The sequence below is a fragment of the Lysinibacillus fusiformis genome, from assembly GCF_016925635.1.
Taxonomy (GTDB): domain Bacteria; phylum Bacillota; class Bacilli; order Bacillales_A; family Planococcaceae; genus Lysinibacillus; species Lysinibacillus fusiformis_F.
On record NZ_CP070490.1, the window covers coordinates 3170971 to 3401656 of the forward strand.

Here is a 230686-nt window from a genome sequence, read left to right on the forward strand (position 1 = left end):
ACGTGGCCTAACAATTGAAAATGTATACAGATAAAAGCTGCCGAATGGTAGCTTTTTTTGTGTCAAAATAAACATTTTACAATCGATTCGCATGATTATCAAATGAGTATACTGCTAGTAAACAAAACAAAATCTCGGTTCAAATGTTAAGAAATTAACGAACGAGAAATTAGTCGGAATACTCAATTAAAAAATGTGAAATTTGTTTTTCTTTAATAATGTCTAAAAGTATGACATAATTTTCACAGATTAGCGGGAAAAATAACCCTATTCATTGGATCGAAATCGAATGATGACGAACGTGTCAATGTGAAAGAAAACTAGAGGTGAAAAAATGGAAAGATTACAAAAGGTCATTGCCTATGCAGGTGTTGCGTCAAGGCGCAAGGCAGAGCAATTGATTTTAGAAGGTAAAGTTAAAGTAAATGGTGTAGTGGTTCGTGAGTTAGGAACAAAGGTATCTAATTCCGATACAATTGAAGTAGAAGGTGTAAAACTAGAAAAAGAAGATAAGGTATATTTCTTACTTTACAAACCACGTGGAACAATTTCTGCAGTTACAGATGATAAAGGACGCAAAACTGTCACAGATTTATTTCATCATATTCCGCAACGTATTTTCCCAGTTGGTCGTCTTGATTATGATACATCTGGATTATTGCTATTGACAAATGATGGAGAATTTTCCTATATGTTGACACATCCGAAATTTAAAATTGACAAAACATATATCGCTCGTGTCAAAGGAGTGCCAACAATTGAAGGGCTTAAAAAGCTTCAACGAGGGATCAAATTAGAGGATGGAAAGACAGCACCTGCTAAGGTAAGTATGACATCTTTCGATGAAAAAGCGGGCAAAGCTATTTGTGAAATTACGATTCATGAAGGGCGCAATCGCCAAGTTCGTCGTATGTTTGAAGCGATTGGAACACCCGTTGTTAAATTAAAACGCGAACGCTTTGCTTTTTTAGATTTATTTGGTCTTGCTCCAGGAGAATACCGTGAATTATCAAAGCATGAAGTAAAGCAACTACGTGTGTTAGCAGAAACAGGAAAGCTTGATTAATGCAATGTTGCCAGAAGAAAGTGTGGATACCAATAGAGGTATTTGGATGTTTACACTTTCTTTGTGGTGAAATCGTTCATAAATCATTCATAATTAATAGCTAAGTGTTTTTGTATCATTTTGCTATAATAGGTGAGAATAGTACACCTAGTAGCAGTTTGTTCAAAAAAGCTGTAACACATTTAATCCGGTATTGTTGACGTCAATGTGAAAGAAGCTTTTACATATTTATAGACGTATAGAGAGTGAAAAAGTTCTATTTGTTACTTCAATATGTAAAAGCAACGCAAGCCGTAATTGATAGGGGGTTTATTAACTTGGAGAAAAAGAAAAAACGTCTTGTACTGCGAACTGTCATTTTAGCTGTGTTAGCGTTGGCAATCGGGTACACAGTATATGGAACAGCAACAAAGGAAAAAGTAGAGTTAGTAGCAGTAGGCTCTGAGGCACCTGACTTCACGTTAGTAGATTTAAACGGTGAAAAACATAAATTGTCGGATTATAAAGGGCAAGGGGTATTTTTAAATTTCTGGGGAACTTGGTGTAAGCCTTGTGAGAAGGAAATGCCCGCAATGGACAATCAGTATCAAGAATTTAAAGATCACGGTGTACAAACATTAGCTGTCAATATTGCTCAAACAGATTTTGAAGTACAGAATTTTGTCGATCGATATGGGTTGTCATTTCCAGTAGTTATCGACAAAACAAAAAGTGTTATGACTGCTTATAATGTAGGACAATTACCTGCAACAGTGTTAATTGATCCAGAAGGCAAAGTGGCCAAAATTATTACAGGTGAAATGACGGAGAAAGATATTGCTTCGTACATGGAATTAGTGAAGCCAAATAAGGAGTAAATGACGATGGAAAAAATCATTTGTGCTTGTGGTCATAGTAATCCATACGGCACGAAGCTTTGTGAGAAATGTGGTCGTCCTTTAACCGAAGAAGAAAAACAAAATAAAGTTGTTGATATGCGCTATGATGGTATGGCCATTCGTTCCAAAACATATAACAAATCATTTGTTGATAAAATATGGAATTTCTTCTCAAGTGTTAAAGTTGGTATATCCTTAATTATTATCACATTAATTGCTGCTTCAGTCGGAACATTACTACCGCAAGAGTTTTACGTAAAAGCTTCTGATATGGAGAAGGGGGCTTATTACGCAGACGTATATGGTACATTCGGTAAAATCTATTATACGTTGGGGCTTTCGGATTTATATAGCTCATGGTGGTTCCAGATTTTAGTTGGTATGCTAGCAGTATCAATTATAGTGGCAAGTCTTGACCGAGGCATTCCACTTTATAAATCATTAAAGAATCAACGTGTTAAAAGACATGAAAGCTTTATGAAGCGTCAGCGCATTGTTGCAGAAGGACAAGTGTCAGCGAGTGCGGAAGAAACGCTTGATAAAGTGGCTCAAAAAATGACTGAGATGAAGTATTCTGTTCGTCGAGATGGTAGCGCTCTCTTAGCTGAAAAAGGACGCTTTTCTCGTTACGGTCCGTACATAAACCATGTAGGTCTCATCATTTTTTTAGGTGGGGTCATGCTACGTCTAGTTCCAGGCTTCTATGTTGATGAATCGATATGGGTGCGTGAAGGTGAAACACGAGCTATCACTGGAATGGAAGGCTATTTCATTGAAAACCGTGACTTTATTTTAGAAACACATGATAATACACCTCAAGGTGAGCAAGTTAAACAGGGTGTGAATGTAGTGGCTAAAAACTTCCAGACCGATATTACACTTTACAAGCAACCTGAAGACGCATTACCTGGGGATACGGAAAATCTAGAAAAAGTAAAAGACTATTCTATTCGTGTAAACCATCCTTTGAAAGAAGATGGCTTTGCTCTTTACCAGATGGATTATCGTCTAAATGAATTAAAACAAATGAATTTTGAATTAATTAATAAGACGACGGAGAAATCATTAGGTAAGGTAGAGATTGATTTAACAAACCCTAAAAAAGAATATGATTTAGGCAATGGTTCATCCGTTCAAATACTAGTGTATACACCAGATTTTGATGGGTTTGAAAATGGTGAGCCACAAACAAAAACATCAATTCCAAATAATCCCGCGTTTTTATTTAAAATGACAACACCAGAAACACCAGAAGGAGAAGTAAGCTTTGTTGAAATTATGCAACCTCCTTTAGAACCACTTGGTGAAAATAAATACAGAATGAAGTTTGCTAGTGCAGAAATGCGTGACATGTCAGGTATTACGGTACGTAAAGATAGTACCATCCCTATTCTGTTTGTTGGGGGTGTCATCTTTATGATCGGTGTTGCGATTGGCTCTTATTGGAATCATCGTCGTTTATGGCTGCAAGTGGAACCCGACGGCCGTGTGTTAATGGCTGCCCATGTCAACAAAAATATGTTCAGCATGAAAAAGGATTTAGATGCTGTCACAACATTTGCTGCATTGCCTCCGTATACAGATCAGTTAGAGAAAGATGAGGCTGGCGAAGAGTCCACAAATGGTGGCATTAAAGAAAAGGAAGGTGACAACACCTTATGAGTTTGATTGATATAAGTGGAAACTTATTATTTGTAGCGTTTATTGCTTATTTAGTTGCGACATTATTATTTGGTGGTTCAATTAAGCAAGCTAATGCTACTGGTAAGAATACTGGCAAATGGGGCCAGCTTGCCATTGTGGTTACCATTATTGGTTTCTTATCACAGCTTGGCTATTTTATTACGCGTTGGATCTATACTGGACATGCGCCTGTAAGTAATATGTTTGAATTTACGACTGCCTTCGGTATGTTCATTGTCGGCGCGTTTATCTTAATTTATTTTATTTATCGTTTGACTGCACTTGGATTAGTGGCATTGCCTGTAGCGCTTTTAATTATCGCTTATGCAGCAATGTTCCCGAAAGAAGTAAGTCCACTAGTGCCGTCGTTACAAAGCTATTGGTTAACGATTCACGTTATTACAGCAGCATTAGGTCAATCTATTTTAGCTATTAGTGCTGTGGCAGGACTTATTTACTTATTAAAAGTAGTAGATTTAACGAAGCGTTCTAAACAACGTTTTTGGTTAGAGGCCGTGATGTACTGTCTTGTAGTAGTTATTGGGTTTGTTGCGGTAACATCTACATTTAGTGCTATGGATTATGAGTCTAGCTATAATTATGTGGATAAAGAAGGAACTACTCGTAAAATTATTTACAATTTACCTCCGATTTTCGGTATGAATGAATATGAAGTGGTTGAAGAACATGGCATGTCACCATTAGTAGAAATGCCAGCATTAATTAATGCTAAAAAATTAACAACTGTTGTTTGGTCATTAATGGTAGGATCTATTTTGTATTTATTAATTCGTTTAATCGCTCGCCGTCGAATTAGTGCCATTTTCCAACCACTAGTTAAACGTGTCAATTTACAATTACTTGATGAAATTGGTTATCGTTCAGTGTTGATTGGTTTCCCTGTATTCTCCCTAGGTGCTTTAATCTTTGCGATGATTTGGGCACAAATTGCTTGGAGTCGATTCTGGGGTTGGGATCCAAAAGAAGTATGGGCTCTTATTACATGGTTATTCTATGCAGCATTCCTGCATTTACGTTTATCAAAAGGCTGGGAAGGTCGAAAATCTGCTTGGTTAGCATTAATTGGTTTCGGAATTATTTTATTCAACCTAATTGCTGTTAACTTAATCCTTGCAGGTTTACACTCCTACGCGTAACCTGTGAAACAACAAGCCTTTTCGCTGTAGCGAAGAGGCTTTCTTTTCTTTTCAATATGTGTCACAGCATGTACAATAGAAGGTAGAGAAAGATTGGAAGAGAGGGATCGTGAAAGTGTCAGAAAATATTTCAGTATTAGTAGTAGACGACGAGGATCGTATTCGCCGCTTATTAAAAATGTATCTAGAGCGAGAAGGATACCTTGTTGACGAGGCAGAAAATGGTGAACAAGCGATCGAGAAATCTTTAGAAAAAGAGTACCACTGTATTTTACTTGATATTATGATGCCTGAAAAAGATGGGCTAGAAGTGTGTGCGGAAATTCGAGAACGCGCAGCAACACCGATTATTTTATTAACTGCAAAAGGCGAAGAAGCGAATCGTGTACAAGGCTTTGAGCTTGGCGCAGATGACTATATTGTAAAACCATTTAGTCCTCGTGAGGTTGTTTTACGTGTGAAGGCTATTTTACGCCGTTCACAAGCTTTCTCACCAACGACGAATGCATCCTCTTCAAAAGATTTGGTGGTGTTCCAGCATTTAATGATTGATCACGATGCACACCGTGTCACAGCAGAGGGGATTGAGGTCAATTTAACACCAAAAGAGTATGAATTACTGTACTTCTTAGCGAAATCGCCAGACAAAGTATTTGACCGTGAACAACTACTAAAAGAAGTATGGCATTATGACTTCTTTGGTGATTTACGTACAGTGGATACACATGTAAAACGGTTACGTGAAAAGCTCAACCGAGTTTCTGAAAACGCTGCTAAAATGATTGTGACAGTTTGGGGCGTTGGATACAAATTTGAGGTTGTCAATGAATAGAATATGGAATAGTGTTGTCGGGAAGCTATGGGTAACCATATTGCTTCTCGTTTCATTTGTATTATTTGTTTTCACGGTATTAATGCTTGAATTTCTTCAAAATTATCATATGCAGCAAGCAGAAATTTCATTGCGTCAGACAGCTGCTACAGTGGCAAGTATAGTAGATGACAATGAAACAGCAGAATCTACTTCGGAATTATTAAAAGATATTTTACCTACAGGGACCAATGCATTGATCGCGATAAGCCATGTTGAAGTATCCTTCGCAATGCAGGAGGGTGTCAACAAAAAAGAAATACAAGATACTATTTTAGCCAATAAATCTTTTCATGAAGTGTTTCAATCAGATGAACCCATTATTAAAGAAATGATGATGCCTTCTTCTACTGATCAAGAAAAGATGGAATCGTATGTCGTACTTGGTTTCCCCCTAAATGTTGAAAATGCAGTACATGGAGCTGTCTTCATCTATCAAAGCCCAGATGCGCTACATAAAACGTCTAAGGAAACAACGAAAATTGTCTTTTTAGCTGCCTTCATAGCATTTGTGCTGACGACATTCTTCGCATTTTTCCTTTCTTCACGTATTACTTCACCATTAAGAAAAATGCGTGAGTTGGCTTTTGAAATTGCGAAAGGAAATTTTGAAGCGAAAATGCCTACAACGCAAAATGACGAAATTGGTCAACTTGCCGTTGCCTTCAACCAAATGGGTCGTCAATTAAAGCACAATTTAGAGGTTATCAATCAAGAAAACGAACAGCTTTCGAATATTTTGACATCTATGACAGATGCAGTGATTACCTTTAACCGTGATCGTACAATATTATTAAGTAACCCACCAGCAGAACGTTTAATGCAAAAGTGGTTTGTGAATAAAGGCTCGCAAAGTGCAAAGCCTATCCCCCCAGAGCTGTATCATATGCTTGATCATGTGCTGATGTTTGAGGATAAACTAGAAGAGGAAATTGAAATGGACGGCAACTACTACACATTTACGATTAGTCCTCTTTATAGTGGTGAAATGATACGTGGGGCTGTGGCTGTTATTCGTGATATGACTGAGCAACATCGCTTAGAAAAATTAAGATCCGATTTTATCGCTAATGTTTCTCACGAACTACGGACACCGATTGCTATGCTACAAGGTTACTCTGAAGCATTAATGGACGATGATTTTATTCAGGATCAGGAAGAGCGTAATGAGATTACCAAAATTATTTATGATGAATCAAAGCGAATGGGTCGCCTTGTGACAGATCTATTAGATTTGGCACGCATGGAATCAGGGCATATGACGCTTTATAAAGATGAATTACCGATCAATTCGACATTCGAGCGTATTACACAAAAATTTGCTCAGGTAGCAAAGGAAAAGCACGTTCGTCTGCAATTTGACAGTGAATTTAATGACGAGGCCATGATTAATATTGATGAGGATCGGATTGAACAAGTGCTTACAAATTTAGTCGATAATGCACTAAGGCATACAGATGAAGGGTCTGTGACTGTAAAAATCGAGCAGGAGCCGACATTTGCTAAAATATCTGTTCAAGATACAGGGCATGGCATTCCTCAGGACGACTTACCATATGTCTTTGAACGCTTTTACAAAGCCGATAAGGCACGTACCCGTTCCAAAGGCGGAACTGGTCTTGGCTTAGCCATTGCTAGAAATATTGTGAAGGCACACTCAGGTAATATTATGGTAGACAGTGTGCTGAAAGAGGGTACGACCTTCACGTTTTATTTACCGTTCGATTAATAACATGTATTGCTATTAATTGGCTGTAACTTCTATGAATGTAAGACGACAAATATTATAGAACGGGGGTGGAGTGCTTTGAATGACTCCGTGTTCCATCGACTATACGATGCATATCACCAAGACGTGTTTCAGTTTTTAATATATTTAGTAAAAAACCGTACACTTGCCGAAGATTTAGCACATGAAGTTTATGTACGAGTGTTGCGCTCATATGATCAATTTGCAGGGAATAGTAGTGAGAAAACATGGCTATTTGCTATTGCCAAAAATGTAGCGATTGATCATTTTAGAAAGCAAGCTGTACGCCAAAAGCATTCACATGATTTCTTTGACTGGGAAACGGAACAGCTCCATTCAACCACACCATCACCGGAAGATATGCTACAGGCCAGTGATGAATTTATGCAGGTAGAATCAGCACTTGAAAACTGTACAGGCGACCAAAAAATGGTCATTATAATGCGCTATTTTCAGGATTTATCGATCGCAGAAACAGCGCAAATACTAGATTGGACAGAAGCTAAGGTAAAAACGACCCAGCATCGAGCCATTAAATTTTTAAGGCAACAGCTACAGCCGATTAGAGAACAGGAGGCGAAACGGCAATGACGCATAAGCCATTTGATGATGAACAGCTTGAATATGTATTGAACAATGCCCCTAAGCTTTCTGACCACCGTTCAAAAGAAGAAATATTAAATCGGTTAATGGCAGATGCTCGCTTGCAGGATAATAGTCACCTTCAAGAAGCAATACAACAACCTATAGAGAATGAAGAAGCACAACAAGAAAGTAAACCTTCGATCCAAGATGAACGTCCATCACGATTTAAGTTCCGAAAAATGCCGATTTTTACGAGTGTAGCAGCAGTTTTCGCGCTAACGGTACTCGTTGGCTCCATGTTCATGAATAATGACGCTAGCCAAAAAGATCTAGCTAGTACTCCAGAAACGGCTAATTACGCTACTTTACAGGAAGATCGTTCTGCTAAAGACGCTGCTACGCAGGATGAAGCGCTTCAATCCAGTATTGTATCGGAGCATGAGCGCATGTTATCTTTACGGTCATCTGTCTATGAGGAAGATGTGAAAGATGCTGTCGTTTTCCGTATTGGTTTAGCAGGACGTGATGCGGAAAGTGTGCCAATGACATATGTGATACCAAATGAGCGTGTAGCAACTGATTTTGGAACAGAAAAACCTTCTACTCTACAGATGTATGAGAAATACGCTCCTCAAATTGATGAAGAAGCCAAAAGGTTTACAGATTATCATCCTTTTAAAGGTGAACTGAAGGAGAAGGAAGACAAGCTTGTCCACGTTTTACCAAAGGACAATGACTATGATGTTGCTTCAGCTACCGTCAATGAGTATAAAGGAACTTTGGAAGATACATTCTCAGATTCTGAATATACGGAAGTGGAGATTCAAAATGAAGATGGCACACCTTATGAGTTTTCTCAAGAGGGCGAGCCAAGCCAAGCTATGTCATTAACAAACGCCAAACATTTTAATTATTATTTATACCAAGATGGTAATGGTGCGGAATATCTGTCACCAGATTTCCGTCAAACATTTGCAAATGTTACAGAGGCACTTACACTCATGAAAAACAAAAATGATGATGTTTATGTAACAGTTGTTCCTGAAAATGTGACTTATACCGTGAAAGAGGAAGCGGAAGGTGTCGTCGTTACATTTGATATCCCCTTAGATTTAGCATCGATGGAGCCAATCCGCGCCACGCAATTGATTGAGGCCATGATGTTAACTGCTGCTGGCTTTGGCCAACAATTACGCTTAGATAATGTGGTCCAAGAAAGCTGGGAAGGATTCGATTTGAAAACGTATTTGCCAAAGCCTGTGGGGCCAAATAAACAATATATGCCTTAGTCAAAAATGAGGCTGGGACAAAACCCACCTCTAAATTAAAAAGCCTGTGAAATTTTACGATCAGTAAAATTTCACAGGCTTTAAATTTTTTCATAAAAAAATAAGGATCACTTCTGATAAAATTAAGTCACCACAACAAAATTATACAGAAAGAAGGATCCTTATGTTTAAAAATTATAACATGAATCAATTAGTTTTGCCTTTAGATTTAGAAGTAACATTACAAAAAAATGATATTGCCTTCCATGTCCACCATCTAGTTGAAAGTATCTCGCCTGAAGCGTTTGAACCATTCCTTCGAAATGAAGGCTGTCCCGCCTACCATCCACGCATGATGCTTAAAATTATCTTATGTGCTTATACACAATCTGTCTTCTCAGGGCGTAAAATTGAAGCCCTATTAAAAGATAGTCTTCGGATGATGTGGCTAGCTCAAGGGTATGAACCAAGCTACCGCACGATCAACCGTTTTCGTGTTCAACCAGAAATGAAAGAGTTGATCCGCCAATGTTTCGTCCAATTCCGTTGCCAGTTGGTCCAAGAAGAATTAATTGATCAGGAAGCTATTTTTATTGATGGAACAAAGATCGAAGCCAATGCGAACAAATTTACTTTCGTGTGGAAAAAATCCATCGAGAAATATCATAACGGATTAATTGAAAAATCAAACCAGTTATACGATGAGCTACTCGAGAAAGAAATCATACCAGAAATTGAACGAGAAAATGTAGAAGAATTAGCAGTAGAAGAGCTCGCCCAGATGGTAGAAAAAGTAGACGAAGTGATTTCCGCGTATGATCAAAAAATAGAGGATTCATCGGATGTAGCTGCGCGAAAAGCTTTAAGAGCCGAACGGAAATTCCCAAAGCAAGCACGCAAACAATTAATCGACTATATTGTACGTAAACTAAAATATCAAAAAGACTTTGAAATCTTTGGCATGCGAAATAGTTATTCCAAGACGGACTCAGATGCCACATTTATGCGAATGAAGGATGACTATATGAAAAATGGTCAATTGAAAGCAGGTTATAACATCCAAGTCGCAACAGAAGGTCAATATGTGCTTGCCTATAGTATCTATTCGAACCCAACGGATACACGTACCTTAATCCCGTTTTTAGATGAAATCGAACAACATTATTTTGAACTACCAAAACACGTTGTCGCAGATGCTGGATATGGTAGCGAACAAAATTATGATGATATCCTTTCGAATCGTAAACGAGAAGCCTTAATTACGTATAACTTGTATTTAAAAGAACAAAAGAAAAAGTATAAACAAAACGAATTCAATACAGCATACTGGGATTATGATGAAGAAAATGATCAATACACATGCCCGAACCAACAACAGCTTGTATTTAAATATCGTACCACGAAAACGGATCAATATGATTTCACGCGCGAGTTTAAGGTATACGAATGTGAAGACTGTTCCGAATGCCCATTCCGTTCATTATGTACAAAAGCAAAAGAAGGAAATAATCGTAAGTTAATAGTGAATGAGAAGTGGGAACAGCAAAAAGAATATGTAAGAACAAAGCTTTCAGAAGAAAAAACGAGTACCATTTATCGTCAACGCAAAATTGACGTGGAACCAGTTTTTGGATTCTTGAAAGCTAATTTGCGTTTCACTCGATTTTCTGTTCGAGGAAAATCGAAGGTTAAAAATGAAATAGGTCTGGCATTAATGGCTGTGAATTTAAGAAAATTCACAGCCATTAGGTATGGAGACAACATAAAAAATAGAGAAATCCTAATTTGAATTCATTCAAATTAGGATTTCTCACTAATTGAGGCTAGTTATGTCCCAGCCTCATTTTTATAATACATACAAATCTAATCGGATTTTTTTAAGCAGAACTATTTACTTTTTCTTGATAATTAATTATAGTAAGGTTGTAGTATAAAATAATATGATTCATCTTCGGGGCAGGGTGAAAATCCCGACCGGCGGTAATAGAGTGGTAAACCGTTAATGTTTTTCATTAACTCGAATGGTTTATGCTACACTCTTCAGCCCGCGACCTGTGCAAATTTATTTGCATGGCTGACTTGGTGTGATTCCAAGGCCGACAGTTAAAGTCTGGATGGGAGAAGATGGAGGTACGATCGTCATTCATTGTTATGAAGTGAACTATAGCCGAGCGCTTTTTTGTAGGGCTTTTTAAACAGTGCTCAAAAAATAGTTTATATTGACGCTTATTCGTCATGCCTTTCTCCCTTGTGCTTTTTCATGCATAAGGGTTTTTTCATGCTAACAATTGAAAGATCGTCACCTTTCTTCTTGCGAGATTGAATCAGCAAAGAGGAGAGAGTTTTCTATGAAGAAGAATGTTAAACTTCAATCGTTTATTACGATTGGTATGCTGAGCAGTATTTCGTTTTTATTAATGCTTTTTAATTTCCCAATTCCGCCGTTCCCAGCATTTTTGGAAGTGGACTTTAGTGATATGCCTGCATTAATAGCAGCCATCACAATGGGGCCTGTAGCTGGTATTTTAGTAGAGTTATTTAAAAATGTATTGGATTGGATTTTCTCAGGAACGCCAACAGGTGTGCCAGTAGGTCATATTGCTAACTTTACAACAGGTATTTTATTTATTTTACCAGTAAGCTTTATTTTTAATCGATTTAAAACAATTGCTGGTCTTGTTGGAGGTTTAGCAACAGGTACAGTCGTTATGGCAGTAGGCATGAGTATTTTAAACTATGTAGTATTTTTACCAATGTACACATACTTCTTAGGAATGGAACCTGTTGTAGGTGACTCACTTTATAAAATGATTGTCGCTGGGATTTTACCATTTAACATTGTGAAAGGTATTTTATTAACGGCTATTATGGCGTTTTTATTTACAACAATGCGCAAATGGATCGACCGTCAACGTTCTATCTATATATCAAAATAATATACGCTAACCTCGGGTGAATATACCCGAGGTTTTTTTGTTGAAGGAATGATGGATAGGGTTTAAGGATGTAACGGATAAATTACTAAAAAGAACGGATAGAAAGGCAAAACTAACGGATAAACATAGAAAAAAGTAATGGAGTGTTCTAGCTATCTAGTACTTTATCATTATGACCTAGTCGAAAGCTATATTTTCATGTAAAATAGGGAAGAGTTTAGAATGTTTGAGGAGTTTGAAGAGATGAGTGAACAAAAGGGACAGTGGTCTAGTAAATTAGGATTTATTTTAGCATCAGCAGGTGCTGCAATTGGACTAGGGGCAATTTGGAAACTACCCTATGTAACGGGACAAAGTGGTGGAGGAGCGTTTTTCCTAATCTTTGTGTTATTTACCTTGTTAATAGGGTTACCAATGCTATTGTCCGAGTATGTTTTGGGACGTGGTACACAATCAGAGGCTGTAACGGCATATAAAAAAATTGCTCCGACAAAGTCAGGCTGGGCTTGGATTGGTCGAATGGGTGTACTAGGTTGTTTTTTATTATTAACTTTTTATAGTGTAGTTGGAGGTTGGATCTTTATTTATAGCGGGCTCGGTGTTGCTGGCGCTGTAATCGATCCAGCAGTAGATCCAGCTGAGCTATTTGGAAAAATTATAGGTACGCCTTGGATTACGCTAGTTGGTTTAGTGTTGTTTACATTAGCCAATGTACTTGTGATTTCGTTAGGTGTACAAAATGGGATTGAAAAGGCCAATAAATGGATGATGCCGCTACTCTTTATAATGTTCATTGTCCTTGTTGTGCGTGCTGTTACATTGGATGGGGCAATGGAGGGCGTAAAATTCTTCTTATGGCCTGATTTCTCGAATATTACTGGAAAGGCATTATTAGAAGCGCTGGGGCAATCGTTCTTTGGGTTAGCAGTGGGATTCTCTTGTCTTGTTACATATAGTTCTTATCTAAAAAAAGATGTAAGTCTGCCAAATTCAGCAGGTTCTGTTGTGCTGTTAACTGTGCTAGTCTCATTTTTAGCAGGATTAGCGATTTTCCCTGTTGTGTTCGCCTTTGATTTAGAGCCAGCAGCGGGTCCAGGCTTGCTATTTATGGTGCTACCAACAGCTTTCAGTCAAATGCCATTCGGTGAAGTATTTTTAGCGATGTTTTTATTACTATTTTTATTTGCCACATTAACGTCATCATTTAGTTTATATGAAATTATTGTCGCGGCATTTATGGAACATAGTCAGAAATCACGTCCAATGTGGACACTTTTACTTGGTATAGTCGTATTTATTGCAGCTATTCCAGCAGCACTTTCTTCTAGTGTTTTATCGGATATAACGATTTTTGAGAAAAGTATTTTTGATGCAACCGATTTTCTAGTGTCAAACATCATGCTTCCATTAGGAAATTTATTCATTGCTATCTTTATTGCCCATGTAGTGGATAAAGAATTTGTGAAAAGAGAATTGTTAATGGGTAGTCAAATGGGACAAGGCTATTATTCATCATATCGTATGTTAATGTTAGTTGTCGTACCGATCATCATTCTTGTCGTGTTTGTTAATATGCTACTGCAATATTAAAGAAAAGGTGTATTCCATCTAATAGGAATACACCTTTCATAGTGTTGAAAAACAAAACCATCAATAGAATTTTTGTGAAAGGTGAAAATGGTTTCCGTTGCAGGCTACTTGCTTTCCTGTGGGCGAGCGCCGAATCGCTTCCTCCGCTACCGCTCCGTGCAGGGTTTCGCCTGTCTCGCTATCCCACGGGAGTCAAGTAGCCCTCCACTCCAACCCATAAATATTTAATTTTTTTAGCAAAGATTTCCAAATAAAATGAAGATGTTCACTACTCTTTATGGAGGAGTGTTGTCACGCATCACTTCTCCACATTGAAAATAAAGGGCCTATCCCCCTAAGAATACAGTTATTGGGCTATTTGATTGCTATGCTAGTATGAAAAAAAGTAAAGACATTTTGCAGCATGGTTGATTGGAGTGGAGCCAGCGTCACTCCTAGGGGATTTAGCGTCACAGATGAGACCCTGGAGCGAACGGAAGTGAGTGAAGCGGCTCATCGGACGCCCCCTGGAAAGGACGCTGGCGGAACGGAAATCAACCCCTCGCCTTGCTAAAAGATCTTTTTCTGCTAGTGACATGATCTTTTTTCAACAACATGAAAGGTGTATTCCGTCTAATAGGAATACACTTTTTTTAGTATGACAAGAATTAATATTCGTTAAGTGATAGCTCTCCTAGCCAATCTTCTTTAATAATTTTCTTTGCTTGTTCTTCGCTTTTGGCAATAGGGAATACTTTATCAACCTGTGAAATAGCGAATAAGTTGCGAATGAAATCATCGACGACAATAATGGCAATTTTTTTATCTTTTACAGACACCTTCTTAGCGAAATTAACGATCATACCGAATCCGGTGCTATCGATATTTGTAACCTTTTGCATATCGATAATGTATCCGTGTTTTGTGTCCAAGCTAAGTGTTTGCAGCTCTGACTTTATATCTTCAATTATCCCGTATTCTAAATCGCCAGTAAACGCAATCACAATATAATCAGCCTTTGTGTCAATATTCATTGCAATGTTCTTCTGATTCATCCTATAGCGCCTCCATTTTTCTTTACTTGTTTGGGATTTATTCAAACTTAAATTTATTAACTTCATTTTGTAAATTATCAGCAATTGATGATAGCTCATCCGAACTTTGTGTAATTTCTGCAACTGTCGCATATTGCTCTTCAGAAGTCGCGGCAATCTCCTCTGTAGCTGCTGCAGCGTCCTCGATAATACGTGAAATATCTTGGATAGCTTGTTGCACACCTAAGGAGTTGTCGTTAACATGTGTAAATGCAACTTTCATTTGTTCGACACCTTCTTCTGTTTCGACAACTTTCTCCACGATTTCTTTTAAGGCACTTCCACCTTTATTAATGATTGTTACTTGCTCCTCGACCGCCAATAGATTGCTTTCCATCGTCCTTACCGTCACAGAAGTTTCAGCTTGGATATCATTAATGAGATTTGTAATTTGTCCAGCTGCTAAACTTGACTGTTCTGCTAGCTGACGAACCTCTGATGCAACGACAGCAAAGCCTTTTCCTTGATCGCCTGCTCGTGCTGCCTCGATGGCTGCATTGAGTGCTAACAGATTCGTTTGCTCAGCAATGCCTGTGATAACGGTAATAATACCACCAATTTCTTCAGAGCGCTTGCCTAACTTCTGGATAGAATCAGTTGCATAAGACACAGTTTTCGTCACATCACCTAAATGCATAATCGCTTCATTGATGGCTTCTTCTCCTTTGCGTGCGATATGAGTTGATTCAATAGCGCTATTTAAAGTGATTTCGGCCTTTTGTAAGCTCTTTGATACTTCCTCGATCGTTTTTTGCATCATGGAAACGATTCGTTCAGCCTGGTCGGATTGAGTCGTAGTACCAACAGCAATTTCATTCATTGTCAATGCGATTTGGTTAGATGCTTCACTTGTTTGATGGGATGATTCTGCTAAAGTGTGTGATGACTTTGCGATTTGATGTGCACTACCAGCCACAATCATTATCGTCTCTGTTAAATGATTTTTCATACTACTAAATGCGCGTGCTAATTCAGCGATTTCATCTTTGCCTTTCGGGTTTAACAGTTTAACATTTAAGTTTAGTTCTGCTAGCTCCTTGGCATTTGTACTCAGAATATTAATCGGATTAACAATTTGTTTTTGTAAGAACCAACTAATTCCTCCAATCATCACAATGGCAATCACTAAGGAAATGGCTACATTCTCCAGTGCTGATTTTGTGGCAATGCTTATATAAGGAGCGGTAGGGACAGCGGTTGCCCATACGCCGATAACCTCCCCTTGGCTATTTACTATAGGATCATAGGCTGCTTGATGCAAACTTCCTAAGACATTTGCAGAACCGATAAAGCGCTTTTTTTCTCCTAGCACAACAGTAGCAACCTCGTCAGAAACTTTTGTATTTAAAGCGCGTTGACCGTTATCTACTATATTGGTACTTATACGAGTATCATTTTGAAAGATGGATACAGCATTCCCGTTTGTGAGTTCTCCAACTTTATCAGCTGCCTCAAAATTTTCTACCATATTGATATCGCCCTTATAGAGTTGGTTGTTTTTAATGGACCATTCTCCAGGATATTTAGCGTCTAAATATTCATAGCTTACCTGTATATCTGATAGAAGCTTTGTATCAGCACTTTCTAATAGATTGTTCTTGGCAACAAAAAAATTGACTCCTGCTAAAAGGGAAGTAAGTAAGATAATACAACCAAATATAAGCAGATTCATTTTTTTTCGTATAGATAACTTCATTAAAACACGCCCCCAATTTTACGTTTACTTTATATATGAATCTTTTTTGAAATACCAACTAAAAATTTTGTTTCTGAAATATTTTCAAACCAAATATGGTCGACCATATTTTTGACAAAAAATAAACCGCGTCCACGATCAGAATAATCAAGTTCGTCTAAATCGAATTGAAGAACTTTGTCCCAGTCATTTTCGGCAATACCTTTTGCTTCATCAGTGACTGTTATTTTTATTTCTTCGTATGATTGCGTTACATGTATTTGGATCTCCTTTTGAGAGGGTGTGTCAATTTTCCCCATAGCCTCTACGGCATTGATGACTAATTCATGTACAACAAATCGTAATTCTCGTTTATAAGGTAGATTATATAACTCTGTATAATTCTCCATTACTTGATCAATAAAGGCTATAGCTTGTGTATCAGGATTTACATTGAGTGTGAATTCCATCTTCAATCACCTACCCTTTAATGTAATTGTTATTGAAACGACTGTGATGTCATCACTGTAATCATTATCAAATAAATTGTATTTTTGAGAAAACTTTTGTAGTGCATAGCTATTATCCTGTGAAGCATAACTGTAGAAAAAGTCCATATCAATTGAATTTTGCTCGTTTAATGTTAATAATCCATCCGTATAAAGAATAATGCGGTGCCAGCCTGATAAAGGTATTGTTTTTTTATTTATTTGAATAGTAGGGAATAGTCCGAGGATAGGCGTATTCGCTGGGAGGAAGACTGTTTCTCCATATTTTCCAAATAAAAAACCAGAAGGATGAGCCGCATTCACATAGTGCAAAGTTCCGTTTTTTGTATCTAGAAGTATGTAGATTGCCGTCATTAAAAAACGGTCCATATCATCAGAAAATAGCTCGTATATTTGGCGGTTAAGTTCTTGAATTACTGCTACTGGATCAATTAACTTCGTAATCATTCCTTTTAATAAGGATCTAATAGACATAGTAACGAGTGATGCAGCGATACCATGCCCCATTGCATCATACAGAAGAATGGCGGTTAAATGTTCATTAATTTTAAACCAGCAGTACATGTCACCTCCTAGTGTATTGGATGTTACATAAAGACCATCAACCTGTATATGCTCAAGATTTAATGGGGGAGATAGTGCATTCTTTTGGAATTTTTTTGCAACAAACAAATCTTTTTGAATCATACTTTCCTGCTGCTTTCGAAGCGTGGCTTCCCTCTGATATTTTAAGGCTACTTGAATACGAGTCTTAAATTGAGTGAAATCAAAAGGTTTTAAAATAAAGTCGAAAATACCAGCTTCAAATACCCTATCAATTGTTATGGTTTTTTCGTAGGTAGTAGATAGAAGGATAGGGACTTCTATCCAATTTTTAAGTACATGAATGTGCTGACAAATTTCCTCGCAATTTCTGAGTGTCATTTTAGTGTCGAGTACGATTAATTCTAGCTCATCTTTCAAAGATGAATCTACTAAATAATTCATTGCTGCTTCCGTTGTTGAAAAGCAATGAATATTTGGGATGCCGATACGATGAAAATATTTTTGCAGACGCAGCACATCATTACTTACGCTGCCAATGATTAATACTGACATGCCTACTCAATTCACCGCCTTATGTATCTATAACTAAATATTTCCTGGAAGCCAACATAATGATTTCTAACCATAATATATACTCCGTATTTACTTATAATATGAATAAATTAAAATTCTAATTTGCTATAAATTTACCAATAAATATGGCATTATACAAGGCTTTTGTGATATAAAGTAAAACTTAATCAGTGGGGTTTTTGACATCCAAGCTCATGAAGAGTGTTCTAGGGTTATGTTTTTAGCAATGTTCTTGTGTTATATGCATTTGCTGCATGAAGATGTAGTAAACGCTTCGCTCCTAATCATGCAAATAAACTGTCCAATCATTAGACAGACAAAGAGTTTTTATAAGACTAAAGACCTTTTGTAGAAAGTAGTAATTTTGTCCTTTATTAAAGATGAAAGAACGCTATTTTAGATGGAAATGTGATAAAAAAATTAATCTAAAAAAGGGATTAATATATTCGATAATATGCATGTTAGAAAACCTTACATATATATTGCGTATCCTCCATTTTTAATGTATTTTAAAAACAGTCATAAAAATTTATGTTAACTAAAATTACATTGGAGTGGTGAAGAATGAAACATTATACAAAAGAAGATATTGTACGCCGAGTGAAGGAAGAAAATGTGAAATTTATTCGCCTACAATTTACAGATATATTAGGAACAATTAAAAATGTGGAAGTGCCTGTCAGTCAATTAGAGAAAGCGTTAGATAATAAAGTCATGTTTGATGGCTCTTCAATCGAGGGCTTTGTGCGTATTGAAGAATCAGATATGTATTTAAAGCCCGATATCGATACCTTCGTAATTTTTCCTTGGACTGCTGAAAAAGGGAAAGTAGCTCGCTTTATTTGTGATATTGCGAGACCAGATGGTACACCATTTGAAGGAGACCCACGCTCCAATTTAAAACGTGTATTAAAGGAAATGGAGGAGCTAGGCTTTACTTCGTTTAATTTAGGACCAGAGCCTGAGTTTTTCCTGTTCAAGCTGGACGAAAAGGGACACCCAACACTGGAATTAAATGATAGTGGGGGCTATTTTGATTTAGCGCCAACTGATTTGGGGGAGAACTGTCGTCGTGACATCGTTTTAGAGTTAGAGGGAATGGGCTTTGAAATTGAAGCTTCTCATCATGAAGTAGCACCTGGCCAGCATGAAATTGACTTTAAGTATGCCAGTGCCATTGAGGCATGTGATAATATTCAAACATTTAAACTAGTCGTAAAAACCATTGCTGCACAGCATGGCCTCCACGCAACATTTATGCCAAAGCCACTGTTTGGGGTCAATGGGTCAGGAATGCATTTTAACTTATCGTTATTTGAAGGTGATAAAAACGCCTTCTACGATGAACATGCTGACTTACAATTAAGTGCAACCGCACGTAGCTTTATGGCAGGGATCATGAAGCATGTGCATGGCTTTACAGCTATCACGAATCCACTTGTCAATTCCTATAAACGATTAGTACCTGGCTATGAGGCACCTTGCTATGTAGCATGGTCAGCTCAAAACCGCTCACCACTAATTCGTATTCCAGCAGCACGTGGACTATCTACACGGATTGAATTGCGTTCAGTTGATCCAGCAGCAAACCCGTATTTAGCAATGGCTGTTATTCTAGCATCTGGACTAGATGGCATACGTAAAGATTTAACGCCACCAGCTGCGGTAGATCGTAATATTTATAAAATGACAGCAGCGGAGCGGGAGTTGAATGGGATTGACAGTTTACCATCCTCATTGGAATTTGCGCTAATCGAATTAGAGATGGATGCCATTGTTCGTGATGCACTGGGTGACCATATTTACGATAAATTTACAGCTGCAAAAGAGATTGAATGGAATAAATATCGCACACGTGTCCATAATTGGGAGCGTGAGGAGTATTTAAAGATGTACTAAAAAAATGTTGGGGCTGTTTTTTGCCCCAACTTTTTTATGTGACATGAACTTCTTTTTGCTCTATCATAAGATTAAAGGAGTGTGGGCAATGACACAAATAACTCAAGTTGTGACAATTCAAAACAATGATATTGTGCAATTTGAACTTGATATTAACCGGGCTTTAGTAGATTTAAAAGGCTTTTTAATACTTGATATTAAATACAATACGCTCTTTATTGGAGAACAGACAGTCATCCATTCTGCTTTAATTATTTATCAGCAAAATGATTAGAACATTTAACAAGATGGGGTCATGTCGATGAGACGTGACTTTTTTTACTCAAATAAATAAAGATAATAGAAAGACTCGATCTTCTGGAAAGGTTAATGGTAATCGGGCAACTTCGTCCTTAGATTTCCATGCGATGTCATAAATTAATTCGTCAGGATCTTGAATTAGCATTTGTCCGCCAGCCAGGACAGTTTCAAAGTAATATACCTCCACAATTTCATTCTGCTTATGATGAATTTCTTTAAGAATCGTTACGATATAGCCTGTTTCTTCATAAACCTCTCGAATACAGCAAGCCCTAAAATCTTCCGTTGCCTCTTTACCACCTGATGGAACAGCCCATCTTTTCTCTTCATCCTTATTCCCTTGCAAAACCATTAATAATTGATTGTCTTCGTTCAAACAAATAGCGGCAGCACCTTGCCATTTCACAAGTAAAACCCCTTTTTATCTATTTTTACCTATGGAGTATGTAATTGTAAATAAAAACAGACGGATATCGAAAAAATTCTATATACTTTTGCTATAATAAAATTATCATGTTAATTGAACAGAGGAGGGGTGTACTTGAAAATACGGTTAGGTCTTCTTGGCCCTTCAGACTCAATTGAATTTGTCGAAGCGGTCTTGAAAAATTGGCCAGAGTTTATATGTACCTCGATAGAATGTCTCGCAGAAGCGGATTTAGATGTAAAAGTGACACCTCTATTGCAAGAAGAAATGGATATGTGGCTGTGTACAGGGCCAATCACCTATGATATTGTGCAAAGTTGGAATCAGCTAAAGACACCCATTTTTTATGTTATGTATAAAGGATCTTCCTTATATAAAACGGTGTTAAGGGTATTGTATGAACACAAAATCGAAGTGAATGAAATCAGCTATGATGCTGGTAATAATGATGCATGGGAGCAAGCTTTGGTGGAGGCAGGAATCGAAGTGAAGCCTAAATTTGTGGAATCTGAGACGATCTCCTTAAATGAGCTTGTACACTATCATTTTAAGCTTTGGGAAAGTGGCCAAACAAAGGCGGCCATTACAGGTCATCCCATTCATCATGAGCTACAACAGCTAGGTGTTCCAACCTATCGACTGTTCCCATCCTCAATGGCAGTAGAAGCCGTTATTACGAATATGCTAAGAACATATGAAATGTTACGTTATAAGGCGACGCAAATTGCTGTGCAAATTATCGAAATTGATCCTTTTTTAGGAATCGCAAAAAATAATTTTTCTACAGATGAGTTGTTTAGAATGGAACTGAAGATTATGGAGCATTTGCTAACATATACAAAAAGCATCCATGGTTCCATTAAATCTACAAGATTTGGGCGTTATGTAATTTTCACGACGAGAGGCTTAATGGAGGACATAACGAAGAATTTTAGCCAAATGCCTGATATAGAAGATTTCACACAACTAGATCAAGAGGCCATGACTTGTGGAATTGGAATTGGTCAAACAGTATATGACGCAGAAATCAACGCTGGAAATGCTTTATTGCATGCAAAGGACTGCGGTAAGGGATCGTGGATGGTTTGTTTCGATGATAAAAAAATCGCTGGACCCCTTGGAAAGCCTGAACAACTTACATATTCCTATACCTCAGAAGAATTAGAGGCTTTAAGTCAAGAAACCTCCTTAAGTGTGATGACATTAAATAAGTTAAAGTCATCATTGAAAAAATTAGCAAGTGATGAGCTGAATGCTAATGAGCTAGCTAAATATATGCAAATACCAGCTCGAAGTGCACGCCGAATATTAACAACCCTTGAGGAAAAAGGATTCGCTGAAGTAGTTGCAGAGGAAAAACCCCACACACGCGGACGTCCACGGAAGGTTTATAAAATTTCTCCATTCTAAAAAGAGAGTCCATAATTACATGGACTCTCTTTTCATGTTGTTGAAAAAAGATAATGTCAACGGCAGAAAAAGCAACTTTGCAAGGTAAGGGGTTGATTTCCGTTCCGCCAGTGTCCTTTCCAGGGGGCGTCCGATGAGCCGCTTCACTCACTAACGTTCGCTCCAGGGTCTCCTCTGTGACGCTAAATCCCCTAGGAGTGACGCTGGCTCCACTCCAATCAACCATTCTACAAAGTGTCTTTACTTTTTTTCATAGTAGCATAGCGATCAAATCGCCCATTATCTGTATTCTTAACGGGGATAAGCTCTTATTTTCAGTGTGGAGAAGTGATGCGTGACAACACCTCTTCATAAAGAGTAGTGAGCACCTTCACTTTATTTGAAAACCTTTGCTAAAAAGTTAGTGGGTTGAAGTGGAAGGCTACTTGACTCCCATGGGATAGCGAGACAGGCGAGCCGCTGCACGGAGCGTGAGCGGAGGAAGCGGCTCGGCGTTCGCCCACAGGAAAGCAAGTAGCCTGCAACGGAAATCCATTTCTACCTTTCAATTGACTGTTTTGTTTTTCAACACTAAGAAAAGAGAGTCCATAATTACATGGACTCTCTTTTATGCTACGAGCGAATTTTGTATTGCTTGACGTCTGATGGGAGTGGGGAAGTGTACACCTCACCAGCTCGACGTTCAATTAATTCTGCCTTCGCTTGTTCAATTAATGCTGGTTGTAGAAGAACATCCAGTGCTGTGGAAGCCATAATTTTACCTGCGTGAAGCATGCCTTTATGTGCTAAGGAAGTTGTTCCTGTCGCTACAATTTGCCATGTATGAAGAGGGGTTCCAAGTGGTTCACATGCCGTCATACATTGTGCAGTTGGAACAAGCCAGCTAACATCACCAACATCTGTAGACCCAGCCATAAATTCATCTGGCTTGAATGGGTCAATGACATCCGCCATATCTTTTCCAGCTAATTCACGATTTCTTTGCACATCCACCTTCTTTTCCTCTTCCGATAATGTTTCACGAATAGCCCTTGCAAATTGTAGTTCCTCATCTGTATAAGAAGGTACACCTAATTTGACGAAGTTTTCGTGCATAACCTGTTCTAATGTTGTATTAGGTATCACATTAGAAAGAGCTGAGGCTAGATCAATGTCTACCTCAGTACCAGTCATCAGAGCAGCACCTCTTGCAATATCACAAATACGTTGGTAGATATCCTCCGTTTGAGAAACTCGTGGGGCTCTTACAAAATACAATACTTCTGCCTCTGCTTGTACAACATTTGGAGAAGAACCGCCTGTATTTGTAAGGGCATAATGGACCCGTGCTTCTGGAATGATATGCTCCCGTAAATAGTTTACTCCGATATTCATCAGCTCCACAGCATCAAGAGCACTTCTCCCTAAGTGTGGGCTAGCAGCTGCATGGGCGCTTTTGCCTTTAAATTTAAAATATACTTCGTAACAAGCAAGTGTAGCAACCGACATGATATTATTCGTTGTTCCTGGATGCCAAGTCAAAGCAATATCGACATCATCAAAAACGCCCTCTCTTGCCATAAAGGTCTTACCACCGCCAATTTCTTCGCCAGGACAACCATAATAGCGAACAGTCCCTTTGATATTGTGCTCTTGCATGTAATCACGTAATGCAATAGCAGCAGCAAGTGAACCTGTGCCTAATAAATTGTGTCCGCAGCCATGACCGTTGCCTCCTACTTGTTGTGGATTCGGCAGTGCGATACCACCGCTTTGACTTAAGCCAGTAAGCGCATCGAATTCTCCAAGAAATGCGATGACAGGTTTGCCGCTACCGCAAGTTCCCATGAAGGCGGTTTCAATTTGCGCAACACCTTTATCCACTTTAAATCCTTCATCCACTAGTGCCTTGCATAATAGTTCAGCAGATTTAAACTCTTCAAATCCTGTTTCAGCATACTGCCAAATTTGATTGCTCACTTCAATTAATTTTTCTCGTTTTTCTTCAATAATTTGAGATAGTCTACTATGTTTAGTCAAATAAACTCACCCTTACCTTTCTTTTTTAAGCATGATCAATTAAACTACTATTCTTTGATGGAATTCTATAGAATACCGCACAAATTACAACGATGACTAGGGCGCCAATCAGGAAGAAGAATGCTGCTTGGAATGAACCACCAAAACCATCAATAAGGGCACCCATGGCTGTTGGTGCAATAAAACCCGCCATACCACTAGCGAAATACATCATACCTAAAAACGAGCCTATGATTTTTTGAGAAACATACTTAAGTGGAATGGCTAAGATTGCCATTGAGATGGCTGCATCACCGATTGAAAAGATACTTTGATAGGAAATAGCTAACTGAATACTTGATGCATTGAACATCATATACAAGCATAGGCCCGAAACAATGGCACCAACAAAAACAATTACTTTTTCTTTTCCGGCCAGTGCCTTATCGATTAAAAACCCTGTGATAATAGCTGCGATTAATCCACAAGCCTGTGGAATCATAGCAAGTGATCCTACTTCTCGTAAATTTAAATTCCGAGTTTGTTCCAAATAGGAAGGTAGCCAAGAGGAGAATCCCCAATGGACTGTACTTGAGCAAAAGTACATCACGACAAGAACCCATAAAAATGAACTTTTATAGAGCTCTTTCATTGGACGACCATCCGAAGTTTCTGCTGCTGTTGCCTGTTGTTTGACAAGCTTTGGTGGATTGTAAAACTTAAATAATAAAAGAGTGACAATTAAGCCTACACCACCAATGATGTAAAACATTGCGCGCCAGCCCCAAGTATCAGCAATTAAACCAGCCAAATATAAAGCAAGAACGCCACCAATTAATTGAGCTGCTAGTAGCATCGATTTAGCTCGAGCACGAACATCCTTTTTGAAAATTTCCGTAATGGCAACACCACTACCTGTCGGCAAACCACCATCACCAAGACCGAGAATAAAACGAATAGCTAAAATAGCCATAAAAGAGCCAATCATCCCAGTCAGTAGGGAGAAGAGGGAAATCATGAATACAGCAATAACAATTATTTTCCTTGAGCCAAACTTATCAGATGCCCAACCTGCTAGCAATGTCATCAGTGCACTGCTTAGCCAAAAGCTACTGATGACCATCCCGCTTTGTGTTTGTGTTAAATGCAATTCTTTACTGATGGGGATGATGGCCACATTCATGCCGAACAATGTTAATGAATCGACTAGCCATGCTAGAAATAGTAGTGAAAAGATAAAATTTCGTTTGCCAACACTCAGTTGCGTATGTAAATCATTCATTCAATTCTTCCTCCTTTTTAAGACTCTTTATTTTTATTTAAGGACAATAAAGGTCTTGTCCGTTATTATAAATACATTATTGTTATTTTTCAATATATTTTGATTTCGAGTACAATGAAATTTAGAGGAGAAAGAGAAAAAAGTGTATATAAAGGACGAAATTAAGCAAGGAGAGTAGTCCATAAAAAATACTTCCCTTATAACCTGTCCAAAGTTAGCATAAAAAGACAGGTTATACAGAAATATCTATTTTATGATGGAATCAAGGAGTGAGAGCAATGAGTTGGATTGAGTCGATTCAAAAGGCCATTAATTTTATGGAGGATCATTTATTAGAGGATATTACGATTGAACAGATTGCACAGGAGGTTAATTCATCGGTCTTTCATTTTCAACGAACATTTGCCATTTTAACAGATATGTCTATTGCAGATTATCTACGTCGAAGAAGATTAACATTAGCTGCACAAGAATTAATGGGTACGGAACAAAAAATAATCGATCTCGCCTACAAATACGGCTATGAAACTCCTGAAGCCTTTACCAAAGCGTTTCGTAAACAGCATTATGTAACGCCTAGTGAAGCAAGAAAGAAGCAAGGACCATTACAATCATACAATCGCCTGGTGATACAGGTAAGCTTGAAGGGAGCAGAACCAATGAAGTATAAAATTGTAGAAAAAGACAAGTTTCAAATTGTTGGTGTAAAAAGAACGTACAACTGTCAAAATGGAGAGAACACACGGGAAATCCCTCTATTTTGGCATGAAGTGAATCAAAGTGGCTTTGACCATCAGTTATATCAATTAAATAATGGCACTATCAATGGCGTACTAGGTGTTTGTGTACCAAATACAAGCCAGGGACAAAAAGGCTTCATTGATTATTGGATTGCTACTGATCATGTAGGAGAAGTAGGAGAAGATCTCTTAACAATGGAAGTACCTCCATCCAAATGGGTTATCTTTGAGGTACATGGCCCTATGCCAGATTCGATGCAAAATACGTGGAAACAAATTTATTCAGAGTGGTTCCCATCCAATCCATACGAACCAGCAGGAACAGCGGAGCTTGAGGTTTACCCTGAAGAGGACGCCTACAGCCCTGATTCATACTCAGAAATTTGGATTCCAATAAAGTAAAGATGAAATGGATTTGGTCAACGAATAGTTGACCAAATCCATTTTTGTTGTAATGATGCTTTATGGAATATAGTTCAATACAAGATGCTAAGCTTTATTAAATGAATTAAATAATTGTATCTTTTCAAACACAACTCTTTCGATAGCATCCATACCTGTCTTTAAAATATCTGGTGGGTTATATAAATTTTGATTATTTGTAAGTATTTCACGAATAGCTTGAGCCCATGCTTGATTACATTCAGTATTTACGTTTATTTTAGCATGGCCATATTCAATCGTTTGAATAATTTGATGCTCAGGAATACCGGAGCCGCCATGTAAAGATAAAGGAATATCGTTTAGATGTTCAGAAATTTCTTTCATTAAATCAAAGGCAAGCTGTGGTTCGCCTTGATAAGGTCCGTGAACTGAGCCTAATGCAGCTGCTAGTACATCGATATTTGTCGATTCAACTAACTGATAGCATTCGTTTGGATCTGCATACTTAATACCTGAAGTAACACCATCTTCTGTTCCACCCACAGAACCGATTTCTGCCTCTACTGAAACGTTATACCTTTTGGCATAATCGACAACTTCACGAGTTGTAGTGATATTATCCTTTAAGGGAAGCTTAGAGCCATCGTACATAACAGAACTATAGCCTGCATCAATGGCTTCCATGCATCGTTCAACTGTAAAACCATGATCTAAATGGAGGGCTACGGGTACTGTAATGTTCATCTCTTTTATCATTCTATCGGCTGTAGCAGAGATTAATTTAAATCCACCGAGATAATCAACGATTCGATCTGATGATGCTAAAATTACAGGTGATTTTTGTTGTTCAGCAGCACGTAATATGGCTTCTATCCATTGGAAACTATTAATGTTAAATTGTCCAATAGCATAATGGTTTTTTTTTGCCTGTGGCAATAAATCCTTTAATGTGACAAATCCCATAACATTCACCTCGTCTTCTAAAAAACTATTATTTATTTTGAAAAATTAGTATTGTTGTGCTGCTTCACGATGATGTTGGTTTTCTTCATAAGCTTTTTGAATCTTTTCATTGTTTGATACTTCAGCTACACCAACATTCCACCAAGATTCGTAGCCATCTGTCATTGTTTTTGGTAATACCTTCATTTCAATTAACGTGGAAACAGTTTGCTCTTTAGCATCTTCGATTGCGAATTTCAATTCTTCTACCGTGTTAGCACGATAAACCTTTGCGCCATATCCTTCTGCGACCTTTGCATAATCAATATTTAATATTTGATTATTAGCTGTACGGAATTCAGTAAAGAAGCTACCGCTACCATGGCCCATTTGTAAGTTATTAATGCAGCCAAAGCCAGAGTTATCGAATAACATTACATTAATTTTTTTATTGTATTGCAAAGCGGTTACAAGTTCTGAATGGAGTAAAAGGAAACTGCCATCACCAACCATTGCATAAACTTCTTTTGTAGGTTCTGCTAGTTTAGCACCTAATGCACCTGCAATTTCATAGCCCATGCAAGAGTACCCATACTCCACGTTATAAGTATTTGCTGACTTAGGATTCCAAATGCGTTGCATGTCACCTGGTAAAGAGCCGGCAGCTGTCACCACGATGGCAGCATCATCAATCGCATCGTTGATCGTGCATAATGCAGTAGTTTGAGCGAATGTCGTATTTAATGCATCAGCATACTCATTAATAGTAGATTGTGAGAAATGGTTTTTAATTTCTGGATCAAAACCTTCACGTGTATATGTCACATTACTTAGGCGATTGCGTTCTTTCGTCCATTCTTCTTTTAATTCCACAATTCGTGTGCCGAAAGTGGATTGGTAATCATGTAATTCTGCCTCTAACAGTTCAAGTGTTGCGCGAACATCTGCTACAACTTGGAAGGCATCTAATTTATAAGCTTGAAAACGATTAATGTTAATGTTTAAAAACTTAGCGTTATCAAAATCAAATGCCGTTTTTGATGCTGTCGTAAAATCTGTGTAACGGGTCCCTAGGCCAATAATTAGATCAGCTTCTTTGGCAGCTTTGTTTGCTGCTAGAGTACCTGTAACACCTAAGCCACCTAGGTTATTAGCGAAATTTGCAGCAATAGTCGATTTACCAGCCTGTGTTTCAACTAAGGGGATATGGCATTTTTCGGATATACGCGCTAATACTTCTTGAGCTTCGGAATATTTAGCGCCGCCTCCAATTACAAAGACTGGTCGTTTACTTTTTTTAATAAGCTCGAGGGCACCTTGTTTTTCACGTGCTACTGGTGCTTTACGATCTAAATAATGGACTCGCTTTTTAAAGAATGCTTCATCGTAATCGAATGCTTCACCTTCTACGTCCTGTCCAATACAAATAGTTGCTGGGCCTGCAGTTGCTGGATTTGTCATTACTTCAAATGCACGAATTAAGCTAGACATCAATTGTTCTGGTCGTGTAACACGATCCCAATAGCGGGAAACAGCGCGTAATGCATCATTAGTAGAAATATCTGCACTGTGCTCATGTTCTATTTGTTGTAAAACAGGATTTGGCTGTCTACTGGAGAAAACATCACCAGGAAGAAAGAGTACAGGGATATTATTTGCTAACGCTGTTCCAGCTGCTGCTGCAAGGTTTGCAGAACCAGGGCCTACAGAAGTAGTCACTGCGTAAATTTGTTGACGCAGCTTTTGTTTACTGAAGGCAATAGCTGCATGTGCCATGCCCTGCTCATTTTTTCCTTGATAAATTTTTAAATCTTCCCCATATTGTTCTAATGCTTGTCCGATTCCTAAAACATTGCCGTGCCCAAAAATGTTAAAGATTCCATCTACGAATCGAAATTCTTTTCCATCAATATGGATATATTGCTGTTTCAAAAACTTTACTAGTGCTTGCCCTGTTGTTAGACGAATCTTTTTTTTCATATATTAAAACCTTCTTTCTAAAATTAATAAGCAAATAAAGATGACAATCTACTACTCTGAGGCATACTAGTTTAATTAAGAACGATCTTTAATAAGATCTTCAATGTCTTGTACTGTTGGCATGGCTTCAGATGAACTATGCTTACTAACGACTATTGAAGCGGAAGCACTACCATACTTTAGGGCGGTTTCATAATCTTTTCCGTTAACGACGGCATATAAGAAAGCAGATGCATATGAATCACCAGCACCGAATGTTTTTAATACTTGGGTTTTATAAGCTTGACCATGATATGTGGCTCCGTTTGGTTCGTAAGCGTAAGAGCCATCAACACCATGTTTAATGACAACTAATTCTGCATCATGTGCAAATAAATGTTTTACGGTGTCATCATTGTTACCTGGTGTAGCTAAATTCTCCATTACATCGTACTCATCACGAGTACCAATCACAACATTTGAAAGCTGCGCTACTAAGGAATAGTAAATGGAAGTTTCTTCTTGTGAATGCCAAGTGTAAGGACGATAATCTAATTCGAAAACAACTTTAACAGCATGTTTTTTAGCTAAGCTAATTGCTTTGAATACCGCTTCACGAGAAGGGCTAAGTGCAAGAGCTGTACCTGAAACAAGTAAAATTTTGGTCTTTTTAATGTAATCTTCGTTTACTTCAGAAGGCTCTAAATATAAGTCCGCTACATGATCACGATACATTAATATGCTACATTCACTAGGGCTAAGAATTTCTGTGAAAGCTAAACCTGCTTTACGGCCCTCTGTGTCAAACACCATATTGGAAGTGTCCACACCTTTTTCACTCATATATTGTTTAATAAAACGACCATGTTGATCTTGCGGGATTTTACCAATAAATCCAGCCTTCAAGCCAAGTTTACTACTACCAATTGCGATATTGGCGGGTGAACCGCCAACGTATTTTGTAAAAGTCATCGTTTCTTCCATTGGGCGATTGTATTCGTTTGCATTTAAGTCGATACAGGCACGGCCAATTGCAATAATATCAAATTCTCTATTTTGATTAAATATCAGTACCATTGGGGTCTCTCCTTTTATTAGATGAAATAAATAATACAGTTTTATGGACGGTGAATAATCCATTCATGATCTTTATCATTATTGAATTTCCAAATACGAGTTGGACCAGCCATAACATTTAAGTAATAAGAAGTATAACCATCAGGAACTCCTACAGGGTGATAACCTTTTGGCACAAGGACCACATCCCCGTTTTCCACAGCCATTGTTTCATCTAATGAACGGTCATCAGTGTAAACACGTTGAAAAATAAAACCTTGCTGTGGATTGATTTCGTGGTAATAGCTTTCTTCTAAAAATGATTCTTCTGGCAAATTGTCTTGATCATGTTTATGGGGAGGGTAGCTTGACCAATTAGCTGTTTCTGTAATTACTTCTACAACAAGCAAGCTATTTGCTGATGGAGTTGAATCAGGTAAAATATTATGAACTAAACGTTTATTATTGTATTTACCGCGATTTTCGATACCATTATCAGATGCTTTAATGAATTTTGTAGGTAATTCTTGATCAGATGGGGCATAGCAAAGAGCGACGCGTGCTTTTGTGTTCGCTGTGATTTTCAATGATTTATTATGTGAAATATAAACACTATCTGTTGGTATTTTTTCAAAAACAGATTGACGTGTTCCAATTTCTTTATAGCTGTCTTGGCCATCTGTTACAGTGATTTTTCCAGTTAAAGCTACAATACATAGTTCTAAATCCGTTAATGTTTCTTTGTAAACTGCGTGTGGCTCTAAATCTAGCATTTTAAAACCAACATATACTAATTCAGAGTTTTCTTTTGTTACCTCATGCACTAAAGTTACACCTTCAGCAATTATTTTATTGTCAGGTTTTCTAAGTAATTGACTCATTTATCGTCTTCCTCCTATTTAGAAAGGGTTTCCAATTAACCTGTAGAAAAAAGAAGGGAAGTGGGAGAGACTTCCCTTCTTTTTTTGTTTCATTTATGAAAAATCGGGTTCGTTGTAACGAGCAGTTACTACTTTTTTACGCGTATAGAAATCTACTCCGTCTTTTCCGTTTGCATGTAAAGTTCCGTAGAATGAAGACTTCCAACCGGAGAACGGGAAAAATGCCATTGGCGCTGGTACGCCTAGGTTGATACCCAACATACCTGCATCAATATTTTCACGGAAGTAACGAACAGATAATGCACTTGTCGTAAATAGACATGCTCCGTTAGCGAATTCTGATTGGTTAGCATATTCAACGGCTTCTTTTAAGTTTTTCACACGTACGATTGATAGCACTGGTGCGAAAATTTCCTCTTTCCAAATCGTCATATCTTGTGTCACATTTTCGAATATTGTAGGACCTAAGAAGTAGCCGTCTTCATTTTGTTCACCACGTCCATCACGTAGAAGCTTTGCTCCTTCAGCAATACCTTTTTCAATGTAATTTAATGTACGCTGCTTCGCTTCTTCTCGGATAACAGGACCTAGGAAGATACCATCATCTAAACCATTACCCATTGTAATTTCATCAGCTGCTTTTTTTAGTCTAGCTATTAGCTCGTCAGCGACTGATTCTTCTACAGTAACAACTGCACAAGCCATACAACGTTCACCAGCAGAACCGAATGCAGCACTAATAATTTCTTTTGTAGTTAAATCTAAATCTGCGTCAGCTAGTACAGTTGTATGGTTTTTTGCACCTGTTAAAGCTTGTACACGCTTTAAGTTTTGGCTTGCACGTTTATAAACATATTCACCAACTGGCTTAGAACCAACAAATGATACAGCTTTCACAACTGGATGATCTAAAATACCATTTACAACATCATGAGCACCATGAACAATGCTAAATACACCTTTTGGTAAACCAGCCTCATCTAATAGTTGTGCTAATCTTTCAGCAAGTAATGGCGTTTTTTCAGATGGTTTTAAAATAAATGCATTACCAAGTGCGATTGCCATTGGGAACATCCAACATGGAACCATCATTGGGAAGTTAAATGGTGCAATACCGCCAACTACACCGATAGGGTAACGATAATTTGTTGCCTCGATATCAGAAGCGATTGTTGCAAGAGAATCACCCATCATTAAAGTAGGAGCACCTGCTGCAAATTCTACATTTTCAATACCACGACCAACTTCACCAAGCGCTTCTGTATAACTTTTACCATTTTCTTTTGTGATTAAAGTAGCAAGTTCTTCTTGATGTTCTTGTAATAAGTTATGGTATTTGAACAAAATACGCGCACGACGTACAACAGGTGTTTTCCCCCAATTTTTTTGTGCTTCTTGTGCTTTTTGAACAGCTTCTTCAAAATCTTCTGAAGTGGAAAGTGGTACTTGTGCTAATACTTCTTTCGTTGCTGGATTGTATACATTTTCATATTTATCTGTTCTACTTTCTATCCATTCACCATTAATAAAGTTTTTCAGTTTTCTTGACATGATAAGGACCTCCTCTTATTCAAAAAAATTAGTATTTTTTATATAGAATGTTTTAAAATATTTCAATCATCGTACATCATTTAAAAACAGCACTTTTTCAAAATCGATGTGCCATTTACCTGCACCAATAGTAACAAAAGTTATCATTACATTTTTGAGTAAATGACACTATTAACCTTGAGTGCTGATGTTAATAAATAATAGATGGAATTCTCTCCCATCTTATGTGTACGATGATGGTAAAGATAACGACTTTATCATTTCGTTTAATTCAAGTCCATATCGTCAATAACCATTTTAGTAGGATCGTGTTGTGTAACAATTTGATATTGGATGTTCTATGATCTTGAAATGCTTTTAAACTAACGTGATTGTTACATCTCAAAGTTGTCTTAACGCTACTTAAGTTCGCTTTTTGTTTTAACTAAAGGTATTTCCCCACTCCCTTACTACATTCTAAGAGGCAAACAATAATCATTGCATCTAGCGAATCAAGATAAAACAGAATATTTATTATTGACTTTAAATTCAGTTTTCTTGTTTCTTGAGACGAGTATAGCATATAAAATTCAAAAAGTTAACAATAAAATGATTACTTAATGATATATTTTGGGTTAAATTTGATTATATTGTGGTAAACTTTAATAATTAATAGAGGATTAGAGATTTTTAAAGGGGAGGTAATTGAACGATTTGGATATGTTTTGGATATATTTGATAGCAGTGAGTTGTAAAAAATTTAATAGATACAGAAAGTGCATCTAGAACATAACTGCATAATAATAGGCTATTTGGAGAAAAGAAATAAAAATATAGATGATTGTCAATTTTATTCTATGATATAGTATGTAAAATAATAAAAGCTACTAAAGGTATTAGAAATTGGTAAACAAATGAGTGCATTTTGGTAGTAAATAATATATAAAAGAGGAGAATGCCCTATGATGAAGTCACAAAGGATAAAGGCGATTTTAGACTATGTTAGGCAACAAGAATCTGCATCAATCGATGAGCTAGTGGAAGTATTTAATGTTTCCAAAAACACCATTCGACGCGATATTCAAGAGTTAGCTGCAACTGAAAAAATTACCAAAATACATGGAGGTGTATCGATTTCTAATTCTCAAACGGTGCCTTATCAAGATCGTAAGGTGAAAAAACTTCATGAAAAGAAACAATTAGCGCAGCTGGCAGCACAATTTGTGGAGGATAACGATATTATTTTTATTGATTCTGGTACAACAACACTGGAAATGCTTGAGTTTATTAAAGATAAAAGAATTACCATTATCACAAATAATCTTGACTTTACGTTGGATGCAACATACTATCCGAATTTAAGTATTTATTCAATGGGTGGAATGTTTGAACGTTCTACTCGATCTTATGTAGGTACAGAGGGGGTAGAAAACCTTTGTAAATATAATTTTAATAAAGCTTTTATGGCATCGACAGGTATTTCATTGCCAAAGGGAATTACAAATTCCGCTCCATTAGAAACACCTATCAAAGCGAAAGTCATTGAGAGAAGTGAACAAGTTTTTGTGCTAGTGGATCATAGTAAATTTGGGAAATATTCATTAACTACTTATTGTGATTTTAATCAAATTGATTACTTAGTGACTGACCGAAAACCAGACAACATATATTTGCATCATAGTAAAGAATATAATTACAAAATTTTATATCCTGAAAAATAATCATTTATTTATAATGAATGATTAAAAGTATACGGAGTGATAAGGTGAAGAGATGGGATCAATTGCTATTTTTAGTTATTGCATTTATCTTTTGGTTTGCTCATTTTTTATATATTCCGATGTTATCTCCGTACATTGAGCATCTGGGAGGAACATTTACCTTTACTGGTATTGTGTTAGCTAGTTATGGCTTGATGCAATTTTTATTTCGTGTGCCGACGGGTATTAGCTCGGATTTATTAAATAATCGAAAACTATTTGTTGTGCTAGGAATGGCTATTAGTACAGCAAGTTGTTTAGCCTTTGCTTTAACAGAAAGCTTAGAATGGGTATTAATTTCCCGTGCACTAGCTGGAATTGCTGCAGCAACATGGGTTGCTTTTACGATTTTATTTTCTAATTATGCTGCAGATGACAAGTTACATAGCGCAATGGGAAATCTATCATTTGCACTTGTGTTTGCACAATTGCTAGGAATGGCGCTTAGTGCTTGGCTTGTTGAGGAGTTAGGATGGGATGCGCCATATTGGATTGGTACAATATTAGGGGGTATTGGGCTATTGCTTTCTTTCTTTATCTCAGAAGAGAATAAAAGACCAGTAAATAAGCCTATTAAGTTGCGTGAATTGGGCACGGTTGTAAGAGAACCGATGTTATTGAAAGTTTCTCTACTTTCTATATTTGCTCATAGTATTATTTTTACAACAATGTTCGGATTTACTACAGCATATGCATTATCTAAAGGATTACGACCAGCTGAAATCAGTCTTGTTGTATTTGCCTTTATGATTCCCCATGCCATCGCTACATTAATGAGTGGGAAACCATTTATCTTGAAAATTGGTAAGTGGCGTATATTGCAGCTAGCCTTTTTAACAACAGCTATATTTACGATGCTGATGGCTCTTATCGAAACGAAAATACTATTCTTATTTTTACAAATGATGAATGGCTTTGCCTTAGGTTTGCTATTCCCATTATTTTTAGGAATGGCGGTAGAGAAAATACCGCATGCCAAGCGAGCAACAGCGATGGGGGCTTATCAAGCTATTTATGCAATAGGAATGTTTGTAGGGCCGTTTGTAGCAGGATTGCTCAATACTTCATTTGGCTTAGAAGCAAGCTTTTATTTTTCAGGCTGTATCAGCATATTAGGATTTATATGTAGCCTTATATGGTCTAGAGAGATAAAACCAATTACGATGGAATAAGGAGTGTTAACTATGGTAAAAAAAGTACAACTTGGTCGAACAGAGCTTTATGTGAATCCAATTGGTTTTGGGGCGAATGCAGTAGGAGGGCATAATTTATATCCAAATTTAGATGAGGCAGAGGGACGTGAATTGGTACATACAGTGCTTCAACAAGGGGTCAATTTTATTGATACTGCCTTTATCTATGGTCCAAAGCGTTCCGAGGAGCTAATTGGTGAAGTAGTAAAGGAGCAGGGGAATCGAGCAGAAACGATTATTGCGACAAAAGCTGCCCATAGATTAAATCATGAAGGGGAACAATTTAATAATCATCCTACCTTTTTAAAAACGGCTGTGGATGAGGCTCTTGGACGACTTCAAACTGATTATATCGATCTGTTTTATATACATTTTCCGGATAAGGATACACCAAAAGATGAAGCGGTTGGTGCACTAAAAGAGTTAAAGGATGCTGGGAAAATTCGTGCAATTGGTGTATCAAATTTTTCATTACAGCAATTGCAAGAGGCAAATAAAGATGGCTATGTAGATGTTGTACAAGGTGAATATAATTTACTGTCGCGTGACGCGGAACATGAGCTATTCCCATATTTAAAAGAACAGCAAATTTCATTTGTGCCATATTTCCCTCTAGCATCAGGCTTGCTAACAGGTAAATTTAATGAACAGGCAACATTTGATGATTTACGCAGGGGGCTACCATACTTTCAAAATAATGTATTTTCTTCAAACTTAGCAAAGATAGAGCAGCTCCGTCCAATGGCAGCCGAAAAAAATATTAAAATTGCTCATCTTGTACTAGCATGGTATTTAACACGTGAAGTCATCGATGTCATTATTCCAGGTGCAAAGCGAGCAGAGCAACTTTTAATGAATTTGGAAACTTTGAATGTACCATTAACAGATAAAGAAATTCAAGTTATAGATACGATTTTTAACAAGTAAATAATCAGCTATGTTAAGAGAGATGTATATAACCCGAAAAAATAGTTAATATATCATATGTTGATTATTTAATCTGTGGAAAATATAGGAGAAATGCTCTGAGAATTGCAACTAATTGACGTTGAATAAATATCGATATCAAATGGTTGCATTGTCCTTTTTTATAATTTTTTACTTGATAACTGTAATGCGTGTAGATCCTATCGAGTTTATTTATTTGCACCATGAGTGTGTTCTATATTTGCATGTTTAAAGCTAAAGCTGTGATTTATCTGTTCGTGGAAAAATGAATGCTGAAAATTGGTCTTTGCAAAAGTAGTAATAGAGGATATTACGTGTGAGCCAGAAAAAGTGTCTTCGATTTGGAGCATTTGTTTAGGTGTTAAAAGACATAGATTATAACGATTGGGCGGTTGTGGAGCAGGATATAAATTCTGCTCCTTTTGATAAATCATTCCCTATTGTCAAAAGAATATATGATCATATTAGTCGTTTAATAGAAGGATAAGAAAGAATGATCGTTAGTGGGATGCTTGCAGATAAAGATATATATTTTTTCTGCACGTGAATTCAATAATTTACATAAGAGTGTTGATAAATAATTTGTTAAAAAATGATTATCTTATTGTGAAATTGAATGAATAATAGTTATTTTTTTGGAGATATCGATTGCAATTATGGTTAATTTATATCCGATTACGGTTAATTTGTTAGTATAAATTGATAAAGTTATGGTTTTTTTAAAAAAGTTTAATGAGAATTAAATTTTATTAGTGTAATAATTATAGTAGTCTGGTTATTTCTTAGGAATACGACCTTGTATTGAAAATACTAGGTATTTAGAAAGTTTATAGTAGTTACCACTAATTATTTTTACTATTTCGGTAAAGTTAAAAATGGTTTAACAGAGAAAATTGTGCTATTTACGAGAAAATTATATATTGATTTATTTTTCGCAATTTTGTAATATTCAATTTAAGTAAGCGCTTAACTAGATTTATTTTCCTATTATTATAAAGAGGTGATAAACATGAATTGGGGAATTATTAGTGCTGCTAATATTGCATTTGATGAGGTTGTTCCAGCAATTCGCCGCTCGGCTAATTCTAAACCATATGCACTTGCTACCAAAACAAAAGAAAAAGCACAACGTTTTCAAATTGATAATGTCTATGCCACATACGGAGACCTATTAGCTGATGAACATGTAACATCCGTATATATCCCCCTACCAAATGCATTACATCATGATATGGTAATCAAATCATTAAAATCTTATAAGAATGTGTTAGTGGAAAAGCCAGCTACGATTTCATTAGAAGAAATGAAACAAATTGCAGCAACTGTACAAGAAACAGGTCATTATTTTTTAGAAGGTTTTATGTACCAATATCATAAGCAGCATAAAAAGATGCGTGAATTATTGCCTCTAATTGGAGATATTGTACATATTAAATCCCATTTTTCATGGTTATTAGAAAATGAGCAGGATATTCGATTAAATTCAGCATTAGGAGGAGGAGCGATGTATGATGTTGGCTGCTATTGTATGCATGCAATTACACAGTTAATTGGCTTTAAGCCCGCAGTCATTAGCATGGTAAGCAATACTCTTTCTGAAACAGATGTTGATCGTACTAGTGTTTGTACAATGTTTGATAAACATGGGAAAATGGCAACCTTTACTTGTTCGATGGAAATGCCATTTCTTGATTACTATGAAATTATTGGAGAACAAGGCTTGTTAAAAGTTTCACATAGTTTCCGTCCTGATGTTTCGAAAAGTGGCGTCGGAATTGTAGAACGCTACAATAATGCAGGAGATTTGTTAGAACAGCACAAAATTCAGGATGATCAATATTTGAGACAAATTGAACACTTTGAACAGCAAGTGGATAGTAAAGTGTCCTCTGAAAAAAATTTGCAGCAATCACTTGAAATGTCGCATTATTTAGAGCAAGCCTATAAATCAGCTTATAAAAATGGAAAATTTATCAGAGTGGAGGATATTTATTATGCTTAATGTAGCTGTTATTGGATTAGGAAGATTAGGTCGTTGGCACGTGATGAATTTACAGAAAATTAAGTATATTAATATAATTTCAGTTTGTGATTATTCTTTAGAAGTTGCACAAGCTGTTGCAACAGAATCTGGCATTCCACTTTTTACGAACAATGTAGACGAAATTATGAACAATGAGCAAGTTCAAGCGGTAGTAATTGTTACTCCTACAAGTACACACTATGAAATAATCTTAAAAGCGATTGCAGCTAAAAAAGCTATTTTTGTAGAGAAACCATTAACAATTGACATGGAAGAATCTTTGTTAATTCAACAGGAGATCGACAAGAGTGGCGTATTTTGTCAAGTAGGCTTTATGAGACGCTTTGATCAGGATTATGTTGAAGCCAAGAGAATGATTGAGGAAGGAGCAATTGGCAAGCCACTTTATTTTAAAGGGATTAGTCGAGATCCAGTTGCACCAGATTTAAGCTTTATTCCAGGTAGTGGCGGATTATATATCGATTTATGTATTCATGACTATGATTTAGCACGCTTTTTAATGGGAGCAGAAGTGCAAGCCGTTTCTGCCTTTGGTTGTAATATCAAATATCCTGAGTTTGCACAATATGATGATGTAGACCAAGGCTTTACACATCTACAATTTGCAAATGGTACTGCGGGCGATATAGAAGGAAGCCGTTGTGCGTATTATGGCTATGATATTCGAACTGAAATTATTGGTTCAGAAGGTACACTTCTTATCGGAAGTACAAAAAAATCAAATGTCAATATTTTAACACCTAAAGGAAATCTGCATGAAATTATTCCTGCATTCCCACAGCGTTTCGAGTCTGCTTATGTCAATGAGTTAAGCGCTTTCGCTGAGGCGGTTATGAATGGGGCATTGTCACCTGTAACTGTTGAAGATAGTATTAAGGCCCTACAGATTGCTTACACAGCAACGGCTTCATTTAAAGACCAAGGAAAAATAATAACAATCGAGCACTAGAAGGGGAGAGTGTTGACGATGCCTGAAGAAATACTTGTAATGAAAGATGTTTATAAAAGCTTTCAAAGTAACCATGTATTAAAAGGGGTGAACTTAGGTGTTCGACGCGGAGAAGTACATGTGTTATTAGGTGAAAACGGTGCTGGAAAGTCTACACTGATAAAAATTATTACAGGTGCCTATGCAATGGATAAAGGTGAAATGATTTGGGAGGGGAAGCCTGTTCGTGTTACTGGACCAATAGCATCCATGGAGCTTGGTATTGCAACCATTTATCAAGAGCTAAACGTTATTCCAGAGTTAGCAGTATACGAAAATATCTTTTTAGGGCGAGAGCTAAAAAAAGGTGGTAAGTTCGGAATGCTTGATCGATCGACAATGATTAAGCAAGCAGAGGAGTTATTAGTACGTTTAGGACAAGATCCAAAATTAGCGACAGTTCAGCTAAATAAATTAGGTATTGGTCAGCAACAGCTTGTTGAAATTGCAAAAGCACTTATTTTAGACGCTAAAGTGTTAATTATGGATGAGCCGACATCGAGTTTAAGTGGTGTAGAGGTAGAACAGCTCTATAAAATTGTTGAACAGCTAAGAGCAGAGGGAATGGCCATTGTTTTCATTTCACATCGCTTTGAAGAAATTCAACGTTTAGGAAATCGTATTACTATTTTACGTGATGGACAAGGTGTGGAAACTGTAGAAGTAGCTACAACTCATCAAGATTATTGGATTGAGTTAATGGTTGGCCGTTCTCTTGATGAGAAATTCCCGAAAAAAGAATTTGTGCGAGGCGAAATAGGTTTTAAAATTGAGAATTTTAAAGTGACTGCCAATTCACCTGCTTTAAACATGGAAGTTCATTATGGAGAAATTTTGGGCGTTTCTGGTTTAGTAGGAGCGGGCCGAACAGAATTAGCGAGAGCAATTTTTGCTGCTGATAAACGACATTCGGGAGAAATCTACATTGATGGTGTGAAGCAAAAAATTACTAACCCTCGCCAAGCAATTGAAGCAGGCATTGCGTTTATTACCGAGGATAGAAAATCAGAGGGGCTATTGTTAGATTTACCACTTGACTTTAATGTCTGCTTAGCCAATATGAAGGCATTTAAAGGATCTAGAAAGCTATTAAACCCAGCTAAAATGCGCAAAGAGGCAGCAAAATATGTGAAGGAATTGCAAATTCGGCCTGGCAGCATTGAGTTAAATGCACGCAACTTTAGTGGCGGAAATCAGCAAAAAGTAGTCATTGCTAAATGGCTTTGTACGAAAGCTAAAATTTTCATCTTTGATGAGCCAACAAGAGGAATCGATATTGGGGCAAAAGTTGAAGTATATCGCTTAATGAATCATTTAGTGGATGAAGGTGCGCTTGTACTAATGATTTCATCAGATCTTCCAGAAATTTTAGGAATGTGTGATCGAGTTTTAGTAATGAATCAAGGGGATATTACAGCGAATTTACCAATTGCTGAAGCAACACAAGAAACCATCATGAAAGCAGCAACAATAGGGGCATAGCGTTTAAAGGAGGAATAAGATGAGTGAATTAATTGAAACTTTGAAAGTAGAAAAAAAAGAACAAGGCTGGAAGAAGCTATTAAGTAAATTTGGTTCGCTTTTAGCATTAATTATTTTAATGGCTGTTTTGACAATGACGACTGATAAATTCCTTACGGTCAGCAACCTCATGAATATTGCTAGACAATCATCTATAAATGCTCTACTAGCAATTGGGATGTTACTACCAATTTTAACAGCTGGTATTGACTTATCTGTAGGTTCGATTTTAGCGGTTTCGATTATGGTTATGGGGATTGTTTCAGTTAACATGCAAATGGGTGCAGTCGCTGGTATTGCCGTTTGTTTATTGATTGGCGCAGGATTTGGTTTATTAAATGGTTTACTATTAACAAAACTACGCTTACCGCATCCATTTATTTCAACATTAGGAACGATGAATATTGCGCGAGGTATCGCATTAATTATTACGGCAGCTGCACCAATTGCGGGCTTCCCGTACTTAGTTCAATTTTTAGGTAGTGAATTTGTAGGGCCTATTCCAGTAAGCTTCTTATTAGTTATTGCTGTGTATATTATCTTCCATATTTTTCTGACACGTACTCAAACAGGACGTTATATTTATGCGATTGGCGGCAATAAAGAAGCAGCGCGCTTATCAGGGATTAATGTAGATCGTGTTTTAATTATTGTTTATACAATTAGTGGTTTTATGGCAGCTTTAGCGGGTTTAGTAATGGTAGGACGTGTAAACTCCGCTTTCCCATTAGCAGGACTTTCTTATGAATTAGATGCAATTGCCGCTGTTATTATTGGTGGTGCTAGTTTCTTCGGTGGAGTAGGAACTGTATGGGGGACGTTAATCGGAGCATTGATTATAGCGGTCCTTCGTAATGGGCTGAATTTACTGAATGTTTCGGCAGATTTCCAAATGACCGTAATTGGTGTAGTAATTATTGCCGCAGTTTTCGTAGATGTTTTACGTCAGCGTAAATCTAAAGCTAATTAATGTGTGTATGAAAAAATAAATAGAAAAGAATATGGAGGCTATTAACTATGAAGAAAGTTTTAACGCCATTTCTATCTTTTGCTTTAGTGAGTTCGTTATTTTTAGCAGCATGTAATGATGATCAATCATCATCTTCAGGCTCAAATTCGGATGCTGATAAAAATGTTTCAGTTGTATTAAAAACGACATCGAGTCCCTATTGGAAATATGTAGAGGCGGGTGCTAAAAAAGCAGGTGAGGATCTAGGTATCAATGTGACAATTGTTGGGCCTTCAGCTGAGTCTGAGGTTATTCAGCAAGTAAATATGCTAGAAGATCAAATTAGTCAATCGCCTGATGCGATTTTAATTTCCCCAACGCAGCCAGATACAGTAATTCCTGCATTGGAAAGAGCAGCAAAAGATATTCCAGTGGTATTAATTGATTCAGATGCAACATTTAACGGTAAAACTACATTTATCGGAACAGAGAACTTTAGTGCAGGACAAGAAGGCGGCAAACAATTAGCAAACATGCTTCAAAAAGGTGATAAGGTAGTTCTTATTTCAGGCGCGCTAGGGAATCCAGCAACAGATGAGCGAATTAAAGGTGCTAAAGCAGCGTTAGAGGAAGCTGGAATGGTTATTGTATCGGAGCAACCTGCAGATAGTGATAAAACAAAAGCGATGTCTGTTATGGAAAATATCTTAGAAAAAGACCAAGATATTAAAGGTGTATTTTCAGCAAATGATGATATGGCACTGGGCGTATTACGTGCTGTACAAGCAAAAAATTTAGATATTAAAATATTTGGTACAGATGGTACAGAAGAAGCTGTAAAATCAATTCTTGATAATGGTTTAACAGGAACAGTTGCACAAAATCCTTACAATATGGGTTATCAAGGTGTAGAAACAGCTGTCAAAGCAATATCCGGCGAATCTATCGATAGCCGTATAGATAGTGGCATTACTATTATTACAAAAGAAAATGCACAAGAGCATTTAGATTTCTTAAAATCTATTAGTAAATAAATAGATATTATAATATGATTGCGATTATAGGTTATAAGGGCATCATTAAATAAAAGGAGTATTCAATGAAAAAATCAACTATTTATGATGTGGCAAAAAAAGCGAATGTATCGATTGCTACTGTTTCAAAGGTAGTAAACAACAAAGGTCAAATCAGCGAAAAAACCCGTAATCATATTAAGGAAGTAATGGAAGAAATGGATTATGAGCCGAGCATTATTGCTAAAGCATTGTCAGGAAAAAAAACGAAAACGCTTGGTGTAATAGTACCGAATATAGCAAATCCCTTTTTTGGAGAAATTACGCGCGCTTTAGAAAATAAAGCGCGTGAAATTGAATATGCCATTATTATTTGTAGTACGTATAATCAGTCAGAAAGAGAAGAGGAATATATTAATTTACTGTTAAAGAAACAGGTAGACGGTATTATTATTGCAACAGAGCAGCTTGATAGTGATGTATTAAAAAAAATTAATAAGCGTAATACACCAGTGTTAAAGTTCTCTGTATATGCAGATCCGAATGAAACTGCCAGTGTGACAACTAATAATTACGAAGGTGGGTATATTGCAGCTCGTTATTTATTAGAAAAGGGACATCATCATGTGGGAATCATAGGTGATTTATCAAGGGATAGTGAACAAAAGCGTATTCAAGGCTTTTGTAACTATTTTGAGGTACATCAATCTGCTGTTCAACAGTCCAAGATTATTTCATGTAATTCTGAGTTAGCTGAAGCAAAGATGGCAGCTGAGCAATTGTTGGTTTTCGAGCCGCATCCAACCGCGTTGTTTGCGACAACGGACTTCTTCGCTATCGTTGCAATTAATGCAGCGTTAGAGAAAGGTCTAAAAGTGCCAGAGGATTTATCGGTTATTGGCTTTGATAATACCATTTATGCGCAGCTATGTCAGCCACAGCTTACAACCATTGAGCAGCCTGTCGAAGAAATGGCGCAGCTTGCGATCTATCAATTATTAAAAATTATTGAAGAAGAGAAATGTGCACCGTTTGAACAAATCGTTTTAGCGCCGAAATTAATTGAAAGACAAAGTGTAAAATCATATAACCAAGATTGAAGGATTTATATTGAGGTGCAATATTTCATATAAGTCCTTTAAAAAGTTGTTTGAGTTAAGCGGTTACCTAAAAAGGAGAGAAAAAATGATGATTAATATTGGAGTTATTGGAGCTGGCCGTATTGGACAACTCCATATTGATAATTTAGTTACAATGCCAACGATTAGGGTAAAGGCAGTTGCAGACGTATATATTGATAATGTTCGCGAATGGGCAGAGCAAAGAAATATTGAATATATTACAAATGAACCAATGGATATTATTCAAAATCCAGAAATTGATGCCATATTTATTTGTAGCCCAACGACTACACATAGTGAGTTAATTAAAGCTGCTGCACGTGCTAAAAAGCATATTTTCTGTGAAAAGCCTATTAGCTTTTCAACTGAAACAACGCGAGAAGCATTAGAGGTTGTTAAAGAAGAAGGCGTTAAGCTACAAGTAGGATTTAATCGTCGCTTTGACACCAACTTCCGTACAATTCAAAATCAAGTTGCAAACGGGGCGATTGGTTCTACGCATACGTTACGCATTACGTCACGTGACCCTCAGCCACCACCAATTGATTATATTAAAACTTCTGGCGGCCTATTTATCGATATGATGATCCATGATTTTGATATGGCTCGTTATATCATGCAGTCAAATGTTGTGGAAGTACATGCTAAGGGTGCTGTACTAATCGATGAAAAGATTGGTGAAGCTGGCGATATTGATACAGCAATTGTGTTATTAACATTTGCCAATGGAAGCATCGGAACAATTGAAAATAGTCGTAAAGCCATTTATGGGTATGATCAAAGATTAGAAGTATTTGGCGATAAAGGTGCGCTAGTTACTGAAAATAACCGCCCATCAAATGTTACCTATTTCAGTGAAGACGGTATCATGACAGACAAACCATATCACTTTTTCTTAGAACGTTATACACAAGCTTATATTTCTGAAATAGAGCAATTTGTAGCGGCCATTGTCAATGATACAGAAGTAGTCTGCTCAGGAAATGATGGATTACAAGCAGAACTGATTGCTGAAGCTGCAAAAAAATCAATGGAAACAGGTCAGTCAGTAAAAATTGCTTCTTTATTAGAAGTGTAAAATAGGTTCAGATATGTTGATTGTCCATTTTTATTAACAATATTTGAAATGGGTTCTTCTTATTTCACAAGTAAGTCATATATTTGCTGGAAATAAAGGGCCTCTAAAAGTTATTTAGGAGAGGTCTTTCAAGTGAATTGAAAGGCTACTCCTATTTTTTCTAGTAATAAAGAGATACATATAAATTTTCAAATCGCTTATATACATGGAGGAGGTTCATTTTATGTTAAGTAAAGAAAATATTAAATTAGGTATCGCTCCAATTGGCTGGACTAATGATGATTTACCAGAGTTAGGGAAAGAAGTGACATTTGAACAATGTATTAGTGAAATGGCTTTAGCGGGATATACCGGCTGTGAAATAGGTAATAAATTTCCGAAAAATCCAGAAATTTTACATTCATATTTAGATATACGTGGTTTACAAGTAGCATCTGCTTGGTTTAGTGCATATTTAACGACTGCACCATATGAGGAAACAGAGCAGGCATTTTTAAAGCATTGTGATTTTCTACATGCTATGGACGCAAAGGTTATCGTTGTATCTGAGCAAGGTAAGAGCATTCAAGGCAAGCTGGATGTAGGTGTTATTCGTAATAAGCCTGTATTTAATGAAGAGGAATGGGGATTGCTTACTAAAGGGTTAGAGCAACTTGGTAAAATTGCCAAGAAAAAAGGCATGCGAATTGTTTATCACCATCATATGGGGACAGGTATTCAAAATGTATCAGAAATTGATCGCTTAATGGCAGAGACAGATCCAGACCTGGTATCACTATTATTTGACTGCGGTCATTTATATTTTGCAGAACAGAATTATTTAGAAGTATTACAAAAGCATGGAGAACGTATTCATCATGTGCATTTAAAGGATGTACGAGCTGAAGTTCTTCAGACGGTAAAAGAGAATGACTTAAGCTTTTTAGAGGCAGTAAAGGCAGGGGTGTATACTGTACCTGGCGATGGGAATATTGATTTTGAGCCAATTTTTCAAGTGTTAAAGGAGATTGATTATAAAGGCTGGTTTGTTGTAGAGGCTGAACAAGACCCTGCAAAGGCAAACCCATTCCAATATGCAAAAATGGCTCGCATCTATATTGGGGAATTAACAGGGTTATAAGAATAGTTCTATGATATTTGTTGAAGTGTAGCAAAATCTAGTAAAAAGGTCTACAGGCAAGAAAGTTTAGTAGAGGGGAGAAAGAAATGAGCAGAGATTATGGTTTATGTTTATGGTCATTTGGAGATATTTCGCTTGAGGAAAAATGTAAATTAGCAAAGGAAATTGGTGTAAGTGGCGTAGAAGTTCAAGGAGATTTAACACAAAACCCGGGAGAATTGGCGACTATTTTAGCTAAATATGACTTGAAAGTAGTGTCAGTTACACCTGATAATGTAGATATTTCTAGTGAAAATGAAGAGATACGTTTAAAGGCAGTGCAATACTTTTTAGATTTATTAAGCTGGGCAAAAGAGTTAGGAGCAAGCCGTATTTGTTTGCATGGTGATGTAGGAAAAATAGCGGGATGTGGAGAGGTAGAGAAAGATTGGCAGCTCCTTATTGATAGCTCCAAAAAAGTGATGGAGAAGGCAGACACTTTAAATATTGACGTTGTATTTGAAGTGCTAAATCGTTATGAAAACCACCAAATTGTAACAGGACAAGAAGCTTTAGCATTAATTGATGCAGTAAATAGTCCTCATTTATATGTTTTATTAGATGCATACCATATGAATATTGAAGAAGCTAATCCTATCGAGGTCTTAAAAAAAGTAGGAAGCAAGTTAGGTATGTATCATATAGCAGATTCTAATCGTCAAGCAATTGGAAATGGTCATGCTGATCTAAAGGGACAAATCAAAGCTTTACATGAAATCAACTATACAGGGCCGATTATTATGGAGATGATGGCAGAGGGACCAAATCCTTTTACAGCCGTTAAAGGAGAAGACTATCTTCAAGTGCTGGCCGGTTATTATAAAACCTCATTAGCAAAGCTCAAAGAGTGGGATAATTAGAAGTAACAAAGTTTTTAATAACATAAGACACATCAACTGATATAGAAGATATATTGGAATCAGCTTCCACGCTTAGGAAATTAACAGAGCTAAAAACAGCTTCCTGTATAGGTACCACACCCCAAAAAGTTAGAGTTAAAATCTAACTTTTGGGGTGTTTTTATGTGGAAATAGAGAAATGAAACATTGTGAAAGAATATTTAGAAGCTACTTTAGGCTATCCATTATTACCTATAAAAACTACATAGAGATCGGACAAAGCGAGTTTATACAATTCAAGTTAGCTGTATTAAACAACCTATATATGGCGATTGATTTTAACATGAATAATCGCATTCGAATATGCCTCTTAGCTAAATTCATATTTTAGTGAAGAACCTTTCTTTTTATTGTGTTAAAGATGTAATATGTATATATGTTTAAAATAAACGATGTAACAGTAGCATTTATTTAATCGTTACATATTTTCATGAGGGGGTTAAGGAATGATGAGAGGTACGATTCAAAACAAGCGTGTAGAAATTTCACAAGAGGAAGCACAACAATACTTGAAATTAGGAAAAGTGGCACATGTTGCAACTGTTGATGGGGAAGGTTTTCCTTATGTTATTCCGTTTGTCTATGTGTATGAGGGGGAGGACAAACTTTATTTGCATATTGGTAATATTCGAGAGAGTCATTTTTGGTCAAATATCAAACAAAATTCTAAAGTTTGTATAGAAGTGAGCGATATGGGCGATTTACATCCAGGCAAAAAATATGCTTGTCAATCAGCACTTGTTTATCAAAGTGTGGTGCTGTTTGGGCAGATCGTAAGAATTGAAGAGGAGTCAAAGAAAGAATGGTTCTTTGATGCGCTGCTAGAGAAATATGGCAATCCAGAATGGACATTTGAAAGAGAAGGCTATCCGATTATGCCAAAAATTGAGTTATTTGAAGTACAAATAGAAAAATTGACAGGGAAAATTAATCACGGCATGTATCACTAATCAAAAGACTAAGAATGGTTGAGTTCTATCATTCTTAGTCTTTTCTATTTTACAATATTGTGAAAGAATATAACTGCAAAGAATGGAGGATTTATATGAAGACTGTCACGGAAGAACATTACCCACTTATAAAACAAACAATAAAAACAGCACCAACATTTGTTTATAGTATACTAGATCAAATTATAGAAGGAACTGTCTATATGGATACAGATGCTTACCAAACGTTATTATTCCACACGAAATCAGGAATCTATTATGTATATGGCGATGCAAGTAAGACTTCGATTGATCAACAGCTTGTCTACTGCTTCCAACAGGCCATAAAGCAAAAGAAACGTTTTACCTTATTTTCTTATTCAGAGCAGTGGAATATTAAAATTGAACAATTGCTAAATGACAAGCTTAGAAAATTAGAACGCTACACATTTACATTCGATGAAACTATTTATAATCATCAAGAGAAGCGTGGGGAACGACATTACGAAGTCAAGTCTATTACTGACCATCTTATTAACCATTCACTGGAATTTGATCAGACATATTATGAGGAATATTGGGATGCTACCTCTAATTTCCTCGAAAATGGCTTTGGCTTTTGTTTAGTACATAAAGAGCAGATCATCAGTGAAGCTGTCTCTATTTTTAAATCGAATGAATATGCAGAAATTGATATTATGACAGATTCAAATTTTAGAGGACAAGGATTAGCAAGCAGCATTGCAGAAACATTTATAGATCATTGTCTGGCCAACCAGCTAACGCCTTGTTGGGATTGTGATATTTCGAACACGGCATCCATTCATTTAGGCACAAAGCTTGGTTTTACAACTCCGCAGAAATATGCGATTTATACAAAAAGATAGCCCACGTTGCTTTCGAAAACACCGTGAGCTTTGTCTGTAGTTAAAAGAAACGATTGCGTAATTCGAAAACACGATAGAACAGTCTGGCATCTCTAGCCATTTTATTTGGTGCGTTCATATGGGGGCGGAGGCATTGTTGAAACAATTCATCACAGTATTTTGTGCTACCGTGGCGTTCATAGCATTCATCATGCAGTTTACAGCAAGCATCCACTTCATTTGTAGGGGCGCCTGGTCCTGAGCAACCAGGACCACAGTATCGATAGCCAGGATAACAAAAACCGAGCTTGCGATTTCTATTCATCTTCTAAACCTCTCTTTTCGATGTTTTTACTATAAAATATGTAATGTTTCTTCGTAGAAGAGGATAAAAAACTATAAGACTATTCTTTTTGATTTAAGGTTCCTGTAAGCTTAAAAAAAATTAGCTGTAAGGATGGGAAGTTATGCTATTTATAGCATAAAAGATAAGGAGTTTTTTTAACATGAATCCATCCGTTACACAAAAAGAACGAATCATTTCCTTAGATATTATACGAGGATTAGCGTTATTTGGTATTTTATTTATTAATGTAGGCGCCTATCAGCTTTTAATGGAGGGTGCACCAATGCCTGATATGAGTGGTATCAATGGGGTGATTGATTCACTTATTAATATTTTTATAGAAAAGAAATTTTTCTCTATCTTTTCATTCCTATTTGGGGTTGGTTTTTATATTTTTGCTTCACGTGCAGAAGCGCGTGGGGATAGACCGAAATGGCGCTTTGCAAGACGCTTATTTGCTTTATTGGGTATTGGTATTATTCATATTTTTATTTTTTGGGGCTCTATCCTAGCCATTTACGCAGTGATTGGATTTTTATTGCTCCCATTTTATTCGGCGAAGGTTTCAACTATTTCTAAATGGTTATTTACCATTATCACACTGCATATTCTTGCGCTATTAGGACAAATGTATATGCCGACTAATGCGATTTCGTCAGCTATTTTTGGCTTTTTAGGCAATGATGCCGTGGCCATCTTTATAATGTTTTTAAGTGGTTTCTTAGTCGCAAAAGCTGATTGGATTGGGCATATTGGGGAGCATAGTCAAAAAATAAAACGGCTGCTTTATGGTACTTTCCCTTTCTTTATTGGATTTTCACTATGGATTTGGTTTGCCTCACAAGCAGATGACCAACAGCTTCAATCTATTATTGGCTTAGGGGTTGTTCCGACAACATACTTTTATTTAAGTGGTTTATTTATTCTATTAGAACATAAAACAATAGCCAAGCTACTTCAGCCAATTGGACGTGTAGGGCAAATGGCCTTTACAAATTATTTGGCACAAAGCTTTATTGGAACAGCCATCATTTCATTAATGGGGTTAGAAGTAGTTTCATCATCAGAGATTGTAGTAATCGCGAGTATAACGTTTCTCATTCAAATAATCTTTAGTGTGATTTGGTTTAAATTCTTTACAATTGGACCATTTGAAAAATTATGGCGCTATATGACTTATGGTAAAAAAGTTGTGTCAAAGCAATCATAAAACACTGTAAATCCCAAACAATTCTACTGTTTGGGATTTTTTTTGCTGAAATAAATTGTATGTTTTTGTAAAAGATGAAACCTGAAATGGTAGACAATCGTAGACTAGGTACCAGAAATAAAGGAGCGTATACAATATGGCAAAGCAAATAAAAAAATATATGGCTGTGACAACGGCATCTTTGATGGTTGTACAGCTAGCAGCATGTGGAAATAGTGAAACTCAGACAGTGGAGGAAACCTCTTTAACTACTTCGAATCAGGTAGCAGAAGATCAAAATCAAGCAACTACAAGTAATGAAATAGAAAGTGTTTATACTAGTGAAATGGCTGATGCCTGTGATGAATGGCAAGAAGGTGATGATGGTTCCTTTGAATGTATCGATGAAGATTCACCTTACTATGCACAGCATTTCTTTAATGGTCTGATGTATGCAACGGCTGGCGCAATGATAGGTAGTGCGATATATAAAAGTCGCAATTTAAAAAATGGCATAGATCGAGAGGAGCAGAGCAGTGGTGGTGGTTCAGCTGTGCCACGATCATCATCGAGCGCTAAAGATGAAAGTAAATCAACAAATGGTATAACAAACAGTACGCAAAATAAGGCTGGTTCAACTTCAGGTAGCTCTACTTCAAGTGGATCAAATTCTTATTCGAGTGGTCAACGTTCCTATTCGACGGATAGTTCATCTAATAGCTCCTCCTCAAGCACAGGGAAATCCGGCTTTGGTTCAGGCGGGGCATCTCGTGGCGGCTCGTCCTCCTCGTAAAGTATGGAAAGGAAGCAAAAACGATGATGAATCACACACAGCAACGACAAGCATTCTACTCGAAATTCCCTAAATTCTTTCCTGACTTTGAGGATTTGGAGTATGCGTTATATGATGTTTTAGAATTGCCAAAGCAGCAAATTGATCAACTTCACTATGCAACACAAATCCTTTGGCGCATTTTTTTAAAAGTTGGGAAACAATTTAAACATTTATCGGTCGATCAACTGTTAGCCCTAGGAATTCGACCCGAAATGATACCCTATATTCAACTAGATTATTTACAGCAGCAATCAGTTCTGGCACGATTTGATTTTATTTGTACAGAGGAGGGTTACATTAAATGTTTAGAGTTAAATGGAGAAACACCTTTTCTTGTACAAGAAACCTTTGAGATGAATGACGCACTATGTCAGCATTTTGGCTATAAAAATCCCAATGATGTAACAGCCTTACAAAAAACATTGTCGGGTGCTCTTTTTGCTGCCATCCAATATTTACAAGATGTCAACAAACCAAAGATTGTTATCACGGGGAAAACAGCGAAGGAGGACTACGAGGAGTATTGCCAAGTACAATTTATCAAACACTGTATTCCTTTTGATATGGAGTATGTGCCCATTCAAGAACTGATCATCTTTTCTAGTGACACGTCTGAGGTAGCACAAGGTCTGTATACACCCACAATGGAGAAAATTGATATTTTATTTAGACCCGCACACCCTGTAGAGTTTTTACTAGATGATGTGGCATCGGATGGTGATCGCATTGGATTGCATCTTTTAGAGCTTGTAAAAAAAAGACAGCTGGCAATTATTAATCCACCTGCTGCCTATGTATTACAATCGAAAATCTTATTATGGTTAATATGGGAGCGGAGAAATGATCCATTACTCTTTACTTCCGAGGAACGAGCAGCTATCCAGCAATATATGCTCCCTACATACCTTACAGCAGAACCATTTATACGAGAGGATATACCCTATGTGAAGAAGCCTGTTTATTCTCGTGAGGGAAATACTGTAGAAATTTACGCAGGAAGTGGGCAGAGAGTAAATGCTTCCACATCCACACATTATGATGATAATTTGTTTATTTACCAACAGTATGTGGAGATGCCTAGCATAACAGTACAGTTAAAAGAGGGATATCACGCTAAGAAGTGGCTAATTGGTTCATTTGTGGCGGATAATCAAGCATGTGGTTTAAGCTGTCGGGTAGGCAATCAAATTACAGAATGGGATTCACATTGGTTAGCCGTTGGTTACAAGGAATAACAAATTTATAGTGCTGAAAAACAAAACCACCCATAGCATTTTGGTAAAAGGTGAAAATGGATTTCCGTTGCAGGCTACTTGTTTTCCTGTGAGCGAGCGCCGAACCGCTTCCTTCGCTCCGCTCCGTTTAGAGTTTCGCCTGACTCGCTATCCCACGGGAGTCAAGTAGCCATAGCCGTGTCCTTAAGAAAACATCAGACATCCTACGCCAGATTTTCGTGTGTTTATCTTCTGTTTAAAATGGGTATTACACAAGGAGTGAGGGAAAAATGGCCTCACTAAATAAACTATACAAATTATCCATCCAAATATTGGGTTTACATCGACTTTTAAGAAGTTTTGCGTTTTTTACACTTTAGGCAAAATGACGAAACGTTTCGGGTGAGCGTATCGAAATAGACATATAGCTGTTTTTTCGAATGCCACATACTTTTTAAAAGTCGATTTATTTGTTTCGCAATCAACCGGACCGTCTTTCTTTCACTAATCCTCCGTTTTCTTGTCACCCATAGATCATTTCTCATCATTCCCATGATCATTTCAGTCAATAAAAGCACAATACTTTGAAGATAGAAATGACATAACCATCGTTCAATCTTCACCTTCTTCACCTTATCGACTTCTAAATCTGATTTCCATGTTTTAAATAAGAGCTCGATTTGCCAGCGTAATCGGTAAAGTTCATGAATTTCACTTGCTGGCATATCCTCTGGTACATTTGTTAAATAGATGACCACTCCAGGTATTTGTTCTACTTCATTTTTATGGACTTGCCCTTGTTTCTTTTGACGTCTTCTTTTTTCCCGCTTGTGTAGCTCTTTTTTCTGTTCCTCTGAGAGGCGATAGAGAATACAACGTGCAGGCATTTTTTCGTGTCGTCCTACAAATAATTGGGACCACTCTTTGTATTCGCCACGTACCATATCTAATGCGATTTCTTCTAAATGAATTTGTTTGTAACGGCGACTTTCAATCAATTTCCCATTTGGATGACGAGGTGGATGACTTACTTCGACAAACAATTGCGTATCTTTTTTCGTTTTTGTGATATAGAAAGCACCTTTTGCGTGCACCTTTTTAAAAAAATCGAATTGAAAATAGCCTAAATCCTGTAGAACCAGTTCTCTCTCCTGAATCAAAGGTAATCGCGTCATTCCTGCTGGATTATCGGCATCACGTCCGTTCATTAAATCAAAATAAAGTAGCTGTTGGGTTAAATAATCAAACTCCACTTGCACTTTAACAGACGAACAATGGACACCCTGAAAATTTCCCTGATAGGCATCTGGCAATTTGATCGTTGTGCTATCTAAAATACGTATTCGAGTAAATGTGTATCCCGTTAGCTTGGGGAAGGCGAGTTGAAGCTGCGTTTTGAATAATCGTCCAAAAATGGTTTCCAAAAAAGTAACAGCCCGTTCATCAAAGCGTTTATTAAGAGCCGATTTCGTCATAAATATATCCTGCTCCGCCAAGTCCGTACAAAGCGTTTCAAGCGAATCACTGATAATCTCACTCTTTTTCAAAAACAGAAAGTGTAAAAATTGTGCCGCACTAAACGAACGCTCGCGTTGAATAAAACCCGATAATCTACCCACCTCTTTTACTTCATTTTTCCCAAGTATCTGAAAAAGTGGCGCAAGTAATTGAATATTTTCTGGTTTCATTTTGCTGGACCTCCTTTATCAAGTGTACTTATCTATACCTTGATAAGAGAAATATGAACCAACGAATAAAGGAAATCACTAAGGACACGGCTATGGTCAAGTAGCCTTCCACTCCAACCCATTAATATGTTTTTTTAGCAGCGGTTTTCAAATAAAGTGAAGGTGTTCACTACTTTATATGGAGAGGTGTTGTCACGCATCGCTTCTCCACATTTTTCACTACGGTTAGTATGAAAGAAAAGGAATTTGCAGAATGGTTGATTGGAGTGGAGCCAGCGTCACAGAGAAGACCCTTGAGCGAACGGAAGTGAGTGAAGCGGCTCATCGGACGCCCCCTGGAAAGGACGCTGGCGGAACGGAAATCAACCCCTCGCTTTGCCAAAAGGTCTTTTTCTGTTAGTGACATTAACTTTATTCAACAACATGAATTGGTGAGACTTTTAAAAGTTTCGCCAATCGTTTCGTTTAGTCCTTATTCATTCCAGCCTTTACAGACATCAATCCATTCTTTATAGGGTGCATACGTTTCGAGCTCTGAAATCGTTACCTCGATGGCTGAATTGCTACTACCACAGGCTGGAAATACTGTAGTAAAACGTTTCAGTGATTCATCTAAATAAATGGCTACGCCTTCGTTTACACCAAAAGGACACACACCTCCAACATCATGGCCAATCATCGTCTCCACATCATCTTTGGATAACATCTTTGCCTTCGTACCAAATAGGGCTTTGTATTTTGCATTATCGATTTTAGCATCACCTGCAGCAACGATTAAGATCGCACCATCATTCACAAGGAAAGATAAAGATTTTGCAATGCGTTCAGGCTCACAGCCAAGCGCCTGGGCTGCTAATTCAACTGTTGCGGAGCTTTCTTCTAATTCTTGTATTTTGTGTTCTACATGCCATTGTGCTAAATGGTGACGTGCTTTCTCAATTGCCATATGTACATCCTCCTACTCATATCAATTATGCCTTAGCATAGGTTGTCGAGATTTTTTGAGATTATTCGAGAAGCTCCCTTTTCTATAGAGGCGAGTTTTCTACATTCATACAAAAAGCATTCGTTAAATCAAGACAAAATTAATTTTACCATAATTTTCAGAATATATGGTTGTGAATGCTTTATCTTTCGATTACCATGGGTGTGAGGAGTGTAAAATTACACTAAGGAGGTTTTTGTATGCTTAAGTTTATACAAATAGTATCTATTCTAATTGGTTTATCAGTTGTGACATTAATGGTCGCACTCATTATCACATTGAGTGGTGGCATGCATTTAATTAATTTAGTCTTTACTGTACCCGCTTGTTTATTTGTCTGGATTGTTTGTAGCATGTTTAAATGGACCAACACAAAAAAAAGAAGAGGCTTGCTATTTGGTGTCATGGGAATCGCCTTATTGATTGCTGCCATCAAACCAATTCAACATTATTATAAAATGAGTATTCCTACTGTGGATGCGGAAATGGATGTAACCGTTTATCAGCCATTTACGCTTGGCAATGAAGTGGTAAAATCTAATGAAAAAGCTTCCTTACAATTGACAGAGTCTTTGCCACGGTTAGATGGTGCAACAGCCATGTATCCTTTGTATGCGGCTTTTGTGGAGGCTACTTATCCCAAAGGTGACTATCCTCCATATAATAGTAGAGTTCAAGTAAGCCGTACACCAGAGGCCTATCAAAATTTAATTGCAGGAGATGTTGATTTGATCTTTGCGGCAGCACCGTCCACCTCACAAGAATGGCAAGCTGAAAAGGAAGGTCTTACGTTTGATATGACGCCAATTGGTCGAGAGGCATTTGTCTTTTTTGTGCACCGTAAAAATAAAATTGATAATTTAACACTTGAGCAGGTCCAAAAAATATATGCTGGAGAAATAACGAATTGGCGTGAAGTGGGTGGTGAGGATGAGGCCATTCGTGCTTTCCAACGCCCAGCAGATAGTGGAAGCCAAACGACACTAGAAAAATTGATGGGCAATACGCCAATTATGGAGGCACCGACTGAAGATGTTGCATCAGGAATGGGTGGAATCATTCGTGAAGTGTCACAATATCGAAATTATAAGAATGCCATGGGCTTTACGTTTAGATATTATTCTACAGAGATGGTTGGTAATAAAAAAATCAAATTACTATCCATTGACGGAGTAGCACCAACAAAAGAGAATATTCAAAATGGTACATATCCTTTAGTATCTGAATTTTTTGCCATCACAGCTGGTACAGAAAATCAAAATGCTCAGAAACTGATTGATTGGATACTTTCTGAGGAAGGGCAAGCGATGGTAGAAAAGGTCGGCTATGTACCAGTGGAAAATCATTAAATAGTTTGCTATACTAAGAGTAATAATCGAATAAAAAGTTTTCTAGGGTTCCGTAGCTATTGCTAGTCTGGTCCGAGAGAAAACCACAAATTGATTTTGTGACACGGAAGGATAAAAGCCTGGGAGATACTGTTTAAAAACAGTTTCTTCAGGCTTTTTTTGTTTGGCTAAAATCGAATTATTTGGCGAATGCTGAAAAAGTATTTGGATTAACCAGTTATTCGGCCGTGTCTTATCAAATGGAGGGATTTAGGATGAATAAACAGTGGATCAGTGTCATAATAGCAGCTTGCTTTGAAGTAGGCTGGGTCATTGGTTTAAAGCATGCAACTAGTGTGCTGGAATGGATTGGAACAGCTATTGCTATTTTTATTAGTTTTTATTTGCTCATTAAAGCGGGGGAGCATTTACCAGTTGGGACAGTCTATGCTATCTTTGTCGGATTAGGGACAGCGGGTACCGTATGTGCAGATAGCTTACTGTTTGGAGAACCGTGGAAATTAGCAAAAATAGTATGTATTGTTTTGTTACTTGCAGGGGTTGTGGGCTTAAAGCTTGTAACGGGAGAGCCTAAGGAACAAGAGGTGACTGAATAATGGCATGGATGGCATTAGTTGTTGCAGGGTTATGTGAGATGATGGGCGTGTATATGATTAGTAAATATAATAAGACGAAGAGTATGAAAAATTTAGGGCTGTTGATTGGTGCATTCACCTTAAGTTTTGCAGGCCTTGCCTATGCGATGGAAACATTGCCAATGGGTACTGCCTATGCGATCTGGACAGGAATTGGTGCTGCTGGGGGAGCCTTGCTAGGTATGCTATTTTTTAATGAATCAAAGGACTGGCGACGCATGGTTTGTATTGTCCTTGTATTAGGAGCAGCAATAATGTTGAAATTGCTATCATAATTAAACAGGCACTCCTGCATAGTGTTGAAAAAAAACAATCAATAGAATTTTTGTGAATGGTGAAAATGGTTTCCGTTGCAGGCTACTTGCTTTCCTGTGGTCGAGCGCCGAGCATCCCACGAGAGTCAATTAGCCTTCCACTCCAACCCATAAAAATGTTAACTTTTTAGCAAAGGTTTTCACTACCCTTTATGGAGAGATGTTGTCACTACACATTGAAAATAGGAGCCTATCTAATTATACAAATCATGGGCTATTTGATCGCTACGGTTAGTATGAAAGATAACGCAAAGACACTTTGCAGAATGGTTGATTGGAGTGGAGCCAGCGTCACAGAGGAGACCCTGGAGCGAACGGAAATCAACCCCGCACCTTGCTAAAAGGTCTTTTTCTGCTAGTGACATGATCTTTTTTCAACAACAAACAGGCACTCCTGCATAAGCGGAAGTGCCTGTTTTTATATTATTTTTTTACATCTTTTGTCCATTCAGCCACTTTATCTGGATTAGCATCAATCCATTCTTTCGCAGCATCTTTTGGATCTTTACCATCCATTACTTCTAACATAACACTTTCTAAATCTTCTGCTGTCCAGTGGAAATTATCTAGAACTGAGTATACATCTGGTAAATCTTCTTTTAAGCCTTTACGAACGAATGTATTAATCGTTTCTTCTCCACCAAATACACCCTTTGGATCTTCTAAGTATTTAAGATCATATTTCGCAAATTTCCAGTGTGGTGACCAACCTGTGACAATAATTTCTTCCTTATCTTTCAGCGCTTTAGATAATGCTGTTGTCATCGCGCCAGAAGAAGAAGTAATAAAGTTCCAATCTGCTAAATTATCATATTCTTCTAATGCTTTTTCTGTCGCAGCGGTAATTCCCGCACCTGGCTCAATACCAGTGATTGTATGATCTGCTTCATTTGTTAAATCTTCAATAGAATTGACATTCATATAGCTTGGTACAACTAAACCAATTTTTGCACCAGCAAGGTTTTCACCTAGCTCATCTAAATCAGCTTTATATTTTTCATATTGTGAAGCATGTGTATGTGGTAGCCATGCAGCCACCATTCCATCAGCTTCTCCTTTCGAGACAGCCTCCCACATGATCGCATTATCCAAAGGAGTTAATGTTACATCATAGCCTAAATCTTCGAGTACCTGCCCAACAACATTCGTTGAGGCAATTTCTGTATCCCACTCAACATAGGCTAGGTTTACCTCCTTAGAATCACTGTTTTTACCAGAACTTGAGCCTGAGTCGCCTCCACTACATGCAGCAAGCATGAAGCCTAGGCCTAGTGCCATTCCTAACTTTGATAGTGTTTTCAGTTTCATCGAATCTCCCTTTCTCTTCATCGTTTTGTATCAGACTGCCGCCATCCATCGGAGGATGGATGGTAGCAAGAAAGATGACGTTTCTATAATGCTTTCTTTTTATTGAAGCTTTGTGTTAAGCGATCAATAATGATTGCGAAAATAACTAAACCTAAACCTGCAACGAAGCCATTCCCAACTTGGGTACGTTGTAGGGCCGTTAATACTTCCCGTCCTAGACCTGGAGCCCCGATCATAGAGGCAATAACTACCATAGAAAGTGACAGCATAACGGTTTGGTTAATCCCTGCCATAATTGTTGATTTAGCAAGGGGAATTTCTACTTTAAATAATTTTTGGCTAGCTGTACTACCATAGGAGTCTGCAGCTTCCACTAATTCTTTTGGTACTTGACGAATACCGAGGTTTGTCATACGTACAGTTGGGGGTAAAGCAAAGATAACGGATGCAAAGACACCAGGTACAATACCAATACCAAAAAAGGCAACAGCCGGAATTAAATAAACAAAGCCAGGCATTGTTTGCATGAAATCTAGTATTGGTTTAATAATGTTTTCAGCTACCGTTGATTTTGACATTAGGATACCAAGTGGAATACCGATGATGATGGATATAATACTGGAAAAGATCACAAGCGTGGTTGTTTCCATAAGATGAGTCCATAATCCTTGGTTATAGATAAACAACAAGCCTATTAATGAGAATGCAGCAAGCCCTAACTTTTTGCCTGAAACGAAGAAGGCAAATATCACGACAAGAAGTATAAGAATAATGGCTGGGATACTAATTAATAAATCAGTGACCTGATTCATGAGTAGTTTTCCGAATTGCTGAATAGAGTTAAAGAACGCTGAAAAATTACTCGTCAACCAGTCCATAGCTGATTCTACCCACGGAGCTAGTGGTAATGTTGGAATATTATCTAAAAAGTTATTCATGTGCTTCGGCCTCCTCATCGCTCGTTGACAGTGCTTGGATGACAACGCCCCTAATTAGTACACCAAGCAAGCGACCATCTTTCACAACGGCAATAGGAGTAGGAGAATTATAGATCATCCCTAAAATATCCTGTAGTAGCATATCTGGTGGAACTGTTAACACTTCTGATTGCACAATAGAATGGACGGTTTGCTCTTGTTTCTTAGCTGCAGCCAGTGCATCGTCTGCAGTGATATAGCCTTTTAAATGTCTATTTTTATCAACAGCCATTAATAAACTAACAGCTTCTTGACGCATACGTTTTAGTGCCACTTTAGGGCCATCTAGGTCTGTATTGACATAAACTGGTCGTACCATGACATTTTCAGCTGTCAATACTTTTGAACGATCCACATCTTCCACGAATGTTTTGACATAATCATTTGCTGGGTTGGTTAATATTTCTTCTCCCGTACCAATCTGAATGATAGAGCCATCCTTCATAATGGCAATGCGATCCCCAATGCGTAATGCTTCATTTAAATCATGTGTGATAAATAAAATCGTCTTTTTCAATGTTTGTTGTAGATCGAGTAGCTCATCTTGCATTTCTTTACGAATCAATGGATCAAGTGCAGAAAATGCTTCATCCATTAGCAGTATTTCAGGATCATTTGCGAGGGCTCGTGCTAAGCCAACACGCTGTTGCATACCACCTGATAATTGACTTGGATACTGATCTTTGTATGCGAGTAATCCGGCATTTTCTAAAGCTTGTTCAGCTTTTGCTTGCCGTTCTTCTTTTGAAATGCCTCGAATTTCAAGGCCATATTCGGTGTTTTGAAGTAATGTACGATGGGGGAATAAACCGAAGTTTTGGAAAACCATGCTCATTTTGTTTCTTCTTACAGACCGTAGACTTTCTTTTCCCATAGTAGAAATATTTTCTCCATCGATATATATATTTCCGCTCGTTGGTTCAATAAGGCGGTTTAAGAGCCGTATAAGCGTGGATTTGCCACTTCCCGACAATCCCATAATCACAAAGATTTCTCCTTCGTTGACAGTAAAGCTTGCATCGTATACACCAACAGTTGCACCTGTTTCTTTTAAGATATCAGTCTTACTTTTTTGTTGCTTAACGAGTTCTAGTGCTTGGGGAATATGTTTGCCAAACACTTTCGATACGTGTTCTATTTTAATTTTTTCCATAGAAGCACTCCTTTCGTAGAATATTACTATGTGAGGATAACGATACCCAAAAATAAACAAGTAACAACCTTACTGTAGCAAAGGGTTGTTACTTTTGTCAAATCGACAAATAAGAAAAAATCCGCTTAAACGCTGTTATATCAGCGCTTAAACGGATTTTAATTTGGGTATAAAAAGCTTTGAACTCTGGCGAAACTTTCATCATTTCCAACAAAATAAATAATGTCACCTTCTTCAAATGAGACATAAGGACCAGGTGATAGTAATAATTCATTGCCACGTCTAATACCAACGATGGTACTAGAAGTATTTTGCCAAAAATTTAAAGCTTGTACAGTTTGATGAATGCATGGACTATCAGCTGTCATTTCTAATTGATAGGGAATGAAAGGATTGACTGATCGATAATGCTCTGTGCGACTAATTAGTTGCTTTGCCTTGTCTTGCAAATTAATCAATTCTTGATGTTGCTTTTGAATACTTGTCAAAAGCTCATTTTGTATTTCATGAATCGATTGGACATCATGAAACTGTCTGACGAATTGAGCCGCTTTTTCATACGATTTTATAATTACGCCGCTACCTTTAGAGGCTTCAACAATTTCTAAGTCTTGCAAAACGGCAATAGCTCTTCTTGCAGTCTCAGCCGAAACATTATATTGACTGGCAAGAGAGGATCTTGCGTATATTTTATCGCCAATGCTGTATTTTCTTTCGACAATCTTGGAGGCGAGGTCGATGGCTATTTGTTGATATTTTGGTTGCTTTAATTGAACAGTTTTTTCTAAGTTCATGTTAAACTTCCTTTCGTCATTACAGTACCACAGCTTATTATAGACTAGCCTGCACAGAAAAAATAGCATCTCCATAAGCTAGTAGTATATGATGAAAAAGTAATAATAAAATTTCCGTCTCTAACAATTATAATGAAAGAATAATAGCTGTTGTTTGACACTTTTTAGTTATTATTATAAACTAAGTTACGTTATGTAAGTGATGTGAAAATACATGTGCTCAGTTGGTGAATTTAGCCAACTGTTTCTATAGAAGGTTGGAGATTAATATGACAATTACGACTAAAGTGATGGACTTAGTGAAAGATAAAATGACAATAGTAAAGCATACGAACACAGAAAATATTTGCCTAGTTGGACCAGTGAATTTGCCTGTAAAACAAGGTGATTTTTCTGCAACTTTTCAATGGTATAACTGGCTTAAAATCGATGCAAATTTAACAAAAGAAGAAATCATTGATGGATTAGCGGCTGCCAATTTAGCCTTTTTGCAACAATCTTCTGTGCTTGTATATGGTGATTTTACCCACTCAGAAGATGCTTTAATCCGAATGCATAGTATTTGTCACACAGGTGACATTTTTGGCAGTCAGCGCTGTGATTGTGGTTACCAGTTGCATGAGTCCATGAAAATGATTGTAGAGCATGGCTGTGGTGCCATATTTTATTTAGCTGATCATGAAGGTCGTGGTATTGGACTATTCTCTAAATCTCTTGCCTATTTATTGCAAGAGGAAGGGTTAGATACAGTTGAAGCAAACCATGCACTTGGCTTCCCAGACGATACACGTTCCTATGAAGAAGCACTTGCGGTGTTAGCTACGTTACGTACCAAACCAGTAACCCTGATTACAAATAATCCGAAGAAATTGGCTGCATTACAGGCTCGCGGCATGGCTGCGGAAGGGCATGTTCCTTTATGGGGCGGTTTGACAGAGACGAATCGTTTTTATTTAGAAACGAAGGTTGAAAAATCTGGACATTTACGCGAAAAGCAATAGGTGGAGGTTGCGATGATGATGAATGTAGATGAAAAGTATATGCAACTGGCACTAGATTTAGCAGCTAGTGCAAAAGGAAATACGAACCCTAATCCACTTGTTGGGGCTGTAATCGTGAAGAACGGCGTGATTGTAGGAACAGGTTTACACAGAAAAGCAGGAGAACCACATGCTGAAGTGCATGCTTTTCGAATGGCTGGAGAGCATGCACAGGGTGCTACATTATATGTAACGCTAGAGCCTTGTTCACATTATGGTAAGACACCACCTTGTGCGAATCTAGTGAAGGAATCTGGTGTCAGTCGAGTGGTAGTTGCTATGCAAGATCCAAACCCAACTGTAGCAGGTCGTGGTATTCAATTGCTGCAAGAAGCGGGAATAGTGGTAGAAGTAGGTGTTTTAGAGCAACAAGCGCGCCGTTTAAATGAACGTTTTATTCACAATATGCTTACAAAACGCCCATTTGTTATTTCGAAATTTGCCATGACTTTAGATGGGAAAATTGCCACGCATACAGGGCATTCGAAATGGGTAACAGGTGAGGCAGCACGTGAAGATGTTCACCATCTTCGCCATGAAGTAGATGGAATTTTAGTTGGCGTGGGTACTGTTATTGCTGACAATCCCTCTTTAACAACAAGATTAAAAGAAGGATACGGAAAAAATCCAACACGTATTATTATCGATAGTTCTCTACGTACACCTGACCATGCAAATGTGTTAAATACGGAGGATGCACCAACGATTCTGGTTTGTAGTGACGACGTAAGCCAAGAAAAGATTCATTTATTTACAGAAAAAGGTGTTACAGTGTTATCTGTTCGAAAAAATGAATATGGGCTTCAGATTGATGAGATGCTTGAAAAGCTTTATGCACACGGCATAACGGATATTTTGCTAGAAGGCGGAAGTAAAATGAATGCTTCCTTTTTACAGCAAGGTGCAATCGATAAATATGTGGTATATATAGCGCCTAAAGTTCTAGGAGGGAATCTATCGTTAACACCGTTTGCTGGCTATAATCCCTCTCTCATGCATGAGGCATGGGATGTTGAATTTGCTTCATTTGATAAAATAGGCGAGGATTTGCGTATTATTGCTTATCCAAAGCAAGGTGAAGAAAAGTGAACTATCAAGCAGATATCTGTATAGTAGGGGCAGGTCCAGCAGGTGCACTGTTAGCCTACCTACTTGCTAAAAAAGGGCTGTCAGTAATCCTACTAGAGCAAAATGCAGCACTTGGTCAGGCATTTCGTGGCGAGCATTTAAATGAGGAAGGTGAGGCTGTTTTAAAAAGTCACCATCTTTTTGAAGCAGTCGAGGCACTTGGCATCTTACGAATGGAAAAGCTTGAGTATTATGCTGGTGGCAGAGCATTTAAAACGATTCTTCCAGATAAAGCAATAGGACATTTAGGCATTCATGTACCTCAGGCCAATTTATTAAAAGGAATTTTACAAAAAGCACAACCGTTCCCTAACTTTACATGCTTGCTACATACAAAGGTAACAAAGCTGATTGTGGATGCTTCAGGTCATTATAGAGGCGTTTTGGCGACAAAAAACGGAGACCCTATAAAGATCGATAGCCAATTAATTATTGGTGCTGATGGTCGTTATTCTACCATTCGTAAGGAAGCACATATTGATGTTCAGAAACAAAAGCATGGCTTTGATTTATTGTGTGCTAAAATTCCTGCACCCACTGATTGGGAGCCATCTATAAAAATGGCACTCATCGATGATAAGCAGCTGTCATTGTTTACGCAAGTTGGTGGTTATATTCAAATAGGCTGGAATATCGAACAAGGTAGTTTCCCTCAGCTCCGAAAACAAGCATTTACACCCTTTATCCAGCAGCTTGTGGAGGCATTTCCAGAATTAGCGGAGTCCGTACAGGCACAGATAACGTCTTGGCAAGATTTTGTTTTGCTTGATGTCTTTAGTAGCCATTGTAATAGTTGGGGAACAAAGGGCCTTGTCTTGTTAGGGGATGCCGTTCACACAATGACACCAACTGGCGCTTTTGGGCTGAATAGTGCACTGAAAGATGCAGATTGTCTTGCATCATTGCTAAATAAAGACACGCTAGCACATTTTAACGTAGAAGATTTTCAACAAATGCGTGAGCAAGCCATTGAGGAAGTATTAGCAAAACAAATTGAAAAAGAGCAGACATTTGCTTCTAACTTTATAAACAAGGCTTCTTGAAAGGACGAACAACTAGATGAAGTTTGGCTTTGATATAGATGACACATTAATTGATTTACGAGCACATGCCTTTTCACTCTATAATAAAAAGCTTGGTAAAAATGTTTCCTTTGAAACCTTTCAAGCGATACAGCGAGTGGAAATTCATGAACCATTTGGATTAACAGACGAGGAAGGTTCAGCCATGTGGAATAGCGTATTAGAAGAGATCTATTTTACGGACTGCCCATCTTTTGAAGGGGCATTAAAAACGCTCCAAACTTTAGCAGAGCAAGGACATGACATTTACTATATTACATCTCGCCCAAAACAATACTGTGCGCAAACAAAAGCGTGGATGGAAGCACAGGGCTTTCCAATAACAGACGGTCATTTTTTCTGTGGCATGCAAGATGCAGAAAAAGTAGCCATTATAAAAGAGCTTGCTTTAGATATTTATGTAGATGATAAACCAGCAGTACTTGAAACGCTTCATGATGTGAAAACTAAGGTGATCTTAAAAAATCAATCCTATAACCAGCATGTGAATCTTCCGCGTTTATTTGATTGGCAAGCGTTTCAAACCATGTTTCAAAATTAAAGGATTGGTGCAACGACTAACCGTTGTACCAATCCTTTTTTTGCTAAAAACGACTAAGCTTAAAGGTAGATAAATCTTGTTTACTTTTGCCTTCTACAACTAATTCCGCAAGGGCTTCCCCAACAGCACTACTAAATTTAAAGCCATGACCAGAAAAGCCTGCAGCAATGACAATATTCTGATGTTCAGGTAAAAAATCAATAATGAAATCTTCATCTGGTGTCATCGAATACTTACATGTTTTTCCGTATTTAAGCGTTCCATGCTGAGGCATAAACTGATCAATGAAATTTTGTAAATCAACTGTATCAGACGCATCAAATGGACGTAGAGGGTCGTTCGGATTGACCACATCACCGCCATCGTGTCGTCCAAGCTTTAACCCAGCTCCATCAATGCTTGGAAAACCGTAGTAGGTCGAATCTGCAAATTCAAAGCAATAGGCTGGGAAAACTTCATCACGATATAGCTGCTCATCCGCCTCAAACCATGCAAAGGTTTTCCGCGTTGGTGTGACGGGTATGCTCACGTCTACTGTTTGTAGTAACTCTGTTGCCCATGCACCCGCGGTTACTATTAAGTGCTTTGCTTTATAGCTATTATGTACTGTTTGAACCTGTACAATATCACCAGCTTGGATAGCCAATACTTTTTCATTTGTCTGTAAGCTTACACCAGCCTCTAAGGCTAATTTTTTATATGCTCGAATACATGCTTCAACACGAAGGACGCCTGCAGTCGGCTCAAAGCAAGCAACTAAATTTGCTGGCAAGAATAGCCCTGGCCATTTGTTCATCGCCTCAGCAGCTGAATAGTGTTCGAGTGCTAAATCATAGAGTGCAGCACTAGCCTTCACATTTCGAATAAAGGCACATGTTGGTTCGCCAATATTGACCACACCGGTTTGTAAAAATAAGCTTTCATTTACTAATGACTCTAGCTCATGCCAAAGCTCACCAGCTCTTTTTACAAAAGGTACATAGCTAGCCCCTTCACCATAAGCAAAACGAATGATTCTTGTATCTCCATGATGACTACCTTCTTCATGCGGGGGAGTAAAGGCATCTAGCATAAGAACTTTTTTACCTTCCTTTGCTAAATAATAACCAGCCGCCATCCCCATGGAGCCAGCACCAACTATTATGACATCATAGTCCATTCTAATCCCTACTTTTTTACTCTAGTATAACAGATTAACAGAAAAGGAAACAGAAATTTTAGAAAATAAATAGGCACAACACCTGCAAATCCAAATGGACTAGAGGTGCTGTGCGTTGTAGATACCTGCTATTTTGAGTTTGGTAGAATTTTATTAAGGAAAATCGCTACTAGCGCTGCCGTTGCGATAGGCGACCCAAATAAATATTGAACGGTTGTAGGTAATGAATATAGGAAATCATCAGGCAATAATGTCAAAGCTAACGTTAAAATAACAGGAATCGCAATGACATACATTTCCTTTTCGCCAATATGTTCATTTTTCATGACCTGCAAACCACTAATGGCAATTATACCGCAGACGATCACAAATACACCGCCAATAACAGCCGAAGGAATCGCTGAAATGAGTGCCGCTAATTTTCCAGAGAAGCCGAAGACGATAAACCAAATACCTGCTGCTATAAATACTCGACGGCTCGCAATCCCTGTAATTGAGATAACACCTGCATTTGTAGAGTAACCAGTAACAGGAGTGGAACCAAGTAAAGAAGCAATAAAGCAGCCAATACCTTCACCAATAACACCACGATTAATTTGCTTATTAGTTAACGGTTGGTCGATAACATTGCTAATGGCAAACCATGTTCCTGTTGTTTCTGCCATTAAGACAATATAAATAATGACCATTGTGATAATGGCAGAAATATTAAAACTAAAGCTAAAATCTGCAAATGGAATTTGTGGCATACTAAACCATTTTGCTTGCGATACGGGAGATAAATCTAAAACACCCATGATATTGGCTGCAATACTACCAGCAATTAAGGCAATGATGACAGAAGCAATTCGGAATAGACGTCCTTTTTGATGGAAGACTGTGCCTAACATAACACAAATAATTAACACAAATGCTGAAATCAGCGCTAAATAGATGTTTTGATTAATGGATGCTCCTGCTCCATTAAAAATATTATCACTTAAACCGACAGGCATTAAGGACAGTCCAACCACAAAGATAATCGTTCCACCCACAATTGGTGGAATAAATGTTTGGACAATTTTATTGAAGATGCCTGTATAGCCTAAAATAATAACTAAAATGGCACCAATTAAACTAGCACCAAGCACAGTACTCCACCCTAAATCACCACTACCACTTGCTGCATAGATCCCAATAATGGCACCAAGTGGAACATAGGATGGACCTTGTGCCATCGGTAATTTCATACAAAAATGTGTTTGCACAATCGTCGCAATCCCAGCTGCAATAAAGGTTGATTGAATGAGTGCGCTTGCCTGACCAGTTTGTAAACCGATTAGCATGGCAATTAAAAATGGTACGACGTAAACATCCATAGCCATAACATGCTGTAAACCGAGTAGAGCGGATTGACCGAACGAGATTTTTTCATCTGGTAATACGGTTAATTGTGTTTGTCTTGTTTGATTAGTTAGTTTTCTATGTTGTGTTTCCACGAAGTTGTACACCTCAAAATGATAGATTTTTATTAGAAAATAAGAGAATGATTAGTCTCTCGTATGAACTTTACTTCCTTGCACCCATACCTCACGGATATTTTCTGGGCGTACAAGATACATGATTTTTTGGAAGATATCGAGTAAATCTTCATTTTGATCAAAAATCGGAAGCTTAGCAGTAGGGATTTTTGTATCGATAATTTGTACATCCCATGTATAGTTTTCCTGTAAACGTCCAATTGGAAGACTTAAGCTTTCTCCACCACCAGCTGTCGCGAGATAGAAGGCCTCATTAATCGTAATGCGTGAATTTGGCACACCACGGTTTTCGGCGGTAATGGTTGTATCTACACCATCCTCTAACATTCTCGATGACATAACAGCCTGTCTTGCATTATCAAAAAGACTTGGAGAAAATCCACCTGAAACATCTGAGCCTAATCCAATATCAACGCCCATAGCATGGAAGCGGGCGATTGGAATCACACTGTTAGCAAAATAGGCATTAGAGATTGGACAATGACCAATGGCAGTGCCAGTTTCAGCAAATAATCGGGCATCCTCATCACTTAAGAAATTACAATGAGCCATGACAGATTTATCACCTAACAAACCAAAGTCATGCAAGGCAACTGCATCATTTTTCTGGAATCGTTCTTTGACGTAGCCGTGTTCCCAGTCACTTTCACTACAGTGAGATTGAATATGTGTATCGTATTTCGCAGCCAATTCACCTAAGCCCTTTAAGGCACCGTCAGTACAGCTTGGAATAAAGCGAGGCGTGACAACAGGATAAACACCCTGTTTAGCTGTTTTGGCTAAATCTTTTACAGCTAAAATAAATTCCTCCGTATCCTCTAATGCAGTTTTTGTGTTTTCATCTCGATAAAAATCAGGATTTTGCTCAGGATCATCCATGACTACTTTTCCGACTAATCCTCGCTGTCCCTTTTCAGCACAGATTTTCGCTAAAAGTACGCTGGCCTCCTTATGAACCGTCGCAAAATATAATGATGTAGTTGTACCATTGGCAAGTAGAGTGCTTACTAAATCCTCATAAACCTCTTGAGCAAATGCTAAATCAGAAAATTTTGATTCGATAGGGAAAGTATATGTGTTTAACCAATCGTATAGAGGAATGTCTAAAGCTGTCCCAGATTGTGCCCATTGAGGTGCATGTACATGCAAATCGACAAATCCTGGTAGGAAATATTGCCCTTCAGCTAATGCATGGAAGTTATTTTGATCTTGATATGTAGTGAATAGTTGTTGGTAATCCGCGTGTTCAGGAGCGACTGTTTTAACAATCATGCCGTCAGCATTAATGAAAAATAAATAATCTTTTAAAATGTGAACGTCAGTAGCAGATTTACTAGTAAAAGCTGTCCCTTTGAAAATATGCGTATATTCAGTCATAAAAACCACCTTAATGTTCGTTTATTGATAATAACACGGATTATTATAGGCTATACAAACTATTAAGTCTATAAAAAAACGAATATTGGTACTGTGACTAAAGAAAAAAATACACCTTTGCAACTACATTTTTACAGCTTTGACAAGCGTTGATAGATAACAAAAGAAGGCACCTATCTGAGAGTGCCTTCTTTTTACATGATCGATTCATTGATGATGTGAAGAAAATTATTAAAGGATGCGGAGTGATGCAATTCATTTTTTCTTGTACAAAGGTAGATAGGGCGTTGAATATCAATGTCTTTAATAAAAACGCGGGCAACTTGTTGCTGTTGAATAAAGCTAGAGGCTGCTATGGATGGAGCTAGCATCGTACCAAAACCTGCTGCAATGGCATGAATCGATTCATTAATCCCATCTAGTTGTAGCCCTACTTTCGGTGGAGGGATTTTATGCACTTTACATAAAGCATTTAAATATTCTTTTGTGGAACTCCCATCCTCCCTTGTGACAAAGGGCTGCTGCATAAGTTCTGCAAGGGAAATCGTTTGACCAGCTAGACGATGGTTGTACGGTACAATAAACCAATAATCTAAATTCATAAGAAATTGATAATTAATATCAGCATGATGCCCATCTTCTTTGACGATAAAGGCCAAATCAGCTTTATAATGAAGTAAATCCTCAATAACTTGCTGAGAATTAGCGGTTTTTAAATGAATATGTGTCGCTGGATAAACTTGTTTAAAATGAGCTAACCATTTGGGCAATAAAAAATGGGAGGGAACATGTGTTGAGGCAATTTGCAATTCTTCATTGCCCGTATTTTTAAGTTGTTCAATTTTACTTTCAATATCAGTTTCTAAATCAAATAAGCGCTGTGCCTGTTTGTATAAAAAAGCACCATTTTGAGTTAGCGAAATGCCTCTACCTTTGGCTTCTAGCAGAGTCAAGCCCAGCTCTTTTTCTAAATTTCGAATTTGGATGGTTACTGCAGGCTGACTAATCATAAGCGTCTGTGCTGCTTTGGAAACACTATTGAGTTCAGCCACCTTTGTAAATAACCGCAGAGCATGTAAATTCATGTCGTTACACCTTTCATAAATTTTTTTTATGATTTTATATACATTATATATTAGATTTATTAATTTGCGATCTGTATCCTTTTAATTACAGTAGAATATATGAGAGGGGGATCATCATGAATCGACAACACATAGGGATTGTCTTTGGAGGAATTTTATTATTGGTTGTTGCAATGGGGATTAGTCGATTTGCCTTCACACCGATTCTACCCTTTATGCGTCGTGATGTAGGTTTTTCATTAGAAGTGGCTGGATTTTTAGCTTCAAGCAATTATATTGGTTATTTCATTGGTGCATTATGGGCAGGATTCATTTATCGTCAACGTAAGAATGTTTTATTGGCAAGTGTTGTTATCAATGTCCTATCCGTTGTATTAATGGGCTTGATAGAAGTTTATAGTATCTGGCTAGTTCTGCGTTTAATTGCAGGCATTACAGGGGGTATTATTTTTGTTTTAACGTCTAGTATTATTATGGATTACTTGGCGAAACATTCATTATCACGCTGGTCTGGCTATGTATTTAGTGGCATAGGCTTGGGAATTGCTATTTCAGGTTTATGTGTACCTGCTTTAGAAATAAGATTTGCTTGGCAGGGTACATGGTTAGGATTAGGGATTTTATCAGCGATTTTTTTATTTATTACCTATTATTTATGGAGAAGTTTAGCGGTGCAGGACATCACAAAAGTTACGAAAACGCTTGATACAAAAATGACAAAGGGTTTTATGCCATGGCTGATTTTATCCTATGGCTTAGAGGGGTTAGGCTATATTATTACAGGGACTTTTTTAGTCGATATTATTCATAATATCCCTTCGCTTCAAGCTTACTCCTCCTATAGCTGGGTCATTGTGGGGTTAGCGGCTATTCCATCAGCTCCTGTTTGGACAATTTTATTAGAGAGGTTTTCAGCTATAAAAATTTTATTTGTGGCATACATACTTCAAGTGGTAGGCATCCTGTTACCTGTTTTTGCACAAACCGTATGGAGTGTGTTGTTAGCGTCATTTTTATTTGGTCTAACCTTTGTAGGGATTGTCACGCTAACTACTTCCTATGCACGACAGCTTTTCCCGACACAAAGCGGATTCGTTGTATCCTTATTAACAACCTTTTATGCTTTTGGACAAATTATCGGACCGATCGTCGCAGGAAAGCTGGTTGAAGTTTATAGTAGCTATAAAGCAGCACTTGTATTTGCTGGTGTCATTGTGTTTCTTGCATTGCTCGTTATGGTAATTGGTAGATGGCTCACTTTAAAAAAAGAAGCTGTTGCAGAACATACAATTTCTATATAACGCATAAAAGCCAGAAATCCTATTTGGATTTCTGGCTTTATCATTTACTTAAAGAAGCCGTGCCTCTATCTACATGATATTAAAAAATATAATAAAAGTCTATATATTTTTTTCTTTATATGGAAAAATAGACAAGTGCACAAAGGACGTAACGTTACGATTCTACTTTGAAATGAGGACTATATATGAACACAGAACAAGCTATTCAACGCTGGAATCAATATGCGGAAAGGTATACAGCTAACTACGATGAGCAGGGTGACATTCATCGTGTAGTACTGTTAAATCCCACTATCTTTTCTTTGCTGGAAGAGGTAGGCGGAAAGCATGTATTAGATGCAGGATGTGGAGAAGGCTATTTAAGTAGATTACTAGCGAAGAAAGGGGCAAGCGTGACGGCTGTTGATTTTTCTCAAAAAATGCTGGAGATTGCTTTGGAAAGAACACAACAGCAGAATGCTATTCAATTTTTACACGGGAACTGTGAAAATTTATCATTTTTAGCAAATGAACAATTTGATGGTATTGTTTCGAATATGGTTTTCCAAGATTTAGAGGATTATCAGGCTGCGATACGTGAGATGTATCGACTATTAAAACCGAATAGCATTTTTATCTTTTCGATTCTGCATCCGTGTTTTGTGACACCAAATAGTGGATGGATGAGACATGAGCAGCTAGATCAACAGTATTGGAAAGTCCAGCGTTATTTTTATGAGGGTGCCTATCAACAACTAAATGCTGAACCACCCATAATTTTATACCATCGAACATTAACAAGCTATGTGCAGGCCATTATTCAAACTGGCTTTACCATTGAAAATATTGTAGAGCCAAAGCCATCCCAAGACATGCTAGAGAAGTATCCGCAATTTGAGGAAGATTTGCATTGTGCAGATTTTCTAGTATTTAAACTAAGAAAATGAAGGAGAGTGAATCCATGCGTTTATTTCATGTCAGTGAAGATCCTACAATAACGGTTTTTCATCCTCGTTTACCTGAACGACCTGATTTAGATGCCACCAAAGGGCTTGTTTGGGCAATCAACGAAAGATGCTTGCCAAACTATTTAACACCGAGAGATTGTCCTCGTGTTTGTTTTCATGCAGGGATACAAACAACAGAACAGGATAGAAGGCATTATCTAGCGCAAGCCTCTCATGTAGTGGTCATTGAAAACAAATGGTTTGAAATATTGAAGAATACGAGACTTTACCTATATGAGTTTGATAGTAATGGCTTCACATTACAGGATGATAATGCAGGCTATTATACAAGTGAATTAACACAAATACCCATTAATGTCTCTGAAGTCAACGATATAGCTAAAGCATTATGGGATCGGAATGTTGAATTACGTATAGTAAATAGCTTGTGGGAAATCCATGATGAAATCCAGCATACAAGCTTAAATTGGTCGATGTGCAGAATGCGTTTTGCACAGGCTAGAGGATAAAGAACAAGCCTCGTCATGCTACTGTTGCATGGACGAGGCTTGTTTGTCTATTAGAAAAAGATATACAGCTAACTGCGATAAGCAGGGTGATATTCATCGTGTAATACTGTTAAACCCCACCATCATCTCTTTGTTGAAAGGGAGATCGATACGGCTATATCATGTAAGTGAAGATTATATTCAAACAAATTTTCAATCTCGTCTTCCAGTAAGACAAAATTAGATCTTTCTAAAGGGATTATGTGCATCGTTCATAGTGGTGTTCACTACTGCTAGTATGAAAAAGGAAAAGACACTTTTGCACATGGTTGATTGGAGTGGAGCCACCGTCACTCCTAGAGGAATTAGCGTCACAGATGAGAGCATACAGCGAACACTAGTGAGTGAAGCGGCTCATCGGACGCCTTCTGGAAGGGACGCTGGCGGAACGGAAATCAACCCCTCGCTTTGCCAAAAGGTCTTTTTCTGCTAGTGACATGAACAACATTCCCTTTTTAGCTAGACTGCATGATAACGACCAACAGGAACGATTAAAGGTGTTTTTGAAACAGGGTCTTCAATGACCATGCTATCTAAATCGAATGTTTCTTTAATTAACTCGCTTGTCACAATAGTTTTTGGTGAACCTTCTGCAAGTAAATGACCATTTTTTAATGCAAATAAGTAGTCTGCATAACGGGCAGAAAGGTTAATATCATGCAATACCATGACAATGGTTGTACCATATTTTTTATTTAAATCTGTTAGTAAATCTAAAATTTCAACTTGATATGTAATATCTAAAAAAGTTGTCGGCTCATCTAAAAATAAAATATCAGTTTGTTGTGCTAATGCCATAGCAATCCATACACGTTGACGCTGACCACCTGATAGTTCATCAATATTGCGGTCAGCAAATTCTGTAATGTTCATCATTTCAAGTGCTTCTGCAACTGCCTCATAATCTTGTTTGGACCATCCTTTAAACAATGTTTGGTGAGGAAATCGACCTCGTCCGACTAAATCAGCAACTGTAATTCCCTCAGGAACGATAGGGGATTGAGGTAAAAGCCCTAACACACGAGCTAATTGCTTTGGTGGCATTTGATGAATTGATTTGCCATCTAGCATGACGTGACCACCAGTTGGCTTAATGAGACGTGCCATTGTTTTTAATAAAGTAGATTTCCCGCAACCATTTGCACCAATAATAATGCTAATTTTGTTACTTGGAATAGCAATGCTGACATTTTCTAAAATCGTTTTCTGCTCGTAACCAGATGTTATATGCTCAGCTTGAAGCGTATGTGTTGGTTTCATCATATATCTCCCTTTCGATTGATTCGAATTAACAAGTAAATTAAGTAAGGTGCACCAATGATTCCTGTAATAACACCTACTGGATATCTAGCTGTAAATGCGAATTGCCCAATTAAATCAGCAGCCAATACTAAAATAACACCAATTAGACCAGCTGGAAATATATTTGAAAACCCGACACCAACTAACTTTTTGGCAATTGGTCCAGCAAGGAATGCAACAAAGGCAATCGGTCCTGTAGTTGCTGTAGCAAGTGCAATGATTAATACAGAACTAATCATTAAAATGATTCGTGTTTTGTTTGTGTCTACACCTAGAGAGGTGGATGTTTGTTCACCAAGCTCAAGCATTTCTAAATGTTTCCCGTAAAATAAAAGTACAGGTGTAAAAACAATGACAATGATTATTAATGGAAATAGCGTCTCCATTTTTGCACCATTCAAGCTCCCACTTAACCATCTCATGGCGCTTGGAATATCATGTGTGTTGCCAATCAGCATTAAATAAGAGATGAATGCATTGAGCATGGCTTGAATGCCAATCCCGATTAAAATTAATCTGCCAATTGAAAAAGAAGAGCCTCTTGATAAAGCATAAATAATTAGTACAGTAGCTAAACCACCAATAACTGAAGCAATAGATACAACAATATTACTTGCTTGTAGGACAATAATACAAAATACAGCAGCAGCACTTGAACCAGCTGTAATACCGATAACATTTGGATTTGCTAAAGGATTGCGCAACATAGTTTGGAAAATATAACCACCAACACCGAATGCAAAGCCAGCAAATGTACCAGCTAGCATGCGTGGTAATCGAATTGTACCTACTGCGAAAGAAGCACCTTGTACTTGTTGGCCTAAGAGAACACGGACAACATCCTCGACAGGATAAATCGTGTTACCAAGCATTAGCATTGTGCCACAAAGTATGATGGAAATAAGAGTTAGTACAGAAGTTATTATGACAAAACGTCTTTTTCTTTGTTTTCTACCTTCCATTATGGATATCAATGTTTCATTCATCATAACGCACGCATTTTCGCTTTCATCGTAATTAAAATCAAGATAGGGGCACCTATAAAGGCTGTTAAAATACCCACCTCTAACTCACCAGGACTGCCGAGAAGTCGACCACATACATCTGAAAACGTTAAAATAATTGCTCCTGTTAAGGCAGACATAGGCAGGATAAAACGTATATCAGGTCCAATAAGAAGGCGGACAACATGGGTTGCTAATAAACCGATAAAGCCAATCGGTCCTGCTAAAGCTGTAGCAGCCCCACATAAAAGGACACCACCAAGTGCTGCAGACATCCGTAGTGTACCAGTACGAACACCTAAACCAGTTGCCACTTCATCCCCAAGTGCTAAAGCATTTAGTGCTGGGGCAGTGAAGAGGGCAATCAAGATACCAACAACTAAAAATGGAATAAATAGCTGTATAGCATCCCAACTCCCGGCACCTACACTACCAACTTGCCAAAATCGAAATTGATCCATTACATTTGTACGCGGAATCATCACCGCGACAACCAATGAAGATAAAATGGCACTAGTAGCAGCCCCTGCAAGTACAAGCTTTAAAGGTGTAGCGCCACTTGCACCCATAGAACCTATTCCAAATACAAAAATAGCAGTGATAATTGCCCCCGCTATTGCTAACCAGATATATTGATTTGCTGAACTAATGTTTAAAAAAGCAATACCACAAACGACAAAAAGGGATGCCCCTGTGTTTACCCCTAAAATACTTGGATCTGCAATTGGATTACGTGTTACTGCTTGCATGAGTGCCCCAGAAACACCTAATGCCGCACCACACAGTAAACTAAAAATTGTTCGAACGATTCGTTTTCGAATAACAACGGCTTCATGTGACTCGACATCAGGATGGAACAAGCCATCCATCAGTCCAGTCCAGCCAATTGTACGAGAACCGAATAGTAACGAAGCAATTACGCATATCGCAAGAAAAATGATGAGAAAGAGCATAACTTTTCCAAAATGTTTAGGGATAAATAACTGCTTCTGTTCGGTAGCTTGTATCTTATTCATATTACTTAATATTTTTTGCTACGTCTGAGATTAATGATAAATACTCATCAATTGTATAGGCAATTGATAGTGGGCTAGGGGTACCAGCAGCTGCAAGTGGCGTGTTATCACCAATAACAACAACATGCCCATTTTGAATAGCAGGTACTTTCCCTAAAATTGGATCAGCTTGTAAGGCTGGTAAAGTTGTATCATCTCCATAAGCAATAAAGATTTCTACATCAGATAAAGCATCAGCATTTTCAGCGCTTAATTCAAGATAGAAGCTGCTATCATCAGTAATTTGCTTGTTAAGGCTTTCAGGATATTCCATACCTAATTCGTTTAAGAATTCACCACGTGGGTCTGCAGGTGTATAAATATAGAATTTTGATAAGTCCGTTGCAGTGAACATAGCGAATGCAGCTTTTTTACCTTTAATTTCAGGATGTTCACTTACTTTATCTTGGATTAATTTTTCAGTGTCTTTGATTAATTGTTGACCTTCAGCTTCCATACCCATACCTTGCGTGTTTAATGTAACTTGGTCACGCCAAGAAGTTACCCAAGGAATTTCTTTATACGCAACAACAGGTCCGATTTGGCTTAAAGTATCGTACTCTTCTTGCGTAATACCTGAGTATGCAGCAAGAATGACATCCGGGTTAGAGTCTGCAATGGCTTCGAAGTCTAGACCGTCTGTATCTTGATAGATATTCGGATTTTCTTCACCAAGCTCTTTTAATTTTTCAGCAGTCCAAGGAAGCATGCCACTACCATCTTGAACACCATAGTTAGCAGCAGAGAAACCTACTGGAACTACACCAAGTGCTAGTGCTACGTCATGGTTAGACCAAGCAATTGTTGCTACACGCTCAGGCTTTTTTTCAATAACCGTTTCACCAAAAGCATGTTTAATTGTAATTGGATATTGCTGTCCATCAGTAGTTTCTGATGTATTATCTTTTGTTTGTTCTTCTTTTTTAGCAGTGTCTTTATTAGATGAATCAGAGCATGCTGCTAAAGCTAAAACCATAAATGATAAAAGCATTACGACGAACATAGAATTTTTCATTTTTGACATTTTCCCAACCTCACTTTATTTTTAAAAAAACGATAATGATAATCTTTATCACTTAGACAAAAATATTACTAATTTCAATAAAAGTCAACAAAATTTTAAAAAAAATTGCCGTTTTTTAGCTTTATGATCGTAATTCAATATTAAATATGAAGACAGAGCTAGAAAAAAGCGAGAATGCTCCTCAGGTCATGGTTATCAAAACAAATCAAGTTAGGTATTTAGTCATGGAAACTTCCATCCATATTTTCACATATAGCGCCTTGAATTGGTCGAACTGGCAAAGCACAGCCAAGACACTAAAAAACAAGCCTCGTCTATGCAATCACAGCATGACGAGGCTTGTTTGTCTACTAGACAGTAGATGTTTGTTCAATTGGTGTAGAAGAGACATGAACTAATTTCTTGTCTTGATATGTAAAGATAAATTCATAGTTAGTTGTTTCATTGAGCATTGTAGGTAAATAATATTTTAAATCCGCAATACCTACATTTTCAGGGTGAAAAATCCAATCTAGCTTCTTCCAATCAAGAATGCCTTCTGCTACCTTTATGGGAGTAACATATGTAAAAGATTCAGGTAGTTCTGCTATAAAGGCATACATACAACCATAGTTCACAACGCCATCTGTCCAGGTAATTTTACCTTTATAGGTGATATCCTCAACCGTAATACCTGTTTCTTCTTTGATTTCTCGAAGTGCACAAGCTAATGGCGTTTCACTCTGTTCAATTTTACCACCTACACCATTCCACGCGCCCATCCATTGTGGCTTATCTCTATTTAGTAAAAGGATATAATCACCCTTCTTCAGAAAACAAATTGTAAATTCAGCCAAGTTTGTTCCTCCTTTTTCTTTAGCCATCTGAATTGGCAGGAGACCAGCCAGTCTGCTGACTCCAATGATTTGCTTGTTTTAAAATTTCCCATATGATCGCTTCTTTAGAATCCGTATAAAGTTGACGATTATGTGTGTATTTCTTAGCTAATTCATACTTTATCTGCTCATAGCGCCGACAGTGTTCTGGATCACTGCGCAAAAAATCTCGAAATAATAAGGCTAACTGCTCTGCCCAACTCCCAGCCTGTCGAACATGAATATGTACTCGTTTATCTCCTGGAGCCTCTCGAAAATAGCGTTTAGACTTATCTGGATTTTCCGCTCGATAAATAAAACCGAGAGATTCTAATGGAACTTTAAATGCTGTCAATGGTGTAAACGATGCGACGGATATTTGTATATCAATCACTGGTTTCGCTGCTAACCCTGTTACAGCGGTTGAGCCAATATGATCAATTCTCAGCGCTATGTCTCCTAAGGCCTCACGCAATTGACAGCCTATGCTATGAAATTCCTTAGCCCATTCATCTGTATAAGGCAAAATCAAAATAGGATCGGACATTTTTTCACCCTCCCTTGGTCTTCATAAAAATATTGTATCACGCATGTTATAGTGGAATAAAGATAGGAGAAGGAGTGAGAAAGCGATGATTCTAATAAGTGCTTGCTTAGCAGGTTTCAATGTTCGTTATAATGGCACCAACAGCCTAGATGAAAAAATACAAAAGCTTGTGTTAGAAAATAAAGCTGTCACGGTTTGCCCAGAGCTGATGGGAGGTTTTTCGACGCCCCGTGAGCCCGCTGAAATTGTAGGAGGCGATGGACAGGATGTACTTGATGGCAACGCAACAGTGGTTGAAAGTTCTGGACGAGATGTCACGGAGCTATATCTAAAGGGGGCATATGTAACTTTACAAAAAGCGCTTGAGGTGGGAGCGACTCAGGTCGTCTTAAAGGAAAATAGTCCATCCTGTGGTAGTGCAGAGATTTATAATGGTGAGTTTAACGGTACAATAATAGTTGGAGAAGGGGTAACAACGGCATTGCTGCGAAGACATGGAATTGAGGTTTTATCAGAAGAACAATTTCTATGAGGGAATGCGATTTTTTTTATAGTGAGGAGTATCTTTTCACCATAAGAAACGTCTGAACAGATGGGAGGTGGGTGATATGCCATTAACCTTTGCACATCCAGCAGCAATATTACCTTTTTCAAGACAAAGCAAATACATCCATTTTTCAGCACTTGTCCTAGGAAGTATGGCACCTGATTTTGAGTATTTTTTTAGAGGCAGACCAATAGGAGCAATCGGTCATAGTGTGACAGGTTTTTTCATTTTGAATCTACCTCTTATTATCTTGATCTATACACTATACCGTGCGTTTATTCATCAACATCTAGTTAATCATTTACCTTTATTTTTACAGGATACAACTATCCAAAAAACTTCCAAGAGTAAATTATTCAATGTCATCGTATTTGGCTATTCAGCGCTATTTGGTATGCTAACACATGTTATCTGGGATTCCTTTACACATAGAAATGGCTATATGGTATCGCAATTAGCTATTTTATCTGAAATAATGCCACTATTCAGCTTGCAGATTCCTGTTTATAAATACTTACAGCATGGCAGTACATTCATTGGTCTTATGCTGATAATCAGCTATGTCTATTTCAGAACAAACAATCAGCCGAAGGAAACTTTGCAAACGATTCATACAACACAAAAATTTTGTTTTTGGATGCAGATACTAGGTTTAGCGTTTTTGTATTTTTGTTTTTGGTACATTATGAATGAGATTTCACTAAGCAGTTATGGTGCATGGGTAATCCGTATCATCGATTCATTTTTCTGTAGCTTACTAACGATTTGTTTATTTAAAACATATCGTCAAAAACTAACAACATCCAGAATAAAAGGACTCCCTTAATTGGGAGTCCTTTTAATCATTAATTCTTTTTTAGTTTGGACAAAAAGAAAAATAAATAGATAATGAAAATAGCATAAACTAGTATCCAGATAAATTGCCAATAGAACTTACTAGGTATGGACTTTATTTGATCTCCAATAGTCATCATTTCTAAAGAAAGATAAAGTGGGGGTAGAAACCAAATAATGCCTTTTATATGCAGGATCGAGTCTTTTAACGTTGCTATTACTACAGCAAACAATAATACGCTGATAACACCCCACCAAGTATTTTGTTTACTTTTTACAAGCTCTCTTGTAAACATAGCAGAGAGTGCCATCCCTAAAAACGCTAAACTAAAATGAGCGAGAAATCCAAGTGATAGGTGTAGAAAACTTGGTTCTTCAGCAAAAGCGTGAATGACGGTAGGATAGATCACAGAAATCATACTTAAGCATAAAGCAATCAATATGCAGATTATAAATAAGCTAATATTATAACGTGTTGAACCATTCGCATGTAATATTGTAATCACTTTTTGCCCCTCATCTTCTGAATGAAACAGTGTGATGGTGAACCATCCCATTAAGAAAAAGATAACAATTGAGGTAAATGAAAAGCTATCTAATATAGGATTTGGGACAAATGTATAGTTGACAACAAGACATAAAATAAAAATTGAAAAAGGTGGAACATACTGATAGGTTCTAGCATAATTGCTTAACTGATATCGCATTAAACTAATCATTTTGTATGAATTTCTCCTTGACATTGATTGGCACTATTTGTTTAATAGTAACATTTTTATAGAGCAGCTGTTGTAAGAGATGGTTAGTTTGCTGTGCTTGAATATGAGTAATAACTTCATAAGAACCATTGGCTAGTTGTAATTGGTTTTGAATTTCGATTAAAGGAGAGATATCTTGTAAGTATGCAAGATTAGAAATCTCAAAAATCAATTGATTACAGGTTGCATGATGCACTGATAAATTAGCTTCTTTTACTTCTTTATTTTCAATCATTAAAGTTGTATCAACAACATGATCCAGTAGTTTTGTTTCATGACAGGTTAAGAGTATCGTCATACCTTGTTGTTTGAGGCTCAGAAGTGTCTGTTCCAATTCACTTTGTGTTTTAAGATCTAGTCCCGACAGAGGTTCATCTAAAATCAATAAATCTGTTTCATTAAGCATGGCCTGCGTAATCATCATTTTTTGCCTCATTCCTTTAGAAAAATGAGCTATTCTAGTATCTTGTGCATCTTCTAAGTGAAATAGTTCGAGTAAATAATTTATTCTCGATAATAGTTCTTGTTTACCCATTCCGCAGATTTGCCCCATATGCTCAAGGTATTCTCTAGGGGTAAATAAAATATGAGAAGGAGAAACTTCTGGTACATAGCCAATTTTTAAAGGGTGTTTGGAAGGAATAAGAGAACCAGAGTCGGGCGTGATTAGCCCCGCAATTATTTTTAATAGGGTGCTTTTGCCAGAGCCGTTTTTCCCTAAAATAGCAGTAATTTGATTGTAATGGATGGAAAAAGAGACACTTTCTAAAATGGTAGTGCCTCTGTATTGCTTGGTGATGTTTTGTACATCGAGTAACATATTCATAAATCTGCACCTACTTTTGTTAAATTCACTAAGCTTATTGTAAGAGAATAGTAGGTTATATGGCAAAAGAAACCATTATAAAAAACAGTAAGAATCTGTTTAATGATTAACAGATTCTTACTGTTTACTTTACAACGAACGATATTTTTTTAAACTGATAATATTTAACGTAATGAAAACAATGGCGAAACAAGCAAGAATGCTGAGATTCATTACAATATCAGGAAATGAATAACCTTTATACATAACGCCATTCAATGCGTCAGCAGCATAGTAAAGAGGCATGATGCGTCCAATGTTTTGAAGCCATTCCGCCATACTATCGAGCGGAAAAATACCCGAAAAGAATACTTGAGGAACAATAACAAGTGGAATAAACTGCATCATTTGAAATTCTGAAGCAGCAAAGCTAGATAGCAATGCACCTAAGGATAACGATACAAGGGCAACCACCATATTAATGAGTAGGACAAGCCAGATGGAGCCTACATGGACAATATCTAGCACATAAATACCAAACAGGACGATAATAATCGTTTGTAGGAAGGCAAATAAACCATAACCGACCATATAGCCTGCTACAATTTCTGAGCGTTTAATAGGTGTCGCCAGTAAACGCTCCAATGTTCCTGAAGTACGCTCCTTTAATAGGGCAATGCCAGTAATTAAAAAGACAAAGAAGAACACGAAGAAACCAATGAGCATAGGACTAAATATATCAAAAATAGCCGTATCCTTATCACCATAAATATAGTCCGTCTCCATACTGCCTATAGAGGTTTGAGTAGGCTGTAAAACTTGTGCCAGTTGCATCGTTAATGCCTTTGCCAGAGAAGGGTCATCATTTAATAAAGTTAACTTACTATCATTTTGCTCTATTGCTAGCCAACCATCATACTCTTTATCCTGTAGCTGTTTCTTTGAAAAAGCATTGTCCTCGATAATAGTAAAATCAGTCTCTTTCAATTTGTCGATCAATGGGGCGGGCGCATTAGAGACCACAAGTGTGACAGAAGCCTCGTTACTATTGAAAATAAAATACATTAAGGACAAGACAAGAAGCGGGGCTAAAAATAATAAAGCAAGTGTCCGCTTATCTCGTTTCATTTGTTGGATGATTCTTGTGACGATAGCACCTATTCTCATTGAACGTCACCTCCAGCTTTTAAAAACACCTCATCAAAATCTTTTGCTTGATAATGATCTTTTAACTCTTGTGGTGTACCTTGTGCAATAATATGCCCACTTCTCAGCATGGCCAATTGATCACATCTTTCTGCTTCATCCATCGCATGCGTCGTCACTAATATCGTTTTTTGTTCTTGATCTTTTAAACGAATAAGTTCTTGCCAAATTTCCTTTTTTAAGACAGGATCAATTCCCACTGTCGGTTCATCCAAGATTAATAGTTTAGGATTCTGAATAAGGGCAATAGCAAGGGATAATCGACGTTTCATTCCTCCTGAATAATTTACCACTTTAAGTCGTAAGTCATCTGTTAAACGAACAAGGCTAGCAGCATAGGCAACTCTTTCTATTCGTTCCGCCTTCGATAATGAATAAAGCTTAGCGAAAAAATGTAGATTTTCTTCACCAGTTAAATCTGTATAAAGTGCATCTGATTGTGCCATATAGCCGATATCATTCAATAATTGCTGATGTGGAACATCCAAATCTAACACTTGAATAGTGCCATGATCAGGCTTTAGCATCCCCATAATCATTTTGATTAGCGTTGTTTTACCACAGCCTGACGGACCAAGTAAGCCCATTAGCTGTCCCTTAGGAATATCCAAAGAAAGGGGGGCAATAACTTGCTTTTGTTGAAATCGTTTTTCAAGAGATTTAATAGAGATTGCCTGGTTGCCCATATGGACCTCACTCCTTCACTGAACACAATGTTGATTTGATAAAAATTTTACGGTAGCATGTGAGCAAATACAATCAACAGTTTGCCAGCAAGTGTTAAGTAAATGGAGGAAAATATGTGTCTGTACATGAAAAGATGAATTTTGAAACGAAGCAAGCCATTAAAAGGGTTTTTATCCAGCAAGTAGAGGAGGTAGGCTTTGAGCGTGTGACAGTAAAGAATTTAGCGTTAGCAGCTGAAATCAATCGTGGCACGTTTTACTTACATTATACGGATAAATATGATGTGATGGAGGATTTGCAGCAGGAGCTATTACTGGAGTTAGAGCGCTATGTTAAACATGTTCAGCCTGTGGATGCTTTTCAAACAGTAAAAATGGGGCAACTCTATCAGCCGTTTATCAAGGTGATAGCGTGTATAAAGGAGCACGCACCAGCCTTTCGTATGTTATTAGGAGAGCAGGGGAGTCCTGGCTTTACGCAAAAGATGAAAACGATCTTCGGAAGTCATATTTTGGACAGACTATCACTTATCCGCAAGGAAGCACAAGATCCAGAGTTTCAGCAATACTTACAAGCCTTTATAGCATCAGCCATTTTAGGGGTGATTCAGGAGTGGTTAGACAAGGGGAACGAGAACTTAACAGTAGAAGAAATGGTTGCTCTACATTTTCGATTATTAAGCTTTTTAGGAAATGTAGTAGCTACTATTTAATGGGAAACCGCTACAGCACTTGCTCTGTAGCGGTTAGGAATTATAGATGTAAATCTCGTTTTACAAAAAAACGAATCGCTAAACTATAGCAAAGCAAGCCAATGAGTAAAAGCGTACCTAGCATCCACCAGCAGGAGCTATTTTGGTGAATTAGTTTAACGGAATCGAACAATGAATAGATTGTGAAGTATTGTAATTTTTCTAATGAACCACCCATATTGCTGAGTGCCTCAATAAGGTAAAAAACAATGGGAATGCCTGCACTATAGGCATAAGATGTTCTTAAATCTTTAGTGCTACAGGAAATAAGAAAGCAGAATCCACTAATGGCAAAGTGCAACAAAAATAGCCCGAAATTTAGTAGTAATAAGGCTGTTATATTCAACTCATTAGGGAATAATATTTCTGCAAAGACGATCATGACCAGTGTGGTAATAGCAAGGAGAGTAAAAAGACTAATGATCAAAAATAGTGCTTGTGTAAAGACAATTTTAAAACGTGTATTCGGTGTTGCAAGTAAGTATGCCATTGAACCATTGTCAATATAGCCCATGATGAGCTTATTGGCTAACATGATCGAAAATACCATAGGAAGAATCATGAATAAAAATCCATATAAATAGGTAGAGAGGAATTCTATTAAGGTATCGCCGATGCTGGTCATACCAAAGGCCGCCATCATTTCAGGCATTGTGTCCGTTAATTTTTTTAGCGTGTCCGTCATTTCCGGATTATACATGTAAATCACACTGACAATATATAGCATTAGTACACCTATAATAATGGTGAATAGTTTAAGAGAGGCAAAAAACTCATGCTTGAATAAGGTAAGATTCATGATTGAGTACCTCCACTTTCGTAATAATGCATAAATATATCTTCTAGTGATTGTGAAATAACATCTAGGTCTATAATGTTGTAGTTGGATATAGCACGAAGAAATGCTTGAAGATCTCCTGTTACAGTAATCATAACTTTTGTAGAGGAGATTCGTTCAAGTGCGTATTCCTCATCAAGGAAGCGAGTAAGCTCTTGCTCATCTTGAAACGCAAGCATGTATTTTTTGGATTTACGTTTCTTTAAGTCTGCAATGGTTTCAGTCGCCACGATTTTACCTGCATTAATAATCGCTACACGATCACAAGTTTTCTCTACCTCTTCAATCATATGGGAGGACATGAAAATGGTCGTTCCTTTGTCCTTTTCAGCTAAAATGAAGTCAATAAATTTTGTTTGCATGAGCGGGTCTAAACCACTAGTAGGTTCATCTAAAATGACAATTTCGGGATGATGCATGAAGGCACAAACTAAGCCAACCTTCTGCTTCATACCTTTCGACATTTTCTTTATGAGCCCAGAAGCATCTAATTCAAAGTAGTGCATTAATTCCTCGGCATGCGTGTAATCGTTCATACCTCTTAACTTAGCAATAAAGTGAATAAATTGTTTACCCGTCATTTTATCTATAAACGCAATTTCTCCAGGTAAATAGCCAACAAATTGCTGAATGATTGCAGATGCTTCTCGACAATTTAGACCGTTAATGAAACAAGAGCCCTCAGTTGGCTGTAAAAAACCCATTAAATGGCGAATGGTTGTGGATTTTCCCGCCCCATTTGGTCCTAAAAAACCGAACACTTCACCCTTTGAAATCTGTAGATGAACATTTTGTATACTATAAAAATCGCCAAACTTTTTTGTTAAATGGTTTACTTCAATCATGGACATGCCAATCACCCCATTTTATTGATACAATAATGTCTTCAAAAATAGAAAATATTCACTTGCCTCTACCATGCATTGCTCGATTAATTCGTTAAAGAGCTCTTGATTATCTGCATGCGCTTTTAACCTTTCCTCATAACGATGACTAATGCCATCTGTCACCCATTGAATTGTATCGATTGCTTTTTTGATATCCAAGTTTTCGTGGAATAAACCAGTATCAATTCCTTCAAATACCATCGCATAGGAGCTTTTTTGAATAGTGGCATTATAATGATTTAATTCATCTCGGACCTCAAAGCTTGTTTCAGCATAGGTTTTTTTCAAAAAATCAAACAGAGCATGATATTGCTTCATGAGATCAATTTTAACTTTCATGATCTGTTCATAACGCTTAAAAATATCAGGCTCTGTTAAATCAAGTTGACGATTAAGCGCTTCGGAGAATGTATTGGTTGTATATTCATATAAAAATAGATATAAATTTTTTTTACTACCAAAATAGTGAAATAAAATGCCTTTTGAAATATTGGCATTGCTCACAATTTTGTTTGTTGAAGCGGTAGCATAGTGATTGATTGAAAACTCCTTTAAGGCAGCATTAATGATTGCTTGACGTTTATCTTCTGCTAAATTCATAAAAGCTTGGTACAATTTTTTACTCCTTTCCGTCATATTTTATGCCATTATATTGAAATTGACTACTGTGGTCAATGTCATTTGGAAAAATAAAAAAGAACATGACTGTGACCATTTCTAATAGTCTCACTCATGTTCTCTATTGTTCCAGTTTACTTATCATAATAATCGTTCAATGCAATTTCTAAACGTTCTTCTAAATGCTTTGAAATATAGCTTAGAACAAATTGCTCTTTGTCCATTTCAATTTGAGTGGACTTGAAAAATTTGGTGAAAAAACCGACTTTATTATTTTGAGAAAATTGCTGTAATGCTTCTGTACGTAAAGTAGAAACAATTTCATTTTCTATATGACGCTCTCTAATCTTTTGGACAATGTCCTTTACGCTATTTTCTTGTAGCTCGGAAATTTGCTTTTGGAGATGTTCATTTTCTTGTTTTAGCTCCGATGTTTCCCTTTGAATTTCCTCTACTTGAAGGGCAGATTCAGAAGAAAATCGTTCGATGTTTTGAGCAAGAAAATCCTGATTAATGTTTACTTGTAAAGTTCCTTGCTCTTCATTGGGTAGAATCTGAAATAGGCCTGTTTGAATCATCTGCTGTAGGACGTTTCCGAGCAAATCAATTTTATGTGATAAATCCTCAGAATCCATGGTCGTTGCGGTAATTTGGTGTTTCAGCAACTGACCGTTATCATCAATACCTAACAATAATTTAATCCCCCTCACACGATACTCATCCTTCAATAATAAAATCATTCGCAATCTTAATATAGCAGGTAGGTTTAAACGAATATTGCTATTTGTATTGGATGAAGCATTGTCAAAAATGTACTGTTCAAACGGTTTTAAATAGTAGCGAAGCATGGCGTCTGTAATATCAAACCAGCCCGCGACTTCTGCGATTGTATAGTGTTTCGATTCATCAATCTCTGCTAAATACCCATCATTATAGAGGTTTTCCTCTAAAGGCGTATGTTGTAGTGCAACAAACAATGGGTCATCTTGCACAATTTCAAGTACCATTTCTTTTGCATCATTTACTTTAAGCATCCTTTCACACCCCACTTTATTTTTCCCGTGACTAAATGTTCTCTATATAGGTTTCTATTCGATTGGCAGCAATTGTATGCCTATTTTATGTAGGAAATAGTCATTAGAACGAAGTACCTTTTAACCTTTTATGAATCTTAAGGGAAATGGTACTGATGTTCAGCACAAAGTTGATACAGAAGGATTACCGTTGTATACATTTATTTTATATAGATAAAAGGGGATTATTGGTGTAAAATTACACTAAATTAATCATTTTATATTTCAAGGAGGTATAGTTGAAATGAAAAGACTTATTCAAATTATTTTGCTGTTATTTCCATTTTCGTTCTTATTTCATTTTTACGAGTATAATAGCCATCTTTCTAACCAAGAGGCTAGTTTCTTATTTCCGTTATTTCTTCTTTTCATCATTGTAGTAGGTGTGGTATCCAGAAATCGTCATTTAATTTTGTTCTTTGCCATGAATTTTTTAATGACAGCTATTTCTTTGATATTTGGCCATTTTTTTATAGATGATGATGGAAGTTGGTTTAAGCCTTTTGGAAGAGATGTAGCCATTATCTTTGTTTCATTTTTTTATGTTTTAGGACAGTTAATTATAAGAGGAATTAGTAAGGGAATCATGAGAAACAAAGAAAAAGATTAAAATTACAACATGTCATATAAGAAAGAATCATACCTTTATACTGCTGTTATAATATAAAAAAAGGGTTATTTTGGGAGGTGTGAAATATGATTATTACTATTTGTACAGCTAAGAATGAAGATTATATTGCGATCAATGATCTTGTGCGAGAAGGACACGAAGATCATGTTATGAAAGAACCGACTGTTTTTAAAAATGTTGAATCTGTTATGCCCAATATGTATTTTAAAGAATTACTTGAAGATCAAAATAGTGAGATTTTTATAGCCAAGCATAGTGATTTAATTATAGGTTTTGCTGTAGTTTGCATTGAATGTGCACCTCCATTTCATTCTTTAATAGAGCGTAAATATGCATATATTCATGATTTTGGTGTAAAAAAGGAAATACAAAAACAAGGTGTTGGAAAACGATTATTTGATCGTTGTAAAGAATGGGCAATAGCAAAGGGAGCTATATCTATAGAATTAAATGTTTGGGAATTCAATACCAATGCAATTGAGTTTTATGAGCATTTAGGGATGGAGAGTATAAGCAGAAAAATGAAGATGAATATATAAATTAATCAATCAAGTCACTCATGTATGAAATGAGCGACTTTTTTGTTTACACCTATGAGAATACTGTTTGCCTACTAAGTAAATAATGTAAATTATTAAGAAAAAGTTAAGAATTCTCCTTGCAAATCTTTAAGAAATGCTCTTTATAGTTAGAACCATCAACAATGAAAGCAAAGCGAGGAGAAAACTATATGCAGCTCATCACCTTCCTTACTGAATTTATAAAACATCCGAAAACTATAGGCGCCATATCACCTAGCTCTAAAAAATTAGCGCATAAAATGGTGCAACCTATTTGCTTTGATACGGCTCGATGCATTGTTGAACTGGGTCCTGGGATGGGGTCCTTTACAACGGAGCTTGTGAAAAGAAAAAAGCCAGCTACATTGCTGGTTCTCATAGAAAATAATGCGATTTTTTGTGAAAAACTACGTCGGCAGTTTGCTCATGTAGCCAATGTTGTAGTGATTCATGGCTCAGCAGAAAATTTGAAGCAATATATGACGGAGTTGACTATCGAAAAAATAGACTATGTTATTTCTGGGCTACCATTTACATCTTTAAAGGCGGAAGTATCCTGTTGTATTTTAAGAAATGTGAAGGATTGTTTGCACAATGGAAAATTCATTACTTTCCAATATTCACTTGTGAAAAAATCATTCTTCCAAACCTATTTTCAGGATATTTCTCATGAAAAAGTATGGATCAATATGCCACCAGCCTATGTATTGAGCTGTAGGCTTGGAAATACGAGGGTCAGTTAATGGAGCTACAGGATCTGTTACTATTTATCGAACAATATGGCTATTTTGCTTTGTTTTTTAGTTTATGGCTAGGTATTATAGGCATGCCGCTACCAGATGAAATGATTGTCATGAGTGGTGGCTTTCTATCTTCGTTAGAAAAAATGGTCGTATGGAAATCTTTTTTACTCACTTATTTAGGCGTTGTTTCGGGGCTTTCTCTAGGCTTTGTTCTCGGTAAACTATTTGGTCATCGTGTACTCGATAAATTGGTGAAAAAGAAAAAGGCAAAATACTTACTCAAATCGAAAGAATTGCTAGATCAATATGGACGCTTTGCGTTAGTCCTGAGTTATTTTATTCCGATTGTTCGACATATTCTTCCTTACTTGGTGGGAATGAATAATATGTCTTTTAAAACATATGCCTTATTTTCCTACACAACGGGCTTTGTATGGACATTGATTTATTTTACACTTGGTTTATTATTCGGTAGCCAGATTGAGTATATTTCTGTGATTGCTACGAAATATGGTATTTACTTTGGGGTATTCATCTTGATTGTCAGCTGTTTTTATTATTTTTATATACGGAAAATAAAAAAATAGGTAAAATGGTGAAACGTGATTATTGGAAAATATTTGATTAATGGTGGGATTAGATGAGTAATGAAACAATTTTAATTGTAGATGATGAAAAGGAGATAAGAAATCTTATCGCCATTTATTTGAAAAATGAGGGGTTTCATGTGCTAGAGGCATGTGATGGAGAAGAGGGTTTGCAGTTAGTAAAGAAGCATAAGGTTCATTTAATTGTATTGGATTTGATGATGCCTAAAGTAGATGGCATTGAAATGTGTATGAAGGTAAGAGAAATAGCAGAAATGCCTATTATTATGCTGACTGCCAAATCTCAAGATATGGATAAAATTGTTGGTTTAACGATAGGTGCTGATGATTATGTGACAAAGCCCTTTAATCCGTTAGAACTGATTGCCCGCATTAAATCACAGCTTCGTCGCTATTTGAAAATGAGCGGTATTAATAGTAGCAATAATGAGGAGATGGAAGTTGGTGATTTACGTATCAATATAGCGACACATGAAGTTTTTGTGAACAATGAAAGAGTAAAGTTAACGCCAAGAGAGTTTGCTATTTTGGAATTGCTTGTTAGTAATCCAGGCATCGTCATGAGTGCAGAGCAAATCTATGAAAAAGTTTGGAAAGAGGAGGCATTTCAATCAGAAAATACTGTAATGGTACATATTCGAAAAATTCGAGAGCGAATTGAGACAAATCCAAGAAATCCTCAATATATTAAAACCGTATGGGGAGTAGGGTATAAAGTTGAAAAAGATCTTTAGGCTTTTAAAGTTCCCAAGGTTTCTAAAGCATATCGGTGTGAAAATAAAAAATAATATTCAACGTAGCATTCGTATTCAACTGTTTACAACGTTTTTATTATGTGCGCTTGGCAGCTTTTTAGTGGCACGTGCAGTAGTGCCATTTTTTGAGAATATCAATGAAACTGTGATCGTGGATTATAGTGGCAGTATGAAGATGATGTATTACCATGCACAGGATACAGCAGAATTGGCGACCCAAGAAAATAGTGTTGAAGCGTTAAGAGAATTGATTGATCAAGAAAACGGAAAAATAGAAAATGAAGAAAATGCTTTAAAAATAGTCGTCACAGATGATACAGGTAAGATCTTATATAAAACAAAGCAGGTAAAAGAGCAACAAATCGATTTACATGAAGAAATTAGGCATGTCATGGATTTTACAATGAATCAGCCTTTTGAAAATGCCTATCATGTGATCGAAACTTCTCGTAAGGAATTTACTACATTAGTGCCGTTGACCTTACAAGAAAAAAATTATTATTTCTTTGTTAGTGGGCTTCCACAGGGTGAAGCCATCACAAGTACGAGTGAAGGACCCATACCTTTTTTCATTGGTGTTATTTTGTTTATCGCATCGTTTTTCTATATAACAAAACGCAAAATGAATCAAATTGAGGCATTAGCGGAGGGGGTTATGGAAATCGCAAAAGGGAATTTAGCCTTTCGTATTGAGAAAAAAGGGCAGGATGAAATTGCTTTACTAACTGTTAATATTAATCAAATGGCAGAAGAAATCATGACAAGTATCGAGATGGAAAGAAAAATTGAGCAACAAAAAAATGATCTCATTACTAATGTTTCACATGACCTCAGAACGCCACTTACCTCGATTATGGGTTATTTACGTTTATTAAGAGAAGAGAAGTATGAGACGAAAGAGCAATATGACGAATATTTGAAAATAGCGTTTTCGAAATCCGAGCAATTAAAGAATTTAATAGATGATTTATTTGAGTATACCAAGCTAACGAATGATAAAAATTCTTTAGTGCGACAACAAGTTTGTGTAAATGAGCTGCTCGAACAACTAATGGAAGAATTAGTACCATTAGCAGAGGAAAAACAACGTATTTTTATAAAACATTTTCCAGAAAAACGAATTTTTGCGGCGCTGGATTCGGAAAAGATTGTGCGAGTATTTGATAATCTACTCATCAATGCGATCAATTATAGTACAGCTGAAGGAAAAATTATGGTTTCTCTTGAAGGACAAAAAAACCATGTGCGTATCTGTGTGGCGAATCAAAGTGATGCCTTTACATCAGAGGAGCTTAGTAGTTTATTTGAGAGATTTTATAAAAAGGATCAATCGAGATCAAATGTTACTGAGGGCTCAGGGCTTGGACTAGCGATTGCCAAGAGCATTGTGGAGCTTCACGGAGGAACGATTCACGCTAAATATAAAAACGAGACACTGTACTTTATTATCACATTGCCATTAACAGCCCAATAGCCTTGACTATAATGGAAGAATGGTAATGGCATGTTGTGTCTGTACATGTTGTGAAAGCATATCTTGCAGGGTAGCTAGGGTAGCTGTGTTTCTAATTAATAATTGGATTTCTGTCTGCTTGTATTGTCGTTGAAAGTCCATAATATAATCTGCGATGATATGTAAATTATATTGATTTTTAATCTCTACCTCGACGAAAAACGGCAGTGTTAAATCTGGCAGCTTAATACTGCCACCACGTCGAATCCAAATCGCTTCCTGCACATAGTAGCGGATAGGTAATTGGCGGTTACTAGCGATAAAAATATCCATAGAAAACTCCCTTCAGTGTCTAATTACAGCCTAAAGGAAATGCATTCAGTCGTCAAAAGAAAACATGTGAAGAGCTGTTCAGCAGAGAATGATGGGCTGAACAGCTTTTTCAATAGGGAGACGGATAGATTCGAAAAATTGTAGGATAGAATCCCAAAACTGACGGATAGAACTCTAAAACCGGTGGATAGAACCCTAAAACAGACGGATAAAACCGTCAAACCGTTGGATAGTCATAAGCTTCGATAGATTCTAAAAAATACTTTAGTATGGGGGATTGCACTTCATCCTTACGATAAATAAACCATGTAGGAATATGTGCTTGCTTGTTCTTTATCTCGTGCAATGTCAATGTTTGTGTTGCCATATATTTTTCCGCAATGGCACGAGGGAGCAAGGTAATACCTAACCCAGCAGCAACACAGCCAATAATACCGTCAAGCGTACCAAACTCCATTCGATTCTGCGGTTGAACACCGTCTTCATGTAACCAATGTTCCAAGATGGCTCGATAGGAACAGCCATGGCGGAATGTAATTACGGTGCTCCCCTCTAAATCTTGTAGATGCTTGATGGGTTTTTGCTTGCTAGATGTGAGAATAACAAGCTCTTCACAGACAAACTCTTTCATCCATATATTTTCTTTATAAACAGGTCCCGTAACAAATGCACCATCTAGTTCATAGTTTTCTACCCGTTCAATATTGTGCTGAGAGGGGCCTGTTAATATGGTGATATCCACCTGTTCATGTGCTTGATGGAATGTTGTTAACAGCGCTGGTAAATGCAGTGCAGCAGTTGTTTCCATCGAACCAATTCGTAAAACGCCTCGTTGTTCCTCTGTATCCTGTATGATTTCAAAAGATTTTTCATAGAGATGAAGCATTTTTAAGACTAACTCGTAAAATTGTTCCCCTTTTGGTGTTAGCCGTATGCCTCGATGCCCACGATAAAAAAAGGTTGTTTCGTACAGTGCCTCAAGACTTTGGATTTTCATAGAGATGTTGGATTGAGTGTAATTAAGAGCTGTGGCAGCTTTTGAAAAGCTACCAGTTTGGACGACTGTTCGAAAGATCGTTAAATCATTAATATTCATAGAGTCACCAACTATCAATTTTTTTGATACTTATTATAACGAATTGGGTCTATTTGCGATACCTAGATATTCGATATAGTGAAATAGAAGGAGTGATGTTATGCACAAGCAAACCGTTCGATATTTAATCGGTGGCGTTTTTGCTTTAGTAATTGCTATGGGCATCGGTCGTTTTTCGTATACGGTTATTTTACCGTATATGCAAGAAGCATTTGAATTTAGCCGTGCAACAGCAGGTTATTTAGCAACTAGTAATTACTTAGGCTATCTGGTTGGAGCCTGGGTGGCAGGCCGTTTACCAATAGGGAATAAACGTATTCCCTTTTTGCGAGTTGCACTTGTTATCAGCATTTTAACAACGGCGTTCATGGGTTTTACAAATGCCATCATAATATGGTACATATTACGGTTTATCTCAGGTGTTATGAGTGCTTTTATTTTTGTTGTTATGACAAGCCTTGTATTAGACCAGTTATCTAGCAGTAGGAATATGCAACTATCAGGGCTGTTTTATAGTGGGGTTGGCATGGGTATTGCATTAAGTGCCGTGATCGTTTCTCCAATACATGCCATGTTCAATTGGAATGGCACTTGGATCGCACTAGCCCTGTTTTGTTTTGTATTGTTTGTCTGGATTGTGCTATTCATCAAACCCATTCCACCAAGTAAACAACTAGCGGAAAGCCAGATAATTATTTCACAGAAAACGCCTCCTCCGTCTTGGATGAAGTGGTTAATCATCGCTTATAGCTTAGAGGGACTTGGCTATATTGTCACGGGCACATTTATTGTATCGATTGCACAGGAGTCGACAAGCTTTCATGGGGATGCAGCCTTTGTATGGTTTGCTGTGGGCGTGGCAGCAATTCCCTCATGTATCGTGTGGTCTAAGCTAGCACAGCGTTATGGTTATGTGAAAATTTTACTCATCTCTATGTTCTTGCAAGCGATAGGCATTGTTTTACCTGCATTAGCTACAAATTCGATGATCCTTTATGCTAGTGCCTTTATTTTTGGGGCAACCTTTATGGGTATTACAACGGTTGGGACAACATTAGCAAGACAAATTGTACCAGTTAATAGTCATCAAATAATAGGTTATTTAACGGCAGGCTATGCACTTGGACAAATGATTGGACCATCCATTGCAGGAACACTTGCGAATTTTACAAATAGCTATCAGTATGCATTAATCGGGGCTTCCTTAGTAGTAATGCTGGGGGCATTATGTTTAATAGGGGGCGTAAAATATGATAGTAGTAACTAAATAAAAAAGTAAGTAAGGCGCATCATGCCTTACTTACTTTTACATTAATGGATATCTCGCTTCTTAAAGTTACCACCGCGAACTTCGGATACATCAGAAATGACAACAAAAGCGCCTTCGTCAATGTCCTTAATAATCGAAACTAATTTATTTTCTTCCATACGGTTAATGACACAGTTTAAGATTTCAGTTGGTTCATTGGAGAAGCCACCACGACCATGTGTATAGGTAACACCACGTCCTAAGCGAGCTTGGATGGCATCGCCAATCTCCTCTGATTTTGCACTAACCACACGAACTTCTTTTGATTTCTCTAAACCAACTTGGATAATATCAATAACGTTTTTGGCAATATAGTAAGTTAACGCTGAGTAAAGAGCACTCTCTAAGCCAAAGATAAAGCTTGCCCCTAAGAAAATAAAGGCATTGATAAATAATATAATATCGCCGACTGAAAATGGAATCTTACGTGATAATAATACAGCTAAAACCTCTGAGCCATCTAAAGCGCCACCATTTCGTAAGACAATCCCGATACCCACACCAAGCAGCATACCACCAGATAAGACAATTAGGAGAGGATCATTTGGGCCTAAAATGGTTTTGACATCATGTAATAAAACCGTCGAAATCGATAAAGCAGCAATGCCGGCACTACTCATTAAGGCAAAGGTTTTTCCAACTTGCTTATAGCCGATATAAATGAACGGAATATTTAATACAAAGAGCAGTACGCCTAACGGGATACCAAAGAGGTGAGCACCCATAATACTAATACCTGTTACACCGCCATCAATAACCGCATTTGGAATTAATACGGCCTCTAGTCCGTAAGCGGCAATAACTGCACCAATAATTATCATAATGAATTTTCGTATATTTTCTAGTGACTTTCCTTTTTTCATAAATCTTCTCCATTTCTTTACGTCAATAGTACCTAAGGTTTTGGAATAATATTTAGAGCAATTGTTTTAGTCTCAGAACCTTTATTTGAGTCGGTCATATTATAGTATTTAGTTAATAAATCGTTTAATTCATTTTCAAAGTTTTTGAATTGATCGTTCGTTAACGTTAGGTCGATTAAAGAAAATGTTGCTAAATCTGTCGTGCTTTCTTTTTCATCAAGGGAATGCAAATAATTTTGATATTGAGATAGTAAAGCCAGTTGATAGTAGGAAATATAATTTAATTTTTGCTTGGTTGTGAGTTGGGTCCAATCCTCCTTGCTAAGTTTTGCTGCTCCTTCATTTAATGCATAAAACTTCTCTGTAACAGAACGAACTTTTCGCTCTTTCACAATTTTTATGATGTTTTCATCGACTAAAATTTGGATATGACGATATAGAGTAGCTTGTGGTACATCCTTAATGACAGAAATCATCTCCAATGTGCTTAAACCCTCTTCTTTATTGTGCATCAGAGCTTGTAAAATTTTCATTCTCACAGGGTGCATTAATACCTCTGCTTTATTGCGCATAAACCGATCCTCCTACAAGAAAATGAGATAATATCAAGGGAAGCATTCAAATGTTATCAATATGAGAACATTATCAAAAAATATACTATAGAATTTTTTTTCAGATGTACAGTAAAAAGGTAATGAAATTTATTCATCCATTTGTTATCATTATTGATAATGATAATGAAGGGGCTATAAAAATGAAATTACACTATGGTTTTGAAGACTTAAATCAAATTGATTGGGCAAGCATACTACCAATCCTTTTACCATTTGTACTCGTAGGTTTTTTACTTATCACTGTTGCACTAATTGATTTATATAATCACCGAGATACAAGAGAAAACATACTGATGTGGGCAATGATTATTTTGTTCTTTAATACAATTGGTTCTGTTCTATATTTCGTGATTGGTAGAAAGGATGTCAATAAACATGCGCTTAGAAATTAACAATATTACGAAAAAATTTAAACAGAAAGCGGCCGTGAGCGGTTTTTCAATGGTTATAGATTCGAATGAATGTGTAGGGCTTATTGGACCAAACGGGGCAGGGAAATCCACATTAATTCAGATCATTGCTGACATTCTTTATGCAGATGAAGGGGACATTGTACTTGATGGACAAAAAATTTCAAAGATGAAAAATCATATTGGATATTTACCACAGTATCCTAATTTCTTCTCGTGGATGACAGCATCTGAAACCTTATCCTTTATGGGGACACTTTCTGGTATTTCAAAAAATCAATTACAAAAAGACATTCCAATTCTTTTAGAAAAGGTTGGCTTAGGGAAAGAAGCAGATGCTCATGTTGGAACATTCTCAGGGGGTATGAAGCAGCGTCTTGGCATCGCACAAGCTTTATTACACAAGCCAGCTTTCATCATTATGGATGAACCAGTATCAGCACTAGATCCAATTGGTAGACGTGAAGTGCTGAATCTATTAAAAGCCATAAAAAAAGAAACGACCATTTTACTTTCTACGCATATATTAGGCGATGCAGAGGAAGTTTGTGAGCGCTTTGTGGTCATTAAAAATGGTTATAAAATAGAAGATGCAACAAAATTAGAGTTACTTAATCGCTATCAAGATCCAGCTATCTTTTTAATGATTCAGAAGAAAGATGTTAAGTGGCTCACAGCGATTGAACAGTTACCATATGTAAAGAAAATCGAAAGTTGCGGTGATGGTTTTAAAGTATATGTCAATCAATTGGAAGCAGATGCCCATCGATTGCTACAGTACGGATTGAATTCAAACGTGGTATTTACAAAGTTTGATCTTGGCATTCAAGAAAGCTTAGAAGAAATATTTTTAGAATTGGTGGTGTAACGTGAAGTGAATACGTTTCTAGCATTAAGTAGAAAAGAAATGAATCAAATGACAAAGGAATATAAAGTCGTTTGGCTACCAATTGTCTATATCCTCCTAGGCTTAACTCAGCCGATCATGATGTATTTTTTACCTGCCATTTTACAATCTATGGGTGGTGTTGAAGGGATTATAATTGATCCTACAATGGCAAAGCCAGGGGGAGAAGAAGTGCTTGCCTCAACCCTTAATTCGCAATTTGATCAATTAGGTATAATCATCCTTGCCATTGCAACGATGGGGATTATTCAAGGAGAAAAGGCCAATGGGATGATGGCATTTATTCTAACAAGGCCAGTATCTATCTCATCCTACTTAAATAGTAAACTCCTTACTCATTATGTTTTAGCTGTACTATGTATTACACTTGGCTATGCAATATCCTTTGGCTATACAACTTATTTATTTACCTCTGTACCGATCACTCGTGCATTGATCGCTTTAGCATTTTATTGTATTTGGCTATTGTTTGTCATTACATTTGTTGCCATGATCAGTACCTTTTTTAATAGTTCACCATTTATTGCTTTAATCAGTATTGGTGTCTTATTTATTTGTCGTTTTTGTGCTGGCTTACATCCATTCTTAGATGTAATGAATCCTGCTAGTAATAGTTTGTATGCTACCACGATATTAATGACAGGTGACGTAGAAACATGGTATGGCTTTAATATTGTTGTCACACTGTTACTTGTACTATTCATGATGGCTATCATGCATCATTTTATTGCCAAAAAGAAATTTTAATATGGAGGAAATTCTCGACAAATGAATGTAAAAATAAATCGAAGAAGTAAAATTCCGTATTATCAGCAGTTAACACAGCAGGTCCTTTTAGCAATAGTGACTGGAAATTTAACACAGGGGGACCATTTGCCTTCTATTCGTAATTTAGCAGCACAAACAGACCTCAATTTGCATACGGTTCATAAAAGCTACAAAGAGCTTCAAAGGAAAGGCATCATCACCATTAAACCGCATTCTGCAGCATTGATAATAGTAGATTCTAGTAAAGCCATGCATTTTTCCATTCAACAAGTAGCGAAGGGTGTCGAGCAAATCATGGTAGAAGCTAATAATTTGGGGATTAATGGATTTCAATTAAAGCAGATATTTCATGAATCTTTTCGAAAATATTATGCGGATAGTTAAAACAGCGTGAAAGAGATGGCTTCCAAAAATAGGCCATCTCTTTGCTGTCTTTATATCAAAAATACCGCTACAATCGTTGTCACAACCAGTCCAATGACTACTGGAATTAAGTTACGCCTTGCCAGCTCAAATGGGCTGACATTACAAATAGCAGCGGCTGGGATTAATGCCCATGGAATTAGTGTACCGCCACCAACCCAAATAGCTGTGATTTGCCCTAAAGCTGTTAAAGTTGCCGTTCCTTCACCAATGGCATTGCCGAACAAACTGCCAACAGAGCCAGCCAGAGAAATTCCTGAGAAGCCAGAACCATCTAATCCTGTAATAGCGCCAACAACTGCTAGCGTGACAACGGCAATTTCCTTTGTTAACGGAACGATTGCTGCAAGACCTACACCAAGATCATTGACAATACCGTGTGAGGTAGCGGGAAGGTGATCACCAAGAATTTGTGTAAAGCCAGCATCTCCAAGATAAAAGAAAGCAGCAATTGGAATTACAGGTCCGAAGACTTTAAAGCCGAATTGAAATCCTTGAATCAAATAACTTGTTGTTTTTTCTAGTCCCTCTGATTTATGAGCAACAACACTAAGCAACAATAGAATAAAAACAGAGGTTCCCCCAATTAAAGCCGTAGCATCGCCACCTTGCAATTTAAAAACAGACATTGCAACAACATCCAAGATGAAAGCTATAGGAATAAGTACAGCAAAGAATCGTTTTTGCCCGATCGATAGTAAATTTTCCTCCATTGCTTGTGTACTATCTTCGTCTTCCTTGCTGGCAGTGTTTAAAAGTAAAGTGCCTCGTTTCATATCACGTCGTAAGAAAATATAAGCAACAATTGTCGTCACAACGCCCATTGTGATAACAAGTGGAATACTGGCTGAAACAACATCGCCAACAGGGATACCAGCAGCATCAGCCGTTAATTTTGGAGCCCCTTGAATGACAAAATCACTCGATAACGCAATACCATGCCCAAATAAGTTCATCGCCATGGCAACACCTAGTGCTGGGAGACCAGCCCGAATCGCAACAGGTAAGAGCACCGCCCCTAACAGAGCCACTGCAGGTGATGGCCAGAAAAACCAAGAAATAAACATCATTAATAGTCCAATCGTCCAATAAGCTAGTGCTGGTGTTTTAATGATCTTTGTGAAAGGTGCAACCATAACCTCATTAATACCTGAAGACATCATGACTCGACTCATCGCCACGATAATCGAAATAATAAGAATCGTTGATAACAGCTCTGTTATGGCATAAATAAAGCTGTTAAACACACCACTTATGGACGAAGTAAAATCGCCAGTCGCAACAATCGCTAGCAAAAAGATGCCTACTACACAAATGAGGGTGGTATCGCGACGTTTAACCATAAAACCGATGATGAGCACAATAAAAACAACGTAAATCCAATGGAGAGCTGTGAATTCAATCCCCATATGTTTCCCCCTCAATAATCTGATTCTATAGAATATGAAGAGAAAAAAAGATGGTGATGATTTTGAAAAATTTCACCTAAGGGGTTGAAGAAGCTAGTGTTTTTAAATCCAATTTTCTAGGAATAGTTATGCTCGAAACAAGATAATTGAAAGAAATGAATTTATAGATTAAAATACTTTTATAGATTATCGATAATCTATAATATATAACGCTTTTAGCTAATCACCCTATACACTGAACTATGTTAAAATAAAAAGATATAAATTTATTGGAGTGGTTTAATGGGGTTTGATGAAAATTCAATTTCAAAAAAAACAATTTCTGAGCAGATAGCGGAACGATTATTATTTCGCATATTTTCTGGTTATTATGAACAAGGTCAGCGCTTAATCGAAGCGGAAATTGCAAAGGAGTTACAAGTAAGTCATGCACCTGTCCGTGAAGCCCTTTATCTTTTACAAAAAGATGGTGTAGTTGAAAAAGTACAACATAAAGGTGTAAGAGTAAAGATTATAACGGATCAGGAATTAAAGGATTATTTGGAAGCGCTTTATCATCTATTGGATATTGCACTTACCGAGTGTGAATCTAAATGGACTGCCGATTTGCAAAATGAACTATTACTTCGTTTTGAAGCGATGAAACAAAGAAAGTCTGCTGAAAATATTTATGAATATGTTGTTTCGTTTGCTCACTTGCTACAATTGTTTTTTGATGTTACAGGAAATATTGCCATGCTACGATTCTTTAAAGAAACAATATTTGTTACAAATGTAGCTGCACAAACAAAATGGAAAATGAATCTAGTTGAATCCTACCATATGTCCATCAATACATTTATCAAGTGTATAGAAGTGTCGGATTTTGAAAATGCACGAATGGCTATTAAGGATGTTATTTTATGGTACCAATTTAAATAATTTTTTGGGGGTAACATAAATGAAAGCTGCAGTTTGGCATGGTGTGAAAGATATTAGAGTCGAAGAGGTTGAATTACGAGCTTTAAGAGAAGAAGAAGTGAAAGTAAAAGTAGCATGGGCTGGTATTTGTGGAAGTGACTTACATGAATACGAAGAGGGTCCGGTTTTCGTACCAGTTGATGTAAAAGCTGAATTAACAGGTGAAGTTGCCCCACTTACAATGGGACATGAATTTGCTGGTATCATCGAAGAAGTTGGCTCTAAGGTTACTGACTTTAAGGCAGGGGACCGAGTTGTCATCAATCCTACACTAACGTATAGAAATAAACATGAAGATGTCGATCGTTATGATGGATTTAACTTCATTGGCTTACATGGAAACGGTGGATTTGCGGATTATGTTAATGTCCCTGTAACAAATGTACACCGTTTAGCAGATAACTTAACATTACAAGATGGTGCACTGGTAGAACCAATGGCTGTTGCTGTACAAGCTGTCAAAGATGCTGGGGTTACATTAGGGGATTCTGTTGCTGTATTTGGGGCTGGACCAATTGGATTATTAACAGTAATCGCTGCAAAAGCATCTGGTGCTAGTAAAGTTATCGTATTAGATTTATCGGATGAACGATTAGAAAAGGCAAAAGAATTAGGTGCAACCCATGCTATTAACTCAGGTAAAGAAAATCCTGTACAAGCTGTTCGCGCGATTGTTGCAGATGGGGTTGATGTATCCTTTGAAGTGGCGGGAGTTGCTCCTACATTTAAACAAGCAATTGATGTAACAAAACCTCGTGGAAACATGATGATTGTTTCGATTTTTGCAAGACCAATCGAATGGAATCCAATGCAACTTACAAACACGGGTGTTAATGTATTATCTTCCATTGTTTATACACCGTCCATTTTCCAAAGAACAATTGATGCAATGAGCGCTGGTCAACTAAATCCACAAGGGATCATCACAAGCCAAATTGAACTAGATGAGATTGTTGAAAAAGGATTCAAAACGTTAACAAATGACAAAACACAATCTAAAATTTTAGTCGAGATAAGTGGAGAAAATTAATAAAATTGATAGGAGTATGGTTTATGACAGCCATGCTCTTTTTTTATAGTCTGGAGGAGCATGGAGCTTAAGAAAAAATGACAAAAGGAATCGAGAATGAACTTCTCGACTCTTCAGTAATATAACCTACTCTCTTTCTCTTGCTCTCTGTGTGTCTCTAATATTCTTTTGAACCGTGATGGATGCAAATAAACTAAGAACAAATGACATACCATAAAACCCTTTTTCGCTTAAAACAATACTGCCAGCATTATATAACCCAATGCCCATTAATGAAATAGATACAATAAGTGCAACCCAACTAATACCATAGTAAATATTAGTGACAGGTATTCCCTCTTCTTTATCTCTTACTGCTTTTTGTAAAGATATTGCTGAATAGAGTCCAAATACTAAAACAGCTAAGTAATATCCTTTCTCGTTTAGTTGCATCGTTGCATTAAACAAGCCTATAAAATAAGCAGTAACACCTACTAACAATGCAGCCCAGGAAGCCCCTTTGAAAGCAGCAGTAGGTTCTCCCTCTTTTCTTTCTACTTTGATTTTCGGATCAGGCTGTTTTCCCTTATCTAATGAGTTCTCATTTTGATCAGACAATGAATCGTTCTCCTCCTTCTATCACTGTATAAAAACATTCTATCATTCTACAGGGATGTTATGAGAATAGAAATTTCTCTAAATCTCGCTTTTTAATAATAAAATAACTTTTCTTAAAGGAGGCAGCTTTAAATTGGACCACTATTTCGCGGGAATATGAGAGTCAATGTGGCTTCATCAAATCTGAAGGCACTCTTATCATTCCTTGGTACATTTGTGCTCTTCACCTAGAACAATCTTTTGCTGTCCTTCGTTGCAATTATTTTGTAGAGATAGGAGCTAGATGTATAACTTTTTTTCATATTATTCAAATTGACAGCTGAATATGTTAGTGGATGTGGTAGCGTATTATTGCTGTGTCCACTGCTTTTTTCTATTCGTGGCAGCTCTGAACGAAATAATTGAAATGGTTGATAAAGCTGTGAAAACCACCGTTTATAGATGAAATTAAATCGCTAGTCTGATCACTTAGAAACCGATTGCGCCACTGCAACCAACCTTTTTACCCCTTCTCTTAGCTGTTTTTCATTTGCATAAGAATAGCTCAAACGTATCCAGGAAGATAGTTGTTTTAATGGATCACAAATTTGACCTGGCACAAAGGATATCGATTGTTCGATGCTTTTGGATAATAATAATTCAGTTGGAAGTTTATCGGGGAGCTGCACCCATAAATTCAAACCGCCTTTTGGGCTGATCCATCGCCAACCTGTTACTGCTAGCTCTTCCTCCATGATTTCTTTTCGGATCTGTAGGGCAATCCGAATTTTCTCCAAGTGCTGCTGCAACCTTAGTGAGGAAAAGTAATGGAGAAAAATTTTTTGATTGAGAAGTGGTGAGCCATTATCAGCTAACGATTTTTCTGTTAGTAGTGAGTTCATTAATGATGATGGACAAATAACAGTCGCTATTCTCAAACCAGGAGAGATATATTTGCAAAAACTTCGGATATAAATGACTGTCCCAGCACTATCATATGTGTAAATTGGTGGTGGCGGGGCTTCATCAAAATAGATGTCGTGATAGGCATCGTCTTCTATTAATAAAAATCGATAGTGTTCAGCTAATTCTACTAATCTTTTACGCTGCTCAACAGGAACAGTATAACCTGTTGGGTTATGGAATGTGGGGTTGAGATAAAATAGGCGTGGCTTGTATTGTTTAATATAGTATTCAACCTGTTCTAAATCGTAGCCCTCAGGATGGATATCAAACGTTACAATCTGTGCCCCCTGTGCTCTAAAAATATCAATCGCTGCACTATAGCTTGGACGTTCAAATAAAACAACGTCTCTTGGCTTAATAAAAGCTTGAGCGATTAAGTGAATGGCTTGCTGTGAGCCAGAAGTAATTAACAGATCATCTGCACTGAGATGAGTTTTATACTGGTTGATAAAATACTGAGAGAGTGTTTCACGCAGCTCTAAATCACCTTGTACAGTTGAGTAGGTTGCCAGTACTTTGGGATGAAGGTCAAACACTTCCTTCACGTAATCTGAAAAATAATGATTAGGCAAAAGATTGGGATCAATCAATGCCTGAGAAAAATGATAGGAAACAGCTGGTTGATGGATTTCGGATAAATGATTTTTTTTTACGTATGCTGAAACAATGGGGTTGTCCTGATCTAGATATTCAAGGTTTTTCGTTACATTTGATTGGACAAAATAGCCTGCTTTATCTTTTACATAAACTTTGTCATGCTGTTTCAGTAATTGATAAGCCTTTAATACCGTTAGTCGATGAACATTCATTTCAGATGCTAATTGCCGAACGGAGGGAAGCTTTTCATGTTCTTTCCATTCTTTACGTTCTATTCGGTGCAGTACATCATCATAGACTTTCTTAAAAAGATAATCTTCATTTTGAATTGCTTTACCCACATCGATTCCTCCTATTCAAAACGATTGTACCACGAACCTATCTAATCTGTTCTATCCTTTTCAATCTGTTCTGTCCTCCTTCTTTTATGATAGAAAAAGAGGAGGAGTTTGATATGGTAATGATTAATTATTTCTTTATGTGTTTGATTTTTGGGACAACATTTTTAGCAATTAAAATTGGTGTAGATGCAGGAGTGCCTCCGTTTTTATCAGCTGGCCTTCGTTTTTTCATTGCTGGTTTGCTACTATTTAGTTTTATGGTTTGGAGAGAAAAAACGACAATCCGGTTATTATTTCGGAAAGAGATGCTTTTTACAGGAGTGGGTTTAACCTTTGGGACGTTTGCCACGTTATACTGGGCAGAACAGTATGTGACATCTGGAATCGCAGCTGTTTTATCTGCTACAGGTCCGATGATGATCATCGTTATTCAGACATTCCTTTTGAAGCAAAAAGGAAATCGGAAATCATTCATTGGTTGTGTCGTCGGAGTTATTGGTGTCACGTTCTTGCTCTTACCTAGTTTTTCAATTGAGATTAGTCCCCTCTGGATGGTTGGATGTTTCGCCATTCTATTAGGTGAAGTTTTTTACGCATCTGGAACGATTTATACGAAGCATGTCATCCGAAAATTTGAAACGACATCCCCGATTGCTTTAAATGCAGCACAAATGATGCATGGAGGGATTTTATTAATCATTTTGTCACTTTTTACTGAGAACATTCAGCTTCATTATCTTTTAAGCCCAACTTCAATTGGCTCTCTTTTTTATTTAATTATTTTTGGTTCAATGATTGGTCATAGTATTTATTATTGGCTTGTTTCACGGACAAATCCTGTTTTTCCTTCTACATGGCTATATATATCACCAGTCATTGCCGTTATATTAGGCGTTACCTTCTATCATGAATATATTTCGTGGCTAACAGGCATAGGTACTCTGATAATTATTGTGGGAACGATTCTAGTCAATTTCGAAACATTGAGAGAGTTCCTTTGGCGCAAGAGGACTATTCTTCGTGATGTAAAAAATTAACATATTATTGAATGATAAAATCTACTTATAAAGGGGAAGAAAATTATGAAAGTTTCTAAGGGAGTAGAGATTCTGGAGCTTGATTTTAATGGAGCCATTATTCATCCAACTCTTATATGGGATCAGGAGATGGCTGTTTTAATTGACACTGGATGCTCAGGTCAAATGGAAGATTTTTGCATAGCAATGGAGAAGGTAGGCGTGTCGTTCGATCAACTAAAAGTTGTGATTTTGACACATCAGGATATAGATCATATAGGCAGTCTCCCTGAGATATTGCAAAATTGCGGAAGTAATATAAAAGTTTATGCGCACGAATTAGATAAGCCCTATATTCAGGGGGAATTACCACTTTTGAAAGATGGGCACATAGCGAACCCACCTATGGGGAAAGTGGATGAGACCTTGAAAGACGGTCAAGAATTACCATATTGTGGGGGGATACGAGTTATCCATACGCCAGGACATAGGCCTGGCCATATTAGTTTATATTTGAAGCAAAGTAAAACGCTTGTTGCTGGCGATTCAATGTATAGCGTAAACGGAACACTGGGGGGAATTCATGCTCCAACCACTTTGGATATAGAGGTTGCTCAACAATCTTTAAAGAAATATGTAGACCTAGACATTGAATCCGTGATTTGTTACCACGGAGGATTATGTAAGGTAGATATAAAAGAGCAGATTCAAAAGCTTTGAATCTTACAAGGTTCCTTGGTACGCCAAGTGCTGGGAGGCTCGCTCGAATCGTAACAGTACTCACAGGTTTGTAAAACATCTGTTTAATTGTTAGCCAGCTCATGTTATAATGAGGCGCTTAAGATCTTTTTTATAACGGATGCCAAGAAAAGCCTCCGCAGAACGATCAAATATGGAGGTGTAAGAGAATGAATAAACGTTGGACGATTGGTGAAATTCAGAAATTTGTTGAGAACAATTCAGAAAGTAAGTTGTTAACGACGGAATATCATGGTTTTTCTCAAAAGTTACTATTTAAATGTGCATGTGGTAGTAACTTTGAAAAAACATTTACGAAATTTAAAAATAAAAATCAACGAAAATGTGATGTATGCCAACCACCAAAAGAGTCACGCTAAACGCATTGCCGATTTTTATTAAAGAGAAATTAAGATTCTTTTGATGCTGCTTTGTACCCTTAAAGCTGTATCAAAAGAATCTTTTTTATTCAAGCAAATCTTTTAATTGTTGACTATCTATGTTCTTAGTTAACTGTAAAAATTATGTTAGTAGTCTTCTAGGACAGGAGGAGTCGAATTCCTTGTTTCGATATTATTAATTTATGTCTCTTTATTAGGCTACTCCTTGTTCTAATAACCATTTAAATAATTTTTGCACGAATTTAGAATCTGTAGTATGACTCCTAGTTCATAGCACGTGCATGTACTTGTTAAGTAGCAACATAACTCGTCCTATCAAAAATAAAATTTAATAAAAAACACTGTATTACTAAATTTTTCGATATAAAATTCTTTTTGAAAACATCAAAAGTCGATTTAGTTTGTAGCAATTTCTAGAAGCCTACCTAAAAATGTGTAGTTTTTTCATGAAAACGAATTTGTTTCTTCTCTTTTTGTATTATGAATATTTGAGGGAAGAAAACTCCAAATAAAATACAAAGAATCCCAATCCATTGTAAAGGCGATACGACTTCATGGACAAGTGTAATTGAAGCAATAACTGCTGTAGGGAGTTCGACAGCTCCTAAAATTGTACCTAAACCCGTCCCAACCTTTGGTACACCAATTGAAAAACAAATGACTGGTATAACAACACCAAAGAAACCTAAAATTAAAGCATATTTCCATAATCCAGCCTGCAGTGTACCATCAATCAAGTATGTTGGGGGAAAAGTTAAGCAAACAAAAAGGGTTGCACTTGTTGTCATCAGAAAGCTTTTTGAGTAAATTGGAACATCAGTAGATACACGTCCACTTGCAAATATATACATGGAAAAAGTTATAGCTGCTAGTAACCCAAAGATGATTCCTTTTGTTGATAATTCTTGTCCTGTTCCATCAAATACACCCCCAGCAAATACCGTTCCTACAAATAAGATGGTAATGGACAATACTTTGTCGCGGCTTGGCAAGGTTTTATTGGCAATTGCTTCCATTAGGACACCCATCCAAGTGAATTGAAATAACAATACAATTGCAATTGATGCAGGTAGTTCTTTTACAGAAAGCCCATAAAAAATACTAGTTAAACTCATTGTTATCCCAACTGCTAACAATGATAATATATTTTTTAAGGATACTTTATGACGAGAAAAGGTAACAACGAGTAATAATAGTCCAAACCAGCCAAATATATATTGTCCACCTAAAAGTTCAGGAAAAGAAAATCCATCTAAAAATCCAATTTTAAGTATGGATGATAGGACCCCATAGCTACAGGCACCCAATAAAACCACTAAAGAAAACTTTAATTTATTCAAAAAATCCCTCCAAAAAATAAAAATCCCGTCGTCTATTTATAGACGACGGGCGAATGAAACAGAGAAAAAACTCTACAAAATTCCGCCACTCACAAATTTGTGTGAGTTTGCGTATCAAATTATAAATATTGTATACAAAAGTTTTCTAGAAATCAACAGCTATTTTTAATACATGCAATCTTTAAGTTTAGTAATATAACGTTGGTATTTATAAATTGAAAGAAGTAAAACCATTTTAGTTATAAATTCAATAAAGAAGGCAAAGACAATATAAGAATTTCTTAGAAACTCATAAGCATAATGTTAAAAATGAATACCCATCTTAACTCTGTATAAAGATATAAATCTACCTGTGAAATATCGTAACTTTTTGTTATTTTGTGATCAACAGGGTTGGATTATTCATGAAATAGTGGATAAAAGCCAAACCCTTGATATATCTGGGTTTGGCTTTTTTGTCATTTTTAAAATTAGACTTTCTTCTACTGGGGAATTCATTATTAACGAAAAAAAAGATTGTAAAATAACAATCAGTGATATATATTGGAGATTATGATTTTTTTCGACATCTCAAAATCATAAACAAAATTTCATTTATATACAAGTTTTGAGAGGGAAGTGAATAATCAAGATGTATCTTTATCCCCTATTAGTAGTGATTGCAGCTAGTAGTTTTGGTATCGTTTCAACTATTATAAAACTGGCAATGCGTAGTGGTTTTTCTGTCTCCGAGGCCGTTACAAGTCAGTTTTTTATCGGCTTTTGTATAGCAGTATGTATCTTCTTACTTACAAATAGATCGAAATTTAGCTTTAAAGGCGTTAAAATCCTTGTATTTGCAGGCGTTTTAACAGGGTTAACAAATATTTTATATGGTCATTCTTTGAACTTTTTGCCTGCTTCCTTGGCGGTTGTACTACTGTTTCAATTTACATGGATTGGCATGTTGATATCTTGTATCACAAAACGACAATTCCCAAGCAAAATTGAATTCATCTCTTTAATTATATTGGTAGCTGGAACCATACCAGCTGCTGGCATAATTGACGTAGATTTATCTCAAATACCTTTTCAAGGGTGGTTATGGGGGTTAGCGGCTGCTCTTTGTTATTCCTTATTTTTATATGTGAACGGAAAGGCAACTGCAAGTATGACAACTTCTAACCGTTTAGTATTGGTTTCTTTCTTTGCTTTCACGATTACGGCGGTTTTTCAGTCTCCAGAAATTATTTGGAATGGTACTTTGTTTAACGAAGGACTTTGGATTTACGGATTGGCATTAGGGTTATTCGGCATGATTATACCAGTTTTCTTATTCACGATTGCAGTTCCTAAAGTTGGATTAGGTATGTCATCCATATTGAGTGCTGTTGAATTGCCAATAGCGGTGATGGTATCAGTTATCCTACTAAGCGAAACGGTTACAACTTTGCAAATAGCAGGTATCGTAACGATCGTTATCGGTATAAGTTTACCAACATTACTAGAAAAAGATGGATTGTTAAGAAACGTCAAAACTAAATACAAAAAATCCAGTAAAGAAGTAGCAAAAGGATCTTCGATTTGAAGAGCCTTCAGAATGAAGACAAACACATTGTTCAATTAAAAAATGTGTTTGTTTTTTTATCTATTTTTGAATTAAAACACCGAAATAGGCAAAAAATAGAGTCCTTTTGGTCTCTTAATTTGGGGATGTTTGCTAAGTTTTTTATATTTAGACAAGCAAAAGTAAGACCCATTTTCATGTGCATTTTTTCATCTTCGAATAGTGAAGACCAGAAATTCTTTAGCTGTTCCAAATAATCGTTAATTTATCATAAAGAAAAATAAAAGTTCTATTTTATCAAGAAAAAAAGACAAAGTATCGAATAATCAGATACTTTGTCTACAGTCTGAGGTTGAGAGATTTTATTCGGTGTTTTTTTATTTTCACTCCATATTTTCTACATTTAAATACTTAGTTTCACAGTAATAGCCTTTGCCGCCAACATAAACTTTTTCTATTTTATGGTTATTGGTTGCTAATTTAACTAATATTTCGGAAGGCGAGTGTAAAGAATAGCCTTGTTCAAATACATAGATTTCTTTTTGCAAGTTGTGCTGTTCATAAAGGTAGCAAGCTAATGCACCGTTTGAAGTTCCAGTCGCTGCTTCTTCATTGATATCGTATAGTGGAGCGAAATTTCTGCATATTATTCGATCGTCATTAAAAGTATATAGATGCATCCCGACAACATGATAATCCTTGCTGATTTCTTTAATGTTTTCAAAATTAGGTTGCAGTGCATGTAATTGTGTTTCACTTGTTATAGGAATTAAAATATCTTTTAAGCCCGTGGAGACAATTTGAATCGGGTATTTATAGTCTATAGCTTTAATGTCAATACAGTCGATAAACTTGTTTGGAGATACAACATCATAAAATTTCGGTTTGTTTTGTTCCATGAATATGATGTCATCTTTTATCGTAATAGTAAGAACACCGCTGTTTGTTTCAATCGTATAGCGATCCTTGAAAAGTTTATTTAAATGCATCAGTATCGTGAAAGAGCCAATTGTGGCATGACCACATAAATCAACTTCCTCTTTTGGTGTAAAATACTCAAATTTATAATCAGCTATTTCAGATTCTGATATAAATGCGGTTTCCGCATAGCCCAGTTGTTTGGCTATTGCCATTTTTTGAGTAGTGGTCAATGTATTCTCAATAAATACTACTCCTGCTTTATTTCCGCCTTTATGATCCTTGCTAAATGCACTTGCAACATAAACGGATATTTTCATAAGACACCTTCCTTCCTCACGTATAGAAAATTGTAGCATAGAAAGCATGACGTATAAATGTTGTTGGATAAATTTGCTATAAAGCAAGAGATAAACTATTTTTTAGCATCTGAACTCTCCAAAAGTAGTTTGTCTACAGTCTGAAGGGTCTTCGATTTGAAGATCCTTTTTTTATGTCAATTCAGCAATGCCATAACAAAAGGATCATTGGTTCCTTTCTGTAATTGATCATGCCGTAATATTTTTTTGTTCATACTCCGTTCATATTGTTGTCATAGGTAGTACACCTTCATTGTATAAGCTATCCTTAACGGTTTGCGAAAATAGCCAGGATACACTGATATGGAGAAGAGATAACGAAAGGGAGGTGTGGTACGAGAACAAAGGAGAAAACGGCTATCGCTTGCCGTTCTACACCCTCGTGCCAATATAATGAAAAAAACGATCACCATTATAAGTAAAATAATAGTGGGTTTAGTTATAGCCATACTACTTTTTTTAGCAATTGTCTTTCTTGTTAATATTGTCTGCAGCAAGATGGAGCAAGGAAAACTAGAAACTTATGGTCAGTCTGTAACCGTAGATGGGAAAAAAATGAATGTCTTCATTCAGGGAGAAGGCGAAGAAACCGTCGTCCTCTTACCTGGTTATGGAACAGCGGCACCAGCACTTGATTTTAAATTATTAGTAGATGAATTATCCCCTTTTTACAAGGTTGTTGTTATTGAGCCTTTTGGATATGGATTAAGTGATCTAACTGAAAAAGAACGAAGCACAGAGAATATTGTCAGTGAAATACATGAAGCTTTACAGCGACTTCATATTGAGCGTTATATTCTAATGGGCCACTCCATTTCAGGCCTTTATGGATTGGATTATGTGAACAAATATCCAAACGAAGTGAGTGCATTTGTCGGGCTCGATAGTAGTGTTCCAACGATAAGCGAGAAAAAGATTGAGTCTTCAATAATAACTACTTTAAAACTACTTAAAAAATCAGGTTTAGCTAGATTGCAAGTGAAGCTAAGTGATGACCCATATGCCGTACTACCATATGAGGAAAAAACAAAAGAACAAATGAAAATTCTTAAGCATAAAAACATGTATAATACCAGCCAATTAAATGAAGCTGAAACGATGTATGCAAATTTTAAAGCAGCTGAAAATTTATTATTTCCTAAAAATATTCCGGTTATTTTCTTTATACAAGCGAATTATCCAGTAACGGATAGGTGGATACCAGAGCATAAAAAACAAATAGAAGATTCTGTACATGGAAAAGTGATGACATTTGAAGGGGATCATTATTTATATCGTACTAAAGCAAAAGAAATCGTTGAAAACTTTAGGGAATTTATGAAAGAGGAAAAGTGAATGTACTGAGAAAAATTTTTCATTTCTAAATTGCTTAGTAGTGAAGTATTTTGTGTGTAAGAGCAGCAAGTATATTATTTTGCCCCCAATTATATGCTAGTCTCGAAACAAATAACCAGGCGCTCAAATGAGAACCTGGTCTTTTTTTAACTTTTTGATGTATTTATAAATATAACTATCTATGTCTAGATCTCTGACCGGAAGTTGTTACCAAGCTTGCTACCCAGACCAAAATAATGACGAAAATTATAAATTAGGGGACTCCATTTATTTGGATCAATATGATTTTCTTCTATAATTATATCTTCATGGGCATGTACATGTATCGTTTGTGTTTCGACGATTGCAAAACTAGGCGCATAATCAGGGATACGAATATGTTTTACCTGAGCTTCGATTTGAATTGGACACTCCATAATTCGAGTAGGAATAACCGTTGTAGACCCAATTGGTGTTAAGCCACTAATATCAAATTTCTCTTTTCTATATGTAAAGCCAATCTGTTTCTTAAAATCTGGGACTGGATTTTTTCCTGTGTAAGGAGCTAACTGTTCCACGTTCTCCCATAGTGAGGGATCAGGAATATTCAGGACACATTCAGGATGTCGCTCTAAATTTTCAATTGCTTTTCCACCGAGGCCAATACCTAAGACAATACAGTCTCCTAATGCCCAAGAAGAAGATAAAGGGCTAATATTCACAGTTCCATCCTCATTTAATGTACTCAGTAAAATTACAGGAAATCCATAATATAATATTTTAGGATTTATCATTTTTGTATTTGGCATTTGTTTCATTATTTTAGTTCCTCCCGCAAAATGTTTTCACTGTCAGAACCCATTGTAAAATATAAACATTTCGACGAGCATCGAAGTGTGGAATACAAAAAAGGACCACTACAATTTTAATGTAGTGGTCCCATGTTGTTGCAAAAAGATGATGTCAACGGCAGAAAAGAAACTTTGCAAGGTGAGGGGTTGATTTCCGTTCCGCCAGCGTCCTTTCCAGAGGGCGTTCGATGTGCCGCTTCACTCACGCTCGCTCCACTCCAATCAAGCATTCTGCAAAGTGACTTTACTTTTTTTCATAGTAGCATAGCGATCAAATCGCCCATTAACTGTATTCTTAGAGGGGATAAACTCTTATTTTCAATGTAGAGAAGAGATGAATGACAACACCCTTCCATAAAATGAGTAGTGAAGACCTTCCCTTTATTTGAAAACTTTTGCTAAAAAGGTAACACTTTTGTGGGTTGGAGTGGAAGGCTACTTGACTCCCGTGGGATCGCGAGACAGGCGAGCCCCTAAGCGGAGGAAGCGGCTCGGCGCTCGCCCACAGGAAAGCAAGTAGCCTACAACGGAAACCATTTTCACCTTTCACAAAAATTCTATTGATGGTTTTGTTTTTCAACAATATGAAGGGACCACTCCAACTTAACAGTAGTGGTCCCTTGTGTTTTTTATCTTAATGATAAGCCGATAGGAATGCAAAGTGGTGTTTGATCTACTGGATTTTCAATAATACAGCAATCTAATCCAAATACATCCTTAATCATGCTCTTGGTAAATACTTTTTCAGGCGATCCTTCTTGATAAATTTTCCCCTTAACAATGCTAATGAGATGATCCGCATATTGTGCTGCTTGATTTAGATCATGTAAAACCATGACAATTGTTCGTCCGTGAGTAATATTTAAATCACGTAGTAATTCTAGTATCTCAATTTGATGCGCCAAATCTAAATAGGTTGTTGGCTCATCTAATAATAGTAGATCTGTGTCTTGTGCTAAAGCCATTGAAATCCATGCCCTTTGCCTTTGTCCCCCAGATAGCTCATCCAATGTACGATCCACAAAATCAGTCATTTTGGTTGCTAATAATGCGCGGTTTACAATCGCATCATCTTCCAGCGTTTGTCTAGACAATAGACCTTTATGTGGATGTCTACCATAATAACATAGGTCTTTAACCGTTATATCTTCTGGAGCTTCTGGACCTTGAGGTAAAATAGCCAATTTCTTAGCAACTTCTTTGGACGACTGCTGCTGAATCGCCTTACCATCTAAATAAACCATTCCTTCTTGAGGTGTTAATAATCTAGCTAAGGAACGCAAAATAGTAGATTTTCCACAGCCATTAGCCCCAATAATAACACTAATCTTACCTTCAGGAACGACTAAATTTATATTATCAAGGATTTGAGATGATCCATAGGAGAGAGAAAGATGCTCTGCTGATAATGTTGTCATAAATGCTCACCTTCTTATGCCTTTTTTCGTTCAGAACGTAATAAATATAAAAAATAGGGTGCACCAATCACTGCTGTAATAATTCCAGCAGGTATTTCTATTGGAGGGAAGAGACCTCTACCCAGGCTATCAGCAACTAATAGAAGAATAGCACCAAAGAGAGCGGAAGCAGGAAGTAGCACTTTAAATTTAGATCCTACAATTCTTCTGGCAATATGAGGAGCGATTAAACCGATAAATCCAATAGAACCTACTGTCGCTACACATACGCCAGTTAACACAACTGAAACACCTAGTAAAATATAGCGCAGGAATTTTGAGCGTTCACCGAGACCAGTAGCTATATCATCACCAAGGCTTAGAATATCTAATTTAGAAGTTAATCCAATTAGTAGGGGGATAAGAATGAGGCATGGAAGCAGGATATATACTTGATCCCATCCTCTTGCCCATAGACTGCCCGTCAACCATAAAAGAGTCGCACTTACATCATCTGGAAACTTAATCATAAAATACTCTATCCCTGCTTGACATATTGCACCTAGAGCTATTCCTACTAAAGCGAGTGTATTTGGTTGAGCCCCTTTTTTATAAACAAACAGCATTAGAATGACAGCAATGATAGCTGCTCCTATAAAAGCTGCAAGGGGAAGAAAAATAATGGGTGACGCTGGAAATAGAACGATAATGATAACGGCTGCTAATCCGGCTCCTTTCGTAACGCCGATTACATCAGGAGATGCCAATGGGTTACGGAGGATTCCTTGCAAAATCGCTCCAGCGGTTGCTAATCCAGATCCTACGATGATAGCGATTATAATACGAGGAATCCGATAATTGCTTAATATAAATTTTTGACTTGATGTTCCTTCTCCAATTAAATTTTGAATGATTTCTGACGGTGTAATGTAAATGGCTCCTAAGCCTAGACTTATAATAGATAAAATGAGGATGATTATTAATAGCACTAGAAGAATAAAATTAGGATGAACATTGCGTTGTAGCATAAATTTTTGTTTATTTTTCATTGCTTAATATTCCTTCCTCTCTTTGCTAAATAAAGGAAGAATGGTGCCCCGATAATAGCTGTCACAATACCAACAGGCGATTCAAAAGGATAAGCGATAAATCGAGCGAGAATATCTGCGTAAACTAAAAGTAAAGCTCCATATAGTGCAGAGAATGGAATGATTCTTTTATAATCTCCTCCCACTAATCTTCTAACAATATGAGGAATAATTAATCCAACAAAGCCTATCGGACCTGCGACCGCTACAGAAGAGCCAGCCAAAATAATGACTAGGATTCCAGCTAGCATACGGATACGATTTACTTGTTGCCCAAGCCCTTGAGCAGTACTTTCTCCTAGGACAAGAATCGAAATAGACCTTGAAAGTAATAAGGCAATGAATAGTCCTGAAATAGACCAGGGAAGAATGATCATAACATGTGTCCATGATTTTCCGTTAATTGATCCTACTAGCCAATACAGAACATCCTTTGCTTGCTCACTAAAAATAATGATTCCTTGTGTTAAAGAGGATAAAAGGAAGTGTACGGCAATTCCAGCTAACGCTAGTTTTACATGTGTCATTCCTCCTCCAGATGCAAAGGAATAGACTGTTATTCCTCCAACTGCTGCCCCGATAAATGCAGAGAAAACGAGAGATGGGGAAGAGAGGGAAGGAAAGAGAGCAAAAGCAGTGACAATAAAGAATGAAGCCCCCGCATTCACACCAAATACTTGAGGGGAGGCTAATGAGTTTCGAGTAATGGCCTGCATAAGAGCACCGGCTACGGCTAAATTTGCACCGACTAATGCTCCGATGATAGCTCGAGGCAATCGAAGGGTTTGTATAATTAACTGTTCCTTTGATGGATTTATCTCGAAAAAAGATTTCAATATCATTACTAGATCAATATCTGCTATTCCTACAGAAACACTAATGATAATTCCTAACATCAATAAAACGATTGCAGTTATTGCTGTACTATATATTTTTACTTTAGCTTTAACTATAGATTCCATTAACTACAACACACTTTCTTACAAAATATAAGATCTACTAGAAAAAGAAGTAAGTAGGGTATCTTACTTACTTCTCTTTTGTTTGCTTTATTTTTCATTCAATTTTGCTAACGTGTCTTTAGCAATAGCTTCTGCCGAAATAATTCCTCGGAATCTTGTCCATAAATCTCTATCAACACTATAAATCTGGTCATTTTTTACTGCCTTTAAGTCTTTCCAAAGAGGATTTTCCTTCCACTCATCAGTAAGTAGCTTACCTTCATTATTCGCTAAAAGTAGTACATCTGGATTGATTTCCACAAGTTGTTCCAAACTCATTTCAACATAAGGTTGTTCGTCCTGAATTGCCACCTTCAGACCTAATTGTTCAAGTAATTCTCCATCATAAGAAGAAGTAGTATGCGCTTGAAATGATGTGTCTCGTACAACTGCAGGTAAAACAGTTAGATTTGTATCAAGACTCAGTTTCGAATTAATTTCATTTATGATTTCTTTATGTTCACCTAATCTCTTTTCAGCAGCCTCTTTTTGATCTAATGCTTCGGCAATTATTTTAAAAGAGTCTAAGTTATCCTGATATGTCGATTCGCGACTCTTTAAAACAATTGTAGGAGCAATTTGCTGTAAATCTTTATAAATAGCACTGTGTCGCTCAGCATCTGCAATGATTAAATCCGGTTGTAAAGAGCTAATAACCTCTAAGCTAGGCTGTTCACGAGTTCCTACAGATGTATAGTCTATGTCATGGCCGACTAGTTTTGTGATCATATCTTTTTTATTGTCATCGGCAATACCTATCGGATTGACATCTAATGTATTTAGGGAATCAACAAAAGATAACTCTAAGGTAACAATCTTTTTAGGGGTATTTTTAAGTACGGTTTCTCCCATTTCATGTTTAATTGTTTTACTTTTAGATTCTTTTGCTTCTCCAGTAGTTTGTTCCTTTTTCTCTGTGTCTGTATGATTTTGAGGAGCATTGCATCCAGTTAACACCATCATTATTGCTAATAACAGGATTAGCGATAGCCCACTCAAATTCTTTAATTTAGTAAAACTTAGCATTCTTCTAACCTTCCTTTTCCGTTACTTTAAATGAAAATGATAATCATTAACAGGGATTATCATAGATTGTTCAGTTGGCAGGGTCAATATAATGAAAGTATTGTGAAATAAAAATAATATGAGTAAATCATTCATTTTGAACATTTTGTTCATAGTGGTTTACTAAGTTGCCTATTTAGGTGTTAGATATTCTACCGTAGAAAATCTTCTGAAAGCATTGGTATGAAAAGAAAAGGTGCGTAAAGAAACGAGATAACGATCGTATCTTGTAGATAAATAAATTATTTTACAAGATTCTTCGCTCCGTAGAGATTTTTAATAATTTACATAACCAAGGAAGTGATGAAATAGTATGAAAAGGTTTGGCATATATTGAACTTTAATCCTTAAACATAGGAGTGAGGCAAGTGAAGGATATAGATGATTTTTTTGAGAAATTACTTTACTTTGATAAAAAATTTAAGTTATTTATCCATCAACACAATGATCACCTACTAGTTGATTATTCAGAGTTATGTGGAATAATCGATAATTATTCATCTTTTATAATAAATCGTGACAATGAAAAACTATGGGATAATTTAGAGCAAACAAGCGAAATTGTATCATTAGTTGAGAATCTAATAAATAACGCTTCTGTTTGTGTGCAAATCATGGAAAAATATCGAGCTCAACTAGTAACCTGTGAAAAAGAGGAGATCACTGATTATTTTCGAAATATAGAAGATTGCATTGAAAAGGAATTTGGAGGTTTTCAAATTACCAGTCAATCGAAGGTGCTGTTGGTGGGATCTGGCCCTTTTCCTATAACCTTATTAAGAATTGCGGAACGAACAGGCGCAGACGTTTTTGGGATTGATATTGATAATGAAGCGATTCAATTGGGAAAACATGTAGTCAATAATTTAGGAAGTCATTTATCCATTGAAATAGAAAAGAAGACAGTAGGGGAACTTGCAGTGATTAATCAAATTAGCCATATCATATTTAGTTCCACTGTTAGCTGTAAATATGACATATTAGATCAACTATATGATGTCACAAATAAAGATGTGCTGATTGCGATGCGTTATGGAAATGGATTAAAGTCTCTTTTTAATTATCCCATGCAGAGGGTAGACGAAACCAAATGGCATATAATAGAAGAAGTTATGCACCCTCAACGTGTATTTGATGTTATTTTATATCAAAAAGTACTATAGATGAGGAGAGGAATATGGCTTATTTTAACAATGTTTTATTGCTAGGAACAGGGCCAACAGTAATTCAATTAGCTGTGAATTTCAAAAAAATTTTAAACAGTAAGGTAGCTATTGCTGGTCGAGAATCTTTACGCTCCAATCTATTCTTCGAAGCTATCATTCAGCATCACCTGGCACTTAAGGTATCTATACAAAATACACAACATCAGCCTGTAGCGGGAGAATGTACAATTGATACATTTTTTAAGGGTTATGATACAATTTGTGGAAATTGGGATACGGTTATACTTAGTGTTACCACAGATGCATATCTATCTGTACTCGCACAAATCGATACCAAAGTGCTAAAGGAGGCTAGATGTTTTATATTAGTTTCCCCTACATTTGGTTCTAGTCATTTAATAACTAATTTCTTAAAGAATATAGCTCCTCAGGCAGAGGTAATTAGTTTTTCAACCTATTATGGAGATACGAGATGGATAGGTGGAATTCCATCAAATGAGGTATTCACAACAGGTGTGAAGAAAAAAGTATATATTGGTTCAACTTACTCGAAATCAGATAGACTAGAAATTTTAACTGAACTATTTCATCATCTGGGGATTAGTCTGAAAAAGGTAGCATCTCCTCTTGAGGCAGAAACAAGAAATATATCTTTGTACGTGCATCCTCCTTTATTTATGAATGATTTTTCATTACAAGCGATTTTTAATGAAAAGACAATGACAAAGTATGTGTATAAACTCTATCCGGAGGGTCCCATTACTTATACAATGATTCATCAATTATTAAATTATTGGAAAGAAATGATGGCAATCGTCAGTCAATTCGATATTCAATCTCTAAATCTATTGAAGTTTATGGTAGATGATAATTATCCATTGCTGCCAGCAAGTATAGCCAGACAAGACATAGAGAATTTTAATAAACTTGAGTCCATTCATCAAGAATACCTTCTCTATATTCGTTATGCATCCTTATTAATTGATCCATTTTCTAAGCCAAATCAAGAAGGAAGATATTTTGATTTTTCGGCAGTTCCTATTAGAAAAATTTTTAAAAATCACGACGGTGAATGGGATATTCCGAGAATGCCAAAAGAGGACTACTATCGTGTAAAAATCATTCAAGGGATTGCTAAGGCCCTGAAGTCAAAGAGTCCAACGCTTGATCATTTTGTACAAACATATGAAGATAAACTGCTACAAGTAGTAACTGTATCTGAGAATCAAAGGTTTTCAGAAGCCTTCCAAGTAAAATCCTTTTCACAAGAAATAGAGATGATTTGCAAGGAATTAAGAGGCCAAAAGATAGAGAAGTGAAAAATATAAAATGAGTGTGGTTGACGGACCTTTCAGAGAATCTTTCAAAAGGGGTCAGTATCCAGCTTTTCACGCGTAGATTAAGAGGCTCTAATTTTAATTGACAATGATAATCGTTATCGATAAGGTAGGGATAGGCGAGAGCCGTCATCCCTACCTTTTCACATTTTTGGTATAAATAGATGAAAACTATAGGTCTATCCTACGACCGAGGACCACACCTTGAAAATCGATCCTACACTTTAATGTCTTTTGGCTGAAGCAGTAACTTATTGAAAGATATGTGCTATTTACCGTAGGACAAATCCTGGTATTACAAGCAAACTATTATTGAAATGAGGTATACAAGATGAATATCGACGTAAATCAGCTAGCAGAGCATTTAGCACACACGCCTTTTCAAGTAGAGGGAATATATCGATATGCTAGAAATACAGGTGTGCCTCACGCTGACCATACAGATTCTTTTCCTGGATTTGTTTTTCCCCTTACAGGAAAAATAGAATTTCAATTTAATGGCACGCCTTATATCTTTTCGCCAGGAAAAGTGGTGCATGGGGGTGCAAAAATGAAACTAAATCAAAAAAATTTTGGAGATAAAAATTGGGAATATATTCTTGTCCTGTATAGGATATGGAACACAGAATTAGCAGAGACAAGCTTTTCTCATCAGCATTTTGAATTACCGATAGGACAATCTCCTCGTCTAATCGAATTAATTATGCGTCTATGGCATGTATATAATCAGCGTGGAGGCATTTCGAAGTTTCAGACAGAAATGCTATTTCGCGATGTACTCAATGAAGCCTTATTATGTGTTGTTAATAGGCAAAATAGCTGTGAATCACACACTCTATTCGAACAGGTAACTACTTATATTCATGAAAACTATTATCAAAGCCTTTCCATTAACTCGCTTGCCGAACAATATAACGTTAATCGAAATCGACTATCTTATATATTTCGAAAACATGCAGGGATGGGACCAGCAGAATATTTATTAAACTATCGAATAAACAGGGCGCAAAAAATACTGTTTACAAGTAATGTGCCTGTACAACAAATTGCGGAAACGGTTGGAATTGCTGACCCTTTTTATTTTAGTAGAGTATTCAAGAAGCAAGTTGGTATCTCTCCTACTGAATATCGAGAGAAGTTCATCAATAATCCATGCTAAGTTCAATAAGCATCCATTCTCTGTCAAATATGACTTTACTATACTAAGGATATATCAGAGATCATATGTTGGAGGAATTTCGGATGCAAAAGATTAAAGGACTGTTATTTTCAATGCTAGTACTAGCAGTTATATTGGGAGGTTGTAATAAATCGCCTGCTGAAAATAAGGCGTTAACTACAGAAGACACATCTTCATCAGCAGTTATTATAGAAGCAACAGATTGGCCGAGAACCATTAAGGATGCCTTAGGGAAAGAATTTGTGATCGAGAAAAAACCAGAAAAAGTGGCTTCTTTATGGTATTTTTACCCTGAAATTTTAGTTGCATTAGGTGAACCTCCTGCAGCTTCTACTGATAAAGACTATCTATCTTCTTTGTCTTATTTAAAAGGGAAGCTAGATTCAACAGAAGAATTAGGTGATAAATTGTCTCCTAGTATTGAAAAAACCCTATCGATTGGCCCTGATTACATTTTAGCAACAGAACATCACGAAAAGTTGTATGAATCACTAGAAAAAATCGCCCCAGTCATTACGTTGAAATCTCAGGACATCTACGAAGACTGGCAATATGGACTTCGTACAGTAGCCCAGATTATCGGAAAAGACGATGAGGCGGAAAAAGTAATTGATAAAATGATGAAAGATATCTCAACAGGACGTGAAGCATTAAAGTCCATTCAAGGAGAGTCTGTTGCCCTTATTTTGTCTTGGGATGGAAAAACTTTTAATGTTCTTGGTGAAGAGAACCCTGTTTATACACTTACTTTTGATAAAGAAAGGGGCTTGGGTCTAACACCAGATGATACATTTAAGGGGAATAATAATCAATTCGCTGCATTTGAAGGAATCTCAACTATTCAAGCAGACCATATTTTCCTTATCGGTGACATTACAAAAAAGGAAACTTTAATGAGCGAGTTAAATCAAAGCAATGTCTGGAATAATATGAATGCCGTAAAAAAAGGAAATATTCATTTGATGGATACTTCCGCTATTACGGGAGGTCCATTAGCTATCGAATACGCTTTGCAAAATATAACAGAAGCCTTGCAAAAGAACGAATAATAGGAAGCACCTTTTCCAAAAAGTAAATAAGGAGAGATGAATATGCAAGATCAAGTTATCAATATAAATGAGGAACAATCTGAATTAAAGGAGCTTTGGTCACCGAAAGTCATTGGTGAAATACACGATTTTCAATTCAAAGTGGTTAAGATTGCTGGTGACTTTATTTGGCATGAGCATCAAGGTGCCGATAAAGTATTTATTGTGCTCGAAGGAGAGATGTTCATTGCTTTTCGCGATGGCCAGGTGAAAATATCCAAAGGGGAGATGTTTATTGTGCCTGGAGGAGCTGAACACATGCCTTTTGCAGAAAAGGAATGCCATATTATGCTGGTAGAGCCTAAAGTTGCAGTAAATACAATCGATATTGAGGCTAAATAACCAACAGTAAATACTACTGAGCTTATAAAATGGAGGAGACCGTTTATATTATTTAAACGGTCTCCTTCAGCCTCTTAGAGAGAACGTATAAATAGTGCACATGATAGCCGTCATCATACTGTATCCTTATATATTTTTTTATATTAATTCATTACGAATAATATATTATTCATATGAAAACAGGATCCTTATAATAAAGATATCACGTATAAAGGGAGGATCTACAATGGAGTTTAGTAAACTTGGCAATAGTGGTTTATCAGTTAGCAAGATTGCCTATGGAAACTGGATAAATCATGGTGGTAAAGTAGATGAGGATACTGCAAATGCATGTGTTCATGCAGCACTGGATGTCGGTATCACAACATTCGATACGGCTGATGTTTATTCTGACACGAAAGCTGAAGAAATACTTGGTCGATCTTTACAAGGTATACGACGTGAGAGCATTGAACTATGTACAAAAGTGTGCCATCCGACTGGGAAGGGGCAAAACGATAAGGGATTATCACGAAAACATATTCTAGAAAACTGTCATGCCTCTTTGCGTCGGTTACAGACCGATTATATTGATGTCTATTATGCACACAGATTTGACCCAACGACTCCTCTTGAAGAAACGATGTTAGCTTTCGCAGACCTTGTAAGACAAGGAAAGGTGCTATACATCGGCGTAAGTGAATGGACAGCAGAACAAATCACTCGTGGTGCAGCACTTGCACGACAATTAAATATTCCGTTCATCGCTAGCCAACCCCAGTATTCTATGCTGTGGAGAGTTATCGAAACGGATGTGATCCCAACCTGTCAACGGGAGGGACTTGGGCAAGTAGTATGGTCGCCTCTAGCACAAGGAGTACTTACCGGGAAATATCTACCACAAAAACCAGTGCCAACTCAATCCCGTGCCAATTCTGCTGCAGGCAAACCATTTTTTGATAAACTCGCACAACGTTGGATGGATGACAATGTGCTCTCTGCTATACAGAAGCTCAAACCCATTGCACAAGAGATTGATCTTTCGCTTGCTCAACTTTCATTGGCGTGGGTACTACAAAACCAACAAGTCTCTTCCGCTATTATAGGTGCTTCAAGCCCAGAACAGGTAAGAGAGAATGCATTAGCTTCTGGTGTCAAACTGGAACCTGCAATAATGAATCAGATTGACGAAGTATTAGAAGGTCTCATAGAATACGATCCGAGTAAAACAGGTTAAGCTTTGCAAGTGACTTATCTAGAAATATATATAACAGCTATTTTTCCCCATCCTATTTAGGGTGGGTTTTATTTTTGGTGGTTAAGTTGAGAAAAGGAATACACCTCTCTAACGACTGTTAAGAAATGAGCTATTGCTGGAGATATTTCATTTTGTCTCCATCCTACATATAAATTTACTGTTGGTGTAGTCTCTTTGATTTTTTTATAGATAACGCCAGGACGTTGATAACTTTCCACCGACGACGGTACAACAGAAATGCCCATTCCTGTAGCTACTAAATTAACAATCGTTTGCATTTGAACAGCTTCTTGAACAACATTCAAACTTACTCCATGATCCCAAAAATAACTAATAATTAAATCATAAAAATTGGGTCCTAAATGACGCGGAAACATAATAAATGGTTCATCCTTTATTAATTGAAGTGAAATTTCGGGTAATGTGGCCAAAGGATGATCTTGATGTAAAACCAATCTTAAGGATTCTTCAGAACAAACTTCAGAAGCTAATATCTCGTTATTTCGCTCAGAACGAATAAATCCAATATGAATTTGTTTCTCATAAAGTGCTTTCAATTGTTGCTCCGTTGTCATTTCACGTAATGTAAGGTGGATTTTAGGAAAGCGTTCTCGAAATTTATTATGAACTTCTATAACAATTTCTGTAGAATCGACAAAACCGATTATTAAGCTCCCTATTTTCCCTTCAGCTGCAAGTTGTGTTTCTTTTATCGCTTTATCTAATTGAAAAAGTGTTTGTTTAGCTCCTTGTAAAAAAATTTCCCCAGCGTTTGTTAGTTCAACCATTCTTTTTGTTCGATGAAAAAGTTGAACACCCAATTCTTCTTCTAATTTACGGATTTCTTGGCTTAGGGGAGGTTGTGCCATTCTAAGACGCTCTGCTGCTCGACTAAAATTCAATTCCTCTGCCACCATTATGAAATAGCGCATTTTTCTAATATCTATTTTTATCCACCCCTTCTACTAATAGCAATCAAATCCATCTAGCAAGTTAGTGTTTAGGGCACGTAACGATCACAATGCCTAAAGTTAATTTTACCAATTAACTCATATTATCGCTTTAATTTTGTGTCCTCTATTATATCAAGAAAGTAATATAACACATTCAAGTGAAAAGTATGTTTCAGTAAAATTCCATAAATAAGATGCATTTTATCACCATTTCAACTATTTTTTCTATATTATAGAAATTTTCTATGAAAAGATTACCTATATAACCAATACTGTATTAAAATTACCTTATTTTTAGCGTTTATTTATTGGTAATCTAGTTATATTATTGTCTTGTAAAGCAAATTACAGTTTCATTGGGATATTTAATCTTGGAAAATTTAGAAGTTTGCTTTCCCTATAATTGGTTGTAATTATTATTTGCGAGAACAATTTATACATATTTTAAAAATTAAATAGCGCGATAATATTGTTCTCACAGAATAATATAATTTATTAAAATTCTGGAGGAATATAAAATGACAAAACAAAACAAAGGTCGTAAATTTTTCGCAACTACTGCTACAGCAGCACTTGTAGCATCAGCAATCGTACCAGTAGCATCAGCTGCTGAATTTCAAGATGCAGCTAGCATTTCATCTTGGGCAAAAGAAGCTGTACAATTTTTAACTGACAAAGGCTTCATCCAAGGCGATGAAAAAGGAAACTTCAACCCAGCTGGTACACTTACACGTGCAGAAGCTGCTGAAATTTTATCAAAAGCATTAGATTTAAAAGCTACTGGCACAGAAGATTTTTCTGATGTTAATGAAAATGACTGGTTCTATAACGCAGTACTTGCAACTTCACCAGAATTATTTGATGGTATGGGCAATGGTAAATTTGAGCCTAAAGCTCAATTAACAAGAGAACAAGCTGCGAAAGTTATCGTACAAGGTTACCAATTAACAGGTAAAGCAGATCTTAGCCAATTTGCGGATGCTTCTAAAGCTTCTAAATGGGCTGTATCTTACTTAGAAACAGCTGTAGAAAATGGCGTAATCAATGGTAAAGGTTCATTATTAGCACCACAGGATAAAATCAGCCGTGAAGAATTCGCTACAATGGTAAAACGTACGATTGATGCAGTTCAAGAAGTAACACCAGCTGTAGAAGCTGTAAAAGGGCTGAATGCAAAGGAACTTGAAGTGAAGTTCAACACAGCTGTTGATGCAAAAGATGCTGCAATCACAACGAAATATGCTGTTGAAGGTGTAGCGATCACAAACGCAGTAGTATCTGAAGACGGAATGACTGTTACGTTAACAACTGATAAAGAAGTAAAATTAACAAATGGTAAAGTAACTGTAAAACCAATTAAAACAAAAGCAGATGCTAAAGTTCTAACTGAAGAGTTCAACAAATTAATCACATTTGCAGATACAACGCCTGTTAGCGTGAATACTGTAGAAGCAAAAGGCACTACAGCAGTGATCACTTTCGATGAGCCTGTACAAAGTGAAGGAACAATCAGCTTAAATGGTACTGAACTTTCAAAAGATCGCTATACTTTATCTGGTAAAAAATTAACAATTACTGGATTAACAGCTGAACAATCTTACAAAGTAGACATTGTTGGTGCAACTGACTTTGCTAATAATATCGCAAATCCTATCGCAGTAAACTTCACAGTTTTGAAAGCAGACGTTGATAATTCAAAACCAACTGTTTCTACAGCTGTGAATGGTACAGAAATTACGTTTGATTTCTCTGAAGAATTAATGAAACAAAATCTTAATGCAGATGCTGAAACGAAAGAATATGCAAAAGTAACAGTAGGATCAACTGTATTCTATTTAACAGATGCTGATATTAAAGATACAGAAGATAAAACTGTCTTCACTATTGATGCTAAATCTGCTTTAGGTACAGCTACATTTATTAATACAAACATTAAAGTAGAAGGACAAAAAGATTTAGCTGGTAATGCAGGTGATGCATTTGAGTTCAATGCTATCCTTTCAAAAGATTTAACGCCTGCTACACTTGTATCTGCTGCTACTAAAATGTTAGTAGCTGACGATGTGAATGCTACTACTGATGTTGATGCTCTATACCTTACTTTTAGTGAACCAGTAAAAGTAGAAGGAACATTAACAGTTAAAACGCAAAATGGTATTGCTTACACTACTGGAAAAGAAACAGCAGTAAAAGCAGATGCTGGTTTCGATGTAGATGGTAACGGTAAAATTGAAGGTGCAGAGAAAAACACTGTAAAAGTTGACATTGATTTAGATAGCAATTCATCTTATACATTCGAATTATCTGCTAAAGCAGTGACGGATTTAGCTGGCAACGTAACTGCTGATACAGTGACTTTCAATGTAACAACAGGCGTGTTTGAAGCTACACCAGAAACACCTACAGATTCATTAGTATTTGGAGCTACTCCAGTTGTTGTAACAGATAACAATGTATTCACTGTTGAATATGCTGCAGATGTAACGGCAACAGCAACAAATGCTGCTAACTACAAACTAGGAGGAAAAGAGCTTCCTGCTGGTACGCAACTTCAATTTGTAGATGGTACTAAAAAAGTAAGATTCACTTTACCTGAAGGTTCTATCACAGCTAATGGTAATTATGTACTTGAAGCTAGCAATGTAGTAGATACAAAAGGTAACACTCTTAAAGGTGGAAAAGTTTCAACGCAAGTAACACTTAAAGAAAATATTGTACCTGTTGCTACTAAAGTAACTGCAGTAGATAGCAAAACATTTACAGTAGACTTCTCTGAAAACATTGCTGACCAAGCTGCACCAACAGGTGTAACTGTTAAAATTGCAGGCTCAACTGTAGAACTTGCTTCTGCTACAGTAGCTGGTGGTAAACTTACAGTAACAACTAAAGCTGACTATGCATTAACAGACAGCATTGTAGTTGAATTCAAATCAACAAACCTAGTTGATGCTAATAACAATAAAGTAAAAGACGGTTCTATTGCAAAATAATTAAATCGTTCATTGAAAAGCCCTGTGGAGAGGTCTCTACAGGGCTTTTTTTATGTTTAAATAAGATCATGCTAATAAGAGAGAAAGACCTCTAGGCAAGGCGAGAGGTTGATTTCCGTTCCGCCAGCGTCCTTTCCAGGGGGCGTCCGATGAGCCGCTTCACTCACTTACGTTCGCTCCAGGGTCTCCTCTGTGACGCTGAATCCCCTAGGAGTGACGCTGGCTCCACTCCAATCAACCATTCTGCAAAGTGTCTTTACTTTTTTTCATAGTAGCATAGCGATCAAATCGCCCATTATCTGTATTCTTAGCGGGGATAAGCTCTTATTTTCAATGAGGAGAAGTGATGCGTGACAACACCTCTTCATAAAACCTTCACTTTATTTGAAAACCTTTGCTAAAAAGGTAACACTTTTGTGGGGTGGAGTGGAGGGCTACTTGACTCCCTTGGGATCGCGAGACAGGCAAAACTCTAAACGGAGCGGTAGCGGAGGAAGCGATTCGGTGCTCGTCCACAGGAAGGCAAGTAGCCTGCAACGGAAATTCATTTTCACTTTTACAAAAATTCTATTGATTGTTTTTTTCACCTCTATGAAAGCCCTGTGAAAATTTCCAAAGGGCTTTTTTAATTAGTTTCTTCTTATTTAATAATGTACCACAGAAGAAACACTCATATTTCAGTAACGATAAGCACAAAATAACAGGTTCTCAACTAAATACATAGCCAGTTGACTGAAACTAACTGTGCATATAGAATGCTTATTTGTAAGGAAATTTGCTCGGGATCGGTCCAAAGGCAATCCAATGATATTTAAAGAATCTGCCCATCAAAAGCACAATCATCCATGTGATGAATAGAGCAAAAATAAAGCCACCAATGCTCCATAGGTGATAGATTATACTATTACCACCAGTACTTATTTGTCTATAAAGGAAAAGGAAAAATGGATGCAATAGATAGATGCCAAATGATACTGTTCCTAGATTGATTAAGCCATTTACAAAAGCTTGGTTCCATTTATCATAGATCCAGAAAGAAAGCTGTAGTAAGACAATACAGGCTGTTACAGATTGTAGCTGGAAAACTAGCTCAAATATGGTGCTGTTCACTATATAGGTTTGTGATGAATAAACAAAGTAATATAAATACACATTATATATAGTAGAAATTAGCCATATACACCACACAAAAAGTATCGTGATAGGGAAATTTTCTTTTTTTAGTTGAAGCCATCCTTTGTATTTTTCAAAATAGATCCCTAAAAATGCTCCTGTCAAGAAGTAAAAGAGATAAGAGAAAGCGATACTCCCTCTATAGGGATACTGCCAAAACTTTACGTTTAATAGAATAAAGACCCATTGAAGAACAAAGCCAATCCAAATTAAATGAGGAGATAGGGCTGGTTTTTTCTTTAAAATATATAGGAATAATGGGAACATAAGATAGAATTGAACAATAATAAAAATATAGTATAGATGTGTATAGGCTTTGCCTAATAATAGTTTCTCTAGAAATTCGACACTAAATAGGGAACGCCATGTGTCTACTAAATCATGTGTCACATAAAATTGCATCGCTGCATAATAAAAGATAGAAAAAAAGAAATAAGGAATGAGTATTTGGGTCACTCTTTTTTTATAAAAATGAATGATAAGCTCCTTTGTTAAATCCTTCTGTATATAATTGTAAAATAAAACAAATCCACTTAAGAAAATAAAAACAGGTACAGCAAATTTAGGGAAAATATTAAAAAACACATAAAATGGATATAGTTTTGAGTCACTAGATAAAGCCGTTACAGGTGTACTAGTAGAATGGATGAGAAGGACAGCTAGAATGGCTAAAGCTCGTGTAATGTTTAATTCATTAATATGTGCTCGCTTCATACGATCATCTCCAGAATATTGTTTATAGTATTGAATTCCCAGAACACTGCCTACATACTCTATTGGTATGCTTGTTCATGCTAATTTAGACAAACTTTGTTGCCTAAATTTGTCTAAAGGGAACAGGTGGGGCGTTCATGAGTTACTATAAAGGACTTATATGTCAGGGAGATGTCAACAATAAAAAAGCTACCACGCTCGCTATGCGTAGTAGCTTTATGTTGTTAATTTGACAACTTCTATAATTATTTTCTGGGAAATAGCATGGAGAAGGAAGCTGGATTAAACACCTTATAATGTAACAAGGATTCTTCCTCTTGCTTGTCCTTTTAGTAAAATAGGTAAAACCTCTGGAAGTTGTTGTAGCGTTACCTCTTGCTGAATGAAATCCTCAAGGTTTGCTGGTTTGAAATCAGTCGCTAAACGCTGCCAAATGTTCAATCGAATGTCCATTGGGCAATAAACAGAATCAACTCCAAGTAAATTCACACCTCTTAAAATAAAGGGAAATACACTTGTAGGAAGCTGTGTGCCTGCTGTTAAACCACTACTTGCAACAGCCCCTCCATATTGAATTTGGCTTAATAAAGAGGCAAGTGGCTCTCCACCAACAGAATCGACAGCAGCAGCCCATTTTTGTTTCCCTAACGCTCTAATCTTTCCATCATAGACCTCTTCACGATTTACAATTGTAGTAGCCCCAAGTGAATGTAAATATTCATGTTCAGATTCTTTACCTGTGCTCGCTTCAACTTGATAACCTAGTGTTGAGAGGATAGATACAGCAAAGCTACCGACACCACCCGTTGCCCCTGTAACAAGAATTTTTCCCTTTTCAGGATGTATACCATTTTCCTCTAACTTTTGAACAGATAATGCAGCTGTAAATCCTGCAGTACCAATCACCATAGCTTCCTTGAGGGAAAGACCTTTTGGAAGTGGTACAATCCATTGAGCTGGAATACGGGCATATTCACTGAAACCACCAAAATGAGATACTCCTATTTCATAGCTAGTCGCAATGACCTCATCACCTGCTTTAAAGCGAGAATCTTCAGAGGAAACAACCGTTCCAGCTAAATCAATGCCAGGAACAAATGGATAAGACGTAACGATTTTACCATCTGGGATAGAGGCAAGACTATCTTTATAATTAATACCTGAATAACTAACTTTAATTAATACCTCACCTTTTGGTAGATCTTCTAAAGTCAACTCGTTCACTTTCACTGTAAATGCCTCATCTTTATTGACTACTAACGCATTAAAATTATCTACTGTCATCGTAAACGTCCCCCTAAAATTTTATTCCATTAAACAGTATCAAAATTATTCTGACCGGTCAATATAAAATTGGATTATAGCGACTCTTCATGTATAATAACTTCTATCAAGTCATCGGAGGCTCCTATGAAAAAGAAAGAGGAAGAACGTAAAAAACAAATTATGAAAGCAGCCTTTAATGCTGTTTCACATTTAGGTTATGATAACGTTACACTACAAGACATTGCGAATCATGCTAACGTCTCAAAAGGGGTAGTTCACTACTATTTTACAAGCAAACAAAACATCTTATTAGAATTACTGGAATCCACTACGAGCAAAATCTACAGCTATGAAATACAAGAAATAGGCAAGCATAAAACGGCTATAGACAAGCTTCAAGCCTACTTAAATGCTGTTTTTGTATCCCCTCAAGAAAATAAAAAATTTTACAGAGTGTATTTAGATTTTTTAGCTCAGGCAAACAGCAATGAAGCGTACAAAAGAATTAACTTAAAATTTTATGAGAATTGCTGGGGAATTGGACAAGAAATTATTGAATTAGGAAAAAGTGAAGGGGTGTTTAGCCCAGACATTGATTCCTTAACCTCTGCAAAAATGATGAGGGCAATGATTGATGGTTCTTTAATTCAATGGTTAACATGTGATATAGAAGAGCAACATCTATTTTATAAAGAAACCTGTTTGAATAGTATTGTGAGAATATTAAAATAGAGGATTGAAAAGTCTTATTACTATTGTAGTAGGGCTTTTTTTGCCGTAAAAAATAAGGAGAATTGAATGATTTTGGAAGTTTTTTATTATTATATTGCATTTATAGATAATATTACCGTCAAAATTTTCGGAAAAAACTATAAAAAAAGAACAGTTTTAATATTTTGTTTAGGAATTTTTTACAAAAATACGCACTAAAAAGGAAAAAAATGTTTTGTTATGCATTGAAATAGCGTTTATGCAATCGTTTATACAAGAATAAATCTATGTTTTTAATAATTTAAACTGTATAAAAATTTAAAATAATGTCGAGTTGAGTCAATGTTGCAATTTCTTTATACTGTGAAAGTAATTATTGGAGAGGAGAAAATATCATGAATAAAGAAGTGACAATTATTGGGGTGCCCATGGATTTAGGTCAAACAAGAAGAGGCGTAGACATGGGGCCAAGTGCTATCAGATATGCAGGGGTAACTGAACGACTTGAGGGCCTTGGTTATTCGATTTATGACGAAGGGGATTTAACGATTGACATCGTACATGAAGATAAAGAGACAGAAGGAAAGACAAACCTAAAAAATTTAAAAACTGTCACAGAAATTAACGAGAAGCTAGGCCAAAAAGTGGATCATGAGATTTCTTTAAATCGTTTTCCTTTAGTATTAGGTGGAGATCATAGTATTGCTATTGGAACATTAGCGGGCGTTTCGAAGCATTATGAAAATTTAGGTGTCATTTGGTATGATGCACATGGCGATCTAAACACAGGTGAAACATCTCCTTCAGGAAATATCCATGGCATGTCTTTAGCTGTAAGCTTGGGCCTTGGACATCCAGCACTTACAAATATCGGAGGCTATGCTCCAAAGGTAAAGCCTGAAAACGTTGTTATCATTGGTGCTCGAGATTTAGATCCTGGAGAAAAAAAGCTTATTAAGGAAATTGGTATTAAAGTATACACGATGCATGAAATTGATCGTTTAGGAATGACGAAAGTAATGTCAGAAACGATTGACTATTTAAAGGAGCGCACAGACGGTGTTCACCTATCATTAGATTTAGATGGACTGGATCCAAATGATGCACCAGGTGTAGGCACGCCAGTAGCAGGTGGTATTAGCTATCGTGAAAGTCATTTAGCTATGGAAATGCTGTCAGAAGCAAATATTATTACTTCAGCAGAATTTGTTGAGACAAACCCTGTATTAGATCAATACAATAAAACGGCTATTGCTGCGGTAGCTTTAATCAGCTCACTATTTGGCGATACATTACTTTAAGCCATGAATAGAAGTCATTTTGTATCCCAGAAGGAAGAACTTTTCTTAAAAAATTAGGTCGCGACAACCAACTATAAGAAAATAGCTCTCCCTATAGTAAGTTTACAATACAATTTAGCTATTCAATAGCCTTTATTTTGTCAGAAAATTGACAGTTCATAAAATATATAAAACAGTTTATCTATTAACATTCAAATTTTAGATTGTTATCTGTTTTGTACGAAAAAAAGAAAGTGCTTACACAGATAATGAATGTAAGGAGTTTTTTATGGCAGCAGAACAATATGAATTAAAAAGAAGTATGAAAGCAAGACACTTATTTATGATTTCACTTGGCGGATGTATTGGAACTGGTTTCTTTCTTGGATCAGGCTACACGATTAACCAAGCTGGGCCAACTGGTGCCATCCTAGCTTACTTAGTAGGCGGAGCAGTTATGTATTTAACAATGCTATGTTTGGGTGAATTGTCTGTTGCTATGCCGGTATCAGGTTCATTCCAAACGTACACAACGAAATTTATCGGTCCTGCTACTGGTTTTGCCGTTGGATGGCTGTACTGGCTAGGTTGGGCAGTAACGGTTGCTCTTGAGTTTTTAGGGGCTGGACAACTTATGCAAAGATGGTTTCCTGATTCGCCAGTATGGATGTGGTGTCTAATATTTGCTGCACTGCTCTTTGTATTGAATGGTTTATCAGCAAAAGCATTTGGTGAAGCGGAATTTGTCTTCTCCAGTATTAAAATTTTAGCAATCATTATGTTCCTTGCGGTTGGTGGAGCGGCTATGTTTGGGCTAATCGATATGAAAGATGGAACAAATGCCCCATTCCTTTCTCATTTTTATGAGGGAGGACTATTTCCAAATGGCGTAACAGCACTGCTTATTACAATGATTACGGTGAATTTTTCATTCCAGGGTACAGAATTGATTGGTATTGCTGCTGGGGAGAGTGAAAATCCTGAAAAGACCATCCCTAAATCTATTAAACAAACAGTTTGGCGTACGTTATTCTTCTTTGTCTTTTCGATATTTGTACTTGCAGCGATGATTCCAATGGATAAAGCAGGGGTTGTTGAAAGTCCATTTGTTGTTGTATTAGATAGCATAGGGATTCCGTATGCAGCGGATATTATGAATTTTGTTATCCTAACAGCTTTATTATCCGTTGCAAACTCAGGCCTTTATGCCGCGACACGTATGTTGTTTTCTCTTTCCGTCGAAAAAATGGCAAGCCCCGTTTTAGGCAAGGTTAATAAAAGAGGCATCCCAATGAATGCATTACTGATTACACTCGCAGTAGCTGGTTTGTCATTACTGTCAAGTGTATTTGCTGCTAATACAGTATTTGTGTGGCTTTTATCTCTAGCAGGCTTAGGAGCACAAATTGGTTGGATTGCGATTACGGCTTCCCAAATTGCATTTAGACGCTCCTACATACGTCAAGGAGGAAAAGTAGAGGATTTAAAATTCAAAGCACCATTGTATCCAGTGATCCCTATTTTAGGTTTATTAGCGAACTGTATCGTTATGGCAAGCTTGGCTTTTGATCCAGCTCAACGATTAGCACTCTACTGCGGTGGTGCATTCTTCATTGGTTGTTATATCGTTTATTATTTAAAAGTGAAAAAAGTGACGAACTTAGAAATAAACCAACAAGAAGTCCAATTAAAATTAAATCAAAAAATATATCTTTAAGGTCAAAGAGTAGCCGCTAATGTGGCTACTCTTTCTTAGTGTTGAAAAATTCAATTGAAAGGTAGAAATGGATTTCCGTTGCAGGCTACTTGCTTTCCTGTGGGCGAGCGCCAAATCGCTTCCTCCTCTACCGCTCCGTTTAGAGTTTCGCCTGTCTCGCTATCCCACGGGAGTCAAGTAGCCTTCCACTCCACTTTTTAGCAAAGGTTTTCAAATAAAGTGAAGGTATTCACTACTCATTTTATGGAGAGGTGTTGTCATTCATCGCTTCTCCACATTTTTCACTACTAGTTAGTATGAAAGATAAAGAAAAGATACTTTTGCAGAATGGTTGATTGGAGTGGAGCCAGCGTCACTCCAAGGGAATTTAACGGCTCATCGGACGCCCCCTGGAAAGGACGCTGGCGGAACGGAAATCAACCCCTCACCTTGCCAAGTTGCTTTTTCTGCCGTTGACATCATCTCTTTTCTTCGTTAGTAAAGAACAACAAAGACGTATTTTACAAGGAATAGTTCCGATAGTAAGAGAAATAATTTATTGTTTTTCGATAAAAAAATATTGAAAAAGAATAATTTATCATTTATTCTTCATACAAGAAGAAATTAATTATAAACAAGTTAATTTGAGGTGGATTCATGTTGAAGAATTTTTTTAAAGACTTAGGAGCCTTTACGTATCATCAATCATTATCTTGTATTTTTCCGGTTGTGATATTTGCTACACTTGCACTCTCTAAAGCTATTCAAATACCTGGTGTAGGCAGATATGACTTTATTCTTGTTATCTGTCTATTGACGCAGTACTTGATGTATAAATTTGGTTTAGAAACAAAGGATGAAATAAAAGTCATTTGTTTGTTTCACATTATTGGGCTTGTGCTCGAACTATACAAAGTGAATTTCAATTCATGGTCATATCCTGAAGAAGCGTGGACAAAAATAGGGGGTGTGCCTTTATATAGTGGATTTATGTATGCGAGTGTGGCAAGTTATATTTGCCAAGCCTGGCGTAGGTTTGATTTGAAAATTGTAAGTTGGCCAAAAAGTTATGTAGCTATTCCACTTGGAGCCGTTATCTACTTGAATTTTTTTACACACCATTTTATTTATGATTTTAGATGGCTGTTGATGGCACTTCTATTCATTGTGTTTTATCGTACAATTGTCAAATTTACAGTACGGAACAAAGTCTATAAAATGCCCATCGTTATATCGTTCTTTTTGATTGGCTTTTTCATTTGGATTGCTGAAAATATTGCAACGTTCTTTGGGGCATGGTCATATCCGAATCAAGAGGTATCTTGGTCGATTGTTCATTTTGGTAAAATCAGCTCATGGTTTTTACTTGTAGTCATTAGCATAATGATTGTTGCACAGCTTAAACTCTTTTATCGTGATGTAGGTGAAAATTTGGAGAAGAAAGAGTTCATATAAATAGGTGTGAAGGAAAAATTAAATATGACATTCTTTTGTTTAATGATATTTGCGAGAAACGATTAAGAGAATTTGCAAAGTTTCTAAGAAATATAGTATGGGCTTCCGATAAACTAGTATTTTTAGCTTGTACCCATTCTCTTTCATCAAACTGTCCCTTTTTTAGAGTACATTCCTACTGTAGACTCCTCTTAGAAGAGAATAGGGGGAATGAAGATGGTAACAGATATTCGAATGGTGAATAGAGCTTGTACAGATGAAAAACAAATTAAGCAATTTTTAGAAGGCGCACAAACTGCATTTCTTGGTTTAGTGGATCAACATATACCATATGTTATTCCACTAAATTATGTCTATAAAGACGGAATTTTTTATTTCCATGGTGCCAACGAAGGAAGAAAAATAGATATTCTAACAACCAATCAAAATGCATGTATGACAATAAGCGAAAATTATGGAACAATGGTAGACCCGGTTCCTGCTAAGACTGATACGGCTTATATGAGTGTAGTCGCAAATGGTTTGGTGGAAATTGTCACAGATTTAAACGAAGCTACTGCTGCTATGCAGGCAATGCTCGATAAATATGTACCAGATTATTATCATACACCTTTGTCAAAAAAGCATCTCGATAAATATCAATCATCTTTAGGTAGCAAGACACTTGTCCTGAAAGTGAAGCCAACCAGTATAACTGCGAAAGAACATAAATTAAATGAACAGATGCAATATTATTCAGGGAGAGAGGTCACACAGGATATGAATCGAAAATCTACTATGAATCCAACAAATTAATTATGGAACAACTGTAAGGCTTGGGATTTAACCTAAGCCTATTTTTGATGTAGTAATAGTTCTTCACCATTAATTATTTCCATAAAGTGCTACGAAAAATAGCTAGTTTAGCACAGTCATATTAGTGAGTGACTATCTATAATAGAAAATGTTTATGAATGTTGATATGCGGTGGTACTGTATTATTTATGTATTGCACAAGTTATTACATAAATACAAAAAGTTATTGAGGAATTTATTAAAAAGAAGTCCATTCAAGATGTGTTAATTTGAATGACGGATTATTTATACATATGGAAAGTAATTTATCTATCAAGTATGGCTAACTTGTTTGCATGAAAAGTGAAGGGGGAATTATTTGACTATCCATACTGATGATTTAGTTGAAAACTCTCTTTCTATTGTTATCCCTTTAACATTCATAATTGATAAAACGGATTTAACATGGGAAGAAATGTACTTTGGCGTTCAATGTGGTTTTATTCACCCTGAAGCGGCCATTCAAAAAGCGGAGAAATTAATCGCACAAGAAGTAGAAATCTCAGCTTCGGTATTCGAACTAGCTAGCTTATTTAAGCATGAGGCATTTTTAGCTGTCCCTTATTTATCCAACTTAGCCGAACAAGAACCTATGCAAAGTATTACATTTATTCAAGAAAAGTGGCTATACCTTGTACTTAGCTGGTTATACGAACATCAGGAGGAACACAGGATACTAGAAGGCGAAGAACAACCCCATTGGATAATGCTTTTCAACAAATGATGGTGATTTGGGATGACTTCAATAGTAATATGACTATTTTTGATTTCATATTTAAACAAGATACTACAGATCCGTTGTATTTTGAGATAGCTGAAGAACCTATTCCAGTTGATTTATCGAATTTGTATCAAGGATGGAAAAGATTTTTGAAAGAGCAAGAAAAACGTTTCCAGATTTGGTAAATATGAAAGTATCCTGAGGTAAATCACATGAATGAACTATTTCGTATAACACTTTTTTCAATAATTGGTACTATTGCATCTCTAAGTATAATAATCGTTTTTATTAAAAAGGAGAAAACACACAAAGATTTTCTATTAGTGGTTATTACTTTTAGTTTTTTCACCTTGTTGTGCTTATCTATTGGTATAACGGGACTAGTAGACATTATTAAAAATGGGCAAAACCCATCTGTCAATGGATTATGTACAATTGTAAGGATTGATAGCGTGGGTGGTAGGTTTAGCACAGATACATTTTATCAAGTTATAATAGATGACCTTACTATAGAGGCGGATGCTGAGGATTTTGCTTTTTTAAAAGAAGGTACATATCAGTGTACCGTTCAATATGGTTTATTATCCCATCGTTTAATCGACATAAACTATCAAAAGTAGAGTTGGAAAGATGTTTTCCATCTCTACTTTTTTCATTAGCTTTCAAAGGTACTACCTTATTAATAGATATAGCCATATGTAAGTGCTATAATGCCTGTGAAAAATCATTGGAAAACATGTGGGGAGAAGGAGAGGACAATACAGTTGAATATTTTAGTTGTTGACGATGAAAAGGAAATTGCAGATTTAATCGAACTTTACTTAAAAAATGAAAACTATCATGTATTTAAATATTATACAGCTCAAGAGGCTTTGGCATGTATCGAGCAAGAAAATGTGGATTTAGCTGTTCTAGATATTATGATGCCAGATATAGATGGCTTTACCATTTTACGAAAAATCCGAGAAACATTGAATTTTCCAGTGATTATGCTTACGGCAAAGGAAGAAGAAATTGATAAAATAAATGGGTTTTCTTTAGGAGCAGATGATTATATAACAAAGCCATTTCGTCCATTGGAATTGGTTGCTCGTGTAAAGGCGCAACTACGAAGATTTACCTTGTACAACCAAGGCTCGAAGCAACATGAAGATATCATTGATTTTGCTGGCCTGGTGATTAACAAAAACACACGGCAAGTCTTTTTAAATGAAAGGCCTATATCCCTTACACCTACGGAATTCGCTATTCTTTGGTATTTATGTGCAAATCGAGGGACAGTTATTAGTTCAGAGCAACTATTCCAAGAAATCTGGGGGGAAAAGTACTTTAGTAGCAATAACACGGTAATGGTTCATATTCGACATTTACGGGAAAAAATGAAGGATTCTGCGGAGAACCCAAAATATATTAAAACGGTTTGGGGAGTGGGGTATACCATTGAAAAATGAGTTTGGCAAACTGAAAAGGAAAATGGTTGTACAAATTATTTCTATACTTGTCATCGCTATCATCATAGGCTTTTTTATTAATTTTGCATTTATTGATGGGGTCTTGCAAGCTCCCTTTGCAGATGCTTTTATTGCCTTTTGTGAAAATGTCTTGCAGCTTGATTATTATGCTGCAAGTAGTGCCTATAATGTGTTATTTAGACAAAATAAACCACTTTGGCTTGCGATAGGATTTATTCTATTATTGTTGATTATTTTCTATATCGCCTTGTCTCGTTTTACCCGTTATTTTCATCAAATTAGTTCAAGTATCACCATGCTTGCAGATGAGTCAGGGAAGGAAATTGTGCTCCCAGCTGAACTCGATTTTTTGGAGAAAAAATTAAATAACGTGAAATATAAATTAGAAAAGCGTGCAAGGGATGCGCAAGAAGCTGAGCAACGAAAGAATGATTTAGTTGTCTATTTAGCGCATGATATTAAAACACCCTTAACATCCATTATTGGCTACTTAAGCCTTTTAGATGAGGCAAGGGATATGCCTGTAGAGCAGAAAGAAAAATATGTGACGGTTACATTAGAAAAATCCTATAGACTGGAACAATTAATCAATGAATTTTTTGAAATAACCAGATTTAATTTACAATCCATCATTTTAGAGAAAGATCTTATTCCTTTACATCATATGTTAATGCAAGTGGCTGACGAGTTTTATCCATTGCTGGCACCAAAGGGTCAACAAGCCATCGTCAAAATAGATGAAGATATTACTATCTATGCAGACGGTAATAAATTAGCGAGGGTATTTAATAATATTTTAAAAAATGCAATTGCCTATAGTGATCCTAATAGTACAATTGAAATTAGTGCGCGAAACGAAAATAATCAGACATTAATTTCGTTTACGAATACAGGGAAGACGATCCCTCCTGAAAAATTAAAGATGATATTTGAGAAGTTTTACCGCTTAGATAGTGCAAGGTCTACCCAAACAGGAGGTGCTGGGCTTGGTTTAGCCATTTCTAATGAAATTGTACTGGCCCATGGCGGGACGATTACCGCAACTTCTAGTAATGATACAACCATATTCACTGTGATGATTCCAACCAATTCTTAAGAAACCTTAAGAATTCACTAATAGTAAATTAAAAATAAGCTCCTTTTTTTATGGTTGAATAAAAGCATAAAGAGAAGGAGTTGTTTTTATGTTTAAAAGAAAAGGGATATTGAGTTTATTGTTCTTATTCATGATGATAGTTGTTTATTTACTATTGAAAGAATCACCAATGACTTTACGTCAGGAAATAGATCATTCACCGAAAGTAGTTCAAACAGCCAGCCCGCATATGCTCGATTTTGATTTATACAGCTCGAATGCAATTTTAGTGAATTTGGATGAAAATCAAATTCTCTTAGATAAAAATAGTGAGGAAAGGATTTATCCTGCCTCTTTGACCAAAATGATGACGGTTCTAGTCTCGATTGAGCAGATCTCCAATTTACAAGAAGAAATCATTTTACCTAAGCATATCTTTCAGGATTTATTAGAGGAAAATGCTTCTGTAGCGGGCTTTCTCCCAAATGAAAAGCTGACATTAGAGGATTTATTGTATGGCTCCATGCTGCCATCAGGTGCAGAGGCATCAATGGGTTTAGCTGAATATGTTGCTGGTTCAGAACAAAGGTTTGTGAGTCTGATGAACGAAAAGGCGCAGCAGTTAGGCATGAAAAATACTCATTTTGTGAATACAACTGGACTGCACCATCCAGATCATTATACAACCGTAAAGGATATGTCTTTACTTTTACAATATGCCTTAACAAACGATGAGTTTCGCAATATTTATACAGCAGAAAGATACTCTATTCAGTCCACAAACCTTCATCCAGAAGGCATTACTTTTACAAGTCGCATGTTTCAACATATGACGTCAAGTGCATTGCCAGGAGGAGAAATTTTAGGTGGGAAAACTGGCTATACGGAAGATGCAGGCTTATGTTTAGCAAGCTTAGCTCTTATAAATGGACAAGAATATGTGTTCGTGACAGTAGGAGCTGACGGCAATCCTAGAACGGAGCAATATAATATCACAGATGCTATTTCGGTATATAGTCAATTATAAAGTGAAGATTATTATAAATCTGCGAGACTTTCATAGTGTGTGATTGGAGGATATTTCATTTTCTAATCATACATTTTTTTGTTTTCTGATTGAGGAAAAGGCAAGTGATAGTTACGTTATAGATAAATTCTATGATTATTATAGAAATAATAGAATTGATTAATAGATATGAAGTTCCATATAATTCTCTATAAACCATCGAGTTATTGGTATCTTAACAGGGGAGGGAAAGAATGGATGACAAATATTGCAGGAATCAACATACCTGACAGTCGCTTAGCCTTAGAAGCACAGGAAATTTTAAAGGAACATGGTTCTGATTTACTGTGGAATCATTCCAATCGTGTTTATTTATTTGGCGCAATACAAGGGAAGAAAGCTAAGAAATCATTTGATGCGGAACTTTTATACGTTAGTGCTTTATTTCATGATTTAGGCTTAACAAAGAAGTTTAGTAGTGTAGATAAGCGCTTTGAGGTGGATGGCGCTAATGCAGCACGTCAGTTTTTAGCATTGCATCATATAGATGAACAGTCAATTCAACTAGTATGGGATGCGATTGCACTTCATACGACAATTGGTATTGCTGAGCATAAAGAACATGAAGTTGGCTTGTTATATGCAGGCGTAGGTCTTGATGTAATGGGCGATGGTTATGATGATTTAACGGCTGATGAACGAAATGCCGTTCTCAATGCTTTTCCACGCGACCAATTTAAACAAAAGATATTGCCAGCATTTTTTGAAGGGTTTAAGCATAAACCTGAAACAACATTTGGCAATATAAAATCAGATGTGTGTGCATTATTTATTCCAAACTACAAACCTAAAAATTTTTGTGACTGTGTCTTGCATTCACCTTGGTCTGAATAAAACTAAAATGGGATAAGGGGATATCTTACATGTTGAAATTGGCACATAAAAAAATTCGTCATACTGCTTTGCAAAATAAAATTGTTTCAGCGCAAAAGGCTGCTTCTTGGATAAAAGACGGTATGATATTAGGTATGAGTGGCTTTACGAGGGCGGGAGATGCAAAAGTTGTACCTTTAGCGCTTGTTGAAAAGGCGAAAGTGGAAAAGTTTCAGGTGGATGTTTATACAGGTGCTTCACTTGGTCCAGAGGTGGATCAGCAGATGGCTGAAGCGGGGATTATTCGGAAGAGAGCCCCTTATCAAGGTGATCCAGCGATTCGCCGAATGATTAATAACGGAGAAGTTTTATATACAGATGCACATGTTTCACATAATGCTGAGTTAATGCGTCAAGGCATTGTGGGTCCAATTGATTTCGCCATCATTGAAGCAACTGCCATTACAGAAGATGGTTTGCTGATACCTACAACCTCTGTAGGAAATTCGCCAATTATTGTGCAAATGGCGAAAGCGATAATTATTGAGCTCAATGTTTCACATCCTGCTTCTTTAGAGGGCATTCACGATATTTATATTCCTGATGTACAGGGAAGTAGAGATCCTATTCCTTTAACTAGCGCGGGGGAGCGAATTGGAGCGGTTGGTATCCCATTAGATATAACGAAAGTTCGTGGCATCGTGCTTTCTGAAATTGCTGATGCGCCTTCAACGATTGTACAACCAGATGAGGAAACCGCAAAAATGGCAGACCATTTACTCAATTTTTTAAGAGATGAGATGACGGCTGGACGATTAACGAAGACATTAGCGCCACTACAATCGGGTGTTGGATCAGTAGCCAATGCAGTGTTAAATGGGTTTTTAGAATCTGAATTTGAGGATTTGGAAATCTATTCGGAGGTGTTGCAGGACGCTGTATTTGAATTAATAGATGCAGGGAAAGTAAAATCTGCTTCAGGTACGTCCATTACGCTATCACAAGAACGAGGCAAACAGGTGTATAGTGAGCTAGAAAAATATGCAGATCGTTTACTATTACGCCCTCAAGAAATATCGAATCACCCTGAGATTATTCGTCGTTTAGGGCTCATTTCCGTCAATACAGCTCTTGAAGTAGATATTTATGGAAATGTAAATTCTACACATGTTTCAGGTACAAAAATGATGAATGGTATTGGTGGTTCTGGCGATTTTGCGCGGAATGCACGATTGGGAATCTTTGTTACAAAATCCTATGCTAAGGGAGGCAGTATTTCCAGTATTGTTCCTATGGTATCCCATGTGGATCATACAGAGCATGATGTGGATGTTATTGTCACAGAGTTTGGTGTAGCTGATTTACGTGGGCTTGCACCGAAAGAGAGAGTACCACGAATAATTGATCATTGTGCACATCCTGATTATCGTCAGCAATTGTGGACATATTATCAGGCTGCGGTGGAGAAAACGGGTAATCACCATACGCCACATATTTTAGAAGAAGCATTATCTTGGCATGTGCATCTTGCCAAAGCCAAGACAATGAAAAAATAAGATGCCTATTTAGCTAAAAAATAAATGGACTACACGCAGACACGACGAGTGCTGGGTTTAGTCCATTTTTTATTGAGACATGACTAATGAACGAATGAGTTGTCGACTTTTATCTGAAAGTGAAAGTTGTGCAAGATCAAGTTGCTCTACTAGTAGACGAATGAAAGCTTTAGCCGCAAAATTAATAAATTTATCTTTTCGATAGAGCAGTACGATTTCACGTGTTAGGGGTGGATTGCATATCGAACGCTCACAAATAGTATCCGATTTATGCAAGTTACAAAGTGTTTTCGAAATAATCGTTGCTCCCACATTTTGTTCTACTAATTTAAAGATCGCTTGGATGCTAGCTGTTTCTAATTTTGGTGTAATGTGAAGCTTTTCTTTACGAGCCGCTCCCTCAATTACCTTTCTACACTGATGTATTGTTGGAAATAAAATCAATGGATGTGCTAACACCTCTTGCAATGGGATGGTATCCAATCCTGCTAAAGGGTGCTGCTTATGAATAACGACCTTTAGTTCCTCCGTAAACAATGGAACGATTTGAAGCTGCTCCTCCTCATAATCGATATTGTCTTGTTTGTAGGAAATGGCAAAATCTATTTTATTGTTTTTAAATAGTTGCAACAAATCATCTGAGCTATTGATACAAACCTGTATGTCTGGATAATCCTGATAATAGTCCAGCAAATAATCTGATACAAAATCAGTTAATTCTCCTGGCAAAGTACCAATCACTAATTTCCCTGCTTTTATTTCTTTTAGTTCAGTCATCTGATTTTTCGTATTATCCATTGCCCTAAAAATATATGTACACTGTTCATATAAAATTTTACCAGCATCTGTAATAGCGATTTTTTTCCCTAGACGATCGAATAGAGGTAAGCCAAGCTCATTTTCTAAAACCTTTATTTGATGGCTGAGTGTGGGCTGTGAAATATTTAATTTTTCGGCAGCCTTTGTAAAATGAAGCTCACTACATAGAACAAAAAAATATTCGAGCTGTCGTATCTCCATATAAACGTACCTTCTTATCAAATCAATTTTCATATATTATAGCATTTTCAGCTTGAGCATCGAGAAATATAGGTTAATTTAATTGATAGATAATGTATTAATTTCAATCTTCAGAAAAATGATATATAGTAAATATGTTCAAATACATCATCCTTAAGGAGGATACTATGGGGAGATTAGTTCATTTTGAAATTCATGTATGTGACATGGATCGGGCAAAGGATTTTTATGGGAAAGTATTTGGCTGGTCATTTCAGGACTGGAGTGACTACGCAGGCATGCCTTACTTCGGTGCCGTGACAGGTGAAGATGATGAACTTGGCATTAACGGTGCTTTAATGCAACGCCAAGGTCCTCCACCAGAAACAAACCAAGCGCTGAATGGCTTTGCTTGTACAATGGGTGTCGAAAGTTATGATGTAACAGAAGCAAAAATTCTTGAAAACGGTGGCAAAGTAGCCATGCCCAAGTATGCATTACCAGGGATGGCATGGCAAGGCTATTATATTGATACGGAAAGCAATGTATTTGGTATTCACCAACCTGATAAAAATGCCAAATAGTATTTGCTCAATGTTGGAAAGAGGGAAGTTGCTCCTGAATGTGTGGGAACTGGTCCAATATAAGGAGGTTGCGCTCCTAAATGAGTGAGAGCCGCTCAAAGATGGAGGGAAGCTGCTCCTAAATGAGTGAGAGCTGCTCCAAGATGTGGGAAATCCGCTCTTAAAGAGGAGAGAGTCGCTCCAAAGTAGAGGGAATCCGCTCCTAAAGAGGTGAAAGTCGCTCCAAGATGTGGGAACCTCGCTCTTAAAGAGGAGAGAGTCACTCCAAGATGGAGGAACCCCGCTCTTAAAGAGGTGAAAGTCGCTCCAAGATGTGGGAACCCCGCTCATAAAGAGGAGAGAGCCGCTCCAAAGTAGTGGGAACCCGCTCATAAAGAGGAGAGAGTCGCTCCAAGATGTGAGAACCCCGCTCCTAAAAGAGTGAGAGCCGCTCAAAGATGGAGGAACCCCGCTCCTAAAATGGTAAGCCCCGTTCAAAAATGATCGGAACCCGCTCCTAAAGAGGTGAGCCCCGCTCCAAAGTAGTGGAAACCCGCTCTTAAAGAGGAGAGAGTCGCTCCAAGATGTGGGGAATCCGCTCCCAAAAGTGTGAGAGCCGCTCAAAGATGGAGGAACCCCGCTCATAAAATGGTAAGCTCCGCTCTAAAGTAGTGAGAACCCGCTCAAATAGGGGAAACCTCGCTCCTAATCAGGTGAAAAAACTTTAAAGCAGAAAGACCTATGTTCGAGAAAAGCGAACATAGGTCTTTTTTGATCATCTGGTAGGTAAAAGGGGAGATTTGTAAATATATAATGTTTTATTTTGGTAAATTTGTTATGGTTAAATTAGGGAAGTTATCACATGATACATAGTATTCAAGGAGAAATTGTAATGAAAAAAAGAAGGCGTATGTTATTTTTAATCGCACCCATAATGATGTTAGCTTCTTGTAGTAGTGAGGGTGAGAGTGTTACTGCTAATGAGAAAATGTATATTTCATCGGTTCAAAAAAAGGAAGTTTATGAAATTCAACAGCCTGCAAAAGTCAATATTGCTAGAGGTTTAATCGTCAAAAAAATGAACAATGCTCTAAATATCAATGAAATCGAGAGAGGACTCATGGATTTGTCAGTGAGTCATTTTTCAACAGACAAGTTTTATATGCAGGAAGGTCAGTATAATGATGATGAAATCAATGATGTTGAAAAATACGGTAAAGAAGTAGCTAAAAAGATTGTTGCGGATATAAGAAAAAATGAAAAGTATCCGAGAGTTCCTATTTATTTAACTTTATATCAAGAATCTAATATAAACGATATTATACCAGGCATATTTTTAGCTGAAACCTTTATTTCAAAAGATACAGATACCATCTCAAAATGGTCAGAGGTTAATAAAAAGTATTATACATTCCCTTCAGATGCCTTATATAGTTTAGACCAAAATATGTATAATAAAATATTAATTTTTAAAGAGGATATTCAAGCTGGATTTAAACATTTAAACCCTAAAATTATAGGGAAACTGCGTTATGAGGATGGCAAACTAACAGATATTAACATGGATTTACATATTCCTCTGATAAATGATGTAGAATTAATTGGCTTGCTACAGTTAACTAGTACCAAGTTAAATACAATTTTATTTGATTATATTCCCATTACAGTTCGAGTAATCGACCATAATGGGGATGTAGGAATTGTCCTTTGGGACCCAATAGAAAAACAAATTTTTGCATCGCCTATTTAAGTCGTAAATGGAAATCTAAAGGGGTCAGCTCCTATTTCAAATTTCGTAGCTTGTGTCTATATCTACTGAAATTGAAGAACCATCACTATTATCAAATTTCATGAACCATTCACCTGCTAGGCTCGCATCCACCTTGTAATTTGTCGTAAATGATTGCCCAGGCTTAATGATCTCTCCGTCTATCCAAGCCGTTCCATTAGGTGCAGTTAATATAAACCTAATAGATTGTGTGCTGTTATTTTTCACATAAATTCGAATTGCATCAGTGCTATTACTAGTTGCTTGATAATTAAAGCTCATTGAACCCTGACCTGTTGGAAAGGTAGTAGATGTTGCAAGAAGAGTGGGAGAACCATCACCCATTTCATCACTTTGTTCAGCTATGATAGTAGAATGAGGTTCTTCAGCAGTAGCAGCTAGAGTCGGCAGACGAGATGAACCGTGTGTATGATTAGCTATATAAGATGCTCCACCAAGTGGAAATATAAAAAGAGTCACTGTTAATAAAGAGGCAAATTTTCTCATGGTTCCTCCGCTTCAATATATTTTGAAATCATCTTAATAATACCTTTATTTAACTGTATAGTAAATATTAGTTTAGGTGCTCATTAAAACGGAGCACCTATTTTTATAGGTGAAGGCGTTCTAAAACATAAAAGTATTTCTTTGCAATCTTTGAAATGAATGTTTATTATGAAAATGATAATCATTTTCAATTATTGAAAGGGGAGTAACAATGAAAAGACATCTTATTATTGGGATGCATTTAGCTGTTCACGGTAATCATGGCAAGCAAGGTGCGTTGATAGATGAACATATTGCATTTGCGCAGCGTGCTGAGGCAGCAAAATTGGATTTTGTATTTAAGGCTGATTATTTAATAGCTCATCCAGAATTAATGGCTAAAATGAAAGGAACGGTTGGCTTAGATCCTAGCTTTTTAATGGCGATGGTGGCAAGAGGAACCAAACAGATTGGCTTAGTGACAACGATCTCCACATCATTTACGCCACCTTATCTGATTGCGCGTCAATTGCAATCCTTGAATTGGATTAGTGATGGGCGAGTTGGATGGAATATTGTGACCTCCATAGATGGTGCCCATAATTTCAGCAATGAATCTATGCCTTCTTCAGAAGAGCGTTATGCTAAAGCTACAGAATGTACAGAGGTGGTCAAGCAGCTATGGCATAGTCAACCCTACGAAACATTAGAAACGGATGGGAATATAGAAAAAATAAAAGAGCTTGTCAAACCTATTGAACATGAGGGCGAATTTTTCCATATTAAAGGTCCCCTAAATCTCCCTATGCATCCAGCAGGAGAGATTCCGCTCTTCCAAGCAGGCGCGTCGGATGTTGGGCGTCAATTTGCAGCTACTGTTTCCAATGCCATTTTTGCAGCTACACCAGCTATGGAGGTGGGCATTGAGATGCGTAATGATTTGCGTCAACGTGCCATTGAAGTAGGTCGTTCTGCTGACGATATTCGCTTATTACCTGGGCTGTATTTCTTTATAGGTGATACATATGAAGAAGCACTCGAAATGCACCGACAAGCGCATGCACATTTAACGCTTGAACGACGCTACAGTGCTTTAGAATCTGTGATTGGTATGGATGTTCGTCATTTGTCAATTGAAGATCAGGTGACCGTTGATATGTTGCCACCAAAAGATCAAAAAGTACGTAGTAAAACACATGCAGATTTGGTGCGTCGTTATATTATAGAAAATGAACCAACTGTTGAGGTATTGTTAGCACGCCCCGAGGTAATTGGCTCAGCCCATCTTGTAGCAATCGGCACACCACAGGATATTGTCGATCAAATCGTTACTTTTTATGAGGAGGGCGCATTGGATGGCTTTATTGCTGTACCAGGTGGCCCTGTGAAATCTTTAAATTTATTCTTTAACGACGTTATTCCCATGTTAGTAGAGCGGGGGTTATTCCGAGCTGAATATGAAGGTAGCACATTACGTTCCCATTTAGGCTTAGATGTGCGATCTCCAATTAATAGCTGAAAAAGGGCAAGCCATAAGCTTTGCCCTTTTATTGCTAGAAACTCATTCGAATATTAATCGGATAAAGATAAGGTGATTCGGGTTGTTCGATTGTTACCCAATCATCAATATAGATAACAGGTAAGCTTACACCCTCATATGTTGTTTGACTAATTGTACCGACCACTTCAATCCATGTATCTTCTGTGAGTGTTGGAGCGTCTGGAAACTCTGTCAGAAAGCCGACGATACTGGCATCGGCGACACAATGCGTAATAAGAAATCTTGAAATAACTAGTTGCTTTTCTGTAAAGCTTTCTTCTTTTAAAACAAAGCCCTTCAACTGTATTTTCTTCCCCAAATAGTTTTCTAAATTTTGATTAATTTCCTCGTAATAGATCGTATAGTCCTCATCGGTCATTTTCAGCATCGATTGTTGGGATAACTGTTGCTTTAATTGGTCATATTGCTTTTTTGTCATTTCCTGTTTTTCTTCCATCAGTCGCGGATCAGCATCATGCTCATCATAGATGTTTTCATCAATCGTTTCATTTGAAGTGAGATAATCCTCTATTTTAGATGTTTGCCTTTGCTGGGTGAGAATAAAGGCACCACCTTTTTTATCAGCGATGGCAGCATCTAAAATTTTGGCTGGCACGAAAAAGCCTGTCATTATCGGTGTCATGATAATGAGGTAGGCAATCATTTTTTTTCGTGTAAAGGCTGAGTGACCATGGTCGTGATGGGAACAGCAAGCTTGTCCAATAGGATCACATGAGTGGGGAGCCTTTGAAAAAGATATAACTCTAGTCAATTGAACAAGAAATAGTATAAAAAATAAGATGGCGGCTGTTTTACTCAGGCTTTCATATTTAGGGTTGATGAATTTTGTTAGTTCTCCGGTCCAATGCAAGTTGGCTATCATAGCCGAAAAGGCAAGTAACATTAAGGCTCTTAGCGCTTGTTGAACATGAAATTTCATGGTTTTCCCCCTTAGAGATACGCTGAAAGCATCCATATACTAATGTAGACAACTGTAGCCACTAAGGCGATTAACCAAAAGACAAATTTTAAGCGAAATACGCTCATCAACATAATGGTATTTTTCAAATCGATCATAGGGCCAAAAATAAGAAAGGCCAGAATGGATGGAGTGGAGAAAATAGCACTAAAGGATGCGCCAATAAAGGCATCTGCCTCAGAGCAAAGTGACAGAATGAAGGCTAAGCTCATCATAACTAGAATGGAGGAGGATTCACCGTCTCCAATTGCTACGAGTGTTTTGGTTGATACATAGGTTTGTACAAAGGCAGCTAAAAATGCCCCGATAATTAAGTATTTGCCCATATCAAAAAATTCATCGATGGCATGCTTGACCATATTTAATAGTTTTGTGACGAAAGATGTTTGTTGACTAGTGGTTGTCAATGAGTAGGGCTGTAAAGAGCTCTTAAATTGTGAGCCTTTAAAAAACAAGCTGATAAGTAATGCTACCACAATGGCGATGACAAAGCCAACGAGCATTCGAAGGCTCGCTATTCTTAAATCATTGCCAAATGCCATATAGGTAGAAAGAATAACAACGGGATTAATAAGTGGACCAGTTAACATAAAGCCTATAGCTGCATGTATAGGTACGCCTTTGGCAATTAATCTTCTAACAATCGGAACAATTCCACATTCACAGGCTGGAAATAATGCACCTACAAGACAACTCATGATGACGGCCATCACAGGGTTTCGAGGAATCCACCTTTGGATATGTTCCTCTGTTATAAATATCTGAATAAAGCCAGCAATCAGTATTCCAATTAAGACAAATGGTAATGCTTCAATTAAAATACTTAAAAATATCGTATTTAAATTGAGTAGAGAGGAACTAAGGTCGTTTAGTGCTGAGACGTTGAATAACAGTAGTGGTAGCATGCCTATGAATAAAATGAAGAGGAACCAAAAATTCAATACATATTTAGAAAAATGGAGACGTTCCACATAGACCTCCTTAAAGTGTAATGGTTACGTTTTAATTCAAGATATGACATAGATGATATTGTTAGTACTTCAAAAAAGGAAAGAGAAAGTAAAAATTGATTTCTACCATCTTTTTACTTTCCCTCTCTATCGAATTATTTATGAGAATACTTAGTTCTATATTGTTTAGGGGTAATTCCCGTAAATTTTTTGAAAACTTTAATGAAATAGCTTTGATCTGTGAAATTAAGTAATGAACCGATGTCTAGGATTGGATAGTTGGTAAATGTTAAGAGTTTTTTCGCCTCATCAATCCTTTGCTGCTGAATATATTCACTAAAGGAAGTACCTACTTCCTTTTTAAATAAGGAGGAAAGATAATTGGGGCTTATGTGGCAAATTGCTGAAAGTTGGTCGAGTGTTAGATCCCCATACAACTCATTTTCAATAAAATGGATACAGGTAGTAATGGGTCCAGAATACTTCATTGTATTTGCCTGTGATACACGGCTTGTATAGTCGTAAATAGCTTCCTCCATTAACGAAAGAATTTCGATTAAACTGTTTTGATCCTCTAGCTTTTGAATGTAAAAATCATTTAATGTAAAGGCGGTTTCTTCATTTAAACCACCCTCAATCGCTGCACGGCAAATTAGGGCAATTCCTGTAATCATCAAATATTGAACACTTCTTAAATTATTGCGTTTTGAAAGTATTCCCAGTTCTGCCTGCTCGACAATGGAATAATTCAAAACTTCATTTAATTTCTCCATACGTCCATTTTTCACATTGTCTAACAATATTTTTTCATAATAAAGATTTGTATGAACAATATCATTTCTTCTAGCGTATGAGAGCTCAAGCGCAGTATTTTCCTCATGACGAATTAGAGGTCTTAATGCTTGGTTATGATAAATGACAGCAGTTTTATTTAATTTCTTTTGATAGATCGAGTAATATACAAACAAACTAATGGCCAAACATTGCTGATAATGAAGAATAGGAATTAGCTCTTGATTAACATTTGTCTTAATGTCTCCCACTTCTGGAGAAAGGGAAGGACCAACTACAATCGCCCCTAAATATTGATCCTCTAACTGCACGTTGATATAGAAGAAATTAAATTCAGCATAAGAGAAAAAAATCGGATAATCATTTGTATCCTTATGATAAGGATATGTTTTCAACTGTTCCTTTAAAGAAATGTAAGATGGACTATTGGTTGTTGAATAGTCAAAAATTATGTCTCCCAACGAATTAATATAAGTGACTGGAAGATGATGTGTTTCGTATATTAATTGACTTATGTATTGAAGGTCGATAGTGGTAATTTTCATGTTCCTACACTCCAGTTCGTAATGATGCTATCAAAATGAAAGCAGTTACATTTTTTATTGTATAGACATTGAGAAAGTACTATTTTGTGTAGAATAATACAATAAATAAAGGAGAAGTAGCAATAAAATAGACAGTGACTTTAAAATGTTAGGGAGGAATAGAAGATGGATCTTTTGAATAAAATTGCAGTTGTAACAGGCGCAGGAAGCGGAATTGGAAGAGCTAGCAGCTTGAAACTTGCTAGCAATGGTGCAAAAGTGGTGGTAGTGGATTTCAACAAAGAAACAGGGGAAGAAACAGTAAGCTTGATTAGAGAACAAGGCGGGGAAGGTATTTTCGTTCAGGCAGACGTTTCAAAAAGTGAAGACGTTCAGAAATATGTCAATACTGCTGTTGATACGTACGGACGTGTTGATGTATTTTTCAATAATGCTGGGGTTATTCAGAAAATTTCTCCACTAACAGAGATTGAAGATGAAGAATATGACCGTATTATGTCAATCAATGTGAAGGGTGTATTCCTTGGCTTAAAATATGTTTTAAAAGTAATGGAGGGACAAGGAAGCGGTTCAATTATAAATACAGCTTCTACAGCAGGAGTTCGCAGTGAGCACAGTATGGCTGTCTATTCTGCAAGTAAGCATGCAGTAGTGGGTTTAACAAAATCAGCTTCTTTGGAGTATGTAAAAAAAGGTATTCGGATCAATGGTATCTGTCCAGGGGGAGTAGAAACGGCATTAACAAACAGTGTAACTGCTATGTTTGAAACAGGTGGCTATGTGCCAGAGGAGATTCCAAATATGAGAATGGGACGCTATGCAAAACCAGAGGAATTAGCAGAAATGGTAGTATTCCTAGCATCAGACAAAGCAAGCTATATGACAGGCTCTATTGTGTTAGTAGATGGTGGTTTAACTTTATAATGAAAGAAGAAATCCAGTGAATCATTTCACTGGATTTCTTGGGGTAATGAACCGAGTCGCTATAGGGTGAATTTTTTGAGCTCATTCATCAATGTATCAGTCATAGCTTGAAGTTCGTCGATTTTAGCACTAATTTTTTGGAAGGATAGTAGCTGTTCTTGGGTTGATGCCGATATTTCTTCTGTACCGGCAGCCGTTTCTTCCGTAATAGCAGAAATATTTTCAATGGTACTATTTACTTGCTGGCTCATTTCATTGGTTTGCACCATTTCTTTTGTGAGGTTTTGTAAATCGCGATGGATAGCTGTTATATGCATGGTAATAACGGCAAATGATTGTTCCGTTTCAACCATGGATTGTGATTGCTCATTTGATAGCTGATAACCTCGTTCAGCTGTAGTAAGGATGTGCGTAATGCCATCTTGAATATGCGTAACCATAGAAGTAATTAAATTCGTTGCATTCTCCGTTTCTGAAGAGAGCTTTTTAACCTCCTCGGCAACAATGGCAAACCCTTTACCTGCTTCTCCCGCTCGTGCAGCCTCGATGGCAGCGTTTAAGGCTAATAAATTGGTTTGGCTGGCAATTGTGTGGACAGCATTGGCTGCTCCTTCAATCTCTGAAGTAAATTGAGAGAATTGGGTAACAGCCTCTTTAATATCAAGTGATGTGGTTGAAATATCCTTCGCAATGGCCGATTGTTTTTCCAATGAATACTGACCATTTTGAACAGCCTCCAGAGCCTGTTTACCAGTGTCAGCCGATTGCTCACTTGTACGCATTACATCCTTAAATTGATCTGCCATATTATTCATTTGGAGTGCCACTGATTGAATGTCTTCAGACATCGTATAGCTGCCTTTTGCTAATTCGTCGGTAGAAGTAGCGACTTGATTGCTACTTTCATGAATAGTATTCATATGGCTCGTCACTTCTTGTGTAAACAAATTAACGTCCTTTCCAATATAATCGATGGATTGTACGGTACTTTTTAAATTATTCATCATCTCTGAAAAGCTTTTTGTTAATTGATCAATCTCATATCGACTGTTTGCCTGATAGGAAAGGGTAGAGGTATCAATGGTTAGGTTTCCTGTTGCTGCGGCTTGTGCGCAATCTACAATCTGATTAATTGGTTTGGTAATTCTTTTCGCAGCTACATAGGAATAAAGTATCGTAGCAATAATTAATAGCACACTACCTATGATGGTAGAGGTTGTAATGAAACCTATTTTTTGCTTCGTTACTTGTATCATTTCTTGATACCATTCGTTCGTTTCTTTTTTGAGCAAATACATATCGTTTAAAATTCCTTTAATTCTGATGGACTGCTTTTTAATTTCAGAGCGATTGTTTTCTTGAAACCCGCTTTCAGTCGCTTTTTCTAGATTTTCAAATTTACTAGCTATTTTTTCGACGATTGTCTGATGCTCAGGTATTCTCGTTAGAGAGGCTAATGCCCCTAAATTACTTTTTGTTTCTTGTAAAATAGCGAGCGCTTCGTTTTTATTGGCTTCACTATCTAAGTAGGTAAAATTGTTTAAAGATTGACTGGCAACAACTAAACTTTGCTCTAGTTCTTTCACTGCAAGTAAAAGTTTCGTATCATCCTGTGCTGTAGTTTGGATCGTGAATGTTTGTATGATAATAAAGCCAATCATCGCCATAGCCAGTACGATTGGAATCAGTGTGTTCATAAATAATTTCTTACGTAGTGTCACTGGCCATTCCCCTTTTCTGCAGTAACTTTTATCGTTCCTGAAATAATGGCTTCTTGGGCTTTTTCGATGGCAGTTTGTTGCTCAGCTGTCAGCTGAATTACACGAATATCTGCTAGTCCCACGCCTTGATCCGCTAAACCTAATGCAAACGATTTTTCAGTAATTTTCCCATCTTCTACTAATGCTTTAGCAAGTTGATAGACGGCCAGGTCAACATTTTTCAGCATGGATGTGACAACTGTTTTTTCGGCAACAAAAAATTGATCGATATCAACACCGGCTGCATAAATACCCATTTCCTCGGCCTTTTTAATCGCTCCGAAGCCAGTAAAGCCCGCTGCATGGTAAATAAAATCAACGTTATTTTTGATATAACTTTCTGCTATTGCTGCACCCGCCTGGGTATCGTCAAAAGTACCAGCATAGTCACTCATAATTTCAATCGATGGCTGTACATAACGAGCTCCTTCGATAAAACCATTTTCAAAGTGATGGATAACGGGAGCATCTGCACCACCAATAAAGCCAATTTTTCCAGTTTTGCTTGTCATAGCGGCAATCATGCCAACTAAAAAGCTACCTTCTTGTTCTTTAAAGGTAATCGAAATGATGTTGTTAATATCAGATTGTCCGTCAATCAGTATAAATTGCTGGTCTGGATATTGCTTCGCTGTTTTTTCTAGTGCTTCTTGTACAGAGAAACCGAGACCAATGATGATATCATATTTTTCTGCTACAAGCTCATTCAGCTTTTCCTCGTAATTACCATCAGGAGCCTCTTTGTAATCAAACAAAATACCAAGCTCATCGCGCGCCTTTTCTAATCCTTTAAAAGCGGAGTCATTAAATGATTCATCGCCTAGTCCTGCATCTGATAGTAAAATGCCTATCCTATATCCTTCAGTTGATGTTTCTGCTGGTGCTGAAGAACAGCCTGCTATCAACAGAGCGATCAAAAGAAAAGTAGTAATTAATTTCTTCAAATTATGTGTACCTCCTGTTGTGTATAAAATATATATCGGCAAAAACTTAATATTTTTAGTCTGATGTCAGACTTCGATGAAAATAAATTTCTGAGAACGTATAAGAATAAGGATTCATTTCTATATACATAATAAGTTAGAAATATAAAGCTAGATTACTATTAAAGTAATGGATTTATTAAGGTTTCCGTAACAATCCTTGTATGTATAGCACTATAAAAGCCTAACGCGAATAGCGTTAGGCTTTACTATCTAAACAGCACCGAATAATTTTAATAAATTAATAATAATAATGCCGATTACGCCAAAGTCTGAATCGCCAAAGGTTGTGCCTTCATAACCAATGTCTCCCATAAAGATCAGTAGTATGGCAGGAATAAAGCTAATCAATAAACCATTGGCAAAGGCTCCTGACATGGCACCGATTCTGCCGCCTGTAGCGTTACCAAAGACGCCAGCTGCTGCACCTGTGAAGAAATGGGGAACAAGACCGGGAACGATGACCTTAAGTCCGATGAAAGGGAGTATAAACATGGAAACCAGCCCTGCTAGAAAACTAAAAATGAAACCAATAATAACGGCATTTGGTGCAAATGGGAAAATGGTTGGGCAATCAAGTGCTGGTTTTGTGTTTGGTACAAGTTTATCTGCAATGCCTTTGAAGGCTGGAATAATTTCAGCAATTAACATTCGTACACCTGCTAAAATAATATAAACACCCGCTGCAAATGTAATCGCTTGCATAATAGCGAAAATAATAAAATTAGAGCCCGCAGATAATTGTGCCTCTATATAGGAAGGACCTGCAAAAAGGGCAACAATCACAAAGAACACACTCATTGTTAGCGAAATAGCAACAGAGGTATCTCGTAAAAAGCCTAATGATTTCGGGACTTGTATATCCTCTGTGGATTTCGTTTTATTGCCAAAGAGCTTGCCAATCTTTGCAGAAACATAATAGCCAACACTGCCAAAGTGACCAACAGCAAAGTCGTCACTACCTGTTATTTGCCGAACTGTTGGCTGTAAAATGGCAGGGAACACCACCATACAAAGTCCAAGAATAATAGAGCCGACGATAATAAGAGGTGTACCACTCATCCCCCCAACTGACAATGAAGCAGCGATTAAACAAGCCATAAATAATGTATGATGTCCAGTTAAAAAGATATATTTTAATGGCGTAAATCGCGCAAATAATAGGTTCATAATCATACCAAATACCATGATTAGTGCAGTAGCTGTACCAAAATTAGTCTGAGCAGCTGCCACGATGGCCTCATTGTTGGGAATGACTCCCTGTACTTGAAAGGCATGATCAAACATTTTACTAAAATGATCTAAAGAGCCAATCAAAACCGTAGCACCTGCTCCAAGGATGACAAAGCCCATTATCGTTTTTAAAGTACCTGACAGAACAGTGGAACTTGATTTTTTTTGAATGAGTAAACCAATAAAAGCGAATAGGCCGACTAATATAGCTGGTGTTCCTAAAATGTCATGCATGATAACATCTAACATACCAACACCTCATCCTATCCAAATTTTTGATGCTTAAAGCAAAGGTTCAAGCTTTTCTTTTATTTCTGCAATACTCATCATATTAACAATGCTCACAATGATTCCCTTGTCTTGCGCTAATTCATTCACAATGTCTGCTGCCCCTAAATAAATATCTGCTTTCTCCGCCTTGGCAGACGCTAAATCGGTATGTGTTACCTCTGCATCTTTACCCAATGCCTCTAATGCTTTTTTTACATTTAATTCTAAAATAAAGCTACTTCCTAAACCGCTCCCACACACGACTAAAATTTTCATTCTGTTGACTCCTTTGTCGTATATTGTTTGATTTTCTCCCATATCGTGTCCGCATGCTGACAGGCGATCAAGTCATCAACCTGATTAGGTTTTTGTAAGACTAATGCTACATCAGCCAACGCCTGTAGATGGGAAGCATTGTCAATGGCAGCTAGCACAATTAGTAAGTAAACAGGCTGATTGGGGCTGAAAAAAACAGGTTTTTGTAAACATAGCAAACTTATGGCTAGTTCATGAACCCCATCAGATGGCCGTGCATGAGGAATGGCTACTTTTGGTGTGATGACTACGTAGGGGCCATAGTGCTCAATAGATCGAATCATGGCTTCGACATAGCGTTGTTCAATTTTGTGTTGCTGTACTAATGGGCTAGCAGCTAAATGAATCGCTTCTTGCCATGATTGGACAAAGTTTGCAAGCTGTATACAATCCTTTGTTAACAGCTTGGTTAGCAAGGACAACCCTCCTTTCATAAAAATATCCTCCCATTCCATGTTATTACGACTGCATGTGGAATTATGTCATCGAAGAAAACATTTTTAATTGCTTCGCTATTTCGTAAACCGACATTTTGACAAATTCATCAATTTTATGATCTAAGCGCGTTTTCGGATAAATCAATTGAATTTTTCTATTAAGCGTCACGTCATGTAGATCTTTCTTCATCAGTACACCTGATTTTAATTCTTCTTCTATTAAGGAAACGGATAGAAACGCCATGTTTTTTCCAAAGGTCAGCATTTTTTTAATCGTGCTCACAGAATCCAGTTCAATTGTGTAAATTGAAGGCTGAAAAGGGTCCATCCACTTTTCGATGAAGTGATTCGTGGAGCTAGAGGATGTATGCAACAAGAGCTTGTACTTAAGAATATCTTCTTTGGTGATGTTCTTTTTTGTTGCTATCTCGTGTGATGGGCTGAATGCCAATACAAGTGCATCTTCACCGATAGTTTCGTAATGAAGTAAAGGATTTTCCTGCTTGGTCTCCATGATGAGCCCGAAATCTAATTCTTGTAGTGCTACGTTTTTTTCAATTTCGGGTGCAGTTTTTACTTCTAATGAAATACGAATCTCAGGATAGGTCGTTGAAACTTGATGAATTAAATCTGGCATAAAAATATGGGCAGGTAAGCCACTCGCCCCAAGTCGTAATGAACCGATATGGCCTGCTAAAAGATTTTCAATAAAACGGTCCATATCCTTTTGGAGTTGAACCATTTGACGAGCGTAATGATACACACCTTCGCCGGCTTCTGTTAAACGGTATCCTCCTGCGTTTGTTCGAAATAAACGAATACCGTATTCCTCCTCAATAGAGCGAATATGAAAGGATACTGTAGGTGCTGTAATGCCAAGTGCTTTGGCCACGGGGGCTAATTTTTTTAATTCTACAAGTAAGCAAAATGCCTGTAATTTACTATTGTTCATTTTATCCTCCTAAAGCAAATTAGAAAAAATCTTGTATTTGTTTTAGTTTATTAGATTTTTTTTAACGTGTTATTAATAGTAGATTAATATTTTCTAAATATCTGGAATTTATAGTTGTTAGTAACGAGGAGGATACTTATGAAAATCTCATTAACCAATATCGAGAAAAAATATGGGCAGTCTCAAGCATTATGGCCAATCGATGTGGAGTTAGATCAGCAATTTATTACGATTCTTGGACAATCAGGCTGTGGCAAAACAACCTTATTAAAGTTGATTGCTGGCCTTGAACAGCCAACAAAAGGAGAAATTCGATTCAATGACACCGTGATTTTCTCTTCACAGTCTCATAAAAATGTCAAACCAAATAAGCGCAATATCGCCATGGTTTTTCAAGATTTTGCTCTATGGCCACATATGACCATCTTCCAAAATATTGCCTTTGGCTTAAAGGGCATAATTGCAAAATCAGCTATTCCTGAACGAGTCGAGCATGTGATGCGATTGGTAAAAATGCAAGGCTATGAGAAACGGAAGCCAGGTGAATTATCGGGTGGACAGCAGCAGCGGGTGGCATTAGCAAGAGCTTTAGCGACGAACCCTCGATTGATTTTATTTGATGAGCCTTTATCCGCTCTCGATGCTGTTCTCAGAGAGCAAATGCAAGATGAAATTATGCACCTGATTCATGAACTTGATTGCCAAGCGATTTTTGTAACACATGATCAAACAGAGGCTATGACAATGTCTGATCAAATTATCGTTATGGAGGCAGGGAGAATTGCTCAAATTGGCTCGCCTGAGGAAATTTATCGTGCACCAGCAACGCCCTATGTGGCAGATTTTATTGGTAAAGTGAATTGGTTTCATCATGGACAATCGATCGTGCGACCTGAAGGCGTATCAAGCGTATCGCGTCCTGGTACGATTGCTAAACAAGCGGAGATTGTGAAAAGCACATTTGTTGGCGATCGTTATTTAGTACAAGCACAGGTGGATGGACAGCCTTGGAGCTTTTATGAGAATCAACCATTAGAGCATGGAAAAAGATTGCAAGTATTTATTGATGAAAAACAAATCTATCAATTGGAGGGTTTACATTGAAGAAACGACGTTTTAAATTATGGGCAACTGCCGGCATTTTATTGACCTTGGCATTAGCTGGCTGTGGTAATAAAGAGGTAAAAGAGACAAATGAAGCAAGTGCAAAGACACAGGAGGAGAAAGTACTGACGGTGTATTCTGCAGGGCCAGATGGTTTAGCTGCAAATATTCAGCAAGCATTTGAAGAAAAAACAGGGATTAAAGTGGAAATGTTTCAAGGAACTACAGGTAAAATTCTCTCTCGTCTAGAAGCGGAAAAAAATAATCCTGTAGCTGATCTTGTTGTACTTGCCTCTGTCGCCTCAATGGATGGCTTAAAGGCAACAGACCAATTACAAAGCTACGAAGCTGCTAAAAACAAGGACAAAATCAACAGTGATTGGTCTGATCAAGATGGATATTTCTATGGCTACAGTGCCTCTGCTTTAGGTATTGCCTATAATACGAAAAATACGACACAGGCGCCTAGGGATTGGTCTGATTTAGCGAAAGCTGAATGGCAAAATAAAATAAATATACCAGATCCAAGTCTGTCAGGCTCTGCTGTGGATTTCTTATTTGGTTATACAGCAGCAGAAAAAACAGCTTGGAGCACAATTAATACGTGGAAGAAAAATGGCTTGCAAGTCAATGGTGCAAATAAAGAAGCATTGGATGCTGTTATTACGGGTGAGAAAAATGCCACAATCGCAGGTGTAGACTACATGGCTTATAAAGCAAAAGCGGACGGTGAGCCAGTAGAAATTATCTATCCAACGAGTGGGACAGTGGTTAGTCCTAGAGCGGTTGGTATTTTGAAGGATGCGAAACATGTTGAAGCTGCACAAGCCTATGTTGATTTTTTATTGTCGGATGAAGGGCAAAAGCTAGTAGCAGATGCTTACTTATTACCAGGAAATAAAGATATTGCTGTGAAAAATCGTGCAGCATTAGATGAAATTCCACAGTTATCAGTTGATTGGATGGGTGCGGAAGCGAAACAGCTTGAAGTACTAACAAAGTTTACGGATTTATTTCGTTAAATAAGGGAGGTTGATATACCTCCTTTCTAGTTTTTATAGAGAAGGGTTGTAGTAGTCATGATAATGGAAGGAAGACGAGCTTTTGGATTTTTACTGACAATTGTCGTCATATTTGCTATCGCTCCGTTGATGGCCATTTTATTTTATACCTTTACAAATGAGGGGCAATTCGATGGATCACAGTTTAGCCGAATATTTGCACACGAGAGAATATGGAGGACGCTAGGAAATTCTGTGGTCTTAGGGATTTTCGTGATTATTGGGACAACAATTATCGCATTACCTATGGCTTTCATTCGTACGAAAACAAGTTTATATCAATATGAATGGCTCGATATTGTGTTAACGATTCCATTTATGACACCTCCTTATATTGGTTCTATGGGCTGGATTTTGTTTATGCAGCACAATGGTTTTTTACAGCAGCTTATTCCGAGTGCTACCTGGATGACAGATTCCTTCTTTTCCTTATTTGGCATGGTACTGATCATGAGCTTACACCTGTTTCCGTTTTTGTATTTAATGTTAAAAAATACATTGCTTCGAATAAATGGCTCGTTTTTAGATGCAGCGCTGATTTTTGGGCGAAGCTCCTGGCAAAATGGGCTAAAGATTGTGTTACCCCTTGTACTTTCAAGCTATGTCTTGGGAAGTCTGCTTATTTTTATTAAGACGCTTGCTGAATTTGGAACGCCAGCTACATTTGGCAGTCGGATTGGGTTTCCAGTTTTTACAACCGAAATTCACTCCTATCTATCAAGATGGCCAGTCGATATTCGCATGGCAACCTCGCTATCCTTATTCTTATTGTCAGTTTGCTTAGTCATTTGGTATTTCCAAAATCTCATTGGACGCAAATATACATACGGTGTGCTATCAGGAAAAACGCCTGCTAGACGTGAGATCAAGGACAAGTGGTATATAAAAACAGCTTCGTGGACTTTTGTAGGGCTTGTACTATTGCTGTCTATCGGCATTCCGTATTTCTCTATTATCGTGACCTCTTTGCAAAAGGTAAGGGGAGATGGTTTACAGGCAGGGAATTTCAGCTTTGCTTCCTATCAAGAGGTCTTCACCAGTGGAAGTGCAGGATTGACAGCATTTTTAAATAGTATTGTTTTTTCTATCATGACGGCCATCATAACAGCCATGATAGGTTTATTCATTGCTCTTTATATTAAAAAAGGAGAAACCAGAAAGCAGCAAGTATTAGATTTTTTTAGTTTAATGCCTAATATTATTCCGGGAATTGTTTTTGTTGTAGGTTTAATTATGTTTTGGAATGCGCCGTGGCTTCCCGCAACGATTTATAACACAAAGGCAATGGTAGTCGTTACATACTGTGTGCTGTTTTTACCCTATTCGGTGCAGTATATTAAATCTTCTTTTTCACAATTAGATGCCTCTATCTTTCAGTCAGCCGCTATTTTTGGACGTAGTAATTGGGCGGTTTATCGTCGCATCATCCTACCGCTATTGATGCAGGGTATTTTGACAGGAATGATGATGACTTTTATTATTTCGATGCGTGAGCTAGTAGCTGGTCTCTTAATTTTGCCACCCTCAGTCGAGACAGGGGCAACTTTTATCTATAGTCAATTTGAGCAAGGTAATGTAGGGGTTGGGATGGCAGTTGCCGTCATCACTGTTTTGATGACTGTGGTATTTATGTTCCTATTAGATTGGCTGCAAAGACGAGGAGGGCAGACCAATGCTTAGTTTTGAAATTTTAGGTGGCGTAGGGGAATATGGGCGCAATTGCTTTTATATTGAAAATCATGGGCAGGCCATTTTATTGGATTGTGGGATTATGAAAAATGCTCAAAAAACGCCACCAAATATTACAGCTAATCATATTGAAAAGTTAGTTGCTGTCTTTATTTCTCATTCGCATATTGATCATGTAGGGGCATTGCCATTACTACAAAAGATGGACTATACGGGGCAGGTACTAATGAGTCATAGAACTGCTCAGCAGCTTTCATTGCCTCTTTCACAAGTCCGTACTTTCCACCCAGATACGATTGGAAATTGGATAGAGGTCAATGATTATCTTGCCTTTCAATGGGGATATAGTGGACATTTAATTGGAAGCGTGTGGTACAAAATTCGATTTTTTGATGAGATGATTTTTTTCTCTGGTGATTATGTAGTCGATTCGTATTTGTTAAAGGCGACCTTACCAGAGGAGGATGGAACGGTTTATGATGTAGCGTTTATTGATAGTGGACATGTGGAAAAATGCATTCATAATCTTGAGGTATTACAGCAATTGGCTACGTACGTAAAGGCTCATCCCAATCGTTCAATTATTTTCCCATCCTCTTTTTCGGGCAAAACAGTCGATATTATGTCTTATCTTTCTGAACATACAACCCGAGCGATTAGTGTAGATGCAAAGCTACAAACTTTATTGGAGCATTATGATCAAGAACCCGAAAATATTTGGCCGAATAAAGCGGTACTCCAAGTACGTCACAAGCAAAAAACGGACAGTCACCATGCACTTTATTTTGTCTCAGAGCAGGATGAGGCTCAATTGGAGGAGCTTGCAAAGGCATATCCAACAGCTATTTTTGTCCACACAGGCTATTCTCGTTATTCATGCAATCCATCTATTTTGAAGCATCTCTCAAAGGAGTTCTTCTATAAAACACATCCAGACTATCGTGATATTGTGGCTCTGTCACAGAGAATTCGTGCACGACAAACTATCTATTTTCACAGTACACATACAAATTTAGCAACAACATTTCCGAAGGAGGAGTTAAAGCGTGACTAAACTAAAAAAATGGGCATTTTATATATGTGTCATGGGCTTGACAATAATTAGTATGATGAGTGTGAGTACAACACAAGCGAAAGCAGCCATTGAGCCAGGGCATGAAATTAAATTCAATATTAAACCTGAGATTTTTAAGGAATCAACGATTGTACAGGTTTTTCAAGCAACTAAAAAGGATGATGTAAAAATTTATTTTTATGATACGTTTGACCAATCGTTTCTCCATAATGATTATATACATCGCTTACGCGTATATAAGGGTAGCAATAAAATGGATATAACCTATAAAAAGCGTTTTTTAAATACATCATTAAGTGACGCAATGGTAGAAACAGCGAATCATGGTTTTACTGGTTCTGAGTCCAATTATAAGTTTGAGTTAGATAGTAAGGGAGACCATCGTACATTTACGATTAGCCGGAAGGAGTCCTTGAAGACTTCTGCTGATGTCTCTTACGATACGGTAGATACGAGTGCTGCTAAAAAACGCATTCTTGAAAATTCTCCAAAGAAAATTGTAAATTGGGATTCTGAAGCATGGTATAAAAATACGTTGTCTCAAGCTGTTGTATATGGACCTGCTAATGCTATGACCTATAAAGGAAGTTTTCTAGGACATGAAGCGGATATAGAAGTGTGGCAGTACAAAGGAGACATGATGGTTGAACTTTCTACAAAGGTAGATGATGCCGCTCAAGCAGCTGTTATTGAAAAACAATGGTATGAGCAACTATTATTTGCAGGCTATTTAAGTGTAGATCAACGTGGTAAAACGGCATTTGTCATGGATAAATAAGTAGCACTATAATGAATTCGCCGCATATAGAAATGGGGCGAATTTTTTCTTTGGCAACAGAGAGATTAAAAAAGTAGGTCCATGTTTGTTCTAACTTTGCTAATTTCGCTTACACTTACTATAGGACGAACTTTGGGTGATATGAGGGGGAAATAACATAGCGAAAAAAATGGGCATTGTTACACTACTACTTTTCGGTGTTTACGTGCTTTGTATGTACTGGTATATATTCCATAGCGGTGGTGGTAAAATACCGAGTGCCTTACAAGGAACGGCGGCAGATCCAGTGATGTTTATGTCTGGCAAGGAGCTCTTTTTAAGTGGTGAATATTCAAAAATACGGAACTTTATATTCTTTGTAGCCACACCTTTAGAATGGCTTATTTACTTCTTGATTTTACTATTGGGCGTATCCCGTTATTTCGAAAAAGTGACGACCTCCCAAACGAAGTGGAAGCTATTGCAAAATGCAGGCTACTTATTCCTATTATCTTTATTACTATATATCGTGCTATTCCCGCTTGATTATTATCGCTATCATCTTAGCAAAAGCTATGGCATCAGTACACAAGCATTTGCATCTTGGATGAAGGACGGTGTCATTGATTTTTGGGTGAACTTTGGCACTAGCTTGATTATTGTTACGGTAATTTATTGGCTCATTAAAAAGAGCGAAAAAAGATGGTGGCTCTATGCTTGGCTTTTAACCATCCCCTTTACAATCTTTGTAATGTTCATTCAGCCAGTTGTCATTGATCCTTTGTACAATGAATTTTATCCGCTAAAAAATAAAGAGCTGGAAACAAAGATACTTACACTTGCTACACAGGCAAATATTCCGGCAGAGCATGTTTATGAGGTCAATATGGCAGAAAAGACCAATGCCTTAAATGCTTATGTGACAGGGATTGGGAGCAATTCGAGAATTGTGCTTTGGGATACTACATTAAATAGACTAACGGACAATGAAATTTTATTTATCATGGCACATGAAATGGGACATTATGTAGAAAAGCATATTTATTTTGGCATTGCAGGCTATTTATTCTTAATGTTGATAGGGTTATGGCTAACAGCGAAAATTATGCGTCGCTTGATTTCACGATATGGACAGGTTTTTAAAATTAATAAAATCAGTAGCATTCGTTCGTATCCATTATTTTTACTCATTACCTCTATATTACTATTTGCTTCCAATCCAGTGTCCAATTTGATATCAAGATATCAGGAAACGAGAGCAGATCAGTATGCGATTAACCTTATGAATGATCGAGAAGCGGCTGTAACAGCGTTTCAAAAGCTAACGATTTCAGGCTTAAGTGAAGTGAACCCACCACTCTTAGTGAAGTGGTTCCGTTATACACATCCACCAATGCTGGAGCGGATCTATAAGGTTGCGGATACTGGGGAACAGAAGCAAAATATGCCTTTAAAGGAAGAACAGAAGAAAAAGTAAGAGGATAGGTTTTTCATGGGAGTAAATTGGGTAGTCTATGACAAAGATGTATCAAAATTTGGTCGTTGATTGATAGGGGATAGCATTATGCGAAATGTGATTATAATTACACTTTCTTCCATTTTAGTAGCCTTTGCCTATAATTATTTATTAATTCCCCATGAAATTTTGAGTGGTGGGTTGAGTGGTATTGCCATCATGCTTGGGATTATTACCCCTTTGAATACAGGCGTGTTAAATTTACTGCTTAACCTGCCTTTACTGATTTTAGGTGTGATGAAGCTTGGCAAGCGATTTATCAGCTACACCATTCTTTCGGTGGCTGTGTTGTCAGTGAGTTTATATATTATTCCGATACACAAAGCGACACAAGAGCCAATTCTCGCATCCTTATTTGGCGGTGTTATTGTAGGCTTTGCAATGGGCATGATTTTCCGAGCGGCTGGCTCCTCAGGGGGCTTTGATATTATTGCTATGCTACTTAGTCGCAAACGCGATTTTCCACTCGGTACGCTAATTGCAGCTATGAATGGTATCGTAGTGGCAGCTTCTGGCTTTGTCTTTAGCTGGGATGCGGCATTGTTAACGCTTGTTTCCATTTATGCAACTGGAAAAGTGGTTGATACAATTCATACGAGCCATATTAAATTAACGCTGATGATTATTACCAGTAAAGGGGACGAGGTCAAGCAGCAGCTATTAGAAAAGCTGCATCGTGGGGTAACGATTATCGATGCAAAGGGAGCATACTCTGGTGAAGGTCGGAAAGTGTTAATTACTGTTATTACGCGTTACCAACTAGCTGATGTGAAAAGCACGATTAAGGAAACTGATCCAAAGTCGTTTGTGAATATTTTACAGACAACAGAGGTTATCGGGATGTTTGATCGTGGTACAACTAAATAATGCTATTCTCTACACACGTTTTAGGTTATACTAACCGTAATCGAACGTGTGTTTTTATTTGTGGTAGGAAGGGGATCGTAAAGATGGAAAAAGAAATAATTCATGCTTACTGTTTACAGCTTCAAGGAACAACGTATGACTATCAAGAGGAGTGGCAAGCAGATCGCTATCATATCGGTGGAAAAATGTATGCCATGCTTGGGGGCAATGCAACGGGCAAACCTGTGCTTACGTTGAAATGTGAGCCTTCTCGAGCGGAAGAATTAAGGGAAGCATATGACAGCATTATACCTGGTTACTATATGAATAAAACCCATTGGAATTCTATTTATATGGATGCTGAAGATGTTCCGATGGATTTGGTAGAGAATCTTATCCAACATTCCTATGAGCTTGTTTTCAATAAATTAACGAAGAAAGCTCAACAGGAAATTCAATCCGTTGGAAGCAAGACAACCAAGTGATAAATAGCGCATTTACCATCTACTTACTGGCAAATGCGCTACTATATAATTACTAATTATAGCCACGTTCACCATAAGGCTTTAGCGTGTCGAGCCATTTTTGCTCCAGCTTTTCGAGTTCTTTTTTGGCGTCAAAATAGCCCTCTTCTTTTTTCTTTAAATGCTCAACGATAGCCACTTCAAAAGCTTCTTGACCATATAAATTGTAATCTGCCTGAAGCTCCTTGTTTGTATGTGTATTGGTTTTTAGCATAAATTGAAAGCCATTTAAACGCTTTAAATTATTGAAGCTACCCACAAACACTTTTCCAGTTTGTTTATTAGTCATGGTAAAAACACCAGCTTCAATTTTCATCTCTTTATACATTTCTTTTAACTCTTTTTTAGGATCCATTTTTATTAACCTGCTTTCTTATTTTTTTACCCAATAGGCACTACCATCTGCTTTGCGGTCCAGAAAACCGTATTCAATTAAGTAACGACGTATATGAACATAGTCTTCATACATCGGTTTGATGACTTCATTTAATTCTTTTTCTGTATATTGTCTTTCTACATCAAAAAGCTTTGTGATGGCTCGAAGTACTACAATTTTCTGCTTTTCACGTTTAGGAAAGCGTACTAGCTCCTTGCCTATACCTTGTGGAAAGAATTTCTCCAATATTTGCTGTTCTTCCGTGAGGGTTACGTTATAGCGATCGTCAACCATCGTAGCTGTTTTATGAATAGGCACAAATGGTTCCTCCTTCTGATCTTGTTCCTTTAGTAACTCCATCATCACCAACAATGTTTTGGCTTGGCGTTCCTTTTCTTTTAAAGCAAAACGGTGATGGCGGATCGTTGTGGCACTGCCAATCTCTAATTCTTCTTTTATCTCCTGATCTGATTTTCCTTCATAAAATAAGCGTAAAATATGACTTTGATGTTCTGTTAAGCCTGTCATTTTTTTGTTGAGACCGTTTAAATAATGAAAAACAGATTGGTGAGCTAATGTAATATGGTGCTGCATCATTTTCTCTGCTTCATACAGTAAGCCTTCATAAGGATAAATAATGCCTTTTTCTACTTTTTCACCGCACAGTAGGCAAGTGAAGTGTGTCGCTTCATCGATGTAACCCTTTTTAAGATCCTCGATAGGAGCTTGCCAAAACAATTCATTTACATCCATTGGGAATCCTCCGAAAAACAAACAATTTTAAAATTTGTTTGTTATTTTATATTTAAAATAACAAAATGTTTGTGTGAATGCAATAAAAAACACATCGTCTTCTAAACGATGTGTCATGATGTTGCAAAAAGATAATGTCAACGGCAGAAAAAGCAACTTGGCAAGGTGAGGGGTTGATTTCCGTTCCGCCAGCGTCCTTTCCAGGGGGCGTCCGATGAGCCGCTTCACTCACTTTCGTTCACTCCAGGGTCTCCTCTGTGACGCTAAATCCCCTAGGAGTAACGCTGGCTCCACTCCAATCAACCATGCTGCAAAGTGTCTTTACTTTTTTTCATAGTAGCATAGCAATTAAATCGCCCATTATTTGTATTCTTAGAGGGAATAGGCTCTTTATTTTCAATGTGGAGAAGTGATGCGTGACAACACCCCTCCATAAAATGAGTAGTGAAGACCTTTCCTTTATTTGAAAACCTTTGCTAAAAAGTGGGTTGGAGTGGAGGGCTACTTGACTCCCTTGGAATAGCGAGACAGGCAAAACTCTAAACGGAGCGGTAGCGGAGGAAGCGATTCGGCGCTCGCCCACAGGAAAGCAAGTAGCCTGCAACGGAACTTCATTTCTACCTTTCAATTGACTGTTTTGTTTTTCAACACTAACACATCCTTTTTTAAACGATGTGTCATGATGTTGGTTAATATCTATTTATATTTTCTTTTAAATAGAATCATAGATGCTAGAGAAAGAACTACGATTGTACAAGCAATCACAATTAGACTTGTTGAGGAGCTAAGTATATGTCCATTTAGCTCGTAAACAATGCCATAATTGATTTTATAATCTTCCACATAGGAAACAGGCACACCTTCAAAAACATTTGCAATAGAGCTCTCCATAAAAGCATTGCGTAATAATAGTGTTGTATGGCTAATTGGGAAGTATATGATTACATGTTGAGCAAAGCTTGGTAGAGCTCCAAGAGGAACATAAACACCACATAAAAATCCAAGTAGTGTACCAACAATTGTGCCGAGTGTTGAAAAAGCATTTTGTGTCGACACAAATAACGAAAGAAATAAGTTAAAGACACTCGCAAGCAAGACAGATAAAAATAGGATGCCCATTACTTGCACAAAATCCCCAAAACTTAGAAGCTCACCACCCGCTGCTACAATAAAGATTTCACAGCCAATGAGAGCGATAAAGGAAAAAATACAGCCGATAATAAACGCATTGAGTACATAGCTTAACTGAATGGTTGCACGAGAAAGGGGAGCTGTTAAAAAATCGGCTTGCACTTTTGACTCCTGATCCTTAACAGCAATGCCATAGGCACCAAGTGTAGTCGAAACAGCAATCATGGAAAGTAATCCTGCTACAAGCCATTCATTGACCATGGTGATCAATTCAGGCGTAGTTTCTGTTAATCGTTCAATGGCATCTACCTGCATCTTTTGGAGAAAGACAGCGTACAGCACAATGACAATGATGACTGATAGTAGGGAGAAGAACATTTGTGTTTTATCCCGCCTAAATATTTTGTTATTACGCAAAACTAAACTAAATAATGCTTCCATTACGCAACCTCCTCCTCAGCCATAATATGAAGAAAGACATCATCCATCGATCCTTTAATGACTTCAAAGGAAGCGATGAGTGGCTCAGCTTTTTTTAAAAGGGGAAGTGCCTGTAAGGTAGAAGTTAAACGGATGGTGTATATCCCTTGCTTCTCTGTGTAGGAGATTGCATTTTCCTCAAGTAATTTTACACCCTCCTTCGAATGATGAAAAACGAGAGCCATTGAATCATAGGCATATTTTGTCTTCAGTGCATCGGGTGTCCCCTGCGCGACAATTTTTCCTTGCTTTAAGACAGTGACTTGGTGAGCAACTGCCGCTTCCTCCATATAATGGGTTGTTAAAAAAACGGTCATATTGGTTTCCAACTGAAGCTGCTTGATAGCCTGCCAAACAAATTGCCGTGTTTGTGGATCTAAACCGGTTGTAGGTTCATCCAGAAATAAAATACTAGGACGATGAATCAATGCACGAGCAATATCTGCTCGCCTTTTTTGTCCTCCTGATAATGTGCCATATTTTTTCTTTTCAATATCCTCTAAATGCAAATAGGTGGAAACAAATTGATAATTTTCAGTAAGCTGTGTTTTCGATAAACCATATGTTTTGCCTCGATGGAGGATATTTTCGCGTACTGTTAATCGCTCATCTAATAGACTTTGCTGGAAAACGACTCCAATAGATTTACGGATATCTGCATTATCATTGCTTGCATCAAGAGTGAAACCATTAATGGTTACTTGACCGCTCGATTTTTTTAGTAATGTGCAAAGAATTTCAATCGTTGTTGATTTACCTGCACCGTTTGCACCTAAAAAAGCGAATAGGGTGCCTTGTTCAACTGTAAAAGAAATGCCTTTGACAGCTTGCTGTTCGCCATAGTGTTTACATAAATTTTCAACTTTTATCGCAAAAGTCATGTGTGGTTAATCCCTTCTCTTTTGAATTTCTTGATTGATTTTTTCAATATCATATAATTGAAGAATATATAGAATACACCACACAATTAAATAAATAATAACTTCACTGATAAGTACATAGGGCACTCCTGAATGTTCGAACCAATTACCAAAATAGCCAGCGGTTAGTACACACGCTGTTACTGCCATGAAATGTAAAAGAAGCTGAACTGTAAAAGGCAGTGGCTCAATATCAAAAATGACGGATAGCAAACCAATGGCAATACCAAGAATGGCTGCGATCACTATTTCCTCAAGTAATGCTGATCCTGACATAACCGCATTGTTTGAAAGGACGCTTAATGTGACTAAGATGTAAGAAGAACTAAGGGAAATGAGTAGTCCAATAATCATCATGCGTAAATACTTCATGCTATAAATCCCTCCCAATACCTAAATGTCGCTTTAATTCTTTTAAGTATTTTCGACTGACATGAATGGCTACTTCATTTTCGAGTAATAGTTGTGTTGTACCGATTTTGCCCATTCGAATAGAGGCGATTTTATGGATATTGACAAGCGTAGATTTACTCACGCGTACAAAATCCTTGGTTAGCTGTGCCTCTAGCTCATATAATTTTCGCTTTGACTCAAACTCTTGCTCATCTGTTTGCAAAAATACTTTGGCATCCTCTGCGTAAATGGAATAAATATCAGAAATTTTTAATAGATGAATTTCTTGTTGAAAATACCCATCTAGCATCGTCGTTTGGGATGCTTGAAGCTGCTTCATCAATCTTTCAATTTGCTCATTATATTCCTTGGCATGAATATGAACCTCTGTTTCTTCGAGTTCATGATTGATGGTTAAATGAATTTTCATAGGAGGCCTCCTTTTAAAACGCTGAATCAGGTATTACTAATGTAGCATAGAAAATTTTAACAAGGATAAATTGTTTGATAAGAGGTTTTATTTGATGGATAACAGGTTCTTTTTAAGCGATAGCAAACAGCTCAAAAGTCAGCCCGGTAGAAAAAAAGATGCTTAAACGTCATAATAGGCTTATCGAGTTGAAGGGGTTGCTACTATGTTTGTTTTTGATAAGCATATGTTCATCACATTATGCATTGGTTTAATAGGTGCTGTGATTTTTCAATTTTTACATATACCGATGCCTTGGTTGTTAGGAGCGATTACAGCGGTGCTCATCGTGCAGCTATCAACCAATGTCCAGTTAAAATGGCATCATTCTTTCCGTAATTTTGGTTTAGTTGTAGCAGGGTATTCTATCGGCTATGCCTTTACGCCAGAAGCTGTACAGGATATTAAGCTTTTTTTAGGAAGCATGGTCGTGTTAAACATCCTATTTATTTTGCTATTTTTTGCGGTGAGTTTTCTTGTTGCAAAGCGTACCGATTTGGATTTTGCGACTGCCTTAACGTGCTGTGTACCTGGGGGCATGTCACAGGTTGTGGCATTTGCTGAGGAGCAAGAAGACATGGATATGGTGGTCATCACGTTCTTTCAAATCCTTCGTGTTCTTTTAATCGTTGGCTTTGTTCCTTTAATGGTGGCAGGAGCAGGCGGCAATAGTTCTATGATTGATGGAGCGTATACATGGAGCCTTGTTGGCATACTTGTTGTATGTGGTGGCGCAGGGTGGCTGGCACAAAAGCTAAAAATTCCAACAGGCTATATGCTTGGCCCAGTGTTTTTATTAATGGGTATAAATATGGCAGGGGTGGAAGTGCCGAAATTACCGCTATCATTACTACATATCGCCCAACTCATGCTTGGAATTTATATTGGGTTGTTATTGAAAAAAGAGGATTTACATTTATCGAAGAAGCATATCTTTTATGCATTTGTCTCAGCAGGCATTTTTATCGGAGCAGCCTATGGTTTAACATTTGTGATGACAGCGTTGTACAGCCTTGATTTTAGGACAAGCTTTTTAAGTATTGTTCCTGGCGGTCTTGATCAAATGGGAATTATCGCCGCATCTGTACATGCCAATGTCACGATTGTTACGGCTTTTCAGCTATTTCGTGTACTAGTGGTCTCAATTTTCCTTGTGCCTGTGGTGAAAATATTTGTGAAAAAAGTGAAAACATGAGGGGGCAATGAATCAACCTCTCATGTTTTTCTTTATGCTAATTTCGATCATTCATACAATTTTTTAGTATGGAACTTTTGAATAATGATAAATGAACGTTAAATTTTCCCTTTCCAAATAATCTGAATAATGTTATGATAGCCATAACTATTATGAACGGAGGTGAAAAGGAATGAATAAAAACGCTACGAAAACATGTGTAAAAGTGGATACAGCTATGTATTTTGCACGTGTGATTACTTTCGATTTTGCGAACAAAGGGATAGGTCTGTCCATTTTTAAGCAAAATCAAATAACAAACGTAGCGAATTAACCATTCTTTTTCACACATTTAAATGAGAAGAAGACTGCTTGTTAAGGAGCAGTCTTTTTTGTGTTCTAAAGATGTTTTCGCACGTTTCATTGGAGGAAAAAACGATGCAAATGAAAGCTGAACAAATCCAAAAAATTATGGGTGGGAATATATTATTCGAGAATTTACAGCTAGAGGTAAATAAAGGCGAGCATGTGGCCATTGTTGGCGTGAATGGCAGTGGTAAAACGACTTTATTACAGCTACTAGCAGGGGTAGAGATGCCTGAAAAAGGTCGAATTATTAAAAGTAAAGAAGCGACGATTGGCTACTTACACCAAATTCCACACTACCCACAGCATGCTGTGAAAGAAGTGCTGGAGGAAGCATTTGCGGATATTTATGCAATTAAGGGAAAAATGACGGCACTTGAGCAAGAGATGCAGTCGACTGTCACAGATAAAATACTCTTACAATATGGTCAACTGCAGGAGCAATTTATGCTAGCAGGGGGCTATGAAGTAGATGCCCAGTTGGCAATGATTGCACATGGACTGGGCATAGTAGATTTGCTGGAGCAACCTTTTAGTAACTTAAGTGGTGGAGAAAAAACAAAGGTTATGCTTGGACAAATTTTATTGAAAAAGCCCTCTATTTTGTTATTAGATGAACCAACGAACCATCTGGATATGCAAGCCATTGAGTGGCTTGAAAATTATGTGCGAAACTTTGAGGGGATTGTCATTGTCGTATCCCATGATCGTCAATTTATGAATCAAGTAGCCCAGAAGATTATCGAAATTGAGGATGGGGAGGCTTTTACGTATAACGGCCATTATGATGCTTTTATAGCACAAAAAGAAGCAAAAATTGAACAACAGTTTGCAAACTATGAAGAGCAGCAAAAGAAAATTAAAAAGATGCAAGAAACGATAAAACGATTAAAGCAGTGGGCGAATGAGGCGAATCCACCAAACGCCTCGATGCATCGACGTGCAAAAAGTATGGAAAAAGCATTAGCACGTATTGAGCGAGTAAAGAAGCCCCTCACTAAAAAGAAAATGAATTTAGCGTTAACGATGGCTGAACGTAGTGGCAAAGAGGTAGTGCTATTGCAAGACATTGATCATGGCTTTGATAAGCCTTTATTGAAAGACAGCAATCTAGCTGTTTATTTTGGAGAAAGATTAGCGATTGTTGGGAGTAATGGTAGTGGAAAATCAACATTATTAAAAATGATGTTAGGTGAAATCGTTCCTAATCAGGGAGTGTGTCATATTGGGAGCAATGTGAAATTTGGCTACCTCTCCCAGCAATTTGAACATCAAAACCCTGCTATCCGATTAATTGATGCCTTTCGTGAACGTGTCGCCGTGTCAGAAGCGGAAGCCCGTCATATACTCGCACGATTTTTGTTCTATGGCTATGATGTCTTTAAAAAAGTGAAGGACTTAAGTGGTGGAGAAAAAATGCGTTTGCGTTTAGCACAATTAATGCATGAGGATATCAATGTCTTAATCTTAGATGAGCCCACAAACCATTTAGATATTGAAGCAAGAGAAGTATTGGAAGAAACACTAGAATCCTTTGAAGGCACAATTATTGGGGTGTCACATGACCGTTATTTCTTACAGAAAATTTTCTCGAAAACGGCGTGGATTGAAAACCAAACGATTCAGGTTTTTGAGGGAGATTATGAGTGGGCTAGACAAAAACGACAGGAGTTCGCAAAGAAAACGATTGAACAACAACCTGCGAATAAAACGCAGCCAGCAAAAAAAGAATTAACGATTGAACAACAAATTGAAAAATTAGAGATAAAACTACAAGAACCATCGCTTGCTAAAGAACAACGGCAGAAGCTTGAATTGCAATTAGAGCATTTATATGAAAGATGGTTTGAAGGGGGAGCGGAGCATGTTTAATTTAGAACGCATTATGCAGCTTGATATAGATTATGTGAAGAGTTTTAGCGAAGTGGAGGTTTGTAAGGAGGGGGTCTTATTTTACAATCAGGCTATCCCAACCTATTATGATGCAAATCATGCACAGATTTGGGGGAAGATTGAACAGCCGGATCTATTTTTACAAAACATCAAAGATTTCTATCAATCAAAGTCTCTGATTCCACGAATTTATTTGTATAATCTTGAAGAAAACCATTTATGTATAGAGGCATTAGAGACGCATGGCTTTCAATATGAGCAATTTGTGAATGAAATTCAGTACTGGAACGGTGAATATACGCCACTTCCACCTAATTCTGCCATCCAAATTGAGCGTGTAACGGATGTGAATATGGAGGAAGCATTAGCAGTAGAAATGAGCATTGCTGCTTTTGGGGAGCCTTCTTTAATAAAAAAGGCATTTGAGCAAACGTATCATTCATCACATTTTACGTATTATTTATTAAGACTAGATGGGGTGGCGTGCTGTTCGGCAAATATTTTTATATCAGGAAATCAAGGAAGGATTGAAAGTGTTGCAACAACGGAAAGCTATCGAGGACGTGGTTTAATCGGCTATATGCTGCAGCATATCCAACAGCAATCAGTCAAGCTGGGATTGGACGATCTTTGGATATTACCGATTAGTGAACAGGTTGCCAAGGTCTATGAAAAGGCAAATTTTCAATCGGTGGGCTCCATTGCATCCATCCATGCATTTACTGAAGGGAAGAGCATTCAAGACATTCGCCAACAGGCTTAAATAGCTACACATAAAGATCGCCAAATTCCTGTAGTGCTTACAAGGAATTTGGCGATTTTTTAGAACTGTACTTGCCAATTTTGATTACAAGTTGCTTGGATGCAGGGATGCTTTAAAATATAATCAGCAATTAATTCAGTCATATCCATTTGTATTTCTTTTACAACGGGGCGAGTTCTTAAAAAGTCAAAATTTCCTGCTCCTGTAGCACGATAGCTGCTCATTACGACATTAAATTCCTCATCCTTATTAATAACCTTGCCGTTGTACAATAGTTTCGTCACACGTTCTCCAATAGGTTTGGATATGTCAAAGCTGTACTCGATTCCCTCCCACATATCATAATTATAGGGCTGTGCCTTAGGATGCAGAAAAGCTTCTGCGACTTTTAGCTGTCCTCCCTCGACTGTAAAATAGCTAGCCGATTGTTCAAGGGCCTGTAAGATGTCCTGTCCAGTTAATCGAAGTACCTTTAAAGTATTGGCATAAATGTAGTTTGTAACAATATCACGCATGGTGACAGCTTGCTTTAAGCCACCTCGTTCATCATGAAAAAGAGCCGTACAAGAAATTGAAGCCCCAGACTTCGCCATTTGAATGCGATTAATAAATTCTATATAAGGATGTTCTTGAATACGCGCCAGAAAAGGATTTTCGATTTGCAAATCTCCTTCAATCACGCCAATCGTTTCATCTAACCAAGCTTCGGTTTTTTCAAATGTAGGAGAGATGATCTGGCAAACGGATTTTTGAGGTATCGTGTTTTCCGAGCTATAAATAAGTACAGGTGTATGAGCAATGGATTGAATCGTATGTTGCTCATCCATTACAACCTCTAGTTCAATCATTGCAATGCAAGTCCCTTTAGAACCAGGCTGAACAATAGATTTCCCATTGATCTTCGTGCTAATCTCTCGATGTTGATGACCAGAAATGATAATGTCTACTTCTTCAATTTCTGCGCACATGCGGTATCCTTGATTTTCACCATCTTCTGCTTCAAGTAATTCTCCCGTTTCAAGATTTCGTTCAAAGCCCCCATGATAGCAAAGAATAAGCACGTCAATTTGTTCATTCGCACGAATCCATTTTGCCCAGTAGCTAGCACTTGAAAAGGCATCCTCAAAGTGAAGTCCCTGGATATGTAGGGGTTCCTCCCATTTTTCCACAAAATGTGTTGTCACACCCAAAATAGCTAGTCGAACGTCCTCTATTTCTTTTATTATATAAGGCTTCGTAAAAGGCTTGCCATCCTCCGTAACAATATTCGCTCCCAGCCATGGGAAATTCGATTGGCTTATAACGGATTGTAATGTCTGTTGACCATAATTAAATTCATGATTACCGAATACCATGGCGTCGTATTGAAGCTCATTGGCGACCTGAATCAATGGATTGAGTTCCTGAGCTTGAAATTTCTGATGGTAAAAAGTCATGGGACTTCCCTGAATAAAATCACCATTATCAATTAAAAGGGTAGGCATTTCAAGTCTTTTTTTTTCAATGATGGTTGCGAGCTTTGCTAAACCCAGTGCTTCATGATGGTCGTTTCGGAAAGTAGTGGGCATTATATAGCCATGAATATCGCTAGTGGCAAGTATTTGTAAGGTTTTTACTGTCATATGTGATCCTCCGATCATTAGTATACCCATAGTATATAAAGTTATAGCTAGAAAATTAGTGTATTTACAATATCAAAATACTATTTTACGAATTAGACACATATATTTACTCTCTTTTAATACTAGGAAAATATTTACTGTTTATACTGAGGAAGCATTTCAAAAATGGGGAGGATAACACTTTGAAGAAATTACTACTTTTCACGTTAACATGCATGCTTTCTGTATTTTTGATGGCATGTGGAAATGAGGCTTCGAGTACATCGAATACTGATAAAACGGTCGAGACATCTACTGATGCAGGTGGCAATGAATCTGTAGAAAAATTAACGATTGGCTTTGTGCCTTCGCGTAATCCAGATGAAATCATTACAGCAACGGAGCCTTTAAAGGGGCTACTGAAGGACGAGCTAGCAAAATTAGGTTTTGATGTAGAGGAAATCGATATTACGGTAGGTACAAACTTTGAAGCAGTAGGGGAAGCCTTATCCGCAGGTACTACCGATATTGGCTTAATTCCTGGTGGGACTTATGTGCTTTATGATGATGGTGCAGAAGTCATTTTAACCGCTACACGTGCAGGCTTAAATAATGATTCGGATAATCCAGTTGATTGGAATCAAAATAAACCAACTGCACCGACAACAACACAAGCCACTTCGTATAGAGCCATCTTAGTAGCAGGTCCATCTGAGAAAGGCAAGGCATTAGCAGCAAAAGTCAATAACGGTGAAAAATTAACGTTTGAGGATTTAAATACTGTTACTTGGAATGTGATGTCCTCTTCCTCACCAGCAGGCTATATTTACCCAACACTATGGTTACACGAGAATTTCGAAAAGACGATTCCTGATTTAGCGAAGGTTGTCCAGGCCGATTCCTATGGTAGTGCCTTTGCACGTTTAGCGGCAGGACAAACGGATGTTTTGGTCACATATGCAGACGCACGTCGTGATTATGAGGAAAGCTGGCAAGGCGAATTCGACCGCTCTGCTTCTATTTGGGAGGAGACAGATTTACTCGGGGTAATGCCAGCCATTTATAACGATACGATTAGCGTAAGTAAAAACTCAAAGGTTATGACGGAAGACTTGAAAAAGGCCGTTCAACAGGCATTCATCAATATTGGCAACACGGACAAAGGGAAAGAAGTGATTGCAATCTATAGTCATGAAGGCTATCAGGCAGCAAAGGATCGTGATTATGACAATGAGCGTAAGGCACAAGAATTAGTGCAAAATTTAGGTTCGAACTAATAGTCCGTTATGGTGGTGAAGAATCTGTGACTTGCGGATACCCGCAGAAAGCAGATTCTTCTTTCATTCTGTGAGATTCTTGTAGAAATGGAGCGGTACAATGATTGAATTTAAAAGGGTAGAAAAACGTTATCCGAATGGCTTACTTGCCTTAAATCAAATTAATCTTCAAATTGAGCAAGGTGAATTTGTCGCCATCATCGGCTTATCGGGTGCAGGGAAATCAACACTGCTACGTTGTATTAATAAAATGCACGATATTACTGGGGGAACCTTGCATGTCAATCATGTGAACGTGCATCAACTAAAGGGCAAGAGCATTCGCCAGCTACGCCGTAATATCGGCATGATTTTTCAATCTTTTAATCTTGTTACGCGTGTATCAGTCTTGAAAAATGTCCTTGTTTCCTTTGTACCGAATATGCCTGTTTGGCGAAAAATTTTAGGTATATTTACGAAAGAAGAGAAGCGTAGAGCGTTAATGGCTCTCGATCAGGTCGGTATTTTAGATAAGGCTTATGTACGTGTCGATCAGTTATCAGGCGGACAACAACAGCGCGTTGCCTTAGCGCGTACACTTGCTCAAAATCCTCAAATTATTTTAGCTGACGAGCCAGTTGCATCCCTTGACCCCGTAACAGCAAAGCAAGTAATGGAGGATTTTAAACGCATTAATCAAGAGCTAAACATGACCATTTTAATTAACATCCATCATGTAGATCTAGCATTAGCTTACGCAACACGTGTTATAGGCGTGCGTAGTGGTGAAATTGTCTTTGATGGGCAAGCAGATGAAATCAACGAGGAAACGCTTGCCTTCATCTATCACAATACCAATCAAGAGAGAGGCGTAACGAAGTATGCAATGGAAGCTGCTATCACCGAAAAAAATAGTATTGCCTAATGGCAAAGAAGTACTGGAGAAACGTTCGTTCATACCGGGCGTGTGGCTTATTCTATTCATTCTAACCGTACTTGCTATTCGAATTACGGGCTTTAGCCTAGATATTTTAGTTAACCGAATACAACAGTTTTTTGTCATCCTACAACAGATGATTCCGCCAAATTGGGGCTATTTATCAAAGCTATGGCAGCCCCTCTTTGATACGATTAAAATGTCATTATTTGGTTCGATTGCAGGGGCTCTATGTGCCTTACCAATCGCTATACTTGCTGCGACCAATATAACAAAGCAGAAAGGATTGGCGATGATGTGCAAGTTTATTTTAAGTTTGCTTCGAACTTTACCAACCTTGATTATTGCTCTAATTGCGACATTTATTTTTGGGCTTGGCACGATGGCAGGCACTGTAGCCATTTTCTTATTTACCATTGCCTATGTTGGCAAGCTATTATATGAGCAAATAGAAAACGCTAATATGGAAGCCTATGAGGCCATGCAGTCGATGGGATTAACGACCATGCAAGCATTTCGTTATGCCATCTTGCCACAAATTCTTCCTAACTACTTGTCGACCTCCTTATTTTGCTTTGAAGGGAACGTTCGTTACGCATCTATTTTAGGGTATGTCGGTGCAGGGGGGATAGGTTTGCTGCTCAATGAAAGCCTAGGGTGGAGAAGCTATGAAAATGTGGGCATGATTTTGTTGATGCTTGTTTGTACCGTTTTTCTCATTGAGACAACGAGTGAATATTTCCGCAAAAAATTAATGTAGAGGTGATGTTATGAATGCTATCGAAAAACAATTACAGTTAGAACCAAATCGACGCATGTCATACATCATGACAATTGGAATTGTATGTCTGTTATTTATTTGGTCTGTAACAACCATTCATTTTGAGAATGTATCGGTAAATGGCACAAAAATTGCTAAAAATATATTCGTAGGGCTGCTGAATCCCGATTGGTCATTAATCGTCAATTGGACAACGGCAGGCATACCTTATTTATTAATCGAAACAATGGCTATTGCGTTTCTTGGTACAATTGTTGGTGCATTGCTAGCCATTCCCTTAGCCTTTTTGTCGGCTTCTAATATTGTGCCGAAGCCTATTGCTTTTATCGTACGATTGCTGTTAATCATCATTCGTACGATCCCTGCCATTGTCTATGGTCTCATGTTCATCAGAGTCACTGGTCCTGGTCCATTTGCTGGTGTCCTAACCATGTCATTAACCTCCATAGGGATGCTGTCCAAGCTCTATGTTGATGTAATTGAGGATTTAGATAAAAGTATATTAGAATCGATGGAAGCAATCGGTTGTACATTAATGGAGAAAATACGGTATGGCATTTGGCCACAGCTAACAGCGTTGTTTTTATCCATCGTGATCTATCGCTTTGATATGAATTTGCGAGATGCAACCATACTCGGCTTAGTTGGAGCAGGTGGAATCGGTGCACCATTAATTTTTGCGATGAATGCCTATAAATGGTCTGAGGTAGGATCTATATTATTGGGGCTTGTGCTACTTATTTTAATCGTGGAGTATGTTTCGAATCGCTTGCGAATGAAGCTTGTCAAAGGGTAAGTACGAATTAATGAAAACTAGTAAAATCCTGAATAGTATCGACTATTCGGGATTTTTGTTTTATTGTTAAGAAAGAGGATTTTCAATTATATAAGTTTTTTACTTGAAAAAATGCCGTATTCGATTTATTGTCTTTAGAGATACTTGTTTAATGGACTTGGAGGATATGAAATGCACGGAATTTATATACGCTATAATGTCTCAGAAGAAACCCAAGCAGCACAATGGCCCAAAAAAATGGATGCATTTGCGTATGTTCAACGAGAAAAACCACAACAAGAAGATGTTAACTTGCTGTCAAAAGAAGAGCTGAAAAACCATGCCATACGCTATATTAAAAGCTTAAAAGACAATGCAAGTGTACATTTAGTAGAGCAACGCAACGGCGAAATTGAACTTTTTGATCGACGCTATATGGAGTCATTAAAGTTAAAAGAAAGCATCGATTCACAACTTATTAATCTAGAAGAAATACGCTTATTATTGCAATTAATGAATGTCTTGAATTTATCCCATGCTTTTGGAGAAAATGCTGGCAAGCTGCTTCGTCAAATTACGCCATACGCAAAAGAGGTAGAGCACCCAACATTCCAAACAACACGCGTCGAGCGCCATTTTTATTCGGAATTAATTGAACAAATTGAAATGGTCTATGCCAGAATTATGCGTCAACACAACCCATCCACAACGGAAATGCAACAATCAGAAAAGCTCTGGACAACAGTCTGTGAGCAAGCAATAGAAAAAGTAGAAGCACGAATCGAACGTTTATCTTCTATCAAATTAAAGCATGAGAAAAATTTACTAGAGTTTAGTCACTTAAAACAGCAAAATATCGAAGCAAAAGAACGCCTAGATTTAGCTGTCAATGAACTGGATGCCATTTTAAATGTATTAGAATCATAAGAAAAGCATGTCTCTGTCAAAATGATCGGAGACATGCTTTTTATGTTGGCGTCGGATAGAGGGACAAAAGTGACGGATAGTACAGTTGATGTAGCGGTTAAAAGTGCAAAAGTGGTGGATAGCCCCGTAAGATTGACGGATAGCTGTGTTTTACTTCGCTTTCTCCTCTGTTTGTTCCTGTTTAGTTTGGCGTGAAAGGCGCAGTAAATCCAATCCAAGCAGTACAACAATGATATAGAATAGAGGACTTGTGAACGATAAGCCAATTTGTGACTGACCGCCAAGTAATGTTAAAACAATCCATAACCCAACTGTATACAATGTTAATCCGATATAAGCCTTTTTTGATAATTTTTTATATCTACCCTTGTCGAAGGCTAGCTGAATGATAACAAGCACAACTAATATAAGCAATATAATTTTTTTAGTCAGCATTGCAGCAATAGCTGTATCAGGGAAGAAATCGTTAACGAATAATAACGTGAAAAATACTAGAATAACAAAATTTAAGACTGTTGAAAGCTTCATGCCATTTCTCCTTAGTTGTCAGAATACTTTTCTATTGTAACATGGTTCTAATGAAAGCAAAAAATAATACTTTAAAGAAGAGTTTGAAAAATTTTGAAACTTTTCCTGCGGTACATCCGTATAGTAGGTAATATGATGAAAAGGGGTGAGCAACTTGACGCTATTTGGCTATTCACTCGAGCAGATCTTTTTGGTGGTTTTAATTTTCGCCGGCCTTGCCACAGTATTGGTTATGTTTTTTGGTGATGCAGTCGAAGGTATTGGGGAAGGACTGCCCATTTTTAATCCGAGTGTCATTCTATCTTTCATTACGTTGATGTCAGCAGCAGGATTTATTTTAGAAAAACTAGCCTGGTTCTCTAGCGTTTGGAACATCATTGCTGCATGTATTATCGGCGCTATTTTAAGTTCCATCTTTTATTTATTTGTCCTCGTTCCGCTACGTTCCGCTGATGTCTCACTAGCTTACACAGAGGAATCACTTGGTGGGCAATTAGGAAGAGTCATTGTGCCAATTCCAGTAGATGGTTTTGGAGAGGTTGTCATCGAAACGACAAGTGGCATGATTTCGAAACGGGCAACGGGCTATGATAATGAAGCCATTGACTATGATGAAACCGTACTTGTGGTGGATGTGAAGGACGGTACACTTTTTGTCAGAACGTATGAGAAAAAATTTGTTTAAAGGAGAGATATGTCTATGTCAACCGATATTTTAATTGTTTTAGGAATTGTAGCATTTGTATTAATTGCCCTAGTCGGCTTATATGTGACAAAATATCGTACTGCGGGTCCTGATGAAGCACTGATTGTTACAGGTAGCTATCTCGGCTCTAAAAATGTACATAAGGATGAGTCGGGGAATCGCATTAAAATCATTCGTGGGGGAGGTACATTTGTATTCCCTATTTTCCAGCAAGCACAACCGTTAAGCTTACTTTCTAGTAAACTAGAAGTGACAACGCCTGAGGTGTATACAGAGCAAGGTGTACCTGTTATGGCGGATGGTACGGCCATTATTAAAATTGGTGGTTCTATTTCTGAAATTGCGACGGCAGCAGAGCAGTTTTTAGGAAAGCAAAAAGCGGAGCGTGAAGCGGAAGCACGTGAAGTGTTAGAAGGTCATTTACGTTCGATTTTAGGCTCCATGACGGTTGAAGAAATCTATAAAAACCGTGATAAATTCTCACAGGAAGTTCAACGTGTTGCTTCACAAGATTTAGCGAAGATGGGTCTTGTGATTGTATCCTTTACAATCAAGGATGTACGAGATAAAAATGGCTATTTAGACTCACTAGGGAAACCGAGAATCGCACAGGTAAAACGAGATGCTGATATTGCGACGGCAGATGCAGAAAAAGAAACACGTATTAAACGTGCAGAGGCGTCTAAAGAAGCACAAAAGGCAGAATTAGAGCGTGCGACAGAAATTGCGGAAGCGGAAAAAGAAAACCAATTAAAAGTAGCTGAATTCCGTCGTGAGCAGGATATTGCCAAAGCGCGCGCTGACCAAGCCTATGAGCTTGAAACTGCTCGTGCAAAGCAAGAAGTGACGGAGCAAGAAATGCAAATACGCATTATCGAGCGTCAAAAGCAAATTGAATTAGAAGAAAAAGAGATTTTACGTCGTGAGAAACAATATGACTCTGAAGTGAAGAAAAAGGCTGACGCTGATCGTTATGCGGTGGAGCAAAATGCTGCTGCAGAAAAAATGCGCGAGCTTGCTCAGGCTGATGCGGAGAAATATCGTATTGAATCCTTAGCAAAAGCAGAAGCAGAGAAAATTCGTTTGGATGGTCTTGCTAAAGCAGATGCAGAGCGAGCACAAGGGGAAACTGAGGCTGATATCATTCGTTTACGCGGTCTGGCGGAAGCTGAAGCTAAACGTAAGATTGCCGAAGCCTTTGAATACTATGGTCAAGCAGCTGTGCTGGATATGGTTGTTCGTATGATGCCAGAATATGCAAAAGAGCTTGCTAGCCCACTTGGTAATATTGATAAGATTACAGTAGTCGATACTGGTGGTGGGGAAGGCAGTGGCGCCAATAAGGTGACGTCTTATGCAACCAATTTAATGTCTACACTACAAGAAACATTAAAAGAAACTTCGGGTATTGATGTAAAAGAGCTGATCGAAAGCTATGCTGGAAAGCATACATTGCGTCCAGAATTAGAGCAAATTGCTTTAGGTCTTGAAAAAAAGCAAGCACCTGAAGAAACGAAAGAAGCGGTAGAGCAATCCTAATAAAAGCGACCTGATGAATCATCTCATCAGGTCGCTATTTTTTATTGTTGTTGCTGCCATTCATTTACAAGCAAGCCATAAATAACGTGATCTACATAATGATCGTAGAGCCATTCAGCAGCGCGAATGGTTCCTTCTTGCATGAAACCGAGGCGCTCTGGAATTGCACGACTTTTGTGATTGGCTTCAGCAACTCGAATTTCTACTTTATGAAGCTTCAATGTTTCAAAGGCATATTGCAATAAAGCTTTTACCGTTTTGGTCATGATGCCATGCCCTTGTGCTCCTTCATTCAACCAATAGCCAACAGTGCCGATTTTATTGCTAGGGTTAATCGTATTAAAGCCTGCAATGCCAACAATTTCATTATTAAAGAGAATGACCAGAGAGAGGCTACTGTTCGCTTTATGCCCCTTGATACAGCCTTCAATATAGGCTTTCGTATCCGCCAGTTCCCTCGTGAAATCTAGCCATGGTAGCCATTCTTTCAAATATTCTCTAGAGGCATCCGTTAATGCAAAAACCTTCTCTGCATCCTCAGGTGTGATCATCCGTAAAGCTAAATCTTGGTTAATGGTTATTTGCATATTATTCACCTCATTTTTATTTTAACGCATTATGCATAAAGCCTTTCATTTCTCGGCTAAGTACGGTTAACTCTTCAATAATTTCGCTGAAATCCTGTACGAGCTGTGCTTGCTCATTCGTTGCATCATTGATTTGTCCCATATTTTGCTTTAAATTATCTAGATTTCTATTAATATTCCGTAAGGACGACTCTATATTTTCAGTAGCGCTAGATGTCTCGAAGGACAGTTTTCGAACTTCCTGCGCCACAATATTAAAGCCAGCACCATGCTGTCCAGCGCGAGCAGCCTCGATGGATGCATTTAAACCTAGTAAATTAGTTTGACGAGAAATGCTTTTAATTAAATCTGTCACGGCATTTGTTTTTTCAGAATCCTCTAGAGCATGTTGTGCCTGCTTATTAATTTCCTCACTAGTGGCCGCTAATTCCTCAGAATGGGAAGCAATTGTATGTACTTTATCCTGTAGACTGTTGACGATCTTATCCATCGTACCCATATAATCTTCAAGCTTGAGTTCATTATCTATTGGTAAGCCAAAAGCTAATGCACCTACTACTTGACCATTTTCACGAATGGGGAATGAAAAAGCATTGATTGCTACGCCGTAAACATCCTCTGGTATCACCACATCTGCATTTTGTCCATTAAAGGCGATGAAAACATTTTGGTCATTGGCATTCACTTTTTGTCCATCATGATAGCCTGAATCCACACGTTTACCTGCTAAATATTTAACGACTGTTTCACTTTCCTTTTCGACAACAGCTACAATGGCTTCTTGCTTTAATGCTAGATGAATATAAGGTGTTGCAAGGGCTAAAGCTTCAATAATTTTCATAAAAATTCCTCCAAGTCTAGTCAATGAAAATGGTTATGTCATCTGTCTTCATTGTGACAATGGTTCTAGATGATTACTTTTACTGTAGCACAATATTTGCCAAGTCAAAATAACTATTTATTTTTTATTAAAGGACGATTAAATAAAGTTGGGATGTTTTTATTTGTCAATTATAATTTGCTATTCATAGTGAAAAATGAAAACGTTTTTGTCTAATTTTTGACAAGGGAGACGTGTGTTTTACGAAATATTGTATTAGAATAATAGTAGCATGTGGAAGAAGTGAAGGAGAGCATTTCATGGACTATATACAAAAGGGTACGAGGGCGTTTCATAAAGCGAATTGGGCCTTATTTTTAGCAGGCTTTATTACTTTTGCTAACCTATATGTAACGCAGCCATTACTACCGACATTTTCAGAAGTATTTCACGTCTCACCAGCTGTAGCAAGTTTATCTCTTTCAGTAACTACCTTTGCGTTAGCAGTGAGTTTAATCATTGTCAGTTCGTTATCAGAAGCATGGGGAAGAAAATCATTGATGACGATTTCTATTTTTGCAGCTTCTATTCTGACCTTGGCACTTGCATTTTCACCTAATTTTGAAACAATTTTAGTTTTGCGTGTTGTACAAGGTATCGTTTTTGCTGGTTTGCCTGCAATCGCCATGGCTTATTTAGGAGAAGAAATGGAACCATCAAGCTTAGGGGTTGCCATGGGCTTATATATTAGCGGTAATTCAGTAGGGGGGCTAAGTGGACGAGTTATTATTGGTACATTAACGGACCATTATAACTGGCATACAGGCATGATGGTGCTTGGAGGAATTAGCCTCTTTGTTAGTATATTGTTTGTCTGGATGTTACCAAGCTCCAAACATTTTAGCGCACGACCTTTACAATTAAAAGCATTGACCAAAACCCTACTGCAACATTTAAGAGATCCTTCTATGCTATGTCTTTATGGGATGGGGTTTCTTTTAATGGGAAGCTTTGTCACACTTTATAATTATATTGGCTTTAAATTAATGGCGCCTCCCTATAATTTAAGTGCAACAATTGTAGGTTGGATATTTGTCATTTACTTAGTCGGGACATTTAGCTCAGCATGGTTTGGTAGTTTAGCTGATCGTTATGGACGACAACAAATGCTTTTGCTGGCCATTGCCATTATGTTTGCAGGAGCCTTAGTGACACTCAATGGACTCCTTACTTTAAAGATTATAGGGATAACAATTTTTACCTTTGGCTTTTTTGCAGCTCATTCAATCGCAAGTGGTTGGGTAAGCAAACGGGCATCACACGATAAAGCACAAGCATCCTCACTCTACTTATTTTTCTATTATTTTGGTTCGAGTGTTGGAGGAACAATAGGTGGCGTTTTTTGGATGAAATATGGTTGGATAGGTGTTATAGCGATGATTGCGCTGTTTTTATTCATTGCTTGTGTACTATCATTCTTATTAAAGAGATTCATTGTTAGACAACGTATCACAACATGATGTGAGGTGTCATTTTGCAGGAATTATTTTTATATTTTTTCATTATCCTAGCAGCTTCTATTTTACAAACCAGTACGGGATTTGGTTTTTCCGTTATGGCCACGCCTTTTTTACTGTTGCTTTTTTCACCACAAGAGGCGATGCAAATAAATATAATACTGTCCCTTGTTATTTCATTTTCTCTTATATGGAAGGTGAGACAGGATATTGATGTAGCGTTGCTTAAGAAGGTGATGATCGGTAGTGTTGTGGGAGCTCCTTTTGGTAGCCTACTCTTTGCCTTAGTCGATGTGACGACATTCAAGTTACTCATTGCCATCCTACTAATAGGGCTTACCATTCTCTTGATTAAAAATCTCTCTATTCAACAAACAAGGAGTAGGGATTATGGCGTTGGTTTTATATCAGGTATGTTCACAACCAGTATTGGGATGGCGGGACCACCACTGTTACTCTATTTTGCGAGCACACATAGAAATAAAGAAACCATTAGAGCAGTTTCACTAGCCTACTATATTTTTATCTATCTTATTAGCTTACTTTCTCAAGTCATTTTTGAGGGCACAAGTAAAATGGTTTGGGTTTATAGTATGTATGCCTTGCCCATTGTTTTCTTAGGACTTATTTTTGGACAGATGTTATTTACTAGATTAAATCAAAAGCTGTTTAGAATATTAATTTATGTTCTCTTAGTAGCAGCAGGTTTCATTTTATTGATCCAAACGATATGGACAATGCTATAAAAAAGAAAAAGAAGTATGGAAAAGATGACGCATCTTCCATACTTCTTTATTGTTAACCCATAATATTGTAGCCAGCGTCGATGTAGATTGTTTCACCAGTAACACCACGTGATAGGTGAGATAGCATCACAATCGTCATATCTGCTACTTCGTCTTGTTGAACATTACGTTTTAAAGGAGCTGTTTCTTCGATTTTGTGTAAAATTGTGTTAAAGGAAGGAACACCTTTTGCAGCAAGTGTACGAATCGCACCAGCTGAAATAGCATTGACGCGAATATTATCCTGGCCAATATCAGCAGCTAAATAACGCATAGAAGCCTCTAATGCCGCCTTTGCCACACCCATAACATTGTAGCCATCAAGCACTCGTTCTGCTCCTAGGTAACTCATCGTAACGATAGAGCCACCCTCTGTCATATATGGATGAGCTGCTTTTGCTGTGGAAATAAGTGAATAAGCACTTGTATCTTGTGCGAATGCATAGCCTTCTCGAGTTGTTTCAAGGAAACGGTTGTGTAAATCTTCTGCATGCGCAAAAGCCACTGAATGCACAATCCCATGAATAATGCCAACCTTTGAGCCGATTTCATCAAAAGCTGCTTTTGTGCTGTCATCACTATTCACATCACATTGAACAACAAGGGAATCAAATTGTCCGATATTTTCTAATTGTTTTTGTAATTTTTTTAATGACCGTTCTTGACGATACGTGAAGATGACATTTGCACCAACGTCAAATAAGCGTTTTGCAATGCCCCAAGCAATACTGCGATCATTTGCTACGCCCATGACAACAATGTTCTTATCTTTTAATTGTAATAAATTATCCATCATTATGAAGAACTCCTTTGTGAGATAATATCTGTTATTAGTACCAACTACTAAAATCTTATCATACATAAAATATCGTTGCAATAACAAGATGAAAAGAGACGCAGTTTACAGAGCAAAAAAAATTCATCTCTTCACAGTAGAGACGAATTGAAAAGTGTGCTATTTTATTTTGTTACATAATGATCATACATATCTACTGCTCGATTAATGGCACTGCTGACAGTGATTCTAAAGCAATTTTGTGACCGAATGACCTGGGCCAATATTTTGATTGCTCTTGTTTGATTTTTATGGAATAAAGCATTGTCAGTTTGAAAATCATCGTCTAAAAAAGCGAGGAAATAAGGTTTTCGATTTTGAGATTTTAACAAATCAGACTCTGCACTTTTTTTAAGTGTATTATACACCCATAAATCAATTGCATTTCCTAATTGGAAAGCAGCAAAATACTGAAAATCATCATTCTCACATTCTTTTATTTTTTGAATTATTTGAATTTTTTGAAGCTCATCTAGTAAGAATGTATTGATGGAATAGTAGATGGCTTTAGAAGGATTGAGAATGAGCTCATCGGTCTGCTGTGATTTTAAGAAAACCCAGTTATTTAACACGTTTGCCCATGCGTCTACTGTATTCAAACATTTCGCACACACATCTGGAAATATCGATTGCCATTTTGCAGCAAGATTTTTAAATCTATTCATATGGTCTTGGTCAATATAAAATAAACTATGCTCAACTTGTAACTGCTCAAACATTCACATTCCTCCAATAGATTGGTATGTATAGCAATGGACCATATGCTTATTATCTTGATGCAAAAGTTAACCAGTATTTTAATCAATTAAGAAGGCATCCATTGAAGGATGCCTTCTAGGGTATACATCAATTGAAGACTATTCGAATTTTAATGAATCGCCATCGAACGTTTCGTCTGCTACTTTGATAGAGTCTGTTGGACAACCTTCAAAAGCATCTTGCATATCTTCTAATAGATCTTCTGGTACTTCAGCAGTTCCCATGTTATCATCTAAAATAACGAAGGCAATACCTTCATCATCATAATCATAAATGTCTGGCGCTGCGGCTCCACATGCGCCACAAGCGATGCATGTATCTTTATCAACTATTGTGTATTTAGCCATTTTTTTCTCTCCTTTAACGATGTTCCTACAAAGCTTCATACTCATTTTAAAGATGTTTATCTTACATTTCAACTTAAATACTATTAAATTGGAGGAATTTGCGTCAATGTTTCATCAAATTCTATTGCAAATCTTTCAAAAACTCAATAAGGAGCGGACGATTTCGGCTGCCTATCATGTCCTAAGAGGGAAGCGTTCAGGCCAGACAATTCAAGATATTGGTCTTTTTCAACTGCATCAATATTTTGGTCTGTTACCTAAACTATCTCGTCCTACATTTGACGAGGCTGTAACCTTATTTATGCAATATAGTTGGTTAAAAGTGCAGGAATCTGGTCATTTTTACATGGAAAAGCTAGGATTACAACATGCACAACAAACGCCAACCTTTTTCTTTGATGGTTGGCACTATCGAGGAAATGAGCATGTGTTCTTTGCAAGGCTCTCTCTTATTGTGCAAAGTTTGTCACATCAAGCCGCAGCCGTTCGTGCCTTTTCACCGATTAGTAGAGACACAATGATTCAAGCATGGGTGCGATCATTTTTACAGGAACATCATTACAAGGGAGGGCATTTGCAGCAGCAATTATTGGCAGAATGTAACCACGTGCTAAACATTCTCCCTGTTTCAGATGCAAGCAAACAGCTTGTTCTCTATCGTTTAAGTGGTTATCAATTACCAGGATGGACATGGCAACAGCTTGCAGATGAACGGAAGGAAACCGTGCTAGATAGTCAATTGGCTTTTATTGAAACCCTACATATATTATTAAATGAAGTGCAACAAAAAATGGATGATTATCCATTGCTGGGGCATGTGACAGAAGGAATAAAAGTTAAAATATTGCTAACAGATTCTGCGCAACAAACCGCACAATTATATGAACAAGGTTATTCGATGGAGCAAATTGTTCAAATGAGAAAGCTAAAACAAAGTACAATTGAGGATCATTTTGTGGAATTAGCCATGTACGAACCGAACTTTTCTATTGGCCCATTCGTCTCCTATGAAGAAGCTCAAAAAGTGTGGCAGGCATCGAAGCAATATCAAACAAAAAAATTGAAAATATTACATGAAGCTTTAAATGATATGAGTTATTTTCAATTAAGGCTTGTCCTTGCGAAAGGAGAAGTATAAATGGAGCTTGAACAATTATTGCATAAGCATTTTGGTTACTCATCCTTTCGACCAGGGCAGAAAGAGGTCATTGAGGCTTTACTGCAAGAACAAGATGTCATTGCGTTGTTGCCAACAGGAATGGGAAAATCACTTTGCTACCAGCTACCAGCCTATATGTTAGAGAAGCCAGTGTTAATTGTTTCACCATTACTTTCCTTAATGCAGGATCAAGTGGAAGAGCTCCGGCGTTTTGGGGAAAAGAGGGTGGTAGCTTTAAATTCCTTTTTATCTCTAACAGAGAAACGCTATGTATTACATTATTTAGAGCAATATCGTTTTATTTTTACTTCACCGGAGATGTTGCTCCAGCAGCAGGTACAGGATAAACTGGCACAGATGAAGCTAGGTTTAATCGTAGTAGACGAGGCGCACTGTATATCACAATGGGGCTTTGATTTTCGACCTGATTATTTACGGATAGGTGAATGGTTATCGAGAGAAAATCGTCCACCCATGTTGGCATTATCCGCTACGGCAACCAATAAGGTTGTTCGAGATATACGAGAAACTTTATCTCTCAAAGCGCCATTCGAGTTTATGTATAATGTTGACCGCCCAAATATTCATCTAGGTCGTGTAATAGTGGGGGATAAGGCCGATAAAGCTAGATGGCTTATGCAGCATATTACAGAAACGGAGGGTCCTGGTATTTTATATGTTTCCTCACGTAAACGTGCGCAACAATATAGCGAAGCCTTTTTACAAGCAGGCATTCGTGTCGCTGCCTATCATGCTGGCTATGGGGCGGAGGACCGTCAATTTATCCAACAGCAATTTATAGCTGGTGAATTGGATTGGATTGTCGCAACGAATGCTTTTGGCATGGGAATCAATAAGCTTGATATACGGCAGGTCATTCATGAATCAATGCCTGCCAATATAGCGAATTATATGCAGGAGATTGGACGTGCAGGGCGTGATGGTCAATCTGCACTTGCCATTTTACTGTATAGTGATGGTGATGAGGAGCTAGCTAAATTTGTTGTGACAGGCGATTTACCAACACTACACCATGTAGATCGCTATCAGGAGCTGCTATCCCAGCAAATACAGCCAGCCCAAATGCTAAAAAATGGGGAGTTGAGTGAGACGGCTTTCCGTGTGTTAGACTATTGGGTTCAACGAGAGTCTACGGAACAAGTAAAAGCTCGACTAAATCATTTAGCCCTAGAGAAATACCATGCAGTGAATGAAATGCTTAAAATCATACAGACAAAAGACTGTATTCGTGAACATTTAGTCGGGTATTTTGGGCAAAAATTGCAGGAAAAACCGGAAAACTGTTGTGAAAATTGTGGAATCCATTATGATGTAATCAAGAAAACACGCTTAAAAGAGAAGAAGAAAGTAGAAATGGCATCATGGGAAAGTCGATTGCAGCAACTATTAATGGGTATTTAGACTAAAACTGACGGTCATTTACTTTTTTCGTAAAATTCGTCATAATAGAGATGATAGAAAGCGTAGTAAGGTTGGGGGAAAGGCGAATGAATAAAGAAGATTATCGCGATAAAATAGAAGAGCATCGTCAATCATTTGAAGATGAGCAAAAAGAACAGCAATCCTTATCAAGAGTTTCCAGAATGAATAAAAATGGTAATAAAAACAAAAAGCCAAAAAATTCGAAACGTAAAACACCGTTAATGACGATTCTTTTTGTTATTTTTATCTTGATACCATTAACGATCCTCATCTATTTTTGGAAATTTTATGAACCAGGAAAAACGATTGAGCAAGCTGAAAAGGATACAGCTGAACAGGTTGTCGAATTAGATCCTTCAGAGGCATCTGCGTCTGATAAAGATAAAAATGATAAGGGTCAAGACGCTCAGGGGGATAAGAAGGCTCAGGAGCAATCTCAAAAAGATGCCGATAAATTAGCAGCTGAACAAAAAGCTGCTGAAGAGGCGAAAAAAGCACAAGAGGCTAAAAAGGCAGAGGAAGCAAAAAAAGCAGAAGAAGCTCGAAAAGCTGAGGAAGCGAGAATAGCTCAACAACAAGCAGAGGCAGCCAAAAAAGCAGAAGAAGCTAGAAAAGCGCAAGAAGCAAAGCAAAATGCTAAAGCAAGTACACATACTGTAAAAGCAAATGAGAACTTATACCGAATTGCATTAAATCATTATGGCGATGGCAGTGAAGCGACTTTAGCTAAAATTCGTGCTGCCAATGGTATGTCTTCTAATACCGTCATGGTTGGGCAAGTCATTAAGCTACCTTAATAGAATTTTTTATGGTTATATAGTTTTTCTAGTATAAAATAACAGACAAACGTTCACACCAAAACGTACGTCTGATTTAGCAAAAAGGCGATTCTTCTTAAGAAACGAATCGCCTTTTTGCTGTCGTAAGGAGAAGTGAGAAAATGCTATATTTAGGGCTATTTCTTTTGGTAGTCATCGCCCTTCTACTCTATATGTGGAAGGTGGCATATGAAAATAATGTATTGTCTCACCAGCTTTCATTACAAGGTGAACAGGAAAAGGTACGATTATTTTTTATTTCAGATGTTCATTTACGTAAAATAAGTAAGAAAATGATTGCACAGTTACAGGGACAGCATTTTGATGCAGTAATTATTGGCGGTGACTTTGCAGATAGCCGTACACCAATTGATCGTATTCATGAAAATTTAACATTATTAACGTCCCTGGGACCAACCTATTTTATTTGGGGCAATAATGACAGAGAAATTGGGGAAGAAAAGCTGAAGGACATTTTACAGGCATATCAGGTTCAAATAATTGTCAATGATGCCATACTTCTTCCGCTGAAAAATCGCTTTTGGTTGAGTGCAATTGAGGATACAACCGTAAAAGAATATAGCTTCGAAAAAGCCTTTGCCAAGGTAGGAGAACAGGATTTAGTTGTTTTCATTGCGCATAATCCAGGGGTTTTTGCGAAAGTTCGTGCAAAGTTTCGTGCGGATTTAATGATGGGGGGACATTTACACGGAGGGCAAATCCGATTCGGCCCATATGGTGTCCATCCAAATGGTTCCTATCGTCAGCGTGATGGTGTTATGACTTTAGTAAGTAATGGCTATGGGACGACATTAGTGCCTTTTCGACTTGGTGCGAAACCGCAATGTCATATTATTGACATTGATATTTCGAGTAAATAACCAACCAAATCCTATGAGAAGGCGTATAATAAAAAGGTATCGTCTATTCTATGATAATGTGAAAGCATGGAACAGTAATTTTTGCTGTTCAAATTCGATTGGAGTGTCAAGAAATGCAGCAAGCAGATGCAATTATTGTTGGAGGAGGCCCATGTGGTTTAGCAGCAGCAATAGCTTTGCAAAATATTGGATTACAACCTATTGTGATTGAAAAAGGAAATATCGTGAATGCCATCTATCATTACCCTACACATCAAACATTTTTTAGTACGAGTGAACGGTTAGCTATTGGTGATGTGCCATTTATAATTGAAGGACGTAAGCCGAAACGCAATCAAGCCCTTGTCTACTATCGAGAGGTTGTCCGTTTAAAAAATATACAAGTTAATCGCTTCGAAAAAGTACAAAGTGTTGTAAAAAATAAGGATAGGTTTACTGTTACATCTGATAAGGATACGTATGAAACACCATATGTTATCATTGCAACAGGTTATTATGATCATCCAAATTATTTAAATATCCAAGGTGAACAGTTACCTAAAGTATTCCATTACTTTAAAGAGGGACATGAATTCTTTGATACGGATATTCTTGTGATAGGTGGTAAAAATTCAGCGATAGATGCCGCGTTAGAATTAAATAAAGCGGGCGCTCGTGTAACGGTTGCCTATCGTGGCAGTGGATATTCTCCAAGCATCAAGCCGTGGGTACTACCTGAATTTGAAGGGGTAGTCAAAACTGGAGAAGTCGACATGCTTTTTAATACAAATGTAGTAGAAATACGAGAGCATGAGGTTGTTTTAGAAGTAGAAGGTCAAGAGAAGGTAGTAAAAAATGATTTCGTTTTTGCTATGACTGGTTATCATCCTGATCATTCCTTTATTAAAGCAATGGGAGTGGAGATAGAGGAAGAAACGGGGCGTCCTTATGTTACGCCTGAAACGATGGAAACCAATGTGGAAGGATTATTCATTGCAGGTGTGATTGCAGCAGGAAATAATGCCAATGAAATTTTTATTGAAAATGGCCGTTTCCATGGTGAATGTATCGCTCGAATTATTGAACAGAGAAAAAAATAATGATCAAGGCTGTATAGGCATGTAGCTTATACAGCCTTTTTAGAGAGGAGAAACGCATTGATTGGCTTGTATTGGCTCTTGAGTTATTTAATAGGAAACATCTTGACTGCTTATTTCGTTGGTAAGATATATGGTGTCAATTTGCAGGAAGAGCGTAGTAAAAATTTAGGCGCGCGTAATGCGGGTAGTGTGATTGGGAAAGGGGCCTTTCTTTGGACTTTTCTCGGTGATTCATTGAAAGGTGTACTGGTAGTCGGGTTGGGCTATATGTTGCATTTGGATGAATGGGTCATTATTGGTGGGGCTGCATGGGTAATCATAGGACATCTATTTCCAATCTGGCTGAAATTGAATGGAGGAAAAGGTGTAGCTAGTTTTATTGGTGTTGGTCTTGCCTTATCACCGAGCCTATTTTTATGGATGATCATTGGTACAGTACTTCTATCTGCGTTTACAAGAAGTTTGACGCTTGGCATGGTTGGAGGCTTTATTTTCTATATAGGTGCAATTATTCAAACGGGGAAAATAGAGTCGTATGGACTTTTAATCGTGGCCATCGTGTGCATGCTTATTAAGCATATGTCTAATATTCAGGAGTCATTGAAAAGAGGGACGTGAAGAAATGTATTGGTGTAAAATTGCCCAAACAAATGAGGAATTTGAGGCGATCGCTCGATTGAATTATGAAACATTTGTGGAAGAAATTCCTCAGCATGAGGTAAATCCAACAAGAAAAAAAGTGGACCGATTTCACCAGGAAAATACGTATGTCGTTGTTTATAAGGAAACAGAATTAATTGGCATGGTCGCGTTTAGAGATCAACGACCATTTTCGATTGATGAAAAGATTGGTAAGGTTGAACAGTATTTATCGAAGGGAAATTGTGCGAAACTTTGTGAAATTCGTTTACTTTCAGTGAAGAAAGGTTATCGAACGGGTCGAGTATTATTGAAACTTACACAAGCCTTAACTACATTTGCCTACGAAAAAGGCTATACTGCTGCAGTGATTTCAGGTACTACGAGAGAGGAAAAACTGTATAAGCAGATGGGTTTTAAACAGTTTGCGCCAGCTGTCGGAGTAGAGGATGCATTGTTTTTACCGATGGTGCTCACAAGAAATGAATTTGAGCAATCATTACAACATAGACTAACGACGGCACCTTCTACATTTTATCCAGGGCCAGTGAAGCAATTAGAAGCAATCGCTTATTCCGAGTTATCCCATCGTTCGCTACCTTTTAATGCGCTTTATGAACGAGTACAGAAGAAGTTGCTGTATTTATCGAATGCCCATCATGTTGGTGTAATCGTTGGGACAGGAACGATGGCAAATGAAGTGATGCTTGCTCAACTAAAGGCACAGCAATTAGGGAAGGGGCTTATTCTAACAAATGGCGAATTCGGTGAGCGTTTACGCAAGCAAGCCGCTCGTTGGTCATTACATTTTGAGGTGGTAGAAAAAGAGTGGGGTACAGTATTTGATGGCGAAGAACTGGCTTCACTACTTGAAACGGGGTCTTATCAGTGGATGCTGGCAGTGCATGGGGAGACTTCCACAGGAACTTGTAATGACTTAGGCCTTCTGAATAAACTAGCTAAACAATACAATGTAAAGTTATGTATAGATTGTATCAGTTCGTTCGGTGCCATGCCATTTTCCTTACAAGACTGCTATTTAGCTACGGCTGTGAGTGGCAAGGCCATTGGTGCGTTAAGTGGGCTAGCATTTGTGTTTTCACAATCACTTGCACCCTCATCTGCTACACTACCTGCTTATCTTGATTTAGCAAATTATCAGCAAGGTGCCATACCATTTACGTTACCTGCTGTATTACTGGGCAATGTGGGTACGGCATTGCAAGCCTATCCAGCACGCTATGAGCAGCTACAGCAACGCTTTCAATCGCTGCTGCAGCTACCAATCATGCACTATCAATATCCAACAATGCAATATCCGATGCTGATAACGGTTCAATTGCCTAATACTTATGCTAACCTACTTCTTGATTTAGCATTGAACGGACTATTCGTTCATGGTGAAAGCCAGTATTTACGCCAAAAGAATTTCATTCAAATTTCTGTGATACAACCAGATTTTGATGAAGCTTTTGCTCGACTTAGCGAGATATTGAGCTATTATGAACAGGTGATCGAAGTATGATTAGAGATACTTTAGCTTTACAGGAAGAAGTCCTTTAAGTTTAAAGGCGTGCCTGTTGTGTTAAGGCCTATTAATAATTTTAATCGTGCCTTTTGACCATTGATACCTGTGGCAAATATTGCGCCTAAGTCTTCGAGCATTTTACCGCCACCCACATAGCCATAAACACCTTCTGCAATACCATTAAAGCAGCGGGAAACTAGTACTACTGGGATGTCTCGCTGTAAAAGGCTTTCAATACCCTTTACAACAGATGGTGGGACATTCCCTTGGCCTAGCCCTTCCAGTACAACGCCATCATATTTGCAGGCAAGCACGACATCCAATAAATCTTCTTCCATACCCGCATACACTTTTAACATCGCTACACGCTTGGATAAATTGTTCACATCTACATATTGTCGACGAATTGGTGCATGATGGAATAAGATGCGTGATTTTGTAATAATTCCAATCGGTCCGTATTGTGGAGATTGGAAAGTATTTACTGAACTAGTGCTTGTTTTTGTTGTGTTAACAGCAAGATGAACCTCATCATTCATCACAACAAGCACACCTTTATCACGGGCTTCTTCATCAACGGCTACTCGGACTGCTTCCACTAAATTATAAATCCCATCTGCTCCTAGTTCGTTAGATGAACGCATGGCACCTGTTAGCACAATCGGAATGGCTAAGTTCGTTGTTAGCTCTAAGAAATAGGCGGTTTCTTCCAATGTATCCGTACCGTGTGTGATGACCACACCGTCAATTGGTTGTGCGTCAATTTGTTCCATAATCAAGTTACGTAATAAGAGCATTTCTTTCGGTGTAATATGTGGAGAAGGAAGGTTAAAAGCTTCTATTTCGATGATGCGGGCTAGTGAAGCCAGTTTATTACTTTCCTTCATAAGAGGATTTTCCTTATTTGGCATGACCGCTCCTTCATCACTCATCGCCATGGAGATTGTGCCGCCTGTATGAATTAATAAAATTGTCTTTTTCATAAAAAATAAATCTCCTTTTAAAAAGTTTTTTTGTCATTACATGGTATAATAATAGCAGTCTATTGTTGAAAGGAGCCGGCATCATGATCATTTTATTATCTGCTGCCATTGCTCCCGGTCTAGCGCTTTTTAGTTATTTCTATTTGCGCAATCAGATGGCTACGGAGCCAAGAAGAACTTTACTACAAACGTTTTTATACGGCGCATTTTTAACGTTCCCTATCATGTTTTTACAGTATGTATTAACAGAGGAAGGGGTTTTTCGATATCTTTATCTTCAAGACGTACTTTTTTCTAGTGTCATTGAAGAGTTTTTTAAATGGTTTGTACTATTAATTGCCATCTACAATCATATAGAATTTGATGACCCTTACGATGGTATATTGTATGGTGCCAGCATTTCACTTGGCTTTGCAACGATTGAAAATGTTCTTTATTTACTGTCATTTGGCTTGGACACTGCCTTCATGCGAGCCTTATTACCAGTATCAAGTCATGCTTTATTCGGGGTCGTAATGGGCTATTATTATGGACGTGCTAAGTTTTCAAAACTTGTTAAGACAAAAGAAATGATTGCTATGGCGCTTTGTGCACCAGTCGTACTTCACATTCTATACAATACAATATTATCATTCAAAGGTCACTGGGTTTATTTAATGATTCCTTTTATGTTGTTTTTATGGTGGTTTGGCTTGCGCAAAGTAAAGCTTGCTCATTATCATCTGGTGCAACATCTGCATATGCAAAAGAAAATATAAAGCGTAGAAATCGTCAAAGATTTCTACGCTTTATTTCTTTTTTATCATGTATAAATTACTTCTTTTGTTTCAAGCTATAAAAAAAGGAGTGATAAAAGTGCGTTTAGTAAGCATACTTTTTGCTTTGATATTAGGAATTAGTATAATTGCGATTCCTCAAAACGATGCGAATGCATTTAGCGATCAGCAAATTACTCGTGGTGCCTATGGAGATGATGTCGTTGAATTGCAGGCAAGGCTACAATACTTAGGTTTTTATAAGAGTAAAATTGATGGCAAATTTGGCTATAACACATACTGGGCTTTACGTAATTTCCAAGAGAATTATGGATTACCAGTAGATGGCATTGCTGGCACGAAGACAAAAAAAGCGTTAGCGGGCTATTCGGATTATGATGAAAAATGGGTGAAGGCACAATTAAATGCAGGGAATCAATTTACTTATTATGGTGGTAAGCCACTTGATCAGCAAGTGAAAAAAAATACGAGTGGTGGAAGTGGCAACAGCAGTGGAAGTACCAATAATAATGGCACAGAGACACAAGTTCCTCCCAAATATACAGAACGTGATTTACAGCTAATCGCGAATGCGGTATATGGAGAGGCTAGGGGAGAACCTTATGAAGGGCAAGTAGCAGTTGCAGCGGTTATTTTGAATCGTTTGGAAAGCCCAGATTTCCCGAATACCATTTCAGGTATCATTTTCCAACCATTGGCATTTACGGCCGTTGCAGATGGTCAAATTTGGCTTGAGCCAAATGAGCGAGCAAAAGAAGCGGTTATTGATGCTATGAACGGCTGGGACCCTTCTGAAAATGCATTGTATTATTTCAATCCAAAAACAGCAACGAGTAAATGGATTTGGTCACGTCCACAAATTAAACAAATTGGAGAGCATATTTTCTGTTCATAGAAAGGAGGAACATAGATGAAAACTTGGCTCGTGGTCTTAACGATCGCCGTTATTGGGTTAGGGGCATACAGTATTGATTTACACGGAGATAAAGAAGATTTACAACGTACCGTGCTTGCACAGTATACAGATAAGTTAACTGATGCATCTGAGAAACTTTCCCATCTTCAGCGCTCAGTATCACAATCCCTGTTGTTTCAAGACGAGCAGGCGATTCACAATGAGCTAGATTCGGTTTGGCGTTTAAGCTCAGAAGTTCGTTCTTCTATTGCGAATATTCCAATTGGACAAGAACTTTCGAGTGAATGGATGAACTATCTAGGGCGTCTTGGCGATGAAGCAAAAAGGACAGCAAAAACAGGTGATTATGAGGCTTGGCGTGAGAAAATGCCTAAGGTTTCAACGAATTTACAATCTCTTTCGGATGAATGGACAGCAGCAACCGTCGATTTTTATAAGCATGATGGAAAAATGGATGTTTGGCTACAGCAGGTAGATAATAAAAATCCAAATACCCAATTTGATACTGTAAAAGATACGCTAAAAGGCTACGGCGAAAAAGATTTCCCGTTAACTTTATCGGAATCTGATTGGCAGAAAAAAATTGAGTTAAAGGCATTACAGGATGCTGTTATTACCGAAAAAGAAGCATTAGAAAAAGTGAAATACTTATTCCCAATCATTAAAGATGCAACATTTACAGTCACAAAAAGTAGCGATACAGCACCATATCCTTTCTACCATATCCAATTCCATCAAGGAATACGACTAGGCTATGTTGATTTAACAGAAAAGGGTGGACATTTATTATCCTATTTAGTAGAACGTCCTGTTGATGAAGCGAAATTATCACAAGAGGAAGTCATGAAAAAAGCTCAGGAATATGTAAAGAAATTAGGCATGAAAGATGTAGCCTATGTGGAATCTCGTGAAAATCATCAAGCTTGGCATGTGACATTTGCTCGAGTCCATCCTGGAGATAATGCGTTAATCTACGCTGATGGTGTTCAATTGAAAGTAGCGAAAGACACAGGCGAGCTGTTAGGTGCGAATGCAATGGAGTATATTCAAGAAGAGAATATTAAGAAGCAAACAGCTAAGCCCATTGATTGGAAAACATTCTTCCAGGACGATATTCAAGTACAAGAGGTAAAAAATATTTACACAGATAATGGGCAATTTGAGCAACGTCTTTGCTATGAGGTTATTGCATTGCGTGATGGTAATACACAGGAGACATTTAGAATAGTCATTGATGCGGAAAACCATAATGTATTAAAAGTGGAATATCTAACTTAACTTAACATGAAAATACTACCAATTGATATAGCCAAAATAAACTTCTCGTGAGATAATTAAACTATATTTTTCGCACGGGGAGATGCTCATGGAAATAAAAATTGGTACACATTTACAACTTGAACCAACTTATACAGAGCGCTTGGAGAAATTCCGCTGTAAAGTTGTAGAGCAGAAAGATAATATTCTATATATTGATTATCCGGTTAATATGGCAACAAAGAAAACGGCATTTTTAATAGATGGCTCAGAATTTAGAGCAACCTTCCGTACTGAGGATAAACAATCCTTTGCTTTTAATACAGAGGTAGTTGGCCGTAAAGCAGGTAATATACCAATGATTATGTTGCATTGTCCAACACCAGAAGAGTTTATAAAAATTCAGCGACGAGAATACGTTCGTGTGGAAACACCTGTAGATGTTGCTATTCAGTTGAAAGACTATAAATATCAGCTCGTGACTGTGGATATTAGTGCAGGAGGCTTAGCAGTCATGTTGAAAGGTCAAGTAGCTTTCAATGAGGGTGATGAAGTAAAATTAACCATCGTATTGCCTTTTGCCAACGGAGAAGTCAAATATGTCATTACGGATGCGTTGATCGTGCGTATTTTTGAAAAAGACGATAAACGCATTGCGACAATCCGGCTAACGGATACAGATGACGTCGATCAACAGCATATTGTACGTTTTTGCTTTGAACGCCAATTAGTCAATCGTCGTAAAGAAATGAATCCTTTTAATGATTAATGTTCATCATGAATATTTTGTTGAAGCCCTCTCCTGGTAGAGGGCTTTTTTGGGGTTATATGATACAATATGAGGTGACAGAAAGTGGGGAAGAATTATGAAGAAAAACATTCAAATTGCGATAGACGGGCCTGCTGGTGCCGGCAAAAGCACGATCGCTAAAATTGTTGCTGAAGCACTTGGATTTACTTACATTGACACAGGCGCAATGTATCGAGCAGTTACGTATAAAGCGATGCAACAAAACATACATTTAGATGATGAAGCAAAATTGGCAGAGATGCTAGAAGTAAGCACTATAGAATTAAAACCATCCCCACAGGGACAGCTTGTCTTTTTAGATGGTCACAATGTATCAGCGGAGATACGCTCCAATGAGGTCACTTCATCAGTCTCTCAAGTAGCTGCCCATGCAAAAGTTCGTGAGCTATTAGTTGCCCAACAGCAAAAGCTTGCAGCTAACGGTGGGGTTGTCATGGATGGTCGTGATATTGCTACACATGTCTTAAAGCATGCAGAGTTAAAGATTTTTATGTCTGCAACAGTAGAGGAACGTGCTAGACGACGCTTGATTGATAATCAAAAAAGAGGAATTGACTCCTCTCTTGAAAAACTTCAGGAAGAAATTGCGCTACGTGATAAAAAGGATAGTGAGCGTGAAGCATCGCCACTTATTCAAGCTGAAGATGCTCTATTTTTAGATACAACAGCATTGTCCATTGATGATGCAGCACAAGCTATTTTAAAATTAGCAGAAGAAAAAATGCTATAAATCCTAAAATTTCAGACATTTTTTGAATTTAAAGGATTTATTTTTGTCTTTGTCTTCAATATCGAATAAAATAGTAAGGGAAGATGCGAAGGAGGGTTACATATGTCTGAAGAAATGAACTATGCAGAACAAACGTTTAACGAAGGTGATATCGTCAAAGGCATTGCCGCGCAAGTTGATGAAAAGGCAGTATCTGTATCAATTCCAGGGGCTCCATTTGATGGTATTGTTCCGATTAGTGAATTATCTAGCTTACACATTGAGAAAGCGTCTGATGTTATCTCTGTAGGAGATGAATTAGAGTTGATGATCACAAAGGTAGAAGAAGAAAACTTTGTTCTATCAAAACGTAAAGTGGATGCTTTAAAAGCATGGGATACACTGGAACAGCAATTTGCCGCTGCAGAAATTTTCGAAGCGGAAGTAAAAGATATTGTTAAAGGTGGTCTTGTCGTAGATTTAGGTGTACGTGGCTTTGTACCAGCATCGCTTGTAGAGGACTACTTTGTCGATGATTTTGAAGGCTATAAAGGGAAATCATTAAGCTTTAAAATTGTTGAGCTTGATAAGGACAAAAATCGCCTGATTTTATCTCATCGAGCAGTGGTAGAAGCAGAAAAAGCTTCACAAAAGAAAAATGTTATTAATCAAATTAAAGCTGGCGAAGTATTGGATGGTAAAGTACAGCGTCTAGCATCATTTGGTGCATTCATCGACCTTGGCGGTATTGATGGCCTTGTACACATCTCACAAGTATCGCATGAGCATGTGAGTGATGTGAGTGAGGTTTTAGCTGAAGGACAAGATGTAAAAGTAAAAGTTCTGTCAGTGGACCCAGAAAATGAACGTATTTCTTTATCGATCAAAGAAACTATTCCTGGACCATGGTCAAGTATTGAAGACCGTGCAGCCAAAGGCACTATTTTAGACGGTAGAGTGAAGCGTCTTACTTCATTCGGTGCATTTGTGGAAGTATTCCCAGGTGTTGAAGGTTTAGTGCATATATCGCAAATCGCGCATAAGCACATTAACACGCCACATGAAGCATTAAAAGAGGGACAAGAGGTACAGGTGAAGGTACTTGATGTCAATGCTGACGAAGGCCGTCTAGCCCTAAGTATTAAAGAATTACTAGAAAATCCAGAAGCAGAAGAAGTAATCGATTATGAATTACCTGAAGAGAACACAGGCTTCTCATTCGGTGATGTCATTGGCGATAAACTGAAAAACTTTAAATAATGTATAAAGCGAGGATGCATGAATGTATCCTCGCTGTTTTTATGGTTGAAATGGTGGATAGAAGGTTTGAAAGGGAGAGAACCTTTAAAGTGTTGGATAGGATTCTAAAAGTGAAGGATAGCAGGTAAGAAGCGGATAGAAGCTTTGAATCGGAGGATACAACTCTAAAAGTAGGGGATAGAACCTTTAAAGTGTTGGATAGAATTTTAAAAGTGAAGGATAGCAATAAAGAAGCGGATAAAAACTTTGAATTGAAGGATACAACTCTAAAAGTAGAGGATAGAACCTTAAAAGTGGTGGATAGAATTCTAAAAGTGAAGGATAGCAATAAAGAAGTGGATAGAAGCTTTGAATCGGAGGATACAACTCTAAAAGTAGCGGATAGAACCTTAAAAGTGTTGGATAGGATTCTAAAAGTGAAGGATAGCAATAAAGAAGTGGATAAAAACTTTGAATCGGAGGATACAACTCTAAAAGTAGAGGATAGAACCTTAAAAGTGTTGGATAGGATTCTAAAAGTGAAGGATAGCAATAAAGAAGTGGATAGAAGCTTTGAATTGAAGGATACAACTCTAAAAGTGGCGGATAGAACCTTTAAAGTGTTGGATAGGATTCTAAAAGTGAAGGATAGCAGGTAAGAAGCGGATAGAAGCTTTGAATCGGAGGATACAACTCTAAAAGTAACGGATAGAACCTTTGAATCGGAGGATACAACTCTAAAAGTAGGGGATAGAACCTTTAAAGTGTTGGATAGGATTCTAAAAGTGAAGGATAGCAATAAAGAAGTGGATAGAAGCTTTGAATTGAAGGATACAACTCTAAAAGTAGGGGATAGAACCTTTAAAGTAGCGGATAGAATTCTAAAAGTGAAGGATACAAATTAAAGTAAAAGATAGAACGCTTAAATTGAAGAATAAAAACTCTAAAAATAGCGGATAAAACCTTCGAAACACCTAATAGAACTCTCAAAAAAAGGGATAACACCTTTAATAGCCATACATAGCGTTCTACATTATGGATATGATATGATATAATGGCATTTTTCGTGTATAATAGCGAAAGACAAGAAGTTGGAAGGATGAAGTACAGATGACGAAACCAGTAGTAGCCATCGTAGGTCGTCCGAACGTAGGTAAGTCGACGATTTTTAATCGTATCGTTGGAGAACGTGTTTCAATTGTGGAGGATATCCCAGGCGTAACACGTGATCGTATTTATAGTTCGGCAGAGTGGTTGACACATGATTTTAATATTATTGATACAGGTGGGATTGAAATTGGAGACGAGCCGTTTTTAGAGCAAATTCGTCAACAAGCTGAAATTGCCATTGAAGAAGCAGACGTTATTATTTTTATGACAAATGGTCGTGAAGGGGTAACGGCAGCAGATGAGCAAGTTGCTAAAATTTTATACAAAACAAAAAAACCAGTCGTATTAGCAGTCAATAAAATCGATAATCCCGATATGCGTGAAATGATTTATGACTTTTATGCGCTTGGCTTCGGTGAGCCTTGGCCAATCTCAGGTTCTCACGGCTTAGGTTTAGGAGATTTATTAGACGAATGTGCGAAACATTTCCCGAAAGAAGATGAAGAGCAATATGGTGATGATGTCATTAAATTCTCTTTAATTGGTCGTCCGAATGTTGGGAAATCCTCTTTAGTGAATGCTTTCTTAGGGCAGGATCGTGTTATTGTAAGTAATATTGCTGGGACAACACGTGATGCGATTGATACGCCTTATGCATATGATGGACAGGAATATGTCATTATTGATACGGCGGGTATGCGTAAAAAAGGAAAAATCTATGAAACAACGGAGAAATATTCTGTGTTACGTGCGCTACGTGCCATCGAACGCTCAGACGTTGTTTTAGTAGTACTGAATGCAGAAGAGGGCATTCAGGAGCAAGATAAAAAAATTGCTGGCTATGCGCATGAAGCTGGGAAAGCTGTGATCATCGTTGTGAATAAATGGGATGCCATTGAAAAAGATGAAAAAACAATGAATGTCTTTACGCAGCAAATTCGTGAGCATTTCCTATTTTTAGATTATGCACCGATTATTTTTGTGTCGGCGAATACAAAACAGCGTGTTCATCAAATTTTACCGATTATCCAACGTGTAAGCGAGAATCATGCGATGCGTATTCAGTCTTCTATTTTAAATGAAGTGATTGAGGACTCAGTGGCTCGTAATCCTGCGCCGACAGATAAAGGTCGTCGTTTACGTATTTACTATGCTACCCAGGTAGCGATTAAGCCACCAACATTCGTTATTTTTGTGAATGAACCTGAGCTTATGCATTTCTCATACGAACGTTTCTTAGAAAATCGAATTCGTGAAACCTTTGACTTTGAAGGGACGCCAATTCGTTTAATTACACGTGCGCGTGCTTAAGGTAATAGCTATACACATACAATACGCCAACCCGACATATTTGTTGGGTGGCGTCTTTTTACAAGAAAAGAATTTATTATAGACAACCCAACAAAGGGAGGATTTTGTTATGGAAAAAGTTTGTGTGTTAGGGGCAGGCTCATGGGGTACTGCACTGGCAATGGTACTAGCGGAAAATGGACATGATACGCTTGTATGGACACATAGAGCTGAGCAGGCAGAAGAAATCAATCAACTGCATACGAATAAAAAATATTTACCAGAAACCATTCTACCTGTAAATTTACATGCGACGAGTGATATGGCGAAGGTAGCTACTCATGCAGAGACCATTGTTGTGGCTGTTCCCACAAAAGCAATTCGCGAAGTATGCGAGAAATTAACGGCTGAATTAACAAAAAAAGTGTTGTTTGTCCATGTATCGAAAGGAATTGAGCCTGATTCTTTAAAACGAATATCTGAAATTTTAGCAGAGAGCTTACCGGCTGAGTATGTGGAAGAAATCGTTGTTCTTTCTGGGCCAAGTCATGCAGAGGAAGTGGTGTTACATCATCCTACAACGGTTACTGCAGCTTGTGCCAACATCGATGCTGCTGAAAAGGTACAGGATTTATTTATGAATCAATTTTTCCGCGTCTACACAAATGAGGATATCATTGGTGTAGAAATAGGAGGAGCGTTGAAAAACGTCATCGCTTTAGCTGCGGGGATTACAGATGGCTTGAATTATGGCGATAATGCGAAAGCGGCACTTATTACGCGAGGTCTTGCTGAGATTTCACGTTTAGGCGTAAAAATGGGTGGGAATCCATTTACGTTCTCAGGGCTTACGGGTATGGGGGATTTAATTGTAACTTGTACAAGTGTCCACTCCCGAAACTGGCGTGCGGGAAATCTGTTAGGGCAAGGCATGAAGCTACAAGAAGTGCTGGATCAAATGGGCATGGTTGTAGAGGGTGTACGTACTACAAAGGCAGCCTATCAGTTAGCAGAAAAATATAATGTGGCTATGCCGATTTCCACGGAACTTTATAGTGTTCTATTTAATGATGTTGAACCGAAAGTGGCAGTCGATGCCTTAATGATGCGGATGAAAAAACGAGAAATAGATGATATGAAGCATTAATATTAATTTTTTGATTAAACTTGTCATAAAACGGACATAAATAAGGTGTCTCAACGAATCTGTTGAGACGCCTTATTGTGTGCTGCTAGTTGAATAGGGAATGCATTGTAAAAGAGTTGTCCATTTCTTGATAGTTATGGGACAACTATTTCTTTTTAGCAAAAGCACATAGTATAATATACTTTGATTGTGTCTGGACATTGAAAGAAAGGTGGTTATTTGAAATGGGCCCGTTAGCTCATATGCCTGCACTGGATGTAATGTGGGTGTCATTTTATTGCATCGCATTTATGATTATATCAGTCGGCTTAATTTATTTAGCTCGGAATAAGATTTCAAATGTATTTTTACGAACGGTCGTAAATTTATGTGCATACATACTGTTTGGACTTGGCACATTTTTAATGGTACTAGTAGTTGCCACATGGCCAGCATAAAAAATAATGAGGTGTCAGTAACATGAAAAAACTAAGTGCTTTGCTGTGGGTATTTGCAACCGCCATACTGTTAGTAGGATGTGCGTACCCAGAAGACGAAAAAAGGGCAAAGGTCACGCCTGATGTCGACCAACTAGCTGCAGTTCAACGTGCCGTGAATGAATACCGTGAAGCAACCGGTGGACTAGTACCAATTAAAAATAGCGAGCTAGATACCGATATCTATATCAAATACTTAATCGATTTTGAAAAACTTATGCCGAAGTATTTGACGACGATTCCTGGAAATGCCTATGAAAAAGGTGGTATATATCAATATATCATTTGGGATCCTGAAAATGATGCATCGGTCAAATTAGTAGATTTAAACGCGGCAGAGCGTATACGTGAAATAGGTATTCGTAAATTATCTACACAGTATTTGCCAATAAAAGGGTCAATAGCGGAAAATGTTTATCAAATCAATTATAAAGATTTAGGCTATAAAACAGATGTGACTGTAAAAAGCCCCTATTCTGGCGTCGAGTTACCACTTTTCATGACAGGTGATGGTGAATTACATGTTGACTATGCTGTGGATTTAGGACAGCTTTTAAAAGAGGATAAGCCTAATGTAAAGCCTGGTGATGATATTCGCCAATTACTTGTCGACAAATATCCTGTGGTGCCTGCCTATTCTATTCCCTATACAGTGGACGAGAATGGAGAACCAATCTATGATATGGAAACATATAATGCGGATGTCAAAAAGGCGAAAGAGCGACAAAAACAAGAGGCAGAAGCCGCCGAGAAAAAAGAACAATAGCAAACAAGCTCCTTACATTTGTGAGGGGCTTTTTCATATTTGTCTACAGGCTCGCATATAGTGAAAAAGCGTAGATAAAGGAGGCAGAAACCTTGAGTGAAGCAGTATTTAGAGAAATTGCAGAGCGCACAAATGGCGATGTTTATATTGGTGTTGTCGGTCCAGTACGTGTAGGTAAATCAACATTTGTAAAAAAGGTAATGGAATCAGTCGTGTTACCAAATATTGTGGATGAAACGGAAAGAATGCGAGCACAAGATGAGTTGCCACAAAGTTCTCCGGGGCCAGTCATTATGACTGCTGAGCCGAAGTTTGTGCCTGCCCAAGCAACCCGTATTGTGGTCGGAGAAGATGAAATGCCATTCCAAATTCGTTTAGCAGATTGTGTTGGTTATATTATTGATGGGACAAAAGGCTATGAGGATGAAAATGGACCAAAATTTGTTCATACGCCTTGGCATACAGAGCCTATCCCATTTCAGGAAGCCGCTAAAATTGGCACTGATAAGGTAATTCGTGATCATGCGAATATTGGTATTGTCGTAACGACTGATGGTACGGTTAACGGAATTAGCCGCCGTGCCGCAGAGAAGGCAGAAGAGGAAATTGTGGAGCAATTAAAAGATATCGGCAAACCTTTTGTCATCTTACTCAATTGCCAAATGCCTGCGAGAGAAGAAACAGTTCAGCTTCGCAATGAATTGTTTGAACGTTACAATGTTCCCGTTATTGCGATGTCCATCGATCAAATGAGAGAGACGGATATTCAATATATTTTACAAGAGGCGTTATTTGAGTTCCCAATTCGTACAATTGAGGTGGAGAAACCAGACTGGCTGGATGTGTTAGATGCCACTCATCCATTAAATGTTGCATTGATTGATTCGATGGAGGAAGTACTTTCTTCTGTGATGAAAATTCGAGATGTGCAACAGGCGTCAGATGCCTTTAAAGCCATTGACTTTATTGACCAAAGTGAAGTTGTTCATGTAGATGCAGGTATTGGAACGGCTGTGATTCGGGTATCCCTACAGGGTGAATTGTATAAATCAGTTTGTAATGAATGGCTAGAGGAGCCGATTGAAACGAAAAAAGATTGGTTACTCTTTATCAAAGAGGCGTCAGAGGCGAAAGAAGCTCAAAAACGCTTTAAAAGTGCTATTCAAGATGCTGATACGACGGGTTATGGCGTGACATTGCCGATGATGCAGGAATTTGAGCCAACAGCCCCAGAGCTAATTAAACAAAATAATTTCTTTGGCGTACGAATGAAGGCGAAAGCACCATCTTACCATATTATTCGAGTTGACATGGAGTCAGAATTTGCACCATTAATTGGCTCAGAATTCCATAGTCAGCAACTTCTAAAAGATTTAAATCATGCTTATTTACATGATCGTGATGCGCTATGGAATACACAACTTTTTGGCACACCATTACATGAAGTATTAAAAGAAGGGATACGATATAAAATGGATGCTGTCCCAACTACTGCCAAAAAACGGATGCGTCAAACGATTGAACGTATGGTCAACGAAGGTGATCGTGGTTTAGTAACATTTATTTTATAGTGATAAAATTCAGAAAAAATGCAAAAAATATACGCAGGGCTTTTCGTTTTTATGCGAAAAGTCCTTTTATTTTTGTTTTTTGGGTGAAAAACTGATTTTTTGGTTATAATCATGTATGAATACAGTTGCGTAGCGGTTTTCTATGTGTTACTCTTTTTACAGAATTGGTTCATGACCCTTTGAGAGGAGGTGAATGGTGTGAATAAAACAGAATTAGTAAACTCTGTTGCTGAAGCTGCAGGTCTTTCTAAAAAAGACGCTTCTAAAGCAGTTGAAGCTGTATTTGATACAATTCAAGATGCTCTTGCAAAGGGTGACAAAGTACAATTAATTGGTTTTGGTAACTTTGAAGTACGTGAACGTGCGGCTCGTAAAGGTCGTAACCCACAAACTGGTAAAGAAATCGAAATCGCTGCTAGCAAGGTGCCTGCTTTCAAACCAGGTAAAGCGCTTAAAGACGCGGTAAAATAATACACGTCTAGTAGTTACATAGAGCAGTCTTCATGTTAACGAACATGGAGGCTGCTCTTTTTAACTTTAATTTGAAATTTACATAACAATAATATACAGGGATTTGCTTCTCTAAAAGCGAATTTCTGATGAATCAAGTAAGTCATTTTGCGCTTACCTTTTGGATGTGCTACGATGCATAGGGAAATGTGTAATGTTTTGATATGCAGGAGGGTTTTTTGAATGTCGAATATTGATTTATTGAAAATAGAAGAAGCAGTAAAAATGATTTTAGAAGCAGTAGGTGAAGATGTAAATCGTGAAGGTTTATTGGATACGCCGAAGCGTGTAGCAAAAATGTATGCTGAAATGTTCAGCGGCTTGCATGAGGATGCTAAAGATTATTTTAAAACGGTATTTCATGAGGATCATGAAGAATTAGTGCTTGTCAAAGATATTCCTTTTTATTCGATGTGTGAGCATCATCTAGTACCTTTCTATGGCAAAGCACATGTAGCATACATACCAAATGACGGCGTTGTTGCTGGGCTTAGTAAATTAGGACGTGCTGTGGAAACGATTGCGCGCAGACCCCAACTACAAGAGCGTATTACCTCTTCAGTAGCGGACACAATTATGGAGATGCTTGCGCCTAAAGGTGTTTATGTTGTGATCGAGGCTGAGCATATGTGTATGACGATGCGTGGTTTAAAAAAACCTGGTTCCAAGACAGTAACATCTGTTGCACGCGGTATTTATGAGGAAGATGAAGTGAAACGTAGAGAAGTGCTGTCATTTATTCAAATGTCTTAAATTGCATGTCTAATTATGTTATGATGAACTAAGAATTTGTCGGATTTAAGGAGTGTACAAAGATGTCACAAGATTATATTGTTATTCAAGCAGAAGAAGATGGTGTACATGTCATTGGATTAACGCGTGGAACAGATACGAAATTCCATCATTCAGAGAAATTAGATGCCGGCGAAGTAATGATTGCTCAATTTACAGAACACACGTCTGCCATGAAAATACGTGGTAAAGCACAAATTCATACAGCACATGGCGTGATTAATAGCGAAGCGAAAAAATAAGAATTCTGGTTTCTAACAATCGTTTTTAATGCTGTTTAGCATATAATAAGCACATATAAAAACACTAGATGTGAAAAACTGAGTATAAGGTTTATGGGCAGTTAGCATCCCTACATTCAATTATGGGAAAGCTTTACTGCCTGTCCTATGAAGAAAGCAAATTTTTTTTATTCCGCATCGTTGCGTATGCTATAATGACTCAGTAAGCAAGCGTTAAGCCTTGGATAGGGCTAACGTATCTGAAAGTGAAATGGAGTAAGGTCTATGAATGCAACATACATTCAAAATTCAATTGCACAGTTAAAAACAGAGATTTTCATGGATGTTCGTCATAGAACTTTGCAAAAATACACAGGTGTACCTGTGCTAGATGAAAATCAATTGTTTTATTTGTTAATCCCGTTTTTGAATGGTGAAGAGTGGCAACAAGAGCAACAAGAGGCTGCAATTACTGTTGGCATAGTGTACGCAGCATTAGCGGCTCACGATCATATAAAAGAATTAGATGCAACATCAAAAGAACAGCAACTTACCGTTTTAGCTGGGGATTTTTATAGTGGTCGTTATTATGAAATATTAGCGATGTCAGGGAATGTCGCATTGATTCGAAACTTGTCACAAGGCATTGTGGCACGATGTGAAAACCAGATTAAAGTTTATGAAAATGAACAACGTACAATCGAACAGTGGTATGCGTCGATGAGTACGATAGAATCCGGGTTAATTGCTCAATTTTTTGATCTTTATTCTTTCAGTGAATATATACCACTTATAGAAAAAAGCTTATTAATCTTGCGTTTAGAAAAAGAATGGACAGCTTATCAACGTGGGCAAATGTCTTTAATGGGTAAGGCACTTGAAGATAGTGTCAGACGAAATGGCGCAACCTTTAATAGCGTCATCCAAGGAAAAATTGTGCATTTAAAAACAGAGCTATCACAGATCATTCATCATGCATCCTTTTTACAAAGTGATATCAAACAAGCTTTACATGCACATGTAGAGGCATCCATTGCTTCTACTAACGGATAAGAGAGGTTTTTCAAAATGGCTAAAACGAAAGAAGAACACGTTCACGAAGTATTTGAGAGTATTTCGGAAAACTACGATAAAATGAATGGTGTAATTAGTTTCCAGATGCATGTTGGCTGGCGTAACGATACGATGAAGCACATGGCTGTAAAACCTGGATCAAAGGCACTTGATGTATGCTGTGGCACGGCAGACTGGACAATCGCATTGGCAGATGCTGTTGGAGAAAGTGGAGAAGTAAAAGGGCTGGACTTTAGTCAAAACATGTTGAAAGTTGGCGAAAAAAAGGTAGAGCCATACCCACAAATTGAACTAATTCATGGAAATGCGATGGAATTGCCTTTTCCAGATGATACGTTTGATTATGTGACGATTGGCTTTGGTCTTCGCAATGTACCTGATTATTTACAAGTGTTGAAGGAAATGCATCGTGTTGTTAAACCAGGTGGTATGGTGGTGTGTTTAGAAACATCACAATCTGAAATTCCTGGTTATCGTCAACTGTTCCGTTTTTATTTTAAATATATAATGCCGATATTTGGTAAAATATTTGCGAAAAGCTATAAGGAGTATTCTTGGCTTCAGGAATCTGCGAATGATTTCCCAGGTATGAAGAGGTTAGCGGCATTGTTTCAGCAAGCAGGATTAGAAAAAGTAACGTACAAAGCATACAGTGGCGGGGCTGCGGCAATGCATATGGGCTTTAAAAAGGTACGTTAATGGGGGAAGGTTTTCACACGTGGAAAAGATGAAGTTAAAACTACTCTATTCCGATTTGAAATCAGATATCGATATCATTGAACGAGAGTTAGAAAAAGCGGTGGACTCATCTTCATATTTGATCAACGATGCTTCTCTCCATTTATTACAAGCTGGTGGCAAACGGATACGACCAATTTTTGTGTTACTAGGTGCAAAATTTGGTGATTATGACATTGAGAAGATGAAGGATGTAGCAGTACCTTTAGAACTCATTCATATGGCATCGCTTGTACATGATGATGTCATTGATGACTCCAATATGCGAAGAGGACGCCCTACTGTCAAATCACAGTGGAATAACAGGGTAGCGATGTACACAGGCGATTTTATTTTCGCACGTGCACTGGAATATATTACGAAGTTAGAAAACCCGCTTGTTCATCAAATTTTAGCCCGTACGATGGTGGAAATTTGTAACGGTGAAGTCATTCAAATTGAAGATAAATTTAGATTAGACCAAGGTTTAAAAGATTATTTTAGAAGAATAAAACGAAAAACAGCATTACTTATTTCCTCCAGCTGTGAGCTAGGGGCTGTGGCGGCAGGAGTGGATGCTAAAACAGTGCGACATTTAAAGCGCTTCGGCTACTTTGTGGGCATGAGCTTCCAAATTATCGATGATGTTTTAGATATCATGGCAACCGATAAAGAACTAGGGAAGCCAGCAGGTAGTGATTTATTGCAGGGCAATATTACTTTACCGATATTATTGTTAAAAGATGATCCGGAGATGCAACCTTACTTAGTCAAAGTTTTTGCAGGCACATTAACAGAACCGGAACGTCAAAATATGTTGCAATATGTGCGTAAATCTCATGCAATTGAGCAAGCTAATCGTATGAGTGATAAATATTTGAAAAAAGCCTTACAGGAAATTGATGCTTTACCAAAACATCCCGTAAAGAAAAAACTGCGTGATGTAGCATTGTTCATGGGTAAGCGCAAATTCTAGCTTTTTGTTGTACAAAGGCTCATTTTTTGTTAATATTTATCGGTAGGTGTAAAACCTGTTAGACGAATTTAAGGAGTGTTTTAAACATGGCAATTGAACAAACTTTTTTAATGGTTAAGCCTGACGGCGTTGAACGTCAAGTAATCGGAGACATCGTTGATCGTTTCGAACGTCGCGGTTTTGTAATGAAAGGTGCTAAATTAATGGTAATTCCTAAAGAATTAGCAGAAAAGCACTATGCTGAGCATGCTGAGCGTCCATTCTTTGGTGAATTAGTTGATTTCATCACTTCTGGTCCTGTATTCGCTATGGTATGGGAAGGCGAGAACGTAATCAAGCTTGCTCGTACAATGATGGGTGCAACGAAACCTGAAGAATCTAACCCAGGTACAATCCGTGGTGACTACGCAACAACTGTTTCTCACAACATCATCCACGGTTCTGACTCTCTTGCTTCTGCAGAGCGCGAAATCGGCTTATTCTTCGGTGAAGATTTAGTTTAATTTCGAATAGATTAGGCAATCTCAATTTTGGGATTGCTTTTTTTATTGTCAAAAAGGTGGGCTGGGTAGTGTGCAGCATATTATTCCAACAAATAATCTATTCCTAGATACATATAGAATTGTTAAAAACTTCTTACTCATGTACAATAAATAATGTAATATTCTGATAATTAAGTTAGGAATAGTTTAGTAGACTCGTCAATACACTGTGAGGATGACGAGGAAAAGGGGTTATGAACATGAGAGAAGTGGTAATTGTAGCAGCTGTGAGAACTGCTGTAGGTCGAAGTCGGGGTGCGTTAAGTCAAGTTCGAGCAGATGATTTAGCAGCGGATGTGTTACAGGAGGCTGTAAAACGTGCAGGGATTGAGAAGGCACAAGTAGATGATGTCATTTTGGGCTGTGTGACGCAAACAGCTGAACAAGGGGCAAATATTGCGCGGACCTCATTATTAATGGCTGGTTTCCCGGATAGTGTGCCAGGGGTAACCATTGATCGCCAATGTGGTTCAAGCCAACAAGCCGTACACTTCGCAGCACAGGCCATTTTAGCGGGGGATATGGATATTGTCATTGCTGGTGGTGTAGAAAGCATGTCAAGAGTACCGATGGGCTCAAACATGCAACATGCACATGCTAGTAAACGCTTACAGGAAAATTATGATATTATCCATCAAGGATTATCAGCAGAGAAAATCGCCTCCCAATGGTCTTTATCGAAAGCACAGTTAAATAGCTATGCTTATCAAAGCCATCAACGGGCGCTTTCTGCCATTGAAGCGGGTCATTTCCAAGCTGAAATACTACCTATTCAAGTTCCACAAGAAGATGGCTCTGTGACAACATTTGCTGTTGATGAGGGTCCTCGTGCAGAAACAACCGTTGACATTTTAAATGGATTAAAAACTGTTTTTCAAGAGAATGGTGTGATTACTGCGGGCAATGCGAGCCAAATGAGTGATGGGGCATCAGCTGTAGTCGTGATGGCATTGGATAAAGCACAAGAATTGGGCATTCAACCACTCGCTAAAATTGTGACAAGAGTGGTCGTGGGCTCTGATCCAACATTAATGCTAACAGGGCCAATCGAGGCTACTAGAAAAGCATTAGAACGGTCAAGTCTCAACATAGAGGATATCGACACATATGAGGTAAATGAAGCCTTTGCACCTGTGCCGCTCGTATGGCTGCATGAAATAGGAGGAGACCCACAGAAACTCAATCCTGATGGTGGAGCAATTGCACTGGGACATCCATTAGGGGCAACGGGTACGAAATTGTTAACGACGATGCTTTATCGCATGGAGCGCGAGAATTTTCGTTACGGCTTGTTGGCGATTTGTGAGGGCATGGGAATGGCCAATGCCACGATCATTGAAAAAATGTAAAAGGGGATATGTCTGATGAAAGAACATGAAGTGGTGGCCGTCATAACAGGGGGTGCCTCAGGTTTAGGAGAGGCAACCGTTCGTAAACTGATAGGACAGGGTGGCAAAGCGATTATTTTTGATGTCAATGATGAGCGTGGACAAGCTCTAGTGGAGGAATTAGGTCAAAATGTCCTTTATGCACGAGTGGATGTCACAAAGGAAGAGGACGTGGCGGCAGGCCTTGAGCAGGCTGTTGCAGCTTTTGGTAAGGTCAATGTTGCGGTGAACTGTGCTGGCATTGCAGATGCGAGTAAAGTTATTTCCAAGCGTGGTATACATGCCCTTGCTCTATTTGAAAAAGTGATTGCTGTTAATTTAGTTGGTACGTTTAATGTCATCCGCCTAGTTGCGGATAAAATGCAGCATAATGAGCCAAATGAGGATGGACAACGTGGCGTCATTATTAATACCGCGTCTGTGGCTGCATTTGATGGGCAAATTGGACAAGCTGCTTATAGCGCGTCAAAAGGTGGGGTAGCGGCGATGACGTTACCGATTGCAAGAGAGCTTGCGGAAATCGGTGTCCGTGTGATGACCATTGCGCCAGGATTAATTGAAACACCGATGTTTGCTTCGTTACCTGAGCCTGCAAGAACGGCTCTTGCTCAAATGACACCGTTTCCTAAGCGACTTGGTAAACCTTCGGAATATGCCCTTTTGGTTGAAAGCATTATCCACAATGGCTTGTTAAATGGAGAGGTCATTCGTCTAGATGGTGCCATTCGTATGCAACCTAGGTAACGGCAAAATCTAGTTTAAATAGTTTTAGTCTTGATCGTTTCAAAAAATCGTAGATGAAGGGAAGCGGTATAATGCATATGATGGATACACCCTTATTATTAACAAGTTTTTTGAATCGCGCAGAACGATTTTTTCACTCAAAGAAAATTTATTCTCGAACAAGCGCCACTACTATTCATGAGTTCACGTATAAAGAATATGTCAAACGGACTCGCCAATTAGCTGATGCTCTGACGAAGCTAGGAATGGAGCGAGGAATGAAGGTGGGCACATTTGCTTGGAACCACCATCGCCATTTAGAAGCCTATTTTGCTGTACCATGTGCAGGAGCAGTACTGCATATGATTAATATTCGATTAGCCCCTGAGCATATTGCCTATGTCATCAATCATGCTGAGGATGAAATTTTATTAATAGATGATAATCTAGTGCCATTGATTGCACCAATCGTATCACAGCTGAAAACGGTCAAGCATTTTATCATTATGGGCGACGCTGTTGCAGTAGAATCGATGCCGATTCCCAATGCTCTTTCCTATGAAGCGCTACTTGCAGAGGCAGATGAACAGTTCACATTCCCAGAAGAATTAGATGAAAATACACCTGCAGGCATGTGCTATACAAGTGCAACGACAGGTATGCCAAAGGGAGTTGTCTATACACATCGCAGTATTGTACTCCACAGTTTAACAGCAGGTCTTGCTGACAGTATTGCGATTTGTGAGTCAGATGTGGTGTTACCTGTTGTACCAATGTTTCATGCGAATGCATGGGGATTACCATTTGCAGGTGTCGCATTTGGTGCTACACAGGTTTTACCGGGTCCAATGTTTACACCACAGCTATTGCTTGAGTTATTTGATGTGTATAAAGTCACGTTGACAGCAGGTGTACCGACAATATGGCTGGGCGTTCTACAGGAGCAGCGCCAAAATCCTCGTGACCTATCGTCTATGCGATTAATTGTTTGTGGAGGATCTGCCTCACCAATTGGTCTTGTCCGAGGCTTTGAACAAGAACTTAATATCCCGTACATGACAGGCTACGGTATGACCGAAACATCACCGCTTGTAAGCCTATCCACGTATTTAACACATATGGAGGATTATACGGCTGATGAAAAAATGAATGTTCGGATTACACAAGGCATGACGATGCCTCTTATTGATACACGGATTGTCAATGAAAATGGAGAAGTGCCTTGGGATGGCAAAACGATGGGAGAGCTAACGATCAGAGGTCCATGGATTGCCAATGAGTACTATCATGATGAACGAACGGAAGAAGCCTTTAAGGACGGCTGGCTCTACACAGGTGATATTGCCGTGATGACAACAGATGGCTATATAAAAATCACCGACCGTACAAAGGATTTAATTAAGAGTGGCGGCGAATGGATTTCTTCAGTAGAGCTTGAAAATGCATTAATGTCCCATCCAAAGGTCTTTGAGGCGGCTGTTATTGCCATTCCACATGAAAAATGGCTGGAGCGACCATTAGCCTGCGTTGTAGCAAAGCCAGAATTTAAGGATTCGATTACTAAAGAGGAGTTACTAGAGAGTCTACAGCAACAATTCCATAAAACGTGGATTCCTGATGATATTGTCTTCATTGACGAGGTACCAAAAACGTCTGTAGGCAAATTCTTAAAGGCTAAATTACGAGAAGATTTAAAAGAGTACCGCATACAAGTCTAACGTTAATGGATAGAATGAGGGTGGTGAAAAACTACCTTCATTTTTTATTGGAATAAATTCCTGAAAAATGAAACTATTTTTTCCATTTTGCCGTATAATCTTAGTAACGAAAGGATGTGGACGGATTGTCAATTGCCATTGTAGCGATAATTGGAGGCGTCATTATTTCTCTAGCTGGAATTTTTACAGACGCTCTTACAAGACAACAAAAAATAAAACTGAAGGCTGTTGAAAAAGAAGTAGAATTAGAAAAGCTTAGGTTAGAAACTTATACGATCGAAACAGAAAAAATGCGCCTTGAATTAGAACAGTCGAAAGTATTACTTTTAGAGGAAAAACAAAACGCAAGCAAGTAGATGAGTATACATGAGAAAGACTATTTCAGGATTGGGACTTTTCCGCTATAATGGTAATACGACGCTAGAGGGGAAGATGACCATATGTCTGATTATGAACAGTTTATAGAAGGTATTAAGCGCAAAACAGGAATAGATTTAGCGTTATATAAAGAAGCGCAAATGAAAAGACGATTAACCTCTCTTTATGAGAAAAAGGGCTATCGTAATTTTGTAGACTTTCTAAAGGCACTTGAACAAGATCGTGATTTAATGAATGAATTTTTAGATCGTATGACGATCAATGTTTCTGAATTTTATCGCAATGGAAAGCGCTGGGAAGTATTACAAAAGAAAATATTTCCGAAGCTCTTACAAACAAATAAGCGTTTAAAAATTTGGAGTGCTGCTTGTTCAACAGGAGAAGAACCATATTCTTTAGTAATGGTATTATCTCAATTGGTGCCTTTATCTCAAATTCAAATTATTGCCACTGATTTAGATGAGAATGTGATACAAAAAGCGAAGTTAGGTGTCTACCCTGAACGCTCTTTAGCCGAGGTGCCAAATGACATTAAAGCAAAGTATTTTGAACAAGAAGGCTCCTTCTATCGTGTGAAGGATGAAATTAAGCGTTGTGTAACCTTTAAGAAACATAATTTATTGAATGACTCTTATGACAGCAATTATGATTTAATTGTTTGTCGCAATGTCATGATTTATTTTACAGAAGAAGCGAAAGATCAAATTTATAATAATTTTAGTAAAGCACTACGCAAGGACGGCGTTTTATTTGTTGGATCGACGGAGCAAATCTTTAATCCAGCACGTTATGAATTTGATGTAGAAGACACATTCTTCTATCGCAAAAATAATTAATAATATGGATGAAAAGCTTTGTACAAATGACACAATTAGTCATGTACATATAGTTGGCCAAGCATTAAACATAGATATTTCATACGCTTTTCGCTTATCATAAGCAAAGGCGTATTTTTTATAAAGTTTAGCTAGTGTTTTTTTATAACTGCCGTTCAGAATATTCACATTTAGATCTATGAAAATGGTAGGTACTTAAAAGACATTTGTAAAAGGACTGTTTTTTTAAAGAATATATGTTATAGTGAAAAATACATACTTTAGCGAGTTGAAGGGAGAAAGTGTTTATGCGTTACTTAACAGCAGGTGAGTCACATGGACCTCAATTAACGACAATTATTGAAGGTTTACCGTCACTCTTACCCATTACAGCAGAAAAAATTAACCACGATTTAAAACGACGCCAAGGAGGTCATGGACGTGGGCGCCGCATGCAAATCGAAACAGATACAGTAGAGATTGTTGCGGGTGTTCGTCATGGTCAGACACTTGGTTCTCCTGTTGCGCTCGTTGTCACAAACGATGACTGGAAGCACTGGACTAAAATTATGGGAGCTGAGCCATTGGCTGATGATATCAATCCTGAAGATATCAAACGTCAAATTTCACGACCTCGACCAGGTCATGCCGATTTAGTTGGGGGCATGAAATATGGTCACCGTGATTTACGGAATGTATTAGAGCGTTCCTCTGCACGTGAAACAACTGTACGTGTAGCAGTTGGATCAGTGGCAAAGGCTTTACTTAATGAACTAGGCATTTCCATTGTTGCACATGTTACAGAGATAGTGGGAATTAAGGCAGATACATCTTTAGTAGAAGGAAAAACAACAGAAGAAATTCGTGCCATAGTTGAAGCTGATCCTTGTTACTGTGTAGATCCAGTAGCCTCTGCCAAAATGGTTGAGGCCATTGATGAAGCAAAAAAAGCTGGTGATTCTATTGGTGGAGTTGTAGAGGTTATTGTAGAAGGCATGCCAGCAGGTGTAGGTTCTTATGTACATTATGATCGTAAGCTTGATGCCAAACTTGCAGCAGCTATGCTATCCATTAATGCTTTTAAAGGTGTAGAATTTGGACTTGGCTTTGAAATGGCACATCGTAAAGGTTCTGAAGTGCATGATGAAATTATTTGGTCTGAAGAAGAAGGCTATACACGTGCAACCAATCGACTTGGTGGCTTAGAGGGCGGTATGTCTACAGGTATGCCTATTGTAGTACGTGGTGTGATGAAGCCAATTCCTACTTTATATAAACCATTACAAAGTGTAGATATCGAAACAAAAGAGCCGTTTAAAGCAAGCGTAGAGCGCTCTGATAGCTGTGCAGTACCTGCAGCATCTGTAGTTGCAGAGCATGTTATTGCCTGGGAAATAGCGAATGCTATTTTGGAGCAATTCCATAGTGATCAACTACCTCAATTACAAGCTCAAATTGACGAGCATCGTCAATATGCAAAGGGGTTCTGATTTATGCGTGTACCAGTGGCAACAAAATCGCATCAATATGAAGTTGTTCTTGGTCATCAATTTCTAACTGAAGCTGTGGAGGCATTTGCTGATAAACTTCAAAAAGCAGATAAGCTCTTTGTGTTTACAGATAGCAATGTATGGGCTGCACAGGGAGAGTACTTCAAAGCAAATTTCCCTTATCATTTTGAGGTCTTTATTTTGCCTGGTGGTGAAGCATGCAAAACCTTTGAACAATACAATGCTGCTCAAACATTTTTATTGGAACAAAAATGCTCACGAAAATCATTTATTTTTGCCTTTGGAGGAGGAGCAGTTGGTGATTTAACTGGCTTTGTTGCGGCAACCTATATGCGAGGGATTCCGTTTATTCAAATTCCAACAACCATTCTAGCACATGATTCCGCAGTCGGTGGAAAAACAGCTATTAATCATCCACTAGGAAAAAATATGATTGGCGCATTTTATCAGCCTGAAGGTGTGATTTATGATACAGCGCTTTTAGAAAGTTTATCAGAGCGTGAGGTGCGTTCAGGAACAGCGGAGTTAATTAAGCACGCCATGATCTCTGACTCAGCTTGGTTAGAGGAATTAATGACAGCAGATTCTGTAATTCATTTTAATCAAAATGAACTAGCAAAGCAGCTGAAAAAGGGAATTGAAGTGAAAGCGCAAATTGTAGCTGAGGACGAAACAGAGCAATCCGTTCGCAAGTTTTTAAACTTAGGCCATACATATGGACATGCTATTGAAGCAGCTGCGGGTTATGGTAAAGTGGCACATGGTGAAGCTGTTATGATTGGGCTTGTCTACTGTCTTCTTTTAAGTGAACGATATGGAGAACTAGATCGAACGTTCACTCAAGCTTTTTTACAGTTTGCAGTGAAGAATGGCTATCCTTTTGAGGCTGTAAATGATTATTCATTTGAACAATTAACTAGCTACTTAATGAAAGATAAAAAAGCGGAATATGGCATTTTACAATTTGTTCTTCTAGAAAAAATTGGTAAACCTTTTGTGAAAGCCATTGATATAGAAGAATGTAAAGAAATAGATGCTGAATATAGACAGTTATTAGCGGAGGTGCTTGTATGATTCGTGGACTTAGAGGAGCAGTAACAATTGAATCTGACAAGCCAGAGCTTGTATGGGATGAGACAGCAAGATTAGTGCGTGAGGTTGTGGCAGCAAATAATGTGGAGATTGATGATATTGCATCAATCCTTATTTCTACAACGCCAGATATTACCTCAGCATTTCCTGCTCGTGCAGTACGTTTGATGGATGGCTGGCAATATGTCCCTGTTATGTGTACACATGAAATGGATGTGCCAGACGCATTACCATTATGTATTCGTATATTAATTCATGCGAACGTAGAGGTAGCCCAAAAAGATGTAAAGCACTTGTATCTCAATGATGCAGTGAAATTAAGACCAGATTTGGCTCAGGCTAAATAAGTAGAGGAGATGTTTTAGATGAAGTGGAAACAACAATTGGACGGTATGCAAGCATATAAGCCAGGTAAACCAATTGAAGAAGTACAACGTGAATATGACCTAAAGGAAGTTATTAAATTGGCATCGAATGAAAATCCATTTGGATGCTCACCTAAGGTAACAGCTTATTTACAAAATAATGCAGTGAATCATGCACTTTATCCAGATGGCTATGCACAAAACTTGCGTACAGCTGTGGCAAATCATTTAGGTGTGAAAGAAACACAGCTTCTTTTTGGTAACGGCTCTGATGACATCATTGCTATTATTACTCGTGCTCTGTTGTATCCAGGGGTAAACACGGTTATGGCCGACCCTTCCTTCTCTCAATACTGGCACAATGCTGAAATTGAAGGTGCTGAAGTACGTAAAGTGCCTTGTCAAGAGGGGGCACATGATTTAGAGGCAATGCTGGCTGCAATTGATGACCAAACGTCTATTGTTTGGGTATGTAGTCCGAATAATCCTACGGGAGTGGTCATTCCAGATGCTACATTGCGTGCCTTTCTTGCAAAGGTTCCAAGCGATGTCCTTGTCGTGCTAGATGAGGCTTACATTGAATATGTCACACATCCAGACCACAAAGATACGTTACCAATCATTGATGAATATCCGAATGTTCTTTTATTGCGTACATTCTCTAAAGCATATGGTTTAGCATCGTTCCGCGTTGGCTATGCAATTGGCCAACCTGATGTTATTGCTAAGCTTGATCCTGTCCGCGCACCATTTAATAATACAATCTTAAGTCAAGCTGTTGCTGCCATTGCACTCAGTGATCAAGAATATATTGAAGCATGCCGTGAAGCCAACGAAAAAGGCAAAAAACAATATGTAGAATTTTGTAAAAAACATAATCTAAAATACTTCCCATCTGATACAAACTTTATTTTCTTTGATACCCATGCTGATAGTGATGTTATATTCCAAGAGCTGATGAAAAGAGGCTTTATTGTGCGCAGTGGTAATGCGCTAGGATTACCAGGATTTATCCGTGTCACAATTGGAACAGAGGCTCAAAATGCCGCATTACTTAGCCAACTTGACGAAGTGTTAAAACAACAAGGAGTATTTGCATGACACGCAAAGTACTCGTTATAGGGCTAGGATTAATCGGTGGCTCCATTGCCCTTGCTTTGCAAAAAGCACCTGAAACAAAAATTATTGGCTATGATATGGATGCTCAAACACGTGAGCATGCGAAAACATTAAATATTGTGCATGATATTGTCACAGATCCACAGGCTGTTGCGGCTGATGTTGATGTTATTATCTTTGGGACGCCCGTTAATGCAACACTGGATTGGATGGAGCAATTAAAATCATGGCCTTTAAAAAATAAAGTCATCGTAACAGATACAGGGAGTACCAAAAAATTAATTATGCAAAAGGCCGGCGAATTACGTGAACTTGGCATAACGTTTATTGGTGGACATCCAATGGCGGGTTCTCATAAAAGTGGTGTTTTGGCTGCAAAGGCCCATCTTTTTGAAAATGCATATTACATGCTTACACCGCTTGCTGGAGAAGAAATTATTCATATGGCACAGCTTGAAAGTTTGCTAAAATTTACACATGCAAAAGTAGTCAGTGTATCTGCCAGTGAACACGATCACATGACTGCTGTGGTGAGTCATTTCCCACATGTTATAGCTGCCTCACTTGTCCATCAATTAGGTGGAGAGAATGGCGAGTACCCAATGACACGTTCTCTTGCGGCAGGAGGTTTCCGTGATGTGACACGAATAGCCTCTTCTAATCCTATTTTATGGCGAGATATTACGCTGCAAAATCGCGAGGAGCTACTCACGCAATTAGATGGCTGGGAAAAAGAAATGACACGCATTAAGGAACTGCTGACAGATGGTTCTTCACAGGATATTGAAAACTATTTTGCTGTTGCCAAAGAACTGAGAGATGAATTACCAATTAGTGCAGGGGCTATGTATACACCCTTCGACTTATATGTTGATGTTCCTGACTATCCAGGTGTTATTTCAGAAGTGACAGGCTTTTTAGCAGATGAAGCGATTAGTATTACGAATCTACGCATCGTCGAATCACGAGAAGATGTTTTCGGTATTCTAGTCATTAGCTTCCAAAGTGAAAATGATCGCGAACGTGCTGCAGCATGTATTCAAAAACGAGCAAATTTCGAAACGTATATTTCTTAGCATAAGAAAGCGTCGGTATTTCGGCGCTTTCTATCTTCATATTGGAGGGAATAAAGTTCATGATTGAAAAAGTATTGCAATACAACAAACCTTCTTTACAGGGCGCTTTAACCATTCCAGGCGATAAATCTGTATCTCATCGCTCCGTGATGTTTGGGGCCATTGCTAGTGGGACAACGACAGTAGAGGGCTTTTTATTAGGTGAAGATTGTTTAAGCACAATTGATTGCTTCCAGAAACTTGGCGTTCAAATTGAAGTGGAAGGAACAAATGTAACCATTCATAGTCCAGGGATCGATGGTTGGCTGGAGCCGACAGAAGTGTTGTATACGGGTAACTCTGGTACTACAACACGCTTAATGCTAGGCATTTTAGCTGGTTCTAATGTTCATTCAGTCATGACTGGTGATGCATCCATCGGAAAGCGACCAATGCGACGTGTTATAGATCCACTGCGTCAGATGGGGGCACAAATTACAGGGCGTGCCGACGGGCAATATACACCGTTAGCCATTCAAGGTACAAAATTACAAGCCATTGATTACAAGATGCCTGTAGCAAGTGCACAGGTGAAATCTGCTATTTTACTAGCGGGCTTGCGTGCTGAAGGAACAACCATTGTGAGAGAAATGGATGTATCTAGAGATCATACAGAGCGAATGCTACGTCAATTTGGTGCACATGTAGAAGTAGATAATGGCATTGTATCCATTGAAGGAGGACAAGCTCTCAAGGGGACGCATGTTTCTGTGCCAGGAGATATATCATCCGCTGCCTTTTTCTTAGTGGCAGGAGCGATTTGCAAAAATAGTCAATTGACACTAAATAATGTAGGTATTAATCCAACACGTGACGGCATGATTGAGGTGCTGCAAAAAATGGGCGCCACGATGACGGTAACGCCAAAAGATGACAATCAAGCTGAACCTACAGCAACAATTCAAATCGCAACATCTACTTTAACCGGTACAACAATTGAAGGGGACATTATACCTCGCTTAATTGATGAGATTCCAATCCTTGCATTACTCGCTACGCAAGCACATGGTCAAACGATCATTAAAGATGCTGAGGAGCTAAAGGTCAAGGAGACTGACCGTATCACAGCTGTTGTGAATGAATTGAAAAAGCTTGGCGCCCAAATTGAAGCAACAGAAGATGGGATGATTATTGAGGGACCCATGCCATTAAAAGGTGCAAGTCTTCAAACATATGGCGATCATCGTATTGGCATGATGGGTGCTGTCGCAGCTTTAATAACAGATGGTGCTATTACACTAGATGATGCACAATGTATTGCTGTATCCTACCCATCGTTCTTTGAGCATATTGAGGCAGTGAAGTAACAATTAAAGAGAGGCTCTCCAAGCTTTTGGGGAGTTTTTTCTTGTTTCAGAGGTAAATGTTTTGTAGCATAAAGGTATCAACGAAAGAATAGGTGAATGACTGTGAACAATGCGATGACTGAAATGATGCAAGCACTTGAACAAGGGGACTTAGCATTAATAGATCAGCTACTAGAATCATTTTTAATGAAGGAGCTACCCGAGGAGATCTATGCACTTGCTGAGATTTTTATGCAGTATGGGTACATGAAAGAAGCTGACCGTGTGCTGGAGCATTTACAATTTTTATTCCCAGAAGAAGCACAGTTAAAAATAGATCGTGCCAATGTCCTAATGGAGCTTGGTAATGAAGATGATGCATTAGATTTATTATTAGAAATTGAAGAGACCTCACCAGAATATCCACAAGCTTTATTGGTTTTAGCTGATTATTATCAAATGCAAGGGTTATTTGAGGTTGCGGAAAAGCGTATAAATGAAGCATTAGCAATTTTACCAGACGAGCCATTATTACATTTTGCCAAAGCAGAGCTTTTATTTGAAACGGGTCGTTTTTTAGAGGCAGCAAGATTGTATGAGGACTTATATGAGCAGCAAAATGAATTTGCTGGTATTCAACTTGTCGAACGATTAGCAGAGGTGTATCGTGCAGGGGCGGCCTATGAGACGGCATTCGATTATTATGTCAAAGCCCTTGAAGAGGAAGTAAAGCCCGATATTTTATTTGGAGCTGCTTATTCAGCATTCCAGTCAAAAAAATACGAGATGGCTATTAAACAACTAGAGGAATTGAAAGAATTAGATCCTGATTACTTCTCAGCCTATTTATTGCTTGCGGAAAGCTATGCAATGACAGAGGATAATCAAAAAGCTTATGCTGCCATTCAAGAGGGGTTAAAGCGCGATGAATATGATAAATCACTGTATTTGTTTGCTGGGAAAATGGCGTTGAAAAATGGTTTGCCAGAAGAAGCTGAGCAATATCTA

Annotated in this window: 225 protein-coding genes, 1 pseudogene and 2 riboswitches (2 of these 228 running past the window's edge); of the genes and pseudogenes, 146 read left to right on the forward strand and 80 right to left on the reverse strand. The window is 37.6% G+C overall.

The features are described from left to right. The 12 genes from JTI58_RS15430 to JTI58_RS15485 form a co-directional block, all read left to right on the forward strand. On the forward strand, positions 1–34 hold the final stretch of the coding sequence (locus JTI58_RS15430; RefSeq protein WP_243456064.1) for an alkaline shock response membrane anchor protein AmaP. Its footprint begins 554 nt before the window's first position; 34 of the gene's 588 nt are visible here — the last part of the coding sequence; its start codon lies off the left edge, out of view; it ends in the stop codon at positions 32–34. 300 nt (positions 35–334) lie between these two features. Further along, a complete protein-coding gene (locus JTI58_RS15435; RefSeq protein ID WP_004232209.1) occupies positions 335–1066 on the forward strand; it encodes a pseudouridine synthase in 732 nt (243 codons plus the stop codon). Between the two features lie 317 nt (positions 1067–1383). Next, the gene (resA, locus tag JTI58_RS15440; RefSeq protein ID WP_004232210.1) at positions 1384–1923 is read left to right on the forward strand and encodes a thiol-disulfide oxidoreductase ResA; all 540 of its coding nucleotides are present in this window, start codon (positions 1384–1386) and stop codon (positions 1921–1923) included. Positions 1924–1929: 6 nt separating this feature from the next. Continuing rightward, a complete protein-coding gene (gene resB, locus JTI58_RS15445; protein ID WP_205442129.1) occupies positions 1930–3606 on the forward strand; it encodes a cytochrome c biogenesis protein ResB in 1677 nt (558 codons plus the stop codon). Continuing rightward, on the forward strand, positions 3603–4784 hold the full coding sequence (ccsB, locus tag JTI58_RS15450; RefSeq protein ID WP_279381275.1) for a c-type cytochrome biogenesis protein CcsB: 1182 nt from the start codon (positions 3603–3605) through the stop codon (positions 4782–4784). The genes resB and ccsB overlap by 4 nt, the downstream gene beginning before the upstream one ends. Positions 4785–4899: 115 nt before the next feature. Continuing rightward, positions 4900–5616 (forward strand): response regulator transcription factor, encoded by a 717-nt coding sequence (locus JTI58_RS15455; protein WP_004232215.1) that lies wholly within the window; start codon positions 4900–4902, stop codon positions 5614–5616. Then, positions 5609–7384 carry an ATP-binding protein gene (locus JTI58_RS15460; RefSeq protein WP_205442130.1) on the forward strand — a complete coding sequence of 592 codons (1776 nt, stop codon included), beginning with the start codon at positions 5609–5611 and terminating at the stop codon, positions 7382–7384. Before JTI58_RS15455 ends, JTI58_RS15460 begins: the two co-directional genes overlap by 8 nt. 78 nt (positions 7385–7462) lie before the next feature. Then, entirely contained in the window at positions 7463–7996 is a 534-nt protein-coding gene (gene sigX / locus JTI58_RS15465) for an RNA polymerase sigma factor SigX (protein ID WP_009370717.1), read from the forward strand. Continuing rightward, on the forward strand, positions 7993–9279 hold the full coding sequence (locus tag JTI58_RS15470) for an RNA polymerase subunit sigma (protein ID WP_205442131.1): 1287 nt from the start codon (positions 7993–7995) through the stop codon (positions 9277–9279). Before sigX ends, JTI58_RS15470 begins: the two co-directional genes overlap by 4 nt. Positions 9280–9442: 163 nt before the next feature. Beyond that, complete coding sequence (locus JTI58_RS15475) at positions 9443–11047, forward strand: IS1182 family transposase (RefSeq protein ID WP_205442132.1); 1605 nt, start codon at positions 9443–9445, stop codon at positions 11045–11047. A gap of 154 nt (positions 11048–11201) precedes the next feature. Further along, a riboswitch (FMN riboswitch) is annotated at positions 11202–11388 on the forward strand. Positions 11389–11606: 218 nt separating this feature from the next. Next, positions 11607–12194 carry an ECF transporter S component gene (locus tag JTI58_RS15480; RefSeq protein ID WP_205442133.1) on the forward strand — a complete coding sequence of 196 codons (588 nt, stop codon included), beginning with the start codon at positions 11607–11609 and terminating at the stop codon, positions 12192–12194. Positions 12195–12437: 243 nt separating this feature from the next. Continuing rightward, a complete protein-coding gene (locus JTI58_RS15485) occupies positions 12438–13784 on the forward strand; it encodes a sodium-dependent transporter (protein ID WP_243456066.1) in 1347 nt (448 codons plus the stop codon). A gap of 647 nt (positions 13785–14431) precedes the next feature. On the opposite strand, the gene JTI58_RS15490 is transcribed toward JTI58_RS15485, so the two are convergent. From JTI58_RS15490 to JTI58_RS15505, 4 genes are read right to left on the reverse strand one after another with little or no spacing between them, the layout of a single operon-like run. Further along, complete coding sequence (locus tag JTI58_RS15490; RefSeq protein WP_205442135.1) at positions 14432–14818, reverse strand: STAS domain-containing protein; 387 nt, start codon at positions 14816–14818, stop codon at positions 14432–14434. A gap of 37 nt (positions 14819–14855) precedes the next feature. Next, the gene (locus tag JTI58_RS15495) at positions 14856–16553 is read right to left on the reverse strand and encodes a methyl-accepting chemotaxis protein (protein ID WP_205442137.1); all 1698 of its coding nucleotides are present in this window, start codon (positions 16551–16553) and stop codon (positions 14856–14858) included. A gap of 29 nt (positions 16554–16582) precedes the next feature. Next, the gene (locus JTI58_RS15500; protein WP_205442138.1) at positions 16583–17002 is read right to left on the reverse strand and encodes an ATP-binding protein; all 420 of its coding nucleotides are present in this window, start codon (positions 17000–17002) and stop codon (positions 16583–16585) included. A gap of 6 nt (positions 17003–17008) precedes the next feature. After that, positions 17009–18139 (reverse strand): SpoIIE family protein phosphatase, encoded by a 1131-nt coding sequence (locus JTI58_RS15505; RefSeq protein WP_205442139.1) that lies wholly within the window; start codon positions 18137–18139, stop codon positions 17009–17011. Positions 18140–18724: 585 nt separating this feature from the next. Between JTI58_RS15505 and glnA the strand changes: the two genes are divergently transcribed. After that, on the forward strand, positions 18725–20059 hold the full coding sequence (gene glnA, locus JTI58_RS15510; protein WP_205442140.1) for a type I glutamate--ammonia ligase: 1335 nt from the start codon (positions 18725–18727) through the stop codon (positions 20057–20059). An 88-nt stretch (positions 20060–20147) separates the two neighbouring features. Then, positions 20148–20333 carry a hypothetical protein gene (locus tag JTI58_RS15515; RefSeq protein WP_205442142.1) on the forward strand — a complete coding sequence of 62 codons (186 nt, stop codon included), beginning with the start codon at positions 20148–20150 and terminating at the stop codon, positions 20331–20333. Positions 20334–20381: 48 nt separating this feature from the next. On the opposite strand, the gene JTI58_RS15520 is transcribed toward JTI58_RS15515, so the two are convergent. Next, positions 20382–20765, reverse strand: coding sequence for an NUDIX hydrolase (locus JTI58_RS15520; RefSeq protein WP_205442143.1), 384 nt, complete (start codon positions 20763–20765; stop codon positions 20382–20384). A 135-nt stretch (positions 20766–20900) separates the two neighbouring features. On the opposite strand from JTI58_RS15520, the gene JTI58_RS15525 reads away from it, so the two are divergent. Next, on the forward strand, positions 20901–22196 hold the full coding sequence (locus JTI58_RS15525) for a helix-turn-helix domain-containing protein (protein ID WP_205442145.1): 1296 nt from the start codon (positions 20901–20903) through the stop codon (positions 22194–22196). A 612-nt stretch (positions 22197–22808) separates the two neighbouring features. Here the strand turns inward: JTI58_RS15525 and JTI58_RS15530 are convergent. Together JTI58_RS15530 and JTI58_RS15535 are read right to left on the reverse strand one after the other, a co-directional pair. Beyond that, positions 22809–24215: a M20 family metallopeptidase gene (locus tag JTI58_RS15530; RefSeq protein ID WP_205442146.1), complete on the reverse strand. Its 1407-nt coding sequence runs from the start codon at positions 24213–24215 to the stop codon at positions 22809–22811. Between the two features lie 25 nt (positions 24216–24240). Then, on the reverse strand, positions 24241–25476 hold the full coding sequence (locus JTI58_RS15535) for an MFS transporter (protein WP_205442147.1): 1236 nt from the start codon (positions 25474–25476) through the stop codon (positions 24241–24243). 278 nt (positions 25477–25754) lie between these two features. Between JTI58_RS15535 and JTI58_RS15540 the strand changes: the two genes are divergently transcribed. Continuing rightward, positions 25755–26618 (forward strand): AraC family transcriptional regulator, encoded by an 864-nt coding sequence (locus tag JTI58_RS15540; RefSeq protein WP_205442148.1) that lies wholly within the window; start codon positions 25755–25757, stop codon positions 26616–26618. Positions 26619–26705: 87 nt separating this feature from the next. On the opposite strand, the gene fba is transcribed toward JTI58_RS15540, so the two are convergent. The 5 genes from fba to JTI58_RS15565 all read right to left on the reverse strand — a co-directional run bounded on the left by fba (position 26706) and on the right by JTI58_RS15565 (position 32989). Then, positions 26706–27563, reverse strand: coding sequence for a class II fructose-1,6-bisphosphate aldolase (fba, locus tag JTI58_RS15545; RefSeq protein WP_004232236.1), 858 nt, complete (start codon positions 27561–27563; stop codon positions 26706–26708). Positions 27564–27608: 45 nt separating this feature from the next. Next, on the reverse strand, positions 27609–29522 hold the full coding sequence (gene iolD, locus JTI58_RS15550; protein WP_004232238.1) for a 3D-(3,5/4)-trihydroxycyclohexane-1,2-dione acylhydrolase (decyclizing): 1914 nt from the start codon (positions 29520–29522) through the stop codon (positions 27609–27611). A 75-nt stretch (positions 29523–29597) separates the two neighbouring features. Beyond that, complete coding sequence (iolC, locus tag JTI58_RS15555; protein WP_205442149.1) at positions 29598–30578, reverse strand: 5-dehydro-2-deoxygluconokinase; 981 nt, start codon at positions 30576–30578, stop codon at positions 29598–29600. A gap of 41 nt (positions 30579–30619) precedes the next feature. Next, positions 30620–31438, reverse strand: coding sequence for a 5-deoxy-glucuronate isomerase (gene iolB, locus JTI58_RS15560; protein WP_205442152.1), 819 nt, complete (start codon positions 31436–31438; stop codon positions 30620–30622). Between the two features lie 93 nt (positions 31439–31531). Further along, a complete protein-coding gene (locus JTI58_RS15565; RefSeq protein WP_205442153.1) occupies positions 31532–32989 on the reverse strand; it encodes a CoA-acylating methylmalonate-semialdehyde dehydrogenase in 1458 nt (485 codons plus the stop codon). Between the two features lie 941 nt (positions 32990–33930). On the opposite strand from JTI58_RS15565, the gene JTI58_RS15570 reads away from it, so the two are divergent. The 14 genes from JTI58_RS15570 to JTI58_RS15635 all read left to right on the forward strand — a co-directional run bounded on the left by JTI58_RS15570 (position 33931) and on the right by JTI58_RS15635 (position 49457). Beyond that, positions 33931–34689, forward strand: a complete 759-nt coding sequence (locus JTI58_RS15570) for a DeoR/GlpR family DNA-binding transcription regulator (protein ID WP_009370726.1) — start codon at positions 33931–33933, stop codon at positions 34687–34689. Positions 34690–34733: 44 nt separating this feature from the next. After that, positions 34734–35900, forward strand: coding sequence for an MFS transporter (locus JTI58_RS15575; protein ID WP_243456068.1), 1167 nt, complete (start codon positions 34734–34736; stop codon positions 35898–35900). A 12-nt stretch (positions 35901–35912) separates the two neighbouring features. Then, on the forward strand, positions 35913–36848 hold the full coding sequence (locus JTI58_RS15580) for an aldo/keto reductase (RefSeq protein ID WP_205442156.1): 936 nt from the start codon (positions 35913–35915) through the stop codon (positions 36846–36848). Between the two features lie 1030 nt (positions 36849–37878). Further along, the gene (locus JTI58_RS15585) at positions 37879–38871 is read left to right on the forward strand and encodes a Gfo/Idh/MocA family protein (protein WP_205442157.1); all 993 of its coding nucleotides are present in this window, start codon (positions 37879–37881) and stop codon (positions 38869–38871) included. Continuing rightward, on the forward strand, positions 38864–39862 hold the full coding sequence (locus JTI58_RS15590) for a Gfo/Idh/MocA family oxidoreductase (protein WP_205442159.1): 999 nt from the start codon (positions 38864–38866) through the stop codon (positions 39860–39862). Before JTI58_RS15585 ends, JTI58_RS15590 begins: the two co-directional genes overlap by 8 nt. Positions 39863–39880: 18 nt before the next feature. Beyond that, complete coding sequence (locus tag JTI58_RS15595; protein ID WP_205442160.1) at positions 39881–41383, forward strand: sugar ABC transporter ATP-binding protein; 1503 nt, start codon at positions 39881–39883, stop codon at positions 41381–41383. A gap of 19 nt (positions 41384–41402) precedes the next feature. Further along, positions 41403–42392, forward strand: a complete 990-nt coding sequence (locus JTI58_RS15600; RefSeq protein WP_205442161.1) for an ABC transporter permease — start codon at positions 41403–41405, stop codon at positions 42390–42392. A gap of 47 nt (positions 42393–42439) precedes the next feature. Then, the gene (locus JTI58_RS15605; RefSeq protein WP_205442162.1) at positions 42440–43405 is read left to right on the forward strand and encodes a sugar ABC transporter substrate-binding protein; all 966 of its coding nucleotides are present in this window, start codon (positions 42440–42442) and stop codon (positions 43403–43405) included. A 65-nt stretch (positions 43406–43470) separates the two neighbouring features. Then, positions 43471–44484, forward strand: coding sequence for a LacI family DNA-binding transcriptional regulator (locus tag JTI58_RS15610; protein ID WP_205442164.1), 1014 nt, complete (start codon positions 43471–43473; stop codon positions 44482–44484). Positions 44485–44572: 88 nt separating this feature from the next. Beyond that, the gene (iolG, locus tag JTI58_RS15615) at positions 44573–45583 is read left to right on the forward strand and encodes an inositol 2-dehydrogenase (protein ID WP_205447333.1); all 1011 of its coding nucleotides are present in this window, start codon (positions 44573–44575) and stop codon (positions 45581–45583) included. 223 nt (positions 45584–45806) lie between these two features. Then, positions 45807–46703 carry a myo-inosose-2 dehydratase gene (gene iolE, locus JTI58_RS15620; RefSeq protein ID WP_205442166.1) on the forward strand — a complete coding sequence of 299 codons (897 nt, stop codon included), beginning with the start codon at positions 45807–45809 and terminating at the stop codon, positions 46701–46703. An 86-nt stretch (positions 46704–46789) separates the two neighbouring features. Continuing rightward, entirely contained in the window at positions 46790–47602 is an 813-nt protein-coding gene (locus tag JTI58_RS15625; protein ID WP_205442167.1) for a sugar phosphate isomerase/epimerase family protein, read from the forward strand. 485 nt (positions 47603–48087) lie between these two features. Then, positions 48088–48591 (forward strand): pyridoxamine 5'-phosphate oxidase family protein, encoded by a 504-nt coding sequence (locus JTI58_RS15630; RefSeq protein ID WP_243456070.1) that lies wholly within the window; start codon positions 48088–48090, stop codon positions 48589–48591. Between the two features lie 95 nt (positions 48592–48686). After that, a complete protein-coding gene (locus JTI58_RS15635) occupies positions 48687–49457 on the forward strand; it encodes a GNAT family N-acetyltransferase (protein WP_205442168.1) in 771 nt (256 codons plus the stop codon). 40 nt (positions 49458–49497) lie between these two features. Here the strand turns inward: JTI58_RS15635 and JTI58_RS15640 are convergent, their stop codons facing one another. Continuing rightward, positions 49498–49761 (reverse strand): Parvovirus coat protein VP1-like protein, encoded by a 264-nt coding sequence (locus JTI58_RS15640; protein WP_205442169.1) that lies wholly within the window; start codon positions 49759–49761, stop codon positions 49498–49500. A 181-nt stretch (positions 49762–49942) separates the two neighbouring features. On the opposite strand from JTI58_RS15640, the gene JTI58_RS15645 reads away from it, so the two are divergent. From JTI58_RS15645 to JTI58_RS15655, 3 genes are all read left to right on the forward strand, one after another. After that, complete coding sequence (locus tag JTI58_RS15645) at positions 49943–50992, forward strand: DUF418 domain-containing protein (protein ID WP_205442170.1); 1050 nt, start codon at positions 49943–49945, stop codon at positions 50990–50992. Positions 50993–51128: 136 nt separating this feature from the next. After that, the gene (locus JTI58_RS15650; RefSeq protein WP_205442171.1) at positions 51129–51764 is read left to right on the forward strand and encodes a hypothetical protein; all 636 of its coding nucleotides are present in this window, start codon (positions 51129–51131) and stop codon (positions 51762–51764) included. A gap of 23 nt (positions 51765–51787) precedes the next feature. After that, positions 51788–53041 (forward strand): glutathionylspermidine synthase family protein, encoded by a 1254-nt coding sequence (locus JTI58_RS15655; RefSeq protein ID WP_205442174.1) that lies wholly within the window; start codon positions 51788–51790, stop codon positions 53039–53041. A gap of 329 nt (positions 53042–53370) precedes the next feature. On the opposite strand, the gene JTI58_RS15660 is transcribed toward JTI58_RS15655, so the two are convergent. Then, positions 53371–54708 carry an IS4 family transposase gene (locus JTI58_RS15660; RefSeq protein ID WP_205442175.1) on the reverse strand — a complete coding sequence of 446 codons (1338 nt, stop codon included), beginning with the start codon at positions 54706–54708 and terminating at the stop codon, positions 53371–53373. A 472-nt stretch (positions 54709–55180) separates the two neighbouring features. After that, positions 55181–55654, reverse strand: a complete 474-nt coding sequence (locus JTI58_RS15665; RefSeq protein ID WP_205442176.1) for a YbaK/EbsC family protein — start codon at positions 55652–55654, stop codon at positions 55181–55183. A gap of 239 nt (positions 55655–55893) precedes the next feature. Between JTI58_RS15665 and JTI58_RS15670 the strand changes: the two genes are divergently transcribed. The 3 genes from JTI58_RS15670 to JTI58_RS15680 all read left to right on the forward strand — a co-directional run bounded on the left by JTI58_RS15670 (position 55894) and on the right by JTI58_RS15680 (position 57952). Then, positions 55894–57042, forward strand: coding sequence for a PstS family phosphate ABC transporter substrate-binding protein (locus tag JTI58_RS15670; RefSeq protein ID WP_205442177.1), 1149 nt, complete (start codon positions 55894–55896; stop codon positions 57040–57042). A gap of 31 nt (positions 57043–57073) precedes the next feature. Continuing rightward, positions 57074–57170: riboswitch (guanidine-I (ykkC/yxkD leader) on the forward strand. A 126-nt stretch (positions 57171–57296) separates the two neighbouring features. Next, entirely contained in the window at positions 57297–57638 is a 342-nt protein-coding gene (locus JTI58_RS15675) for a DMT family transporter (RefSeq protein ID WP_205442178.1), read from the forward strand. Continuing rightward, positions 57638–57952: a DMT family transporter gene (locus JTI58_RS15680; RefSeq protein WP_205442180.1), complete on the forward strand. Its 315-nt coding sequence runs from the start codon at positions 57638–57640 to the stop codon at positions 57950–57952. The genes JTI58_RS15675 and JTI58_RS15680 overlap by 1 nt, the downstream gene beginning before the upstream one ends. A 462-nt stretch (positions 57953–58414) precedes the next feature. Here the strand turns inward: JTI58_RS15680 and JTI58_RS15685 are convergent, their stop codons facing one another. The 4 genes from JTI58_RS15685 to JTI58_RS15700 all read right to left on the reverse strand — a co-directional run bounded on the left by JTI58_RS15685 (position 58415) and on the right by JTI58_RS15700 (position 62223). After that, the gene (locus JTI58_RS15685) at positions 58415–59299 is read right to left on the reverse strand and encodes a glycine betaine ABC transporter substrate-binding protein (protein WP_205442181.1); all 885 of its coding nucleotides are present in this window, start codon (positions 59297–59299) and stop codon (positions 58415–58417) included. An 83-nt stretch (positions 59300–59382) separates the two neighbouring features. After that, on the reverse strand, positions 59383–60237 hold the full coding sequence (locus JTI58_RS15690) for an ABC transporter permease (protein WP_016991840.1): 855 nt from the start codon (positions 60235–60237) through the stop codon (positions 59383–59385). Next, positions 60230–61429 (reverse strand): quaternary amine ABC transporter ATP-binding protein, encoded by a 1200-nt coding sequence (locus JTI58_RS15695; protein ID WP_205442182.1) that lies wholly within the window; start codon positions 61427–61429, stop codon positions 60230–60232. The genes JTI58_RS15690 and JTI58_RS15695 overlap by 8 nt, the downstream gene beginning before the upstream one ends. Positions 61430–61587: 158 nt before the next feature. Then, positions 61588–62223 (reverse strand): GntR family transcriptional regulator, encoded by a 636-nt coding sequence (locus tag JTI58_RS15700; protein ID WP_205442183.1) that lies wholly within the window; start codon positions 62221–62223, stop codon positions 61588–61590. A gap of 269 nt (positions 62224–62492) precedes the next feature. On the opposite strand from JTI58_RS15700, the gene JTI58_RS15705 reads away from it, so the two are divergent. From JTI58_RS15705 to JTI58_RS15720, 4 genes are read left to right on the forward strand one after another with little or no spacing between them, the layout of a single operon-like run. Then, the gene (locus JTI58_RS15705) at positions 62493–63224 is read left to right on the forward strand and encodes a GTP cyclohydrolase II (RefSeq protein WP_205442184.1); all 732 of its coding nucleotides are present in this window, start codon (positions 62493–62495) and stop codon (positions 63222–63224) included. A 15-nt stretch (positions 63225–63239) separates the two neighbouring features. Beyond that, positions 63240–64352: a bifunctional diaminohydroxyphosphoribosylaminopyrimidine deaminase/5-amino-6-(5-phosphoribosylamino)uracil reductase RibD gene (gene ribD / locus JTI58_RS15710; protein ID WP_205447337.1), complete on the forward strand. Its 1113-nt coding sequence runs from the start codon at positions 63240–63242 to the stop codon at positions 64350–64352. Beyond that, positions 64349–65434: an FAD-dependent oxidoreductase gene (locus tag JTI58_RS15715; protein ID WP_205442186.1), complete on the forward strand. Its 1086-nt coding sequence runs from the start codon at positions 64349–64351 to the stop codon at positions 65432–65434. Before ribD ends, JTI58_RS15715 begins: the two co-directional genes overlap by 4 nt. 16 nt (positions 65435–65450) lie before the next feature. Beyond that, positions 65451–66014, forward strand: coding sequence for a 5' nucleotidase, NT5C type (locus JTI58_RS15720; protein ID WP_205442187.1), 564 nt, complete (start codon positions 65451–65453; stop codon positions 66012–66014). 43 nt (positions 66015–66057) lie between these two features. Here the strand turns inward: JTI58_RS15720 and solA are convergent, their stop codons facing one another. The 4 genes from solA to JTI58_RS15740 form a co-directional block, all read right to left on the reverse strand. Then, complete coding sequence (gene solA / locus JTI58_RS15725) at positions 66058–67173, reverse strand: N-methyl-L-tryptophan oxidase (RefSeq protein ID WP_205442188.1); 1116 nt, start codon at positions 67171–67173, stop codon at positions 66058–66060. 128 nt (positions 67174–67301) lie between these two features. Beyond that, positions 67302–68651, reverse strand: coding sequence for a uracil-xanthine permease family protein (locus JTI58_RS15730; RefSeq protein WP_205442189.1), 1350 nt, complete (start codon positions 68649–68651; stop codon positions 67302–67304). A 51-nt stretch (positions 68652–68702) separates the two neighbouring features. Beyond that, a complete protein-coding gene (gene guaD, locus JTI58_RS15735; RefSeq protein WP_205442190.1) occupies positions 68703–70070 on the reverse strand; it encodes a guanine deaminase in 1368 nt (455 codons plus the stop codon). A gap of 194 nt (positions 70071–70264) precedes the next feature. Continuing rightward, the gene (locus JTI58_RS15740; protein WP_205442192.1) at positions 70265–71155 is read right to left on the reverse strand and encodes a LysR family transcriptional regulator; all 891 of its coding nucleotides are present in this window, start codon (positions 71153–71155) and stop codon (positions 70265–70267) included. A 116-nt stretch (positions 71156–71271) separates the two neighbouring features. On the opposite strand from JTI58_RS15740, the gene JTI58_RS15745 reads away from it, so the two are divergent. The 3 genes from JTI58_RS15745 to JTI58_RS15755 all read left to right on the forward strand — a co-directional run bounded on the left by JTI58_RS15745 (position 71272) and on the right by JTI58_RS15755 (position 73912). Continuing rightward, the gene (locus JTI58_RS15745) at positions 71272–72456 is read left to right on the forward strand and encodes a YbfB/YjiJ family MFS transporter (RefSeq protein WP_205442193.1); all 1185 of its coding nucleotides are present in this window, start codon (positions 71272–71274) and stop codon (positions 72454–72456) included. Positions 72457–72641: 185 nt separating this feature from the next. Beyond that, positions 72642–73382 carry a class I SAM-dependent methyltransferase gene (locus JTI58_RS15750; RefSeq protein ID WP_205442194.1) on the forward strand — a complete coding sequence of 247 codons (741 nt, stop codon included), beginning with the start codon at positions 72642–72644 and terminating at the stop codon, positions 73380–73382. Between the two features lie 14 nt (positions 73383–73396). Then, complete coding sequence (locus JTI58_RS15755) at positions 73397–73912, forward strand: DUF6886 family protein (RefSeq protein ID WP_205442195.1); 516 nt, start codon at positions 73397–73399, stop codon at positions 73910–73912. Between the two features lie 498 nt (positions 73913–74410). On the opposite strand, the gene JTI58_RS15760 is transcribed toward JTI58_RS15755, so the two are convergent. The 6 genes from JTI58_RS15760 to JTI58_RS15785 all read right to left on the reverse strand — a co-directional run bounded on the left by JTI58_RS15760 (position 74411) and on the right by JTI58_RS15785 (position 79737). Next, the gene (locus JTI58_RS15760) at positions 74411–75211 is read right to left on the reverse strand and encodes an ABC transporter ATP-binding protein (protein ID WP_205442196.1); all 801 of its coding nucleotides are present in this window, start codon (positions 75209–75211) and stop codon (positions 74411–74413) included. Continuing rightward, a complete protein-coding gene (locus JTI58_RS15765) occupies positions 75211–76242 on the reverse strand; it encodes a FecCD family ABC transporter permease (protein WP_205442198.1) in 1032 nt (343 codons plus the stop codon). Before JTI58_RS15765 ends, JTI58_RS15760 begins: the two co-directional genes overlap by 1 nt. Continuing rightward, the gene (locus JTI58_RS15770; RefSeq protein WP_205442199.1) at positions 76239–77273 is read right to left on the reverse strand and encodes a FecCD family ABC transporter permease; all 1035 of its coding nucleotides are present in this window, start codon (positions 77271–77273) and stop codon (positions 76239–76241) included. The genes JTI58_RS15765 and JTI58_RS15770 overlap by 4 nt, the downstream gene beginning before the upstream one ends. A gap of 1 nt (position 77274) precedes the next feature. Continuing rightward, complete coding sequence (locus tag JTI58_RS15775; RefSeq protein WP_205442200.1) at positions 77275–78336, reverse strand: iron-siderophore ABC transporter substrate-binding protein; 1062 nt, start codon at positions 78334–78336, stop codon at positions 77275–77277. 350 nt (positions 78337–78686) lie between these two features. Further along, positions 78687–79172 (reverse strand): NUDIX hydrolase, encoded by a 486-nt coding sequence (locus JTI58_RS15780; protein ID WP_205442201.1) that lies wholly within the window; start codon positions 79170–79172, stop codon positions 78687–78689. 19 nt (positions 79173–79191) lie between these two features. After that, positions 79192–79737 carry a GrpB family protein gene (locus JTI58_RS15785; RefSeq protein ID WP_205442203.1) on the reverse strand — a complete coding sequence of 182 codons (546 nt, stop codon included), beginning with the start codon at positions 79735–79737 and terminating at the stop codon, positions 79192–79194. A gap of 85 nt (positions 79738–79822) precedes the next feature. Here JTI58_RS15785 and JTI58_RS15790 point away from each other — a divergent pair, with 85 nt between their 5' ends. Continuing rightward, complete coding sequence (locus JTI58_RS15790) at positions 79823–80269, forward strand: 2-thiouracil desulfurase family protein (RefSeq protein ID WP_205442204.1); 447 nt, start codon at positions 79823–79825, stop codon at positions 80267–80269. A gap of 76 nt (positions 80270–80345) precedes the next feature. Then, positions 80346–81110: a DUF4184 family protein gene (locus JTI58_RS15795; protein ID WP_205442205.1), complete on the forward strand. Its 765-nt coding sequence runs from the start codon at positions 80346–80348 to the stop codon at positions 81108–81110. 19 nt (positions 81111–81129) lie between these two features. Here the strand turns inward: JTI58_RS15795 and JTI58_RS15800 are convergent, their stop codons facing one another. The 4 genes from JTI58_RS15800 to JTI58_RS15815 form a co-directional block, all read right to left on the reverse strand. Next, complete coding sequence (locus JTI58_RS15800) at positions 81130–81837, reverse strand: ABC transporter permease (RefSeq protein ID WP_205442206.1); 708 nt, start codon at positions 81835–81837, stop codon at positions 81130–81132. Then, positions 81830–82702, reverse strand: a complete 873-nt coding sequence (locus JTI58_RS15805; RefSeq protein ID WP_205442207.1) for an ABC transporter ATP-binding protein — start codon at positions 82700–82702, stop codon at positions 81830–81832. Before JTI58_RS15805 ends, JTI58_RS15800 begins: the two co-directional genes overlap by 8 nt. Before the next feature lie 129 nt (positions 82703–82831). Continuing rightward, entirely contained in the window at positions 82832–83848 is a 1017-nt protein-coding gene (locus JTI58_RS15810; protein WP_205442208.1) for an ABC transporter permease, read from the reverse strand. Continuing rightward, a complete protein-coding gene (locus JTI58_RS15815) occupies positions 83845–84573 on the reverse strand; it encodes an ABC transporter ATP-binding protein (protein WP_205442209.1) in 729 nt (242 codons plus the stop codon). Before JTI58_RS15815 ends, JTI58_RS15810 begins: the two co-directional genes overlap by 4 nt. 116 nt (positions 84574–84689) lie before the next feature. Between JTI58_RS15815 and JTI58_RS15820 the strand changes: the two genes are divergently transcribed. Continuing rightward, a complete protein-coding gene (locus tag JTI58_RS15820) occupies positions 84690–85286 on the forward strand; it encodes a TetR/AcrR family transcriptional regulator (RefSeq protein ID WP_205442210.1) in 597 nt (198 codons plus the stop codon). A gap of 40 nt (positions 85287–85326) precedes the next feature. Here the strand turns inward: JTI58_RS15820 and JTI58_RS15825 are convergent, their stop codons facing one another. From JTI58_RS15825 to JTI58_RS15840, 4 genes are all read right to left on the reverse strand, one after another. Next, positions 85327–86124: an ABC transporter permease subunit gene (locus tag JTI58_RS15825; protein WP_205442213.1), complete on the reverse strand. Its 798-nt coding sequence runs from the start codon at positions 86122–86124 to the stop codon at positions 85327–85329. Beyond that, positions 86121–87014 (reverse strand): ABC transporter ATP-binding protein, encoded by an 894-nt coding sequence (locus tag JTI58_RS15830; protein ID WP_205442214.1) that lies wholly within the window; start codon positions 87012–87014, stop codon positions 86121–86123. Before JTI58_RS15830 ends, JTI58_RS15825 begins: the two co-directional genes overlap by 4 nt. Before the next feature lie 15 nt (positions 87015–87029). Continuing rightward, positions 87030–87665, reverse strand: coding sequence for a TetR/AcrR family transcriptional regulator (locus tag JTI58_RS15835; protein ID WP_243456072.1), 636 nt, complete (start codon positions 87663–87665; stop codon positions 87030–87032). Between the two features lie 137 nt (positions 87666–87802). Beyond that, entirely contained in the window at positions 87803–88702 is a 900-nt protein-coding gene (locus JTI58_RS15840; RefSeq protein WP_205442215.1) for a hypothetical protein, read from the reverse strand. A gap of 283 nt (positions 88703–88985) precedes the next feature. On the opposite strand from JTI58_RS15840, the gene JTI58_RS24900 reads away from it, so the two are divergent. The 6 genes from JTI58_RS24900 (at position 88986) to JTI58_RS15870 (ending at position 93512) form a co-directional block, all read left to right on the forward strand. After that, on the forward strand, positions 88986–89351 hold the full coding sequence (locus tag JTI58_RS24900; protein WP_243456074.1) for a hypothetical protein: 366 nt from the start codon (positions 88986–88988) through the stop codon (positions 89349–89351). Positions 89352–89437: 86 nt separating this feature from the next. Beyond that, entirely contained in the window at positions 89438–89911 is a 474-nt protein-coding gene (locus JTI58_RS15850) for a GNAT family N-acetyltransferase (RefSeq protein ID WP_205442216.1), read from the forward strand. Between the two features lie 191 nt (positions 89912–90102). Next, the gene (locus tag JTI58_RS15855; protein ID WP_205442217.1) at positions 90103–90675 is read left to right on the forward strand and encodes a class I SAM-dependent methyltransferase; all 573 of its coding nucleotides are present in this window, start codon (positions 90103–90105) and stop codon (positions 90673–90675) included. Next, on the forward strand, positions 90675–91262 hold the full coding sequence (locus JTI58_RS15860; protein ID WP_205442219.1) for a DedA family protein: 588 nt from the start codon (positions 90675–90677) through the stop codon (positions 91260–91262). Before JTI58_RS15855 ends, JTI58_RS15860 begins: the two co-directional genes overlap by 1 nt. A 53-nt stretch (positions 91263–91315) precedes the next feature. Then, positions 91316–92017 carry a response regulator transcription factor gene (locus JTI58_RS15865; RefSeq protein WP_205442220.1) on the forward strand — a complete coding sequence of 234 codons (702 nt, stop codon included), beginning with the start codon at positions 91316–91318 and terminating at the stop codon, positions 92015–92017. Next, complete coding sequence (locus JTI58_RS15870; protein WP_205442223.1) at positions 92001–93512, forward strand: sensor histidine kinase; 1512 nt, start codon at positions 92001–92003, stop codon at positions 93510–93512. Before JTI58_RS15865 ends, JTI58_RS15870 begins: the two co-directional genes overlap by 17 nt. Before the next feature lie 6 nt (positions 93513–93518). On the opposite strand, the gene JTI58_RS15875 is transcribed toward JTI58_RS15870, so the two are convergent. Next, on the reverse strand, positions 93519–93824 hold the full coding sequence (locus JTI58_RS15875) for a hypothetical protein (protein ID WP_205442224.1): 306 nt from the start codon (positions 93822–93824) through the stop codon (positions 93519–93521). A gap of 217 nt (positions 93825–94041) precedes the next feature. Further along, positions 94042–94920 carry a LysR family transcriptional regulator gene (locus tag JTI58_RS15880; RefSeq protein WP_205442225.1) on the reverse strand — a complete coding sequence of 293 codons (879 nt, stop codon included), beginning with the start codon at positions 94918–94920 and terminating at the stop codon, positions 94042–94044. A 100-nt stretch (positions 94921–95020) separates the two neighbouring features. Between JTI58_RS15880 and JTI58_RS15885 the strand changes: the two genes are divergently transcribed. Beyond that, positions 95021–96187: a YbfB/YjiJ family MFS transporter gene (locus JTI58_RS15885; protein ID WP_205442226.1), complete on the forward strand. Its 1167-nt coding sequence runs from the start codon at positions 95021–95023 to the stop codon at positions 96185–96187. A gap of 44 nt (positions 96188–96231) precedes the next feature. Here the strand turns inward: JTI58_RS15885 and JTI58_RS15890 are convergent, their stop codons facing one another. Further along, a complete protein-coding gene (locus JTI58_RS15890) occupies positions 96232–97092 on the reverse strand; it encodes a YitT family protein (RefSeq protein WP_205442227.1) in 861 nt (286 codons plus the stop codon). A gap of 32 nt (positions 97093–97124) precedes the next feature. Continuing rightward, complete coding sequence (locus JTI58_RS15895; RefSeq protein ID WP_205442229.1) at positions 97125–97664, reverse strand: transcriptional regulator; 540 nt, start codon at positions 97662–97664, stop codon at positions 97125–97127. 182 nt (positions 97665–97846) lie between these two features. On the opposite strand from JTI58_RS15895, the gene JTI58_RS15900 reads away from it, so the two are divergent. The 4 genes from JTI58_RS15900 to JTI58_RS15915 are packed head-to-tail and all read left to right on the forward strand — an operon-like array spanning position 97847 to position 100175. Next, positions 97847–98098 (forward strand): PLD nuclease N-terminal domain-containing protein, encoded by a 252-nt coding sequence (locus JTI58_RS15900; protein ID WP_205442230.1) that lies wholly within the window; start codon positions 97847–97849, stop codon positions 98096–98098. After that, positions 98082–98984, forward strand: coding sequence for an ABC transporter ATP-binding protein (locus JTI58_RS15905; RefSeq protein WP_205442231.1), 903 nt, complete (start codon positions 98082–98084; stop codon positions 98982–98984). The genes JTI58_RS15900 and JTI58_RS15905 overlap by 17 nt, the downstream gene beginning before the upstream one ends. Before the next feature lie 6 nt (positions 98985–98990). Beyond that, on the forward strand, positions 98991–99770 hold the full coding sequence (locus JTI58_RS15910) for an ABC transporter permease (RefSeq protein ID WP_205442232.1): 780 nt from the start codon (positions 98991–98993) through the stop codon (positions 99768–99770). Positions 99771–99791: 21 nt separating this feature from the next. Then, positions 99792–100175 carry a GntR family transcriptional regulator gene (locus JTI58_RS15915; RefSeq protein ID WP_205442233.1) on the forward strand — a complete coding sequence of 128 codons (384 nt, stop codon included), beginning with the start codon at positions 99792–99794 and terminating at the stop codon, positions 100173–100175. Positions 100176–100225: 50 nt separating this feature from the next. On the opposite strand, the gene JTI58_RS15920 is transcribed toward JTI58_RS15915, so the two are convergent. Beyond that, complete coding sequence (locus JTI58_RS15920; protein WP_205442234.1) at positions 100226–101623, reverse strand: hypothetical protein; 1398 nt, start codon at positions 101621–101623, stop codon at positions 100226–100228. A 282-nt stretch (positions 101624–101905) separates the two neighbouring features. Between JTI58_RS15920 and JTI58_RS15925 the strand changes: the two genes are divergently transcribed. Together JTI58_RS15925 and JTI58_RS15930 are read left to right on the forward strand one after the other, a co-directional pair. Continuing rightward, positions 101906–102544 (forward strand): GntR family transcriptional regulator, encoded by a 639-nt coding sequence (locus JTI58_RS15925; protein WP_205442236.1) that lies wholly within the window; start codon positions 101906–101908, stop codon positions 102542–102544. A 19-nt stretch (positions 102545–102563) separates the two neighbouring features. Then, positions 102564–103613 carry a 2,3-butanediol dehydrogenase gene (locus tag JTI58_RS15930; protein WP_205442237.1) on the forward strand — a complete coding sequence of 350 codons (1050 nt, stop codon included), beginning with the start codon at positions 102564–102566 and terminating at the stop codon, positions 103611–103613. Between the two features lie 126 nt (positions 103614–103739). Here JTI58_RS15930 and yiaA read toward each other — a convergent pair whose 3' ends face one another. Then, positions 103740–104210, reverse strand: a complete 471-nt coding sequence (yiaA, locus tag JTI58_RS15935) for an inner membrane protein YiaA (RefSeq protein WP_205442238.1) — start codon at positions 104208–104210, stop codon at positions 103740–103742. A gap of 464 nt (positions 104211–104674) precedes the next feature. Then, on the reverse strand, positions 104675–106093 hold the full coding sequence (locus JTI58_RS15940) for an aminotransferase-like domain-containing protein (RefSeq protein WP_205442239.1): 1419 nt from the start codon (positions 106091–106093) through the stop codon (positions 104675–104677). A 113-nt stretch (positions 106094–106206) separates the two neighbouring features. On the opposite strand from JTI58_RS15940, the gene JTI58_RS15945 reads away from it, so the two are divergent. The 3 genes from JTI58_RS15945 (at position 106207) to JTI58_RS15955 (ending at position 108227) form a co-directional block, all read left to right on the forward strand. Further along, the gene (locus JTI58_RS15945) at positions 106207–107130 is read left to right on the forward strand and encodes a DMT family transporter (protein WP_205442240.1); all 924 of its coding nucleotides are present in this window, start codon (positions 106207–106209) and stop codon (positions 107128–107130) included. 45 nt (positions 107131–107175) lie between these two features. Further along, positions 107176–107829 (forward strand): MBL fold metallo-hydrolase, encoded by a 654-nt coding sequence (locus JTI58_RS15950; protein ID WP_205442242.1) that lies wholly within the window; start codon positions 107176–107178, stop codon positions 107827–107829. Positions 107830–108017: 188 nt separating this feature from the next. Next, entirely contained in the window at positions 108018–108227 is a 210-nt protein-coding gene (locus JTI58_RS15955; RefSeq protein WP_205442243.1) for a hypothetical protein, read from the forward strand. 446 nt (positions 108228–108673) lie between these two features. Here JTI58_RS15955 and JTI58_RS15960 read toward each other — a convergent pair whose 3' ends face one another. After that, on the reverse strand, positions 108674–109588 hold the full coding sequence (locus tag JTI58_RS15960) for an EamA family transporter (RefSeq protein WP_205442244.1): 915 nt from the start codon (positions 109586–109588) through the stop codon (positions 108674–108676). 631 nt (positions 109589–110219) lie between these two features. Here JTI58_RS15960 and JTI58_RS15965 point away from each other — a divergent pair. Continuing rightward, on the forward strand, positions 110220–111155 hold the full coding sequence (locus JTI58_RS15965; RefSeq protein WP_205442245.1) for an EamA family transporter: 936 nt from the start codon (positions 110220–110222) through the stop codon (positions 111153–111155). Positions 111156–111186: 31 nt separating this feature from the next. Here the strand turns inward: JTI58_RS15965 and JTI58_RS25245 are convergent. Both JTI58_RS25245 and JTI58_RS15970 read right to left on the reverse strand, forming a co-directional pair. Continuing rightward, positions 111187–111394, reverse strand: a pseudogene (locus tag JTI58_RS25245) (IS5/IS1182 family transposase); the annotation flags it as partial. A 123-nt stretch (positions 111395–111517) separates the two neighbouring features. Continuing rightward, positions 111518–112372 carry a PhzF family phenazine biosynthesis protein gene (locus tag JTI58_RS15970; RefSeq protein WP_205442246.1) on the reverse strand — a complete coding sequence of 285 codons (855 nt, stop codon included), beginning with the start codon at positions 112370–112372 and terminating at the stop codon, positions 111518–111520. 432 nt (positions 112373–112804) lie between these two features. Here JTI58_RS15970 and JTI58_RS15975 point away from each other — a divergent pair, with 432 nt between their 5' ends. Continuing rightward, positions 112805–113746, forward strand: coding sequence for an alpha/beta fold hydrolase (locus tag JTI58_RS15975; RefSeq protein WP_205447339.1), 942 nt, complete (start codon positions 112805–112807; stop codon positions 113744–113746). A 185-nt stretch (positions 113747–113931) separates the two neighbouring features. Here the strand turns inward: JTI58_RS15975 and JTI58_RS15980 are convergent, their stop codons facing one another. The 5 genes from JTI58_RS15980 to JTI58_RS16000 all read right to left on the reverse strand — a co-directional run bounded on the left by JTI58_RS15980 (position 113932) and on the right by JTI58_RS16000 (position 119088). Continuing rightward, the gene (locus tag JTI58_RS15980) at positions 113932–114543 is read right to left on the reverse strand and encodes a flavin reductase family protein (protein ID WP_205442247.1); all 612 of its coding nucleotides are present in this window, start codon (positions 114541–114543) and stop codon (positions 113932–113934) included. Between the two features lie 662 nt (positions 114544–115205). Beyond that, entirely contained in the window at positions 115206–115994 is a 789-nt protein-coding gene (locus JTI58_RS15985) for an ABC transporter ATP-binding protein (protein ID WP_205442248.1), read from the reverse strand. 14 nt (positions 115995–116008) lie between these two features. Continuing rightward, positions 116009–117022, reverse strand: coding sequence for a FecCD family ABC transporter permease (locus JTI58_RS15990; RefSeq protein WP_279381276.1), 1014 nt, complete (start codon positions 117020–117022; stop codon positions 116009–116011). Continuing rightward, positions 117019–118023 (reverse strand): FecCD family ABC transporter permease, encoded by a 1005-nt coding sequence (locus JTI58_RS15995; protein ID WP_205442250.1) that lies wholly within the window; start codon positions 118021–118023, stop codon positions 117019–117021. Before JTI58_RS15995 ends, JTI58_RS15990 begins: the two co-directional genes overlap by 4 nt. A gap of 87 nt (positions 118024–118110) precedes the next feature. Continuing rightward, positions 118111–119088 carry an ABC transporter substrate-binding protein gene (locus tag JTI58_RS16000; protein WP_205442251.1) on the reverse strand — a complete coding sequence of 326 codons (978 nt, stop codon included), beginning with the start codon at positions 119086–119088 and terminating at the stop codon, positions 118111–118113. A 407-nt stretch (positions 119089–119495) separates the two neighbouring features. On the opposite strand from JTI58_RS16000, the gene JTI58_RS16005 reads away from it, so the two are divergent. The 6 genes from JTI58_RS16005 (at position 119496) to JTI58_RS16030 (ending at position 125456) form a co-directional block, all read left to right on the forward strand. Next, positions 119496–120290: a nicotianamine synthase family protein gene (locus JTI58_RS16005; protein WP_243456078.1), complete on the forward strand. Its 795-nt coding sequence runs from the start codon at positions 119496–119498 to the stop codon at positions 120288–120290. Between the two features lie 14 nt (positions 120291–120304). Continuing rightward, a complete protein-coding gene (locus JTI58_RS16010) occupies positions 120305–121612 on the forward strand; it encodes an opine metallophore biosynthesis dehydrogenase (protein ID WP_205442254.1) in 1308 nt (435 codons plus the stop codon). A 349-nt stretch (positions 121613–121961) separates the two neighbouring features. After that, positions 121962–122789 carry a helix-turn-helix transcriptional regulator gene (locus JTI58_RS16015; RefSeq protein WP_205442256.1) on the forward strand — a complete coding sequence of 276 codons (828 nt, stop codon included), beginning with the start codon at positions 121962–121964 and terminating at the stop codon, positions 122787–122789. Positions 122790–122872: 83 nt separating this feature from the next. Continuing rightward, positions 122873–123859 (forward strand): ABC transporter substrate-binding protein, encoded by a 987-nt coding sequence (locus JTI58_RS16020; protein ID WP_205442257.1) that lies wholly within the window; start codon positions 122873–122875, stop codon positions 123857–123859. Positions 123860–123901: 42 nt separating this feature from the next. Further along, complete coding sequence (locus JTI58_RS16025; protein WP_205442259.1) at positions 123902–124240, forward strand: cupin domain-containing protein; 339 nt, start codon at positions 123902–123904, stop codon at positions 124238–124240. 226 nt (positions 124241–124466) lie between these two features. Then, the gene (locus JTI58_RS16030; protein ID WP_205442260.1) at positions 124467–125456 is read left to right on the forward strand and encodes an aldo/keto reductase family protein; all 990 of its coding nucleotides are present in this window, start codon (positions 124467–124469) and stop codon (positions 125454–125456) included. 68 nt (positions 125457–125524) lie between these two features. On the opposite strand, the gene JTI58_RS16035 is transcribed toward JTI58_RS16030, so the two are convergent. After that, positions 125525–126424: a LysR substrate-binding domain-containing protein gene (locus tag JTI58_RS16035; protein ID WP_205447342.1), complete on the reverse strand. Its 900-nt coding sequence runs from the start codon at positions 126422–126424 to the stop codon at positions 125525–125527. A 524-nt stretch (positions 126425–126948) separates the two neighbouring features. Between JTI58_RS16035 and JTI58_RS16040 the strand changes: the two genes are divergently transcribed. Further along, positions 126949–129420 (forward strand): S-layer homology domain-containing protein, encoded by a 2472-nt coding sequence (locus JTI58_RS16040; RefSeq protein WP_205442261.1) that lies wholly within the window; start codon positions 126949–126951, stop codon positions 129418–129420. 759 nt (positions 129421–130179) lie between these two features. Here JTI58_RS16040 and JTI58_RS16045 read toward each other — a convergent pair. After that, on the reverse strand, positions 130180–131307 hold the full coding sequence (locus JTI58_RS16045) for an acyltransferase (protein WP_205442262.1): 1128 nt from the start codon (positions 131305–131307) through the stop codon (positions 130180–130182). Between the two features lie 291 nt (positions 131308–131598). Beyond that, entirely contained in the window at positions 131599–132591 is a 993-nt protein-coding gene (locus JTI58_RS16050; RefSeq protein ID WP_205442264.1) for an NADPH:quinone oxidoreductase family protein, read from the reverse strand. Positions 132592–132717: 126 nt separating this feature from the next. Between JTI58_RS16050 and JTI58_RS16055 the strand changes: the two genes are divergently transcribed. The 12 genes from JTI58_RS16055 (at position 132718) to JTI58_RS16110 (ending at position 145252) form a co-directional block, all read left to right on the forward strand. Then, entirely contained in the window at positions 132718–133305 is a 588-nt protein-coding gene (locus tag JTI58_RS16055; RefSeq protein ID WP_205442265.1) for a TetR/AcrR family transcriptional regulator, read from the forward strand. 374 nt (positions 133306–133679) lie between these two features. Next, a complete protein-coding gene (rocF, locus tag JTI58_RS16060; protein WP_205442266.1) occupies positions 133680–134585 on the forward strand; it encodes an arginase in 906 nt (301 codons plus the stop codon). A gap of 268 nt (positions 134586–134853) precedes the next feature. Then, complete coding sequence (locus JTI58_RS16065) at positions 134854–136281, forward strand: amino acid permease (RefSeq protein WP_205442268.1); 1428 nt, start codon at positions 134854–134856, stop codon at positions 136279–136281. Between the two features lie 636 nt (positions 136282–136917). Continuing rightward, entirely contained in the window at positions 136918–137715 is a 798-nt protein-coding gene (locus JTI58_RS16070) for a DUF817 domain-containing protein (protein WP_205442269.1), read from the forward strand. A 216-nt stretch (positions 137716–137931) separates the two neighbouring features. Continuing rightward, positions 137932–138510 (forward strand): pyridoxamine 5'-phosphate oxidase family protein, encoded by a 579-nt coding sequence (locus JTI58_RS16075; RefSeq protein WP_205442270.1) that lies wholly within the window; start codon positions 137932–137934, stop codon positions 138508–138510. A 358-nt stretch (positions 138511–138868) separates the two neighbouring features. After that, positions 138869–139273 carry a DUF2247 family protein gene (locus tag JTI58_RS16080; RefSeq protein ID WP_205442271.1) on the forward strand — a complete coding sequence of 135 codons (405 nt, stop codon included), beginning with the start codon at positions 138869–138871 and terminating at the stop codon, positions 139271–139273. A 209-nt stretch (positions 139274–139482) separates the two neighbouring features. After that, the gene (locus tag JTI58_RS16085) at positions 139483–139890 is read left to right on the forward strand and encodes a hypothetical protein (RefSeq protein ID WP_205442272.1); all 408 of its coding nucleotides are present in this window, start codon (positions 139483–139485) and stop codon (positions 139888–139890) included. A 138-nt stretch (positions 139891–140028) separates the two neighbouring features. Next, on the forward strand, positions 140029–140721 hold the full coding sequence (vanR, locus tag JTI58_RS16090; RefSeq protein ID WP_205447344.1) for a VanR-ABDEGLN family response regulator transcription factor: 693 nt from the start codon (positions 140029–140031) through the stop codon (positions 140719–140721). Between the two features lie 22 nt (positions 140722–140743). Next, entirely contained in the window at positions 140744–141838 is a 1095-nt protein-coding gene (locus tag JTI58_RS16095; protein ID WP_205447346.1) for a sensor histidine kinase, read from the forward strand. Between the two features lie 88 nt (positions 141839–141926). Beyond that, positions 141927–142844, forward strand: coding sequence for a D-alanyl-D-alanine carboxypeptidase family protein (locus tag JTI58_RS16100; protein ID WP_205442273.1), 918 nt, complete (start codon positions 141927–141929; stop codon positions 142842–142844). Positions 142845–143081: 237 nt separating this feature from the next. Further along, on the forward strand, positions 143082–143717 hold the full coding sequence (locus JTI58_RS16105; protein WP_205442274.1) for an HD domain-containing protein: 636 nt from the start codon (positions 143082–143084) through the stop codon (positions 143715–143717). Positions 143718–143746: 29 nt separating this feature from the next. After that, positions 143747–145252, forward strand: coding sequence for a succinyl-CoA:acetate CoA-transferase ScpC (locus JTI58_RS16110; RefSeq protein ID WP_205442277.1), 1506 nt, complete (start codon positions 143747–143749; stop codon positions 145250–145252). Between the two features lie 69 nt (positions 145253–145321). Here JTI58_RS16110 and JTI58_RS16115 read toward each other — a convergent pair whose 3' ends face one another. Then, complete coding sequence (locus JTI58_RS16115) at positions 145322–146272, reverse strand: LysR family transcriptional regulator (protein WP_205442278.1); 951 nt, start codon at positions 146270–146272, stop codon at positions 145322–145324. Between the two features lie 167 nt (positions 146273–146439). Here JTI58_RS16115 and JTI58_RS16120 point away from each other — a divergent pair, with 167 nt between their 5' ends. Together JTI58_RS16120 and JTI58_RS16125 are read left to right on the forward strand one after the other, a co-directional pair. Next, positions 146440–146835: a VOC family protein gene (locus JTI58_RS16120; protein WP_205442279.1), complete on the forward strand. Its 396-nt coding sequence runs from the start codon at positions 146440–146442 to the stop codon at positions 146833–146835. An 871-nt stretch (positions 146836–147706) separates the two neighbouring features. Further along, on the forward strand, positions 147707–148564 hold the full coding sequence (locus tag JTI58_RS16125; protein ID WP_205442280.1) for a CamS family sex pheromone protein: 858 nt from the start codon (positions 147707–147709) through the stop codon (positions 148562–148564). A 36-nt stretch (positions 148565–148600) separates the two neighbouring features. Here JTI58_RS16125 and JTI58_RS16130 read toward each other — a convergent pair whose 3' ends face one another. After that, positions 148601–149089, reverse strand: coding sequence for a cupredoxin domain-containing protein (locus JTI58_RS16130; RefSeq protein ID WP_205442282.1), 489 nt, complete (start codon positions 149087–149089; stop codon positions 148601–148603). Positions 149090–149324: 235 nt separating this feature from the next. Between JTI58_RS16130 and JTI58_RS16135 the strand changes: the two genes are divergently transcribed. Continuing rightward, positions 149325–150587, forward strand: a complete 1263-nt coding sequence (locus JTI58_RS16135; RefSeq protein WP_243456420.1) for an NtaA/DmoA family FMN-dependent monooxygenase — start codon at positions 149325–149327, stop codon at positions 150585–150587. Between the two features lie 34 nt (positions 150588–150621). Here JTI58_RS16135 and JTI58_RS16140 read toward each other — a convergent pair whose 3' ends face one another. From JTI58_RS16140 to JTI58_RS16150, 3 genes are all read right to left on the reverse strand, one after another. Then, entirely contained in the window at positions 150622–151548 is a 927-nt protein-coding gene (locus JTI58_RS16140) for a TIGR03943 family putative permease subunit (protein ID WP_205442285.1), read from the reverse strand. A gap of 11 nt (positions 151549–151559) precedes the next feature. Further along, on the reverse strand, positions 151560–152558 hold the full coding sequence (locus tag JTI58_RS16145; RefSeq protein WP_205442286.1) for a permease: 999 nt from the start codon (positions 152556–152558) through the stop codon (positions 151560–151562). A gap of 134 nt (positions 152559–152692) precedes the next feature. After that, positions 152693–153874, reverse strand: a complete 1182-nt coding sequence (locus JTI58_RS16150) for an AraC family transcriptional regulator (protein ID WP_205442288.1) — start codon at positions 153872–153874, stop codon at positions 152693–152695. Positions 153875–154039: 165 nt separating this feature from the next. On the opposite strand from JTI58_RS16150, the gene JTI58_RS16155 reads away from it, so the two are divergent. Then, entirely contained in the window at positions 154040–154798 is a 759-nt protein-coding gene (locus tag JTI58_RS16155) for an SDR family NAD(P)-dependent oxidoreductase (protein ID WP_205442289.1), read from the forward strand. Between the two features lie 59 nt (positions 154799–154857). Here JTI58_RS16155 and JTI58_RS16160 read toward each other — a convergent pair whose 3' ends face one another. The 6 genes from JTI58_RS16160 to JTI58_RS16185 form a co-directional block, all read right to left on the reverse strand. Further along, complete coding sequence (locus JTI58_RS16160) at positions 154858–156519, reverse strand: methyl-accepting chemotaxis protein (RefSeq protein ID WP_205442290.1); 1662 nt, start codon at positions 156517–156519, stop codon at positions 154858–154860. Further along, on the reverse strand, positions 156516–157502 hold the full coding sequence (locus tag JTI58_RS16165; protein ID WP_205442291.1) for a BMP family lipoprotein: 987 nt from the start codon (positions 157500–157502) through the stop codon (positions 156516–156518). Before JTI58_RS16165 ends, JTI58_RS16160 begins: the two co-directional genes overlap by 4 nt. A 252-nt stretch (positions 157503–157754) precedes the next feature. Then, a complete protein-coding gene (locus tag JTI58_RS16170; protein ID WP_205442292.1) occupies positions 157755–159023 on the reverse strand; it encodes a PTS ascorbate transporter subunit IIC in 1269 nt (422 codons plus the stop codon). 33 nt (positions 159024–159056) lie between these two features. Next, positions 159057–159320 (reverse strand): PTS sugar transporter subunit IIB, encoded by a 264-nt coding sequence (locus JTI58_RS16175; RefSeq protein ID WP_205442294.1) that lies wholly within the window; start codon positions 159318–159320, stop codon positions 159057–159059. Further along, positions 159317–159793: a PTS sugar transporter subunit IIA gene (locus JTI58_RS16180; RefSeq protein WP_243456080.1), complete on the reverse strand. Its 477-nt coding sequence runs from the start codon at positions 159791–159793 to the stop codon at positions 159317–159319. Before JTI58_RS16180 ends, JTI58_RS16175 begins: the two co-directional genes overlap by 4 nt. A gap of 43 nt (positions 159794–159836) precedes the next feature. Beyond that, positions 159837–160748, reverse strand: coding sequence for a LysR family transcriptional regulator (locus JTI58_RS16185; RefSeq protein WP_205442295.1), 912 nt, complete (start codon positions 160746–160748; stop codon positions 159837–159839). A gap of 138 nt (positions 160749–160886) precedes the next feature. Here JTI58_RS16185 and JTI58_RS16190 point away from each other — a divergent pair, with 138 nt between their 5' ends. The 8 genes from JTI58_RS16190 to JTI58_RS16225 all read left to right on the forward strand — a co-directional run bounded on the left by JTI58_RS16190 (position 160887) and on the right by JTI58_RS16225 (position 169281). After that, positions 160887–161852: an ABC transporter ATP-binding protein gene (locus JTI58_RS16190; RefSeq protein ID WP_205442296.1), complete on the forward strand. Its 966-nt coding sequence runs from the start codon at positions 160887–160889 to the stop codon at positions 161850–161852. Beyond that, positions 161849–162874: an ABC transporter substrate-binding protein gene (locus JTI58_RS16195; RefSeq protein WP_205442297.1), complete on the forward strand. Its 1026-nt coding sequence runs from the start codon at positions 161849–161851 to the stop codon at positions 162872–162874. Before JTI58_RS16190 ends, JTI58_RS16195 begins: the two co-directional genes overlap by 4 nt. A 57-nt stretch (positions 162875–162931) precedes the next feature. Further along, positions 162932–164593, forward strand: coding sequence for an ABC transporter permease (locus tag JTI58_RS16200; protein WP_205442298.1), 1662 nt, complete (start codon positions 162932–162934; stop codon positions 164591–164593). After that, positions 164586–165656: an MBL fold metallo-hydrolase gene (locus JTI58_RS16205; RefSeq protein WP_205442300.1), complete on the forward strand. Its 1071-nt coding sequence runs from the start codon at positions 164586–164588 to the stop codon at positions 165654–165656. The genes JTI58_RS16200 and JTI58_RS16205 overlap by 8 nt, the downstream gene beginning before the upstream one ends. After that, positions 165649–166455 (forward strand): hypothetical protein, encoded by an 807-nt coding sequence (locus JTI58_RS16210; RefSeq protein WP_205442301.1) that lies wholly within the window; start codon positions 165649–165651, stop codon positions 166453–166455. Before JTI58_RS16205 ends, JTI58_RS16210 begins: the two co-directional genes overlap by 8 nt. Before the next feature lie 157 nt (positions 166456–166612). Next, on the forward strand, positions 166613–167911 hold the full coding sequence (locus JTI58_RS16215) for a M48 family metallopeptidase (protein WP_279381332.1): 1299 nt from the start codon (positions 166613–166615) through the stop codon (positions 167909–167911). An 87-nt stretch (positions 167912–167998) separates the two neighbouring features. After that, complete coding sequence (locus tag JTI58_RS16220) at positions 167999–168817, forward strand: YitT family protein (protein WP_004232517.1); 819 nt, start codon at positions 167999–168001, stop codon at positions 168815–168817. Between the two features lie 83 nt (positions 168818–168900). Next, complete coding sequence (locus JTI58_RS16225; protein WP_205442304.1) at positions 168901–169281, forward strand: MmcQ/YjbR family DNA-binding protein; 381 nt, start codon at positions 168901–168903, stop codon at positions 169279–169281. A 52-nt stretch (positions 169282–169333) separates the two neighbouring features. Here the strand turns inward: JTI58_RS16225 and JTI58_RS16230 are convergent, their stop codons facing one another. The 6 genes from JTI58_RS16230 to JTI58_RS16255 all read right to left on the reverse strand — a co-directional run bounded on the left by JTI58_RS16230 (position 169334) and on the right by JTI58_RS16255 (position 173803). Then, complete coding sequence (locus JTI58_RS16230; RefSeq protein WP_205442305.1) at positions 169334–169675, reverse strand: GIY-YIG nuclease family protein; 342 nt, start codon at positions 169673–169675, stop codon at positions 169334–169336. 18 nt (positions 169676–169693) lie between these two features. Continuing rightward, a complete protein-coding gene (locus JTI58_RS16235) occupies positions 169694–170449 on the reverse strand; it encodes a DUF2087 domain-containing protein (protein WP_205442306.1) in 756 nt (251 codons plus the stop codon). Between the two features lie 696 nt (positions 170450–171145). Further along, positions 171146–172021, reverse strand: a complete 876-nt coding sequence (locus JTI58_RS16240; RefSeq protein WP_205442307.1) for an ABC transporter permease — start codon at positions 172019–172021, stop codon at positions 171146–171148. Further along, entirely contained in the window at positions 172021–172941 is a 921-nt protein-coding gene (locus JTI58_RS16245) for an ABC transporter ATP-binding protein (RefSeq protein ID WP_205442308.1), read from the reverse strand. Before JTI58_RS16245 ends, JTI58_RS16240 begins: the two co-directional genes overlap by 1 nt. A 6-nt stretch (positions 172942–172947) precedes the next feature. Then, complete coding sequence (locus JTI58_RS16250; protein WP_205442309.1) at positions 172948–173352, reverse strand: DUF3021 domain-containing protein; 405 nt, start codon at positions 173350–173352, stop codon at positions 172948–172950. Between the two features lies 1 nt (position 173353). Further along, positions 173354–173803 (reverse strand): LytTR family DNA-binding domain-containing protein, encoded by a 450-nt coding sequence (locus JTI58_RS16255; protein ID WP_205442310.1) that lies wholly within the window; start codon positions 173801–173803, stop codon positions 173354–173356. A gap of 205 nt (positions 173804–174008) precedes the next feature. On the opposite strand from JTI58_RS16255, the gene JTI58_RS16260 reads away from it, so the two are divergent. The 4 genes from JTI58_RS16260 (at position 174009) to JTI58_RS16275 (ending at position 178038) form a co-directional block, all read left to right on the forward strand. After that, positions 174009–175037 (forward strand): AbrB family transcriptional regulator, encoded by a 1029-nt coding sequence (locus JTI58_RS16260; protein ID WP_205442311.1) that lies wholly within the window; start codon positions 174009–174011, stop codon positions 175035–175037. Positions 175038–175209: 172 nt separating this feature from the next. Then, positions 175210–175350: an RAxF-45 family protein gene (locus JTI58_RS16265; RefSeq protein WP_205442313.1), complete on the forward strand. Its 141-nt coding sequence runs from the start codon at positions 175210–175212 to the stop codon at positions 175348–175350. 104 nt (positions 175351–175454) lie between these two features. Next, entirely contained in the window at positions 175455–177254 is a 1800-nt protein-coding gene (abc-f, locus tag JTI58_RS16270) for a ribosomal protection-like ABC-F family protein (RefSeq protein WP_205442314.1), read from the forward strand. Then, on the forward strand, positions 177247–178038 hold the full coding sequence (locus JTI58_RS16275; protein ID WP_205442315.1) for a GNAT family N-acetyltransferase: 792 nt from the start codon (positions 177247–177249) through the stop codon (positions 178036–178038). Before abc-f ends, JTI58_RS16275 begins: the two co-directional genes overlap by 8 nt. 59 nt (positions 178039–178097) lie before the next feature. Here the strand turns inward: JTI58_RS16275 and JTI58_RS16280 are convergent, their stop codons facing one another. After that, the gene (locus JTI58_RS16280; protein ID WP_243456081.1) at positions 178098–179660 is read right to left on the reverse strand and encodes a bifunctional metallophosphatase/5'-nucleotidase; all 1563 of its coding nucleotides are present in this window, start codon (positions 179658–179660) and stop codon (positions 178098–178100) included. A gap of 215 nt (positions 179661–179875) precedes the next feature. Here JTI58_RS16280 and JTI58_RS16285 point away from each other — a divergent pair, with 215 nt between their 5' ends. The 5 genes from JTI58_RS16285 (at position 179876) to JTI58_RS16305 (ending at position 184315) form a co-directional block, all read left to right on the forward strand. Further along, positions 179876–180916, forward strand: a complete 1041-nt coding sequence (locus tag JTI58_RS16285; RefSeq protein WP_205447350.1) for a phosphate/phosphite/phosphonate ABC transporter substrate-binding protein — start codon at positions 179876–179878, stop codon at positions 180914–180916. A 100-nt stretch (positions 180917–181016) separates the two neighbouring features. Next, positions 181017–181820 (forward strand): phosphonate ABC transporter ATP-binding protein, encoded by an 804-nt coding sequence (gene phnC, locus JTI58_RS16290; RefSeq protein WP_205442317.1) that lies wholly within the window; start codon positions 181017–181019, stop codon positions 181818–181820. Next, the gene (phnE, locus tag JTI58_RS16295; protein ID WP_205442320.1) at positions 181777–182592 is read left to right on the forward strand and encodes a phosphonate ABC transporter, permease protein PhnE; all 816 of its coding nucleotides are present in this window, start codon (positions 181777–181779) and stop codon (positions 182590–182592) included. Before phnC ends, phnE (JTI58_RS16295) begins: the two co-directional genes overlap by 44 nt. A 10-nt stretch (positions 182593–182602) precedes the next feature. Then, positions 182603–183409, forward strand: a complete 807-nt coding sequence (gene phnE / locus JTI58_RS16300; protein ID WP_205442321.1) for a phosphonate ABC transporter, permease protein PhnE — start codon at positions 182603–182605, stop codon at positions 183407–183409. 171 nt (positions 183410–183580) lie between these two features. Then, complete coding sequence (locus JTI58_RS16305; protein WP_205442322.1) at positions 183581–184315, forward strand: hypothetical protein; 735 nt, start codon at positions 183581–183583, stop codon at positions 184313–184315. Between the two features lie 150 nt (positions 184316–184465). Here the strand turns inward: JTI58_RS16305 and JTI58_RS16310 are convergent, their stop codons facing one another. Beyond that, positions 184466–184843: a hypothetical protein gene (locus JTI58_RS16310; RefSeq protein WP_205442323.1), complete on the reverse strand. Its 378-nt coding sequence runs from the start codon at positions 184841–184843 to the stop codon at positions 184466–184468. A gap of 154 nt (positions 184844–184997) precedes the next feature. On the opposite strand from JTI58_RS16310, the gene JTI58_RS16315 reads away from it, so the two are divergent. Together JTI58_RS16315 and JTI58_RS16320 are read left to right on the forward strand one after the other, a co-directional pair. After that, complete coding sequence (locus tag JTI58_RS16315) at positions 184998–185528, forward strand: NfeD family membrane protein (protein ID WP_004232545.1); 531 nt, start codon at positions 184998–185000, stop codon at positions 185526–185528. A gap of 15 nt (positions 185529–185543) precedes the next feature. Then, positions 185544–187088: a flotillin lipid rafts scaffold protein FloT gene (locus tag JTI58_RS16320; protein WP_205442325.1), complete on the forward strand. Its 1545-nt coding sequence runs from the start codon at positions 185544–185546 to the stop codon at positions 187086–187088. A gap of 41 nt (positions 187089–187129) precedes the next feature. On the opposite strand, the gene JTI58_RS16325 is transcribed toward JTI58_RS16320, so the two are convergent. Together JTI58_RS16325 and JTI58_RS16330 are read right to left on the reverse strand one after the other, a co-directional pair. Next, positions 187130–187675 (reverse strand): GNAT family N-acetyltransferase, encoded by a 546-nt coding sequence (locus JTI58_RS16325; RefSeq protein ID WP_205442326.1) that lies wholly within the window; start codon positions 187673–187675, stop codon positions 187130–187132. Positions 187676–187691: 16 nt separating this feature from the next. Then, positions 187692–188516, reverse strand: a complete 825-nt coding sequence (locus JTI58_RS16330; RefSeq protein WP_205442327.1) for a methyl-accepting chemotaxis protein — start codon at positions 188514–188516, stop codon at positions 187692–187694. A 299-nt stretch (positions 188517–188815) separates the two neighbouring features. Here JTI58_RS16330 and JTI58_RS16335 point away from each other — a divergent pair, with 299 nt between their 5' ends. Both JTI58_RS16335 and JTI58_RS16340 read left to right on the forward strand, forming a co-directional pair. Then, complete coding sequence (locus JTI58_RS16335; protein WP_205442328.1) at positions 188816–190015, forward strand: MFS transporter; 1200 nt, start codon at positions 188816–188818, stop codon at positions 190013–190015. 14 nt (positions 190016–190029) lie between these two features. Beyond that, positions 190030–190758, forward strand: a complete 729-nt coding sequence (locus tag JTI58_RS16340) for a sulfite exporter TauE/SafE family protein (RefSeq protein WP_205442329.1) — start codon at positions 190030–190032, stop codon at positions 190756–190758. Between the two features lie 52 nt (positions 190759–190810). On the opposite strand, the gene JTI58_RS16345 is transcribed toward JTI58_RS16340, so the two are convergent. The 3 genes from JTI58_RS16345 to JTI58_RS16355 form a co-directional block, all read right to left on the reverse strand. Beyond that, the gene (locus JTI58_RS16345) at positions 190811–191593 is read right to left on the reverse strand and encodes an enoyl-ACP reductase FabI (protein WP_205442330.1); all 783 of its coding nucleotides are present in this window, start codon (positions 191591–191593) and stop codon (positions 190811–190813) included. A gap of 164 nt (positions 191594–191757) precedes the next feature. Further along, positions 191758–192351, reverse strand: a complete 594-nt coding sequence (locus JTI58_RS16350; RefSeq protein ID WP_205442331.1) for a hypothetical protein — start codon at positions 192349–192351, stop codon at positions 191758–191760. A gap of 138 nt (positions 192352–192489) precedes the next feature. Beyond that, complete coding sequence (locus JTI58_RS16355; protein WP_004232564.1) at positions 192490–192738, reverse strand: ferredoxin; 249 nt, start codon at positions 192736–192738, stop codon at positions 192490–192492. A gap of 106 nt (positions 192739–192844) precedes the next feature. Between JTI58_RS16355 and JTI58_RS16360 the strand changes: the two genes are divergently transcribed. From JTI58_RS16360 to JTI58_RS16390, 7 genes are all read left to right on the forward strand, one after another. Continuing rightward, on the forward strand, positions 192845–193876 hold the full coding sequence (locus tag JTI58_RS16360; protein ID WP_205442332.1) for a YpbB family protein: 1032 nt from the start codon (positions 192845–192847) through the stop codon (positions 193874–193876). Then, positions 193877–195319 carry a RecQ family ATP-dependent DNA helicase gene (locus JTI58_RS16365; RefSeq protein WP_205442333.1) on the forward strand — a complete coding sequence of 481 codons (1443 nt, stop codon included), beginning with the start codon at positions 193877–193879 and terminating at the stop codon, positions 195317–195319. It begins immediately after the preceding gene. A gap of 86 nt (positions 195320–195405) precedes the next feature. Continuing rightward, positions 195406–196137, forward strand: a complete 732-nt coding sequence (locus tag JTI58_RS16370) for a LysM peptidoglycan-binding domain-containing protein (RefSeq protein WP_205442334.1) — start codon at positions 195406–195408, stop codon at positions 196135–196137. Between the two features lie 143 nt (positions 196138–196280). Beyond that, the gene (locus JTI58_RS16375) at positions 196281–197039 is read left to right on the forward strand and encodes a metallophosphoesterase (protein WP_205442336.1); all 759 of its coding nucleotides are present in this window, start codon (positions 196281–196283) and stop codon (positions 197037–197039) included. A 113-nt stretch (positions 197040–197152) separates the two neighbouring features. Continuing rightward, positions 197153–198118, forward strand: coding sequence for a YpdA family putative bacillithiol disulfide reductase (locus JTI58_RS16380; protein WP_205442337.1), 966 nt, complete (start codon positions 197153–197155; stop codon positions 198116–198118). Positions 198119–198175: 57 nt separating this feature from the next. Further along, positions 198176–198736: a glycerol-3-phosphate acyltransferase gene (locus tag JTI58_RS16385; protein WP_205442338.1), complete on the forward strand. Its 561-nt coding sequence runs from the start codon at positions 198176–198178 to the stop codon at positions 198734–198736. 4 nt (positions 198737–198740) lie between these two features. Further along, positions 198741–200282 (forward strand): aminotransferase class V-fold PLP-dependent enzyme, encoded by a 1542-nt coding sequence (locus JTI58_RS16390; RefSeq protein ID WP_205442339.1) that lies wholly within the window; start codon positions 198741–198743, stop codon positions 200280–200282. Between the two features lie 17 nt (positions 200283–200299). On the opposite strand, the gene JTI58_RS16395 is transcribed toward JTI58_RS16390, so the two are convergent. Then, the gene (locus tag JTI58_RS16395) at positions 200300–201268 is read right to left on the reverse strand and encodes an asparaginase (RefSeq protein ID WP_205442340.1); all 969 of its coding nucleotides are present in this window, start codon (positions 201266–201268) and stop codon (positions 200300–200302) included. Positions 201269–201351: 83 nt separating this feature from the next. Here JTI58_RS16395 and prsW point away from each other — a divergent pair, with 83 nt between their 5' ends. The 31 genes from prsW to JTI58_RS16550 all read left to right on the forward strand — a co-directional run. Continuing rightward, entirely contained in the window at positions 201352–202026 is a 675-nt protein-coding gene (prsW, locus tag JTI58_RS16400; RefSeq protein ID WP_004232588.1) for a glutamic-type intramembrane protease PrsW, read from the forward strand. 97 nt (positions 202027–202123) lie between these two features. After that, positions 202124–202939, forward strand: coding sequence for a spore cortex-lytic enzyme (sleB, locus tag JTI58_RS16405; protein ID WP_205442341.1), 816 nt, complete (start codon positions 202124–202126; stop codon positions 202937–202939). Positions 202940–202954: 15 nt separating this feature from the next. Then, on the forward strand, positions 202955–204238 hold the full coding sequence (locus tag JTI58_RS16410) for a PepSY1/2 domain-containing protein (RefSeq protein WP_205442343.1): 1284 nt from the start codon (positions 202955–202957) through the stop codon (positions 204236–204238). A gap of 88 nt (positions 204239–204326) precedes the next feature. Continuing rightward, a complete protein-coding gene (locus tag JTI58_RS16415; protein WP_205442345.1) occupies positions 204327–204986 on the forward strand; it encodes a flagellar brake protein in 660 nt (219 codons plus the stop codon). Positions 204987–205083: 97 nt separating this feature from the next. Next, a complete protein-coding gene (gene cmk / locus JTI58_RS16420) occupies positions 205084–205758 on the forward strand; it encodes a (d)CMP kinase (RefSeq protein WP_205442346.1) in 675 nt (224 codons plus the stop codon). Positions 205759–205860: 102 nt separating this feature from the next. Next, positions 205861–206997 (forward strand): 30S ribosomal protein S1, encoded by a 1137-nt coding sequence (gene rpsA / locus JTI58_RS16425; protein WP_205442347.1) that lies wholly within the window; start codon positions 205861–205863, stop codon positions 206995–206997. A 191-nt stretch (positions 206998–207188) separates the two neighbouring features. Next, positions 207189–207635, forward strand: a complete 447-nt coding sequence (locus JTI58_RS24905; protein WP_243456083.1) for a hypothetical protein — start codon at positions 207189–207191, stop codon at positions 207633–207635. A gap of 451 nt (positions 207636–208086) precedes the next feature. Beyond that, positions 208087–209397 (forward strand): ribosome biogenesis GTPase Der, encoded by a 1311-nt coding sequence (gene der / locus JTI58_RS16435; protein ID WP_205442348.1) that lies wholly within the window; start codon positions 208087–208089, stop codon positions 209395–209397. 109 nt (positions 209398–209506) lie between these two features. Next, positions 209507–210523: an NAD(P)H-dependent glycerol-3-phosphate dehydrogenase gene (locus tag JTI58_RS16440; RefSeq protein WP_205442349.1), complete on the forward strand. Its 1017-nt coding sequence runs from the start codon at positions 209507–209509 to the stop codon at positions 210521–210523. Between the two features lie 224 nt (positions 210524–210747). Next, on the forward strand, positions 210748–210960 hold the full coding sequence (locus JTI58_RS16445) for a DUF2768 domain-containing protein (protein WP_004232605.1): 213 nt from the start codon (positions 210748–210750) through the stop codon (positions 210958–210960). Positions 210961–210982: 22 nt separating this feature from the next. Next, positions 210983–211765: a YphF family lipoprotein gene (locus JTI58_RS16450; protein ID WP_205442350.1), complete on the forward strand. Its 783-nt coding sequence runs from the start codon at positions 210983–210985 to the stop codon at positions 211763–211765. 92 nt (positions 211766–211857) lie between these two features. Further along, on the forward strand, positions 211858–213336 hold the full coding sequence (gene spoIVA / locus JTI58_RS16455) for a stage IV sporulation protein A (protein WP_205442353.1): 1479 nt from the start codon (positions 211858–211860) through the stop codon (positions 213334–213336). 198 nt (positions 213337–213534) lie between these two features. Further along, a complete protein-coding gene (locus JTI58_RS16460; RefSeq protein ID WP_004232618.1) occupies positions 213535–213807 on the forward strand; it encodes an HU family DNA-binding protein in 273 nt (90 codons plus the stop codon). Between the two features lie 222 nt (positions 213808–214029). Further along, positions 214030–214599 (forward strand): GTP cyclohydrolase I FolE, encoded by a 570-nt coding sequence (folE, locus tag JTI58_RS16465; RefSeq protein WP_205442354.1) that lies wholly within the window; start codon positions 214030–214032, stop codon positions 214597–214599. Positions 214600–214661: 62 nt separating this feature from the next. Continuing rightward, positions 214662–214880: a trp RNA-binding attenuation protein MtrB gene (gene mtrB / locus JTI58_RS16470; RefSeq protein ID WP_004232621.1), complete on the forward strand. Its 219-nt coding sequence runs from the start codon at positions 214662–214664 to the stop codon at positions 214878–214880. 264 nt (positions 214881–215144) lie between these two features. Continuing rightward, positions 215145–215912, forward strand: a complete 768-nt coding sequence (locus tag JTI58_RS16475; protein WP_205442356.1) for a heptaprenyl diphosphate synthase component 1 — start codon at positions 215145–215147, stop codon at positions 215910–215912. 15 nt (positions 215913–215927) lie between these two features. Beyond that, entirely contained in the window at positions 215928–216632 is a 705-nt protein-coding gene (locus JTI58_RS16480; RefSeq protein WP_205442357.1) for a demethylmenaquinone methyltransferase, read from the forward strand. Positions 216633–216651: 19 nt separating this feature from the next. Next, on the forward strand, positions 216652–217626 hold the full coding sequence (gene hepT / locus JTI58_RS16485; RefSeq protein ID WP_205442358.1) for a heptaprenyl diphosphate synthase component II: 975 nt from the start codon (positions 216652–216654) through the stop codon (positions 217624–217626). An 86-nt stretch (positions 217627–217712) separates the two neighbouring features. After that, the gene (gene ndk, locus JTI58_RS16490) at positions 217713–218129 is read left to right on the forward strand and encodes a nucleoside-diphosphate kinase (protein WP_004232627.1); all 417 of its coding nucleotides are present in this window, start codon (positions 217713–217715) and stop codon (positions 218127–218129) included. Between the two features lie 239 nt (positions 218130–218368). Continuing rightward, positions 218369–219517 (forward strand): thiolase family protein, encoded by a 1149-nt coding sequence (locus JTI58_RS16495; RefSeq protein ID WP_205442359.1) that lies wholly within the window; start codon positions 218369–218371, stop codon positions 219515–219517. Positions 219518–219532: 15 nt separating this feature from the next. After that, complete coding sequence (locus tag JTI58_RS16500) at positions 219533–220300, forward strand: 3-hydroxyacyl-CoA dehydrogenase (protein ID WP_205442360.1); 768 nt, start codon at positions 219533–219535, stop codon at positions 220298–220300. Positions 220301–220371: 71 nt separating this feature from the next. After that, positions 220372–221997 carry a long-chain fatty acid--CoA ligase gene (locus JTI58_RS16505; RefSeq protein WP_205442362.1) on the forward strand — a complete coding sequence of 542 codons (1626 nt, stop codon included), beginning with the start codon at positions 220372–220374 and terminating at the stop codon, positions 221995–221997. 125 nt (positions 221998–222122) lie between these two features. After that, positions 222123–222353 (forward strand): hypothetical protein, encoded by a 231-nt coding sequence (locus JTI58_RS16510; RefSeq protein WP_205442363.1) that lies wholly within the window; start codon positions 222123–222125, stop codon positions 222351–222353. Positions 222354–222437: 84 nt separating this feature from the next. Continuing rightward, positions 222438–223211, forward strand: a complete 774-nt coding sequence (locus JTI58_RS16515) for a CheR family methyltransferase (protein WP_205442364.1) — start codon at positions 222438–222440, stop codon at positions 223209–223211. Positions 223212–223498: 287 nt separating this feature from the next. Then, complete coding sequence (gene aroC, locus JTI58_RS16520) at positions 223499–224680, forward strand: chorismate synthase (RefSeq protein ID WP_205442366.1); 1182 nt, start codon at positions 223499–223501, stop codon at positions 224678–224680. Between the two features lie 3 nt (positions 224681–224683). Continuing rightward, entirely contained in the window at positions 224684–225775 is a 1092-nt protein-coding gene (aroB, locus tag JTI58_RS16525) for a 3-dehydroquinate synthase (RefSeq protein WP_205442367.1), read from the forward strand. Continuing rightward, on the forward strand, positions 225772–226140 hold the full coding sequence (gene aroH / locus JTI58_RS16530; RefSeq protein WP_205442368.1) for a chorismate mutase: 369 nt from the start codon (positions 225772–225774) through the stop codon (positions 226138–226140). Before aroB ends, aroH begins: the two co-directional genes overlap by 4 nt. Positions 226141–226158: 18 nt before the next feature. Continuing rightward, positions 226159–227259 carry a histidinol-phosphate transaminase gene (hisC, locus tag JTI58_RS16535; protein WP_205442370.1) on the forward strand — a complete coding sequence of 367 codons (1101 nt, stop codon included), beginning with the start codon at positions 226159–226161 and terminating at the stop codon, positions 227257–227259. After that, positions 227256–228353 (forward strand): prephenate dehydrogenase, encoded by a 1098-nt coding sequence (locus JTI58_RS16540; RefSeq protein ID WP_205442371.1) that lies wholly within the window; start codon positions 227256–227258, stop codon positions 228351–228353. The genes hisC and JTI58_RS16540 overlap by 4 nt, the downstream gene beginning before the upstream one ends. A 59-nt stretch (positions 228354–228412) precedes the next feature. After that, entirely contained in the window at positions 228413–229699 is a 1287-nt protein-coding gene (gene aroA / locus JTI58_RS16545) for a 3-phosphoshikimate 1-carboxyvinyltransferase (RefSeq protein ID WP_205442372.1), read from the forward strand. A 96-nt stretch (positions 229700–229795) separates the two neighbouring features. Next, positions 229796–230686, forward strand: the 5' portion of a protein-coding gene (locus tag JTI58_RS16550) for a tetratricopeptide repeat protein (protein WP_205442373.1). It continues 378 nt past the right edge of the window; only the first 891 of its 1269 coding nucleotides appear in the window; the start codon lies at positions 229796–229798; the stop codon falls past the right edge of the window.

Excerpts from the sequence above, each read along its gene's own strand:
- JTI58_RS15435 (WP_004232209.1), top strand. The coding sequence starts at position 335 with ATGGAAAGATTACAAAAGGTCATTGCCTATGCAGGTGTTGCGTCAAGG.
- resB (WP_205442129.1), top strand. The coding sequence starts at position 1,930 with ATGGAAAAAATCATTTGTGCTTGTGGTCATAGTAATCCATACGGCACG.
- ccsB (WP_279381275.1), top strand. The coding sequence starts at position 3,603 with ATGAGTTTGATTGATATAAGTGGAAACTTATTATTTGTAGCGTTTATT.
- JTI58_RS15460 (WP_205442130.1), top strand. The coding sequence starts at position 5,609 with ATGAATAGAATATGGAATAGTGTTGTCGGGAAGCTATGGGTAACCATA.
- JTI58_RS15470 (WP_205442131.1), top strand. The coding sequence starts at position 7,993 with ATGACGCATAAGCCATTTGATGATGAACAGCTTGAATATGTATTGAAC.
- JTI58_RS15475 (WP_205442132.1), top strand. The coding sequence starts at position 9,443 with ATGTTTAAAAATTATAACATGAATCAATTAGTTTTGCCTTTAGATTTA.
- JTI58_RS15480 (WP_205442133.1), top strand. The coding sequence starts at position 11,607 with ATGAAGAAGAATGTTAAACTTCAATCGTTTATTACGATTGGTATGCTG.
- JTI58_RS15485 (WP_243456066.1), top strand. The coding sequence starts at position 12,438 with ATGAGTGAACAAAAGGGACAGTGGTCTAGTAAATTAGGATTTATTTTA.
- JTI58_RS15490 (WP_205442135.1), bottom strand. The coding sequence starts at position 14,818 with ATGAATCAGAAGAACATTGCAATGAATATTGACACAAAGGCTGATTAT.
- JTI58_RS15495 (WP_205442137.1), bottom strand. The coding sequence starts at position 16,553 with ATGAAGTTATCTATACGAAAAAAAATGAATCTGCTTATATTTGGTTGT.
- JTI58_RS15500 (WP_205442138.1), bottom strand. The coding sequence starts at position 17,002 with ATGGAATTCACACTCAATGTAAATCCTGATACACAAGCTATAGCCTTT.
- JTI58_RS15505 (WP_205442139.1), bottom strand. The coding sequence starts at position 18,139 with ATGTCAGTATTAATCATTGGCAGCGTAAGTAATGATGTGCTGCGTCTG.
- glnA (WP_205442140.1), top strand. The coding sequence starts at position 18,725 with ATGAAACATTATACAAAAGAAGATATTGTACGCCGAGTGAAGGAAGAA.
- JTI58_RS15515 (WP_205442142.1), top strand. The coding sequence starts at position 20,148 with ATGACACAAATAACTCAAGTTGTGACAATTCAAAACAATGATATTGTG.
- JTI58_RS15535 (WP_205442147.1), bottom strand. The coding sequence starts at position 25,476 with ATGAATGATTTACATACGCAACTGAGTGTTGGCAAACGAAATTTTATC.
- JTI58_RS15540 (WP_205442148.1), top strand. The coding sequence starts at position 25,755 with ATGAGTTGGATTGAGTCGATTCAAAAGGCCATTAATTTTATGGAGGAT.
- fba (WP_004232236.1), bottom strand. The coding sequence starts at position 27,563 with ATGGGATTTGTCACATTAAAGGATTTATTGCCACAGGCAAAAAAAAAC.
- iolD (WP_004232238.1), bottom strand. The coding sequence starts at position 29,522 with ATGAAAAAAAAGATTCGTCTAACAACAGGGCAAGCACTAGTAAAGTTT.
- iolC (WP_205442149.1), bottom strand. The coding sequence starts at position 30,578 with ATGGTACTGATATTTAATCAAAATAGAGAATTTGATATTATTGCAATT.
- iolB (WP_205442152.1), bottom strand. The coding sequence starts at position 31,438 with ATGAGTCAATTACTTAGAAAACCTGACAATAAAATAATTGCTGAAGGT.
- JTI58_RS15565 (WP_205442153.1), bottom strand. The coding sequence starts at position 32,989 with ATGTCAAGAAAACTGAAAAACTTTATTAATGGTGAATGGATAGAAAGT.
- JTI58_RS15570 (WP_009370726.1), top strand. The coding sequence starts at position 33,931 with ATGATGAAGTCACAAAGGATAAAGGCGATTTTAGACTATGTTAGGCAA.
- JTI58_RS15580 (WP_205442156.1), top strand. The coding sequence starts at position 35,913 with ATGGTAAAAAAAGTACAACTTGGTCGAACAGAGCTTTATGTGAATCCA.
- JTI58_RS15585 (WP_205442157.1), top strand. The coding sequence starts at position 37,879 with ATGAATTGGGGAATTATTAGTGCTGCTAATATTGCATTTGATGAGGTT.
- JTI58_RS15590 (WP_205442159.1), top strand. The coding sequence starts at position 38,864 with ATGCTTAATGTAGCTGTTATTGGATTAGGAAGATTAGGTCGTTGGCAC.
- JTI58_RS15595 (WP_205442160.1), top strand. The coding sequence starts at position 39,881 with ATGCCTGAAGAAATACTTGTAATGAAAGATGTTTATAAAAGCTTTCAA.
- JTI58_RS15600 (WP_205442161.1), top strand. The coding sequence starts at position 41,403 with ATGAGTGAATTAATTGAAACTTTGAAAGTAGAAAAAAAAGAACAAGGC.
- JTI58_RS15605 (WP_205442162.1), top strand. The coding sequence starts at position 42,440 with ATGAAGAAAGTTTTAACGCCATTTCTATCTTTTGCTTTAGTGAGTTCG.
- JTI58_RS15610 (WP_205442164.1), top strand. The coding sequence starts at position 43,471 with ATGAAAAAATCAACTATTTATGATGTGGCAAAAAAAGCGAATGTATCG.
- iolG (WP_205447333.1), top strand. The coding sequence starts at position 44,573 with ATGATTAATATTGGAGTTATTGGAGCTGGCCGTATTGGACAACTCCAT.
- iolE (WP_205442166.1), top strand. The coding sequence starts at position 45,807 with ATGTTAAGTAAAGAAAATATTAAATTAGGTATCGCTCCAATTGGCTGG.
- JTI58_RS15625 (WP_205442167.1), top strand. The coding sequence starts at position 46,790 with ATGAGCAGAGATTATGGTTTATGTTTATGGTCATTTGGAGATATTTCG.
- JTI58_RS15630 (WP_243456070.1), top strand. The coding sequence starts at position 48,088 with ATGATGAGAGGTACGATTCAAAACAAGCGTGTAGAAATTTCACAAGAG.
- JTI58_RS15635 (WP_205442168.1), top strand. The coding sequence starts at position 48,687 with ATGAAGACTGTCACGGAAGAACATTACCCACTTATAAAACAAACAATA.
- JTI58_RS15640 (WP_205442169.1), bottom strand. The coding sequence starts at position 49,761 with ATGAATAGAAATCGCAAGCTCGGTTTTTGTTATCCTGGCTATCGATAC.
- JTI58_RS15645 (WP_205442170.1), top strand. The coding sequence starts at position 49,943 with ATGAATCCATCCGTTACACAAAAAGAACGAATCATTTCCTTAGATATT.
- JTI58_RS15650 (WP_205442171.1), top strand. The coding sequence starts at position 51,129 with ATGGCAAAGCAAATAAAAAAATATATGGCTGTGACAACGGCATCTTTG.
- JTI58_RS15655 (WP_205442174.1), top strand. The coding sequence starts at position 51,788 with ATGATGAATCACACACAGCAACGACAAGCATTCTACTCGAAATTCCCT.
- JTI58_RS15660 (WP_205442175.1), bottom strand. The coding sequence starts at position 54,708 with ATGAAACCAGAAAATATTCAATTACTTGCGCCACTTTTTCAGATACTT.
- JTI58_RS15665 (WP_205442176.1), bottom strand. The coding sequence starts at position 55,654 with ATGGCAATTGAGAAAGCACGTCACCATTTAGCACAATGGCATGTAGAA.
- JTI58_RS15670 (WP_205442177.1), top strand. The coding sequence starts at position 55,894 with ATGCTTAAGTTTATACAAATAGTATCTATTCTAATTGGTTTATCAGTT.
- JTI58_RS15675 (WP_205442178.1), top strand. The coding sequence starts at position 57,297 with ATGAATAAACAGTGGATCAGTGTCATAATAGCAGCTTGCTTTGAAGTA.
- JTI58_RS15680 (WP_205442180.1), top strand. The coding sequence starts at position 57,638 with ATGGCATGGATGGCATTAGTTGTTGCAGGGTTATGTGAGATGATGGGC.
- JTI58_RS15685 (WP_205442181.1), bottom strand. The coding sequence starts at position 59,299 with ATGAAACTGAAAACACTATCAAAGTTAGGAATGGCACTAGGCCTAGGC.
- JTI58_RS15690 (WP_016991840.1), bottom strand. The coding sequence starts at position 60,237 with ATGAATAACTTTTTAGATAATATTCCAACATTACCACTAGCTCCGTGG.
- JTI58_RS15695 (WP_205442182.1), bottom strand. The coding sequence starts at position 61,429 with ATGGAAAAAATTAAAATAGAACACGTATCGAAAGTGTTTGGCAAACAT.
- JTI58_RS15700 (WP_205442183.1), bottom strand. The coding sequence starts at position 62,223 with ATGAACTTAGAAAAAACTGTTCAATTAAAGCAACCAAAATATCAACAA.
- JTI58_RS15705 (WP_205442184.1), top strand. The coding sequence starts at position 62,493 with ATGACAATTACGACTAAAGTGATGGACTTAGTGAAAGATAAAATGACA.
- ribD (WP_205447337.1), top strand. The coding sequence starts at position 63,240 with ATGATGAATGTAGATGAAAAGTATATGCAACTGGCACTAGATTTAGCA.
- JTI58_RS15720 (WP_205442187.1), top strand. The coding sequence starts at position 65,451 with ATGAAGTTTGGCTTTGATATAGATGACACATTAATTGATTTACGAGCA.
- solA (WP_205442188.1), bottom strand. The coding sequence starts at position 67,173 with ATGGACTATGATGTCATAATAGTTGGTGCTGGCTCCATGGGGATGGCG.
- guaD (WP_205442190.1), bottom strand. The coding sequence starts at position 70,070 with ATGACTGAATATACGCATATTTTCAAAGGGACAGCTTTTACTAGTAAA.
- JTI58_RS15740 (WP_205442192.1), bottom strand. The coding sequence starts at position 71,155 with ATGAATTTACATGCTCTGCGGTTATTTACAAAGGTGGCTGAACTCAAT.
- JTI58_RS15745 (WP_205442193.1), top strand. The coding sequence starts at position 71,272 with ATGAATCGACAACACATAGGGATTGTCTTTGGAGGAATTTTATTATTG.
- JTI58_RS15750 (WP_205442194.1), top strand. The coding sequence starts at position 72,642 with ATGAACACAGAACAAGCTATTCAACGCTGGAATCAATATGCGGAAAGG.
- JTI58_RS15755 (WP_205442195.1), top strand. The coding sequence starts at position 73,397 with ATGCGTTTATTTCATGTCAGTGAAGATCCTACAATAACGGTTTTTCAT.
- JTI58_RS15760 (WP_205442196.1), bottom strand. The coding sequence starts at position 75,211 with ATGAAACCAACACATACGCTTCAAGCTGAGCATATAACATCTGGTTAC.
- JTI58_RS15765 (WP_205442198.1), bottom strand. The coding sequence starts at position 76,242 with ATGATGAATGAAACATTGATATCCATAATGGAAGGTAGAAAACAAAGA.
- JTI58_RS15770 (WP_205442199.1), bottom strand. The coding sequence starts at position 77,273 with ATGAATAAGATACAAGCTACCGAACAGAAGCAGTTATTTATCCCTAAA.
- JTI58_RS15775 (WP_205442200.1), bottom strand. The coding sequence starts at position 78,336 with ATGTCAAAAATGAAAAATTCTATGTTCGTCGTAATGCTTTTATCATTT.
- JTI58_RS15785 (WP_205442203.1), bottom strand. The coding sequence starts at position 79,737 with ATGTCCGATCCTATTTTGATTTTGCCTTATACAGATGAATGGGCTAAG.
- JTI58_RS15790 (WP_205442204.1), top strand. The coding sequence starts at position 79,823 with ATGATTCTAATAAGTGCTTGCTTAGCAGGTTTCAATGTTCGTTATAAT.
- JTI58_RS15795 (WP_205442205.1), top strand. The coding sequence starts at position 80,346 with ATGCCATTAACCTTTGCACATCCAGCAGCAATATTACCTTTTTCAAGA.
- JTI58_RS15800 (WP_205442206.1), bottom strand. The coding sequence starts at position 81,837 with ATGATTAGTTTAATGCGATATCAGTTAAGCAATTATGCTAGAACCTAT.
- JTI58_RS15805 (WP_205442207.1), bottom strand. The coding sequence starts at position 82,702 with ATGAATATGTTACTCGATGTACAAAACATCACCAAGCAATACAGAGGC.
- JTI58_RS15810 (WP_205442208.1), bottom strand. The coding sequence starts at position 83,848 with ATGAGAATAGGTGCTATCGTCACAAGAATCATCCAACAAATGAAACGA.
- JTI58_RS15815 (WP_205442209.1), bottom strand. The coding sequence starts at position 84,573 with ATGGGCAACCAGGCAATCTCTATTAAATCTCTTGAAAAACGATTTCAA.
- JTI58_RS15825 (WP_205442213.1), bottom strand. The coding sequence starts at position 86,124 with ATGAATCTTACCTTATTCAAGCATGAGTTTTTTGCCTCTCTTAAACTA.
- JTI58_RS15830 (WP_205442214.1), bottom strand. The coding sequence starts at position 87,014 with ATGTCCATGATTGAAGTAAACCATTTAACAAAAAAGTTTGGCGATTTT.
- JTI58_RS15840 (WP_205442215.1), bottom strand. The coding sequence starts at position 88,702 with ATGCTTAAAGTAAATGATGCAAAAGAAATGGTACTTGAAATTGTGCAA.
- JTI58_RS24900 (WP_243456074.1), top strand. The coding sequence starts at position 88,986 with ATGAAAAGACTTATTCAAATTATTTTGCTGTTATTTCCATTTTCGTTC.
- JTI58_RS15850 (WP_205442216.1), top strand. The coding sequence starts at position 89,438 with ATGATTATTACTATTTGTACAGCTAAGAATGAAGATTATATTGCGATC.
- JTI58_RS15855 (WP_205442217.1), top strand. The coding sequence starts at position 90,103 with ATGCAGCTCATCACCTTCCTTACTGAATTTATAAAACATCCGAAAACT.
- JTI58_RS15860 (WP_205442219.1), top strand. The coding sequence starts at position 90,675 with ATGGAGCTACAGGATCTGTTACTATTTATCGAACAATATGGCTATTTT.
- JTI58_RS15865 (WP_205442220.1), top strand. The coding sequence starts at position 91,316 with ATGAGTAATGAAACAATTTTAATTGTAGATGATGAAAAGGAGATAAGA.
- JTI58_RS15875 (WP_205442224.1), bottom strand. The coding sequence starts at position 93,824 with ATGGATATTTTTATCGCTAGTAACCGCCAATTACCTATCCGCTACTAT.
- JTI58_RS15880 (WP_205442225.1), bottom strand. The coding sequence starts at position 94,920 with ATGAATATTAATGATTTAACGATCTTTCGAACAGTCGTCCAAACTGGT.
- JTI58_RS15885 (WP_205442226.1), top strand. The coding sequence starts at position 95,021 with ATGCACAAGCAAACCGTTCGATATTTAATCGGTGGCGTTTTTGCTTTA.
- JTI58_RS15890 (WP_205442227.1), bottom strand. The coding sequence starts at position 97,092 with ATGAAAAAAGGAAAGTCACTAGAAAATATACGAAAATTCATTATGATA.
- JTI58_RS15895 (WP_205442229.1), bottom strand. The coding sequence starts at position 97,664 with ATGCGCAATAAAGCAGAGGTATTAATGCACCCTGTGAGAATGAAAATT.
- JTI58_RS15900 (WP_205442230.1), top strand. The coding sequence starts at position 97,847 with ATGAAATTACACTATGGTTTTGAAGACTTAAATCAAATTGATTGGGCA.
- JTI58_RS15905 (WP_205442231.1), top strand. The coding sequence starts at position 98,082 with ATGCGCTTAGAAATTAACAATATTACGAAAAAATTTAAACAGAAAGCG.
- JTI58_RS15915 (WP_205442233.1), top strand. The coding sequence starts at position 99,792 with ATGAATGTAAAAATAAATCGAAGAAGTAAAATTCCGTATTATCAGCAG.
- JTI58_RS15920 (WP_205442234.1), bottom strand. The coding sequence starts at position 101,623 with ATGGGGATTGAATTCACAGCTCTCCATTGGATTTACGTTGTTTTTATT.
- JTI58_RS15925 (WP_205442236.1), top strand. The coding sequence starts at position 101,906 with ATGGGGTTTGATGAAAATTCAATTTCAAAAAAAACAATTTCTGAGCAG.
- JTI58_RS15930 (WP_205442237.1), top strand. The coding sequence starts at position 102,564 with ATGAAAGCTGCAGTTTGGCATGGTGTGAAAGATATTAGAGTCGAAGAG.
- JTI58_RS15945 (WP_205442240.1), top strand. The coding sequence starts at position 106,207 with ATGGTAATGATTAATTATTTCTTTATGTGTTTGATTTTTGGGACAACA.
- JTI58_RS15950 (WP_205442242.1), top strand. The coding sequence starts at position 107,176 with ATGAAAGTTTCTAAGGGAGTAGAGATTCTGGAGCTTGATTTTAATGGA.
- JTI58_RS15955 (WP_205442243.1), top strand. The coding sequence starts at position 108,018 with ATGAATAAACGTTGGACGATTGGTGAAATTCAGAAATTTGTTGAGAAC.
- JTI58_RS15965 (WP_205442245.1), top strand. The coding sequence starts at position 110,220 with ATGTATCTTTATCCCCTATTAGTAGTGATTGCAGCTAGTAGTTTTGGT.
- JTI58_RS15970 (WP_205442246.1), bottom strand. The coding sequence starts at position 112,372 with ATGAAAATATCCGTTTATGTTGCAAGTGCATTTAGCAAGGATCATAAA.
- JTI58_RS15975 (WP_205447339.1), top strand. The coding sequence starts at position 112,805 with ATGAAAAAAACGATCACCATTATAAGTAAAATAATAGTGGGTTTAGTT.
- JTI58_RS15980 (WP_205442247.1), bottom strand. The coding sequence starts at position 114,543 with ATGAAACAAATGCCAAATACAAAAATGATAAATCCTAAAATATTATAT.
- JTI58_RS15985 (WP_205442248.1), bottom strand. The coding sequence starts at position 115,994 with ATGACAACATTATCAGCAGAGCATCTTTCTCTCTCCTATGGATCATCT.
- JTI58_RS15990 (WP_279381276.1), bottom strand. The coding sequence starts at position 117,022 with ATGAAAAATAAACAAAAATTTATGCTACAACGCAATGTTCATCCTAAT.
- JTI58_RS15995 (WP_205442250.1), bottom strand. The coding sequence starts at position 118,023 with ATGGAATCTATAGTTAAAGCTAAAGTAAAAATATATAGTACAGCAATA.
- JTI58_RS16000 (WP_205442251.1), bottom strand. The coding sequence starts at position 119,088 with ATGCTAAGTTTTACTAAATTAAAGAATTTGAGTGGGCTATCGCTAATC.
- JTI58_RS16010 (WP_205442254.1), top strand. The coding sequence starts at position 120,305 with ATGGCTTATTTTAACAATGTTTTATTGCTAGGAACAGGGCCAACAGTA.
- JTI58_RS16015 (WP_205442256.1), top strand. The coding sequence starts at position 121,962 with ATGAATATCGACGTAAATCAGCTAGCAGAGCATTTAGCACACACGCCT.
- JTI58_RS16020 (WP_205442257.1), top strand. The coding sequence starts at position 122,873 with ATGCAAAAGATTAAAGGACTGTTATTTTCAATGCTAGTACTAGCAGTT.
- JTI58_RS16025 (WP_205442259.1), top strand. The coding sequence starts at position 123,902 with ATGCAAGATCAAGTTATCAATATAAATGAGGAACAATCTGAATTAAAG.
- JTI58_RS16030 (WP_205442260.1), top strand. The coding sequence starts at position 124,467 with ATGGAGTTTAGTAAACTTGGCAATAGTGGTTTATCAGTTAGCAAGATT.
- JTI58_RS16040 (WP_205442261.1), top strand. The coding sequence starts at position 126,949 with ATGACAAAACAAAACAAAGGTCGTAAATTTTTCGCAACTACTGCTACA.
- JTI58_RS16045 (WP_205442262.1), bottom strand. The coding sequence starts at position 131,307 with ATGAAGCGAGCACATATTAATGAATTAAACATTACACGAGCTTTAGCC.
- JTI58_RS16050 (WP_205442264.1), bottom strand. The coding sequence starts at position 132,591 with ATGACAGTAGATAATTTTAATGCGTTAGTAGTCAATAAAGATGAGGCA.
- JTI58_RS16055 (WP_205442265.1), top strand. The coding sequence starts at position 132,718 with ATGAAAAAGAAAGAGGAAGAACGTAAAAAACAAATTATGAAAGCAGCC.
- rocF (WP_205442266.1), top strand. The coding sequence starts at position 133,680 with ATGAATAAAGAAGTGACAATTATTGGGGTGCCCATGGATTTAGGTCAA.
- JTI58_RS16065 (WP_205442268.1), top strand. The coding sequence starts at position 134,854 with ATGGCAGCAGAACAATATGAATTAAAAAGAAGTATGAAAGCAAGACAC.
- JTI58_RS16070 (WP_205442269.1), top strand. The coding sequence starts at position 136,918 with ATGTTGAAGAATTTTTTTAAAGACTTAGGAGCCTTTACGTATCATCAA.
- JTI58_RS16075 (WP_205442270.1), top strand. The coding sequence starts at position 137,932 with ATGGTAACAGATATTCGAATGGTGAATAGAGCTTGTACAGATGAAAAA.
- JTI58_RS16085 (WP_205442272.1), top strand. The coding sequence starts at position 139,483 with ATGAATGAACTATTTCGTATAACACTTTTTTCAATAATTGGTACTATT.
- JTI58_RS16095 (WP_205447346.1), top strand. The coding sequence starts at position 140,744 with ATGGTTGTACAAATTATTTCTATACTTGTCATCGCTATCATCATAGGC.
- JTI58_RS16100 (WP_205442273.1), top strand. The coding sequence starts at position 141,927 with ATGTTTAAAAGAAAAGGGATATTGAGTTTATTGTTCTTATTCATGATG.
- JTI58_RS16105 (WP_205442274.1), top strand. The coding sequence starts at position 143,082 with ATGACAAATATTGCAGGAATCAACATACCTGACAGTCGCTTAGCCTTA.
- JTI58_RS16110 (WP_205442277.1), top strand. The coding sequence starts at position 143,747 with ATGTTGAAATTGGCACATAAAAAAATTCGTCATACTGCTTTGCAAAAT.
- JTI58_RS16115 (WP_205442278.1), bottom strand. The coding sequence starts at position 146,272 with ATGGAGATACGACAGCTCGAATATTTTTTTGTTCTATGTAGTGAGCTT.
- JTI58_RS16120 (WP_205442279.1), top strand. The coding sequence starts at position 146,440 with ATGGGGAGATTAGTTCATTTTGAAATTCATGTATGTGACATGGATCGG.
- JTI58_RS16125 (WP_205442280.1), top strand. The coding sequence starts at position 147,707 with ATGAAAAAAAGAAGGCGTATGTTATTTTTAATCGCACCCATAATGATG.
- JTI58_RS16130 (WP_205442282.1), bottom strand. The coding sequence starts at position 149,089 with ATGAGAAAATTTGCCTCTTTATTAACAGTGACTCTTTTTATATTTCCA.
- JTI58_RS16135 (WP_243456420.1), top strand. The coding sequence starts at position 149,325 with ATGCATTTAGCTGTTCACGGTAATCATGGCAAGCAAGGTGCGTTGATA.
- JTI58_RS16140 (WP_205442285.1), bottom strand. The coding sequence starts at position 151,548 with ATGAAATTTCATGTTCAACAAGCGCTAAGAGCCTTAATGTTACTTGCC.
- JTI58_RS16150 (WP_205442288.1), bottom strand. The coding sequence starts at position 153,874 with ATGAAAATTACCACTATCGACCTTCAATACATAAGTCAATTAATATAC.
- JTI58_RS16155 (WP_205442289.1), top strand. The coding sequence starts at position 154,040 with ATGGATCTTTTGAATAAAATTGCAGTTGTAACAGGCGCAGGAAGCGGA.
- JTI58_RS16170 (WP_205442292.1), bottom strand. The coding sequence starts at position 159,023 with ATGTTAGATGTTATCATGCATGACATTTTAGGAACACCAGCTATATTA.
- JTI58_RS16175 (WP_205442294.1), bottom strand. The coding sequence starts at position 159,320 with ATGAAAATTTTAGTCGTGTGTGGGAGCGGTTTAGGAAGTAGCTTTATT.
- JTI58_RS16180 (WP_243456080.1), bottom strand. The coding sequence starts at position 159,793 with ATGAAAGGAGGGTTGTCCTTGCTAACCAAGCTGTTAACAAAGGATTGT.
- JTI58_RS16185 (WP_205442295.1), bottom strand. The coding sequence starts at position 160,748 with ATGAACAATAGTAAATTACAGGCATTTTGCTTACTTGTAGAATTAAAA.
- JTI58_RS16190 (WP_205442296.1), top strand. The coding sequence starts at position 160,887 with ATGAAAATCTCATTAACCAATATCGAGAAAAAATATGGGCAGTCTCAA.
- JTI58_RS16200 (WP_205442298.1), top strand. The coding sequence starts at position 162,932 with ATGATAATGGAAGGAAGACGAGCTTTTGGATTTTTACTGACAATTGTC.
- JTI58_RS16205 (WP_205442300.1), top strand. The coding sequence starts at position 164,586 with ATGCTTAGTTTTGAAATTTTAGGTGGCGTAGGGGAATATGGGCGCAAT.
- JTI58_RS16220 (WP_004232517.1), top strand. The coding sequence starts at position 167,999 with ATGCGAAATGTGATTATAATTACACTTTCTTCCATTTTAGTAGCCTTT.
- JTI58_RS16225 (WP_205442304.1), top strand. The coding sequence starts at position 168,901 with ATGGAAAAAGAAATAATTCATGCTTACTGTTTACAGCTTCAAGGAACA.
- JTI58_RS16230 (WP_205442305.1), bottom strand. The coding sequence starts at position 169,675 with ATGGATCCTAAAAAAGAGTTAAAAGAAATGTATAAAGAGATGAAAATT.
- JTI58_RS16235 (WP_205442306.1), bottom strand. The coding sequence starts at position 170,449 with ATGGATGTAAATGAATTGTTTTGGCAAGCTCCTATCGAGGATCTTAAA.
- JTI58_RS16240 (WP_205442307.1), bottom strand. The coding sequence starts at position 172,021 with ATGGAAGCATTATTTAGTTTAGTTTTGCGTAATAACAAAATATTTAGG.
- JTI58_RS16245 (WP_205442308.1), bottom strand. The coding sequence starts at position 172,941 with ATGACTTTTGCGATAAAAGTTGAAAATTTATGTAAACACTATGGCGAA.
- JTI58_RS16250 (WP_205442309.1), bottom strand. The coding sequence starts at position 173,352 with ATGAAGTATTTACGCATGATGATTATTGGACTACTCATTTCCCTTAGT.
- JTI58_RS16255 (WP_205442310.1), bottom strand. The coding sequence starts at position 173,803 with ATGAAAATTCATTTAACCATCAATCATGAACTCGAAGAAACAGAGGTT.
- JTI58_RS16260 (WP_205442311.1), top strand. The coding sequence starts at position 174,009 with ATGTTTGTTTTTGATAAGCATATGTTCATCACATTATGCATTGGTTTA.
- JTI58_RS16265 (WP_205442313.1), top strand. The coding sequence starts at position 175,210 with ATGAATAAAAACGCTACGAAAACATGTGTAAAAGTGGATACAGCTATG.
- abc-f (WP_205442314.1), top strand. The coding sequence starts at position 175,455 with ATGCAAATGAAAGCTGAACAAATCCAAAAAATTATGGGTGGGAATATA.
- JTI58_RS16275 (WP_205442315.1), top strand. The coding sequence starts at position 177,247 with ATGTTTAATTTAGAACGCATTATGCAGCTTGATATAGATTATGTGAAG.
- JTI58_RS16280 (WP_243456081.1), bottom strand. The coding sequence starts at position 179,660 with ATGACAGTAAAAACCTTACAAATACTTGCCACTAGCGATATTCATGGC.
- JTI58_RS16285 (WP_205447350.1), top strand. The coding sequence starts at position 179,876 with ATGCTTTCTGTATTTTTGATGGCATGTGGAAATGAGGCTTCGAGTACA.
- phnC (WP_205442317.1), top strand. The coding sequence starts at position 181,017 with ATGATTGAATTTAAAAGGGTAGAAAAACGTTATCCGAATGGCTTACTT.
- phnE (WP_205442320.1), top strand. The coding sequence starts at position 181,777 with ATGCAATGGAAGCTGCTATCACCGAAAAAAATAGTATTGCCTAATGGC.
- phnE (WP_205442321.1), top strand. The coding sequence starts at position 182,603 with ATGAATGCTATCGAAAAACAATTACAGTTAGAACCAAATCGACGCATG.
- JTI58_RS16305 (WP_205442322.1), top strand. The coding sequence starts at position 183,581 with ATGCACGGAATTTATATACGCTATAATGTCTCAGAAGAAACCCAAGCA.
- JTI58_RS16310 (WP_205442323.1), bottom strand. The coding sequence starts at position 184,843 with ATGAAGCTTTCAACAGTCTTAAATTTTGTTATTCTAGTATTTTTCACG.
- JTI58_RS16320 (WP_205442325.1), top strand. The coding sequence starts at position 185,544 with ATGTCAACCGATATTTTAATTGTTTTAGGAATTGTAGCATTTGTATTA.
- JTI58_RS16325 (WP_205442326.1), bottom strand. The coding sequence starts at position 187,675 with ATGCAAATAACCATTAACCAAGATTTAGCTTTACGGATGATCACACCT.
- JTI58_RS16330 (WP_205442327.1), bottom strand. The coding sequence starts at position 188,516 with ATGAAAATTATTGAAGCTTTAGCCCTTGCAACACCTTATATTCATCTA.
- JTI58_RS16335 (WP_205442328.1), top strand. The coding sequence starts at position 188,816 with ATGGACTATATACAAAAGGGTACGAGGGCGTTTCATAAAGCGAATTGG.
- JTI58_RS16345 (WP_205442330.1), bottom strand. The coding sequence starts at position 191,593 with ATGATGGATAATTTATTACAATTAAAAGATAAGAACATTGTTGTCATG.
- JTI58_RS16350 (WP_205442331.1), bottom strand. The coding sequence starts at position 192,351 with ATGTTTGAGCAGTTACAAGTTGAGCATAGTTTATTTTATATTGACCAA.
- JTI58_RS16355 (WP_004232564.1), bottom strand. The coding sequence starts at position 192,738 with ATGGCTAAATACACAATAGTTGATAAAGATACATGCATCGCTTGTGGC.
- JTI58_RS16360 (WP_205442332.1), top strand. The coding sequence starts at position 192,845 with ATGTTTCATCAAATTCTATTGCAAATCTTTCAAAAACTCAATAAGGAG.
- JTI58_RS16365 (WP_205442333.1), top strand. The coding sequence starts at position 193,877 with ATGGAGCTTGAACAATTATTGCATAAGCATTTTGGTTACTCATCCTTT.
- JTI58_RS16370 (WP_205442334.1), top strand. The coding sequence starts at position 195,406 with ATGAATAAAGAAGATTATCGCGATAAAATAGAAGAGCATCGTCAATCA.
- JTI58_RS16375 (WP_205442336.1), top strand. The coding sequence starts at position 196,281 with ATGCTATATTTAGGGCTATTTCTTTTGGTAGTCATCGCCCTTCTACTC.
- JTI58_RS16380 (WP_205442337.1), top strand. The coding sequence starts at position 197,153 with ATGCAGCAAGCAGATGCAATTATTGTTGGAGGAGGCCCATGTGGTTTA.
- JTI58_RS16390 (WP_205442339.1), top strand. The coding sequence starts at position 198,741 with ATGTATTGGTGTAAAATTGCCCAAACAAATGAGGAATTTGAGGCGATC.
- JTI58_RS16395 (WP_205442340.1), bottom strand. The coding sequence starts at position 201,268 with ATGAAAAAGACAATTTTATTAATTCATACAGGCGGCACAATCTCCATG.
- prsW (WP_004232588.1), top strand. The coding sequence starts at position 201,352 with ATGATCATTTTATTATCTGCTGCCATTGCTCCCGGTCTAGCGCTTTTT.
- JTI58_RS16410 (WP_205442343.1), top strand. The coding sequence starts at position 202,955 with ATGAAAACTTGGCTCGTGGTCTTAACGATCGCCGTTATTGGGTTAGGG.
- JTI58_RS16415 (WP_205442345.1), top strand. The coding sequence starts at position 204,327 with ATGGAAATAAAAATTGGTACACATTTACAACTTGAACCAACTTATACA.
- cmk (WP_205442346.1), top strand. The coding sequence starts at position 205,084 with ATGAAGAAAAACATTCAAATTGCGATAGACGGGCCTGCTGGTGCCGGC.
- rpsA (WP_205442347.1), top strand. The coding sequence starts at position 205,861 with ATGTCTGAAGAAATGAACTATGCAGAACAAACGTTTAACGAAGGTGAT.
- der (WP_205442348.1), top strand. The coding sequence starts at position 208,087 with ATGACGAAACCAGTAGTAGCCATCGTAGGTCGTCCGAACGTAGGTAAG.
- JTI58_RS16440 (WP_205442349.1), top strand. The coding sequence starts at position 209,507 with ATGGAAAAAGTTTGTGTGTTAGGGGCAGGCTCATGGGGTACTGCACTG.
- JTI58_RS16445 (WP_004232605.1), top strand. The coding sequence starts at position 210,748 with ATGGGCCCGTTAGCTCATATGCCTGCACTGGATGTAATGTGGGTGTCA.
- JTI58_RS16450 (WP_205442350.1), top strand. The coding sequence starts at position 210,983 with ATGAAAAAACTAAGTGCTTTGCTGTGGGTATTTGCAACCGCCATACTG.
- folE (WP_205442354.1), top strand. The coding sequence starts at position 214,030 with ATGTCGAATATTGATTTATTGAAAATAGAAGAAGCAGTAAAAATGATT.
- mtrB (WP_004232621.1), top strand. The coding sequence starts at position 214,662 with ATGTCACAAGATTATATTGTTATTCAAGCAGAAGAAGATGGTGTACAT.
- JTI58_RS16475 (WP_205442356.1), top strand. The coding sequence starts at position 215,145 with ATGAATGCAACATACATTCAAAATTCAATTGCACAGTTAAAAACAGAG.
- JTI58_RS16480 (WP_205442357.1), top strand. The coding sequence starts at position 215,928 with ATGGCTAAAACGAAAGAAGAACACGTTCACGAAGTATTTGAGAGTATT.
- ndk (WP_004232627.1), top strand. The coding sequence starts at position 217,713 with ATGGCAATTGAACAAACTTTTTTAATGGTTAAGCCTGACGGCGTTGAA.
- JTI58_RS16495 (WP_205442359.1), top strand. The coding sequence starts at position 218,369 with ATGAGAGAAGTGGTAATTGTAGCAGCTGTGAGAACTGCTGTAGGTCGA.
- JTI58_RS16500 (WP_205442360.1), top strand. The coding sequence starts at position 219,533 with ATGAAAGAACATGAAGTGGTGGCCGTCATAACAGGGGGTGCCTCAGGT.
- JTI58_RS16505 (WP_205442362.1), top strand. The coding sequence starts at position 220,372 with ATGCATATGATGGATACACCCTTATTATTAACAAGTTTTTTGAATCGC.
- JTI58_RS16515 (WP_205442364.1), top strand. The coding sequence starts at position 222,438 with ATGTCTGATTATGAACAGTTTATAGAAGGTATTAAGCGCAAAACAGGA.
- aroC (WP_205442366.1), top strand. The coding sequence starts at position 223,499 with ATGCGTTACTTAACAGCAGGTGAGTCACATGGACCTCAATTAACGACA.
- aroB (WP_205442367.1), top strand. The coding sequence starts at position 224,684 with ATGCGTGTACCAGTGGCAACAAAATCGCATCAATATGAAGTTGTTCTT.
- aroH (WP_205442368.1), top strand. The coding sequence starts at position 225,772 with ATGATTCGTGGACTTAGAGGAGCAGTAACAATTGAATCTGACAAGCCA.
- hisC (WP_205442370.1), top strand. The coding sequence starts at position 226,159 with ATGAAGTGGAAACAACAATTGGACGGTATGCAAGCATATAAGCCAGGT.
- JTI58_RS16540 (WP_205442371.1), top strand. The coding sequence starts at position 227,256 with ATGACACGCAAAGTACTCGTTATAGGGCTAGGATTAATCGGTGGCTCC.
- aroA (WP_205442372.1), top strand. The coding sequence starts at position 228,413 with ATGATTGAAAAAGTATTGCAATACAACAAACCTTCTTTACAGGGCGCT.